This is a genomic window from Roseobacter litoralis Och 149, assembly GCF_000154785.2.
Lineage (GTDB): Bacteria > Pseudomonadota > Alphaproteobacteria > Rhodobacterales > Rhodobacteraceae > Roseobacter > Roseobacter litoralis.
In genome coordinates this window covers 1,778,397-2,007,494 of record NC_015730.1, presented here as the reverse complement: position 1 = coordinate 2,007,494, position 229,098 = coordinate 1,778,397, and the positions used below count along the sequence as shown (strand labels likewise).

General features: G+C 55.5%; 213 protein-coding genes, 3 tRNA genes and 3 pseudogenes (1 of these 219 cut by a window edge). 100 read left to right on the top strand and 119 right to left on the bottom strand.

The features are described from left to right. The 3 genes from ligA to RLO149_RS24355 all read left to right on the top strand — a co-directional run. Nucleotides 1–1,415 carry the 3' portion of an NAD-dependent DNA ligase LigA gene (gene ligA / locus RLO149_RS09510; protein WP_013961870.1) on the top strand. It extends 703 nt beyond the left edge of the window, so only the last 1,415 of its 2,118 coding nucleotides appear in the window; its start codon lies off the left edge, out of view; the stop codon is at nt 1,413–1,415. Further along, nucleotides 1,412–3,502, top strand: coding sequence for an ATP-dependent DNA helicase RecG (recG, locus tag RLO149_RS09505; RefSeq protein ID WP_013961869.1), 2,091 nt, complete (start codon nt 1,412–1,414; stop codon nt 3,500–3,502). The genes ligA and recG overlap by 4 nt, the downstream gene beginning before the upstream one ends. A gap of 90 nt (nt 3,503–3,592) precedes the next feature. Further along, nucleotides 3,593–3,715 (top strand): hypothetical protein, encoded by a 123-nt coding sequence (locus RLO149_RS24355; protein ID WP_259650452.1) that lies wholly within the window; start codon nt 3,593–3,595, stop codon nt 3,713–3,715. A 171-nt stretch (nt 3,716–3,886) separates the two neighbouring features. Here RLO149_RS24355 and RLO149_RS09500 read toward each other — a convergent pair whose 3' ends face one another. Both RLO149_RS09500 and RLO149_RS09495 read right to left on the bottom strand, forming a co-directional pair. Then, nucleotides 3,887–5,284, bottom strand: a complete 1,398-nt coding sequence (locus RLO149_RS09500) for a methyl-accepting chemotaxis protein (protein WP_013961868.1) — start codon at nt 5,282–5,284, stop codon at nt 3,887–3,889. A gap of 72 nt (nt 5,285–5,356) precedes the next feature. Continuing rightward, nucleotides 5,357–5,809 carry an iron-sulfur cluster assembly scaffold protein gene (locus tag RLO149_RS09495; RefSeq protein WP_013961867.1) on the bottom strand — a complete coding sequence of 151 codons (453 nt, stop codon included), beginning with the start codon at nt 5,807–5,809 and terminating at the stop codon, nt 5,357–5,359. Nucleotides 5,810–5,888: 79 nt separating this feature from the next. On the opposite strand from RLO149_RS09495, the gene hisI reads away from it, so the two are divergent. Continuing rightward, nucleotides 5,889–6,275: a phosphoribosyl-AMP cyclohydrolase gene (gene hisI / locus RLO149_RS09490; protein ID WP_013961866.1), complete on the top strand. Its 387-nt coding sequence runs from the start codon at nt 5,889–5,891 to the stop codon at nt 6,273–6,275. Here the strand turns inward: hisI and gluQRS are convergent. The 3 genes from gluQRS to trmFO are packed head-to-tail and all read right to left on the bottom strand — an operon-like array spanning nt 6,272 to nt 9,137. After that, the gene (gene gluQRS, locus RLO149_RS09485) at nt 6,272–7,135 is read right to left on the bottom strand and encodes a tRNA glutamyl-Q(34) synthetase GluQRS (RefSeq protein WP_013961865.1); all 864 of its coding nucleotides are present in this window, start codon (nt 7,133–7,135) and stop codon (nt 6,272–6,274) included. The two genes, hisI and gluQRS, sit on opposite strands and share 4 nt — an antisense overlap. Beyond that, on the bottom strand, nt 7,132–7,746 hold the full coding sequence (locus RLO149_RS09480; RefSeq protein ID WP_013961864.1) for a class I SAM-dependent DNA methyltransferase: 615 nt from the start codon (nt 7,744–7,746) through the stop codon (nt 7,132–7,134). The genes gluQRS and RLO149_RS09480 overlap by 4 nt, the downstream gene beginning before the upstream one ends. A gap of 38 nt (nt 7,747–7,784) precedes the next feature. After that, nucleotides 7,785–9,137 carry a methylenetetrahydrofolate--tRNA-(uracil(54)-C(5))-methyltransferase (FADH(2)-oxidizing) TrmFO gene (gene trmFO, locus RLO149_RS09475; RefSeq protein WP_013961863.1) on the bottom strand — a complete coding sequence of 451 codons (1,353 nt, stop codon included), beginning with the start codon at nt 9,135–9,137 and terminating at the stop codon, nt 7,785–7,787. 147 nt (nt 9,138–9,284) lie between these two features. On the opposite strand from trmFO, the gene RLO149_RS09470 reads away from it, so the two are divergent. From RLO149_RS09470 to RLO149_RS09445, 6 genes are all read left to right on the top strand, one after another. Next, nucleotides 9,285–9,710: a PaaI family thioesterase gene (locus tag RLO149_RS09470; protein WP_013961862.1), complete on the top strand. Its 426-nt coding sequence runs from the start codon at nt 9,285–9,287 to the stop codon at nt 9,708–9,710. 295 nt (nt 9,711–10,005) lie between these two features. Then, a complete protein-coding gene (rplM, locus tag RLO149_RS09465) occupies nt 10,006–10,467 on the top strand; it encodes a 50S ribosomal protein L13 (protein WP_013961861.1) in 462 nt (153 codons plus the stop codon). Between the two features lie 2 nt (nt 10,468–10,469). Then, nucleotides 10,470–10,961: a 30S ribosomal protein S9 gene (gene rpsI, locus RLO149_RS09460; protein ID WP_013961860.1), complete on the top strand. Its 492-nt coding sequence runs from the start codon at nt 10,470–10,472 to the stop codon at nt 10,959–10,961. Between the two features lie 410 nt (nt 10,962–11,371). Then, a complete protein-coding gene (locus RLO149_RS09455) occupies nt 11,372–12,778 on the top strand; it encodes a TadE/TadG family type IV pilus assembly protein (protein WP_245538155.1) in 1,407 nt (468 codons plus the stop codon). Next, nucleotides 12,775–13,320: a TadE/TadG family type IV pilus assembly protein gene (locus RLO149_RS09450; protein ID WP_013961858.1), complete on the top strand. Its 546-nt coding sequence runs from the start codon at nt 12,775–12,777 to the stop codon at nt 13,318–13,320. Before RLO149_RS09455 ends, RLO149_RS09450 begins: the two co-directional genes overlap by 4 nt. A 17-nt stretch (nt 13,321–13,337) precedes the next feature. Next, the gene (locus RLO149_RS09445; RefSeq protein ID WP_245538154.1) at nt 13,338–13,940 is read left to right on the top strand and encodes a TadE/TadG family type IV pilus assembly protein; all 603 of its coding nucleotides are present in this window, start codon (nt 13,338–13,340) and stop codon (nt 13,938–13,940) included. 41 nt (nt 13,941–13,981) lie between these two features. Here RLO149_RS09445 and mepK read toward each other — a convergent pair whose 3' ends face one another. Continuing rightward, a complete protein-coding gene (gene mepK / locus RLO149_RS09440) occupies nt 13,982–14,551 on the bottom strand; it encodes a peptidoglycan L,D-endopeptidase MepK (protein ID WP_013961856.1) in 570 nt (189 codons plus the stop codon). 313 nt (nt 14,552–14,864) lie between these two features. On the opposite strand from mepK, the gene RLO149_RS09435 reads away from it, so the two are divergent. From RLO149_RS09435 to RLO149_RS09420, 4 genes are read left to right on the top strand one after another with little or no spacing between them, the layout of a single operon-like run. Then, the gene (locus RLO149_RS09435) at nt 14,865–16,478 is read left to right on the top strand and encodes a L,D-transpeptidase family protein (protein ID WP_013961855.1); all 1,614 of its coding nucleotides are present in this window, start codon (nt 14,865–14,867) and stop codon (nt 16,476–16,478) included. Between the two features lie 32 nt (nt 16,479–16,510). Next, on the top strand, nt 16,511–17,611 hold the full coding sequence (locus RLO149_RS09430) for a UDP-3-O-(3-hydroxymyristoyl)glucosamine N-acyltransferase (RefSeq protein ID WP_013961854.1): 1,101 nt from the start codon (nt 16,511–16,513) through the stop codon (nt 17,609–17,611). 34 nt (nt 17,612–17,645) lie between these two features. Next, nucleotides 17,646–17,903, top strand: a complete 258-nt coding sequence (locus RLO149_RS09425; RefSeq protein WP_013961853.1) for an acyl carrier protein — start codon at nt 17,646–17,648, stop codon at nt 17,901–17,903. A gap of 6 nt (nt 17,904–17,909) precedes the next feature. Beyond that, complete coding sequence (locus RLO149_RS09420) at nt 17,910–19,118, top strand: beta-ketoacyl-[acyl-carrier-protein] synthase family protein (RefSeq protein WP_013961852.1); 1,209 nt, start codon at nt 17,910–17,912, stop codon at nt 19,116–19,118. 27 nt (nt 19,119–19,145) lie between these two features. Here RLO149_RS09420 and RLO149_RS09415 read toward each other — a convergent pair whose 3' ends face one another. After that, nucleotides 19,146–19,751 carry an invasion associated locus B family protein gene (locus RLO149_RS09415; protein ID WP_013961851.1) on the bottom strand — a complete coding sequence of 202 codons (606 nt, stop codon included), beginning with the start codon at nt 19,749–19,751 and terminating at the stop codon, nt 19,146–19,148. Nucleotides 19,752–20,161: 410 nt separating this feature from the next. Here RLO149_RS09415 and RLO149_RS09410 point away from each other — a divergent pair, with 410 nt between their 5' ends. Further along, nucleotides 20,162–21,715, top strand: a complete 1,554-nt coding sequence (locus tag RLO149_RS09410) for a helicase HerA-like domain-containing protein (RefSeq protein ID WP_044025607.1) — start codon at nt 20,162–20,164, stop codon at nt 21,713–21,715. A 10-nt stretch (nt 21,716–21,725) separates the two neighbouring features. Here RLO149_RS09410 and RLO149_RS09405 read toward each other — a convergent pair whose 3' ends face one another. The 7 genes from RLO149_RS09405 to RLO149_RS09375 all read right to left on the bottom strand — a co-directional run bounded on the left by RLO149_RS09405 (nt 21,726) and on the right by RLO149_RS09375 (nt 27,943). Further along, nucleotides 21,726–23,042 (bottom strand): branched-chain amino acid ABC transporter permease, encoded by a 1,317-nt coding sequence (locus RLO149_RS09405; RefSeq protein WP_013961849.1) that lies wholly within the window; start codon nt 23,040–23,042, stop codon nt 21,726–21,728. Beyond that, nucleotides 23,039–24,049, bottom strand: a complete 1,011-nt coding sequence (locus tag RLO149_RS09400) for a branched-chain amino acid ABC transporter permease (RefSeq protein WP_013961848.1) — start codon at nt 24,047–24,049, stop codon at nt 23,039–23,041. The genes RLO149_RS09405 and RLO149_RS09400 overlap by 4 nt, the downstream gene beginning before the upstream one ends. A 2-nt stretch (nt 24,050–24,051) precedes the next feature. After that, nucleotides 24,052–24,534 (bottom strand): hypothetical protein, encoded by a 483-nt coding sequence (locus tag RLO149_RS09395; protein ID WP_148264338.1) that lies wholly within the window; start codon nt 24,532–24,534, stop codon nt 24,052–24,054. A 14-nt stretch (nt 24,535–24,548) separates the two neighbouring features. After that, a complete protein-coding gene (locus tag RLO149_RS09390; RefSeq protein WP_013961846.1) occupies nt 24,549–25,262 on the bottom strand; it encodes an ABC transporter ATP-binding protein in 714 nt (237 codons plus the stop codon). A gap of 5 nt (nt 25,263–25,267) precedes the next feature. Next, nucleotides 25,268–25,882: a hypothetical protein gene (locus RLO149_RS09385; protein WP_013961845.1), complete on the bottom strand. Its 615-nt coding sequence runs from the start codon at nt 25,880–25,882 to the stop codon at nt 25,268–25,270. Next, nucleotides 25,879–26,661, bottom strand: a complete 783-nt coding sequence (locus RLO149_RS09380) for an ABC transporter ATP-binding protein (protein ID WP_044025606.1) — start codon at nt 26,659–26,661, stop codon at nt 25,879–25,881. The genes RLO149_RS09385 and RLO149_RS09380 overlap by 4 nt, the downstream gene beginning before the upstream one ends. Before the next feature lie 91 nt (nt 26,662–26,752). Further along, nucleotides 26,753–27,943, bottom strand: a complete 1,191-nt coding sequence (locus RLO149_RS09375; protein ID WP_013961843.1) for an ABC transporter substrate-binding protein — start codon at nt 27,941–27,943, stop codon at nt 26,753–26,755. A gap of 168 nt (nt 27,944–28,111) precedes the next feature. Between RLO149_RS09375 and RLO149_RS09370 the strand changes: the two genes are divergently transcribed. Continuing rightward, on the top strand, nt 28,112–29,200 hold the full coding sequence (locus RLO149_RS09370; protein ID WP_013961842.1) for a PQQ-dependent sugar dehydrogenase: 1,089 nt from the start codon (nt 28,112–28,114) through the stop codon (nt 29,198–29,200). A 59-nt stretch (nt 29,201–29,259) separates the two neighbouring features. On the opposite strand, the gene RLO149_RS09365 is transcribed toward RLO149_RS09370, so the two are convergent. Beyond that, entirely contained in the window at nt 29,260–30,264 is a 1,005-nt protein-coding gene (locus RLO149_RS09365; RefSeq protein WP_013961841.1) for a GlxA family transcriptional regulator, read from the bottom strand. A gap of 200 nt (nt 30,265–30,464) precedes the next feature. On the opposite strand from RLO149_RS09365, the gene RLO149_RS09360 reads away from it, so the two are divergent. Beyond that, nucleotides 30,465–31,835 (top strand): class II 3-deoxy-7-phosphoheptulonate synthase, encoded by a 1,371-nt coding sequence (locus tag RLO149_RS09360; RefSeq protein ID WP_013961840.1) that lies wholly within the window; start codon nt 30,465–30,467, stop codon nt 31,833–31,835. Between the two features lie 138 nt (nt 31,836–31,973). Here RLO149_RS09360 and RLO149_RS09355 read toward each other — a convergent pair whose 3' ends face one another. Beyond that, nucleotides 31,974–32,684 carry a PAS domain-containing protein gene (locus tag RLO149_RS09355; protein ID WP_013961839.1) on the bottom strand — a complete coding sequence of 237 codons (711 nt, stop codon included), beginning with the start codon at nt 32,682–32,684 and terminating at the stop codon, nt 31,974–31,976. Between the two features lie 267 nt (nt 32,685–32,951). Between RLO149_RS09355 and RLO149_RS09350 the strand changes: the two genes are divergently transcribed. From RLO149_RS09350 to phoB, 11 genes are all read left to right on the top strand, one after another. Further along, nucleotides 32,952–33,842, top strand: coding sequence for a YicC/YloC family endoribonuclease (locus RLO149_RS09350; protein WP_013961838.1), 891 nt, complete (start codon nt 32,952–32,954; stop codon nt 33,840–33,842). A 12-nt stretch (nt 33,843–33,854) separates the two neighbouring features. Then, entirely contained in the window at nt 33,855–34,490 is a 636-nt protein-coding gene (gene gmk / locus RLO149_RS09345; RefSeq protein ID WP_044025604.1) for a guanylate kinase, read from the top strand. Then, complete coding sequence (locus RLO149_RS09340; RefSeq protein WP_013961836.1) at nt 34,487–35,014, top strand: gamma carbonic anhydrase family protein; 528 nt, start codon at nt 34,487–34,489, stop codon at nt 35,012–35,014. Before gmk ends, RLO149_RS09340 begins: the two co-directional genes overlap by 4 nt. 1 nt (nt 35,015) lies before the next feature. Beyond that, nucleotides 35,016–36,203 (top strand): trans-sulfuration enzyme family protein, encoded by a 1,188-nt coding sequence (locus tag RLO149_RS09335; RefSeq protein ID WP_013961835.1) that lies wholly within the window; start codon nt 35,016–35,018, stop codon nt 36,201–36,203. Between the two features lie 19 nt (nt 36,204–36,222). Then, complete coding sequence (locus tag RLO149_RS09330) at nt 36,223–37,266, top strand: sensor histidine kinase (RefSeq protein WP_013961834.1); 1,044 nt, start codon at nt 36,223–36,225, stop codon at nt 37,264–37,266. A 218-nt stretch (nt 37,267–37,484) separates the two neighbouring features. Continuing rightward, entirely contained in the window at nt 37,485–38,525 is a 1,041-nt protein-coding gene (locus tag RLO149_RS09325) for a substrate-binding domain-containing protein (RefSeq protein WP_013961833.1), read from the top strand. A gap of 84 nt (nt 38,526–38,609) precedes the next feature. Further along, on the top strand, nt 38,610–40,097 hold the full coding sequence (gene pstC, locus RLO149_RS09320) for a phosphate ABC transporter permease subunit PstC (protein ID WP_013961832.1): 1,488 nt from the start codon (nt 38,610–38,612) through the stop codon (nt 40,095–40,097). Then, entirely contained in the window at nt 40,094–41,458 is a 1,365-nt protein-coding gene (gene pstA, locus RLO149_RS09315; RefSeq protein WP_013961831.1) for a phosphate ABC transporter permease PstA, read from the top strand. Before pstC ends, pstA begins: the two co-directional genes overlap by 4 nt. A gap of 12 nt (nt 41,459–41,470) precedes the next feature. Continuing rightward, nucleotides 41,471–42,268, top strand: a complete 798-nt coding sequence (gene pstB, locus RLO149_RS09310) for a phosphate ABC transporter ATP-binding protein PstB (protein WP_013961830.1) — start codon at nt 41,471–41,473, stop codon at nt 42,266–42,268. Between the two features lie 4 nt (nt 42,269–42,272). Continuing rightward, nucleotides 42,273–42,989, top strand: a complete 717-nt coding sequence (gene phoU / locus RLO149_RS09305; protein WP_374758575.1) for a phosphate signaling complex protein PhoU — start codon at nt 42,273–42,275, stop codon at nt 42,987–42,989. Next, nucleotides 42,989–43,678: a phosphate regulon transcriptional regulator PhoB gene (gene phoB / locus RLO149_RS09300; RefSeq protein WP_044025283.1), complete on the top strand. Its 690-nt coding sequence runs from the start codon at nt 42,989–42,991 to the stop codon at nt 43,676–43,678. The genes phoU and phoB overlap by 1 nt, the downstream gene beginning before the upstream one ends. 10 nt (nt 43,679–43,688) lie before the next feature. Here the strand turns inward: phoB and RLO149_RS09295 are convergent, their stop codons facing one another. Further along, nucleotides 43,689–44,525, bottom strand: coding sequence for a 3-oxoadipate:acetyl-CoA acetyltransferase (locus RLO149_RS09295; RefSeq protein ID WP_013961827.1), 837 nt, complete (start codon nt 44,523–44,525; stop codon nt 43,689–43,691). Between the two features lie 434 nt (nt 44,526–44,959). Here RLO149_RS09295 and aroQ point away from each other — a divergent pair, with 434 nt between their 5' ends. Next, nucleotides 44,960–45,397, top strand: a complete 438-nt coding sequence (aroQ, locus tag RLO149_RS09290) for a type II 3-dehydroquinate dehydratase (protein ID WP_044025601.1) — start codon at nt 44,960–44,962, stop codon at nt 45,395–45,397. An 84-nt stretch (nt 45,398–45,481) separates the two neighbouring features. Here aroQ and tsf read toward each other — a convergent pair whose 3' ends face one another. After that, on the bottom strand, nt 45,482–46,357 hold the full coding sequence (gene tsf / locus RLO149_RS09285) for a translation elongation factor Ts (protein WP_013961825.1): 876 nt from the start codon (nt 46,355–46,357) through the stop codon (nt 45,482–45,484). 79 nt (nt 46,358–46,436) lie between these two features. After that, complete coding sequence (rpsB, locus tag RLO149_RS09280; protein WP_013961824.1) at nt 46,437–47,231, bottom strand: 30S ribosomal protein S2; 795 nt, start codon at nt 47,229–47,231, stop codon at nt 46,437–46,439. 278 nt (nt 47,232–47,509) lie between these two features. On the opposite strand from rpsB, the gene RLO149_RS09275 reads away from it, so the two are divergent. Beyond that, entirely contained in the window at nt 47,510–48,091 is a 582-nt protein-coding gene (locus RLO149_RS09275; RefSeq protein ID WP_044025282.1) for a PA14 domain-containing protein, read from the top strand. 13 nt (nt 48,092–48,104) lie between these two features. Here the strand turns inward: RLO149_RS09275 and olsA are convergent, their stop codons facing one another. The 3 genes from olsA to RLO149_RS09260 form a co-directional block, all read right to left on the bottom strand. Then, nucleotides 48,105–48,926 carry a lyso-ornithine lipid O-acyltransferase gene (gene olsA / locus RLO149_RS09270; RefSeq protein WP_044025281.1) on the bottom strand — a complete coding sequence of 274 codons (822 nt, stop codon included), beginning with the start codon at nt 48,924–48,926 and terminating at the stop codon, nt 48,105–48,107. Beyond that, nucleotides 48,923–49,687, bottom strand: a complete 765-nt coding sequence (olsB, locus tag RLO149_RS09265) for an L-ornithine N(alpha)-acyltransferase (RefSeq protein ID WP_013961821.1) — start codon at nt 49,685–49,687, stop codon at nt 48,923–48,925. The genes olsA and olsB overlap by 4 nt, the downstream gene beginning before the upstream one ends. Before the next feature lie 125 nt (nt 49,688–49,812). After that, nucleotides 49,813–49,995 carry a DUF3553 domain-containing protein gene (locus RLO149_RS09260; protein ID WP_013961820.1) on the bottom strand — a complete coding sequence of 61 codons (183 nt, stop codon included), beginning with the start codon at nt 49,993–49,995 and terminating at the stop codon, nt 49,813–49,815. Between the two features lie 27 nt (nt 49,996–50,022). On the opposite strand from RLO149_RS09260, the gene RLO149_RS09255 reads away from it, so the two are divergent. Further along, nucleotides 50,023–50,619 (top strand): histidine phosphotransferase family protein, encoded by a 597-nt coding sequence (locus tag RLO149_RS09255; RefSeq protein WP_013961819.1) that lies wholly within the window; start codon nt 50,023–50,025, stop codon nt 50,617–50,619. Here RLO149_RS09255 and RLO149_RS09250 read toward each other — a convergent pair. The 10 genes from RLO149_RS09250 to RLO149_RS09205 form a co-directional block, all read right to left on the bottom strand. Beyond that, nucleotides 50,616–51,881, bottom strand: coding sequence for a glutamate-5-semialdehyde dehydrogenase (locus RLO149_RS09250; RefSeq protein WP_013961818.1), 1,266 nt, complete (start codon nt 51,879–51,881; stop codon nt 50,616–50,618). The genes RLO149_RS09255 and RLO149_RS09250 overlap by 4 nt on opposite strands. Nucleotides 51,882–51,909: 28 nt before the next feature. Beyond that, on the bottom strand, nt 51,910–53,034 hold the full coding sequence (gene proB, locus RLO149_RS09245) for a glutamate 5-kinase (RefSeq protein WP_013961817.1): 1,125 nt from the start codon (nt 53,032–53,034) through the stop codon (nt 51,910–51,912). Next, nucleotides 53,022–54,056, bottom strand: coding sequence for a GTPase ObgE (gene obgE, locus RLO149_RS09240; RefSeq protein ID WP_013961816.1), 1,035 nt, complete (start codon nt 54,054–54,056; stop codon nt 53,022–53,024). Before obgE ends, proB begins: the two co-directional genes overlap by 13 nt. 35 nt (nt 54,057–54,091) lie before the next feature. Further along, nucleotides 54,092–54,628 (bottom strand): GNAT family N-acetyltransferase, encoded by a 537-nt coding sequence (locus RLO149_RS09235; RefSeq protein WP_013961815.1) that lies wholly within the window; start codon nt 54,626–54,628, stop codon nt 54,092–54,094. Between the two features lie 2 nt (nt 54,629–54,630). After that, nucleotides 54,631–55,233 (bottom strand): LysE family translocator, encoded by a 603-nt coding sequence (locus tag RLO149_RS09230; RefSeq protein ID WP_013961814.1) that lies wholly within the window; start codon nt 55,231–55,233, stop codon nt 54,631–54,633. After that, nucleotides 55,230–55,730, bottom strand: a complete 501-nt coding sequence (locus RLO149_RS09225; RefSeq protein ID WP_013961813.1) for a GNAT family N-acetyltransferase — start codon at nt 55,728–55,730, stop codon at nt 55,230–55,232. Before RLO149_RS09225 ends, RLO149_RS09230 begins: the two co-directional genes overlap by 4 nt. A 94-nt stretch (nt 55,731–55,824) precedes the next feature. Further along, nucleotides 55,825–56,094, bottom strand: a complete 270-nt coding sequence (gene rpmA, locus RLO149_RS09220; RefSeq protein WP_013961812.1) for a 50S ribosomal protein L27 — start codon at nt 56,092–56,094, stop codon at nt 55,825–55,827. 11 nt (nt 56,095–56,105) lie between these two features. Beyond that, a complete protein-coding gene (locus RLO149_RS09215) occupies nt 56,106–56,756 on the bottom strand; it encodes a 50S ribosomal protein L21 (protein ID WP_013961811.1) in 651 nt (216 codons plus the stop codon). 186 nt (nt 56,757–56,942) lie between these two features. Continuing rightward, complete coding sequence (locus RLO149_RS09210) at nt 56,943–57,752, bottom strand: DUF2059 domain-containing protein (RefSeq protein ID WP_013961810.1); 810 nt, start codon at nt 57,750–57,752, stop codon at nt 56,943–56,945. Nucleotides 57,753–57,755: 3 nt separating this feature from the next. Then, nucleotides 57,756–58,595 (bottom strand): DUF2059 domain-containing protein, encoded by an 840-nt coding sequence (locus RLO149_RS09205; protein ID WP_013961809.1) that lies wholly within the window; start codon nt 58,593–58,595, stop codon nt 57,756–57,758. A gap of 155 nt (nt 58,596–58,750) precedes the next feature. Between RLO149_RS09205 and RLO149_RS09200 the strand changes: the two genes are divergently transcribed. Further along, nucleotides 58,751–58,840: transfer RNA gene (locus RLO149_RS09200), tRNA-Ser, on the top strand. 496 nt (nt 58,841–59,336) lie between these two features. Here the strand turns inward: RLO149_RS09200 and RLO149_RS24485 are convergent. The 3 genes and pseudogenes from RLO149_RS24485 to RLO149_RS09175 form a co-directional block, all read right to left on the bottom strand. Continuing rightward, nucleotides 59,337–60,368, bottom strand: a pseudogene (locus RLO149_RS24485) (recombinase family protein); the annotation flags it as partial. A 454-nt stretch (nt 60,369–60,822) separates the two neighbouring features. Further along, nucleotides 60,823–61,458 (bottom strand): hypothetical protein, encoded by a 636-nt coding sequence (locus tag RLO149_RS09180; RefSeq protein ID WP_013961807.1) that lies wholly within the window; start codon nt 61,456–61,458, stop codon nt 60,823–60,825. Next, nucleotides 61,455–62,135 (bottom strand): DNA methyltransferase, encoded by a 681-nt coding sequence (locus RLO149_RS09175; protein WP_013961806.1) that lies wholly within the window; start codon nt 62,133–62,135, stop codon nt 61,455–61,457. Before RLO149_RS09175 ends, RLO149_RS09180 begins: the two co-directional genes overlap by 4 nt. Nucleotides 62,136–62,540: 405 nt before the next feature. Between RLO149_RS09175 and RLO149_RS09170 the strand changes: the two genes are divergently transcribed. Beyond that, nucleotides 62,541–62,879, top strand: coding sequence for a hypothetical protein (locus tag RLO149_RS09170; protein ID WP_044025277.1), 339 nt, complete (start codon nt 62,541–62,543; stop codon nt 62,877–62,879). A gap of 348 nt (nt 62,880–63,227) precedes the next feature. Continuing rightward, nucleotides 63,228–64,625 carry a tetratricopeptide repeat protein gene (locus RLO149_RS09165; protein ID WP_158308146.1) on the top strand — a complete coding sequence of 466 codons (1,398 nt, stop codon included), beginning with the start codon at nt 63,228–63,230 and terminating at the stop codon, nt 64,623–64,625. Nucleotides 64,626–65,472: 847 nt separating this feature from the next. On the opposite strand, the gene RLO149_RS09160 is transcribed toward RLO149_RS09165, so the two are convergent. Next, a complete protein-coding gene (locus tag RLO149_RS09160; RefSeq protein ID WP_013961801.1) occupies nt 65,473–65,874 on the bottom strand; it encodes a hypothetical protein in 402 nt (133 codons plus the stop codon). Nucleotides 65,875–65,929: 55 nt separating this feature from the next. Further along, a complete protein-coding gene (locus RLO149_RS09155; protein ID WP_013961800.1) occupies nt 65,930–66,535 on the bottom strand; it encodes a recombinase family protein in 606 nt (201 codons plus the stop codon). Between the two features lie 164 nt (nt 66,536–66,699). On the opposite strand from RLO149_RS09155, the gene RLO149_RS09150 reads away from it, so the two are divergent. Continuing rightward, complete coding sequence (locus RLO149_RS09150; protein ID WP_013961799.1) at nt 66,700–67,107, top strand: hypothetical protein; 408 nt, start codon at nt 66,700–66,702, stop codon at nt 67,105–67,107. Between the two features lie 12 nt (nt 67,108–67,119). Here RLO149_RS09150 and RLO149_RS09145 read toward each other — a convergent pair whose 3' ends face one another. Next, nucleotides 67,120–67,851 (bottom strand): hypothetical protein, encoded by a 732-nt coding sequence (locus RLO149_RS09145; RefSeq protein WP_013961798.1) that lies wholly within the window; start codon nt 67,849–67,851, stop codon nt 67,120–67,122. 358 nt (nt 67,852–68,209) lie between these two features. Between RLO149_RS09145 and RLO149_RS09140 the strand changes: the two genes are divergently transcribed. Then, nucleotides 68,210–69,691: a hypothetical protein gene (locus RLO149_RS09140; protein WP_148264337.1), complete on the top strand. Its 1,482-nt coding sequence runs from the start codon at nt 68,210–68,212 to the stop codon at nt 69,689–69,691. Between the two features lie 11 nt (nt 69,692–69,702). Here the strand turns inward: RLO149_RS09140 and RLO149_RS09135 are convergent, their stop codons facing one another. After that, nucleotides 69,703–71,220: a hypothetical protein gene (locus tag RLO149_RS09135; RefSeq protein ID WP_044025275.1), complete on the bottom strand. Its 1,518-nt coding sequence runs from the start codon at nt 71,218–71,220 to the stop codon at nt 69,703–69,705. An 82-nt stretch (nt 71,221–71,302) separates the two neighbouring features. On the opposite strand from RLO149_RS09135, the gene RLO149_RS09130 reads away from it, so the two are divergent. The 6 genes from RLO149_RS09130 (at nt 71,303) to RLO149_RS23530 (ending at nt 77,710) form a co-directional block, all read left to right on the top strand. Continuing rightward, nucleotides 71,303–71,848, top strand: a complete 546-nt coding sequence (locus tag RLO149_RS09130) for a hypothetical protein (RefSeq protein WP_013961795.1) — start codon at nt 71,303–71,305, stop codon at nt 71,846–71,848. A gap of 105 nt (nt 71,849–71,953) precedes the next feature. Continuing rightward, nucleotides 71,954–72,508 carry a hypothetical protein gene (locus tag RLO149_RS09125; RefSeq protein ID WP_148264336.1) on the top strand — a complete coding sequence of 185 codons (555 nt, stop codon included), beginning with the start codon at nt 71,954–71,956 and terminating at the stop codon, nt 72,506–72,508. Nucleotides 72,509–72,654: 146 nt separating this feature from the next. Beyond that, on the top strand, nt 72,655–74,445 hold the full coding sequence (locus RLO149_RS09120) for a type IV secretory system conjugative DNA transfer family protein (protein ID WP_217517514.1): 1,791 nt from the start codon (nt 72,655–72,657) through the stop codon (nt 74,443–74,445). Between the two features lie 130 nt (nt 74,446–74,575). After that, the gene (locus RLO149_RS09115) at nt 74,576–75,619 is read left to right on the top strand and encodes a hypothetical protein (protein ID WP_013961792.1); all 1,044 of its coding nucleotides are present in this window, start codon (nt 74,576–74,578) and stop codon (nt 75,617–75,619) included. 47 nt (nt 75,620–75,666) lie between these two features. After that, nucleotides 75,667–76,980, top strand: a complete 1,314-nt coding sequence (locus RLO149_RS09110; RefSeq protein ID WP_013961791.1) for a hypothetical protein — start codon at nt 75,667–75,669, stop codon at nt 76,978–76,980. Between the two features lie 262 nt (nt 76,981–77,242). Further along, nucleotides 77,243–77,710, top strand: a complete 468-nt coding sequence (locus RLO149_RS23530) for a hypothetical protein (RefSeq protein WP_013961790.1) — start codon at nt 77,243–77,245, stop codon at nt 77,708–77,710. A gap of 100 nt (nt 77,711–77,810) precedes the next feature. Here the strand turns inward: RLO149_RS23530 and RLO149_RS09105 are convergent, their stop codons facing one another. The 8 genes from RLO149_RS09105 to RLO149_RS09070 form a co-directional block, all read right to left on the bottom strand. Next, a complete protein-coding gene (locus RLO149_RS09105) occupies nt 77,811–78,233 on the bottom strand; it encodes a hypothetical protein (RefSeq protein WP_013961789.1) in 423 nt (140 codons plus the stop codon). A 126-nt stretch (nt 78,234–78,359) separates the two neighbouring features. Then, nucleotides 78,360–80,300 (bottom strand): ATP-dependent helicase, encoded by a 1,941-nt coding sequence (locus tag RLO149_RS09100; protein WP_013961788.1) that lies wholly within the window; start codon nt 80,298–80,300, stop codon nt 78,360–78,362. Nucleotides 80,301–80,310: 10 nt separating this feature from the next. After that, nucleotides 80,311–82,488, bottom strand: coding sequence for an ATP-dependent nuclease (locus tag RLO149_RS09095; RefSeq protein ID WP_044025599.1), 2,178 nt, complete (start codon nt 82,486–82,488; stop codon nt 80,311–80,313). Between the two features lie 210 nt (nt 82,489–82,698). Continuing rightward, entirely contained in the window at nt 82,699–84,057 is a 1,359-nt protein-coding gene (locus RLO149_RS09090) for a relaxase/mobilization nuclease domain-containing protein (protein WP_013961786.1), read from the bottom strand. 3 nt (nt 84,058–84,060) lie between these two features. Next, entirely contained in the window at nt 84,061–84,423 is a 363-nt protein-coding gene (locus RLO149_RS09085; protein ID WP_013961785.1) for a hypothetical protein, read from the bottom strand. A gap of 698 nt (nt 84,424–85,121) precedes the next feature. Further along, complete coding sequence (locus RLO149_RS09080) at nt 85,122–86,159, bottom strand: ABC transporter substrate-binding protein (RefSeq protein WP_013961783.1); 1,038 nt, start codon at nt 86,157–86,159, stop codon at nt 85,122–85,124. Between the two features lie 3 nt (nt 86,160–86,162). Next, entirely contained in the window at nt 86,163–87,689 is a 1,527-nt protein-coding gene (locus RLO149_RS09075) for an SLC13 family permease (RefSeq protein WP_013961782.1), read from the bottom strand. A gap of 60 nt (nt 87,690–87,749) precedes the next feature. Next, nucleotides 87,750–88,574 (bottom strand): sulfotransferase family protein, encoded by an 825-nt coding sequence (locus RLO149_RS09070; protein WP_013961781.1) that lies wholly within the window; start codon nt 88,572–88,574, stop codon nt 87,750–87,752. Nucleotides 88,575–88,870: 296 nt separating this feature from the next. On the opposite strand from RLO149_RS09070, the gene RLO149_RS09065 reads away from it, so the two are divergent. The 3 genes from RLO149_RS09065 (at nt 88,871) to RLO149_RS09055 (ending at nt 93,688) form a co-directional block, all read left to right on the top strand. Further along, a complete protein-coding gene (locus tag RLO149_RS09065) occupies nt 88,871–89,485 on the top strand; it encodes a nucleotidyltransferase family protein (RefSeq protein WP_013961780.1) in 615 nt (204 codons plus the stop codon). Between the two features lie 272 nt (nt 89,486–89,757). Continuing rightward, entirely contained in the window at nt 89,758–92,484 is a 2,727-nt protein-coding gene (locus tag RLO149_RS09060; protein ID WP_013961779.1) for an EAL domain-containing protein, read from the top strand. A 298-nt stretch (nt 92,485–92,782) separates the two neighbouring features. Continuing rightward, nucleotides 92,783–93,688: a glutaminase gene (locus RLO149_RS09055; RefSeq protein WP_044025273.1), complete on the top strand. Its 906-nt coding sequence runs from the start codon at nt 92,783–92,785 to the stop codon at nt 93,686–93,688. 160 nt (nt 93,689–93,848) lie between these two features. On the opposite strand, the gene RLO149_RS09050 is transcribed toward RLO149_RS09055, so the two are convergent. The 11 genes from RLO149_RS09050 to iscR form a co-directional block, all read right to left on the bottom strand. Then, a tRNA-Arg gene (locus RLO149_RS09050) sits at nt 93,849–93,925 on the bottom strand. Nucleotides 93,926–94,121: 196 nt separating this feature from the next. Then, nucleotides 94,122–95,342 (bottom strand): cysteine desulfurase, encoded by a 1,221-nt coding sequence (locus RLO149_RS09045; RefSeq protein ID WP_013961777.1) that lies wholly within the window; start codon nt 95,340–95,342, stop codon nt 94,122–94,124. Next, complete coding sequence (locus tag RLO149_RS09040) at nt 95,335–95,928, bottom strand: YIP1 family protein (RefSeq protein ID WP_245538152.1); 594 nt, start codon at nt 95,926–95,928, stop codon at nt 95,335–95,337. Before RLO149_RS09040 ends, RLO149_RS09045 begins: the two co-directional genes overlap by 8 nt. Next, nucleotides 95,928–96,413: a hypothetical protein gene (locus RLO149_RS09035; RefSeq protein ID WP_013961775.1), complete on the bottom strand. Its 486-nt coding sequence runs from the start codon at nt 96,411–96,413 to the stop codon at nt 95,928–95,930. Before RLO149_RS09035 ends, RLO149_RS09040 begins: the two co-directional genes overlap by 1 nt. Continuing rightward, on the bottom strand, nt 96,413–97,693 hold the full coding sequence (gene sufD, locus RLO149_RS09030; protein ID WP_013961774.1) for a Fe-S cluster assembly protein SufD: 1,281 nt from the start codon (nt 97,691–97,693) through the stop codon (nt 96,413–96,415). Before sufD ends, RLO149_RS09035 begins: the two co-directional genes overlap by 1 nt. After that, nucleotides 97,693–98,448 (bottom strand): Fe-S cluster assembly ATPase SufC, encoded by a 756-nt coding sequence (sufC, locus tag RLO149_RS09025; protein WP_013961773.1) that lies wholly within the window; start codon nt 98,446–98,448, stop codon nt 97,693–97,695. Before sufC ends, sufD begins: the two co-directional genes overlap by 1 nt. Nucleotides 98,449–98,519: 71 nt before the next feature. Then, complete coding sequence (locus tag RLO149_RS09020) at nt 98,520–98,834, bottom strand: heavy metal-binding domain-containing protein (RefSeq protein ID WP_013961772.1); 315 nt, start codon at nt 98,832–98,834, stop codon at nt 98,520–98,522. Beyond that, nucleotides 98,831–99,184 carry a hypothetical protein gene (locus RLO149_RS09015; protein ID WP_013961771.1) on the bottom strand — a complete coding sequence of 118 codons (354 nt, stop codon included), beginning with the start codon at nt 99,182–99,184 and terminating at the stop codon, nt 98,831–98,833. The genes RLO149_RS09020 and RLO149_RS09015 overlap by 4 nt, the downstream gene beginning before the upstream one ends. 8 nt (nt 99,185–99,192) lie before the next feature. Further along, nucleotides 99,193–100,731, bottom strand: a complete 1,539-nt coding sequence (gene sufB / locus RLO149_RS09010; protein WP_013961770.1) for a Fe-S cluster assembly protein SufB — start codon at nt 100,729–100,731, stop codon at nt 99,193–99,195. A gap of 15 nt (nt 100,732–100,746) precedes the next feature. After that, nucleotides 100,747–101,790 carry a cysteine desulfurase family protein gene (locus RLO149_RS09005; RefSeq protein WP_013961769.1) on the bottom strand — a complete coding sequence of 348 codons (1,044 nt, stop codon included), beginning with the start codon at nt 101,788–101,790 and terminating at the stop codon, nt 100,747–100,749. Between the two features lie 31 nt (nt 101,791–101,821). After that, nucleotides 101,822–102,295 (bottom strand): Fe-S cluster assembly transcriptional regulator IscR, encoded by a 474-nt coding sequence (gene iscR, locus RLO149_RS09000; protein WP_013961768.1) that lies wholly within the window; start codon nt 102,293–102,295, stop codon nt 101,822–101,824. 178 nt (nt 102,296–102,473) lie between these two features. On the opposite strand from iscR, the gene RLO149_RS08995 reads away from it, so the two are divergent. The 4 genes from RLO149_RS08995 (at nt 102,474) to RLO149_RS08980 (ending at nt 105,272) form a co-directional block, all read left to right on the top strand. After that, a complete protein-coding gene (locus RLO149_RS08995; protein WP_013961767.1) occupies nt 102,474–103,127 on the top strand; it encodes an alpha/beta hydrolase in 654 nt (217 codons plus the stop codon). A 3-nt stretch (nt 103,128–103,130) separates the two neighbouring features. Beyond that, a complete protein-coding gene (locus RLO149_RS08990; RefSeq protein ID WP_013961766.1) occupies nt 103,131–103,373 on the top strand; it encodes a hypothetical protein in 243 nt (80 codons plus the stop codon). Further along, nucleotides 103,366–103,953, top strand: a complete 588-nt coding sequence (locus RLO149_RS08985) for an HD domain-containing protein (RefSeq protein ID WP_013961765.1) — start codon at nt 103,366–103,368, stop codon at nt 103,951–103,953. Before RLO149_RS08990 ends, RLO149_RS08985 begins: the two co-directional genes overlap by 8 nt. A gap of 104 nt (nt 103,954–104,057) precedes the next feature. Then, complete coding sequence (locus tag RLO149_RS08980) at nt 104,058–105,272, top strand: NADP-dependent isocitrate dehydrogenase (protein ID WP_013961764.1); 1,215 nt, start codon at nt 104,058–104,060, stop codon at nt 105,270–105,272. A gap of 25 nt (nt 105,273–105,297) precedes the next feature. On the opposite strand, the gene RLO149_RS08975 is transcribed toward RLO149_RS08980, so the two are convergent. Beyond that, on the bottom strand, nt 105,298–105,504 hold the full coding sequence (locus RLO149_RS08975; RefSeq protein WP_013961763.1) for a DUF6356 family protein: 207 nt from the start codon (nt 105,502–105,504) through the stop codon (nt 105,298–105,300). A 116-nt stretch (nt 105,505–105,620) separates the two neighbouring features. Between RLO149_RS08975 and RLO149_RS08970 the strand changes: the two genes are divergently transcribed. From RLO149_RS08970 to typA, 3 genes are all read left to right on the top strand, one after another. Further along, nucleotides 105,621–106,076, top strand: coding sequence for an Lrp/AsnC family transcriptional regulator (locus RLO149_RS08970; protein WP_013961762.1), 456 nt, complete (start codon nt 105,621–105,623; stop codon nt 106,074–106,076). Between the two features lie 19 nt (nt 106,077–106,095). After that, a complete protein-coding gene (locus RLO149_RS08965) occupies nt 106,096–106,431 on the top strand; it encodes a DMT family transporter (RefSeq protein ID WP_013961761.1) in 336 nt (111 codons plus the stop codon). 111 nt (nt 106,432–106,542) lie between these two features. After that, nucleotides 106,543–108,360 carry a translational GTPase TypA gene (typA, locus tag RLO149_RS08960; RefSeq protein WP_013961760.1) on the top strand — a complete coding sequence of 606 codons (1,818 nt, stop codon included), beginning with the start codon at nt 106,543–106,545 and terminating at the stop codon, nt 108,358–108,360. Between the two features lie 32 nt (nt 108,361–108,392). Here typA and RLO149_RS08955 read toward each other — a convergent pair whose 3' ends face one another. The 6 genes from RLO149_RS08955 to guaB form a co-directional block, all read right to left on the bottom strand. Next, nucleotides 108,393–108,680: a DUF1330 domain-containing protein gene (locus RLO149_RS08955; RefSeq protein ID WP_013961759.1), complete on the bottom strand. Its 288-nt coding sequence runs from the start codon at nt 108,678–108,680 to the stop codon at nt 108,393–108,395. A 4-nt stretch (nt 108,681–108,684) separates the two neighbouring features. Further along, nucleotides 108,685–111,342, bottom strand: coding sequence for an alanine--tRNA ligase (alaS, locus tag RLO149_RS08950; RefSeq protein WP_013961758.1), 2,658 nt, complete (start codon nt 111,340–111,342; stop codon nt 108,685–108,687). Nucleotides 111,343–111,487: 145 nt separating this feature from the next. Next, on the bottom strand, nt 111,488–112,567 hold the full coding sequence (gene recA, locus RLO149_RS08945; protein ID WP_013961757.1) for a recombinase RecA: 1,080 nt from the start codon (nt 112,565–112,567) through the stop codon (nt 111,488–111,490). Nucleotides 112,568–112,805: 238 nt separating this feature from the next. Continuing rightward, on the bottom strand, nt 112,806–115,028 hold the full coding sequence (locus RLO149_RS08940; RefSeq protein ID WP_245538168.1) for an ATP-binding protein: 2,223 nt from the start codon (nt 115,026–115,028) through the stop codon (nt 112,806–112,808). A gap of 179 nt (nt 115,029–115,207) precedes the next feature. After that, nucleotides 115,208–116,368, bottom strand: coding sequence for an RsmB/NOP family class I SAM-dependent RNA methyltransferase (locus RLO149_RS08935; protein WP_013961755.1), 1,161 nt, complete (start codon nt 116,366–116,368; stop codon nt 115,208–115,210). A gap of 41 nt (nt 116,369–116,409) precedes the next feature. Further along, nucleotides 116,410–117,858 carry an IMP dehydrogenase gene (gene guaB, locus RLO149_RS08930; RefSeq protein ID WP_013961754.1) on the bottom strand — a complete coding sequence of 483 codons (1,449 nt, stop codon included), beginning with the start codon at nt 117,856–117,858 and terminating at the stop codon, nt 116,410–116,412. Between the two features lie 158 nt (nt 117,859–118,016). On the opposite strand from guaB, the gene speB reads away from it, so the two are divergent. From speB to RLO149_RS08910, 4 genes are all read left to right on the top strand, one after another. After that, nucleotides 118,017–119,003, top strand: a complete 987-nt coding sequence (speB, locus tag RLO149_RS08925; RefSeq protein WP_013961753.1) for an agmatinase — start codon at nt 118,017–118,019, stop codon at nt 119,001–119,003. 148 nt (nt 119,004–119,151) lie between these two features. Further along, a complete protein-coding gene (locus RLO149_RS08920; RefSeq protein WP_044025597.1) occupies nt 119,152–121,200 on the top strand; it encodes an ASKHA domain-containing protein in 2,049 nt (682 codons plus the stop codon). A gap of 91 nt (nt 121,201–121,291) precedes the next feature. Next, a tRNA-Gly gene (locus RLO149_RS08915) sits at nt 121,292–121,365 on the top strand. A gap of 221 nt (nt 121,366–121,586) precedes the next feature. Further along, nucleotides 121,587–122,069: an acyl-CoA thioesterase gene (locus tag RLO149_RS08910; RefSeq protein ID WP_044025596.1), complete on the top strand. Its 483-nt coding sequence runs from the start codon at nt 121,587–121,589 to the stop codon at nt 122,067–122,069. A gap of 10 nt (nt 122,070–122,079) precedes the next feature. Here the strand turns inward: RLO149_RS08910 and pgi are convergent, their stop codons facing one another. From pgi to zwf, 3 genes are read right to left on the bottom strand one after another with little or no spacing between them, the layout of a single operon-like run. After that, entirely contained in the window at nt 122,080–123,672 is a 1,593-nt protein-coding gene (gene pgi / locus RLO149_RS08905) for a glucose-6-phosphate isomerase (RefSeq protein ID WP_013961750.1), read from the bottom strand. Further along, nucleotides 123,669–124,340: a 6-phosphogluconolactonase gene (pgl, locus tag RLO149_RS08900; RefSeq protein WP_013961749.1), complete on the bottom strand. Its 672-nt coding sequence runs from the start codon at nt 124,338–124,340 to the stop codon at nt 123,669–123,671. Before pgl ends, pgi begins: the two co-directional genes overlap by 4 nt. A gap of 3 nt (nt 124,341–124,343) precedes the next feature. Then, nucleotides 124,344–125,807, bottom strand: a complete 1,464-nt coding sequence (gene zwf, locus RLO149_RS08895) for a glucose-6-phosphate dehydrogenase (protein ID WP_013961748.1) — start codon at nt 125,805–125,807, stop codon at nt 124,344–124,346. 171 nt (nt 125,808–125,978) lie between these two features. Here zwf and RLO149_RS08890 point away from each other — a divergent pair, with 171 nt between their 5' ends. Next, the gene (locus RLO149_RS08890) at nt 125,979–126,926 is read left to right on the top strand and encodes a radical SAM protein (RefSeq protein WP_013961747.1); all 948 of its coding nucleotides are present in this window, start codon (nt 125,979–125,981) and stop codon (nt 126,924–126,926) included. A gap of 13 nt (nt 126,927–126,939) precedes the next feature. Here RLO149_RS08890 and RLO149_RS08885 read toward each other — a convergent pair whose 3' ends face one another. Then, nucleotides 126,940–127,209, bottom strand: a complete 270-nt coding sequence (locus RLO149_RS08885) for an usg protein (protein ID WP_013961746.1) — start codon at nt 127,207–127,209, stop codon at nt 126,940–126,942. Nucleotides 127,210–127,400: 191 nt separating this feature from the next. Between RLO149_RS08885 and gyrA the strand changes: the two genes are divergently transcribed. The 3 genes from gyrA (at nt 127,401) to RLO149_RS08870 (ending at nt 130,832) form a co-directional block, all read left to right on the top strand. Beyond that, nucleotides 127,401–130,139, top strand: coding sequence for a DNA gyrase subunit A (gyrA, locus tag RLO149_RS08880; RefSeq protein ID WP_148264334.1), 2,739 nt, complete (start codon nt 127,401–127,403; stop codon nt 130,137–130,139). Between the two features lie 85 nt (nt 130,140–130,224). Next, a complete protein-coding gene (locus RLO149_RS08875) occupies nt 130,225–130,470 on the top strand; it encodes a glycine zipper 2TM domain-containing protein (protein ID WP_013961744.1) in 246 nt (81 codons plus the stop codon). Nucleotides 130,471–130,484: 14 nt separating this feature from the next. Continuing rightward, nucleotides 130,485–130,832, top strand: a complete 348-nt coding sequence (locus RLO149_RS08870; protein ID WP_013961743.1) for an EF-hand domain-containing protein — start codon at nt 130,485–130,487, stop codon at nt 130,830–130,832. A gap of 55 nt (nt 130,833–130,887) precedes the next feature. Here the strand turns inward: RLO149_RS08870 and RLO149_RS08865 are convergent, their stop codons facing one another. The 3 genes from RLO149_RS08865 to RLO149_RS08855 all read right to left on the bottom strand — a co-directional run bounded on the left by RLO149_RS08865 (nt 130,888) and on the right by RLO149_RS08855 (nt 134,335). Further along, complete coding sequence (locus RLO149_RS08865) at nt 130,888–132,366, bottom strand: carboxypeptidase M32 (protein WP_013961742.1); 1,479 nt, start codon at nt 132,364–132,366, stop codon at nt 130,888–130,890. A gap of 2 nt (nt 132,367–132,368) precedes the next feature. After that, complete coding sequence (gene ctaA, locus RLO149_RS08860) at nt 132,369–133,517, bottom strand: heme A synthase (RefSeq protein ID WP_013961741.1); 1,149 nt, start codon at nt 133,515–133,517, stop codon at nt 132,369–132,371. Between the two features lie 62 nt (nt 133,518–133,579). Beyond that, entirely contained in the window at nt 133,580–134,335 is a 756-nt protein-coding gene (locus tag RLO149_RS08855; RefSeq protein ID WP_013961740.1) for an RNA methyltransferase, read from the bottom strand. A gap of 145 nt (nt 134,336–134,480) precedes the next feature. Here RLO149_RS08855 and RLO149_RS08850 point away from each other — a divergent pair, with 145 nt between their 5' ends. Continuing rightward, nucleotides 134,481–135,101 carry a thiamine phosphate synthase gene (locus tag RLO149_RS08850; protein WP_013961739.1) on the top strand — a complete coding sequence of 207 codons (621 nt, stop codon included), beginning with the start codon at nt 134,481–134,483 and terminating at the stop codon, nt 135,099–135,101. Nucleotides 135,102–135,103: 2 nt separating this feature from the next. Here the strand turns inward: RLO149_RS08850 and RLO149_RS08845 are convergent, their stop codons facing one another. After that, nucleotides 135,104–136,297: a HupE/UreJ family protein gene (locus RLO149_RS08845; RefSeq protein WP_013961738.1), complete on the bottom strand. Its 1,194-nt coding sequence runs from the start codon at nt 136,295–136,297 to the stop codon at nt 135,104–135,106. Between RLO149_RS08845 and RLO149_RS08840 the strand changes: the two genes are divergently transcribed. The 4 genes from RLO149_RS08840 (at nt 136,296) to RLO149_RS08825 (ending at nt 139,780) form a co-directional block, all read left to right on the top strand. Then, nucleotides 136,296–137,108, top strand: a complete 813-nt coding sequence (locus RLO149_RS08840; protein WP_013961737.1) for a DUF4198 domain-containing protein — start codon at nt 136,296–136,298, stop codon at nt 137,106–137,108. The genes RLO149_RS08845 and RLO149_RS08840 overlap by 2 nt on opposite strands. 51 nt (nt 137,109–137,159) lie before the next feature. Further along, nucleotides 137,160–138,053, top strand: coding sequence for a PfkB family carbohydrate kinase (locus tag RLO149_RS08835; RefSeq protein ID WP_044025272.1), 894 nt, complete (start codon nt 137,160–137,162; stop codon nt 138,051–138,053). Next, a complete protein-coding gene (locus RLO149_RS08830; protein WP_013961735.1) occupies nt 138,050–138,982 on the top strand; it encodes a pseudouridine-5'-phosphate glycosidase in 933 nt (310 codons plus the stop codon). Before RLO149_RS08835 ends, RLO149_RS08830 begins: the two co-directional genes overlap by 4 nt. An 81-nt stretch (nt 138,983–139,063) precedes the next feature. Beyond that, on the top strand, nt 139,064–139,780 hold the full coding sequence (locus RLO149_RS08825) for a DUF502 domain-containing protein (RefSeq protein ID WP_013961734.1): 717 nt from the start codon (nt 139,064–139,066) through the stop codon (nt 139,778–139,780). Here RLO149_RS08825 and RLO149_RS08820 read toward each other — a convergent pair whose 3' ends face one another. Together RLO149_RS08820 and RLO149_RS08815 are read right to left on the bottom strand one after the other, a co-directional pair. Continuing rightward, the gene (locus RLO149_RS08820; protein WP_013961733.1) at nt 139,781–140,818 is read right to left on the bottom strand and encodes a patatin-like phospholipase family protein; all 1,038 of its coding nucleotides are present in this window, start codon (nt 140,816–140,818) and stop codon (nt 139,781–139,783) included. Nucleotides 140,819–140,896: 78 nt separating this feature from the next. Beyond that, complete coding sequence (locus RLO149_RS08815) at nt 140,897–141,682, bottom strand: 3-hydroxybutyrate dehydrogenase (protein WP_013961732.1); 786 nt, start codon at nt 141,680–141,682, stop codon at nt 140,897–140,899. Between the two features lie 332 nt (nt 141,683–142,014). Here RLO149_RS08815 and RLO149_RS08810 point away from each other — a divergent pair, with 332 nt between their 5' ends. Next, nucleotides 142,015–143,832, top strand: a complete 1,818-nt coding sequence (locus RLO149_RS08810) for an extracellular solute-binding protein (RefSeq protein WP_013961731.1) — start codon at nt 142,015–142,017, stop codon at nt 143,830–143,832. On the opposite strand, the gene RLO149_RS08805 is transcribed toward RLO149_RS08810, so the two are convergent. Continuing rightward, nucleotides 143,833–144,456, bottom strand: a complete 624-nt coding sequence (locus RLO149_RS08805) for a helix-turn-helix domain-containing protein (protein ID WP_044025271.1) — start codon at nt 144,454–144,456, stop codon at nt 143,833–143,835. Nucleotides 144,457–144,521: 65 nt separating this feature from the next. Between RLO149_RS08805 and RLO149_RS08800 the strand changes: the two genes are divergently transcribed. The 3 genes from RLO149_RS08800 to RLO149_RS08790 all read left to right on the top strand — a co-directional run bounded on the left by RLO149_RS08800 (nt 144,522) and on the right by RLO149_RS08790 (nt 148,019). Next, nucleotides 144,522–146,054: a class I adenylate-forming enzyme family protein gene (locus tag RLO149_RS08800; RefSeq protein ID WP_013961729.1), complete on the top strand. Its 1,533-nt coding sequence runs from the start codon at nt 144,522–144,524 to the stop codon at nt 146,052–146,054. After that, a complete protein-coding gene (locus RLO149_RS08795; RefSeq protein WP_013961728.1) occupies nt 146,032–146,673 on the top strand; it encodes a DsbA family oxidoreductase in 642 nt (213 codons plus the stop codon). Before RLO149_RS08800 ends, RLO149_RS08795 begins: the two co-directional genes overlap by 23 nt. Nucleotides 146,674–146,798: 125 nt before the next feature. Beyond that, entirely contained in the window at nt 146,799–148,019 is a 1,221-nt protein-coding gene (locus RLO149_RS08790; protein WP_013961727.1) for a multidrug effflux MFS transporter, read from the top strand. On the opposite strand, the gene mfd is transcribed toward RLO149_RS08790, so the two are convergent. Both mfd and RLO149_RS08780 read right to left on the bottom strand, forming a co-directional pair. Further along, nucleotides 148,016–151,480 (bottom strand): transcription-repair coupling factor, encoded by a 3,465-nt coding sequence (gene mfd / locus RLO149_RS08785; protein ID WP_013961726.1) that lies wholly within the window; start codon nt 151,478–151,480, stop codon nt 148,016–148,018. The two genes, RLO149_RS08790 and mfd, sit on opposite strands and share 4 nt — an antisense overlap. 33 nt (nt 151,481–151,513) lie before the next feature. Next, on the bottom strand, nt 151,514–152,041 hold the full coding sequence (locus tag RLO149_RS08780; protein WP_013961725.1) for a hypothetical protein: 528 nt from the start codon (nt 152,039–152,041) through the stop codon (nt 151,514–151,516). Nucleotides 152,042–152,161: 120 nt separating this feature from the next. Here RLO149_RS08780 and hemB point away from each other — a divergent pair, with 120 nt between their 5' ends. Then, nucleotides 152,162–153,160 (top strand): porphobilinogen synthase, encoded by a 999-nt coding sequence (gene hemB, locus RLO149_RS08775; protein WP_044025593.1) that lies wholly within the window; start codon nt 152,162–152,164, stop codon nt 153,158–153,160. A gap of 110 nt (nt 153,161–153,270) precedes the next feature. Then, nucleotides 153,271–153,837 (top strand): lipid-binding SYLF domain-containing protein, encoded by a 567-nt coding sequence (locus tag RLO149_RS08770; protein WP_013961723.1) that lies wholly within the window; start codon nt 153,271–153,273, stop codon nt 153,835–153,837. A 46-nt stretch (nt 153,838–153,883) separates the two neighbouring features. On the opposite strand, the pseudogene RLO149_RS08765 reads toward RLO149_RS08770, so the two are convergent. Then, nucleotides 153,884–154,768, bottom strand: a pseudogene (locus tag RLO149_RS08765) (NAD(P)-dependent oxidoreductase); the annotation flags it as partial. Nucleotides 154,769–154,854: 86 nt separating this feature from the next. Here RLO149_RS08765 and RLO149_RS08760 point away from each other — a divergent pair. Further along, on the top strand, nt 154,855–157,320 hold the full coding sequence (locus tag RLO149_RS08760) for a penicillin acylase family protein (protein WP_013961721.1): 2,466 nt from the start codon (nt 154,855–154,857) through the stop codon (nt 157,318–157,320). Beyond that, nucleotides 157,321–157,884, top strand: coding sequence for a pseudouridine synthase (locus RLO149_RS08755; RefSeq protein WP_013961720.1), 564 nt, complete (start codon nt 157,321–157,323; stop codon nt 157,882–157,884). Here the strand turns inward: RLO149_RS08755 and hflX are convergent, their stop codons facing one another. The 4 genes from hflX to trkA form a co-directional block, all read right to left on the bottom strand. Then, nucleotides 157,885–159,183 carry a GTPase HflX gene (hflX, locus tag RLO149_RS08750; RefSeq protein WP_013961719.1) on the bottom strand — a complete coding sequence of 433 codons (1,299 nt, stop codon included), beginning with the start codon at nt 159,181–159,183 and terminating at the stop codon, nt 157,885–157,887. Continuing rightward, entirely contained in the window at nt 159,180–159,419 is a 240-nt protein-coding gene (gene hfq / locus RLO149_RS08745; RefSeq protein WP_007119530.1) for an RNA chaperone Hfq, read from the bottom strand. Before hfq ends, hflX begins: the two co-directional genes overlap by 4 nt. Nucleotides 159,420–159,547: 128 nt before the next feature. Beyond that, the gene (locus RLO149_RS08740; RefSeq protein ID WP_013961718.1) at nt 159,548–161,101 is read right to left on the bottom strand and encodes a TrkH family potassium uptake protein; all 1,554 of its coding nucleotides are present in this window, start codon (nt 161,099–161,101) and stop codon (nt 159,548–159,550) included. A 4-nt stretch (nt 161,102–161,105) separates the two neighbouring features. Then, nucleotides 161,106–162,482, bottom strand: coding sequence for a Trk system potassium transporter TrkA (gene trkA / locus RLO149_RS08735; protein ID WP_013961717.1), 1,377 nt, complete (start codon nt 162,480–162,482; stop codon nt 161,106–161,108). Nucleotides 162,483–162,519: 37 nt separating this feature from the next. On the opposite strand from trkA, the gene RLO149_RS08730 reads away from it, so the two are divergent. Next, complete coding sequence (locus tag RLO149_RS08730; protein ID WP_013961716.1) at nt 162,520–163,056, top strand: hypothetical protein; 537 nt, start codon at nt 162,520–162,522, stop codon at nt 163,054–163,056. A 53-nt stretch (nt 163,057–163,109) separates the two neighbouring features. After that, a complete protein-coding gene (locus tag RLO149_RS08725; RefSeq protein WP_013961715.1) occupies nt 163,110–164,147 on the top strand; it encodes an ester cyclase in 1,038 nt (345 codons plus the stop codon). 90 nt (nt 164,148–164,237) lie between these two features. Here the strand turns inward: RLO149_RS08725 and ntrX are convergent, their stop codons facing one another. The 5 genes from ntrX to dusB all read right to left on the bottom strand — a co-directional run bounded on the left by ntrX (nt 164,238) and on the right by dusB (nt 171,436). Beyond that, complete coding sequence (ntrX, locus tag RLO149_RS08720) at nt 164,238–165,650, bottom strand: nitrogen assimilation response regulator NtrX (protein ID WP_013961714.1); 1,413 nt, start codon at nt 165,648–165,650, stop codon at nt 164,238–164,240. Beyond that, on the bottom strand, nt 165,643–167,868 hold the full coding sequence (locus RLO149_RS08715) for a sensor histidine kinase NtrY-like (RefSeq protein WP_044025270.1): 2,226 nt from the start codon (nt 167,866–167,868) through the stop codon (nt 165,643–165,645). The genes ntrX and RLO149_RS08715 overlap by 8 nt, the downstream gene beginning before the upstream one ends. A 131-nt stretch (nt 167,869–167,999) precedes the next feature. Next, the gene (locus RLO149_RS08710; protein WP_013961712.1) at nt 168,000–169,364 is read right to left on the bottom strand and encodes a response regulator; all 1,365 of its coding nucleotides are present in this window, start codon (nt 169,362–169,364) and stop codon (nt 168,000–168,002) included. 12 nt (nt 169,365–169,376) lie between these two features. Next, on the bottom strand, nt 169,377–170,456 hold the full coding sequence (locus RLO149_RS08705) for a two-component system sensor histidine kinase NtrB (protein WP_013961711.1): 1,080 nt from the start codon (nt 170,454–170,456) through the stop codon (nt 169,377–169,379). Then, on the bottom strand, nt 170,453–171,436 hold the full coding sequence (dusB, locus tag RLO149_RS08700; RefSeq protein WP_013961710.1) for a tRNA dihydrouridine synthase DusB: 984 nt from the start codon (nt 171,434–171,436) through the stop codon (nt 170,453–170,455). Before dusB ends, RLO149_RS08705 begins: the two co-directional genes overlap by 4 nt. A gap of 177 nt (nt 171,437–171,613) precedes the next feature. On the opposite strand from dusB, the gene ispD reads away from it, so the two are divergent. The 4 genes from ispD to RLO149_RS08680 are packed head-to-tail and all read left to right on the top strand — an operon-like array spanning nt 171,614 to nt 173,708. Beyond that, entirely contained in the window at nt 171,614–172,279 is a 666-nt protein-coding gene (ispD, locus tag RLO149_RS08695; RefSeq protein ID WP_013961709.1) for a 2-C-methyl-D-erythritol 4-phosphate cytidylyltransferase, read from the top strand. Further along, entirely contained in the window at nt 172,269–172,748 is a 480-nt protein-coding gene (gene ispF / locus RLO149_RS08690) for a 2-C-methyl-D-erythritol 2,4-cyclodiphosphate synthase (protein WP_013961708.1), read from the top strand. The genes ispD and ispF overlap by 11 nt, the downstream gene beginning before the upstream one ends. Continuing rightward, entirely contained in the window at nt 172,745–173,239 is a 495-nt protein-coding gene (locus tag RLO149_RS08685; RefSeq protein WP_013961707.1) for a phosphatidylglycerophosphatase A family protein, read from the top strand. Before ispF ends, RLO149_RS08685 begins: the two co-directional genes overlap by 4 nt. Before the next feature lies 1 nt (nt 173,240). Beyond that, nucleotides 173,241–173,708: a CinA family protein gene (locus RLO149_RS08680; RefSeq protein ID WP_013961706.1), complete on the top strand. Its 468-nt coding sequence runs from the start codon at nt 173,241–173,243 to the stop codon at nt 173,706–173,708. A gap of 5 nt (nt 173,709–173,713) precedes the next feature. On the opposite strand, the gene RLO149_RS08675 is transcribed toward RLO149_RS08680, so the two are convergent. After that, the gene (locus tag RLO149_RS08675) at nt 173,714–174,163 is read right to left on the bottom strand and encodes a type II toxin-antitoxin system RatA family toxin (RefSeq protein WP_013961705.1); all 450 of its coding nucleotides are present in this window, start codon (nt 174,161–174,163) and stop codon (nt 173,714–173,716) included. A gap of 68 nt (nt 174,164–174,231) precedes the next feature. Between RLO149_RS08675 and hpt the strand changes: the two genes are divergently transcribed. Further along, nucleotides 174,232–174,777: a hypoxanthine phosphoribosyltransferase gene (gene hpt / locus RLO149_RS08670; protein ID WP_013961704.1), complete on the top strand. Its 546-nt coding sequence runs from the start codon at nt 174,232–174,234 to the stop codon at nt 174,775–174,777. 62 nt (nt 174,778–174,839) lie between these two features. On the opposite strand, the gene RLO149_RS08665 is transcribed toward hpt, so the two are convergent. The 5 genes from RLO149_RS08665 to RLO149_RS08650 form a co-directional block, all read right to left on the bottom strand. Then, nucleotides 174,840–175,031, bottom strand: coding sequence for a hypothetical protein (locus RLO149_RS08665; protein ID WP_013961703.1), 192 nt, complete (start codon nt 175,029–175,031; stop codon nt 174,840–174,842). Between the two features lie 125 nt (nt 175,032–175,156). Then, on the bottom strand, nt 175,157–176,110 hold the full coding sequence (lipA, locus tag RLO149_RS08660) for a lipoyl synthase (protein ID WP_013961702.1): 954 nt from the start codon (nt 176,108–176,110) through the stop codon (nt 175,157–175,159). A gap of 97 nt (nt 176,111–176,207) precedes the next feature. Next, nucleotides 176,208–176,780, bottom strand: a complete 573-nt coding sequence (locus RLO149_RS08655; RefSeq protein WP_245538150.1) for a hypothetical protein — start codon at nt 176,778–176,780, stop codon at nt 176,208–176,210. Then, a complete protein-coding gene (locus RLO149_RS24110; protein ID WP_245538149.1) occupies nt 176,722–176,901 on the bottom strand; it encodes a hypothetical protein in 180 nt (59 codons plus the stop codon). Before RLO149_RS24110 ends, RLO149_RS08655 begins: the two co-directional genes overlap by 59 nt. A 104-nt stretch (nt 176,902–177,005) precedes the next feature. Beyond that, nucleotides 177,006–178,172: a DUF6456 domain-containing protein gene (locus RLO149_RS08650; RefSeq protein ID WP_013961700.1), complete on the bottom strand. Its 1,167-nt coding sequence runs from the start codon at nt 178,170–178,172 to the stop codon at nt 177,006–177,008. A 332-nt stretch (nt 178,173–178,504) separates the two neighbouring features. Between RLO149_RS08650 and RLO149_RS08645 the strand changes: the two genes are divergently transcribed. Next, on the top strand, nt 178,505–178,795 hold the full coding sequence (locus tag RLO149_RS08645) for a DUF6477 family protein (protein ID WP_013961699.1): 291 nt from the start codon (nt 178,505–178,507) through the stop codon (nt 178,793–178,795). Nucleotide 178,796: 1 nt separating this feature from the next. On the opposite strand, the gene RLO149_RS08640 is transcribed toward RLO149_RS08645, so the two are convergent. After that, nucleotides 178,797–180,338 carry a trimethylamine methyltransferase family protein gene (locus RLO149_RS08640; RefSeq protein ID WP_013961698.1) on the bottom strand — a complete coding sequence of 514 codons (1,542 nt, stop codon included), beginning with the start codon at nt 180,336–180,338 and terminating at the stop codon, nt 178,797–178,799. A gap of 199 nt (nt 180,339–180,537) precedes the next feature. On the opposite strand from RLO149_RS08640, the gene guaA reads away from it, so the two are divergent. The 7 genes from guaA to RLO149_RS08605 all read left to right on the top strand — a co-directional run bounded on the left by guaA (nt 180,538) and on the right by RLO149_RS08605 (nt 186,483). After that, nucleotides 180,538–182,106 carry a glutamine-hydrolyzing GMP synthase gene (gene guaA, locus RLO149_RS08635; RefSeq protein ID WP_013961697.1) on the top strand — a complete coding sequence of 523 codons (1,569 nt, stop codon included), beginning with the start codon at nt 180,538–180,540 and terminating at the stop codon, nt 182,104–182,106. Between the two features lie 314 nt (nt 182,107–182,420). Beyond that, complete coding sequence (locus RLO149_RS08630) at nt 182,421–183,212, top strand: tyrosine-type recombinase/integrase (RefSeq protein ID WP_245538148.1); 792 nt, start codon at nt 182,421–182,423, stop codon at nt 183,210–183,212. A gap of 37 nt (nt 183,213–183,249) precedes the next feature. Beyond that, nucleotides 183,250–183,618 carry an IS66-like element accessory protein TnpA gene (tnpA, locus tag RLO149_RS08625; protein ID WP_013961420.1) on the top strand — a complete coding sequence of 123 codons (369 nt, stop codon included), beginning with the start codon at nt 183,250–183,252 and terminating at the stop codon, nt 183,616–183,618. Beyond that, complete coding sequence (tnpB, locus tag RLO149_RS08620) at nt 183,615–183,962, top strand: IS66 family insertion sequence element accessory protein TnpB (protein WP_013961421.1); 348 nt, start codon at nt 183,615–183,617, stop codon at nt 183,960–183,962. The genes tnpA and tnpB overlap by 4 nt, the downstream gene beginning before the upstream one ends. 61 nt (nt 183,963–184,023) lie before the next feature. Next, the gene (gene tnpC, locus RLO149_RS08615; RefSeq protein ID WP_013961422.1) at nt 184,024–185,637 is read left to right on the top strand and encodes an IS66 family transposase; all 1,614 of its coding nucleotides are present in this window, start codon (nt 184,024–184,026) and stop codon (nt 185,635–185,637) included. Continuing rightward, the gene (locus tag RLO149_RS08610; RefSeq protein WP_013961423.1) at nt 185,637–185,933 is read left to right on the top strand and encodes a hypothetical protein; all 297 of its coding nucleotides are present in this window, start codon (nt 185,637–185,639) and stop codon (nt 185,931–185,933) included. The genes tnpC and RLO149_RS08610 overlap by 1 nt, the downstream gene beginning before the upstream one ends. Further along, entirely contained in the window at nt 185,887–186,483 is a 597-nt protein-coding gene (locus RLO149_RS08605; protein WP_245538147.1) for a tyrosine-type recombinase/integrase, read from the top strand. The genes RLO149_RS08610 and RLO149_RS08605 overlap by 47 nt, the downstream gene beginning before the upstream one ends. Here the strand turns inward: RLO149_RS08605 and RLO149_RS23110 are convergent. From RLO149_RS23110 to RLO149_RS08580, 6 genes are all read right to left on the bottom strand, one after another. Beyond that, nucleotides 186,431–186,721 carry a helix-turn-helix transcriptional regulator gene (locus RLO149_RS23110; protein ID WP_148264333.1) on the bottom strand — a complete coding sequence of 97 codons (291 nt, stop codon included), beginning with the start codon at nt 186,719–186,721 and terminating at the stop codon, nt 186,431–186,433. The genes RLO149_RS08605 and RLO149_RS23110 overlap by 53 nt on opposite strands. A gap of 412 nt (nt 186,722–187,133) precedes the next feature. Further along, entirely contained in the window at nt 187,134–190,310 is a 3,177-nt protein-coding gene (locus RLO149_RS08600; RefSeq protein WP_013961695.1) for a DEAD/DEAH box helicase, read from the bottom strand. Further along, a complete protein-coding gene (locus RLO149_RS08595) occupies nt 190,307–191,620 on the bottom strand; it encodes an EH signature domain-containing protein (RefSeq protein WP_013961694.1) in 1,314 nt (437 codons plus the stop codon). The genes RLO149_RS08600 and RLO149_RS08595 overlap by 4 nt, the downstream gene beginning before the upstream one ends. Next, nucleotides 191,617–192,651: an OmpA family protein gene (locus RLO149_RS23765; protein ID WP_044025268.1), complete on the bottom strand. Its 1,035-nt coding sequence runs from the start codon at nt 192,649–192,651 to the stop codon at nt 191,617–191,619. The genes RLO149_RS08595 and RLO149_RS23765 overlap by 4 nt, the downstream gene beginning before the upstream one ends. Next, nucleotides 192,648–194,138, bottom strand: a complete 1,491-nt coding sequence (locus RLO149_RS08585) for a hypothetical protein (protein ID WP_148264332.1) — start codon at nt 194,136–194,138, stop codon at nt 192,648–192,650. The genes RLO149_RS23765 and RLO149_RS08585 overlap by 4 nt, the downstream gene beginning before the upstream one ends. Nucleotides 194,139–194,313: 175 nt before the next feature. After that, complete coding sequence (locus RLO149_RS08580; RefSeq protein WP_044025588.1) at nt 194,314–195,672, bottom strand: hypothetical protein; 1,359 nt, start codon at nt 195,670–195,672, stop codon at nt 194,314–194,316. A 343-nt stretch (nt 195,673–196,015) separates the two neighbouring features. On the opposite strand from RLO149_RS08580, the gene RLO149_RS08575 reads away from it, so the two are divergent. After that, complete coding sequence (locus RLO149_RS08575; protein ID WP_013961690.1) at nt 196,016–196,573, top strand: hypothetical protein; 558 nt, start codon at nt 196,016–196,018, stop codon at nt 196,571–196,573. A gap of 308 nt (nt 196,574–196,881) precedes the next feature. On the opposite strand, the gene RLO149_RS08570 is transcribed toward RLO149_RS08575, so the two are convergent. Further along, nucleotides 196,882–199,110 (bottom strand): hypothetical protein, encoded by a 2,229-nt coding sequence (locus RLO149_RS08570; RefSeq protein ID WP_013961689.1) that lies wholly within the window; start codon nt 199,108–199,110, stop codon nt 196,882–196,884. A 396-nt stretch (nt 199,111–199,506) separates the two neighbouring features. After that, a complete protein-coding gene (locus RLO149_RS08565; RefSeq protein WP_013961688.1) occupies nt 199,507–200,052 on the bottom strand; it encodes a recombinase family protein in 546 nt (181 codons plus the stop codon). A 499-nt stretch (nt 200,053–200,551) separates the two neighbouring features. Here RLO149_RS08565 and RLO149_RS08560 point away from each other — a divergent pair, with 499 nt between their 5' ends. Continuing rightward, nucleotides 200,552–201,016 carry a response regulator gene (locus tag RLO149_RS08560; RefSeq protein ID WP_013961687.1) on the top strand — a complete coding sequence of 155 codons (465 nt, stop codon included), beginning with the start codon at nt 200,552–200,554 and terminating at the stop codon, nt 201,014–201,016. Between the two features lie 67 nt (nt 201,017–201,083). Here RLO149_RS08560 and RLO149_RS08555 read toward each other — a convergent pair whose 3' ends face one another. Genes RLO149_RS08555 through RLO149_RS08545 form a run of 3 tightly spaced genes read right to left on the bottom strand, consistent with a single transcriptional unit; the run spans nt 201,084 to nt 203,851 of the window. Further along, nucleotides 201,084–202,166, bottom strand: coding sequence for a sensor histidine kinase (locus tag RLO149_RS08555; protein ID WP_013961686.1), 1,083 nt, complete (start codon nt 202,164–202,166; stop codon nt 201,084–201,086). Between the two features lie 4 nt (nt 202,167–202,170). Continuing rightward, the gene (locus tag RLO149_RS08550) at nt 202,171–202,605 is read right to left on the bottom strand and encodes a response regulator (protein ID WP_013961685.1); all 435 of its coding nucleotides are present in this window, start codon (nt 202,603–202,605) and stop codon (nt 202,171–202,173) included. 46 nt (nt 202,606–202,651) lie between these two features. Then, a complete protein-coding gene (locus RLO149_RS08545; RefSeq protein ID WP_013961684.1) occupies nt 202,652–203,851 on the bottom strand; it encodes a sensor histidine kinase in 1,200 nt (399 codons plus the stop codon). A gap of 218 nt (nt 203,852–204,069) precedes the next feature. Here RLO149_RS08545 and RLO149_RS08540 point away from each other — a divergent pair, with 218 nt between their 5' ends. Next, complete coding sequence (locus RLO149_RS08540) at nt 204,070–204,465, top strand: response regulator (RefSeq protein WP_013961683.1); 396 nt, start codon at nt 204,070–204,072, stop codon at nt 204,463–204,465. A 374-nt stretch (nt 204,466–204,839) separates the two neighbouring features. Next, nucleotides 204,840–205,853 (top strand): annotated as a pseudogene (locus RLO149_RS08530) (IS30 family transposase); the annotation flags it as partial. Between the two features lie 83 nt (nt 205,854–205,936). Here RLO149_RS08530 and RLO149_RS08525 read toward each other — a convergent pair. The 13 genes from RLO149_RS08525 to RLO149_RS08455 all read right to left on the bottom strand — a co-directional run bounded on the left by RLO149_RS08525 (nt 205,937) and on the right by RLO149_RS08455 (nt 220,567). Next, the gene (locus tag RLO149_RS08525; RefSeq protein ID WP_013961680.1) at nt 205,937–207,013 is read right to left on the bottom strand and encodes a nucleotidyl transferase AbiEii/AbiGii toxin family protein; all 1,077 of its coding nucleotides are present in this window, start codon (nt 207,011–207,013) and stop codon (nt 205,937–205,939) included. Next, a complete protein-coding gene (locus RLO149_RS08520; RefSeq protein WP_245538146.1) occupies nt 207,010–207,705 on the bottom strand; it encodes a DUF6088 family protein in 696 nt (231 codons plus the stop codon). The genes RLO149_RS08525 and RLO149_RS08520 overlap by 4 nt, the downstream gene beginning before the upstream one ends. A gap of 448 nt (nt 207,706–208,153) precedes the next feature. Then, the gene (locus RLO149_RS08515) at nt 208,154–208,975 is read right to left on the bottom strand and encodes an XdhC family protein (protein WP_013961678.1); all 822 of its coding nucleotides are present in this window, start codon (nt 208,973–208,975) and stop codon (nt 208,154–208,156) included. Beyond that, nucleotides 208,968–209,420 (bottom strand): SRPBCC family protein, encoded by a 453-nt coding sequence (locus tag RLO149_RS08510; protein WP_013961677.1) that lies wholly within the window; start codon nt 209,418–209,420, stop codon nt 208,968–208,970. Before RLO149_RS08510 ends, RLO149_RS08515 begins: the two co-directional genes overlap by 8 nt. 110 nt (nt 209,421–209,530) lie before the next feature. After that, entirely contained in the window at nt 209,531–210,142 is a 612-nt protein-coding gene (locus RLO149_RS08505; RefSeq protein ID WP_013961676.1) for a nucleotidyltransferase family protein, read from the bottom strand. Then, entirely contained in the window at nt 210,135–210,914 is a 780-nt protein-coding gene (locus RLO149_RS08500) for an XdhC family protein (protein ID WP_013961675.1), read from the bottom strand. Before RLO149_RS08500 ends, RLO149_RS08505 begins: the two co-directional genes overlap by 8 nt. Further along, nucleotides 210,911–212,098, bottom strand: a complete 1,188-nt coding sequence (locus RLO149_RS08495; protein WP_013961674.1) for a vWA domain-containing protein — start codon at nt 212,096–212,098, stop codon at nt 210,911–210,913. Before RLO149_RS08495 ends, RLO149_RS08500 begins: the two co-directional genes overlap by 4 nt. Further along, on the bottom strand, nt 212,095–212,970 hold the full coding sequence (locus RLO149_RS08490; protein WP_013961673.1) for an AAA family ATPase: 876 nt from the start codon (nt 212,968–212,970) through the stop codon (nt 212,095–212,097). Before RLO149_RS08490 ends, RLO149_RS08495 begins: the two co-directional genes overlap by 4 nt. 51 nt (nt 212,971–213,021) lie before the next feature. Beyond that, on the bottom strand, nt 213,022–215,448 hold the full coding sequence (locus RLO149_RS08485) for an aerobic carbon-monoxide dehydrogenase large subunit (RefSeq protein ID WP_013961672.1): 2,427 nt from the start codon (nt 215,446–215,448) through the stop codon (nt 213,022–213,024). Next, the gene (locus RLO149_RS08480) at nt 215,445–215,939 is read right to left on the bottom strand and encodes a (2Fe-2S)-binding protein (RefSeq protein ID WP_013961671.1); all 495 of its coding nucleotides are present in this window, start codon (nt 215,937–215,939) and stop codon (nt 215,445–215,447) included. The genes RLO149_RS08485 and RLO149_RS08480 overlap by 4 nt, the downstream gene beginning before the upstream one ends. Before the next feature lie 13 nt (nt 215,940–215,952). Beyond that, a complete protein-coding gene (locus RLO149_RS08475; protein WP_013961670.1) occupies nt 215,953–216,807 on the bottom strand; it encodes an FAD binding domain-containing protein in 855 nt (284 codons plus the stop codon). Between the two features lie 135 nt (nt 216,808–216,942). After that, nucleotides 216,943–218,061, bottom strand: a complete 1,119-nt coding sequence (locus tag RLO149_RS08470) for an MHYT domain-containing protein (protein WP_013961669.1) — start codon at nt 218,059–218,061, stop codon at nt 216,943–216,945. 1,603 nt (nt 218,062–219,664) lie between these two features. Beyond that, on the bottom strand, nt 219,665–220,567 hold the full coding sequence (locus RLO149_RS08455) for a LysR substrate-binding domain-containing protein (protein ID WP_013961666.1): 903 nt from the start codon (nt 220,565–220,567) through the stop codon (nt 219,665–219,667). A gap of 139 nt (nt 220,568–220,706) precedes the next feature. Here RLO149_RS08455 and RLO149_RS08450 point away from each other — a divergent pair, with 139 nt between their 5' ends. The 8 genes from RLO149_RS08450 (at nt 220,707) to RLO149_RS08415 (ending at nt 228,986) form a co-directional block, all read left to right on the top strand. Next, nucleotides 220,707–221,474 (top strand): ABC transporter ATP-binding protein, encoded by a 768-nt coding sequence (locus tag RLO149_RS08450; RefSeq protein WP_013961665.1) that lies wholly within the window; start codon nt 220,707–220,709, stop codon nt 221,472–221,474. A 2-nt stretch (nt 221,475–221,476) separates the two neighbouring features. Further along, entirely contained in the window at nt 221,477–222,178 is a 702-nt protein-coding gene (locus RLO149_RS08445) for an ABC transporter ATP-binding protein (protein WP_013961664.1), read from the top strand. Between the two features lie 42 nt (nt 222,179–222,220). Continuing rightward, the gene (locus tag RLO149_RS08440; RefSeq protein ID WP_013961663.1) at nt 222,221–223,420 is read left to right on the top strand and encodes an ABC transporter substrate-binding protein; all 1,200 of its coding nucleotides are present in this window, start codon (nt 222,221–222,223) and stop codon (nt 223,418–223,420) included. Between the two features lie 67 nt (nt 223,421–223,487). Further along, nucleotides 223,488–224,345: a branched-chain amino acid ABC transporter permease gene (locus RLO149_RS08435; protein ID WP_013961662.1), complete on the top strand. Its 858-nt coding sequence runs from the start codon at nt 223,488–223,490 to the stop codon at nt 224,343–224,345. Continuing rightward, nucleotides 224,345–225,301: a branched-chain amino acid ABC transporter permease gene (locus RLO149_RS08430; RefSeq protein WP_044025263.1), complete on the top strand. Its 957-nt coding sequence runs from the start codon at nt 224,345–224,347 to the stop codon at nt 225,299–225,301. Before RLO149_RS08435 ends, RLO149_RS08430 begins: the two co-directional genes overlap by 1 nt. Further along, complete coding sequence (locus tag RLO149_RS08425; protein ID WP_013961660.1) at nt 225,298–226,422, top strand: acyl-CoA dehydrogenase family protein; 1,125 nt, start codon at nt 225,298–225,300, stop codon at nt 226,420–226,422. The genes RLO149_RS08430 and RLO149_RS08425 overlap by 4 nt, the downstream gene beginning before the upstream one ends. Nucleotides 226,423–226,425: 3 nt before the next feature. Further along, nucleotides 226,426–227,442, top strand: coding sequence for a zinc-dependent alcohol dehydrogenase family protein (locus RLO149_RS08420; protein ID WP_013961659.1), 1,017 nt, complete (start codon nt 226,426–226,428; stop codon nt 227,440–227,442). A 68-nt stretch (nt 227,443–227,510) separates the two neighbouring features. After that, nucleotides 227,511–228,986 carry an acyl-CoA synthetase gene (locus tag RLO149_RS08415; RefSeq protein WP_245538144.1) on the top strand — a complete coding sequence of 492 codons (1,476 nt, stop codon included), beginning with the start codon at nt 227,511–227,513 and terminating at the stop codon, nt 228,984–228,986. Nucleotides 228,987–229,098: the final 112 nt, after the last annotated feature.

Here is a 229,098-nt window from a genome sequence, read left to right as displayed (position 1 = left end):
ATGCTTGGGGCACATTGACTGCACCATTGGGTAAAACCCAATCAGACTCAATTGAACGCCTAAAAAATCTGGGGTTTCAGACGAACGAGCTGACTGATAGATGCGACGGACCAGAAGCGCTCCTGGCGCAATACCGCCGGATCGAAGAACGTCGTGCCTCTCTGGATTACGACATTGATGGTGTGGTTTATAAAGTGGACGATCTGGACCTCCAACGCCGTCTCGGGTTTCGTTCAACAACGCCCAGATGGGCAATTGCGCATAAGTTTCCAGCAGAGCTTGCGTGGACAGAGCTGCAGAGCATCGATATTCAGGTAGGCCGCACGGGAGCTCTGTCGCCAGTCGCGCGACTAAAGCCGATCACTGTTGGCGGTGTCGTTGTTTCGAACGCGACGTTGCACAACGAAGACTACATCGCCGGGCGTGACAACAAGGGCGGTGTCATCCGAGACGGTAAAGACATTCGCGCAGGCGATTATGTGCAGGTCTACCGTGCGGGAGATGTCATCCCGAAAGTAGCTGATGTCGATCTGGACAAGAGGCCCGCCGAAGCAATCCCGTTTGTTTTTCCGACAACCTGTCCGGAATGTGGCAGTGATGCGCTGCGCGAGGCAGGTGATGCGGTGCGCAGATGTACCGGAGGGTTGATTTGCCCGGCGCAGGCAGTTGAGCGGCTAAAGCACTTCGTGTCGCGTGCAGCTTTCGACATCGACGGGCTGGGTGCTAAACAGATCGAGCAGTTTTACAAAGATGGGTGGGTGTCAGAACCGGCAGACATTTTCACGCTGCGCGACCGGTATGAATCCGGCATGCAGCAACTAAAGAACCGCGATGGCTGGGGGGAAAAATCCGCAACCAACTTGTTTGATGCCATTGATGAAAAGCGCGAAATTCCATTGGCGCGGCTGCTCTTCGCGCTTGGTATTCGCCATGTCGGAGAAGCGGCGTCCAACCTGATCGCGCAACATTATTCTACCTTTGACGCCTTCGAGAAATCGACGCTGGCCGCTCAAATCGAAGAGGGGGATGCGTGGGACGACCTTCTCAGCATTGATGGTGTCGGAACGGTCATGGCGCAATCACTTGTTCACACAATGGGGCAGCCCGCGGAGCGTGCATCGATCGACCGCCTGGTGGCGCAGCTGAAGGTTCAACCATCGAAACCCATTGTGTCTGATGGCAGTCCTGTTGCGGGAAAGACAGTGGTCTTTACGGGCACGCTCGAGAGAATGACCCGCGCAGAAGCCAAATCCCGTGCTGAAAGTCTGGGGGCAAAAGTCGCCGGTTCGGTATCGGCCAAAACCGACTTCCTCGTGGCAGGGCCTGGCGCAGGGTCAAAAGCCAAGAAAGCAGTGGAGCTCGGCATTCGAACACTCGATGAAGACGGCTGGTTAGCACTCATAGAGGGCTTATGAGTGGTCGTCCCGAAGCTCTGTTTGGCCTGTTTTCATCGCTGGAAACCCTCGATGGGGTGGGTCCAAAAACAGCGGCGAACTTCGCTGGCTTAGGGGTTCATGCCCCGCGGGATCTTCTCTTTACCTTGCCGATAAATGTCCTCGACCGGCAACGCCGCGAGTCGATTGAAGGCCTTGAATACCCTGCAATAACAACCGTGACTGTCACCATAGGCGCGCATCGGCCGCCGCGCACAAAAGGAGCGGCGTATCGCATCACTGTTTCAGATGCAGAAACGTCATTTCAGTTGGTTTTTTTTCATGCCAGAGGGGACTATTGGGCGCGTGCTTTGCCGGAAGGAAGTCGCCGTGTCGTATCGGGCAAGTTGGAGCGTTTTGACGGGCTGCCACAGATGGTACACCCGGATTACATCGTACCGGAAAGCGAAATAGACGCGATCCCTTCCTTTGAGCCCGTGTATCCATTGACCTCGGGGATTACGCAAAAGGTGATGTTCAAAGCATCGCAATCGGTTCTGAAGCTGGTGCCTGAGATGGCGGAATGGATTGATCCCGGTCAGATGCGCAAGGCCGAATGGCCCAATGTTGTGCAAGCTTTGGCGCTTGCGCACAGGCCGCAAAGCTCTGCTGATATTGCGATAACAGCCGCTGCGCGCGAACGTCTGGCCTATGATGAAATGTTGGCGCATCAATTGACCCTTGCGCTGGCGCGTTTGACCGAGCGGCAAAAAAAGGGGCATGCAACGCGTGGCGATGGTGTGTTGCAACAACGATTGATCACGTCGTTGCCCTATCCGCTGACGGGTGCGCAGCTGCGTGCCGTGTCAGATGTAAATACCAACATGGGGGAGGCGGTGCGCATGAACCGTTTGCTTCAGGGAGACGTCGGGTCAGGAAAAACACTCGTCGCGTTTCTGGCTCTGTTGCGCGCGGTCGAGGGCGGCGGGCAGGGGGTCCTGATGGCGCCAACCGAAATTTTAGCACGTCAGCATTTACAAAGTCTGAAGCCCCTGGCCGAGAAGGTTGGCGTCAGACTCGAGATACTGACCGGGCGCGACACCGGGAAAGAGCGTAACAAAAAACTGGACGATCTGGCAAATGGCGACATTGGGGTTTTGGTTGGCACGCACGCCGTTTTTCAGAAAGGGGTGACATTCGATGATCTGCGTCTGGCTGTCATTGATGAGCAACACCGCTTTGGAGTCCAGCAAAGGTTGGCTCTGGGACAAAAAGGGGCTGCGGTTGATGTTCTGGTCATGACGGCGACGCCAATCCCGCGATCGTTGGCGCTGGCGCAGTTTGGAGACATGGATGTGAGCATCCTGGATGAAAAACCGCCCGGCCGAATGCCGATAAAAACCGCGCTCGTCAGTGTTGAACGCATGGATGAGGTCGTGTCGCGCCTGCGCGCTGTGGTTGAAGAGGGGCGGCAATGCTATTGGGTTTGCCCTCTTGTGGAAGAGAGTGAGGTTGTCGACCTGACGGCGGCTGAGGAGCGGTATAAACACTTGCGCGCGGCTTTTGGTGAGGGCGTGGTTGGGCTTGTGCACGGACAAATGCCTGCATCGGAAAAAGATGCTGCGATGGCTCGTTTCGAAGCGGGCGAAACAAAACTGCTGGTTGCGACGACCGTTATTGAAGTGGGCGTGAACGTACCAAACGCGACTATTATGGTGATAGAACGCGCCGAGTTCTTCGGTCTCGCCCAATTGCATCAACTCAGAGGACGGGTTGGGCGGGGCGAGGCGGCATCCACATGCTTGCTCATGTACCAACCGCCCCTTTCAAAGAGTGGTCAACACCGGTTGGAGGTGCTGCGCCAAACCGAAGATGGGTTTGTGATCGCTGAAACCGATTTGAAAATGCGCGGCGCCGGGGACGTCATTGGAACGGCGCAATCGGGCCTGCCGCGTTTTTGGATTGCGGACCTGGAACGACAAGCTGGGTTGATGGCAATCGCTCAATCGGATGCACGTAAATTGCTTGCGGAAGATCCGGGGCTTTCTTCGCCAAGGGGGCAGGCGGCCCGCATGCTTTTGTGGCTATTGCGTAAGGATGAATCAATTCGTTTGATTTCAGTGGGATAGCATTTTTGTTCCCAAATGTTCTTAAAAAGTTCTTTACAGACGCTTAATAAAATGAGAACAAATAGGCAACAAAAGAGAGGCTGAGACAACATGTTTACACAACTCAAAAAAATTGCTGAGCAGTCACAGGGAACGCTTGTGCAGGATGCACTGGGGCTGAGCGCATTGGTTGTGATGTTTATTGTCGGGCTTCATTTTCCGTCTTTTATTTGATTTCTGCCTGCGTTCTCATGTCGGTTAGGTTGTTGCACCTCTTCCCCAATCAGGTGTCCTGAGACGAACACTGCCTGTTCCAAATCTCATACGGTCCGTTCCGACAGCCAGACCGATCCCCACAAGAGAATGCTTAACTATGCCGCGGCCCTTTGGGTGCGCGGCATTTTTTTAATCAAAGCTGTACGCAAGCCTGAGCCCACCCCAGTGACGCCCCTGAACGAAAATGGGGGCGGAGAGGTCCTTCATCATTTTGAACGCGCCCCCGCCCATATCGCGCCGGTAGACCTGCAACAGGAAGGGTTCCGTGTTGCGCCCCGCCTTCAGGCCGACCCTATCATCAAAGATTTGACGGTTGCGGCAATTCGCAGTGTTCCAAACGGGGTCGTTCGTCTGCGGCTGGGAAAACTTCTTGTTGTGTGAAGGCAGGTAGCCATTGACGTCAACGGCGGCACAAAACACGATTTTTGGATCGAACTCCAATGCCGGCTCCTGAATGTCGGGCATGATTTGATCCATGAGCCCGGTGGATTCTGTCAAGAACTGTTCAGGGTTCGTATATGGAATGGGCCTGTAGGATCGGTCGAACAGCCGGGACATACTGATTTCACCACGGCTCAGCGCAGTTTCCATGCGCGCGGCCACTTGGGCGGCCAGTCTGGTTACCTCATGGATAAAATGTGCGTCGGCGGTGTTTTGTCCAAGCAATGCAGTCGACTGAACAATCGCTTCAGACGTATCAATCAAGTTGAGGACGCGGACGTGTGTTTCCTCAACCCCGGATGTTGTGCCTTTGACCGCATTTTCGATCCCGGCCAATGCTGGCGTGAAATCAGAAATAGCTGCGTCGACACGCTGGGCCTGTTCGGAAATCCGCTTGGCCTGCGCATCAGCGGCCGAAACGGATGCTTCGACGCGCCCGAGGGCCGCATCTGTGGCCCCAGTGGCATTCAAAACATCCGAGGCCTGCTCAGCGATATTGCTGGCTTCGTGGCCCAATGTGGAAATCCAGTCTGTGAGTGTGTCGACATTGCTTGTGATCTGAACGGCGGCGCCACGGGTCTGACGCGACAACTCATTAATCGCCTCCGCCACGACGGCAAAACCGCGCCCTGCCTCCCCGGCACGCGCAGCTTCAATCTTTGCATTGATGGCGAGCGTGTTCACCTGCGTCGCAATGCTGGCGATCTGTTGGTTGTTGCGCTTCACCGCGTTCAGGGTATCGGCAACCTCCTCAGTGCGATGGGATATCTGTTGAACCCATCCTGCGACCGCGCGCGATTTTTCACCGGTTTCGCGCACCATCCCGGCAGAGGCCACAACGTCAGTGACCGTCGCTTCGGTTTGTTGGGCCATCGATTGCACTGCCTCGCGCACATCTGCGTTTGCAGTCGTCATATCCCGAGCGCGTGCAGTGATCACCTTCAGCCCACTGGTTTGAGCATGGGCATGCGCCTCAACCAGATCCAGAAAGCCGGCGATATCCACAATTTCATATCCCAGGGCAGCCGCGGCAGATGAAAGGCGATCAACATCGGGTTGCGAAGACAGACGTTCGTGCACGGGCATGTGACCTCACAATGGGGACCTGCTAACGTTCTCGCACTACTTCCCTTACAAAGTGCTAAGCAAACCCGATGCTTAAGCGCAATCTGACTGCAACGCCTGTGTCATCGCCTCACAGGTTGCCTCGATGCACAGCAGGATGGAGGCGTGGCGGTTTTTGTATTCACGCGCCGGCTCAAGAACCTCGAAACCATCAAAAGGCGCTGGCGGTACTGGGCCGCCATCTTTCAGCATCGAGCGCAGCGCATCGCGCGCCTGCGTCATTTCGCTCAAACTGCGACCGACAACAGCAGCGCCGGTCACGGCAGCCGCTGCCTGTCCCAGCGCGCAGGCTTTTACATCCTGACCAAACGAAGACACACGCCCGTCCGTCAAGCCAACATCCACCGTTACGGCCGACCCACACAGCGGCGAGCGTTTCTTGACCGTCGCCATCGGGTTGCTCAGGCGCTCATGGTGCGGAATGTCCGACGCAAGCGCCAATATCCGCCCTGAATAAAGCTTGATGAGATCGGTATCAGTGGCCATGGCTGCATTCTCGGTTTCGTTTGTCCCTACATCCCCATACATAAGGGGCAACGTAAAAGATGCAAAAAGGTTTTTTGCCATGACTGATACAGCAGATGAAATCACGGCCCGTTTCGACCCGGAAACGCTTACGTTCAACGAGGCCGGTTTGGTGCCAGCAATCGCACAAGACCATAAAACCTCAGAGGTTTTAATGCTCGCGTGGATGAATGCCGAAAGCATCGCCCGCACGCTTGAAACAGGGCGCGTCACCTATTGGAGCCGGTCGCGGCAGGCGTTCTGGATCAAGGGAGAAACCAGTGGCAACGTTCAGGAACTGGTTGATTTACGCATAGATTGCGATCGCGATTGCCTCCTTGTTCTGGTGCGTCAAACGGGTCCGGCCTGCCACACCGGACGACGCAGCTGTTTTTACACCGGGGTCCGGGAGGGTCGCGAGCATGAGTTGATGACACCGCTGGTCTAGTCCGAAAGCCCAACCATCTTTCTGATGTGCTGCGGCGATAGCCCGTCTTCACGGAATTTTGCCAATGCGCGCGCGTCATCCCGCTTTGCCAGGCGTTTACCGGCATCGTCACGGATGAGCCGGTGATGATGATATTGTGGCGTCGGCAGGGACAGCAAACGCTGGAGGATCACATGAATTTGTGTGGCCTCTGCGAGATCCTCACCGCGCACAACCGTCGTCACATTCTGGGCGGCGTCGTCTATCACGACGGAAAGGTGATAGGATGTGCCCATATCCCGGCGTGCGAGAACGATGTCTCCGACCCTGGTCAAGGCATCGGCCAAGTTGATTGACATCACCTGATGCTTACCCGATCCGGTCTCGTGATATGACAAGGATTTGGTGTCGATAAGATCGATTGCCTTTGCCATATGCAGGCGTATGGCCGGGGCGTTTGGCACACCTACATTAAACGCCGCGTTCCGACAGGTGCCGGGGTAAACAAGCCCGTCTGGCCCATATACCGGCGCAGACCCTTCTTGTGGTGCGCTTGCCGCCAGCTGAATATCTTTGCGCGAACAGGAGCAGGGGTAGGTCACGCCCATCTCCTCCAGACTGTTGAGCGCGTCACGGTATGCACCAAGGCGATCCGACTGCCGCATCACCGGTTCTGGCCAGCTCAGTCCCAGCCAGGACAGGTCTTTGTATATCTGCTCCTCCCATTCCGGTCGCGCGCGGGATTGGTCGATGTCTTCAATTCTAAGGAGGAACGTGCCACCTGCTGCAACAGCCAAATCATGTGCAAGCAGTGCAGAATAGGCATGACCCAAGTGCAAAGGCCCGGTCGGGGATGGCGCAAAGCGTGATGTTATTTTCACGTCTTTTCAATAATATAAACGTTGGCCTTCAAGTCGATTCCGGGTAGATGGGGCCCATGGTTCTTGAATAAGAGCCGTGCCGCGCCGCAATCCAACCATTCCGATAGCGCCGTTTCGTTCTTAGGATCAGCAAGTGCATGATCATTCAGGGACAAGACACATAGCCCCCCGGCGGCGAGTTGCGTCATCAGGGTATGAAACACCGATATCGGGGCAGCACCCGCACCAATCACACCGATTGCGCATATCGCAGAATAGGTGCCGGGACGACCGGGCAACGCAGCACCGGGTTCAATGACGCTCAGCGACCGGTAGAGGTTCTTTGCCTTGGCCTGCGCCAGCATCTCCGGCGAGATATCAACGCCGTCAATCACCCGGAACCCAGCCAGTTTAAGCGCAAGACCGGAAAGACCCGTGCCACAACCAAAGTCAAGAATGGGCGCTGTCATATCGGATGCGAACCGCGCCAGCGCCTCTGCGCATCGGCCCGGTGTCGCATAGCCATTTTGCGACACTTCCGCCTCATAACTGGCGGACCAGTCGTCATAAAGTGCGCGTGTATCACTCGTGTCGCGCGCAGCGTAGGCCTTCGTCAGAAATCCGTTCGTCATGTCACAAAACTAGAACGCTTTGCACCAATCGTCCAGCCTCACGCAGGTTCTTTCACGGCGTCGAGCCAGCTCTGCCAGTCTGTTTTTGCCCGATCCGTGTAGGCTTTATAGCGGTCCTTGCGCCCCCGACGCCCGCTTTTCAGGCCTTCGACAGGTGGGAACAGCCCAAAGTTCACATTCATCGGCTGAAAGGTCTTGGCCTCGGCTCCGCCGGAAATATGGGTGATCAATGCGCCCGTCGCAGTCGTGTCGGCCGGGGTCGATAGGGCAATGCCCAGTATCTCTGCCGCCGCCAAACGCCCCGCGAGCAATCCCATTGATGCGGATTCAACATATCCTTCGACGCCTGTGATCTGTCCTGCAAAACGGATATTGGGCCGTGAGCGCAGCCGCATCTGTGCGTCCAGCAAGGTCGGCGCATTCAAAAAAGTGTTGCGGTGAATCCCGCCAAGACGGGCAAAACTTGCATTTTTAAGTCCCGGAATCGATTTAAAAACAGAGGCCTGCGCACCGTATTTCATCTTGGTTTGGAATCCAACGATGTTATAGAGCGTACCCAGTTTATTATCGCGCCGCAGTTGAACCACAGCATATGGCTTTACGTCCGGCTGGTGTGGGTTCGTCAGACCGACCGGCTTCATTGGCCCAAAACGCAAGGTCTCGCGCCCGCGTTCGGCCATGACTTCGATTGGCAGGCAGCCATCGAAGTAATCTGCCGTCTCGCCCTCTTTGAATTCGGTTTTGTCGGCGGCCAGAAGAGCGTCGATGAACGCCTCATATTGTTCTTTGTCCATGGGGCAGTTCAGGTAAGCGGTACGCTCTGCTTCCGTCTCGCCCTTATCATAGCGCGACTGCATCCAGGCGCGGCTCATGTCGATGGTGTCAAAATAGACAATCGGCGCGATCGCATCGAAAAAAGCCAACGCCGCGCCGCCCGTTTCAGCCGCGATTGCCGCACTCAACTTTGAGGACGTCAAAGGCCCTGTTGCGAAAATCCAGTGCCCCGTTGCTGGCAGCTCAGAGATTTCGCCATAGTCAATGGTGATCCGCGGGTGGGCGTTCAGCGTGTCCGTCACCGATTGCGCAAAGTGATCACGATCAACCGCGAGCGCGCCGCCCGCAGGCAGCCGGTGTTTGTCTGCCATGTTCATGATAAGACCACCCGCCGCCCGCATTTCCCAATGCAGCAGGCCCACCGCGTTTTGCTCATCATCGTCTGAGCGGAAAGAGTTGGAGCATACCATCTCGCCCAGCAACCCGGTTTGATGCGCAAAAGTGCCCACCTTTGGCCGCATCTCGTGCAGCACCACGTCCACGCCCATTTCAGCAGCCTGCCATGCGGCTTCGGACCCGGCCATGCCGCCCCCGACGATATGTAATGTCTCTGTCATAGGGCGGATGTAAGCGACGTACCCATCCCGCGCAACCTAAAGCCTGCAATGCTCTGCGTTTCGCGCGCAAATTTGTGGTTTCCGATGATCTGTGATCTTGCGCCCTCGCCGAAATCAATCAATGAAGAGAGCGGGGAGGCCAGACGCATGACATTGAAAATGGACATCACGACGCTCAGCGATTTCGTGGAGCAGGTTTTTGAACAGGTCAAAGGTGATTTCACCGTAGAAGATCTGACCGAGGATAGCCTGCGTGTCAGATTGAATGTGACTGACAAGCACCTTCGACCGGGGGGCACGGTGTCGGGCCCGTCCATGTTTGCCTTGGCCGATATGGCCGCCTATTACATGACGCTTGCGCACATCGGCCCTGAGGCTTTGACCGTCACAACGAATTGCGCCATTGATTTCATGCGCAAACCGGTGGCAGGCGTTGATCTCATTGCGCATGCACGGCTTTTGAAACTCGGTCGCCAGCTGGCCATTACGGATGTTTTGCTGTTTTCCGAGGGGCAGGCAAAACCTGTGGCGCGTGCAAGCCTGACCTATTCCATCCCGCCACGACAAGGGTGAAGGCGGGCTGCACGCGAGACCAATGCTGTTTCTTCGTTCAAAACTGAATGGTCGGGCAGGGCGCATATCATGCCAAGCAATGATCTTGTCTGGTCATCTCAGGTGCGGGCCGATGGGAACGCGGAATAGGCGTAAAAGTGGGGTAAAATGTTACCGTATTTTTAAGTGACTGTTTTCCAACACTATTACCAGCGTTAACGCTCTTGACGTGACAGCATCCTCATTTATAACCGCCAAATCTAATTCGATCTGGCCCCAAAAGGGCGAGATGTCACACTTTAACGGGGAACCGTCCATGAAAACCTTTTCTGCAACACCCGCAGATATCGACAAGAAATGGATCCTGATTGACGCCGAAGGCGTTGTTCTGGGCCGTCTTGCATCGATTGTTGCCACGCGGCTTCGCGGCAAGCATAAGCCGTCCTTCACACCGCATATGGATTGTGGTGACAACGTTGTCATCATCAATGCGGACAAGATTCAGTTGACCGGCAAGAAGCGTGATGAAAGCCATTACTGGCACACGGGTCACCCGGGCGGCATCAAATCACGGACCAAGGCGCAGATCCTTGAGGGCAAACACCCTGAACGGATCGTGACACTCGCGGTCAAGCGTATGCTGCCAGGTAACCGCCTGTCCCGCCAGATCATGACCAACCTGCGTGTTTATGCAGGTGGCGATCACCCCCACGAGGCGCAAAGCCCTGAGGTTCTGGATGTGAAATCCATGAACAGTAAAAACACCCGGAGCGCATGATCATGGCTGAAGAAATCAATACACTCGAAGAACTGGGTGCAGTCGCCGGCATCGAAGCTGCGGCACCCGAAGTGGAAGCAGTGGTTCGCGAACCTGTGCGTGACGATCTGGGCCGGTCCTATGCGACGGGCAAACGGAAAGACGCAGTGGCCCGTGTTTGGATCAAACCCGGTTCAGGCAAGGTGACCGTCAACGGCAAAGCGCAAAACGAGTATTTCGCACGCCCCGTGTTACAAATGATCTTGGCACAGCCGTTTTCGATCTCCGGAACGGAAGGTCAGTTTGACGTGGTTGCAACCGTAAAGGGCGGTGGCCTTTCCGGGCAGGCGGGTGCCGTCAAACATGGCGTTTCCAAAGCGCTACAGCTTTATGATCCGTCCTTGCGCGGTGCGCTGAAAGCGGCAGGCTTCCTGACGCGTGACAGCCGCGTGGTCGAGCGCAAGAAATACGGTAAAGCCAAAGCGCGTAAGAGCTTCCAGTTCTCCAAGCGCTAAAGTTCAGCTCTTATCTATGAGAAAACTGAAAAGGGTTCGCAATCTGCGAGCCCTTTTTTACATGCTACCGCAGTGCCGTATCGCTCAGATTGAATTGACGAAATGGTGCTGAAATTCTGGAAACACGCATCCAGCACGCGAATTCTGCCATTGCACTGCACATTAGGACCGCGTTTCTTTCCAGAATTTTTGAAATGAAAACAAAGTAATGCGCTGAATGTGCCGCAGCAATTCAACCTGTTGACACTGCGCAGCGCTCAATTTCCCCTTTTTGCCACATTCCTCTGGCACTCATGGCTGTCGAAAAGGCGAATCATTTGCAGTCGCTAGATTTAGGCTGGTTGAGTAACATGGAAAATCCTCCAAAGTATCGCGGGGCATTCAGGTGCCGTAGCCTTTGCAGACGGCTGATGGGTTTCAAGCGCGAAGAAGATGGCGCGATGACGATTTTCGCCACGATCATGGTGCTGATGATGCTTTTGGTCTGCGGTATTGCTGTCGATCTGATGCAGAATGAGATGATGCGCACGCGGGTGCAAAACACTTTGGACCGGGCAATTCTGGCCGCGTCGGATTTGGACCAACCCTTGCCAGCGGACGAAGTGGTTGACGATTACTTTGCAAAAGCGGGTATGACTGAATTCCTCAATGATGTTCGGATTACGCCGGGGTCCGACCTTCCCACAACGAATTTCCGGATTGTGCAGGCAGAGGCCCGCACGCGCACACCATCCATTTACATGGCAATGACGGGCGTGCGCACTTTACCGGTCTACGTGTCTGGCACAGCGGAAGAAACCATTGAAAAAATTGAGATTTCGCTAGTTTTGGATATTTCCGGCTCCATGCGCAACAATGGCAAAATTGGAAACCTCCGCACGGCTGCAAAAGACTTTATTGGGGCAGTCCTTGAGGGCAATGCCGCCAAAACCACCTCCTTGAACATCGTGCCTTACGCAGGCCAGACAAATCCGGGGCGGATTGTCTTTGAACGTGCCGGAGGGCTGCCCTTTGCGACATTCATTGAAGACTCCAACGGGGATGAAATTCTTTATGGACAGACCATCGTTGACGACGAGGGCAATTCAATTGACGTGCCTTACAACACAATGTCGTCCTGTCTTGACCTGACCAACAGCGATTTTGACAACATCGATCTGCCCAGCGGGGGCTATGATCAGACACCCTATTTCATGAATTGGCCAATTGATGCCCCCACAATGGATTGGGGTTGGTGTCCACAGAACAATTCCTCCATCCGTTACGCGCAAAACGACGCGGGGCGGTTGCAGGATTTCATTGACGATATGCGCCTGCATGACGGCACCGGGACACAATATGGCATGAAATATGGGGTGGCTTTGTTAAACCCAAGTTCGCGCAATACGTTTCTGGCGCTCAACGCGGCGGGTCTGGTGCCGGATGGGTTCAAGAACCGCCCGGCCGATTTTGGGACGACAGACACGCGCAAATTTATCGTCCTGATGACGGATGGTCAGATTACCGATCAGTTCAGACCGGAAGATAAAAATGACCCCAAAAATGACGAAATCGCATTGAACCAGCGCACAGGCGACCGCGATACCTATTCAACACAAAGCACCAACGTCACAAACTTCTACTCCGTCTGCAACAAAGCAAAAGCAGAAGGGATAACAGTTTATACTATTGCCTTCGAGGCCCCTGCAGACGCGGTAACCCAGATGCGCACCTGTGCCACGTCGCCAGCTTTCTTTTACAAGGTTGAAGGGGTGCAGATCAAAACCGCCTTCAAGTCAATTGCGCGCCAGATCAATGAGTTGAGGCTGACACAATGATACAGTCTTTGCGGGAATTTCTGCGGCGCTTTCGGCGCGATGAAGGGGGTCAGATCGCTGTTGAATTTGTCATCATGGTGCCTTTGGTCTTCACGATCTTCATGACCGCAATTGAACTTGGCATCTACTCGATGCGACAAATGTGGCTGGATCGTGGATTGGATATTGCCGTGCGTGAAGTCCGGCTGAATACGTCAAGTATCCCAACACATGATGCTCTGAAACAGACGATATGCGTAAACGCGGGCTTTATCCCAGATTGCCAGAACAGTTTGAAGCTGGAGATGGTGCGGATTGACCCGCGCGTTTTTGCCCAACTGGATCCGATTGCTGACTGCATCGATTTGAGCCTGCCGATTTCCAGCCAGGATGCGCCAAACTATCAGTCTGGTAATGAACATGATCTGATGATTTTACGGGCCTGTGTCAGGTTTAACCCGATCTTTCCGACAACCGGGCTGGGCTTTCAGTTTGCCAAAGACAATGGCCGGGACGCCGTGATGACAGCGATGTCTGCCTTCGTACAGGAGCCAGGCAGTTGAGGAGTACGTGCCATAAAGTGACCGCGCGCCTGCGTCGGTTTTGTGATGACCAGCAGGGGAATGTTGCGATCGAGGCGGTCATCATTCTGCCCATCATGTTCTGGGCGTATCTGGCGATGTTCACCATCTTCGATACATACCGCCAATACACCTCGCAACAAAAAGCGGCATATACAATTTCCGATCTGATTTCACGTCAGGCCACGCCGCTGGATGCTGGGTTTCTGGATGGCACCCACAATCTATTCGAGACTCTGACGCGGGCGGTCGGCCAAACCGGTATGCGCATCACTGTCGCCCGGTTTGATCAAACTCTCGCGGAATATCAGGTCATCTGGTCGCGCACGCGGGGCGGCATGGTCCCTTTGGGTAGTACGGATATTGCAGACTGGACAAACAGGCTGCCGGTCATGCCGCAGGGTGATCAGATTATCATCGTTGAAACGACGTCCGAATTCGCACCCGTTTTCAACATCGGACTCGATCGTCAACGGATCAATAACTTCGTCTTCACGCGGCCGCGTTATGCGGGACAGGTTTGCTTTTTTACCGGTGTCGAGGAGATTTGCGATTTGCCGGGGACGCCAGCACCGGTTGTCACCAATGCGGATCAGGCGTGACCCTCGTGGTTATACCCGACACAGATGCACGCTTGGCGGTTTTAGCGGCCCCAGGTGCGTACGACACCGCAATCCATATGGACGAAATTGGACCGGCTATATTTACCGACACCGCCACCGTTGCAAGCCGCCGCGGCGCGGGCCATCTGGCTGACGCTACGGGTTGAGAGGCGCAAATCCGCCGCTTGACCTTTGACGTGAAGCGAGTTTTTGGCGACACCTCTGCTGCGCGATCTCAACATGGCGTTCGTCTGCGGGCTGCGATATCCCGACAGCAGCATGTAGGGCTCGTTCGCGTCCATTAGATTATGTGCCGCAGACATGATATCGATAGTGCGCAGATCCATGGATTTCACACCATCTGTGCGCCAATCCCGCATGAAGTGATTGACCTCTTTCACTGCTTCGCGGACATAATCACCCTCGATCCAGTAAATCATATCAATCCGTTCACCCGTGCGCCCGGAATACATGCGGATACGGCGTATGTCCCCAGACCCGCGCAAGAAACCTGCGGCGTTTGAGAAAGTTGGAGCTGCAGTCACAATTGTTGCTGCGAATGCGCCCAATAGGGCGCGTCGGGAAAAACCCGTTGGATTTTCGATGGTCATAACCTGTCCGTCGCTATTCCTGCCTGGCCCGTGATGTTACACAGGCGTTTCATCTCTTCCCCAGATGCTCCCGATTTATGTCATACGGCGAAATATTAACCAAGTCCTGAACGCCAAAAGGGGCTTTTAGGCACAATTTTAGGCAAATTCTTGCGCATGGACGGATTATTGCCAAAAAATTGAATAGCGATGTGTCTGTGCATCATCTTTGGTTTTCGGCGCATATGAGCGGTATTTTTCATGGACACTCGGCATCGCCGGTTGCATCGTTAACCATTAATCGCACGTCGTTTTGTTATTGAGAGGCCCCTTCATGATTTCTGCTCTGAGCAGCCGTTTACCGACTGTGGCATTTGCCATAATAGTTTCATTTTGTTCACTTTTATTCATTCTAGGTCCGGCAGCTGCGGAGTCTGTTGCCTTCAAACAGGCGGTCGCAGAGGCGGCCGCGCAAGATCAGGATATTTCAGCCTTTTACAAAGAAACGGGCTACGGCGCGATCTGGACCGGAAAAAGCGGTCGCGAACGCAACCGCCGAGCGGCGTTGATGAATGCGTTGAACGCAGCGGATAGCCACGGCCTTCCGAGCGAGCGCTACAACCTCACCGCGCTGGAACAGCAGATGAAAAACGCGCGCACCCCTCGAGACCGCGGTCTCGTCGAGGTCGCGATGAGCCGTGCTTTCCTGCAGTATGCCCGTGATGTCCAGACGGGTGCATTGGTGCCGTCCCGCGTGGACAAGAACATCGTACGGCAAGTGCCTTACCGGGATCGCAAATCCTACCTGACCAACTTTGCAAAGTCGTCACCCAAAGGGTTTTTCAAAGCACTTCCGCCTCAAACAGGTGAATACAACGCATTGAGGAAACAGAAACTTGTTCTCGAGGGTCTGATTGCCAAGGGGGGATGGGGTCCCACGGTCAAAGCGAAAAAACTTGAGCCCGGCGACAGTGGCGCATCTGTTGTTGCTCTGCGGGATCGCTTGGTTCGGATGGGGTATCTCAAACGCACTGCAACCGGCACATACGACAGTACCATGACAGATGCCGTGATGCGGTTTCAGGCCGATCACGGGCTTGCGCAGGACGGCGTCGTCGGACAGGGAACGCTGGCTGAAATCAACACCTCTGTTGAGAAACGTTTGCAATCTGTGATTGTCGCGATGGAACGCGAACGTTGGGTCAACAAGGACCGTGGCAAACGTCATATCGAAGTGAACCTCACCGACTTTACGGCAAAGATCATAGATAATGGCAAAGTGACATTCACCACGCGGTCCGTGATTGGCGCGCGCGACGCCAAACGGCAGTCACCAGAGTTTTCCGACGTTATGGAGTTTATGGTCATCAATCCGAGCTGGTTCGTGCCGCGCTCGATTGCGATTGGTGAATATCTGCCGGAGCTGCAACAGAATCCGAATGCGGTGAACCATCTGATCATTACCGACAGAAGCGGTCGGCAGATTGATCGCACCAACGTCGATTTCACGAAATACACCGCACGCACATTTCCCTACGCGATGCGCCAACCGCCAAGCCGTAGCAATGCATTGGGGCTGGTGAAGTTCATGTTCCCAAACAAGTACAACATCTATCTGCATGATACACCGGCAAAAAACCTCTTTGGACGTGAGACCCGAGCTTATAGCCATGGATGCATCCGACTGGCTGATCCGTTTGAATTTGCCTATGCGCTGCTGGCAAAGCAATCCAATGACCCCGAGGGCCTGTTCAAGAAAACGCTGGCATCCGGGACGGAAACGCAGCTTAACCTGAAAAAACCTGTGCCGGTGCACATCATCTATCGGACCGCATTGGCAAATTCGAAAGGGCAAATCCAATACCGACGCGACGTCTATGGCCGTGACGGGCGAATTTGGAACGCGCTGTCGCAGGCAGGGGTGGCCTTGCGCGGCGTTCAGGGCTAAGTCATGCGCGTAACACCACTGGGAGCAGCGGCATGGCGCGTCAGGAATTCAGCGTTGAAGACATTGCAAAAGCCCTTGGTGCTGAATCCTTCGGTGATACGAAGCTGAAGATCAATGGCGTGGCAGAACCGCAATCTGCCACGACCGGCCAGTTGGCGATGGCCACAAATGCCGATTACGCCGCCAAACTCGATCAGGGGCAGGCCATTGCTGCGGTTTTATGGCCGGGTGCCGATTGGGAGGCGCTGGGATTAAAGGCTGCGATTATTCCCAGCCGTCCACGCTATGCCATGTCGGGTCTAACCCAACTGCTCGATCCGGGGCAGGGGTTTGCGCCGGGCATCCACGCAAGCGCGATCATTGATCCGACAGCTGACATTGGCGCGAATGTCAATATTGGCCCTTTGACGGTCATCGGCCCCGGCGCGGTAATCGGTGAGGATAGCACGATCGGACCGCAATGTTTCATTGGCTGGAACGCGCGTCTGGGTCCGAATGCGATGTTGCGCGAACAGGTCAGCATTGGCGCGCGCGTAAGCATTGGCGCACACTTTTACGCCCAGCCCGGTGTGCGCATCGGGGGGGATGGTTTTTCCTTTGTCACCGAAGATAAATCAGGCATCGAAGCCGTACGAGAAACGCTTGGCGATCAACAGGATACGCAAGCGCAGGGGTGGACGCGCATCCATTCTCTGGGCGCTGTTACCATTGGCGATCACGTCGATCTGGGGGCCTGCGTCAACATTGACAATGGCACCATCCGTGACACGCGCATTGGCGATGGCTGTAAAATGGATAATTTCGTGCACATCGGACATAACGTGGTTATCGGCAAGGATTGCCTGATCTGTGGCCATTCCGGCGTTGCAGGCTCAACCGTCGTTGGGGACAATGTGGTGCTGGGCGGGATGACCGGGGTCAGCGATAACATCTTTATCGGTGATCGTGTCATTACCGGCGGCGGGACCAAGGTTCTGTCCTCCATTCCGGCCGGGCGCGTGGTGCTGGGCTATCCTGCCACCAGAATGGACAAGCAAATCGACATCTTCAAGGCGATCCGACGCTTGCCAAGGCTGGTCTTGGACGTCGCGGAGTTAAAGAAAGCGGTTTTCAAATCAGGTGGTAGTGACTAAATCCTCCGCAGGCGCACGATATAAGGGCAAACCGATGAGCACACAGGATCAGGTTATCTCCATCATCGCAGAGCATGCCGTCCTTGACCCTGCGGATGTGTCTGCGAGCAGTACGCTTGAAGAGTTGGGCATAGACAGTCTGGGGCTCGTGGAGTGCATCTTTGCAATCGAGGAGACCTTTGACATCACCGTGCCGTTTAACGCCAACAATCCGACGGAAAGCGACTTTGACATCTCCTCAGTCGCGTCCATCGTCGAAGGGATCACCCGCCTGCAGAAAGAGCAGGGCTAACATAGCATGAAACGTGTGGTGATCACCGGGGCAGGCACCATCAACGCCTTGGGCCATGACGTTCCCACAACACTTGCGGCGATGCGGGAGGGCGTGTGCGGCATCGGCCCACTGGCGCTGCGGGATGTTGAACGCTTGTCGATACAGATCGGGGGGCAGGTGCGCGGTTTTGAGGCCGAAGGACGCTACAATCGTCAGCAAATTTCCCTCTATGACCGTTTTACGCAATTTACACTGGCGGCTGCCAGTGAAGCAATCGCACAATCGGGGTTGAGCTTTTCCGGCGACCTTGCGGCCAAATCCGGCGTCGTGTTGGGCACGGCGGGCGGCGGTGTGAGCACTTGGGATGACAACTATCGTTCCGTGTACGAGGACGGCAAAAACCGCGTGCATCCGTTTGTCGTTCCCAAGTTGATGAACAACGCGGCTGCCTCTCATGTCAGCATGCAGCATAACCTCAAAGGCCCCTCGTTTACGGTTTCGACCGCCTGCGCATCGTCAAATCACGCCATGGCGCAGGCCTTCATGATGGTAAGGTCCGGGCTGGCGCCTGTCATGATCACCGGCGGATCGGAATCCATGCTGTGTTTTGGCGGCGTCAAAGCCTGGGAAGGGCTGCGTGTCATGTCGCGCGACGCCTGCCGTCCGTTCTCGGCCAACCGCAATGGGATGGTGCAGGGCGAAGGAGCAGGGGTCTTTGTTTTTGAGGACTATGAAGCGGCCAAAAAGCGCGGCGCCGACATTCTATGCGAAGTCGTGGGTTTTGCCATGTCGTCTGATGCGGCCGATATTGTTATGCCCTCCAAGAACGGGGCGGCGCGCGCGATGGCCGGCGCGTTGAGCGATGCGGGCCTGAACCGGGATGAGGTGGGATATATAAACGCGCATGGCACAGGCACTGCGGCCAACGATAAAACCGAGTGCGCCGCGGTGGCAGATGTGTTTGGACCGCATGCGGACAAATTGATGATGTCATCCACCAAATCCATGCATGGTCATTTGATTGGCGGCACCGGTGCTGTCGAATTACTCGCCTGCATTATGGCGCTGCGGGACGGGGTGATTGCCCCGACCATTGGCTATCAGGAACCTGATCCGGAATGTGCGCTCGATGTGGTTCCCAATGAGGCGCGCGATGCGAAAGTCACCGTCGCCTTGTCCAACGCTTTCGCCTTTGGGGGCATGAACGCGGTGCTGGCCCTGCGCAAGGTTTGAACCCGCACCGCGATGCTGGACGCAACCCTATTGGGTAAGAAATGAAGACGCCTCGAAAGCGGCTGTAAACCCTTTCAGCGACAAGGTCACATTGACACGTTGATCCGGTGCCGCGATGGGCACAATGGACAGCACAGCCTGCGCGCCGCGCTTGTACAAATCGACATCAGCAGACGTCAGGCCGATCCGGGCATAACACCCGATGGTGTTGCAATAGGCGTAAGGATACTTGCGTCCGGTCTGGTCATCGACCTTTATCGCCAACTGTTCGGCCAATGCCGTTTCGAGGGGAACGACTATGGTTGCACCTGCGGCAGCCTGGCTGCCCTCAGGCAGACGGAACATGGTGAACTCAGCCACCGGAGAGCCATTGCCATCTGACAAAAGCTGATACATCTGGCACAGATCATCCGCGTCCTCGACGACAACGCAACGCAGCGACCAGTCCTGAAAAGTCTCTCGTATGTAGGTATCGCCCGGACGCGGTGTGTCGTCGACTTCAGTACCCAATGCGAGCCCTTCGCCGGTTAACTCGCCTTGCGTCGCGTCTTGCGCATGCACGCTCATGGGTGCGGTCAAAAAACCCGCCGCCATCAAGGCGAATGCGGAAAAAACTCGAGATGTTCTGGACATGTTGGCTCCGTCTTGGATGTTTGGTGATGATCTAGCACGCTCGCAAAAGACTGTCAGGCCGAATGCCTTCAATTTTGCGCCAAAACACTTCTTTTCAGGGGCAGATCACAAAAAAAGGGAACGCGAAACCGCATTCCCTCTCTCGTATTTCTTCTCCCCGTCGGACTGGCCGACTTATTTTTGTAAAGGTACGAAACACCGCTCGACCCGTCAACAGCTAAAACTCTGATTATTCATATAAGAACCCAGTTTTGAAAAAAGGCCGTACCAATAATTGGCACGGCCAGTCTAACAGGGAGGAGACCAACGCCAAAAGGACATGAATCGACGTCGGTCAAATTTACTATGGCCCTGAAAGGTTAAAAACGTATGGTCATCCTACAAGAATAGAAGTGATTGGAAAAAGCAGCGTGACATCAGATATTTTCATCGGTGGTGGCGGTCCGGAATATGCGACCCAACAATTTCTGAAACTCGATTACGCCAATCGGCATGGCCTCATTGCCGGGGCGACGGGAACGGGGAAAACCGTAACTTTGCAAATTCTGGCTGAGGGGTTTGCAAATGCCGGAGTCCCTGTATTTCTATCGGATGTTAAGGGTGATTTGTCCGGGTTGGCCAAAGCAGGCAGCCCCACGCATAAGCTACACGCGCCCTTCAGTGAACGGGCTGCAAAGATAGGGTTTGCAAACTTTTCCTATGACGCGTTTCCGGTCACGTTCTGGGATGTTTTCGGAGATCAAGGGCACCCCGTGCGCACAACCGTGTCAGAGATGGGGCCGCTGCTATTGTCACGCCTGCTCAATCTGACTGAGGCGCAGGAGGGTATCATCAATATCGCCTTCCGGCTCGCAGATGAGGAAGGGTTGCCGCTGCTTGATCTGAAGGATTTGCAGTCTTTGCTGGTCTGGATCGGTGAAAATGCCAAAACCTTGGCCTTGCGATATGGCAATGTCTCTTCAAGTTCTATCGGGGCGATTCAGCGTCGTTTGTTGGTGCTGGAAAACCAAGGTGGCACCGGCCTCTTTGGGGAACCTGCGCTGCAGCTTTCCGACCTGATGCGCAGGGATTCGCAGGGGCGCGGGCAGATCAACATTCTTGCCGCAGACAAGCTGATGGGGGCCCCAGCGCTTTACGCAACCTTCCTGCTGTGGTTGCTTTCAGAACTCTTTGAAGAACTGCCTGAAGTGGGGGATCCCGACAAACCCAAACTGGTGTTTTTCTTTGACGAGGCGCATCTGCTTTTCGATGATGCCCCCAAAGCGTTGGTGGATAAGGTTGAGCAGGTCGCGCGGCTGATCCGGTCCAAAGGGGTCGGTGTCTATTTCATCACCCAGAACCCCGCAGATGTGCCCGAAGACATCCTCGGGCAACTTGGCAACCGTATCCAGCATGCGCTGCGTGCCTTCACGGCCAAGGACAAGAAAGAGCTGCGGATGGCGGCGGATACCTATCGTGAGAATCCTGAATTCGACACGGAAATCGCAATCCGTGAAGTCGGGGTCGGCGAAGCCGTGACGTCAATGCTTGAGAAGAAAGGTGTGCCCGGCGTCGTTGAGCGGACGTTGATCCGCCCCCCGTCATCCCATCTTGGACCAATCTCCGCTACTGAGCGGGCTGACATCATGGCGCAATCAGATATGGCGGCGCGTTATAATAAGACGGTTGATCGCAAGTCAGCCTATGAAATCCTGAAACAGCGCGCGGATGCGGCATCGCAGGAAGCGGAACACTCTGAAGACCTGGCGGAACAGGCCTCGGCGCTAGAGCGCGAATTCAACGCCGCGCGGCGCTACAGTGGTCAGCGGGTTGCCCGATCAACATCGCGGCGCAGCACCCGCGCGCGCAAGCAACCTGAAACAATTGGTTCAGCCCTCACCAATGCCGTGCTCAAGGAGTTAAGCGGGACAACGGGTCGTCGGATGGTGCGCGGTATTCTCGGCAGTCTGTTCAAAGGGCGCTAGTTTCACGCTGTTACTTTTCAGGGATGAGACCGCGTGGGCTGAACCGCAGGACCAACAGCAAGACCATCCCCATGGTAAAGAGCCGCATATGCGCTGCAGATTCGATCAGATGCGCCTTGAGTGCTGATCCATCGGCCATGCCAGATGTTATCAATTGCATCAGCCACAAGCCCATCGGCTCGACCTGCACCCAGAGGAACCAGATCAGAAAGCCGCCCAAGATCGCGCCGAAATTGTTGCCGGACCCGCCCACGATGACCATGACCCAGACCAGAAAGGTAAAGCGCAAGGGTTGATAGGTGCCGGGCGTCAGCTGGCCGTCCAATGTCGTCATCATTGCCCCGGCAATGCCGCAAATGGCAGACCCCAGAACAAAGATTTGCAAATGCCGCGCGGTGACGTCCTTGCCCATCGCCTCGGCGGCGACTTCATTGTCGCGAATGGCGCGCATCATCCGGCCCCACGGACTGTGCAGCGCGCGCTGCGCCAGAACCAGCAGGACCACCAGCACAACCGTAAAGAGCCCTGCATACATCAGCTTGACATAGAGCGTCGAGGCGGTGACCGCATCAACTCCAAAGCCTGCGGCGCGTTCCACGAAAGCCGGGTCGTTTTGCAGATCGATTTCATAGGGCGTCGGACGCGGCAGGCCCACGACGTTTTTCACACCGCGTGCGAGCCAGTCCTCGTTCTTGAGAACGGCGATAATGATCTCCGCAATGCCGAGCGTGGCAATCGCCAGATAGTCCGAGCGCAAACCCAGCGCGGTTTTGCCAATGATCCACGCCGCAGCGGCCGCAAACAGACCCCCAACCGGCCAAGCCAGCGTCACCCAAAGCCCGCGATCTATCCCAAGCCCGCCGATATTGCCTGTCGCCGCCGGGTTTATCGACTCGATCGCATCGACACCGGGATCGAACAAGGCACGATAGACGAAAAAACCAAAGACCAGCAGCGCCAGCACGACGATTTTACGTGGCCAGCCAGCGTCCATACGCCGGCGCACAATGACAACCACAACCACCATCACGAGGGCAAAGACGAAAGCGCTCAGGATATTCCAGCCCCCCGCGCTCCATGCGCCGGGTGTCGCGGGCGTTCCGATCAAAACCGCAGCCAAGCCGCCAAGGGCCACAAAGCCCATGATGCCGACGTTGAACAGCCCCGCAAACCCCCATTGCAGGTTCACACCCAGCGCCATGATCGCCGAAATCAGCCCCATGTTGACAATCACAAGCGCTGTATTCCAGCTTTGCGTGAACCCGGTGTAGAGGATCATTGCGCCCACGATCGCAAATAGCATGGTATTTTTCAGCGCCGAGTTCATACTGATTTCCCTTTGAACAATCCGGTCGGCTTGAACAACAGCACGATCAGCAGGATCAGAAAGCTCACTGCGAGTTTGTAATCCGTCGACAAAAGCTGCACGAGGCCGCTGGGTTCAAGGTTTTCGGGCATGAGGTACGTCAGAACTTTTTTCCACGCGTAGGTCACGGTTACTTCGGAAAAGGCGATCACGAATCCGCCTGCAATCGCCCCAAGCGGATTGCCGAGGCCCCCGACGATGGCGGAGGCGAAGATCGGCAGAAGCAGTTGGAAATAGGTAAAGGGTTTGAACGACTTATCCAGCCCGTAAAGCACGCCCGCGATGGTGGCGAGGCCCGCGACGATCAGCCAGGTAATCATCACGACACGTTCGGGGTTGATGCCGGAGAGCAAGGCGAGGTCTTCGTTGTCGGAATAGGCGCGCATGGATTTGCCTGTGCGCGTGCGGTTGAGAAACCAGAACAGCAGGATCACGCAGATGACGGCGACGAGCACGGTAATCCCTTGCGTCGTCTTGATCGCAAGCCCCTCGCGCAGGCCTGTCATCTCGCGAAATGTGCGCGCGGAGATGATAAAGCGCTCTCCATCCGTGAAGCGCTGATCGTCCGGCCCGATGATGAAACGCACGATGCCATTAAGGATGAAGGTGACGCCGAGGCTGACGATCACCAGGATCACCGGCTTGGCCTTTTGTTCACGGTAAAAGCGATAGACCATGCGGTCGGTGACCAGCAGCAAGCCCATACAAGCCAAGATGCCGAAGGGTAGGGCGAGCAGGGCGGTCGGCAGCGGCCCCAGTGAAAACCCCCAGCTTTGAAACAGCCATGTGAATAAAACCGTCACCATGGCCCCAAACGCCATCGTGTCCCCATGCGCAAAATTCGAAAACCGCAGGATGCCGTAGATCAGCGTGACCCCGAGAGCGCCAAGAGCAAGCTGCGCGCCATAGGCCATGCCGGGAACAATGACGAAGTTCAAAAGGGCGATGAGGGCGTTTAGGAAGTCCATCACTAATTAACCCAATCGCAGATACCGATGTGAACGGTACTTAGCACACCTTGGGAGCTATTTCTCTGGACCGTAAGAGTCGCCGGCGAGGGTTCAAATGGACCAGTTTCCTCAATCAGGAGCACCTGCGAAAGTATTGGCGGATGAAAGCTCGAAAGAGATATTTGAAATTTCTCTTCTTCATCGGGCAGAAGTGAAAGTTGGCCGACGCCACCATCAATTACTATCCCAATCAGGTTAGGTTGTTGTTCGGAGTCAATCGTTGGCCCATCTATCAAAACGGGGTCGGCGATGACAAAAAATGAAACGCCGTCGTCGGTCAATCGCATAGCATTAAATCGCAATACCGCGGGTTCGATACCGGAGCACGTTTTGTCGACGCAAGTTTCTGCAAAGATACACTCCGCTATTTGACTTTGTGCGACAGAAGCGGGCAGCAACATCGCAATGACCGTCGCGATACGTAGTATTATCGATATACTCATGCCCATCTCTGGTCTCATCCCCCCAAAAACGATTTGCGGACTTCAGGGTCCGCCAGCATTTCCTTGCCCGTCCCCGTATATGCGTTCCGCCCCTGCACCAGCACATAACCCTTGTCGGCGATCTCAAGGGCTTGTCGGGCGTTTTGTTCCACCATCAGGATGGGGATGCCGGTGCGGGCAACCTCGATGATGCGGTCAAAAAGCTCGTCCATCACGATGGGGCTGACCCCGGCGGTTGGCTCGTCCAGCATCAACACCTTGGGTTGGGTCATCAATGCGCGGCCCACGGCGACCTGCTGGCGTTGCCCGCCCGAAAGCTCCCCCGCCGCCTGGTGGCGCTTGTCGCGCAGGATCGGGAAGAGGTCATAGATTTGTTCCATCGTCGGGCGGATGTCATCGGTGCGAATGAACGCACCCATCTCCAGGTTTTCCTCGACCGTCATGGAGGTAAAGATATTGGAGGTCTGCGGCACAAATCCCATGCCCTTTGTCACCCGTGCCTGCGGGGTGAGGGCCGTGATATCCTCCCCATCAAGGCGCACATGCCCCTGCCGCAGGTTCAGCATGCCGAACACGGCCTTCATACCCGTTGATTTGCCCGCACCATTTGGGCCAACGATCACGGCGATCTCTCCGCGATCCACGGCAATCGTGCAATCGTGCAGAATGTCCGGCCCTGCGCCGTACCCGCCGGTCATGTTCTCGCCGATCAGGAAGGGCGTGGCCATCGGTGTCAGTCCATTTCCACAAGGTTCAGAAAAGTCGCGTGCAAGGCGCGGTGGTCGTCGGAATAGGCGGTCGCACCGATGACATAGCTTTGCATTTGCAGCAGTCTGCTCTCTTCCAGAAGGATGGTATTGGCAAAAACAACAGGCACCCCCCTGAAAGTCACGGAAAAGGCTATGGTGACGGCGTCCTTCCCGTCAACTTCCGCAGGCTCATCGCTTAAAACCGGAATATCACGCACGCGCACGCCCGTGATGCCGGCGACCCCATCTAGGATCACGGCTTTGGCACTATCCATTTCTATGCCCTGCGCCGTGCCGACGCGATCTGAGATGAATTGTACGAATTCCGTGTCGGCGCGCATGAATTGCGCGTCGATCGCCGCGCTTGGGGGCGGGGTCTGTGTCCAGATGGGGGAGATACCACAAAACGACAAGTCAGAGAGCACCGGCTTGCAATCAGAGCGCTGGCGATCGGTGAAGGCCCATGTCCCGTCTGAAAAGAGTGTTATGCTGCGACCCTCTACCGAACTTGACCCGACAATGGATTGTGCATGCGCGGCAGATGCGGCGACACAGAAAAGGGCAAGCGCCACGGATTTAAAGAAACCGTTTTGTATCAATGTTTTAAAACCTCTTTGTTTTTCAGCCCGGTGCCGAGATAGGCCTCGATCACCTGTTCGTTGGCCTTGATCTGGTCCAATGTACCCTCTGCCAACACGCGCCCCTCGGCCATGCAGATGACCGGGTCACACAAGCGCCCGATGAAATCCATGTCATGTTCGATCACGACAAAGGTATAGCCGCGTTCCTGATTGAGACGGATGATCGCATCGCCGATGGTGTTCAACAGCGTCCGGTTCACGCCCGCGCCGACTTCATCAAGGAACACGATCCGCGCATCGACCATCATCGTGCGGCCCAGTTCCAACAGCTTTTTCTGCCCACCCGAAATTTGCCCCGCTTTGTGATCCGCCAGATGTTCCACGGTCAGAAACTCCAGTACTTCGTCTGCCTTGGCGCGCAGCGCGCGTTCCTGATCGGCGATGCGTTTGCGGCCAAACCATGTGTTCCAAAGCGTCTCACCCGCCTGATCGCCGGGGACCATCATGAGGTTTTCGCGACAGGACATGGATGAAAACTCATGCGCAATCTGAAAAGTGCGCAGCAACCCTTTGTGAAACAGATCATGCGGTGGCAGGCCCGTGATGTCTTCGCCTGCCATGAAAACACGGCCTGATGTGGGTTTAAGAACGCCCGCGATAACATTGAAAAGAGTTGTTTTTCCGGCACCGTTCGGCCCGATCAGCCCCGTGATCGATCCCTGCGCAATTTCCAGCGACGCCCCATCCACAGCCCGGAATCCACCAAAGTGTTTATGAAGGTCTTCGACGACGATCATGCCTGTGCCTTGCATTTTCCCAGCTTTCTTGCGGCCCCCAAAAACAGCCCGGCGTCAAAGACACCGGGCTGTTTTCGTATCAAGCGGGCTTTTACTTAAAGCCGATGGTGACGTTTGCGCCATCCTGCACTTCAATCATGCGGTAGGTGCCCGCGGATTCGCCGGGCCCGATCAATTCAACCGCAGAGGCACCGACATAGTCGACCTCGCCGCCTTCGCGCAGAATATCAAAGGCTTTGGCCAGATCACCGGGGTAGATCTTTTCGCCCGGCGCGTTGGCCACATCCAGAATGTGTTTGCCGTATTCCGCAGGATCAACGCTATTTGCCGCCTGCATCGCGAGCATGAAAAGCGCGGCTGCATCATAGCTTTCGGGCGTATAGGGCGAAGTGGCATCAAATGCGTCCCCCGCAAGCTCCTTGAGCTTTTCGATCCCTTCACCGCCGGACCCGGCAATCTGACCATAAGACCCGTCCAGCGCTGAGCCGACATTGGCGGGAAGGCTGTCACCGATCATACCACCGGGCAGGCCAAAAGTGTCAAATGCGCCTGTGTCCAGTGCCGCGTTGATAATGCCGAGGCCGCCTTGGTCAAGGTATCCCGCAACCACGAGGATATCGCCACCCGCCGAGGCCAGTGCACCCATTTCAGCGGAGTAGTCCGCCTTGCCGTCTTCATGCGCTGCAACGATTGTGACTTCGCCACCCGCGCTTTCAAAGTTGCTCTGGATCGCGTCGGCGAGACCTTTGCCGTAGTCATTATTGGTGTAGGTCAGCGCGATGGATTTTACGCCACGTTCCTGCAGGATTTCGGCCATCACCTGACCTTCGCGCGCGTCCGATGGGGCGGTGCGGAAAAACAGGCCGTTGTCTTCAACCGTGGTCAGGCCGGGCGATGTGGCAGAGGGTGAAATCATTACCATGCCGTTCGGGATCGCCACGTTTTGCAAAATCGCGCCGGTGACACCGGAGCAATCCCCGCCGATCAATCCATTGATGCCTTCAGCAATCATACGCTCGCCGTTGGATGTGCTCAGACCGTTGTCGATGCAGCCTGTGTCGGCGCGGATCGACGTCACGGTCGCCGCGTCGAGCAATTTGCCACTGTTTGTCGCTTCCGTCATCGCAAGCTCAGCGCCCGCCGCCATTGGGCCGGTCAAGGATTCAATCGGACCGGTAAATCCGAACAACACACCGAGAGTTACTTCACTATTCGTATCATCTGCCAATGAAGTCGTGGCAATCAGTGCTGCAGCCGTTGTGGCCATAAGCATCTTTTTCATTGTTAATCTCCCATATTGGAACTTGGCGTTCGCCTTGCAGATTATGCGCCCTATTTTCGAAAAGAAAGCGGTTTTGGCTGTATCGCTCGACTGCTCTGAAAAAGGTTGGAAATTCTGCCCTTTCAGGTGGAAATCTGCCTCCCTAAGACCCGGCACAGGAAGGATTTCATGCGCAAAATACTGACTCTATCGTGGCTGTTCATGCTCGCTATCTCAGCGTCCGCTCTGATGGCGCGGGCGGATATCGTGTTTACCCCGGTCGTGACCGGTTTGGATGAGCCTTGGGCGATAGATCATCTGCCGGATGGGCAGTTGCTGATTACCGAAAAGGACGGGCGTGTGCTTTTGTGGAACGCGGGCGTGCTGCGCGAGGTGCAAGGCGCGCCGCGGGTCGTTGATCGCGGGCAGGGTGGATTGATGGACGTGACTGTGGCGCGCGACTTCGCAACCAGCCGGTCCGTGTTTCTGAGCTACAGCAAACGCCAGCAGGGCGGCGCGGGCACGGCGCTGGCGGTGGCAACCTTGTCGCAGGATGGTGGCTCACTGCTGGATTTACGCGATATCTTTGTGATGGCGCCGGGGTCTTCCGGGGGCCGGCATTTTGGATCGCGCATTGTCGAAGGTACGGACGGAACCGTGTACCTGACCATTGGGGATCGTGGCGACAGGCCATCTGCGCAGGATCGAAACAGCCACGCAGGCAGTGTGATCCGGATCAACCGGGACGGCAGCGTTCCATCCGACAACCCATTCGTGGATACCCCCGATGTGCAGCCTGAAATCTGGTCGTTCGGGCACCGCAATCCGCAGGGAGCCGGGCTGGATGCGCAGGGCAGACTTTGGACGGCAGAGCATGGCGCGCGAGGTGGCGACGAAATCAACCTGGTGCGCAAGGGCGCGAATTACGGCTGGCCCGTCATTTCATATGGCCGCCACTATACCGGGGGGAAAATCGGCGAGGGCACGGCGCGCGCTGGCATGGAGCAGCCGGCGTCTTACTGGGACCCGTCTATCGCGCCATCGGGTCTGTTGGTCTATCAGGGCGATATGTTTCCTAAATGGCGCGGTGACATGTTTGTCGGCTCGCTGAAAGACGACTACATCGCGCGGCTCGCCATATCCGGTGAGAAAACGCGTGAAGTTCAGCAGATCCGGAATGATGCAACCGCCCGCGTGCGTGATATTGCCGAAGCTGTGGATGGCAGCATCTGGTTTATCTCTGTCGGGAATCGAGCCATTTATAGGATCAGTAATTAAAATCAATATGTTGCGCAGGTATATTGATGTGATGCATCCGCACCGGTTTCACGCGGCTGTTAAAACGACAACCGTGACGCATGACTCCCGCGCTCGCGGTAAGGAGTGGTGTCATAATGCGCCCGGTAGCATTTCGAAAAATGCGAAGGCGAAGCAAACCCGCAGGCCAGCGCCACATTGATCACGCTCATATCGGTTTGCATCAAGAGGTTACGCGCTTTTTGCAACCGCAATTCCATATAATACCGCTTGGGGCTGCGGTTCAGGTATCGCCGAAAAAGTCGCTCAAGCTGGCGCGTGCTCATGCCGACGTCGCGCGCAAGGGTTGAGGGGCTGATTGGCTCTTCGATGTTGCTTTCCATCATCTGGATCACAAGGCTCAGCTTGGGATGCCTGACACCTATACGGGTTGGAACCGACAGGCGCTGTGTGTCCTGATCCGTGCGGATCGACGTATAGATCAATTGATCCGCCACCAGATTGGCAAGATCCTCACCCTGTTGTTCGGCAATGAGTTTGAGCATCAAATCAATCGAGGATGTTCCCCCCGCTGTCGTTATCCTGTTGCCATCGACCACAAAGACGGATTTCGTCAGCGTCACATCCTCGAAATCCTCGGCAAAACTGTCTTGGTTCTCCCAGTGGATTGTCGCCTTTTTACCATCCAGCAAACCTGCCTTTGCCAATGTGTAGGCAGCGGTACACAGCCCCCCCAGCATGACCCCTTTGCGGGATTCGCGTCGCAGCCAGCCCAGCACCCGTTTTGTTGTCGCTGCCTGCACATCAATGCCGCCACAGACCAAGAGAATATCGTCGCGCTGCAGATCTTCGAGGTCGCCATCCAGCTTGAAACCGCTGCCCGCGGAGCAATGCACAATGTCGCCGCCTTCTCCGATAATGCGCCACTCATACAGCGTCTCATTTGCCATACGGTTGGCAATACGCAGGCTCTCTACAGCGGCAGAAAAACACAGCAAGGTAAAGTGATCGAGCAGAAGAAACACAAACCGTTTCGGCTTTGACGTGTTTGTATCACTGCGGGATGATCGTGAGATATCGGACATTCCTGCCTCATGCTGGTCGTCATGCCACCCGGTAGGCGACCGCATGCGGACACCGAGCTTTATTCGCAACTCTGCTCACGGCCTGAAAGCGACGTCAAGAGGATGAATTTGTGATATGGTCACTCGCGCTGCGCTTTTGTATAGAGAATGTCGATATGTGAGCGCTCGCAGTGCGCGGGCCAGGAGCGGAGACGAAAAACATGAGCGAATGGACAAAATCGAGCTGGCGCGCAAAGCCGCGCATCCAGATGCCGGACTATCCTGATCAGGCTGCCCTGAACGAGGTTGAAGCACAACTGTCGCGTTATCCGCTGCTGGTATTTGCCGGTGAAGCACGCCGCCTGAAAAAGCACCTTGGTGCGGCTGGCCGGGGAGAAGCGTTCCTGTTGCAGGGCGGTGACTGTGCGGAGAGCTTTGATCAATTCAGCTCGGATGCGATCCGCGATACGTTCAAAGTGATGCTGCAGATGGCGATTGTGTTGACCCATGGTGCAAAAGTCCCGGTGATCAAAGTAGGTCGGATGGCCGGTCAATTTGCCAAACCGCGTTCGGCTGCGACTGAAACGATCGATGGGGTGGAACTGCCCAGCTATCGTGGTGATATCATCAACAAGCTGGATTTCACCTCGGACGCACGTATTCCGGACCCGCAGAACATGCTGCGCGCCTATACGCAGGCGGCAGCGACATTAAACCTGCTGCGGGCTTTTTCCACGGGTGGTTATGCCGATGTCCATCAGGTGCATGCCTGGACGCAGGGCTTTACCGAAGGTGAAAAGGCCGAAGCTTACCGCGAGGTTGCGAACCGCATTTCCGACACGCTGGATTTCATGACAGCTGCGGGGATCAATGCGGATACGGCGCACACACTGCAATCGGTTGAGTTCTACACCAGTCATGAATCCCTGCTGCTTGAATACGAAGAAGCGCTGACCCGCGTTGACAGCACCACGGGCAAATGGCTTGCGGGCTCGGGTCATATGATCTGGATCGGTGATCGCACACGCCAGCCAGACGGGGCGCATGTGGAATTTGCCAGCGGTGTCCAAAACCCAATTGGCCTCAAGGCGGGGCCAAGCATGACCTCGAATGACCTCAAGCAGCTGATGGCCAAGCTGAACCCCGAAAACGAAGAGGGTCGCCTGACCCTGATCGCGCGTTTTGGCGCCGGATCGGTGGCGGAGCATCTGCCGCGCCTGATCAAAACGGTGCGCGAAGAAGGGGCGAATGTGACTTGGGTATGTGACGCGATGCATGGCAATACCATCAAATCCTCGACCGGGTACAAGACCCGGCCGTTTGAATCGGTTTTGCGCGAGGTGCGCGAATTCTTTGCCGTTCACGCGTCCGAGGGCACGGTGCCCGGTGGTGTTCACTTTGAGATGACGGGTCAGGATGTCACGGAATGCACCGGTGGTGTCCGCGCGGTCAGCGACGAAGATCTGTCTTCGCGCTATCATACGGCGTGTGATCCGCGCTTGAATGCCAGCCAGTCTCTGGAGCTCGCCTTTCTGGTCGCCGAAGAGCTTTCTGCCCGGCGCACGCAACACCAGAACGCAGCCGTGAGCTAACGCATCGCAGGAAAAAGAATGCCCGCTGATTTCAGATCAGCGGGCATGTACGTTGGACTTGTTTTTGGTCGACATCAGGCTGAAGACCGCCGCCATATGTTCGTACCGGCGATCTCCTCCCGATGAACGCAAACCTTACTAGTCGTCTGTTTTCACAAGTCTGAGGTAGGGCGCTTCGCGGCGCGGGGTCTCGGTGCGAAATTCGGCTTTGGCTTCGGCAAATCCAGGCACTTCAACGGTAGGTTTTGGCGCTGGCAACGGTTTCTTTGGCTCCCGCTTGGCACGCAACGGCATCGACTGTTCCGACACGATGGGGCGAAGCGACGAAGCCGTCACATCAAAACGCCGTGGGCTGCGGCCCATGTCACCGACAGCGACCAGCGCGCCGAGAATACGGCTGACGTCGCCGAGGTCACTCTTGAGCGGCATCAGGATCAACCGCGCGTCCAGCGGCTGCATGCCCGGCCCCTTTTCGGAGTGTAGCATCATTGTACATGTGGCGGGTGTCTCGAATACTTCTTCGAGAGTGTCGCTCAGTTGGCGCCGTGACGCAGGCGTAATGAATGCCGTCAAGGGCATGCCGCGGACCTCCATGCCCATCAGATCGCTCAGGTGACTTCCAGCGATCCGAAGCCGGGCAATTCCGGGTGCGATCCGTTCCACGATGAACGCATACTCCAGCGCCTGCTCTATACCGCGTGGGTCGATTTCCGACCGGTTCGGCATCAACCGTGTGCCACGCAGCGCTTCCCAATAGGCCTCGACCTGGGACAATGGGGTAAAACCTGTTTCTGAAACGTGCTGTGTCATATTAACCACATTGTGCGTGTTTTTACCGCCATTGTCCATTACTTGTGCCTTCTGTTTCTGACCAGTTCCAATGGTACCGGCAGCCGTTCGGGTGTTACTTGTTAAAAACAGGAAAACTGCTTCCTGACGAGAATTGATTACTGAAACCTTAATATCAACAATTTTCACAAAATGGGCCGCTATTTTATGGAATGGTTAATCCCAGCCTGCGTGGTATTGGGGTGCGCCTGTGCGCGTCCGGGGTTGCTCTGATCGGTTAAACTGCCATAAAGCAAGGCGATAACGGCTTTGCGAAAGGATTTGCGGATGCTCCGATCCATGACCGGTTTTGCTTCGGCAACCGGCAACCTTGCCCCACATGCATGGAGTTGGGAGTTGCGGTCCGTAAATGGCAAAGGGCAGGATCTGCGTCTGCGCGTGCCGGATTGGATTGACGGGCTTGAGGTTGGGTTGCGTAAAATGCTCGGCGCGCAAACGGCCCGTGGTAATATTACGCTCTCTCTGAGGCTGGTGCGGGATGAAAACACAACGTCCCTTCGGATTAACCAAGAACAGTTGCATAGCGTCCTCAAGGCCATTGATGCGGTCGAGGCGGAAGCCGCCGCAATGGGTGTTGCCCTGACGCCGTCAAAAGCCTCTGATATCGTGACGATTCGCGGTGTTCTGGAGGCGGGTGCGGTGGACGATGATCCTGCACCGCTGATGACCCATCTGCTGGAGGAGGCAAAGACGCTGATCGGCGCATTCAATGAAATGCGGCGCGCCGAAGGGGCCGCGCTGGAAAAGGTGTTGCTGTCTCAGTTGGATGAAGTGGCGGCGTTGACCCAACAGGCCAAAGAGCACTCAAGAACGCGCAGTGCCGAGGCTGGCGATATCCTGCGCCGTAACCTGCGCCGTGTGCTCGACAACACCGATAGTGTCGATGAAGATCGCCTGGCGCAGGAATTGGCGCTGATTGCCGTCAAATCCGACGTGACCGAAGAGATTGACCGCCTTGCCGCGCATATTTCCGCCGCGCAAGACCTGATCGGGCAGGGTGGTCCCGTCGGGCGCAAACTGGATTTCCTGATGCAGGAATTCAACCGCGAGGCAAATACGCTTTGTGCCAAGGCGCAAAACACCGAACTGACACGCTGTGGGCTTGCGCTGAAGGCGGTGATTGATCAGATGCGGGAACAAGTACAAAATGTGGAGTAACAGATGACGCCCATGCGCCGTGGACTTTTGATCATCCTCAGTTCGCCCTCTGGCGCCGGAAAATCGACGCTGGCACAACGATTGCGGGACTGGGACGCGGATATTGAATTTTCGGTGTCCGCGACGACACGGGCTGCGCGTCCGGGCGAAGTAGATGGGCGTGAGTATCACTTTGTGGACGAAACCGCGTTCAAATCGCAGGTTACCAAGGGCGGCATGCTCGAACATGCGCATGTTTTCGGCAACTTTTACGGATCGCCAAGCGGCCCTGTACAGGATGCCATCAACGCGGGCCGTGATGTGTTGTTCGACATTGACTGGCAGGGTGCCCAGCAAATCACCAATTCGGCCCTGAGCGCGCATACGCTGTCTATTTTCCTATTGCCGCCCTCGATCCGCGAGTTGCGCAACCGTCTGGAAAAGCGCGCACAGGATGATGCCGCAACGATCGCGCGCCGCATGGACAAGAGTTGGGATGAGATCAGCCATTGGGGCAGCTATGATTATGTGCTGGTGAATGACGATCTGGATACCACCGAGGCGCATCTGAAAACCATCGTTACGGCCACACGCCTGCGGCGCAGCCAACAGCCGGGACTGACCGAACATGTACGCCATCTGCAATCCGAATTCGAAAGGTTATCATGACGTTATACGCTTTAGGTGAGAGTGTACCTCAACTTCATGAGGACACATGGGTTGCCCCGGATGCAAACCTGATTGGTCAGGTCGTACTTGAGGCGGGGGCCTCCGTATGGTTCGGGGCCACCATCCGCGCGGACCATGAGGAAATCCGCGTTGGCGCCGGGTCAAATGTGCAGGAAAACTGCGTCTTTCATATTGATGCCGGGTATCCGCTGCGCATCGGGGCGGGTTGCACGATCGGGCATAAAGTCATGCTGCATGGGTGTACTATTGGCGACAACTCCTTGATCGGCATGGGCGCGACGGTGCTGAACGGCGCCCGGATCGGCAAGAATTGTCTGATCGGGGCAGGGGCTTTGATCACTGAAAACAAGGTGATACCGGATAATTCTCTGGTGATGGGTGTGCCGGGCCAAGTTGTGCGTGAACTGGACGAGGCGGCCATCGCAGGGCTGAGGAACTCAGCGCTGCACTATCAGGAAAACATGCGCCACTTCAAACATAAGCTTCGTGCTGTAGAGATTTGATATGAAAAATGAAAAAGGGTCTGTGGTACGACCCGATGCTCTGCCGCATTCGGCCTCCAGACCGGTTGTTACGCCGCTCAGCCCCTCTGTTGTCTATGCCTCTGATACACCGGACATGCTGGATCAGCAGTACGAAGGCGGGTTGCAGGGCTATACCTATTCGCGCGAAGGGCACCCGAATGCGGACGTAGTGGCCAAACGGCTCGACCGGATGGAAAACGCGCCGTTTCCGGGCGTGATGACCGGGTCCGGCATGGGCGCGGTGTCGGCGGTTCTGATGGGGCTGACACAGACCGGGGACCATGTGATCGGTGGCAATCAGCTTTATGGTCGCTCGCTGCGCATGATGAGCGAAGACCTGCCCCGGCTTGGCATCGCAACAACGTTGGTCGATGTGGGTAATATTGAGGCAGTGCGTGCGGCCCTGCGGCCCACGACCCGGATGATCCTGGTCGAGGTCGTCTCAAACCCAACACTGCGGCTGGCGGATATCGCGGGCCTTGTTGATCTGGCGCGCGAAACCGGTGTGCTGCTGGTGGTGGATAACACATTTACCACCCCGATGGCCTTCAAGGCGCTGGATGCAGGCGCTGATGTGGTCATCCATTCGGTCACCAAGCTGCTGGCAGGTCATTCCGATGTGATGCTGGGCTATGTTGCGGCCAAAGATCAGGCACTGAATGATCGTTTGCGCGTCTTTGCCGTGACCATGGGTCTATCGGCCAGTCCGTTTGATTGCTGGCTGGCAGAGCGCGGTTTGTTGACTTTTGAATTGCGGTTTGAACGTGCGCAGTGCACGGCGGCCATACTCGCGGATCATCTTGCCGGACTGCCGGGTGTCAAACGGGTGCTCTATCCCGGACGCGCCGATCACCCTGATCATCAGCGCGCTATAGCGCTGCTGGAGGGCAGAAACTGCAATATGGTGAGTTTCGAACTCAATGGCACCCGACAGGCGGCCAATGCCTTTACCCGCGCGGCGGAAGGACTTTCGTTTGCGCCGACACTGGGGGATGTGGGCACGACGCTGTCGCATCCTGCATCCTCGTCGCACCGGGCACTGAGCCCCGAGCAACGTGCGGCACTTGGCATATCGGAAGGGTTTTTCCGGGTTTCCGTAGGACTTGAAGAACCGGATACCTTATGCGCCATCTTTACCGAAGCTGTGCACGCGGCGGTTAGCCCGTAGAGAGGACCGAGGCAAAGACATGGCAGAGGCAATTGATGAAGTGCTCGCAGCGCTGCCGATGCCGGTCTTGGCCATTGATGGCAGCGAACGGATTGTGGCCGCGAACAAGGAAGCAACAGCACTTGTCGGACAAGGTCTGGCCGGGCGCCACTATGTTACGATTTTACGCCAGCCGCAGTTGATCGAAACGATTGCTGCAGTGCTGCAAGACAGCCAGCCGCGCGTTTCTCAATATCTGTCCAACGACGGCATCGAAGACACCACCTATCGCGTCACGGCGCGGGTGCTGCCGAACCTGCGCGTTGTGGTGCTGGCCTTTCAGGATGTGAGCCATCTGGAACAGGCAGGCCAGATGCGCCGGGATTTTGTCGCCAATGTCAGCCATGAATTACGCACGCCGCTTACTGCTCTTATGGGGTTCATCGAAACGCTGCGGGGGCCCGCACGTGAGGATGCAGCCGCACGGGACAGGTTTCTGGACATCATGCAGGGGGAAGCAGGGCGCATGAACCGGCTGGTCGGTGACCTGCTGTCTCTGAGCCGGGTTGAGGGGGATCAAAGGGTGCGCCCGCGAAAAAGCGTGAACCTCAGCGATGTCGTCAGTTCCGTCGCGCGCACACTTGCGCCGCTGGCCAAGGATACCTCTGTTGTGCTCGACTGTGATCTTCCTGATCACCCTGTGGGCCTGATCGGTGATGCGGATCAACTCATGCAAGTGGTTACAAACCTAGTGGAAAACGCTATTAAATATGGCGCTTCCGGAGGGCGGGTTATCATCAAACTGACCGAAGTCGCGCGTGATTTGTCGTTGCGCGCACCGGGTGTCTATATTAGCGTCACGGATTTTGGACCCGGAATTGATCCGGTGCATTTGCCACGGCTGACCGAGAGGTTCTATCGTGCAGACAGCCACCGCAGCCGGGCTTTGGGCGGTACAGGGTTGGGTCTGGCAATCGTGAAACACATTATCAACCGCCATCGTGGGCGTCTGCGCATAGAAAGTGAATTGGGGCAGGGGGCGACGTTTACCGTTGTCCTGCCGCTTGACCTTAACACCGTCTGAAAACGAATCTGGCAAAGGTCCTCGGGCTGCAGGCAGGCAGTGAAAACGATGGGCTGTGCAGCGTTTTCACACTTAAATTCAACGCAGTAGATTAATCTTTTCCCTTGTCATGAAACCGTTACACAACTGTCACAAAAGGATAGCGTCCAAACCGTAGCTATCCGACAGATGGTCGCTGAAATGGACGGCCACAGATTCGTTTCATGACAGGAGCTATCATGTCGTTTGTAAAACTCTCTACCTCCGCAGTGGCGATCGCCGTTGTTACCGCAACAACCGCCGCGGCGCGTGATCAGGTTCAGGTCGCCGGGTCATCCACCGTATTACCCTATGCCGCCATCGTGGCCGAAGCCTTCGGTGAGAATTTTGAATTCCCGACGCCGGTTGTTGAATCCGGTGGATCCTCTGCAGGTCTCAAGCGCTTTTGCGAAGGCGTGGGCGAGAATACCGTCGATATCGCCAATGCATCGCGTCAAATCCGGGAGCGTGAAATCGCAGCCTGCGCCGAAAATGGCGTAACTGACATTATAGAAGTGCGCATTGGCTATGACGGCATCGTCTTTGCCAGCCAGCAGACAGGCCCCGCATTCACCGAATTCCAGCCGTCTGACTGGTATACCGCACTTGCCGCAGAATTGCCTGTTGATGGCAAAATGATTGCCAACCCGAACGCCACCTGGGATTCGGTAAACGCGGCCCTTCCTGCGGTCGATATTGCGGCGTTCATTCCCGGCACCAAGCACGGCACCCGCGAAGTCTTTGAGGAAAAAGTGCTGTTGCAAGGCTGTGAAGACACAGGTGCCATGCAAGCCATGATGGACATGGGTATGGACGAAGATGCAGCAGAAAGCGCCTGCATGGCCGTGCGCACAGATGGAAAATCCGTGGATATCGACGGGGATTACACAGAGACGCTGGCGCGGATTGACAGCAACACCAATGGCATCGGTGTGTTCGGTCTGGCATTCTACGAGAACAATACAGACAAGCTGAAGGTGGCCACAATGGGCGGCGTTCAGCCAACAACTGAGACCATTTCAACAGGCGATTACCCCGTGTCGCGCCCGCTTTTCTTTTACATAAAGAAAGCCCATATCGGCGTGATCCCGGGTCTCAAAGATTTTGCCGAGTTCTTTGTCTCGGATGAAATCGCGGGTCCGGATGGGCCTTTGGCTGAATATGGTCTGGTTTCCGACCCCGCCCTGTCCGAGACACAAGCGGCTGTAGCGGACGAAAAAGTGCTTGGCGGCAATTCCTGACCTGCCTTTTTTCAAGGTGGCTGAAGGCGGCGATCACCGCGGCCTTCAGCAAGAACCGGTTAAGCCTGCAAAGAGGTTGGGTGCATGAATTTGGGGATCACAGGATACGTTGTTCTTGCCATTATGGCACTTACAATCGGGTCCTTCATGATGGCGAAGGCGCGCGCGAAATCTGCCGCTGGTGGTGATATCCGGCTTTTGCATTCCTTACCGAACTACTACGGATACAACGCTGCGATGTTTGCAGCCGTTCCGGCCTTGGGCATGCTGGTCATATGGCTGTTGGCGCAGCCCATGATGATTGAAAATACGGTCTATAATTTACTGCCTGATAGTATCGTCAACGAAGGATCAAACCGCAGCCTTGTGATGAGCGACGTGCGCCGTGTCGCGGAAGGTCTTGATATTGCGGTCGCTTCAGGCGCTCTGTCAAAAGAGGACGCAAATCAGATCAGCACTGATACCTCCGACATCCGCAGTATTCTGGGTGGTGTCGGCGTCGCTCTGGGCTCCGATGTTGATCCGGAGGTCTTGGTCGCAGCACAGCAGTACCGCACCAAGTCGGCTTTAGGTACTGCATGGATGGCAGTCATTGTTCTGACGGCAGCACTGGTGGGCGCAGCCGCCAGCATATTTGTCAGCAAAGCAGATTTCAGGGCGCGTAACGTTGTCGAACGTTTTGCCCTCGGCATGCTCATGGTCGCGGCTTCGCTGGCCATTTTGACGACTGTGGGTATTGTCTTGTCGATGCTTTTTGAGAGCATGAACTTCTTTCGCATGCATTCCTGGACGGACTTCTTTTTCGGGGACACATGGGCGCCGAATTTTCGGGGCAACAGCGATTTATCCATTTTGCCGCTGCTGTGGGGGACGTTGTATATCTCGATTGTCGCCTTGCTGGTTGCTGTGCCGATCGGCCTGTTTGCAGCGATTTACCTCTCGGAATATGCAAGTTCAGGGGTGCGTTCTTTTGCGAAGCCACTGCTTGAAATTCTCGCTGGTATTCCAACCATCGTATACGGTCTTTTCGCGCTGCTGACGGTCGGGCCGTTTCTGGTGAGCATCTTTGGACGTGGCGAAGCGGGTCTGCTCGGGGTCGAGTGGATGAGCGGTGCGACCGCTGTCTTAACCGCTGGTTTGGTCATGGGGATCATGTTGATCCCGTTTGTATCTTCCTTGTCCGATGACATCATCAACGCGGTGCCGCAGGCGATGCGGGATGGTTCCTTGGGGTTGGGGTCGACCAAGTCGGAGACAATCCGTCAGGTCGTTCTGCCCGCCGCATTGCCCGGAATTGTCGGTGCGGTTCTATTGGCGGCGTCCCGCGCGATTGGTGAGACGATGATCGTTGTGCTGGGGGCAGGGGCCATTGCCAAGTTTTCGCTCAACCCGCTGGATGCCATGACGACCATCACCACACGGATTGTCAGCCAACTGACTGGCGACACGGATTTCGCCAGTGCAGAGACGCTTGTCGCCTTCGCCCTTGGCCTCACACTTTTCGTTTTGACCCTCGGGCTGAACGTGATCGCGCTCTATATCGTGCGCAGATATCGGGAGCAGTACGAATGAGCGACGCGACAACCACTGCAATACCATCCAGCCCCTCTGCGCCACCACGCAAAGGATCGCTGCTGACGCAGGATGCGCGGACCAAAAAGCGCAATGCGGCTGAGACGCGGTTCAAAGCCTACGGGATGATTGCGATTTCGATTGGCCTGCTGATGCTGATAACGCTGGTTTTCAATATCGTGTCTCGTGGCACCGGCGCGTTTCAGCAAACCTTTGTCACACTGGAGGTGAGCCTGCCGGCAGACAAGCTGGATAAGACCGGCAACCGCAACCCGGACGAGATGCGCAAAGTCTCAACCTTTGGATATGCCCCTTTATTGCGGACAGCATTTGAAGAGCATATCGCGGAAAAAGGCTATGAAACCGACCTCAGCCCCAAAGAAATGGCAGGAATTCTTTCTGGTGGCGCGCAGGCGCAGCTGCGGAATTTCGTTTTGGCGGACCCTTCGGTTGTCGGGGAGCGGGTAGACTTCGAATTTCTCGCCTCCGGCCGCGTGGATGGATACATCAAGGGGCGGGTCAGCCGGGACAGTATCGAAAACGACAAGAACATCAGCCCCGCACAACTGGATCTTGTGGACCTGCTGATTGAGGAAGGCACGGTTGAGAAACGGTTCAACCTGTCCTTTATCACCGGTGCCGACAGTTCTGGTGCGCGCCCCGAAGCAGCCGGGATGGGCGTGTCAATGGTCGGATCGCTGGTCATGATGCTGGTGGTGCTGGTGCTTGCGCTGCCGATTGGCGTTGCCGCCTCGATCTACCTTGAGGAATTCGCACCGAAAAACTGGATCACGGATGTGATCGAAGTGAATATCTCAAACCTTGCGGCTGTGCCCTCGATTGTCTTTGGTATCTTGGGCTTGGCTGTCTTTATCAACTACATGCATTTGCCAAACTCCGCGCCCTTGGTTGGCGGGTTGGTGCTGACGCTGATGACGCTGCCCACCATCATCATCTCAACCCGCGCCTCTCTGAAAGCTGTACCGCCGTCCATCCGTGATGCGGCCCTCGGGGTAGGGGCCTCCAAGATGCAATCCGTATTCCACCACGTCCTGCCGCTTGCCGCGCCCGGTATCCTGACAGGGACCATCATCGGGCTGGCGCAAGCTTTGGGAGAGACAGCGCCCCTGTTGTTGATCGGTATGGTCGGCTTTATTGCGTCAAATCCGCCAGACAGCATCGCCGCAGGATTGATGGACCCGAACTCCGCCATGCCCGCGCAGATCTACGAGTGGGCCAAACGCTCTGATCCGGCATTTTATGAGCGCGCATGGGGTGGCATTATTATCCTGCTTGGGTTCCTCGTGACGATGAACACCCTCGCTGTCATCCTGCGTCGCCGTTTTGAACGGCGCTGGTAAAGGAATACTGTTATGAACGATATGAGAATACTGGAGAGAGACGTGGATGCGAAAGCCATCAAGATTTCGGCAAAAGACGTGCAGGTCTTTTATGGCGACAACCATGCGATCAAAGACGTCAATGTGGAAATTCAGGACAAGACCGTCACCGCGTTTATCGGCCCGTCGGGATGTGGCAAATCGACGTTTCTACGTTGTCTGAACCGCATGAACGATACGATTGACATATGCCGCGTCGAAGGTGACATCTCGATCGACGGCGAAGACATCTATGATAAACGTGTTGACCCGGTCCAGTTGCGGGCAAAGGTCGGTATGGTGTTCCAAAAACCAAACCCCTTTCCCAAATCCATCTATGACAATGTGGCCTATGGGCCGCGTATCCATGGGCTGGCGCAGAACAAAGCGGAATTGGACGATCTGGTTGAACACTCCCTGCGCCGCGCTGCGATCTGGGGTGAGGTCAAGGACCGGCTCGACGCGCCGGGCACCGGCTTGTCGGGCGGGCAGCAGCAGCGTTTGTGCATCGCCCGCGCCATCGCGACACAGCCCGAAGTCCTGTTGATGGATGAGCCCTGTTCAGCGCTGGATCCCATTGCAACGGCACAGGTCGAAGAACTGATCGACGATCTGCGACAGAATTATTCGGTTGTGATTGTGACACACTCTATGCAGCAAGCAGCCCGGGTCAGCCAAAAGACGGCCTTTTTCCACCTTGGTAATCTGGTGGAATATGGCGAGACCGGGACGATATTCACGAACCCAGAAGACCCACGCACTGAAAGCTATATCACCGGGCGTATTGGATAGAATGATGATTGACGAACAACATATCGCGTCCGCCTTTGACCGTGACCTTGAGGCGATTCAAGCGCAGATCATGAAGATGGGCGGGCTGGTCGAAGCAGCCATTCGCAACGGCGCGCAATCACTGGACACGCGCGATGAGGAACTGGCCGAAGAGGTCCGAAAAGCCGATAAATCCATCGATAATCTTGAAGAGATGATCAATGAAGAAGCTGCCCGTGTGATTGCCTTGCGCGCGCCCACTGCGCGGGACCTGCGGCTGATCCTGAGCGTGATAAAGATCAGTGCGAACCTTGAACGGATCGGGGATTACGCCAAGAACATGGCAAAACGGACCGGCGTTCTGGCCCAGATGGCGCCGGTGGATGACAGCAGTGCCGCATTGCGCCGGATGGCGCGCGAGGTCGAACATATGCTCAAGGATGCGCTGGACGCCTATGTGCAGCGGGACGCAGAACTTGCGATGGATGTGATCGCGCGCGACAAAGAAGTCGATCAGATGTACAACGCGCTGTTTCGTGAATTCCTGACCTTCATGATGGAAGATCCGCGGAATATTACCGCCTGCATGCATCTTCATTTCATAGCCAAAAATATTGAGCGCATGGGCGATCATGTGACGTCGATCGCAGAACAGGTTGTCTATCTGGTGACCGGCGAACACCCCGAAGACCCGCGTCCGAAGGCCGATGAAACGTCAGTGGTTGCCAAAGGACAGCGATGATGTCGGCCGATCAACCCCTTGTTCTGGTCGTCGAAGACGAATCTGCACAACGCGAAGTTCTGACCTATAACCTTGAGGCCGAGGGTTTTGCAGTGAGCCGTGCGGAAAACGGTGAAGAGGCAATGATGCTGGTGGATGAAACAGCGCCCGATTTAATTGTACTGGACTGGATGATGCCAAACCTGTCAGGCATCGAGGTTTGCAGGCGGTTGAAATCAAAGCCTGAAACCCGCGCGATCCCGATCATCATGCTGTCGGCGCGCTCAGAAGAGGTGGACCGGGTGCGCGGCCTTGAAACCGGCGCGGACGACTATGTAATCAAGCCCTATTCTGTCGTTGAACTGATGGCCCGCGTGCGCAGCCAGTTGCGGCGCGTGCGTCCGGCGGCCACAGGCGAACGGCTTGAGTTTGAGGATATCGTTCTGGATGCCTCAAGCCACCGCGTGAGCCGGGGCAAAAGCGAATTGAAACTTGGTCCCACCGAATTTCGCCTGTTGTCCACGTTCATGGAAAAACCGGGGCGCGTGTTTTCACGAGAACAGCTGCTGGACCGTGTGTGGGGCCGTGACATCTATGTCGACACGCGTACCGTTGATGTACACATCGGACGCTTGCGCAAAGCACTGACGCAATTTGGCGGATCAGATCCGTTGCGCACCGTGCGCGGTGCCGGCTACGCGCTGGGGTAGGGGGCGCGACTTAGTCAGTTGTTGGCCGCAACCCAAGGATTGACCGCGCGTCTGCGCAGCTTGCGACGGGCCTTTCATACTTTTCGCACAGTTGCGCGGCACGCTGGATCAATGCCGCATTTGACGGCGCCAGCGTAGTACGATCAAGGCGCACGTTATCTTCCAGACCTGCACGTGTGTGCCCGCCAGCCGCGATGGCCCATTCGTTGACCTCGATCTGAGCCGCACCGATACCAGCTGCACACCACGCCGCATCGGGTGCTCTCGACTTCATCGTTTGCACATAGAAATCAAAGACCTCTTTATCGGCGGGCATTGCATTTTTCACACCCATGACGAACTGCACATACAAGCGTCCGTATAGCGCACCTGCTTTGTGCATTTGTATCGCTTGAAGGATGTGGCTCAGATCAAAAGCCTCGATCTCAGGTACCACCTCATTGGCGCGCATTTCGCCCGCAAGCCAGGACACCAGGTCCGGCGGGTTTTCATAAACGCGCGTTGGAAAGTTGTTAGACCCAACCGACAGGGACGCCATATCCGGACGCAGCTTCAACATGCCACCGCGCTCTTGGCCCGCACCAGAGCGGCCACCGGTGGAAAATTGAATGATCATATCCGGGCAGTGTTTCTGCACGCCTTCTTTCAGCGCTGCAAATTTCTCCGGATTAGACGAAGGGGTTTCATCCGCGTTTCGTACATGAGCGTGACAGATGCTGGCACCAGCCTCATAGGCCGCATGGGTGCTTTCTATCTGCTCACTGATGGTGACCGGTACAGCAGGATTCGCGGCCTTGGTGGGCACACTGCCAGTGATCGCAACACAAAGAATACATGGGTTTGTCATGTTAGGCCCTTTACCGGGTAATCGCTCAATCGGACAAAAGCACATCTGAACCCTCGGTGACACACCATATTTCAGGTCTAGAAACCGGAAAGCTGTGGTTTAGCTTTGATGATTTCATAAATGGAGGTATTTTTGTGGCATACGCCAGTATCATAGGATCTGAACAATCCTATAATTAACATAATCATGATTATAAACTTACTTGCTGTTATTGACAAACCCCGGATCAACTCAGAAATAGACACGTTAGCCCTCTGACAATCCGTCCTTTGTGGGACCTGTCATCCCCATCCCGAGGCTGTGTAAACAAACTGATTTGGATGTGACGGTCAAGCCGCAGTGTCAAATTGATGACGCCGCAGTCCCTGTCATTGCTGGACAGGCTGTTCGGGACCTGTCACGTCACATGGCACACACTACGCGAGCAAGACATCATGGCATCAGTTCTCATTCTCAACGGTCCAAACCTCAATCTGCTGGGGTCCCGCCAGCCCGAAGTTTATGGCAAAACCACTTTGTCTGATATTGAGGATATGTGCAGAGCGCACGGTCAAGACACTGATCTTGATGTGGTTTTCTCCCAATCCAATTACGAAGGTGCGCTGGTCGACGCGATCCATGCCGCTCGTGAAACGCATGTTGGGATTATCCTGAATGCAGGCGCTTATACGCATACGTCTATTGCCTTGATGGACGCGATAGCCTCTGTTGAGCTACCGTGTATTGAGTTGCATCTTAGCAATGTCCATGCCCGCGAAGAGTTCCGCCACACTTCCTATATCTCCAAAGTGTGTATCGGCGTGATCTGTGGGTTTGGCGCACAGGGGTATGTCTTAGCAATGGACGCGCTGAAGGCTCATCTGAAACTTTAAGGTACCCAGATAGAAAACTGATTTTAAATACAAAAAGGCGCTCCGAAACGGAACGCCTTTAACGTTAGTGTGTTTAAAAGAATCTTACCCTTTGACGGCCTTGGCCACCTCGGCTGCAAAGTCTTCTTTGACGACTTCAATGCCTTCGCCGACTTCAAGGCGTACGAAACCAGTGATGGTCACACCCGCCTCTTTCGCTGCGTCGCCCACGGTCAGATCAGGGTTCACGACAAAGGACTGGTTCAGCAATGTCACCTCGGACATGTATTTCTTCATGCGGCCGATGATCATCTTTTCGATCACTTGCTCAGGCTTACCGCTTTCACGCGCGATATCCATCTGAACCTGCTTTTCTTTCTCGACAACTGCGGGGTCCAGATCGGCTTCGGACAAAGACGCAGGGTTCACGGCGGCAATGTGCATCGCGACCTGTTTGCCAAAGGCTTCGTCGCCACCATTTGTTGCAACAAGAACGCCAATTTTACCCATGCCCGGTGCCGCCGCGTTGTGCACATAGGACACCACGTTTTCGCCATCGATGCTGGACATCCGGCGCACGGACATGTTTTCGCCGATAACCGCAACCGCATCAGTCACCGTTTGCTCGACGGTCTTGCCGCCCATATCCGCTGCGCGCAGGGCGTCAACATCTGCAGCACCCAAAGCAACATCAGCGATGCCCGCGACCATTTTCTGGAAATCCGCATTCTTACCAACAAAATCGGTTTCGGAGTTCACTTCGACAGCCACGCCGTGGCCTCCCTCCACTTTGACAGCGACAAGACCCTCTGCCGCGGTACGGCCAGATTTCTTAGCTGCCTTGGCCAGGCCCTTCGTGCGCAGCCAATCGACTGCCGCTTCCATATCACCATCGTTTTCGGTCAACGCTTTTTTGGCGTCCATCATGCCTGCGCCCGTGCTGTCGCGCAGTTCTTTCACCATTGCGGCCGTAATCGCCATCTCAGGTTCTCCTTTAGGAATTATTCGGATTTTTGGGGCAGGTGTGCCCTGCCCCATATGTCGTGCGTGAGTTTAAAACTCAGGCCTGCGCTTCTTCGGCAGCACCTTCGGCAGGCGCTTCAGCAGCTACGGCCTCTTCGACCGGGGCTTCTTCCATGGCACCAAGATCAACGCCTGCCGCACCCAGTTGAGCGGACATGCCATCAAGGGCTGCGCGTGCAGCCAGATCGCAGTACAAGGAGATCGCGCGGGACGCGTCGTCATTGCCCGGAATGATGTAATCAATGCCATCGGGCGGGCAGTTTGTATCGACGACGGCCACAACCGGAATGCCCAGCTTGTTGGCTTCGGCAACCGCCAAGGCCTCTTTCTTGACGTCGATCACAAAGATCAGATCGGGGCGACCGCCCATTTCGCGGATACCACCAAGCGAGGATTGCAATTTGCCTTGATCCCGCTCCATGCCGAGGCGCTCTTTCTTGGTGAGACCTTCAAAGCCACGCTCTGATTGCTCATCGATTGCCTTCAGACGGTTGATCGACTGTGAAACAGTCTGCCAGTTTGTGAGCGTGCCGCCCAACCAACGGTGGTTCATGTAGTATTGTGCGCATTTTTCTGCAGCATCGGCGATGGGCTGTTGCGCCTGACGCTTGGTGCCAACGAAAAGAATGCTGCCGCCCTTGGCGACGGTGTCACGGATCGCCTGCAATGCCTGATCCAGCATTGGAACGGTTTGCGTCAGATCCATGATGTGAATGCCGTTGCGCGCGCCATAGATGAACGGACCCATACGGGGGTTCCAACGCTGCGTCTGGTGGCCGAAGTGAACGCCTGCTTCAAGCAATTGGCGCATGGAGAACTCTGGAAGAGCCATGTTAGTCTACCTTTCCGGTTTATTCCTCGGCGGGGGCATGACACCATTTGGTGCCAACCGGCGGACCGACGGGGATGTCTCCCCCATCAAGCCCAAACCCCGCCTGCGGGTTTCAGTGGCCGCCGTATAGGCCAGCACGTGCCGCTGCGCAAGGACTGAATCCGACTGCTGTGCGTAAACTCTGCGTTTGGGTGCTGCGAGCTCTTGCATGCCATAACTGCCGCGCCCTAAAGTGTCGCCAAAGGACCGCAAAGGTCTCACAAAAATTGGGAGATTTCATGAAACAAGATCTGATTGCCGCCGCATTATCGCTCGCAGTGCTGAGCCCGGTTGCGGCTGTTGCACAGGAGGTCACGCTTGCACCTGCTGATCCGCAACCAAAGGCCAGCGCACTGGCGCCGGGCCTTGCGGTGAATTATGCGACGATTCCAAGCAATGTACGGTCCATAGATCTTGCACGTAAATCGCTTGAACGACGCTCGGAACCAGGTGCACCCATTGCCGGATTGTCCCTTGAGGATACTAAAGGAGGCGACAAGGTTCTGACATCTGAGCGCGCAGAACAGGTCGCCGCAGATATTTCTGGATTCATAAAGTTCGATGCGGCAGGCACATATACCCTCGATTTCCTCAGCAATGATGGGCTGCAAATCGCAATCGGCGGGCAAGAAGTCGGGTTTTACGACGGTGTTCACCCCTGTGGCTATGTGGGTGAGATTGAAGTCGCGGTGCCGCAGGCGGGATTTTATGCGCTCGAAGCGACCTATTTTCAGCGCAAGGGCACGGCCTGCCTGATGATGGAAATTGGCCCGGACAGCGACGGGCTTGAACTGGCGTCAGACGACATTTTCTTTCACTAGCCTTGAGGCCAAATCAGGCGGTATGCCCGGACCGGATCGCCTCCTCAGCAGTCAGTGCAAGGGTTTTGCGATCCTCAAAAGACGCCACTGACAGTGGCGCATGGTAGTGCACATCCACCCGCCCGTGTTGCGGCGCGGCCAGCAGCATCAGCAGGTGAGGGCCAAAATCCATATCTCCCCACCACCCGTAAAATCGCGGATCGGCATGTTCAGGCGCGGTGTAACGCAGCGATACGGGCTGCACCTGTATTGAGCCACGTAAATCCGGCGCAAAGAATGCGGCGAACAGGCTGGATTTAAACGGCAGCACACGCAATCCATCGCTGCTGGTGCCTTCCGGGAAGAACAGTAAACGATGCCCTGCCCCGAGGCGCTGCGCAAAAAGTTCTGATTGCTGCGCCACTTTCGAGCGGTTTCGTTCGATGAAAACGGTGCCAGTGGCGCGGGCCAGCCATCCGATGCCGGGCCAGGCGGCCACTTCGGACTTGGAGACGAAATAAAGCCGTGTCGTGGCGTTCAGCACAAAGATGTCCAGCCAACTGGAATGGTTGGCTACCAATGCGCCTGCGGTTTTTGCAGGGCTGCCACCAGAATGCAGTTTCAACCCGATGATGCGCAACGCATTGCGACAGACAAACACGGTAATATACGGGGTGCAGGGGCGGTGCGCCCCGAACAGCGGCTTTTCGATCAGGCGCAACAGCAACAGCGTCAATAATCCGCCAAAAACCAGCCCCCCCAGCAGCGGCCCCTTGATGCAAACCCGAACCCACCCGGACAGAGTAATCGCGGGCATTTCCGGCAGGGGTGTTGTGCTATGCCAGGTCGGACTCAAGCGCCGGCACCTTGATACAAGCGCGCCTGCCGGTGGTTCATCTGGGCGGTATCCAGCACCAGACAGACATCTGTGGTATTGAATGCATGGTCGATAAAGGCCCCCTCCCCGACGAAACCGCCCAGACGCAGATAGGCTTTGATCAGCGACGGGACCTGCACCATTGCAGCGCGTCGGTCGAGCTCTGTTTCTGCAATTAAGTTCATAGGTTGATAGGCTTCATCGCGTGCTCGCACCCGCAAGTCAGGTGGCGCAAGATGCCGATGGTGCAGAAGCGACAAAGGTTGTGCAAGTGCTTTGGCGTCGGTGCCATGAAAGCTCGCCACGCCGAAAAGCACCTCAATCCGGTGGTTCGCGATATATGTGGCCAGCCCGCTCCACAGGTGATACATCGCCATGCCCCCTCTGTAATCGCGGTGCAGACAAGAGCGACCCAACTCCAGCACACGGCGTCCCGAATTCAGCAATGCGGTCAGATCATATTCAGACGCAGAATAGAATTCACCCGCCTTGACGGCCTGCTCCTGTCGCATCAAACGATACACGCCAACGACTTTACCCTTGGTCGTATCCGTCAAAATCAGATGTTCAAAATAGGGGTCGAACCTGTCTTGCTCAAGCCGGTTGACGTGATCAACCATTGTGCCGCTGCCGCCCAGCTCTTCGACAAAGACCTCATATCTTAACGCTTGCGCTGCCCTCAAATCCTCGGGTGTGCTGGCCAGTTTCGTCACAAAGGAAGGCGCAGAAGTGTCACTCATTTTGCGATCTCAGTCCTTTGGTTGGCAGGGTACCGCTGCCCTATACCACGGCCCCGCAAAGAACCACGCGACCCTTTGACGACTTTACAATATTACGGCACGCGTTAACCTTTTGGAAAGGATGTTCATCCATCAAAGACGGCACGCAATGAAACGCGAGCGCTATCAATGACAATCTTGCCCTCATCCCTAAAATTTACGGTTAATTTGCCACCAATGTTACTTTGTACTTGCCCTGTGCCCCATTCCGGGTGCTCTGGGTGCATAACCAACATGCCCGGCGAGAATATAGCGTTCAAATCTTCCATTGTACCCTTTGTGCGCAGGAGAAAATAATGGGCCAAAGCAACATCAATCTTGGTGCCTTGATCGGCAGTCGCATCTGCCATGACTTGATATCGCCAATCGGCGCAATCAACAATGGTCTGGAACTGCTGGACATGTCCGGTGGCGCGCCCGGACCCGAGATGGACCTTATTCAGGAAAGCGTTGGCAATGCCAGTGCACGCATCCGGTATTTCCGGGTCGCATTCGGCGCTGCGGGCGAGCAGATGATGGGACGCGCTGAGATCGTTTCAATCATAAAAGATGTGATGCAAGGTTCACGCCTCAATGTGGCTTGGGGTCCGATGGACGCGCAACCCAGATCTCACGTGCGCTTGGCCTTTTTGGCCCTGCTTTGTGTGGAAACCGCAATGCCCTATGGCGGACGCATCGAAATCAGTCAGGATGACGGGCAATGGTTGCTGCATGGGCATGCAGACAAGCTGAACATTGACCAAACACTTTGGGATATTCTTGCCACCAAGGATGCGCCGGACGATCTGCGCCCGGCACAGGTTCAGTTTGCCTTGCTGCCGCTCATCGCGGGCGATTTGAATCGACGGACCGTGACGGAGATCGGCAAAAGCGAGATAAAGCTCCGGTTTTAAGCGCGGATTGTTCCGTCACCGGTCACCAGATATTTGAAACTGGTCAACTGCGCAGCCCCAACTGGTCCGCGCGCATGCATCTTGCCGGTCGCGATTCCAATTTCGGCACCCATGCCAAACTCGCCACCATCTGCGAATTGCGTGGACGCATTGTGCATCACGATAGCTGAGTCCAATTCGGTCATGAACCGACGCGCAGCGCCCGCGTCCTCTGTCAGGATGCAATCGGTGTGGTTTGACCCATGGGTCCGGATATGCGCAAGCGCCGTATCGATGTCGTCAACCACACGGGCGGCGACGATCATATCGAGATATTCATGCCCCCAATCTTGTGGCGTGGCCTTGCGTACACCGGCAATCGCAGAGATCGCTGCGTCGCCGCGCACTTCGACACCGGCCCGCATCAGTTCCTTGATCACATCCATGCCGATCGTGGACATCACATCTTTATGGATCAGCAGGCATTCGGCTGCGCCACAAATGCCCGTACGCCGCGTTTTGGCGTTCAATACCACCTTGAGCGCTTTTTCCGCATCCGCCGCCGCATCAATATAAATGTGCACGATCCCCTCCAGATGCGCGAAAACAGGGACACGCGCTTCACGCTGCACAAGGCCAACCAACCCCTTGCCTCCACGCGGGACAATCACATCAATCGTGTCGACCATGGTGAGCATCTCACTGACGGCGGCACGGTCGCGCGTGGGAACAAGCTGGATCGCCGCCTCTGGCAGGTTCGCATCCCTGAGGCCCTGCACCAGACAGGCATGCAAGGCATTGGAGGAATGAAAGCTCTCTGACCCGCCCCGCAGAATAACGGCATTGCCCGCCTTTAGGCACAGCGCACCGGCATCGACAGTTACATTGGGACGACTTTCGTAGATGACACCAATGACCCCCAGTGGCGTGCGCACACGTTCAATATGCAGCCCCGTCGGTTGATCCCAGGCCGCGATCACTTCGCCAACGGGATCTGCCTGCTCGGCAACGGAACGCAGGCTGTTTATGATCCCCCTCAGGCGCTCTTCATTCAGCAAAAGGCGATCCATCATAGCATCACTCAGGCCCTTTTCGCGGCCATAGATGATATCCTTTTCGTTGGCCTCAAGAATAGCGGCGCGCTGTGTCCAGATATGCTCTGCCGCTGAAATCAGGGCGGCGTGCTTACGCTCTGCCGAAGCAAAACCGAGCGTGGCAGCAGCAGCTTTGGCGCGCTGGCCAATTTCCACCATCATGGCTGGCACGTTATCCATATCTTTCATTTGCTTACCCTCCATTGGTTGCAGCACATCAATCGCCATTCTGGATCGTTAATGCCATATCATCGCGGTGGATCAAAGCTGCCCGCGCGGGATATCCCAGCACCGCTTCAATCTCATTGGACTTTCGCCCCTTTATCTTCAAAGCCTCATCGGCCGTATATCTTACCAAACCATGCCCGACAGTATGCCCTGCCCCATCTGTGATCGCCACCGGGTCGCCGCGTTGAAAACTACCGCTGATATCAGACACGCCGGCAGGCAAAAGGCTTTTGCCGGACCGCAAGGCGACCAGCGCACCACGATCGAGGCTGACGCTCCCCTTTGGTTTCATGGCAGCGATCCACCCTTTGCGGGCCGCCTGTGGGTCTGTATCGGCCCGAAACCACGTGGCCGCCGCGCCCTCGTTCAGCGCCCGCAGCGGGTTGAGCACCTCGCCTTGCGTAATGGCCATCCGGCACCCGGCTGCGGTTGCGATTTTGGCCGCCATGAGTTTGGTTTTCATGCCGCCTTTGGAAAGGCCTGATCCGGCATCGCCAGCCATATCTTCAATTTCGGCGGTGATTTCTCCAATTTCATCGAAGCGTTTCGCAGACGGATCAATATGTGGGTTGGCCGAGTAAAACCCGTCCACATCCGACAGCAAGACAAGCTGATCCGCCCCAACGGTCACCGCAATCTGCGCCGCCAGTCGGTCATTATCCCCAAAGCGGATTTCGTCGGTCGCAATCGTGTCATTTTCATTCACGATCGGCACGACGCCCATGCTCAGCAGTTGTTTCAGCGTGGCCCGGCTGTTGAGATATCGCCGCCGGTTCGAGCTGTCATCCAGCGTCATCAGAACCTGTCCTGTGGTGATCCCGTGAGGCGCCAAGACTTCTTCATATGCGCGGGCAAGCCGGATTTGACCCACTGCAGCCGCGGCCTGCGCCTGCTCCAGAGGCAGATCCGCGCCGGACAATTTCAGAATGCCGCGCCCGAGGGCGATGGAGCCCGACGACACAAGAACGACTTTGACGCCTTGGGTCGTCAACCAGGCAACGTCCTGCGCGAGCGAAGACAGCCACGTCTGCCGCAACCCGCCCGCACCCCGGTCCACCAATAAGGCTGAACCGATTTTGACGACCAGACATTGTGCGTCAGTCAGGGCCGCCATGGCTCTTTTTCCTCGACGGGTTTGTGACGCAGGCGTTCGTCACTGATTTCGCCCCGCAGTTTACGCAGAACTTCCGTGACACCGTCCCCGGCCACACCGGACATCGCCATCACATCGCCACCGCTGGCTTTTTCTAATTCTTTCATTGTACTTGCGCGCTGATCTTCATCCAACGCATCAATTTTATTCAGAACAGTGATGCGCGGTTTGTCGGCAAGGCCAACGCCATATGCTTCGAGTTCGCCAATGATCGTGTGATAATCTTCAACAAGCGTTTCCGACGTGCCGTCCACAAGATGCAACAGAACCGCACAACGCTCGATATGACCAAGGAAAAGATCCCCAAGGCCGCGCCCCTGTGATGCACCCTCAATCAGACCGGGAATATCGGCCACGACGAATTCGGCGTTATCGACACCGACGACCCCAAGATTTGGATGCAGCGTTGTAAACGGATAATCCGCGATCTTAGGCCGCGCATTGGACGTGGCAGCCAGAAAGGTAGACTTGCCTGCATTGGGTAGGCCCAACAGACCCACGTCTGCAATCAGCTTCAGCCGCAACCACAAGGTCCGTTCCACGCCGTCCTGCCCCGGATTGCTGCGCCTCGGTGCCTGGTTCGTCGACGACTTGAAATGCAGGTTGCCAAAGCCACCGTTGCCACCGCGCGCCAGTTGCACCCGTTGACCGACCTCGGTGAGATCGCACAGCACGGTTTCCTGATCTTCGTCCAGAATTTCGGTGCCTACGGGGACGCGCAAAACGATGTCATCACCGTCTTTGCCCGTGCGCTGCCGACCCATCCCCGGCTGCCCGTTCTTGGCAAAGAAATGCTGCTGATAACGGAAATCAATCAGGGTGTTGAGCCCGTCGACCGCCTCGGCCCAGACCGATCCGCCGCCGCCGCCATCACCGCCATCAGGACCACCGTATTCGATGTATTTTTCACGCCGGAAGCTGACGCAACCGCCGCCCCCCGCGCCGGATCGAATATAAACTTTGCACAGATCAAGAAATTTCATGCAAGCTTCCTAGCCTGAAGGGCCGCGCCCCTCAATTACAGTTTTTTCAAATACGTCCAGGTTGGCACGGTTGTCTCGCGCGCAACACTGAAACTTTCCGCATCCCCAAGGTATTCAAAACCACAATGTGTCAGAACCCGCGCCGAGGCCGGATTGTCCTGAAACACGCTGGCAAAGAATGTTTTATCCTCATGCGGGTTCGCGTCAATCAGGGCCTGCACCGCTTCGGAGGCAAGGCCTGTGTTCCAATAGGGCGGCGCGACCCAGTATTCTATCTCGGATTGTTCCCGCTCGATGCGTTCAAGCGAAATCACCCCCATCAACTCTGATGCGTCCGCCTTAGAGCCGTCAATGGCCCAGATGTCCTGATCGCGCTTATCCGCCATGGCGCGCGACACATAGGCGTCGATCATGCCTGGCGGCACGGGGTGCGGGATCGATGTCGTCATCCGCGCGACCCGCTCGTCCCCGCCATATAGCTCGATCAGCCCCATGTCAGACCGGCGCAAGGGGCGCAAATCAAAGCGCTCCGTTTCTACAAGGGCCTGTATCGCAATCTTTTCCATTTCCATCGCTATGCTCCTCCTCCGAACAACACGAAAAGTACCGAGGCGACGGTCAAAGCCGCCAAACTCCACATCAAATAAGGTTCGCCCGCCGTGCCTGCCACGGTGCGCGCAATCCCGTCACCTGCCAGCGCCCAGATCGGGTGCAGGACGATCTGACAGGCCAGTAATACCGCAGCGATCGTTGCTGTGGCCTCAAGCGTCGGCGTGCCGGGGGCAACAAATGCAGTGAAACCACCGACGATCATCGCCCAGGCCTTGGGGTTAAGCGGGTGCACAATCAAACCGGCCGCAAAACCTGGAGCCTGTGCAGCCTGCCCTGTGGTATTGAGGCGCATATTCGCCACCTTCCACGCCAGCCAGATGATATAAGCGGCGGAGGCATATTTCAGCGTTTCAAACACCCAAGGGGCGCGATCCGCCAGCTCCATCAAGCCGAAACCGACGGGCCAGATCACCAGCTGCTTGCCCAAGGCAACACCCACCACAAAAGGAAGTGCTGCGCGAAACCCATACCGCGCGCCCGTCGCCAGGAGCGCCATATTGGCAGGCCCCGGCGTGCCAACCTGAGAGGCGGCAAAAATAGCAAAACTGGTGACGGCGACGCTCATGCCTGCGCCCCCCATTTACCGGCAGATAACGTCATATGCTGAACTTCGACGTCCGCCTTCTCGGTTTGACTGAAGTGCCACTGACGAGTTGTGTCCTTGAACCCAAGCCTGATCAGCAGCTTGCGAGACGCGGTGTTCCCGACGCGGTGGCCCGACGCCAAGCTATTGCTGGTCTTGGAAAAGTAACGGTCCACCAGCGCGGTCGCAACTTCGGTTGCATACCCCTTGCCCCAATAAGGCACGCCCAGCCAGTAGCCAAGCTCCTCGTCAATGCCACAGCCACCGATCAAATCGTCACCTAACGTGATGGCAAGCGCCTCATCTTCGTTACGCGCACGGCTGACGAACGTATTTGCATCAACATCGGTGTAGGGATGCGGTACGCGTGGCAGCCAGCGCGACACCTTGTGGTTGCCGATCAATGCGACCAATGCCGCGCAGTCCTCCGCCCGATGTGGGCGCAGGACCAAGCGGTCGGTATGGATGCATTTCGACATCGGTGGGGCCTAACAGCTTTGTGTGACGAAAATGAGAAAGGGGACCGGCGGTAACGCCGATCCCCCTGATTGTGTCATGTCCTTGAGGAAGGGCTTATTCAGCGGCCTCCGCCACCGGCAGAACCGAAATAAACGTGCGGTTTTTGAGACCCTTGTGGAAAGTCACAGAACCATCAACGGTTGCAAAGATCGTGTGATCCTTGCCCATGCCAACACCGGCCGCTGGCCAGAATTTTGTCCCGCGCTGACGCACGATGATGTTGCCGGGGATGACCGCTTCACCACCGTATTTTTTCACGCCCAGACGACGACCCGCTGAGTCGCGACCGTTACGGGATGAACCACCTGCTTTTTTATGTGCCATTTGGTCTCTCCTTAGCCTTTAGCCAGTTCTTTGGCCTGTTCGATCCAGCCTTCACGCTCGATCCGGCCTTTGAATGACAGTTTCTCGTCCATAGCAGCTACGTCCGCTTCGGTCCATGCTGCGATTTGAGCAAAGGAGGTCACGCCGCCTTCGATCAGCTTTTTCTCAAGCGCCGGGCCAACACCGGACAGCTTTTTCAGGTCATCCGCACCTGCCGCGGGCGCTGCTTCAGCCTTTTCGGCTTTTGCTGGCGTGGCTTTCTTGACGGCCTTTGGTGCAGCGGCAGCAACCGCTGTGGGCGATACGGAGCTCGCGCCCATTGCGGCTTTGACACCGGATTTATCTGCGCCGGATGCCAGAATGTCGGTGACCTTGATCAAGGTCAGTTTCTGACGGTGGCCCTTGGTGCGCTTGGAAGAGTGCTTCCGGCGGCGCTTGACGAAATTGATGACCTTTTCGCCTTTGATCTGGTCGACAACCTCGGCCTGAACGCCCGCGTCCTTGACGAAGGGTGCGCCTACGACAGTGTCATCACCGCCAAGCATCAAAACTTCGTTGAACTGAACCGTTTCACCTGCATCAGCAGCCAGTTTCTCGACGCGCAGCATATCGCCCGCCTGAACCTTATACTGCTTGCCGCCAGTCTTGAGGACTGCAAACATCGTGTTTCCTTTTCTTTATCGCGCTCTGTGGCCCCCGGTCTATACGGTGTTGTGACCTTATGGTCGCCTCGAACTGCGCATCCTCGCAAGGATGTACGTTAAATAGCAAAAAGACCCGCGAACCGGACCCCTAAAGATGAAGCCGTCGTTTGCACCGGCGCGTGGCTCTTGTCAAGCGAAAGCCGCCTAGATTTCATCCCCTTCGGCATTTAACGCCACAGCCCGCCCCAATGCATAGGAAATGTCGCGGTAAACCGTTTCGAACCCCTCAAACAGTGCTGCATTCAACGCTTGTCCCTCCGGGGTTTCTGCATAGGCGACATATCTTTGCATGGTCTGTGGTGGCAAGGGTTGATAGGCCAACAGTAAAAAGCCGTTCAGCCATTCATTTGTGTCTGCCCTGATGTCTTCCTGCTGCGCCCAGACTTCCGCGAGGATATCCTCTTCGATCTCATCTGTGTAGTGTCCATCAGCCAGACCCTTGTAGAACTGGTAATTGGAACTCATGGCACCTGAGACGTTGCGCTCCAACAGATCGTTCACCTCGATATAGCGGCTCACCTGTTGAAACAACGGATCATCACTGCCCTGAAGGCTCAGAAACATGTCTCGTGCAGCCTCTTCCACATCCGGGTCCGTCATCGCGCGTCGGGCCGCATTTTCCAAATCAATGATACGCGTGGCGGCATCCGTGCTGAAAAACGCAAGGGCCGCATCGACATCGACCTCAGTCAATCCCTGCTCAAGGGCCTGACGGATTTGTTCCGTGATGATTTCAACATCGTAAATCTGATCAACCTGCGCCTGCCAGAACGTGCCCCCCTGCCCGTCCAGCATGTCATTGTCCAGCGTTTCGGCATAAGTGAAACCTTCGTCGCGCAAAATGCCAACCACTTCGGTGATCCGCAGCACATCCATCAAGACGGTCATGCGCGCATTTGCCCAAAGCGGGGATGCACAGATCGTCAGGCAAACGGCGAGCAGCACAGCACGCATGGCTTACAACTCCTGAGTTGGGCGCAATTCACTCATCGCCAGCGCCATCTGTTCGTAACGATCCGCCATGATTTCAAACTGAACAGCATTCATCAAAGCATAGACCTTCTGCATCTTGGGGTGCTCAAGCGCAGCCGCATAAGCACTGATTTCATCATCCGAAAACGACTGATACGTATAGGCCGACGCGGCAAGACCGTTCACTTTCATGTTCCGGCGCATCTCGCCTTCCTGCCGCTTGAGGTTTTCACGCAGGTCCGTCTCATCCATGCGTAACTCGATGACCCCCGCTGCGGCCGCTGCCATCAAAAAGCGTACCTGCACCTCCTGAATGGCATGAATGGATGCATCCTCGGAGCCGACCGCGTCATTGAGACGCTTCAACTCTTCCAGGCGGGGCGAACCGATTTGAACGAGCCCTGCGACAATCGCCTGACCGCTTTCTGCCTTCAGTTCGTCATCGTCTTTCATATGCGAGGCGTTTTCCACCACGAGAAGACGCGCGCCCAAATCCGACGTGTAGAAATCGACGGCATGAATCATCAGATCGTCCTCAAGCGTCTGGGACAAAATATCGATCGCCATGTCGTGCATTTTCTGCGCGTCAAATATATCCGCCACCAGCGCTGTCCATTGCAGGCCGAAGTTCTCGGCTTCAACGCCGATCATGGCCGGCGCACTGCTCGCGGTCAGCTTCATGCTTTCCAAGGCGACATCGAACCCGGTGGCGCTCAGAAAGGCTTCGAGCCGGTCGGTATTTTGGGCGTCCGATGGTTTCGCAATGGTGACAATGGCTGCGCAAAGCGTCAAAACCAGCAACCCTGCCCGGATCATCGATGTCATCTGTACCTCCTTTTTCGGAACCTGCATGTTCTGACCTCTTAGCTTAGGACAATTGCGCAAAGGAGCAATGAAATTTCCCGTGTGCGCAACAAGTGGCGTGATCCCTCTTGTAAGGAGATGAAATTCCAATTACACGCGCCGCACCAGACCCCCGCGGAGAGGTGCCGGAGTGGTCGAACGGGGCGGTCTCGAAAACCGTTGTGGGTGCAAGCCCACCCAGGGTTCGAATCCCTGTCTCTCCGCCATTTCTTTTTCAGGGTCGGAAAGATCGCCTAAGACCTTGAAGGGTATGGTGGTTTTGGCGGTTCGGAATCCTTTTTTTCGTGCGTATGGCAGTGGGCTGGCAAAGACCAGTTTTAGAAGGGTCTTACGGTCCTTTGGGTGTTTGGAAACCCAAAGATTCCAAGGGTTTGCGAGGAAATTCATCGCGGTTCGGAATTCAGTGTCAAAGTCCGATACGGATGTCGGGGCTTTTGTAAGATTCTCAGAGATTAGGGCTTTTTGCGCCTCCAGCTTTTCCAACTTGCCTTCGTAAGCGCGGATAGTCGCCGGGCTGTCGGTTTCAATGAGCCTGTCCGTGAGTTTCCCAATCTTGGCGTCCAGGGCTTTCAGGGCCTTCTTTTGCTCAACTTTAGACTTCCCCAGCTTTGCTGTACGATCATTCCAGATATCCCGGAACATTTCGGCCACGGTGGCCATGATATCGGCGGACGGACGCAGGTTCTTGACCAAGGCTTCAAACGCGCCCTCCAGCGTGTCACGCGGCGTGGTCTTGCGGAACTCGGTGCAGGATTTGTTGAAGCATTCATAATACGCGTAGCGCTTGTTGCGCCCCTTCGCCCAATACCCTGTCAGAGGTTTGTCGCATGCGGCGCAGGTGACAAAGCCGCGCAATGGGAATTCATCCGTTGTCTCCGTCTGGTTGGGGCGCGGGGCGACTGCGCCCAAGCGTGTCTGAATACGTTCGTATGTTGCCAGTGAGATGATCGCTGGATGGCGGCCTTTGGTCAGCGGCACGCCCCACGGTTTGTACGCGTAGTATCCTGCATAAATGCGATTGGTGAGCATGTTCTTGATGCGCTGCGGGTGAATGTGCCCGTTTGCGTCACGTGAGAAAATCGGATGTGGCTCGAGGAACCTTTTAACCTCCGCTTGCGTGGCAAAGCGCCCGGTTGCAAATCCTTCCAAGGCCTCCTGGATCAGGCTGGCCAGCGGCTCGTCCCGTTCAAGGACCTTTCCCTGTCCTTTTGCGGCCACGTAGGTGTAGCCCGTGGGTGCCCAGAACGCGTAATACCCGGATTTAAGGCGTGCGGTCATGCGGTGCACGACTTGTTCCGCGTTCTTCTGGCGGTGGTGCTGTGAGACGCTGGCCAGCATGTTTTCGATCAGCTGGCTATCGCTGTCATCGCCAAATTCAATGGAGGGGCTTTCCAGTGTTGCACCCACCGAGCCGATGGCACCGCGCAGCTTCCAGTGTGCTTCGACACCGCGCGCGATACGCGAGATGTCGTCAATAATGGCGACCGGATTTTGGTGGCGGTGTTTGCGCAGCCACGCCAGCATCTCTTTCATGGCCGGGCGATCTGCAATGCCGCCCGACACGCCCTCTTCGCGGAAAACGGCGGCAACCTCGTGGCCTTTATAGGTGGCATATTCGCGGCAGCGCGCTTCCTGCGAGCCGAGGCCGTCGCCCTTTTTGACTTGGCGCGTGCCAGAGACCCGGCAATAGATGGCGGCGATGGTCGCGCCCTGTATGTTTTGATCCGAGGTCATGGCGTCTCCTTTGTCTGCGGGCTGTGGTCACAGTCTACCTGATTTGGGTGTGCAAGGGGATCACTCAGTAAGACACTTTGCGCCGATAGATGTGGATAACGTCTGGCAATGGCGCGATCTACGAGGGTTTGTGAGATGCTCCATAGATCATCGAGGGTTGCGTCTTCCTGATCCTTCGGAAGATTTCTATGTGCGAGGCTCGCACGGTATTTTTCTGGGTCGTAGGTCATGGCAATATCTTTCCCGCGCGGCTGGGGCGAGAGCCAGAGCCGCGCGATTTTTTGTGAAATGGGAATGGATACAAAAACGCGCCCGCAGCTTTGCCGTGGGCGGATCACAGCGTGATCAGCGGCAAAATGCGGGCGCAAATGTAGGATTAATATCCTATATATGCCACAAAATGAGATATTTATCAAATAAAATGAATGATTTACCATATCAGGAAGTTCTCTCGCTATGTCTTAAAGTAAAGCGGATCAACACTCACAAGCCGCCCCCTTAAGACCTGCTGAACATGCGCGGCAATGATCTTGCGGACAAACCCGTCAACGGTGAGGTCTTTCTGAGGTGGCACAGAGCACCCCAGAAAACTGCGATAGCCTGTTTCGCTGATAAAAGGCCGCAGCGGATCAACCGCGCGGGCAGAAAACCCGACATAGGGCATCGACGCTCCGCCAATGCCAAACATGCCCTTGACGTCGATCTGCGCGATCAATGGCGTATCCGCCGTTTCCAGCGTGATTTCAAAGCGCCCGTTCTGACCCCACAGCGGCACCGCGCCGGGCGATGCGGCGCACTGCGCGGCAAGCACGCATCCCGGTGCTGTTTCACCCGCAAGAATGCCCGGCTCGCCATTGTTGAGCTTGAACGCCAACAAATGCGCCTCTTTGCGGATCTCGATTGCCGCCTCAAAATCGTTGTCCAGCATGGCCGCGTGATGCTCTTTGATCTGCTGGCGATGATACGCGAAGGCCTCCGATGCCAGCGCGGGCAAATGCTGCGTTTCCTGTTCAAACTTGAGGCGCTTGTTGTCCTGCGCTGCTGTGTCCAGCAACGCATCAAATCCAAGTTGTTCGTTTTGATAGGTCATGCCGCCACCTTTTGGTTTTGGGTGGCTTGTTCTGAACGATACCGCTGCGCCCCCGCCAAACGCGCGCGCGCGGTGTCGCAGTGCGCTTTTTCCAGTTCAATCCCCAGATAGTCCCGGCCATTCAAGACCGCCGCAACCGATGTAGAGCCTGAGCCTGAGAACGGATCACACACCAAATCGCCCGGTCTTGAGAAACACCGAACGAGCGGCGCAAGTATTTCTACGGCTTTTTCCGTGGGGTGGCGTTTATTGCCGGAATAGACCCAGCCTTGCACGCTACTCATCGGACGCACAGGCTTTGCCGGATTGCCTTTCGCCAAGACATAGGCGCTTTCATGGCGGTACTGCGTAAAGCCGCGCCGCGATGTGTATTTCTTGCTCCAGACAATCTCACTGACGATCTTAAGCCCTGCCGCCTCCCATGCTTGCGTGAATTGGGGCAATGCTGACCAGCCAGAGAAGCAAATCGCATAACTATTTTGCTTCATTGCTCGCGCCATCGGCTCAAACACCGGCAACACACCGCCCGGATTATTGTCGTTCTGCAAGCTGCGGCCTTGGCGGTCTTTGTAGTTCACCAGATACGGCGGATCGGTGATCACCAGATCAATACTGCCCTCTTCGATGGTTTTTAAAACTGCGGCGGCATCGCCGTGTATGATTTGGTTGTTTTGCATTGTCCTGTTTCCTTCCTTGGGTTTAGGGGTTGCGCATGCAACCCTTGCCCTTCGGCGAGAAGCGGGGGTGCAAACGGAAGGAAAAACCGGCGAAAGAAGCTCTGTCTTTGTCGGAGGGTCACGCGCCTTTTGGGGGCGCGGGAAACCGTCAAAGCAAGCTTCTCTTCGATCTGTTTTTTATGAAGTGCGCCAGGGGCGGCAGTCCCAAGACTTTATTTGCGCGAGGGACCAAAGCCGAATGGCCAAGACGCTGAGCGCAGCGATGGGCGGCTTGGTTCACGCGGGCCCGGCCTGAGCACCGCGAAGGCGCGCATAAATTGCACAGTTGGGATCCGAACTACAAGTCTTGCCAATAAAGTTGGGTAACTAAGAGCCTCAAATCAAAACAGTCCCGCTGACACGTTCATGATGTTTCCCAGCATGCGTTTGTGTGTATTGAGTATTCGGGACACGCGAAATTTTGAAATAGGTCAGCAATTATGCCACAATACTTTCCTGATGAATGGAACGTACACGCTGTCTTATGCTCATATCGACGTAACAGAAACTTTCACAACCGCAGTTGATGCGGGGGCTGCGTTTAAGAGAGCAGTTCCCGAGCACAGGCCGCGCGTGATTTTCAGCGATGGTAAATCTGCCAAGCTCATCGCGACAACCCATTGGGTTTTAGACAAGCCGGAGAAATTCGTTCCCAAAGGACAAGATGACGGCTTTGTATCTGGCTATATGAAAAACCTTGAATGACTGTAGGTACTGTTTGCTGCGATCATTGAAAATTTGAATTGGTTGGGCCACAACCGACACCGCAGCAAACAGCACCTACCCTGAGCTCAAGGTATAAAATTTCACGCCACGGCAAAAAACTATGATGCAGATCATCTTGACCGTTGAAAAGTGAAACTTGCTAAAGCAAGCTGCAAACATTCGAATTTAGTTGAGGTCATTTTATGCAACGGGACGAAACAGTTCCTTACCTTGCGCGATTTAAACACGTAATCGCTTTCTTTGCAGTTGTAGCGACGGCTGCTATCGCTTCTGCCTTCTGGTTCGATAGCTTAACCGTTAACGCTGATGATGGTAAAAGAGGCGTTGTTGAACAAGAATCAGAGGGCAAATGTAGTCCTAACATTACTGCAGGAGGCGATGTTGCGTTTTCTTGCTAGCGTCATTTTGTACGGCTCATTGGTGTCGTTTGCCGCAGCAGATCAGAGCAGTTCAGGTGACTGTAGTCCTAACGTAGACACAACTGGTGACGTTGCCATTGAATGTAATTTTGGAGACTCAGATAGTTCACCTGTTCAGCTCCACGAGATATCACCTGAGATCGCGACTATTTTGGAAAACTATGAGAGTACAAATGATGCAGCAGGTGCTGTCGGGGAGCTAACTTTAGTTGCTAAGAGAACGCCGTCGCCTGATAGTTATGCACTAGCTTATTATTATGCAGCTCATATTGAAGGATGGCTTGGAAATTTGAACATGGCCAGGTACTTCCTCGATAGAGGCGATAAAAGACTTCCAATGAACGCTTTATTTTTAGCACTCTACAGTAACCTCGCTTTTGAAATTGGTTACCACACGGCGGCATATCGTTACGCAACTGCGCTGTTTGGTGAAATGGCTGCCGATCCAATTCCTAAGCAAGGGCTGTTGAGCGCCGCTGAGGTTTCGATACTTTCTGGTCTGAAGATAGGAAAGGTAAAAAACGCCAGGACAGTATTTTCCGAACTGAGCCAAGCAACCTCGAACAAGACTACATTTTTGGATGAGAACCGTGCACGTTTTGATTTGCTTGAAGCGCGGGTTCTTTTTGCTGAGGGGAACAGTGAAGCGGCTTTACGTTTAGCCGAGAATGCGCTGACCGCAATCAGAGAGCAGTACGGGAGTGACCACTTCGAAGCAGCTAAAGCCATGTTCGCGACTGCAGAGATCAACTTTGACGCTGGCCGTTACGTCCAAGCAGCGCAATTGTCACGTAGCGCGTCGAACACTGCGCTCTTCGCAGGTCAGAACCCAAATGGATTCCATGGAAAAACGTCTAAATTAGCTACTAAAGCCTATATGGCGGCAGGAGAACGCAATTTGTCGGTTGAGTTGGCGAAGCATCACTATAGTTCCACCGCCCAGTTTCAAAGCTTAAGCGATGAAGCAATCTTTGAGGCAGCCAGCTTTGCTGTAGAAAGCCTCGAGCGGTTGGGACGGTATCAAGACGCCGCTGAAGTGTTGGCGCACGCGTTCAGTTTAAAGTCTGATCCGACTAGAATTTTGGGAACGGACGTCTTCCTTAATGTGCCATATCTCAGAATTGTTGCCAAAGTTTCAGACATTAGGTGCGCGCCTCCACACGAGCACATGACGCTTGGTTTGCGTTCCAACGTGCTGGAAAGCTTGATTGCTCTCAGGAGCCAACTAGGCACATACATTTTTTTGGAGGAAAGCATTGAAGCGCTGCGTGCTGATCCAGTGCCGAGCGAGATGGTTACCTGTTGACGATGGTTACCTGTTGACAGAGAAACGGTTGCCGTACGCGTAATTTAAGCCGCAGTCTAACGTAGGTCTGCTATGCCAATGAGGGATCTCGGGCTTTAGTCGCGGCCAAAATTAGCTGGAAAATGCTAAGGAAGGGCAGCCTAAATGCGCCCTTCCTTAGTCTCCATGATATGGTCGATGGTTTGCAAAGGAGAGCGAAGTCTCCTTTGTGCGGGATGAAACGCTAAGACGTTTTTATGGTGCTGATATGCGCTCGATGCGATATCTGCACCAACAGCAGGGGGTTGCACAGGGGGCGGCACGCACCCTTGCCGAGAGAGCCGCAGGCGAGTGAGACAAGATGTATTTGGGCACCCAAATACACATCTTGCGGACATCTTTTTTCGATGTTTCCGTTTTACATGGCTTGCTTTGGTTTTATCGTTGATACTGCCGCTAGCTCGCTCACCATCCGCGATTGAGTTAGTGACAATGGTACGGCTTCGATCCCGCATGACAGCATTGACCGGGAGGCGAACTTTTTCTGCAACCGCCACCGTGAAAGACTTCTTCTGCAATTCGGGCGTCAGCAACAATAGCATCCTTTGCCACCGTTGGATTTCCAATGAACAAAAAACAGCACATGCTAGCTAGAATATATGTAATACGCATCAAACACCTTAAAATTATGTTGTTGGTGCAGCGATGCTATCCTCGAAATTGACGCTCTAACATGATCTGTATCAACGCGTTGTGGGTCGCGATCATTTTGCTACCCGGCGTTCCACGACGCTGCATACCCGTGCGCCAGGAATGAGTGCGAATTTTCGCGGCAGTTTACTCGGCACGTGGGCACGCTCACGATAGCTTAATCATCGAGAATATGACGATGGCCTTTGGGGCATGTTCCGATGGTTTTATCGTACCATCCGCCGCTCTCAACATGCTCGGCAATTCTCCAGTGTTCTTCACAATAACAGAGCTGACATGTGGGGCAGAAACTTCGGGTATACTTTGCACCGGCCATCGCATCTGTGCCTGATACGGCGCGCATGAGTGTTGCGGCCGTCGTGTTATAGCTCGCGCGCGGTACAGATATGCTGACTTTTCCGCAGACATCGGCACTGATCAAGGTCGCGAATGAGCGTTTCAACGCTTGACCCGCGTATGCCTGGGGCAGCTCGGTTGAGACAAACAGCACGATCTTGGCGGCCTCCGATTGGCACGCGGCGCAGGAGTAGACCACTTCAAGAGCGTCGCGTTGTGCCATGGCTCACGCCTTTCTGTGCATGGTGTAAATCGTCATGTCGTGCGGGATATCATAGTCAGGCCCTCAGACCGGCAAGGCCGAACCTGGCGAAGGCACGGCGCAGAGTTGATACCGATACGCCAAGCTCAGAGGCCAGCCCGCCCATGCTCATACCTTTTGCAGCCGCTTTTGTATGGGCTGTGTATATAGCCTCTGCATCAAGCAAAAACGGTCTTCCCAGATGTTGTCCGCGCCGTTTGGCGGCCCTCAGGCCAGCGCAGGTGTTCTCGATAATCAGGTCGCGTTGAAACTCGGCGACAGCGCTGATGATGTGAAAAATCAGTTTCCCGCTGGGTGAGGCCGTATTGATCGCCTCAGACAGAGAGTGGAAATGAATGCCCTGCCCCTGAAACAGCACCAGAAGATCCGCAAGATGGACGACGGAGCGTCCAAGGCGATCCAGTTTAAACACAACGACCGTATCACCGGCGCGCAACTGCTCCAGCATGGCATCCAATCCCGGACGTGTGGATTTCGCGCCAGAAACCCCATGATCTTCGAAGATCAAATCGCAGCTGGCTTTTTCCAGCGCGTCTTTTTGTAGATCAAGTTTCTGATCTTCTGTGGAAACCCGCGCATACCCGATACGTCGCGATGTCAGGATTGGGGGAGTAACTGGCATCAGCGTTGCCTTTGCGCGCGGTCAAAAAGGATCCCTTTTGATTGGCGCTTAGAGCAACCGCCTTGAGGCGCGCCAGTCCGCTCAAAGTGTTGATTTGCCTTGCCTTGAAAATAGTGGACCTGCGCAAACTTGTAAAATAACATCTTGGTCACAACCGATCCCTTATGAAACTCCTGAAATACAGTGGCTTAAGCACACCCCATCAACAACGGGCAGTGCGTTTCAGAGCTAAAATTCCTGTGGGCAGATTGAGTGCCATTTTAGCGCTCGCAATGCTGCCGATGACAGCACACGCCGAGGACTTCAACGGCACCACGTTCTTGCAGTGGACACAAGCGCAGCAGGATTCGTATATTCAAACGTCCGTGACGATGGCAGGATTCATAGCCAGCCAAAACGCAGGCAATGGTGCAGAGTGTCTGAACAACTGGTACTTCAAAGACAACGCCCTCAGAAACAAACGGAACGCCTCTTTACGCTCTAATATTGAGAAGTTCCCTAGCTATCATCCAGCAATCACGATTTTGGCGACGATTGAGAAAAACTGTGGCAGCTTCACATTTTCAGATTGATTGGTGCGCGGATCAAACACTTGGTTTGGCAACGGTACTCGTTGGAATAGGAGAGCTGTCTGCGAGCTCCGCGACGGGTGGCTCTGCACTCACGTTAAGTCCGTCTGGCGCGCGCTCAAAGATATCGCGTTTGATATCTTCTAACTCTTGTTCGGTTGGTGGATTATCCTGATCTTCCAGCTTATCCCGTGCGGGCTGTAGCACCTCGGCTTGATAGGTTTGGAGATCGCGCACGCGTTGCTGTGCGGCGTCCGTGCGGTCGACAGCGGCGCTGTAGTCTTCCCAGCTTGGGGAATCTTTTTTCCATGTAACATCTTCTTCATCACCGGCCGCGAGTGCTTTGCCGTCTTCGGTGAACACCTCACCTGTCTCGGCGCTGCGGAACACAACTGTGCCGTCGGGCAGCGTGCCCGCGCGATTGCGCATGTCAAAGACGGTTGCCGCCTCGGCCATCGCCTTACCTTGCGCCGCCATTAATTCGTTGGTCACAACCATCTCGATCCGGGCGACGTCATCACGGACTTCATGATAAAGCTGCGCGTATTCTGCGTCTTGACTTAGCAGGCGCTCAAGCGCGGTCAGGGCACGCGTCACAGCCCGGTCAGACTTTTCGCGTTTCGATCCATCCGGATCTGATCCGCCATCAACGAAAAACCGCGTTTGCCGCCCAACATCAAGCCCAGCGATCTCACGTTGGAGATCGTCGAATAAGCGTCCGGTTTCGTTTTTGCCACTATTACTCATGTATCACTTCCTCATTAACTATAGGTAATCAAAGGGAAATTGTCAAAAAAGCATGCGTCATACACACATGTATTCACTTGGGTACGCTTGCTTTCAGTCGGAGACAGTCAAACTAAACGCTAAATGCGCAGTCCGAGTGCAGCGCACGGACTGCTGTTGATCATGGGCTAGAGTAAGGCAAGGCAATGAGTACGCTGAACGCTTGTTGCCGTCACGTTGGTTCACCTGAAAATAATCAACATAACGAAGAACGATGAACTTTGCCGACGAAAATCTCTATCTAAGTTCGATAATCTTGTTAGATTTTAGAGCAATGACCTGGTGTGACGCAGCGTCGCACTGATTGTCGGGGGTGGAAATGACACTTTTGTTTGAGACAATTTCTGGGATCCAAGAGCGTGCAATTAAGGCGATGGGTTTGAACCCACTGGAATATGCCGCTTTGGAGAGATCGCAAAGAGATTTACCTAGTGATCCCAAAGAACTTGGCATGAACGACGACAACATTGACGATTTTATACCAGAGTTTGCCTGGACAGATGCTGCCTCTATTTCGCGTCGCTTAGTTGAGTACGGCATAACGCCCTATAACCGAACTAACTTTCTTCACCGTTTTGTAAATTTAGAGTTCTTATGCCACCAATATTTCGCTGAGAGAAATGGATGTAAGCCGCTCGAAATTACAGTCGCTTCACTCCCGTTTTGTCATGTCAACGGGGTCGCGTTTTTAAGCCAGTCAAACGATCCAGTAGTATTTCTAGACGAGGGGGTGCTTGGGCTGGCCCCGTCGCTCATCCAGGTTGCGATGCCCTACTTTGACATCTCTGGATTTGGTGAAGCAATGTACGATTTGCCCGATGATCTACCGATGAAATTTGTAAAGGTTGCCGAAGCAGTCGGAGCAGGGGAATTTTTTGAACGAATAGGTGGAGTATTCACAGGGAAAATAAACCCCATTTCGATGGAGAACGAATTTCGACACGCGTTCAAGCCTGGCGCATTTGAGAAGTGGCGCTTCAAACAAAAGCTACTTGATAGCATTGGAAGTGATTTTGAAGGAGTGGCAAAACGAGCGAAGACGATGTTTGACCCAGCCAACATTGGGCAACGCGACTACAATCAAAGACTGCATTTTTACGCCATGCGTGGTCTATTCTGCTTTCTGACAGGCCATGAGTTTTCTCATATTTATAATGAACATATTTTGGCCAGAGATATTGGCGTCGTGAATAGGACATTGGCGGAAATGTATCACGCACATGATGAATTGCTCAAAATCTTCGAGGTAGATCAATTGCCGTTTACCGCAGTTGCCGGACCGGAATTTTTAACAACGCAGCCTCTTGAGACTGAAGCTGATGTTGATGGGTTAATGTGTGTGCTTCGATACATTGATGCGAACAGGCTTGATGGTTTTGAGCGGCGCGCTGTTATATTTGGGGCATGTTTCACTTTCTTACTCGCCGAGTTGGTTGTCCAATTCCAGCGATGTAGCGTAGGTCGCTTTGATCTGTTCGAACTTCTGCTAGGCATGGATCCTTATGCTAGAAACTGTGTTCTCAGCGGAGAGCATCCCTATCCGTTCTCGAGAATCCCATCTGCATTGGATTCTCCACTTTTGCGAGAGCATCCGTTGACACCAGAAATCCATGAAGTTTGCAACAGCATGGAACAGTGTTTTAATATCGTTTGGTCAGGCATGGGCAGCCATATTCAAGATCAAATACTGTCAAACAACGTAAGCCTAGATGGACTGGTTGATAGATCTCGGCTATTTGAGAATACGATGGCGATGGGTTTTTTTGATAAGAGCGACAGGGTTTATTCAATATTCCCTTAGATCATGCTTTCTCATGGCGCGTTTTCATCGGGGACCAAAATACCGCGTATGTCAGTTTTTTGGCTAAACGCCTGCTTAGCCTCTTTTTTTGTAAGAAGAATACCCATCGATGTAGCGCCACATTCAAATGCACGAGCTGAAGGTAGCTTGCCCTCATCATCGACGACCAAGTAATTCAAACTCGGGTTCGAAATAATTGCGGTTAAAGACTCTCTTAGGCCATTGGCAGCAATCACGTGAAGTGTACTTTGTCCGTCATCCTGACAAAAGTGGTTCACTTCACACCCTGCTTCAATCATTCTAGCCGGTGCCTGAAAGTCGACTCCGTTATGCAAGTCTTCTAAGGGCGCTTGGGCAATACGCTTCACTTCGTCATATAATTTTTGACCTCCATCTGCTTCGGAGGCTTCGTTAAATTTCATTTCGTTACCGTAAAACTGATTAATTTTTAATCTATTGCCCATATTTTCATCTATTAGGTCAAAAAAGTCAAATATATATTTCATATTTATAGTCACAAACTTTTTGTACTGATCGAGTTGCGCACCAATTTGCAAGGATTTTAGTGAGGATACGCGGTCGTTGCTTGTCGTGCATTCTGCAAGGTAAGTGATCGATCCCTCGTCACTTTTTTTCTTATTCCCCTGCCAAAAAACCAAAACCGCCGGAAGGGAATTCGAAGTGCATACACCATAACAAACGTCAGCACGTTTGTGATTTCGCAAAGATAAAAGCCTTTTAAGTCCTGCGTCAAATGACTCGGACACTGCTAATTCAACAACCGTGGTTTCGTGAACAACTGATACCAAATCAACAGAAGGTAGATCGTCAAATATCATTCTGCTTTCGACGAGGAAGTTTGCCTGCCGTTCATAGCTTAAATATTCGTTGTCAAATAATCGAACTTGGTTCGCAGTATCGCTTTTGGTTTTGTCTCCCAATAGAAACTCTTGAACTGCTAACGCAAAGGCTGGTGAGACATTGGCGGTTTCTAGCTCATGTTTCGCGATGTATCCCTCAACGGTTAGAAAATCCCGGATCGCGGCGACTATCTCTGGCCCAGGCACGAACCCGCCACTTGTGATTTGAATGTTCTGAATCTTGTCAGAGGGTTTTTTCGCCCGCGATGGCTGTCCTGCATACCAACGGATCAATGAATCCTTACCTACTTGGAACTCGAGGCTCTCCTTCTCGTTCGCTAATTGACCTCGTTTCTTTTGATGGGATGAATAAAATTGAAACCTCCTTTCCAACTCTGTTCTATCGTCGGTGGAAATATTGGGGGCAGCGGGTAGCGAAGAGATTTTTGTAGCAATATTCGTCCACGAAATTTTTCGCGAACCAACCCATGTGTTTTCTCGAAAGGCCAATAGTCTTGTCTTGATTAGTAGTCTCTGGCTGTGACTGATTTCGATCATGGCCAAAGGTTCTAAAGACTTCAAAAGCTTAGACGCCAAGTCGTTCGCTCCCATGTTGGATTGATGTTGAAGAGGGAAATAGTTCGTTTGCGCGCCGATTGCGAGACGCATTCACAGTGCACAACGCCGACACTGTGAAAAGTTAACGCAATTCAACTGAGGTGCGCACCTCTCCAACTCAATGGAGAGAATCTTGGGAAAGTCAAAAAAGGCGGCGTTTGAGGCCGTCCCACTTTACACAAACGATGGCGCGGTCCGTGTGCCGTATGACCACGAGCTAAAATTCAAGCGAGTGACCGTGTTTTTGGCCCGCACCTTGCGTGACAAGGGCTGGTCAAGGCGCAAAGTCACGGGACACCTAATCGATGAGGCGGACTCTTTTCAGTTTGAAGGCGGAGGGGTTTATGCGTGGCCGGATGGCCGCGTGTATGACCTCGATCCATGGGAAATTGAGCTTCATTTTGGCCCTCGCTTGACACCTGACGAGCTGGAGCGTGTACAAAGCTTGGACCGACACGGCAGGTTGATTTATGACAATGAGGCGGGAATTGATTGCAGGTGGATCAGCCGCCTGATTGAAAATGCAACCCGGCCTCCGAAACAACGTCCACATCAAGCGGTTTTGGCACGGTACAGGTTGCTGTGGATTACGCTTGTGTCATCTCAGCCACAGCGGATAATCGACGCAAACTTGGGCCACGACAACTTCTTCGAGTTTGTCGAAACCACAACCGTTTAACCTGCGTGGCACGGGCGCTTCATAGCGCCCGCGTCCATCTTCCGCCCACGGCACAACGGTTCGTGTCATCTTATCGCTGCACCAACACTCAACATGAGGTGCAATGTGATGAAACTCTTTCCTCCCAACGGCGCGCTTGGCGTGCTTTGCTTTGCGGCGTTTTTGAGCCTGAGCGGCTCTGCCTTGTCTTTTGGTTTGGCGTATTGGGCGCTGAAGCCCCAAACACCGCAGAATTCATGCAGCGAACCAACTGACGTAGTTGGTGCGGACGCTATCCGCGTGTCAGATCCACAAAAACGCGATCCACTAAATCCTTTAAAGCCGGATCAGGAGCGGCTTTTAGATCGATTGCGCGACATGGATCATGCGGCGTCCTCGTTCACGATATTCCACATTGAGCCGATCAGGGACATGACCGTGCATACCGGTCACCGGTATGAGTCACTCCTTAAACCTGACGATCTGCTCGGGGCGTATTGTTATCTGCATGTTGATGGCGACGGCGGGCAGGCGATGATCATCAATATCGCTGAGATGGATGCACACCTTCGGTTGACGGATCTCAAGCCGGACAAGACAGTCCTGGAACGGTTGGGACTAAGCCGAAAGGAACGCCGCTCCCTGCTCGGGCTGTGTGTCTGGCCGAGTGTCGCGTCATGAAAAAGGACGAAAAAACCTATAGCCTCTTTGTAGCGGCGGTGCTTTTTTGCGCCGCCGTTTACGCATCTGTGCATGCTTACAGGCTGCCAATTGATTTCCCGCAACAACAGGCAGCGTCTTGGTTGGCCTTGTTACTCGCGGGCATGGTGGCTTTGCGCATGTCAGCTGAGCTTGGACGGCGCGGGATAAAGTTTGCGCTTTGGCTGCGCGCTGTTCGCGGCGATGCCTCCAAGGGTGATGCGGCATGGTTGTCGCCTAAAGAAGCGCGCGAGGCCGGTTTAGACAAAAGACGCCCTGATGCCCGGTTTTCTGGCATCTTGGGTAAAACCGCGCTTTGGCTATGGACAGAGACGACACATCTGATCATCGGCCCAGCTGGTTCTGCAAAATCTGTCGCGTGTGTCGTTCTGATCCTGTTCAGCACGCGGTCATCATGTTTGGTCAATGATACCAAGCGTGAACTTTATGAAATGACGGCGTGGTTTCGTAAGCATTTCTTGCGCCAGAAAATCGTTCTGCTCGACCCGCTCAGTCCCAATACCGATTGCGTAAATCCTCTGGATTTTGCTTTTGAGCTGTTCAAAGAACACAACAAGCGGCTGCTCATTTTTGCGCGCGATATGGCAGAGCAGCTCTACCCAGAGCCTCCAAGTGAGGGTCCAAACAAGTATTTTCGCGTTGGCTCGCGAGGGCAAATCATCACGATTATTGTTTCAGTTGTCGTCGCACTGCCGCAGGCGCAGCGCAATCTGTCGTCGGTCTACCGTGCCTTGATGGATGAGATGTTTCTCAATGATTTGCTGATGCAGGCCGCGCAATGCACGCTGTACAACGGCGAAATCATGGCCATGGCAGAAAAACTGCATCGAGCCGCGTTTGGTGACGACAAAGAAGCAAACAACTATGAGAATTTTCGTGTTGGGGCGATGCAGGCTCTCGATCCTTACGGCCCTGGTAATGTGTTGGCCTATATCACGTCAAAATCCACGTTTTGTTTTTCAGAGCTTAAAAGCCCTCAGTTCCGTACAACATGTTTTCTGGCCGTAGATTTCAGCGCGCAAGTTGCGCTTGGGCCTTGGGCGGGATTGATGCAGTGGTATGCCGCTGATCGCTTGGTTCGATTTAGAAACAATGTCCCGGTGACGTTTGTTTTGGATGAGTTTTGCAATTCACCCTTCCGAAAACTACCGGAAACGTTGACCCTTTTGCGCTCGTATGGCGTGAAGTGCATTATGGTGACGCAGGACCTCGAAGACATTCTTCGGGTCTATGGCAAAGAAGCTTTGGCGACGATTATGTCTGAATCGTTCATCAAGCAGTTCCTCGGCGGTGTGCGTTCACAAACCACACTGGAATGGATCTCCAAAGCGCTTGGTGGTTTCACCGCCAATTCTTCAAGCTTTAGTCTAGGCGATGAAGGGCCGCGAGAGAGCATATCGCGTGCGCGCGAGCCGCTGATGCATCCAGATCAAATCCGGCGGATGGATACGGATCTGCAGATCATCTTCTATGGCAATTTGAAGCCCATTCTGGCGAAAAAAGTGCCTGTGTTCGCGATATGGCCATGGCGCTGGCTGGTGGGTATCAACACCATGTACGGCAACAAACGGTTTTTGCTGCCCGTGCAGATCCGCATTTTTTGGAACTGGAGCCGCGTGACATGGCGCGGGCGCATGCGGCGACCGTCAAATGGTCTTGGGTGGAAGGTTGCTTGGTACCTCATACAAGGCCTTGTGCCGCCCAAGGGCGTGATCATGCTTGCGCCCTTGGCGGTTGTCATTCTGTTGGCCGGGTTTCCCTATCTGCGCGTGAGCTACGCGTTCAGCGGCAGCTTCTCCGGGACGCAGTATTTCAGCTCGTGCACGTACTTCGGCCCACTTCCTTTCACCATCTATGAGAGCCAATGTCCCATGGTCGTATTCCTGAAAAACTGGTGATGCGGGCATCTCGTGAAATCAAAATGAGATAAGTCCCTACTTCAGCCCAGACGTTGGTTCGGAAATGCGTAGGACCGGATTTGTCACGCTCTATGCGTGATGAAAACCGCAAAACCTACGGAGGTTCCCAATGTCCCGAAAAAACAACCGACGCCCTAAAAAGGCGGCACGAACATCGCTGTTCCCCAACCCAACCCAAAACCCAGAGTTCAAAACTGGCAATGACGTGTTGCAACTCGCGTACGAAAGCTTCCCCAGAGCCGTGGTCAATTCAATTGCCAATGCGGTTGAAGAAGGCGAGGCAGACGAGAAGATCGAGGATATCATCCATTCGAGTTTCATGGCGATACACGGCGCGGAATATACTGAATTGCGCGCAGAGGCGGAAATCACTGCAGCCAGAAAGACTGAACTTCAAACGGATGTGGCAAATACCTTGGCAGAGCGCCGCGCCACGCAGGATTGGAAGCCTTCATCTGCAGACAACAACGAGCTTGGCGAAAGTGAACGCACCGAAGTCGCGCCGCGCCGTTGGGTGCTGGCGGATAAATTTGAAGTGGCTGTGCTTTTGCCCGCACTGGTGGCAGTAACGGCAACATCCATTTTGGTAACCCAAGGGAATTTGGTCGCATCTGGCGTGGCGATTTTTGTGGAGAATCCGCTGTTGTCATGGGCTGTTTCGGGAATTGCGCCGGGCTTTTCGATTGGTATCAAATCTATGGCCTCTCAGTTTGAGACGGATCACGGCAAGAAATTGTTTGGCCGCGCTTTGATGGCGGCCATGGTGATCAGCGGTCTGACATGGCTCTGTTTGTTCTCGAAAATGTACCACGGGCTGGGCGGCGGCGTGGAAATTTTCGCCGACGAAAAAGCCGCGTGGATGGATCAGGCCTTTGTGATTGCGCAATTGCTTACTGAGATTTTGGTCGCAGCGGTGATTTTCCTGCGCCTCGATACAATCGCACGCCGTTATGCACCCGAGTGTTGGATGCGCAACGAGAAGTACGATGCATTGGATACGCGTTTAAAATCCGAGCGCGCCGAACTGGCGGAAGCGGCTTCCGCCCATGCCGCTAAGTCCGGCCTGCTAAGCCAATTGGATGCGGCGCTTGAAGTGCAAATTGCTGTGGGTCTCAGCGCGGCTGCTGAGTTCCGTGCGCGGTTTGCACGCTGATCCCAGTGCCTGAAATCAATGGAAGAAATGGAAGGAATGTATGTACAATGAAATATTTTAATGTAACGGCGTGTGCGGTATCAGCGCTCTTGGCCTTCACCGCCCCGCTCCAAGCGCGAGATACGGTCTTTGTCGTGTCGCCGGATCAACCCGCAGCCGCGCTGAAGTCGCAGCTTGAGATGAGCATCCAGCATGTGTTGGAGACGCTTAAAGCTGGCGAGACGGCCATCTTTATTGATGGGCAGAATGCTCGAATGCTGGGCATTTTCCTTGTGCCTGAAGGCAAGGCGTATGAAAATCCCAATGCCCGCATCACAGCCAATCGAGACGTTTTGTCGGCACTGAAAAAGGTGATTGATGCGGCTGAGAACGGAAATGATGACGGCGCTACTGGCGTTGCGAACATTCCCGGCGCTTTGCGGCTGATTGCGTCCAATTTCACAGCGGGTGAAGGTGGCGCTGATCTTGTGGTATTGGCAGATCCGCGCTTCTCGGATGCGCTTGCACCGTCCGTGTCAATGATGGGCGGCGCTGTGCCCGGTGACGGGCACGTACTGGCCAAGCCGTCACAATCACCGTTCGGAACCAAGGGCTTTGAGAATGGCTTGCGCGGCTATGATGTGTACTTCGGCATGCTCGGTGCGAATTGGGCTGTGAGCAATGCTCACAGGGCCTATGTCGAACGCTTGCTAGCGGCTTCCGCGTCCGCCATGGGCGGCAAGCCACAAGTGATTTCCGATGATCTGAACACGCTATTCGCGCGTCTCAAGTCGGATGTAGATGCACAGGTCAGCTTTGATCCGTTGGTGGCTACGGACAAGTTGGAGATGATCACGTTCGCGCCAGATACAGGCGATGTGCCGGACATATTTACGCGCGATGCAACGCGATCACCAGCGCCGCGCAGCTACCTGCGCGAGGTTAAGGGTCTGGAGTTGGCATTGTCGTGGGATTGCGACGGGTGCGATCTGGATCTCTACGCGTGGCCTAGCCCGGCCTCGGATGTGATCTACTTTCAGCAAAGCCAGACGGACGAAGGGCAGCTATTCAAGGATTTCACCAACAGCCCCAACCTTACGAATGGCTATGAGACGATCCAGTTTTCGAGTGCCGTTGATCCGTCGGCGCTGCAAATTGCGGTGAATCTGTATCGCGGGACACCGCCCGGTGGCACAGTCACTGGCGAACTGCGGCTTGGGGTCGGCGATGATGTCTGGATCACTTCGTTCCAGATTAATGCCCCCGATGGCAACAAAGGCTATGGCGGCGATATCGTAGTCAGCCAAGGCCGCGCGCCCTCAGAGCATTGGGTCATGATTGATCCCATTATTGCTTTGATGGCATCCGGAGCGCAAAACTAAACAATTGCCACATGTCGATGTGTCCAAAGCCCGGCTCAAGTCGGGCTTTTTTATCAAGAGCATGTAATTAAATATCCCGCCGTCTTCAGCCCGGAGTTGCCTTTATTTGAGAAGGTAGCACTGCACAGCCATTCCCGCAAAGCGAACCTTTTTGCGCACCCATGACGACACCTGTCGTCGCATTCGGACATTCGCAGTGATGCTACTTGCGAACCTTGCATCGAATAACCACCTTAATTTCCATGGCGGAGGGATTGCACAGATGATAGCTGAGATTGGAAGTTGGTTCGCAACACACTGGCCAGACGTTATTCCCATTGGTTTAGCTACTTTGGCGCTCCTTTACTCAGCCTTAGCACACGATACTGCTCGAAGAGCATTTAAAGCGTCACAATCATCAGATACCTCTCACCTAAGGATAGCTGCACGATCGGCAAGATCCGATGTTCAGCAAAGCTTGATTGCGCTCAAAGAAAAATGTCGCGTCAATAGGCACAATTGGGAAAACCACCCAACACGGCGTTTCCCGGTTCTATCGCTTGAGAAGCCAGAAGAATTTAGGGTGATTGCAGATGTGGAACGAACAGGCGAACTTACGATCCGTAAGTTCAACGAAGCCTATGTCTTAGATCAACAATCAAGCGGTTTAGAACTAGAAGCTTACATCACGGCAGCTCAACAAGTAGTCCTGAAAATCGACAGCCAGTCTCGCAGGTTAATGCTTACATAACATATATGAGTTTGACGGTCTCTTGCTGCCATCCGTTTCAGATGCCATCGCTGTGTCGCAGCTTCCACAAAGCAGGCATTCAACTCAGCCGCACCTAAGCTTAACTCTTAAGCACTGCCAAAATGTCTTCTATTTGTGGGTTCATCTCGAAATTGGCATTGCGCACAGCATCGCTTGTAGAAATACGCTCGATGTCGGGGAAACGGTCTTCCAACAGGTTTGGTTTGGCGCAAACAAGCGGCCTCTGATATTGCTCGAATTGGTGAGCAGTCAAATCAAGTACCAAATTTTCCATTTCTACCCAATAGTGCCAATCGCCGAACTGGCGATTGTAAGCCCGTACAACCTGCACCTCTTTGTCAGGATTTGCGGCTTGTAGCACTGAACCCAAATGGACTGCAATAAGCTCACAACAGCCCTCAGAGTAACCATGGATGAACGGGCTTTCTAAGTCCTTTCGATGCGCAACAAGTTTTCTGTTTGCAGTAATTGCTTTCTCAGTAAGTAAAGATATGTCTTCCATGATTTGTTCCTGTCCTAAGTTCTACCGGCCCACTGCGGACCTTGAACAGCAGACGAGCATTCTGCGGTGCAGCCCGCCAAGGGAGACGTTCGCTACAGCTGCGTGAGCCACGAACAAGGATCGCTTTCAATCCAATAAGAATGGGAACAACAAGATCTCTCCTTCTGTTGCCAGCTTACGCGCCAGTAAGTTCTGCTGCACCTGTTCGACGTCGGCTGTGTAGATTACATGAGCAAGGCTTCTTTTCGCTCGTGTCGAGGTCACATAGAATAGCCGCCTGGTGCGACCCAACCCCGTTTCTTCACCAGCTTTGTCCTTCGCCAATATTTCTGCAGATGGCACTTTCGCGCCGAAGTACTGTTCATAGGAGAAATTGAAGCCACCGGCTTCATCATCATCCATGATAGCCATTACACGCTCGAACTCGTTCCCTTTCACACCTTGGTGTGTTCGGTAAATTGAATTCCCAGTACTGTAGTCACGGTAGCCCTGAACTTGTTGAAACGGTGTTTCAAGTGCGGCCGCCCATGCGTCGAACTCGTCATCATCTGACGGCGTTTCGGAAGTTTCTTGGACAGCGGTATCATTGTCAAACTCGAGGTCAATTACTGGCAAGACTTCGTTTTGGATGGTCACGAATGACCTGAGCTTGGATGGGATCGTCAAAAGATTGTGTTCAGCAATGACGGCCAAAACGTCCCTTAATGAAACGTCGCTGTTCGATATCGTGGACCGTAGCGCTCCTTCGGCCGTGCGTGCGGCAAGCAAAGGGTCGAGTTCATTCTCAGAGAATACGGTTTCATGCAGTAATGGCGATTTGTTGTCTCGCAGGATTTTCATCGTTTCGAAGATGTCTTCAGCTTGGCCTGCTTCCACCAATGGCAAGACAGTGTTGGAAAAAAAATTCAATTCTAAGCTGTCTCCCTCGTAAAGTCGCTCCTTAATCGTCCTTGATTTAGAAAGTGCGTCTGACAACGTTGTAAAGCCCAGTCTACGGCTGACCATTCTGTGCTCAAGTAGCAAGACTGCGGTTTGGTCGGTTTTGGGCACATTCCAAGCTAGATCACCAGTAGTCTTCGCCATGATATTCCGAATACGTCGCTCGACCTGATCTTTGTCGCTGGTTCCATGAGGAAGCAAGAAAAACCGAACGAGACCCTCGGCAGCACCATCTCTGGCATACTGAAGCCGCCCATCATCCTCTTTTCTGATAGTATTCCCTAGCCCAACAATGCGCCTAGCGGATCTATGATTCATCTGCTTGTCGAATTCTTTCCATTCGCTTGGAAGAGATTTGCCGAGCTCAGGCTCTCCACCACCAAAAATGCGCTGCATCCTGTCGCCAAACAAACCAACAACGGTCTTTTCAAATTGTGTTTTTTGTAGCGTAAATAATGCGTTGATCACATCTTTGTTGGTGTCTTGGCTCTCATCAACAAAGATGAACGGGTACTTATTGGCAAGAACTTCTGCCATCATCGGTTTAACCGTTAGAAAATGAGCAAAAATTTTCAGGACATCGGCATGCGCAAGAGCATTTTGAGCTGAATTTACCCCATTAGGATCATATTTGAATTCCTGCGGATTGGCTAACCACTCCATCTTTTCGGTTAAACGAGCGATACTCCTTTTTCTTGCATCGGAAGCTTTACCAGCACGGCCTCGGCGTTCCTGTTCTTTCAATTTCTCAAGTTCATTTGGTATTTCTGACAAAAACCACTGCCGAATATCCGCGTTGAAACCATCAATTGCGTGCCAACAAAAACTGTGGATCGTTGATATAGAAAAAATTGGGTTTCGCTCGACTCGATCTCGAATTTCGTCTGCGGCGTTGTTTGTAAAAGTTACGACAGCTACTTGTTGACTAAGACGCGAAAACACTTCTTGATACGCTAACTTTAGATGTTCTAGCGCGTTCTCAAGTGAAAACGTCTTCCCCGATCCGGCTCCAGCGAAGATGATAAAGCTCTTACCTGATCCTAACTTCAAGCAGTCCCGAATGCCTGCATCGACTGGGTTGTCGTGCTGTATTGATTTGGTAGAGGCTACAGTGTGATCGTTGGGCATGGCTTTTCAATCACGAACTAGGGGACAGCTGGGCTTGCAACCACTCAAGACCCTCGCGAATGTATGCAGGCGGTTCGAAGGAATGGTCAGCCTCTGAAGCGATGTAAAAAAGGCAATCGAAAGCGAAGTCACCTTTTGTAAGCGTTTTAACATACTCAAAAAGGGCCTCTTCGAGTAGCGTTGAACCGTCTTTGAAGCTCTTTTTGACTGCCTGCAACTTAGCCATGTCGTCGAAGTGTGGGTGGACGAAATTCGCAAGAATCAGTGCATCTTCAAATGTTCTGCTGAGAACTTCTTTTTCATCGAGTACTATAGGCTTTTGGTAAGCCACAAATAGTGGCATGGCTGAATTTTTGCTGTAAGAGGGCTCCGCAGGAAGCGCAACCAGAGCATCAATCAAGCTCTTTTGAGGATACCAGCTCGTGAGTGTATAGTTACTTGTGGTTTGGCTTTCGCCTTTTTTAGGCGCACATTTTTGCTTTGCGGCATCCCGTGAATCTAAGTCCGTGATAACGAGTGTTACCACACCCAGCTTTTCGACAAGAGCTTTGTACTTGTGCGTATGAGCGCCACTTACTTCCAAAATAGACAAATACCTCTTAGACAGCCCTTTGAATTTATTGGTAATAAATTCGGGAACCAAAAGCCGTTCGGCCTGACCTTCGACAAAGATGACTCCATCAGCAAAGAAAATGTCACAATGCGTTAGCTTGAGGTGTTTACTGACAAATTTCATCTCATCTTCAGCTGTTGAGAATAGCTCTGACATATTTTCAATGGAGGTGTGATCCATTGTTATCGCATCATCTGCCGAACTGCGGCGAAAGTATCGAAGGTCTTTGAAATCGACGTCGTTTACGACGTGGCTCGAATGCGTACTCACAACTAACTGAGTCTGAAAAGTCGAATTCTGACCCAGCGCAGGGTGTTTTCTTAGTGTTTCGTAAGCTTGTGCGATAAACACTCTCTGCACCTGAGCGTGCAAGTTGACCTCTGGTTCCTCAACTAGAACCAGATGAATGGGCTCGATTTCCTCCGTTAAATCGGCGTCAGACGAAACAGACTTCCCTTCTCGCATCCACCTGTCACGAAACCCGAGCAACCGAAACGTGAGGTAGATCAAGTTCTGGTATCCAAGCCCAAGATAGCTTTCCGGAAGGTTTTCGTCTTGGTTTTTGTCAAAGCGATATCGGACCGATGAAGACTTTTGGAGTGCGTCTGTGCCACTGACTTTGGCAGCAATTTCCACGGTAGGATTACCTCCAATACCGGGGTATCCCATGTCTACTAGTTCTTCTAATGGCGCTTTGAACTGTTTCGCAAGGCGCTTCGTAAAGCCTTCTTCCATCTCTTGTTGTTTTTGGAGCACCTCAATATCTCCCGCTTCTGGAAATTCATCAGGATTTAAAAAACGGTCGTAGTATTCGCGAAGCAGTTTATGCAGCCGTTGCTTTTCTGAATATGGCCCTTGGTCATTAGCACTATCCTCGGTGCCAAGCCCTCTCTGTTCGGAGATCACATCCACTCGGATCAGTTTTCGTAACGCACCGGAAGTTAGTGTTTGAAGGGGGGGTTCTGATTTTCCCGCTTGATCGCCATCTTCATCTACGTCTATTGCATTCGCCGTATCGAGACCAAGAATATAGTGCTTCTGCTTTATATATTTGTTGAAATTGCCACCCTTCTCTAGAAAGTCGAAAAGGCTCTTTGGCCAAAGCAAAACGCCGTCATGCTTTGCCACCACTTCTCTAGCCTTACTGTAGTCTGTCGCCAACTTTGCGATGTCCGCTGGTTCATAAGCGATCCTGACGCCAAGTGATCCTCCCCGCCAGTCAAGATGGGGGAGAATATCTCTGGCCCGATAGGCTTCGCTCGCTTCTGCAAAAATTGTCACATCCAGCCGAGGTAAAAAACTTGCCAGTTGGGTTCTTAGCATTTCCAGTTGCTCAGTACTAATCTCGTCCGCTCCAAGCTGCACTCCGATTGATGAGATAGATTGCCAATGCTGCTTCGATACATCCCGCACCCGCAAATTTTCAGGCCGCATCAAAAACGTATATAGTGCGCCAATACCAGAGGTTTTGCCGCTATTATTTGCCCCAACCAGTATCGCTTTTTGGTCGTCCAGCACCAACTCTACATCAATCAGTCTGCGGTAGTTTTTGAGGTAAAACGACGAAATTTTCATAAGCGAATATCCAAAATAACAATAGAATCTTAAGCTTACACCAATTGCGGTGATACTCAACATTGCAAGGCGGTTTTCTCAGATAGTCGAATTCTGTGCAGCTTGGCTATGCACAGGTGACGGCGGACGATCAGAGATTTATGTCCGCTCTAGCTCTAGTTGATCGGCATTATCACAGATGCAGCGAATGCACACTTTCCGCCCAGCTCACTACCTACTAGGCCTCGGTTGGCGACGGCTGCTGGCACGACGTTTGCGTAGTTTGGGACGTGTGGGTTTTGTCGTATCATGCTGTTCGTTGATAGAGTTAAACGCGTGCTCAATTTCCGCATACTTTTTCCCGTCCCTAGCGGCCTCAGGTTCTGGTGACCTAAATCTGCGCCGGTCTTCGCGCAGTAGCAAAAGCTGAGCAACCGCTGCCTGCCGATGCTTTCGCAGTTCACGCTGCAGAACACGGCGCTCTCGCAGCTGCGCATGTATCAGATCGTCGCGCTGTGCGCGGTCGCGGTTCCAGCATTCCACGGCTTCTTTGGCATTCTGTTCCTGCAGTCTGCTGCGATCTCCTTTGATAAATTGCCAAATTCCCGACAATCCCTTCTTCAAGCGTGCGCCCCGCTCCTTCGTTTCCTGTGCCTGACGCTTGTTCACGGCGAGGTCGAATTTAACGCGCTCCGCAATATGAACTTCAGCAACTCGTTTTATCTTCGCCGCCAAAAAAGCTTTGCGTTTTTGGGCATCTTTGCTGAGTTCGAGCATGTTGCGCAAAAGGCCTGCACGAATTTCTTCTGCTAATTGCTGCGCGGCCTCACTTACATCGGGAAGCGGTTCTGGATCACCAAGTCGATCTTTCACTTCGCGCGTTTTAAGGCCGAGGTATCGGGGGAGAGAAATGACCTCGCCGTGGTGGGAGACAACAACATGAGAACGGCGATTGCCACGCGCGAGTAAAAACCCGCGTTCGTGCAGGGCGGCTGAGAATGCCTTGGGTGAATCAGATGTTGCCCAACATTCCTGGACCATATCTTTAATGTCTTTCGCACTCAGGTCGTGGCGTTTCCATTGCTGCCATTCCGCAAGTGTGAAATTCCTTGGATCTCGCGACTTACTGTTGACCAGACCTTTGGGGAGTTGCCAGCCACGCTCGAAATATATCTGACGTGAGACGTTGCGCAGCTTCAATTTAAAATATGGGAGATTGCGGGCAGTCATCGTTTCAGCATCAATCCGCGACCAGACTGCATGCGCATGGCGTCTTCCGTTTTTTTCATGGAAAACGATGACGCGGGGCTGGCCTGTTAGACCATTTTCAGCTTCGATCTTGTTGATGGCACGTTCGAAAAACGCCAAATCGACGCGCTCGTTTTCCGGCGGGTTGAGCGATACGGAAAACAAAAACTGTTTGCAGCGTGTGCCTTTCGCAATGGCTTGTGCCTCTTTCAACGCACCGACGAGATCGTCAGAGACAAATCCGCGTATTTGATAGAGTTCAACATGTTCATTCTCGTCAGCGCGCAACAGATGCATCGCGAGCTGCTTTGCACCACCGCGTTGCGAGCCCTTCAAAATCATGGTTCAGGACTCCTTTGTGAACAGTGCCGCCATCAAGGCGCGTTTGAGTTCGATCAATTCATGCAAGGCAAGACGCAGTTGAGTATGCGTCTCAGGATCTAGAACAAAGCTGCCGACTTCGGCGGCTCTGGCAAAGCTACGAAGGATATCAACAGCTTGACTGCGGCCGAGCAAGGCGAGCGTTTTTGCGACGTTCTTCGCCTGAGGCTTGGGGATACTTCTGCGCGCTGCTGTTCTTTTTAAAAGTCGGTTGCGCACGAAGGTGCTGAGGCGTTCGTCTCCGGCTTGATCTTTGAGTGTGTCGTATTCGTCAGGTGTCAGCCGAACGGACAAGCGCCGCTCGGGGTTTTTGTTTTTATCTGTCATGTATGTGGGTTCTCGATTGTGGTGTGCGCATCAAAGTCTGGCGCACAAACGAAAACCGCTTGGGCGGAACCCAAGCGGCTTAACGTGTTGAAAGGGGGTGGATTAATTAAACTGAGAGTGATATCTTTTGTTAAATATCAGGAGGTTGCTGCGCCTCAAGAATACGGTTCCAGTCGTCTAAGACTTCGAAAAACTGGTTCGTAACTTCTCCGTGTAGCTCCGCCAACTTGATCTAAACCAGTGACTTAAGACTTCGGGCAACAAGCGCGCCGCAAAGTGAGGCACAAGCCCATGAAGCTGTCGGCCTACCTTTCTTCGTCGAGACACGGCGTCTATTTTGTCCGCTGGCCTCTGCCCGTTGTTGAAGATCAAGGCCGCTCAACTGACAGTTCATTAAAAACCAAATGCCCTGCTTTGCAAGGCCAAGGCGGCAAAGCCAGCGATGTGGAGCGTTCATTCCCGAGCGACATATTGCGCGGACTGGATCGAATTCTCCGTACCACGAGAATGGGCAACGCGGTATCACACGCCTGTTCCGTTGATTTGCCCTTCGTGGGACACGCGTGATTTCGATCTGAATGCGCGGTCATAGTACTTTCCCGGACGCGCACGTATCCCCTGTTCTATTTCAGTGGCCTAGCCGACGGGCATGTTTCGCTGCGCGACGAAAGAAAGACGGCACGGCAGTGTTTTGGCACTTATCGTTCGAATGTGTTCGTCGCGCGGGCGAAGGCTTCATAGACCTGCGGCAACATCAACCCATGGCGCGCGAGCCGCTCTTGTGACATCGAGACAAGAAACTGCAAATTGTCACGCGCCGGAATTTCTGTTGCGGCCTGCCCACTGATCAGCAGGCCCGCCAACTCGGCGGCGACTTGCCCCTGTTCGATGGGCGATGCACCGACAGAAAAGGTCGCGCCATCTTCTGTGTTGAATACATTCATGCCGATCACCGGGATGCCCGCGTTGGCCTCGGTCCACGCCATGACCTCTTGTGCCGGTACAAAACCTGCTTCCGTGTCAGACCGTTTCAATTGGCGATAATTTGTGACGATGATGATATCCGCCATGCCTTCGGAGCGGCGCACTTCTTCCTGCCACGCGGGATAGTTGTCCACGGCAACTGAGGCGGTGTAAACCAGCGGCGACCAGTCGAAACCATCGACGTTGGGCCGATCGCGGATCACTGAGACCGACCTGTCCATCACATATCTGATGCGGATGGGCCGGCTACCGTCCCATGGTGCGCTTGCGACACCCGTCTGCCGCAGCGCTGCAATCGCATCACGGACCGGCCCCATGGCGCGGTTTTCGCGAATACCGGTGACATTCGTGGCGCTGTCATAGCCAAACGCGGATACAGGCCCGTTGATCCCGGCATAGACGATCTTGATCGTCGGGTGGTTGGCGTAGTCCTGCATGACCAATGCATGGGCGAGGTTATCGATTGCAATGACGACATCGGGCTTCCAACGCTCCACGGCATTGCCAGCCTGCACACCAGCCCGGCGCAGGGAATCTGCGTCTGAGAACTTCTTGGTGTACATGTAATGCGCATTCAGATGCACATCGCTCCAGGAGCGCGTGACTCTATCCAGACCTTCGATGACGCCAGCAGTCCAGGCGTAGTCAGGCTCGTAACTTTGCAACACCAGCACGCGCGGTTTGCCAGCGTGATAGGTGAGCGCCCCCCCAAGCAGGGTCAGGATCACGATAATACTAAGGACACGTATCATGGTTCAGAGTATCCCGAGGCTTTTCCAGAACGGAATGGATGCTAAAATAGCACCAACCCGCAATGCCACAATGGCGATGCGCTGGATCGTCAGGCGCGTCAAAGAGATGGTGCGACCGGGATCTTTGCCAATGCCGGTCGCATGTCGGAAGGCCACATGCATCGGTGACTGAAAATCAAAGATCAATGCATCATTCAGCATCAGAATGGAAAATCCGACAACCCACGCGGACACGCCAGAGGCTTCGGCCAGTGGCAACAGTGCGGTCACCAGTACAAGCGTGACCGCCGTTTGCGGAATGATAATCCGCGCCGTCACGATCACCCCCGCCAGAATGAGAATGAAGGTGGCAAAATCCTGCCGCAGAATATCCCCCAGCCACGAAATTTCGGTGACAAGCAGGTCGGTCAGACCGAGATGTGCCGCGGTATTCGTAAAGCCCACAAGCGCGCCCAGCAAAAAGATGAACGACCAATCAATTTCGGACACAAAGTCGGATTTATTCATGATCTGAACACAAAACAGCAATGACAGGATCAGAAAAGCCAAAACCGGCGCCGGTATCAGGTGCATCGGCGTGGTCAGAACGCCGACACCCAGCAAGACAATACCGCCAATCGCACCCCATTCGCGCTGCGACAGTTTTTCGGATGGGGTAACAACCTCAGCGCCCTGCCCGGCCGGGGTTTTGCCCTCCGCGAGGGCTTCGAACTCCTTGCGTGACAAGGCTTTGGTCGCACTGCCAAGGTCCTTGGTATCTGTTTTTTTAATTCTGGTGGCGTCAAATGACGTGAGGAGTGCAATCACGATATAGCCGGCAATCATCACGGCAATCGCAACTGAGGCCGCCGTAACCCAATCAACGAATTGAAAGGCGACGCGTTCCTGTTGGGGCAACATCGAATAGACGATCAGGTTGACCGGGGCGGCCGTCAGAAAGGCCGCAGTCAAAAGCGTCACGCCATCCAGCCCCCCCATAAAGATCAATGTACGGCCCTTGGTCCCGATCTGCGGGCCGATCCGCTCTTCCAATTGCGCGACCAAAGGCGCGACGACGGCGAGGCGGCCAGCAGGTGACGGCAGAAATGGGGTGAGCAGCAGACCCCCAAAAAACAACGTGCCGCTATATGCCAGCACATTCCCCGGAAGGCGGTTGATCATCAACGCAGCACAGCGATTGACCAGCCCGGATGTGCGGATCAACGCCCCCAACCCCAGAATTGCAATGATGAGCAAATACCCAAAAGAGGAAAATCCGCTCAAGACGATTTCCGGCGGCGCGGCACCGACCAGAAGGATCATGACCACCGCCAAAAGTCCGGGCACGAAATCCGGCAGAAGGCTGAAAGGCCACATGACCAGCGGCAGCGAAATAATAGCCAGAAATACCGCTGAGTTTGAGGCCATTCCCGCATTGCGCAGCGCAAAAAAGACGCCAAAGGGGACCACGAGGCAAAGACACCACCCCAAAACCTCCACAATCGGTGGCGGGCCCGTGTGGCGCACGGATGGTTGGGTCTTATCACTCATGATGTCGCCCCTTTTGCGAACAGGTCAACGCAAGCCGGAGAAAAACGCAAATTCATCCGCCTAGTCATGGCTCAAATCCTCAACAGGCTGTTTCATGCATTTCGCAGTGCCCGGCAGGGACGTGGACAAAGCACGGTAGCGGTCAAAAACGCCCAAGTTCATGAGTGTTTCATTTTCCTGCACAGAGATGACACCCGCAGGTTTCATTGGGGAAATACCTGTGGCCCTGATCACAGGTTCATGCGCTTGCGGCGTGAGAAAGGCCTCGGGCTCATTCGGCAGAACGACCCCGGATCCCTCCGCCCCGAAGCCGGGTTTTCTATCCCAACCTTCCAAGGCGTCCAGCGGGAATTCTCGCCCCATCACTGCAAAGAGCGCCGCAAGTTCCGCTTGGGGGCTCTGGCATAGGTCTTCATAAAACATGGCATATGACGGAACTCCGGCTGTTGATGCCGTCCCGACGCAGCGCTGACACGCGGCCCAGGATTGTGCGAAGACCTCGGGCGATGTGCGCCCCTCCCAATAATAGCGCCAGGATGCCCATACTGCCGCCGGATCGCGCAACAGCACAACCAACGCGATACGATCCGCAGGCAAATTCGAGGCCAGCAATTCGGCCAAAGGGTCATAGGTTGTCTCTTCAAAGTGGAACGGTCCGAAAGTCTCCTTCATGAAGATCGCACGATCCTCAATATTGGCTGGCGGATACCACGGATGCTCCTGCCCCTCGTAGCGCCAGCGGCGCGCATTCTTGATCGGTTGAAAATATGCAGGCACCCCAGCATGGCCGAAGGCGCGCAACAGTATCGTTGATCCACTGCGGCACGGGCACACCAAGAGTAACACGCGGTCGGGCGTCGTCTCCCACTGTGAGACGAGCGGCATGTGGGGTTTACGTGCGGCGCTGGATGTCAAAATAAAAGCCTGAAATCAATAAACTCAATGACGCGGTTCACCTTACTATACATGGAAATATCAACATGTCATTCCCCACTGGGTTGTAAATTCTCAGGTATCAGGCGGGATGCTCAAATGACCTGAAACCGCGTGCACGCTTCTGTCCTGCCCGTTTAACACGAATTCAACCTTACTGTTCTTGCGTTTTCGCTGGCCACACCAGCCATTTATGCGTCCAATCCTGCAATCTGTAACAGTGTGGTTAAGTGGTTTATACTGAACGGATGAATTCCAAAGCCTCATCCTCTGTGCCCATCATCCTTCTCGCCGCCGGCGCATCCAGCCGGATGCGGGGACGCGATAAATTACTGGAGGATATTGACGGCGTCCCACTGTTGCGGCGACAAGCCGCGCGGGCAGTAGACGCAACGCTTGGACCTGTTATCGTGACGCTTCCCCCGAAGCCAAACCCGCGTTGGGAGGTTTTGGCGGAGCTCAATGTGACACGCATCGCGGTTCCCGATGCCGCGCTCGGGATGAGCGTGAGCCTGCGGCGCGGGCTTGCACAGGTCTCTGAAAACGCTGATGCGGTGATGGTGTTGCTGGCGGATTTACCGGAACTGACGACAGACGACCTGATCACTGTGCTGGGTCGTGTAACAAGCGCCAGCGATGCTCTCATCTGGCGTGGAACGACATCCGATGGCGCCCCCGGCCACCCGATTGTCTTTTCCAGATCGTTGTTTGCGGAACTGGCATCTATTACCGGTGATACCGGTGGCGCGACGGTTGTTGCGCGTCATCTGGACCAGACAGCATTCATCCGCCTTCCCGGCATTCGCGCACGGTTGGATCTCGACACTCCCGAAGACTGGGCGGCGTGGCGCGCACCCGGATAAGGCCACCGGGCATGTCGACGTTTTTGAGACGGTGGGACCCCCCCCTATTGAGCGGCCAAAATGCATATTTTCGCAAACTCGGCGTCATTGAATCATCGGTATATCCGACATCTGGCCGGGGTCTCGCTCTTGCGACGCCGTGTATCTTCGAGGCCGGAAAAGAGCACGCCCGGGCGCGTCCCTGTCGCCGCTCCTTCAAAAAATATTAAGAGGAATCAATGTAAATAACCGACTTGGGCCAGGAGGCAGCAATCATATGCAGCAAACGTGCAATGTCTGATATCAGTGAGCTGTGGATAATCCTGTGCGCCCTCATCGTTCTCGATCTTCAATGTGGATTTCTTTGCCTTGAGGCTGGTACAGTTCGCGCCAAAAACGCAGGGAACGTTGCACTAAAGAACATCAGTGACATTTGCTGTGTTGCGACGGTTTATTGGCTGGTTGGCTTTGGCATCATGTTTGGCGCCAGTGCCGGAGGTCTGTTTGGTACCACGGGTTTTTTTCTTCCACTTGACAATTCATCGGGTGAAACCGCGGCACTGTTCTTTTTCCAACTTGCCTTTGCGGCAACGGCGGCAACCATTGTTTCCGGCGCTGTTGCGGAACGGGAACGCTATGTCGGCTATGTTATTTACTCTCTCTTTCTAGGCGCTTTGGTCTATCCGGTTGTTGGCCACTGGGTCTGGAGTGGCGCAATCCTTTCTGAAACGCAGGGCTGGTTGCAACAGACCGGTTTTCACGACTTTGCCGGCGGAACGGTCGTCCACAGCGTCGGCGGTTGGGCGGCACTCGTCGCAATCTGCATCGTCGGCCCCCGGCTGGGCCGTTTTACGCATGTGCGCCGACGCTTTGAGGGCAGCTCAACTGCAATGAAAGCCCTTGGTGCCGTCTTTTTGTGGATTGGATGGGGCGCATTCAATGGCGGCAGCGCCCTGTTCTTTGGTGAGGCTGTCGGGCCGATTATCGCCAGAACCACGATTGGCGCAGCTGGCGGCGGTGTTGCCGCAATCGTCATCTCGCTCCTGATATACAGATATCCGCGCGTGGACATCATCATTAACGGTATTCTGGCGGGGCTGGTCGCCGGGACAGCAGGCATTGATGTCTATGACGCCACAGATGCATTTCTGGTCGGCGCAATCGGCAGCGTCGTGATGGTCATGGCGTTTGAGGTTCTTGAGGCATTTAAGATCGACGATGTGGTTGCTGCGGTCCCGGTGCATCTGGCTGCGGGTATTTGGGGAACGATGGCGGTCGCCTTGTTCGGGGACATGACTGTCCTGCCTGCCACCTCTCGCTTTGAGCAACTCGGCATTCAGGTCTGGGGCATTGCTTCCGTTGGCTTATGGGTCACCGGCACGCTCATTCCGGTTGCGCTTGTGCTTAAAAACATCGGTTTGTTTCGCGCCGCCAAACGGGACGAAGTTCGCGGCCTGAACCTTGCCGAAAACCACGAGCACAACGCCCTCTCAGAGGTCATTCAACAAATCAGAAGCCATCACAGGAAAGGCGAAATCGGCACACGGTTGATGATCGAACGGTCCAATGAAAACAGTGCTTTAGCCATCAGTTTTAACGGGGTTCTCGATAAAATCGAAGGCGAAATCAGCACCCAGCTCCAACGGCTGAACGAAGAACGCGAGATGCGAGTTCTTGCCGAAAACTCATTTTCCGCACTTCGTAAGGTTCAGGAAGAAAGCGCTTGGGCCGCACGTCATGACGCACTGACAGGTTTGGGGAACAGAGTGTTGTTGGAGGAAGTTTCAAATTCAAGCAATGCACTGCAAATCGGCGGCATTCTTTATGTTGCGATTGACCTTGACCGTTTCAAGGATGTGAACGACAGCTTCGGTCATGAAGCCGGTGACCGGGTGCTGGTCACCATCGCAGATCGATTGCGCGCCAGATTGCGGCGTGGTCAGGATTTTGCCTTCCGGATCGGCGGTGATGAATTCATTGCGCTCGTCGATTTTGACGGGGATGAGGGACAGGCCCAGCACTATTGCGATGATCTCGTCGATGCGCTCTGCGTGCCGACAAACTTCGGCCCTACCCAGCTGAAGACCGGCGCTTCGATTGGTTTCGCGATCGCGAACCGGGACGAACAGGGAGTGGAAACACGAAGACGCGCTGATCTTGCGCTATATGAAGCCAAGGCGCACGGGCGCAATCGCGCCGTCGCCTATGCATCGACAATGGGCGCATTGCAAGATGAACGTCTGGAAATGCTCAATGATTTCAAACTGGCCTTTGAGCGTGCTGAAATATCAATACAACTTCAACCGCAAGTCTGCGCTCAATCGCGCGACGTGCTCGGATGTGAAGTGCTGGCCCGTTGGGAGCATCCGAAGCGTGGTCGTTTGTCGCCGGACGTATTCCTGCCCTTGGCCGAAGAGCTCGGCCTTACCGCACGGCTCGATGCAAGGATATTCACGCTGGCAATGGATGCATGGGCGGATATGACAGCGGCTGGTATTGATATGCCGGGTATTTCGATAAATGTATCGGTCCAGCGATTGGCGGACCCTGCGCTCCTCGCCGATATCAAGGAACATCTTCCATTCCCCGGAACGCTCACCATCGAGATATTGGAGACCGCCTTCATCGAAGACGGCAGCGAAGACGTGCAGGATCGCATCTGGGAGTTAAAAAGCCACGGTGTGAATGTTGAGGTTGACGATTTTGGCACAGGGAACGCCAGCATCGCCGGTGTTCTGGAGCTTCGACCGGACAGGTTGAAAATCGACCGTGTATTTGTCCCCGGCATAGACCAGAACCGCGAGCGCGGAAATCTGGTTAAAGGCATGATCGATATGGCTCACAGTGTCGGCACTGAAGTCACCGTCGAAGGCGTCGAAACTGAGGCCGAAGCTGCTGCATTGGTAGCCGCTGGCGCGGACGCACTGCAAGGATATCTGTTCGGCCGCCCGATGCACTTGCCTGACTTTATTACGTGGATGGAAAAGCGGGAAACCTCACCGCAAAAATTGTCTGGATAATCTGGTTTCACCAATCACAACAAAAACGGCTTTTTAAAAGAGCTGGATTTCGCGGCATCCAAGCCGCTTTTTGCGTTTCACCAGAGTAAAACACTCCGGACCTACTCTCATTAAAAAGCGCGGTTGAGAGCGGCGCGGGTTAGACTGTCAGAGCGCACCAGAGCGGAAAACGGTCGAAGCGATAGCTGCAATGGTAAACGCTGGGATTGTGCCTCCATACCGCTATAAAGGAAGTGAATTCCGGCTGGGTAGTCCACTTTTCTACAGATCTGCAGCAGTGTTTTCACGATGGGAGGCAATGTTGGAAGAAATCATCAAGTCCATTGCGGCAGACGTATTTCAACAAAACGACTGGGGAGAACCGGCTCAGTATATCCCGGAGCTTGCCGCAGTTGATCCTCAGCAATTTGCAATCAGCGTCTGTTTGGCCGACGGCAAAGTGATCAGCGCCGGATCTCCGACCAAACCTTTCTCTATTCAGAGCATTTCAAAAGTCTTTGCCCTTGTCGCAGCACTTGGACGGGTTGGTAATCAACTATGGAGCCGCGTTGGACGGGAACCGTCAGGCACTTCTTTCGATTCCGTGGTCCTGCTGGAAAGGGAAAATGGCCGTCCCCGAAACCCTTTCATCAATGCAGGTGCTATCGTCACGACAGATGCGCTGCTTTGCGGAAGGCAACCCAAACTGGCGCTGGCCGAAATACTTGGGCTTGTCAGACAAATGTCGGGCTCTGACAGCATTTACATAAATGACGCCGTAGCTGCGTCCGAGCAGAAAACAGGTTCACGTAACAAAGCGCTTGCCTATTATCTGAAGTCCCATGAGAACCTATCGAATGAGCCTGACCTGACCCTCGGAACCTATTTTCATCAATGCGCGATTGAGATGACAACGGAGCAATTGGCGATGGCCGGTCGCTCGTTAGCAGGCCTTGACGGCGCTCCGAAAGTAATATCGCAAAAACATGTCAGGCGGGTGAATGCATTGATGATGACCTGTGGGCATTACAACGGCTCCGGTGATTTTGCCTTCCGGGTCGGACTGCCGGGGAAAAGTGGGGTCGGCGGAGGTCTCTTGATCATAGCGCCCAATGTGGCGTCCGTCGCCATCTGGTCGCCGGGCCTGAACCATTACGGCAATTCCTACGCTGGCACGCGCGCCGCGGAAATGCTCTCAAGAGCGACCAACTGGTCGGTGTTCTAATCGTACGACAAAGCTGCCCTTGAGACGTGATCAGGGCAGAATGGATCCGGCCGCTTATCAATGACGTGATGTGTTTTCGGGATGCATCGGCGCAAAATTTTTACAGATGGGGTAACAAAAATCACCGTCTTGTGCCTGCTTTAAACAGAGACGAGAAATATGGCGGTCCCAGCAGGATTCGAACCTGCGACCTCACGCTTCGGAGGCGTGCACTCTATCCAGCTGAGCTATGGGACCGCATTTTGCACATTACTGTGCGGGTATCTTTGCGGGTTTATCTGCGCAAGTCCTTTTTGTGTCTCTTTGCAGCCTGTCTAGCTTCCTTCGCACCGCCTTCGTCGGGCAGCGCCGCACATGATCAAGTCAAGCTGCATGCAACGCTCGTATAAACCGCGCTCATCAGTCCTGCAATTGCAAAATCACCGCGTGCAGATCAAGCGAACAGATCATGCGCCAATTCCAACGCATCAACGAAAACGTCCACCTCCTGCTTGGTATTGTACAGCCCGAAGGATGCCCGACAAGTCGCAGAAAGGCCCATGTGCTGCATCAGCGGACCAACGCAGTGTTGCCCTGCCCGCACGGCGACGCCTTTTTTGTCCAGAATGGTTGAGACGTCATGCGCATGCGCGGCCCCTTCCAGGGTGAAGCTGAAGATCGCCGCTTTGTCCGGGGTCGTTCCCTGCACCTGCAACCAGTTTAACCCGGCGAGCCGTTCGACGGTGTAATCTCGCAAGGTATCCTCGTAGGCTGCGATATTATCCATGCCGAGGTTCATCATGTATTCCAGCGCGACGCCAAAACCGATTGTCTGAACGATACCGGGCGTGCCAGCCTCAAACATCAGGGGCGGGTCGTTGTAAATCACCGCCTCCTTGCTGACCTCTTTGATCATATCACCACCACCGATGAAGGGGCGCATTTCCTTCATCCGCTCCGATTTCACAAAAATGGCGCCGGACCCCGATGGCCCGTAGAGTTTATGGCCCGTGATCGCATAAAAATCACAATCAAGATCCTGCAGATCCACCGGTTGGTGCACCGCCGCCTGCGATCCATCCACCAACACAGGAACGCCGCGGGCATGCGCCTCAGCCGTGATGGTTTTTACATCAACTTTAGTTCCTAATACATTGGAAAGATGTGATATTGCGATCAATTTTGTCTTTGATCCTATGGCATCAATCACGGCTTGGGGGTCCAATGCGCCGGTGCTGTCCACATCGACCCATTTCAAAACTACGCCCTGCCGTTCGCGCAAAAAATGCCAGGGAACGATATTGGCGTGATGTTCCATCACCGACAGGACGATCTCATCACCTGCCTGCAGACGCGGCATGGCCCAGCCATAGGCAACCATATTGATGCCTTCGGTCGTGCCCGAGTTCAGGATGATTTCATCTTCTGATTTCGCATTGAGGAATCTGGCAATTACACCGCGCACGCTTTCATAATTGTCCGTGGCCAGATTGGACAAATAATGCAGCCCGCGATGCACATTCGCATATTCATTCGCATATGTGTTGCTGATGGCATCAATCACCACCTGTGGTTTCTGGGCCGATGCCCCATTGTCCAGATAGACCAGCGGCTTGCCATTGACTTCACGACCAAGGATCGGGAAATCTTTGCGAATTTCAGTCACATCATACATTCATAGGTACTCCAACGGCGGATACACCGATCATGGATAGCAAAAAGGTCAGGACAGCCATCAAGGCAACTGCCCCAAGAAACAACACAGCAACCGCGCGCATCAGTGAATTGAGCCGCAAGGCTGCATTTATGAAATGAACAAACACCCACAGCGTCGCAACACCGATGAACAGAACCAGAAAACTCGCCAATACAGGCGCCAGGATCAACCCGATCAGAACGGCCACCTGCGCGACCGCACGCAAGGCCTGCAGCCACAGCAAAAGGATCATCAAATCCTCGACGCGGCCCTCGCCGCCCAGCATGCGACCCGTCCAATAAATGGCATAGACGGTGGCGATAAACCCGCCCGCAGCAATCGCGCAATACATGAACGGATTGCCGACAATGCCGTTCAGGGGCGGCGGCACGGGGATGATCATATTCGACAGCGTCGACAGGATGGTCACAATGACACTGATCAGCGCGATCGCCGTCCATAAGGCTTCGCGCGGCACATTCCACGCCAGCACGATTTGCGCGGCAGCTTTAGGGTCCCGCACTGTCAGCAAAGCCAGATCAGGGAAACTCATAGGTTTGGTCATCATTCTTGTCCACGCTCCGCTGCAATCAACCCGCCTAACCAGAACCAGCAAAAGAACGCAAACCACAAAAAGCCGACAGCCTGTAATTCAATTCCCGGGCCTACAAACCCTGCGACCAGCCCATTCAGAAGCATCAGAGGCGATGAAGCAAGCAATGCCCAAAAGAGCGCCAGCCGTGCCCCGTAATGGGTGCCCTGCCCTCTGAACAGTTTTGCCACAAGATGCGTCACCGCCGCCAGACAATAAAGAACCAATGGCGCGATCAGCACCCAGGCCATCAGGGTCGCGCCCATCAGCATGTTGAGGTCTTCACCGCTCAGGTGCGCTTCACGAGCAAGGCGCGGCATTTGGGCAATGAAAACGATAATGCACCCGGACATGAGATAGGCCAACGCCCGGTCTTCGCGTTGGCCAAGCGCCAAAAGCCCAGTCACAACACGACCGGGCCCCCGATAGGTAGCGGAGATATTGCGGGTAACCGCCATTACTTACGATGACGCTCCAGCCAGCCTGCGAGACGATCAACGATCTCAGCACGCAGTGTTTCATCTTCGATCTCATCCACCGCTTCGGCAAGAAACGCGAGTGTCAGAAGGTCGGTCGCTGGCCCATGAGGGATCCCGCGCGAGCGCAGATAAAACAACGCCGTTTCATCAATCGCACCGGATGTAGACCCGTGCGAACAGGCGACATCATCGGCGTATATCTCAAGCTCCGGCTTGGCGAGGAACTGGCTGTCCTCATCCAGCAGCAGCGACTGACTGATCTGATAGCCATCCGTTTTCTGCGCACCCTGTTTGACCAGAATCTTGCCCTGAAACACACCCGTCGCGCCGTTGCGCAGCACCTTCTTGAAGACCTGACGGCTCTCGCAGTTCACAGCGTCATGGGTGATGAATACGGTGTCATCGTGGTGAAAATCACCATCCCCAACGCAAGCGCCCGCCACATGGGCCACCGCATCATCGCCCTTAAGTTCAATGATACATTCGTTCCGTGTCATGACCCCGTTGGCAGTGAGCGTGAAAGATTTGAACACGCTTTCCTGTCCAAGGCGCGTGAAGATATGGGTCGCCGCCCGGCGCTCATGATCCCGCCCTTGCGCCCGCACATGGTGAAAGACGCCCTGATCGGCAACGTCGACTTCCATCACTTTATTAAAACGCGCCGCCGCCGGACCACTTTCAAGGATCGTGACTTCCGCACCGGTGTCCACCCGGATCACATGGTGCAGAATGGCATCAGAGGTTTCTGACCGGTGGTGGTATTGCAGGTTGATCGGCTTTGAAACCTTGCCTGTGACGTGGATCAGCACGCCGTCCGTTGCAAACGCCGTGTTCAGCGCCGCCAACGGTCTGTGCACAGGTGTCTGACCATTCGTTTCGAGCACGCCGTAAAGGTCACGCGCCCAGTGAATATCGGTGTTTGCTTCCGCAAGCCGCTCGATCGTGAGGCCCTCAAGTGTCAGATCATCAGATGCATCCGCATCAAATACTCCATCCACGAAGACGATCTTTATGCGCTCGACCTCGCCAAATAACGGGCTCTCGTCATTGTGAAACAAGGCTGCAGGGATCGCGCCGGGCTGCGTCAACGAATCCGGTCGCGTGTAACGCCAGTATTCGTCCTTGCGTTCCGGAAGCCCCATCGCAATGACCCGCGACAGCGCATCTTTGCGCGCCGTCTGCGACCATCCACCCGTCGGCATGTCGAGAGACGCAAGCCGTGCCTCTGTTGTGCTGGTTTTCAGTGCTGCGTCGGCCATTACGCCACCTCTGCCAGAATGTCGGCATAGCCGTTATGTTCGACTTCAAGCGCCAGTTCAGGGCCACCGCTTTTTACGATACGTCCGTCGGACATGATGTGCACATAGTCCGGTTTGATATGGTCCAGCAGCCGCTGGTAGTGCGTGATCACGAGGAAGCCGCGCCCCTCGTTGCGCAGCGCGTTCACGCCTTCAGCCACAAGTTTCATCGCATCCACGTCCAGACCGGAATCGGTTTCGTCCAAGATGCACATCTTGGGCTCCAACATCGCCATCTGCAGGATTTCGTTGCGCTTTTTCTCACCGCCCGAAAAGCCGACATTGACAGGCCGCTTGAGCATATCCGCGTCGATCTTCAATTCCTTGGCACGCGCGCGCACCACCTTGAGGAATTCAGCGGCTGACATTTCCTCCTCGCCGCGCGCCTTGCGTTGTGCGTTTACCGCTGTGCGCAGGAACGTCATGTTGCCGACACCGGGGATTTCCACGGGGTATTGGAATGCCAGAAACAGGCCAGCTGCCGCGCGCTCTTCGGGGTCCATGTCGAGGACGTCTTCGCCCTCCAGCTCTGCGGATCCGGCGGTGACCTCATAGCCGTCCTTGCCCGAGAGCACATAGGACAAGGTGGATTTGCCCGACCCGTTGGGACCCATGATGGCATGCACTTTGCCTGCTTCAATCTCAAGATCGACGCCTTTGAGGATTTCCTTGTCTTCTTCTTCCAGTTTGACCTGCAGGTTTTTGATGCTCAGCATTTTTCTTCCCTTATATCTAATCGCACAGAGGCGTTTTATTTCAGTGCCTTGCGGCGCGTTCTTTAAGTCGGTTACGTTATGGTCACGGCCGTGCCCGATACAGAGACCATCAGCATGCTGTCCCCGATTACCTCATAGTCGAGATCAATGCCCACGACGGCATTGGCCCCAAGTGCCGCGGCGCGTTCTTCGATTTCGGCCATAGCCTCGGTCCGAGCATCTTGCAGCTTGCTCTCATAAGCACCGGAGCGTCCACCAATCACATCCGTGACCGAGGCAAAAAAATCCCGCACGATATTCGCGCCCATGATCGCCTCGCCGACAACGATGCCCTTATAGGCGGTGATCGTGTGACCTTCGACAGTGTTGGTAGTTGTGAGGATCATTCGTCTTTGTTCCACCTGTCGAAGTCGCCTCGCGCCTTCGCTTCAGCAATCTGCTTTTCCTTTCGAGCGGTGTCATTTTGCCTCGCTGCTTCAGCACGCTTCGCTCGCCGGGCGCTCTGAACCGAGGCGACAAACGTCATCGTTGTGAAGGCGAGCACCAATGGCAGAAACAAGCAAACGACAGTTTTCGCAAAAAGCGGCATCGACGAAACGTCGTTTGCGCCGAAAAAAACCATGAGTCCGACAGCAGACAAAAAGCCTACGAGTAGCGCCTCCCGACCTCCATCGTTTGCGCGCGGCGTTCGCAGATCATTCAACGTTGCATGCGTATCAATTTCGTTCCCAGCCATTTTTTGAACTAGCCCACCGAGCCTTCGAGCGAAATCGCCACCAGTTGCTGCGCTTCCATGGCGAATTCCATGGGCAGGGCCTGCAACACGTCCTTGCAGAACCCGTTCACCACCAGCGCCACGGCCTCTTCTTCGTCCATACCGCGCGAGCGGCAGTAGAACAGCTGGTCGTCATCCACTTTGGAGGTCGTCGCCTCGTGCTCCACCCGTGACGAGTTATTCTTGACCTCGATGTAGGGCACCGTATGTGCGCCACAGTTCCCGCCAATCAGCAGGCTGTCACATTGGGTATAGTTGCGCGATTCCTTGGCTTTGGGGTGCATCGATACCAGTCCACGATATGTGTTCTGCGCCTTGCCCGCCGAAATACCTTTGGACACGATCCGCGACTTGGTGCGTTTGCCCAGATGGATCATCTTGGTGCCGGTGTCGGCCTGCTGCATGTTGTTGGCGATGGCGATGGAGTAGAATTCACCCTGTGAATCATCCCCGCGCAGAATGCAGGACGGGTATTTCCACGTCACGGCGGATCCGGTCTCAACCTGCGTCCACATCACCTTGGCCCGGTCGCCCCGGCAATCGGCACGTTTGGTCACGAAGTTATAGATGCCGCCCACGCCATTTTCATCACCGGGATACCAGTTTTGCACGGTGGAGTATTTCACCTCGGCGTCTTCTTCGATGATGATCTCAACCACGGCGGCGTGCAGTTGTGCGATGTCACGTTGCGGCGCAGTGCAACCTTCAAGGTAGGACACGTAAGAGCCCTTATCCGCGATGATCAACGTGCGCTCAAACTGACCGGTGTTTTCGGCATTGATGCGGAAATAGGTCGAAAGTTCCATCGGGCAGCGCACGCCCGGCGGCACATAGACAAACGATCCGTCCGAGAACACAGCCGAGTTCAATGTCGCATAGTAGTTGTCAGACACCGGCACGACCGAGCCAAGATACTTCTTCACCAGTTCTGGGTGATCCTTGATCGCTTCGGAGATTGAGCAGAAGATCACGCCCGCCTTCATCAACTCGTCGCGGAACGTCGTTCCGAGGGACACAGAATCAAACACAGCATCCACAGCAACCTTGCGCGGCTCATCGCCCAGTTCTTCGGCGCCTTCGACACCGGCGAGGATCATCTGTTCCTTCAGCGGAATGCCGAGTTTCTTGTAAGTTTCCAATAGCTTGGGGTCGACCTCATCCAACGACTTCGGCTTGACCTCCATCGACTTGGGACGCGCATAGTAATATTGATCCTGAAAATCGATTTCAGGGTAATCGACCATGGCCCATTTGGGTTCTGTCTTTTGCAGCCAGCGGTCATAGGCGGCCAGACGCCATTCCAGCATCCATTCAGGTTCTTCGTTCTTTTCAGAGATCAGACGCACGATGTCCGGGCTCAGGCCCTTGGGCGCATATTCCATTTCGATGTCTGTGGACCAGCCGTGTTTATACTTGCCGCCCACTTCACGCACGGCGTCAACCGTGTCCTGATCAACGCCTTCTTTGACCTGAGTATCGTCGGTGATCGGCTGGTCTAATGCTGTCATCGTATCCTCCAGTGCTCACGCCGCGCGGGCGCGAAATTTCTTTTCTTTTTCAAGCCAGGTCTGCGCAAACTGCAGGACCTCATTTTTCGTCGTTTCCAAACCCAAAGACACGCGAATGGCGCAGCTTGCGGTTGCTTCATCCAGTCCCATCGCGCGCAGAACACTGCTGGCTTTGACCTTGCCGCTGGAGCAGGCGGAACCTGCGCTGATGGCGAACCCGGCGAGATCCATCTGGATCACCTGAGCCTCGCCTTTCCAGCCCTGCGTGGCAAAACACAACGTGTTGGGCAGACGGTTAACGTCTTTCCCGATAAAAATAGTTGTCTTTGTCTCGGCTGCAAGGGCGTTTTCTAGAATCTTTCTAAGTTCTTTGATTTCTTCCCAACGCCCGGCGTCCAGATCGCGCTTTGCCGCGCGCGCCGCGGCCGCAAAACCAGCGATTCCAATCAGGTTTTCAGTGCCCGACCGGCGGCCCATTTCCTGCCCGCCGCCCTTGATCTGCACGGGTATGTCCTGACCACGGCGCAGCACTAAAGCACCGACGCCCTTGGGACCCCCGAGCTTATGGGCGGAGATCAGCGCCATGCGTGCCCCGCTTGCATTGAAATCTAGCGGCACCTTTCCAAAGGCCTGTGTCATGTCGCTCACGGCGAGGCCTTCGGGTAAGTTCTGCAAAATGCCGGTTTCCGAATTGGCCCGTTGTAAGGCCGAATGCGCCGGATCATGAATCGAGACGCCGCCCTGCGGGTCCACTTGTAACTGCGGCGCACACCACGCGCGCACCGCGTCATGCTCGATATCGCTGGCTTTCAAATCGCGCCCGGCACATGCAAGTGCCGCGGCTTCGGTGGCGCCAGAGGTGAATATGATTTCTGCATCCTGGGCGCACAATGCCTCGGCGATATCGCGACGCGCGCGCTCCATCATGCCTTTTGCCGCGCGCCCTTCGGCATGCACAGAGGATGGATTGCCCACCACATCCATTGCAGCAAGCATCGCCTCCCGCGCCTCGGGGCGCAGCGGTGATGTCGCATTGTGATCGAGGTAGATACGTCTCACATGTCGGCTTTCTAAAATCGTTGCGCGTGCGTCACGCGTGCTCTGATGGCTCGTCTACGATGTCAAACAGGTTGGGCACAGCCGGACAGGGCGCGAGTTCGTTGGCAATCACATCCGACAACCGCGTTTGATGCAGGAACACGTAAACATGTGCACTCAGGCTCTCCCACAAGCGGTTGGTCAAGGACTGCGCCTGACTGCCCGACGCGCCGCCAGAAGCGCCTGCCCCCTTGTGCATCGCGTCAACGGTCTCATCGACAGCGCTGAGAATTTCCACAACCCGAATGTCAGACGGGGATCTTTTTAAACGGTATCCCCCCCCCGGCCCACGCACGGAAGTAACGAGGTCTGCGCGGCGCAGTTTGACAAATAACTGTTCCAGATAAGCCAGTGAAATTGCCTGACGCGTTGCGATATCGCCAAGCGACACCAGTTTATCACCCGGCTGCATTGCAATATCTGCAAGTGCCACCATCGCATACCGCCCTTTTGTCGATAGCTTCATCGCAATTCCCCGATATGCGCGTCGCGGTCAATTGATTGACGTGGGACGCGTTAAACCTTAAGGCCATAGTCCGCAGCAGGTCTTGTCATCTGCGATCTAATTAGAACCGTTCTAAGGTCCCCATGCGAACTCGTCAAGAATTCAGGTGGGGCTGGCGACACAATACACAGGGACACTCATGCCTGAGGTCATTTTCCCCGGCCCCGAGGGTCGGCTAGAAGGTCGTTACCACCCCCAAAAAGAGCGCGATGCGCCGATTGCGATTGTCCTGCACCCGCACCCTCAATTTGGCGGCACGATGAACCATATCATTGTGCACCGCATGCATTACGCATTTTATAACATGGGATTCACCGTCCTGCGGTTCAATTTCCGCGGTGTCGGCCGCAGTCAGGGCGAATATGATCAGGGGATCGGTGAATTATCCGACGCCGCCTCCGCGCTGGATTATCTGCAGTCGATGAACAACAATTCCAAACACTGCTGGGTTGCCGGGTTTTCCTTTGGCGCTTGGATCGGGATGCAATTGCTCATGCGTCGCCCCGAGATCACCGGATTTATTTCCGTGGCACCCCCTGCAAACATGTATGACTTTTCGTTTCTTGCCCCCTGCCCGTCCTCTGGCCTTGTGATCAACGGCACGGCAGACCGCGTGGCCCCACCCAGCGATACCGAAGCCCTCGTCAGCAAGCTGCACGAGCAAAAAGGCATCACAATCACCCATGAGCAGGTCGAGGGTGCCGGGCATTTCTTTGAAGAGCCGCATCTTGAAACGCTGATCGACACAACAACGGATTACGTCAAACGTCGGCTGACCGAAACGTCACGGTAGGCCATGGGTATCGTGGAAGATGTCGCCGATGAACTGGCGCTTGAAAGCCTAAAAATCATAAACGCCACGGGCGATGATGCTTTCGTGCAGCGGGTTGCAGACACCATTGGCGGCTCTTCGCAAACCATGGAAGAGGCCTATCTGACTGCTGTGCGGGTCAGACGGGCCGAACAGCGTGCCCGCGAGGTTCTGGGCAAGATCAAAGAAGACCTCGCGCGCAGCTTGCCGGCCCCGAAGGATGAGTGATCGGCTGGCAGCACAGATCGCCTTTCTGAGCGAGGCGGACCAGTTGAAATCGGTCATGCGCGCCTCACGGCTGCATGACAATTCCCGCTATGAAAACTCCGCCGAACACTCGTGGCACGTGATGCTCTATGCCTTCGTGCTGGCGGATCAGGCGGGTCCGGACGTGCGCATCGACCGGGTGCTCAAGATGCTGCTGCTGCATGACATCGTAGAAATCGACGCGGGCGACAACCCGATCCACGGGACTGTGGATGCTGCCGCACAAGAGGCGCAGGAACAAATCGCGGCGGATCGCCTGTTCGGCCTGTTGCCAGAAGATCAGGCAAAGGCGTTCCGCGAAATCTGGGATGAATTCGAAGCGGCCGAAACCCCGGATGCAGTTTTTGCCAAATCCATCGACCGGGTACAGCCGCCTATTTCCAACATGGCAAACGGCGGCGGTTCATGGCTTGAATATGGCGTCACCATCGATCAGCTTTCACAGCGTGTGGGCACACCTGTTCAAAAAGGCGCACCGCGTCTTTGGCAGTGGTTGTTTCCGAAACTGGAAGCATTTTTCCAAAAGATGTCCAAGAAATAAACTTTGACGCTTTTTCGGTATACATTTGTATACTTAAATCTATGCAGCCCCCATGAATTGCGCTATGGCCACCGTGACACCCAGCTAAGAAGCAGGAGATTCCGGTGACAAAGATCAAAGTGCAAAACCCCGTTGTGGAACTCGATGGGGATGAAATGACCCGCATTATATGGGATTTCATCAAGCAAAAGCTGATCCTGCCTTATCTGGACGTTGATCTGAAATACTATGATCTGGGCATGGAATCCCGCGATGCCACGGATGATCAGATCACCGTGGATGCAGCCCATGCGATCAAGGAACACGGTGTCGGGGTCAAATGCGCGACGATCACGCCAGATGAAGCTCGCGTCGAAGAGTTCGGCCTGAAACAGATGTGGCGCTCGCCCAATGGCACGATCCGCAACATTCTGGGCGGGGTGATCTTTCGCCAGCCGATCATTTGCCGGAACGTGCCGCGCCTCGTGCCGGGCTGGACGAAACCCATCGTTGTGGGGCGACACGCCTATGGCGATCAATACCGCGCGACAGATTTCAAGTTTCCCGGCAAGGGTAAGCTGACCCTCAAATTTGTCGGAGAAGACGGCACGGAGATTGAGCGTGAGGTCTTTGACGCGCCCGACAGCGGTGTCGTGATGGCGATGTACAACCTCGACAAATCCATCATCGACTTTGCGCGCGCGTCCCTCAACTATGGTCTCAATCTGGGCTGGCCCGTGTATCTGTCCACGAAAAACACCATTCTGAAACAATATGACGGACGGTTCCTCGAACTCTTTGCGCAGGTTTTCGAAGAAGAGTTCAAGGAAAAATTCGAAGCTGCTGGCATCTGGTACGAACACCGTCTGATTGATGACATGGTCGCCTCTGCCATGAAGTGGTCGGGTGGGTATGTCTGGGCTTGCAAGAATTATGATGGCGATGTGCAGTCAGACACGGTCGCGCAGGGCTTTGGATCACTGGGGCTGATGGCGTCAGTGCTGATGACACCGGACGGACAGGTCGTCGAATCCGAAGCCGCGCATGGCACCGTCACCCGCCATTATCGCCAGCACCAGAAAGGCGAAGCGACCTCGACCAATTCAATTGCCTCGATCTACGCATGGACAGGCGGGTTAAAGCACCGCGCCAAGCTTGACGACAATGACGCTTTGCTCAATTTCGCCGAAACGCTGGAAAAAGTGGTCGTGGATACAGTCGAAAGCGGGTTTATGACCAAAGACCTCGCGCTGCTGGTGGGGCCAGATCAACGCTGGCTGACAACACAAGGGTTTCTGGAGAAAGTAGAAACGAACCTGAACAAGGCGCTGGCGTGTTGAGCAGCTTCAGCGTCACAGGTCGCTGCTACTGACCCCGGTTATGCGTACGTTCGTAAAGGTTCCTGATGATCGTCGATGCCGTTTTTTCAAACAGGCAGGGAATAAAGGCATGCACCAACGCTGCGCCCCCTGCCGCAAGTAAAAGCCCGGCAAAGCGAAGCGCAAAGGCCATATGCTGCAAAAACGTCTCATCGACTGCGGCGGGATGAGCAAGAAAAATACGTTGGAACATGATGACCTCCGTTGACTGTCAGGCATTTATACCGTGATGCCGTGCAACCAACTTCCCATTTATCTGCGTTATTGGTACGTAGTGCGGGAAATATTCACAAGATATTGGGAATAGTTGTGACATTTGATGACATAGATCGCCGCTTGCTTCACCTTCTTCAACGCGATGCAAGCCTGTCGCTGGAAGCGATCAGCGATTCTGTGAACCTCAGCCGCAACGCGTGCTGGCGGCGGATCAAGGCGCTGGAAAGCGCGGGGGTCATCACGGATCGTGTCGCATTGCTTGATCCGGATAAACTGGGCCTTGGCCTCACGGTTTTCATGTTGATCCGCACCAGCACCCATTCCGAAGCCTGGGTGCATGAATTTCGCGCCGCAACGCGCGATATGCCCGAGGTTTTGGGTGTGTATCGCATGACCGGAGAGCTTGATTACTTGATCCGTGCGCGCGTGGCGGATATGGCGGATTACGACCGATTGTACCAATCACTTATCCGGCGTGTGGCCTTGTCTGACGTGTCTGCCAGCTTCGTGATGGAGCAGATCAAAGACACGCACTGTCTGCCGGTCTAACGCCAGAAGGGCCGCTCTCATGCCGATGCATTACCTCTATCTGATTCTCGCCGTTCTGTTTGAAACGATCGGCACCACGGCCCTTCAGGCCAGTCAGCAGTTCACCCGCACAGGTCCCACCATCGTCGTTGTGATCGCCTATGGGCTGGCCTTCTTCCTGCTGGGCCTGACCCTCAAATTCATGCCCGTTGGCGTCGTCTATGCGATCTGGTCGGGCTTGGGCATCGTCTTTATCGCCTGCATTGGCTTTGTGGTTTTCGGTCAACGACTCGACCTGCCAGCGATCATCGGATTGGGGCTTATTCTGTCGGGAATTCTCGTCATTCACCTGTTGTCAAATACCACGCAGCATTAACTCTGCGCGGTTCCGGGGCGATTATCGCTGGCTTTCTGGCAGGCTGCGCGGTATGCGGCCCCAAAAGCTGCGCCGAGCGGCGCGCATATTCAGTTAAATCGAGGCACTCTCATGGACCTGCGAAACATCGCAATTATTGCTCACGTCGACCACGGCAAAACCACATTGGTGGATGAATTGCTCAAGCAATCGGGCACGTACCGAGAAAACCAGGCGACCACAGAACGGGCGATGGACAGCAATGATCTGGAGCGCGAACGCGGTATCACCATTCTGGCCAAAGCGACATCGGTGGAATGGAAAGGCACGCGCGTCAATATCGTCGACACCCCCGGCCACGCGGATTTCGGCGGTGAGGTTGAGCGTATCCTGTCGATGGTCGACGGTGTGGTGCTGCTGGTCGACGCCGCCGAAGGGCCGATGCCGCAGACGAAATTCGTCACCTCCAAAGCGCTGGCCCTTGGCCTGCGCCCGATTGTTGTGCTGAACAAGGTCGACAAACCAGACGCCGAACCTGACCGCGCGCTGGATGAGTGTTTTGACCTCTTTGCCAACCTTGGTGCGGATGATGACCAGCTGGATTTCCCGGCCATGTATGCCTCAGGGCGTTCTGGCTGGGCAGATGTCGAGTTGGATGGTCCGCGCAAGGACCTTTCAGCGCTGTTTGATTTGATCGTCGAACACGTCCCTGCCCCGGCGCAGCTGGCACAGCGCGACGAACCGTTCCAGATGCTGGCAACAACACTGGGCGCTGACCCGTTCATCGGCCGCATTCTGACAGGCCGGGTTGAGGCCGGGACCGTGAAAGCGGGCGAAACCGTCAAGGCGCTGAGCCGGGATGGCTCGCAGATCGAATCCTTTCGTGTGACCAAAGTGCTCGCCTTTCGCGGGCTGAACCAGCAACCGATTGATCTGGCTGAAGCGGGCGATATCGTCAGCCTCGCAGGCATGTCCAAGGCAACCGTCGCCGACAGTATCGTCGCCCCGCAGGTCACTGAGGCCCTGCCGTCGCAGCCCATCGACCCGCCGACCATCACCGTCACCTTCGGCATCAATGACAGCCCGCTTGCTGGCCGCGATGGCAAAAAGGTCCAGTCGCGCGTCATCCGTGAACGGCTGATGAAAGAAGCTGAAAGCAACGTGGCGATCAAGATTTCGGACACGCCCGGCGGAGAGGCGTTCGAAGTTGCAGGGCGCGGCGAATTGCAAATGGGTGTTCTGATCGAAAACATGCGCCGTGAGGGGTTCGAATTGTCGATTTCACGCCCGCAGGTGCTGTTCCGCGACATAGATGGCGTGCGCCATGAGCCCATCGAGGAAGCGACCATCGACGTCGATGATGAATATTCCGGTGCTGTGATCGAAAAAATTACTGGTGCGCGCCGTGGTGAGCTTGTCGAAATGAAACCGGCTGGCGCGGGCAAGACGCGCATCGTGGCGCATGTGCCGTCGCGTGGGCTGATCGGCTATCATGGTGAATTCCTGACCGACACGCGCGGCACCGGTGTTCTGAACCGCGTCTTTCACGGCTGGTCGCCCCATAAGGGACCGATTCCGGGTCGCCGCGCGGGTGTCCTGATTTCTATGGAAAACGGAACGTCGGTGGCGTATGCCCTGTGGAACCTTGAGGAGCGCGGCAGGATGATGATCGGCGCGCAGGCCAACGTCTATACCGGGATGATCATCGGGGAACACAGCCGTGAAAACGACCTCGAAGTGAACCCGCTGAAGGGAAAGAAACTGACCAACGTGCGCGCTTCCGGCACGGATGAGGCCGTTCGATTGACGACGCCGATCACACTCAGTCTGGAAGAGGCAATTGCCTATATCGACGACGATGAGCTGGTCGAGGTGACCCCGACGGCCATTCGGTTACGTAAGCGTTATCTGGACCCGCACGAACGCAAGCGCATGGCGCGTGCTGGTTAAATCACCTTTTGCGCCCGGCGGTCTGTCGGGCGCTATTCGGTGGTTTCGATGATCATCAGATCCCGTTCAGATGCATCGCGCGCGTGGCTTAACGCCCGCTGATAGACCTCTGAATTATAACATTTTTCGGCCGATTCCACATCGGGAAACCGCGCAACCACATTGCGGGGGCGCGCCTGACCTTCCAGTTGCACAAACCGACCACCGCGGGCGATAAAATACCCGCCATGCGCAGCGATGGCCTCTGTGGCAAGGGCTGCGTATTTTCCATAGGCGTCCTCATCCGTCACCTTCACATGTGCAATCCAAAGCGCGCCCATCGATTTATCCTTTCAAAACTGTTTCCACGGCAGCGATCGCGGCATCCGCGTTGGAGGCATCTTTTGCCCCCCCCTGCGCCATGTCGGGCCGTCCACCGCCGCCTTTGCCGCCAAGGGCTGACACGGCGGCCTTGACGAGATCAACGGCGGATACTTTCTCCGTAAGGTCTTTGGTAACCCCTGCGGCAACGGCTGCTTTACCATCCGCATCGGCGATCAGTAAAACGACGCCCGATCCCATTTGTTCTTTCATCTGATCCACGAGCCCGGGCAGATCCTTGCCCGTCACGCCTGAAAGCACCTGCGCCAAGAGGGGCGTCCCTGCCACGTCTTTGACGTCCGGCGCGGCACTTCCGCTACCGCCACTCATCGCCAGTTCTCGGCGCAGCTGTGCAACTTCGTTGGACAGGGCGCGCCGTTCGTCCAAAAGGCTGCGCACACGCTCTGGCACATCAGCAGCCTGCGCCTTTAGATCCGACGCGACCTCGGCCAAACGCTGATCCTGCGCACGCAGATGCGCCAGCGCCGCAGCGCCCGTCAGGGCTTCGATCCGGCGCACACCGGCGCTGCTGGCACTATCCCCGAGCGCCACAAAAGCGCCGATGTCGCCGGTCTGGCGCACATGCGTTCCGCCACAGAGTTCCAGCGAATAGGTGTCCCCGTTCAAACCCTTCGCAGACCCTTCCTTGCGGCCCATGGACACCACGCGAACCTCATCGCCATATTTCTCACCGAACAGGGCCTGCGCACCCAGTTCCCGCGCGGCATCCGGCGTCATGATGCGGGTCTCAACCGGTGCGTTTTGGCGTATGTAGGTGTTCACGTCTGCTTCAACCCGTGCCAGTTCCTCACTGCTCAAGGCCTGCGTGTGGCTGAAATCAAAGCGCAACCGATCTTCTGCGTTCAAGGACCCGCGCTGCGCCACATGATCACCCAATGCCTCGCGCAGGGCCTCATGCAACAAATGCGTCGCCGAGTGATTAGCGCGGATCGCCGTGCGGCGGGCTGGATCAACCGCCAATTGCGCCGCCTCACCCACGGAAATGACCCCTTCGGTGACCTTGGCCGTATGCACGAAAACATCCGCAGTTTTGCGGCAATCCGTAACAGTTGCGGTTCCTTTAGCCGTTTTGATCACGCCTGAATCGCCGACCTGCCCGCCGCTTTCTGCATAGAAAGGCGTCTGGTTCAGCGCTATTTGAACGGTCTCTCCGGTTGTGGCCGTATCCGTCGCCGCGCCGTCCTGAACAAGCGCCACAATCTGCCCTTCGGCCACTTCGGTGTCATAACCAAGAAAGTCGGTTGTTCCTTCAGCGTCCGCCACGTCAAACCAGACCGTCGCATCCGCGGCCTCGCCGGTGCCCGACCAGGCGGCGCGCGCCTTGGCTTTCTGCGCGGCCATCGCAGCATCAAACCCGTCAGTATCAACGCCGCGCCCCTTTTCGCGCAGCGCATCCTGCGTCAGATCAAGCGGGAAACCATAGGTGTCATATAGCTTGAAGGCCGCAGCGCCGGGCAGATCATCGCCATCGGGCAGCGCGTTCAATTCGTCATCCAACAGCTTCAAACCGCGCTCAAGCGTTTGTTTAAAGCGGGTTTCTTCCTGTAAGAGCGTCTGCGTGATCATGCTTTGCGCCTGACCCAATTCAGGATAGGCAGCTCCCATTTGCTGCACCAATGCAGGCACCAGCTGGTGCATCAGTGGATCTTTTGCGCCCAATAGATGTGCGTGGCGCATGGCGCGCCGCATGATCCGGCGCAGAACATAACCGCGCCCGTCATTGGATGGCATCACCCCATCCGCCATCAGAAACGACGTAGACCGCAAATGATCTGCGATCACGCGGTGGTGCGTTTTGCATGGCCCATCGGGGTCAGTGTTGCTGGCATCGGCCGACGCCTCGATCAGGCTGCGCATCAGGTCGGTGGCATAGTTGTCGTTGGTGCCCTGCAACAAGGCCGCAACCCGCTCGATGCCCATACCGGTGTCGATGGACTGCGCGGTCAGATCACGGCGTGTTCCGTCTTCAAATTGCTCATATTGCATGAAGACGAGGTTCCAGATTTCAACGAACCGGTCGCCGTCCTCTTCTGGCGATCCGGGGGGCCCACCCCAGATGTGATCCCCGTGGTCGTAGAAAATCTCGGTGCATGGACCGCAAGGGCCCGTCGGTCCCATCATCCAGAAATTGTCATTCGTGGCGATCGGGATGATCCGGTCTTCGGGCACGCCGACCTTCTTCCAGATCGCGGCGGCCTCCTCGTCCGTGTGATAGACCGTGACGTAGAGACGCGATTTGTCGATGCCCAGATCACGGGTTACGAGGTTCCAGGCGAAAGGAATTGCGTCTTCCTTGAAATAATCGCCAAAGCTGAAATTACCCAGCATTTCGAAAAACGTGTGGTGCCTTGCCGTGTATCCGACGTTATCCAGGTCGTTGTGCTTGCCACCCGCGCGCACGCATTTCTGCGCCGTGGTGGCGCGCTTGTAGGCACGGGTTTCAACCCCGGTGAACAGGTTTTTGAACTGCACCATCCCAGAGTTTGCAAACATCAGCGTCGGATCGTTGCGCGGCACAAGCGGGCTGGAGGCCACGACCGAATGTCCCTGTTTCTCAAAGTAAGACAAAAAGGTTGAGCGAATATCGTTCAGCGTTTGCATGATGCGGGCCTTCGGGCGAGATATTTCAGTTCAGGATCAAATACCCCTGTCGGTCGTGGCTGTCCACAAGCAGCTTGCGCTTAAATGGAAAAGAGCGCGACCGTTTGGCGCGCTCTTTAACAATCAACTGAACCCTGACGCCGTTTCAGGCCTCAAGTATGTCGTCGTCTGCTTTTTTCTCATGTGCCGGCATGTCGAAATCAAGCCCATGTGCCGCGCGGATCTTATCCTCGATCTCAAGCGCCATCTGGACGTTCTCACGCAGGAAACCTTTGGCGTTTTCGCGCCCCTGCCCGATACGCTCATCGCCATAGCTGAACCACGACCCGGATTTATCCACCACACCTGCGGCAACCCCAAGATCCAGCAATTCGCCCATCTTTGAGATGCCTTCGCCGTACATGATATCAAATTCGACTTGCTTGAAGGGTGCGGCAACCTTGTTTTTGACAACCTTGACCCGCGTGTGGTTGCCAACGACTTCGTCGCGGTCTTTCAGTGCGCCAATACGCCGGATATCCAACCGAACGGAGGAGTAGAACTTAAGCGCGTTACCACCCGTTGTCGTCTCGGGCGAGCCGAACATGACGCCGATCTTCATCCGGATCTGGTTGATGAAGATCACCATGCAGTTGCTGCGGCTGATCGATCCTGTCAGCTTGCGCATCGCCTGGCTCATCAGGCGGGCCTGCACACCAACGGAACTGTCGCCCATGTCGCCTTCAAGCTCGGACTTCGGCGTCAGAGCGGCAACCGAATCCACAATCACCATGTTCACGGCACCGGAACGCACAAGCGTATCAGTGATCTCCAGCGCTTGTTCCCCGGTATCAGGTTGGCTGATCAACAACTCGTCCAGATCGATACCAAGCTTTTTCGCATATGCCGGGTCCAGCGCATGTTCGGCGTCCACGAAGGCGCATACGCCACCCGCTTTTTGCTGTTCTGCCACACAGTGCAGGGTCAGCGTGGTTTTACCAGAACTTTCGGGTCCATAGATCTCGATGATTCTACCCATCGGAAGACCGCCGATTCCCAAGGCGATATCAAGACCCAACGAGCCCGTGGAGCTGGCCGTGATGTCCTGCACGGCCCCCGCGGTGCCCAATTTCATGATCGAGCCCTTGCCGAACTGGCGCTCAATCTGAGCCAGCGCGGAATCAAGCGCCTTTTGTTTGTCTGCGGATTTTTTGCTATTCATGCTGAGTAGATCTGCCGTTGCCATTTCATTTCCTCTTACTGTCACAGTTTGCCCGCTGCAGCAATCGCTGCTGACGTGCACCGTGCGTTTGTTCTCATTACGTTCCTTATGGGACCAAAGTGAGAACATTTCAATTTAAATTTTCTGAAACTACTCTTCCCCGAAACTGGTTAAAGAGTGATTGAGGAACTTTCCAAGGCACGAATTGATTTCTTCAAATATGTGTGACCCTTACACGTACGGGGCGTAATTTTGAAATAAATCAGTGCAACTGCTCGTGAACAGTGTCCGTTAAGTCATTGAGAGAAAATGGTTTTGGCAGAAAGACGGAGTTGGGTATCTTCATCTGCGCCTCGCCAAAGCTGTCCTCGGCATAGCCCGAGACAAATACCACACGCACATCCGGTCTGTCCTTCAGTGCCTCGCGCACCCAGCTAGGGCCATCCATACCGGGCATGACCACATCTGTCACGAAAACGTCTACGTTCAGCGTTTCATCCTCGAGCGTCTTAAGGGCGGCTTCGGCAGAATCTGCCTCCAGGACCGTGTAGCCCCGCAAGCGCAGCGCGCGACTGGCAAACGCCCGGACCGGTGCTTCGTCCTCGACCAGCAGGATCACACCATCACCGTGCTTACCGGTCGGTTTTTTTGTTTCTATTCGTTTGGCAACGGGCTCTGATTTTCTATGTTCCAGCACCGGGAAGTAGAGGGTAAAGCGCGTCCCAACGCCGACGGTACTGTCCACAAAAATATAAGCGCCCGTTTGTTTGACGATCCCGTAAGCCGTTGAAAGGCCGAGGCCGGTGCCCTCCCCCGTGCGTTTCGTCGTGAAAAATGGCTCGAACACCTTTTGCAGCTTGTCTGACGGGATACCAATACCGTCATCGGACACGTGCACGGTGACATATTCACCCACCGGTACAGTGACGCGGTCGCGGTTGAGCGGTGCTTTAAGTCTGATGCACTGGGTTTCAATGCGGATTTCGCCGCCATTGGGCATCGCGTCGCGTGCATTCACAACGAGGTTCATCAAAACCTGCTCCAGTTGGCGCTTATCGGCGCGGATGGGCAGCAGAACCGGATCATGCGTGAGGGTCAGCGTCACCTTTTCGCCCACCAACCGGTTGAGCAAATGGGTCAGATCAGCGAGCGTATCGCGCATATCAAGCGTTTCCGGACGCAGGGTCTGTTTGCGCGAGAAGGCCAGAAGTTGGCCAACCAAAGCCGCAGCCCGGTTCGCATTCTGATTGATCTGAACCAAATCGCTAAAATCAGGGTCGCCTTGATCATGGCGCAGCAGCAACAGATCACAATGACCTGAAATGGCGGTGAGAAGGTTGTTGAAATCATGCGCAACACCGCCTGCCAATTGGCCTATTGCCTGCATTTTCTGGCTTTGTACGAATTGCGCCTCGAGAGATTTCAGCTCGGTTGCGTCGCTGAGCACCGCAATAAGTGTTGGATCGCCGCTTTCAGAAATCCTGTTCAGGGTCACCTGAACAAATACCTCTTTGTCGATGCGCTTGAGGCGGAGAAACTCCGTGTGCTGTGTTGCGCGCCCGGCAAGGGTTTCGGTCAACCAGTCCGTGATCGAACGGCCAAGCCCCTCCATGAGGTCTGACAAATGGACGTCGCGTTCCAACGCAACACCAATCAGATTGGACGCCATGAGGTTAAATGCCTGAACCTGCCCATCTGCCCCCACCTTGAGCAGGGGAACGGGTAGGTTTTCAAATACGTTCCATTCATCATCTCGCACCGACGGTGGACCCGGTGGCAGCAAGTACAACGCCTTGCGCCCTACCCCGGCAGCCAACTCGGACACAAGTACCTGTGTCACACCTTCGACGCCCTGAATATCGCATACGGCGCCGGACTGCACAGGCATCGTTCTGAACAACCGATCCAGCGATGTTACACGCCCCCCAACGAGGTCACGCGCAGGATCATTCATATATAAAATCGCATTATTGCGACCGACGAGGATCATTGGCAGGACCGGTCCGTCGTGCTGGGTTGCGGCCACCACAACGTCCTCAACACGCCAGACATAGGTATCTGAACCGGGTTTATTGACGCCGACACGAATATGACCCTTGCGGGTCACAAGCTCCTCTTGCGCAAATCCCTCGGTGTCTGCGCGTGCCTGAAGGCGAAACAGGATGCCCGCCGGATCCGCAACCGTTCTATCAAGTGCACCGGCAAGCGTGTCACTTGCCTGTGCCTGAAACCGGGTGCGTGCGGCCTGATTGCTTGACAGGATCGCCCCATCGGCCTGCGCCAGAAAACTGGGGACGGCATCCTTGTCAATGAAATCGGATAGCGTGGCCAGGGTGGCTTTTTGACGTTTCACATGAACGCCCACCAACCCAAACAGCATCATGCACAAAACAGCCAATGCGGCAGCGGCAGCATAAAACGATTTCTGCAAAATCTCATGTGGCGCTGCGAGGCCCACAACAGCAAGCACGCCCGCGACGACCATTATGCCGCCAAATCTGTTTTGTGCACCAAGCGCAAATTGGGTCAGTTTTGATGGAAGTATGGCACCTGTGGACAATCGCTCGCTCCTAGATCGAATCGCACCGTCATCAAAGCGCCCTAGGAGTTAATCCCGACTTAACCACGATCAGGTGTGCTCGTTAAGGTTGAGTATTGCAGCAATTATCCGCGCGTCAAGTGTGCCGTGTAGAACCCATCACAGTTTTCCGATAGCGGCCAGCGTCTTTGGTAGCGGCACTGCCAGTCTGGGTTCCTAGATAGAAACGTCTCTACCTGATCTTCGTTTTCAGCTTTGAGCACTGAACATGTGGCATAAATGAGCCAGCCATTCTCGCTCAAAAGCACCGCCGCCTGTTGCAGAATGTCCTGCTGGATCGCCTGAAGTTCTTCAAGGCGCGCTGCGGTAAAACTCCACTTTGCCTCAGGACTGCGCCGCCATGCGCCACTGCCCGAGCATGGCGCATCACACAGCACCAGATCGAACGGCATATGGGTGCGCAATTGGTCTGTCGAAAGTTCCTGTATCCCGACACCCGCGCGCTCGGCGCGGGGGGAAAGATCCCGCATGCGGGCAGGATCACTGTCATGTGCGTAAACCCGACGGTTGGGTTGCGCCGCCATGGCCAGCGCCTTGCCGCCCCCGCCCGCGCAGTAATCCAGACACGTCAGCGCTTGTGGCAATGCGTCGATCACGGCTTGCGAGGCGGCGTCCTGCAATTCAACCTGACCCGTCAGATAGGCCGTCGTGTTCCTCACCCGTCTCGCGCCCTCAATCACCGTCAAAGCGGTTTGCGCAACAGGGTTCGCAGTTGTCACCACGCCGTCACTTTGAAGGTTTTGCATCGCGGTTGCTACATCCGCCTCTTTCAAGTTGACCCGCAAGCTCACAGGTCCGCGGTGCGTCAATGCCGCGGCCACGGCGCCAGCCTCTGCCCCTAAACTGCGCTCAAACTCAGGCACAAGCCACTCTGGCAGGTTCCACAGCGCGCATGCTGTATCCCGATCTGTCCCCCGGCTTTGTTCCTCATCGGACAACGGGTCCGGGGCATAGCCCTGCGCGTTGAAAAACTCAGAAGGGTCAAGGCCGTTGTACCGCAGCAGTCCAAGCATCAACGCCCGGCCCGACACACCGCCCCCAAGGGCCGCAACCGTATCCTTGAGGCGCAGCACGTCAAAGACATGGTCCCGCACCGCCGCGCGATCCTTGGACCCGGCAAAACGGCTTTGTCGCGCCCATCGCGTTAACGCCTGCTCAGCTGCGCGCCCTTGCGATACAGCATCCAATATCTCGATGGCGGCAGCGATGCGCGCGGCGGGTGTCATGGCGGTCTCTCTTTCAGGTCAGGCGGACGGGCAGTATTTGGTCATCCGACCCGATAATTCGGACTTTCACGTGTGATCTGAACGTCATGCACATGGCTTTCCTTCAGCCCCGCACCTGTAATCTTGACGAATTTGCAGTTGGTGCGCATTTCATCCACGGTTGCACAGCCAGTGTAGCCCATCGCAGCGCGCAACCCACCCACGAGTTGGTGGATGACGGCACCCGCTGACCCTTTGTAAGCCACCTGCCCCTCGATCCCTTCGGGTACGAGTTTGTCGCTTGCGGCGTCTTTCTGGAAATACCGGTCCGCTGACCCGCTGGCCATGGCGCCAAGGCTGCCCATCCCGCGATAGCTTTTGAAGCTGCGCCCCTGATAGAGGATCACCTCACCGGGGCTTTCGTCGGTGCCCGCGATCATGCTGCCGACCATGGCGCAGGAAGCCCCTGCCGCAATCGCCTTGGCGAAATCGCCCGAAAACTTGATCCCCCCGTCCGCGATGACCGGGACGTCACCCGCCGCAGCCGCGCAGTCAACGATGGCCGTAAGCTGTGGCACACCGACACCCGCGACCATGCGCGTGGTGCAGATAGACCCCGGACCGATGCCAACTTTGACCGCATCGGCACCCGCATCGATCAGCGCGCGGGTTGCCTCGCCTGTGGCGACATTGCCCGCTACGATCTGTACTTCGTTGCTGAGGCTTTTGGCGCGCCGGACCGCGGCAGCGACACCCTCAGAATGACCATGCGCGGTGTCGATCACGATCATATCCGCACCCGCATCAACCAGCGCCGCAGAGCGTTCAAACCCTGCATCCCCCACCGTGGTGGCCGCCGCGACACGCAAGCGGCCAAGTTCATCCTTGCAGGCCGTGGGATTGAGCACCGCCTGTTCGGTATCTTTCAGGGTAAGCAACCCCGTCAGCTTGCCATTCCCATCGGTCACCAGCAGTTTTTCAATGCGCCGCGCTTTCATCAGGCTGATCGCCTCATCCCGGTCGGCGGGTTCCTGCAGGATGGCGAGGTTTTCGCCCGACATCATCACGGACACGGGCGTGCGGTCATCACTGGCAAACCGCATGTCGCGATTTGTGACAATGCCCAAAACGCGCCCCTTCTCATCGACCACGGGAAAACCGGTGACCCGGTATCTATCCTGCAGGGCCTTGGCATCGGCAAGCGTTTGCTCGGGGCGCAGAGTGATCGGGTTATAGACAATCCCGCTCTCGAACCTTTTGACGCGCCGCACTTCCTGCGCCTGCTCCTCGATGGTCAGGTTGCGGTGGACAACACCAATTCCGCCCGCCTGCGCCATCGCTATCGCCATGCGCGCCTCGGTCACCGTATCCATGGCGGAGCTGAGCAGCGGGATGTTCATCGCAATCGTGCGCGTGACGCGCGTCCGGGTGTCTGCAGTCGATGGCAGCACAGAAGACGCACCGGGCACCAGCAACACATCATCAAAGGTCAGAGCCTCACGAATCTCCATGGCATACCTCGCAATCGGAGCAGTTCATTTGGCAGTTTCCTATTTCATGGGTCCCGCGAAATTAAAAGGGGCAAAATTGTCCATGCGGCACTGTGTGATGATTGCCAAGCGGTCCAGCGCAGGGCAATGCTAGCCCTGAAGACAATAGGACGGACACCATGACAGATCATAGTTACGCGAGCGGCAGGCTGGATTTACCTTTTGTGGGCATCTCAACATTTGGCAAGCGCCCCTACGTGGCCGACTGGGATACACTGGACGCTGATGTTGCCGTCTTTGGTGCGCCCTTTGATGGCGGCACCCAATGGCGGGCCGGGGCACGGTTTGGCCCGCGCGGTGTGCGTGAGGCGTCCACTCTGTTCAGCTTTGGTCACGCAGGCGCTTATGATCACGAGGATGATGCGACCTATCTGCCTGCCGATATCAGGATCGTCGATATGGGCGATGCGGATATCGTGCATACCGCAACCGAAAAAAGCCATGAAAACATCGAAACCGGCGTGCGGGCCGCCCTGCGCGCAGGCGCGCTGCCTGTGGTGATCGGCGGGGATCATTCCATCAACATCCCCTGCATTCGGGCCTATAACGGGCCGGAATACAGCTGCGGGGCATTTCATATCCTGCAGATTGATGCGCATCTGGATTTTGTCGATGAGCGCCACGGGGTGCGCCACGGGCATGGCAATCCGATGCGCCGTGCCGCCGAACAGAGCTATGTCAGCGGGTTAACGCAAGTTGGCATTCGCAATGTCAGCTCGACCGCACGCGAAGGATACGCAGATGCCCGCGCCATGGGCTCGCAGATCATATCGGTGCGTCAGGCGCGCAAGATGGGGCTTGAAAAGCTGCTTGATAGCGTGCCCGCCGGGGTGCCTGTCTACATCACGATTGATATTGATGCATTCTGCCCCTCCATCGCGCCGGGGACGGGCACGCCCAGCCATGGCGGATTTCTATATTATGAAGTGCTTGAGCTGTTGCAGGGCGTGGCGGGGCGCAACCCGATCATCGGCCTTGATCTGGTGGAGGTAGCACCGGATTATGACCCCACCGGCTGCACCTCCATTCTGGCGGCTCAGCTTCTGCTGAATACGATTGGTTTCATCTTTCACGCGCGGGGACAGTCGCCAACGCTTGTGCCCTAGACGGCTGATCCCCGAAAACCTCATGACGTTTATGATAAAATCGAAAGAGGAATGCCGCGGCTGACGCATCAAATGACGCGGATCGGCTGTCTTGGACAGCGCTGTGGCCTATGGTGGGGCAAATCAATTCAACAGGCGATACATGTCCATGCGCAATGATCCTCTCGTCGTATTCACGCCCTCAGGTAAACGCGGCCATTTTGAGGTCGGCACACCGATCCTGACCGCTGCCCGCCAATTGGGCGTTGATCTGGATTCGGTCTGTGGCGGGCGCGGCATCTGTTCCAAATGTCAGATCACCCCAAGCTACGGCGAATTTTCCAAACATGGCGTCACCGTACGTGAGGGCGCGCTGTCCGAATGGAACAAGGTCGAACAACGCTACAAAGACAAACGCGGCCTGATCGACGGGCGCAGACTGGGGTGCCAAGCGACGGTGCAGGGCGATGTGGTGATCGACGTGCCGCCCGAAAGCCAGGTGCATAAACAGGTCGTGCGCAAACGCGCTGAAGCGCGGGACATTATCCTCGATCCATCGACCAAGCTTTATTACGTCGAAGTGGCCGAACCGGACATGCACGACCCCTCCGGTGATCTGGAACGTCTGCGTGACGCGTTAAGGGATCAATGGGAGCTGGAGAACGTCGCAGCGGACCTGCATATCCTGCAAAGCATGCAGCCGATCCTGCGCAAGGGCGACTGGAAAGTTACGGTGGCTGTGCATCTCGGCGATGCCGAAAACCCGCCGCGCATCATGAACATCTGGCCCGGCTACTACGACGGCACCGTCTATGGTCTGGCGGTCGATCTCGGCTCAACCACAATTGCGGCGCATCTGTGTGATTTGCAAACGGGCGAGGTGCTCGCCTCTTCCGGGGTGATGAACCCCCAGATCCGCTTTGGCGAAGACCTGATGAGCCGGGTCAGCTATTCGATGATGAATGCCGGTGGCGCGGATGAGATGACCGAAGCGGTGCGCGAAGGCATGCGCGCGCTCTTTACCCAGATCGCCGCTGAGGCACAGATCGACAAGGCGCTGATCGTGGATGCGGTCTTTGTCTGCAACCCGGTGATGCACCACCTTTTTCTCGGGATTGATCCCTTTGAGCTTGGGCAGGCCCCCTTTGCGCTGACCACCAATAACGCGTTGCGCCTGCGCGCCGATGATCTTGATCTGAACATCCACCCCTCCGCGCGGGTCTATCTGTTGCCATGTATCGCAGGACATGTCGGGGCCGATGCCGCCGCCGTGGCCCTGTCCGAGGCCCCGGATAAATCCGACGATCTGGTTTTGGTGGTCGACGTGGGCACCAACGCGGAAATCCTGCTGGGCAACAAGGAAAAGGTGCTCGCCTGTTCCTCGCCCACCGGGCCCGCGTTTGAGGGCGCGCAAATCAGTTCCGGACAGCGCGCCGCCCCCGGCGCCATTGAGCGTGTGGAAATAAACCCAATAACAAAAGACCCGAGGTTCAAGGTCATCGGCTCTGACCTGTGGTCAGATGATCCCGATTTCAGCAAAGAGGTCGGGCCCTCCGGCATCACCGGGATATGCGGTTCCGGCATTATTGAGATGGTCGCAGAAATGCGCATGAATGGCATCGTCGATGCACCCGGCCTGATCGGTTCCCCAGAACAGACCGGCACGGAACGTTGCTTTCTGGATGGGCGCACCTATTCATACCTCGTCTTTGATGGCAAAGCAGAAGGCGGCCCCCGTATTACCGTGACGAACCGCGACATTCGCGAAATTCAGATGGCAAAAGCGGCGCTCTATTCCGGCGCGCGTTTGCTGATGGATAAATTTGGCGTCGACAAGGTTGACCGCGTGGTTCTGGCGGGCGCTTTCGGGGCACATATATCGTCCAAACACGCGATGGTGTTGGGGATGATCCCGGATGCACCGCTCGACAAGGTGACATCCGCCGGAAATGCGGCAGGCACAGGGGCGCGCATCGCGCTGCTCAACACAGCCGCGCGCGCGGAAATCGAAGCGACGGTCGGGGCCATCCACAAGATCGAAACCGCGATTGAACCTCGTTTTCAGGAACATTTCGTGAATGCCTCCGCCATTCCAAATTCGGTTGAGCCCTTCCCCATTTTGAATTCCATAGTTTCCTTGCCGGACGCCACGTTTAACACGGGCGGCGGTGCCGAGGACGGTAGCGGTGGGGGGCGGCGCAGACGTCGGCGCGCCTGACGCGACCTGACGCGCAGGAAAACAGACCAATGAGGCAAACAGGTGCGGATTGCTTGACGGTATTGCACAGGTTCGCTAACAGCAGCGCAAGGCGGGTATGGTGAAAAGGTATCACGGCAGCTTCCCAAGCTTTAGTTACGAGTTCGATTCTCGTTACCCGCTCCATCTTTTCTCAACGCGTATTTATGTGCTGAAGATAACAGTTCACTGAAAACGGGCGTTTACTCGTGTGGTGTCATTTCGGAAAGAAATGAGCGCACAGCAGTCGCTTGATATCCAAGGCAACTGGCATGATGCGTAACCGTATTTATGTCAGCCTTTTGCCCGATACCCTTGGTGCTGACGCAACCCTTGGCAATCCCTGCGCGTCACGCTAAATGCGCGGCATGACACTCGCTTACCACACACCCTTGCCTGCGGACATGCAGGCTCAGTTGGGCATCACGCCGCCTGCCCCTTTGGCCATGGCCGATCAGGTGCGGTTTTCTGAACTGGATGTTCTGCAACATGTGAATAACGCCGTCTATATGCAGTGGTTTGAACGTGTTCGCGTCAAGTACACACAGATTTGGGGCCTCAGCCGCAGCTTTGGAGGCGTTGAGGGGCCGCGTATTGTGATCCGATCAGGCACTATTCACTACCGTCAGGAAATGTTGCTGGATGAAGATTATGTTGTGACCTGTGGCTGCACCGCTTTTCGCAACACGTCCTTTTCGATGTATCAGGAACTTTGGTCGGGCGGCACGATCCGCGCGACATTCCAATGTGTTCTCGTCTTATTGCACCCGGACGGAAGTGGGCGTTATGCAATTCCTGACGACCTGAAACAGCGATTTATCGAGGTTGATGGCGCACAAAAAGAGACGTAACGCGCGCGATTTACCCTCTGTTTGCTATTACATACCCCACCAACTGAGCGGTTGAGCTGTCTTTGCCATCTGCAGGTGCTTCCCCATCCACAATCGGTTGTAGCGACGTGGCAAGCTCTTTGCCCAATTCGACGCCCCATTGGTCGTAGGAGTTGATGCCAAGGATAACGCCCTCCACGAACACCCGGTGTTCATAGAGCGCAATAATCTGCCCCAACAAAAACGGATCAAGTTTGGGATACACCAAGGTAACCGAGGGCCTGTTGCCCGCAAAGACACGGTGACGCGCCTGACGCTCAAGTTCCGAGCCCGTAAAGCCCGCTTTGACCATCTTGTCGCGCGCTTCATTCAGCGACCGCCCCCGCATCAGAGCCTCTGACTGCGCGAGGCAATTTGCGACCAGCAGATTGTGGTGATGGGCCAGCTCGGCTTCATGTCCTTCGGCCGCCACCAGGAATTCGCACGGGATCACACGCGTCCCCTGATGGATCAGTTGGTAAAAGGCATGTTGCCCATTGGTCCCTGCGGCCCCCCAGACAATCGGCCCACTGTCCCCGATAACATCATCACCATCGATCTGGACACTTTTGCCATTCGATTCCATTTCGAGTTGCTGCAGGTAATCAGGCAGCTTTGACAGGCGCTGATCATAGGGAAGCACAGCACGGCTGCTGTAACCGCACACCTGCGCGTGCCACACACCCACAAGAGCAAGCAGCACCGGTAGATTCTCACGCCAGTCGGCGGCCTGAAAATGCCGGTCCATTGCCTGTCCACCCCGCAGAAAGGCATCAAACCCCTTGGGTCCAATCGCGATCATGAGCGACAGGCCAATCGGCCCCCAGACTGAGTACCGCCCACCGACCCAATCCTCGAAACCAAAAACCCGCTCGGGCGGGATGCCAAAAGCGGCTGTCAGTTCATCCGCTGTGGACAGTGCCGCAAACTGGACCTGTGGGTCGCCCCCATGTTCGGTCATCCAGGCACGCGCAGTGCGCGCATTCGTCATTGTTTCAATGGTCGTGAACGTCTTGGAAGCCACGATGACGAGCGTAGTCTTCGCATTCAACCCACGCAGCGTGTCTGCGATATGCGCCCCATCTACATTCGAGACGAAGTGGCACCGCGGCCCATCATGATAGGGCGACAATGCCGCAACGGCCATCGCAGGCCCCAGATCAGATCCGCCAATTCCGATATTGACCACATCAGTTACATCGCTGTCACGCACCAGCCGTGCGAAGGCCCGCATCCGGTCAAGCGCGGTCAGAACGCCCGGCATGACATCGGCACCGTCCACCTGCACCGGGCCACCGTCCAGATTGCGCAGTGCCGTGTGCAACACCGCGCGCCCTTCGGTGTCATTGATGGGCTGGCCCGCGAACATCGCCGCGCGCTTTTCCGCCATGCCAGACGTTTCGAGCAACTGCGACAGCAGTTTCAGCGTTTCATCGTCGATGTTCGTCTTGGCAAAATCAAAAAGCATATCGCCGGTTCTGGCGCTGAATTTCCGCGCGCGGGCCGGATCATCAAACAAAGACAGGATTGACCTGCCCGCTACCTGCGCCTGTTTTTCGCGCAACGCATCCCACGTCGAAGTCATGCGGCCCAATGGATTGTTCCCCCTTGAATGACACCAGCGATCGGCGCTTCCTCTGGCGGTCGACCCATTGCGTCCTCCAGTGCCGCGCGCTTGTCTTGTCCGAATATGATCAGGTGCTTGTCCATCGCCCCCTTCAAAGCCGCCGCGCTAAGCGTGATGCGTACATCAGGCTGGCTGCTGGCCTCAATCGGACACAGCGCGGGCGCGTCGGGGTGCAAGGCTTGCGACAGTCCTTTGGCACCCGGAAAAAGAGAGGCGGTGTGCATGTCATTGCCCATGCCCAGCACGACCATCGACAAAGGCATCTGTGCTCTCACGGTTTCAGACAATACCGGTGCGGCCTCATGCGCTGTTTCCCCTGCCCTGTAAAATGGCAAGAACTGCGCCTTGGCGGCGGGCCCCTGCATCAAGCGCGATTTAACCAATGCTGTGTTTGAGCGTTCGTGGTCTTCCGGCACCCACCGCTCATCCGTCAGCATGATCGTGACCCGGTCCCAGTCCAGATCTGCCGCACAGAGCACGTCAAAAATCGGCCCCGGTGTCGTGCCACCCGGCACCGCGAGACTGACCTTATCCTGTATCAAAAGTGCGTTTTTCAAACCACTTGCCAGCGCGTCCGCCACGCCGATGGCCGCAATGTCCCTGTCGATATACTCAATGATTTGCATGGTTCAGATCTTTCGCCATTCTCTGTTGTCCCGGCCCATCAATTGCGCGGATGCATCCGGCCCGTCGCTGAAACTGTCATAGGGTTTCGGCACATCGCCCCGGTCTGTCCAGCCTTGAATGATGGGATCGGTCCAACCCCATGCCGCCTCTACTTCATCACCGCGCATGAACAACGTTTGATTGCCCCTGATCACATCCATGATCAACCGCTCATAAGCATCCACTGATTCACCGCCATCCGGGCCAAGCGCTTCCGCAAAGGTCATATCCAACGGCACATCAATCAGACGCATACCGCCAGGGCCCGGTTCTTTGATTGTCACGCCAAGTGTGATGCCTTCATTGGGCTGAAGCTTGATCGACAGGACATTGCGGTGCCGCCCTGCGTCTTCGGCAAAGATGGAATGCGGGGTTTCCTTGAACACGATCGATATCTCACTGGAACGCTCGCGCATGCGCTTGCCAGTGCGCAGATAAAACGGCGTACCGGCCCAACGCCAGTTGGCGATATGCGTTTTCAGTGCCACAAAGCTCTCTGTCTTTGAGCGTGGGTTGCCCGCCGCCGTCCGGTAATCGGGATGATTTTCAATATCGTTTGCATCCGCTTCATATTGCCCCCGGACGATGTGGTGCGGCTCCACCGGTTCAAGGGCGCGGATCACCTTCAGCTTTTCGTCCCGTACCGCATCAGGATCAAACCGCGCGGGGGGCTCCATCGCGATCAGACACAAAAGCTGCATCAGGTGGTTTTGAACCATATCGCGCATGGCCCCTGCCCGGTCGTAGTATTCGCCGCGCCCGCCTACTCCTACGGTTTCAGCAACAGTCACCTGAATATGGTCGACAAACTGGCTGTTCCAGAGGGGCTCGAACAACATGTTGCCAAAACGCACAGCCATCAGGTTCTGCACGGTTTCCTTGCCCAGATAATGATCGATGCGGTAAATCTGCGTTTCGTCAAAATACCGCGCGAGCGTCGCATTCAGCGCTTTGGCCGTTTCGAGATCTCGCCCAAAGGGCTTTTCCACAACAATCCGTGCTTTTCGGTCGGCCAGCCCATGGCCTTGCAAACGCTCCGCCAGCGGGCCGAACAAGGAGGGCGCCACAGAAAAGTAATAGGCCTCGACCCGGTCCACTGACGTCACCTTTTGGGTCAGCTCTGCCCATCCGTCCTCGCCCATGGCGTCAATCTGAACGTAAGAGACGCCTTTCAAAAAGTCATCCAGCATCTCCGCATGGCTTTCTGCACCCGGACTGAATTCACGGACCGCATCAGCGACGAGCTGCGCATAGGAAGCATCAGACATATCCGATCTGGCGGCACCGATGATCCGCGCCGTTTTCGGCATTTGCCCGGCACAGAAGCGTCGAAACAAAGCGGGCAAGATCTTGCGTCGGGCAAGGTCGCCCGTGCCCCCGAATACGACCAGATCAAATGGATCAACCGGAATAACGCGTGAAACCATGATGGGCACCTCATGTAGCAGGCCGGATTCGGCTCGGGTGAGTGTTAGCGCAAACATGGGCCAATGGTAAAGCGTTCACAACACTGTGCGCATAAATCAGGTAGCACTTTCTTGCCTTCTATGCTGCTCTCGCGCAAATAGATTTGCAAAGACGCAGGGAGCGACTGGCAGATGAAAGACCGGCTTGAGGCAAACATTGGAAAGTTCCAAAACCCTGAAATCACTGCCAAAGGTGAGCCGCGCGCGCGTGTCAGGCTGACGCATCCCAAGACGCTTTGGTTCAACACAGGCACATTGTGCAACATTGAATGCGTGAACTGCTATATTGAAAGCAGCCCAACCAATGATGCGCTGGTCAATATCTCAGCGGATGAGGTGCGCAGTTATCTGGACCAGCTTGAAAAACGCGCATGGCCCGTGACTGAAATCGCCTTCACTGGCGGCGAACCCTTCATGAACCCTCAGATGATCGATCTGGCGCGGGCGGCTCTTGAGCGCGGATATGACGTGCTGGTTTTGACCAATGCCATGCGCCCGATGATGCGCAAGAACATGCAGGCCGGGTTGCTGGCCCTGAATGCGGCCTACCCCGGCAAAATGACGTTGCGCATTTCAGTCGATCACTACGATGCATCCCTGCATGATGACGAACGTGGCGTCGGCGCTTTTGGCAAAACGCTGGCCGGCATGAAATGGCTGCGCGACAATGGCTTTACCATGGCAGTCGCGGGCCGCTCTATCATGGCACAGAGCGAGGCGGAAAGCCGCGCAGGCTATGCTGCGTTCTTTGCGCAGCATGGGTTTGATATTGATGCGCATAACCCGGCCGTCACAGTACTGTTTCCGGAGATGGACGTATCCGTTGAGGTGCCGGAAATTACCACCGCATGCTGGGGTATTCTGGACAAGTCACCCGATGGCATGATGTGCGCATCGTCACGTATGGTGGTCAAACGGCGCGGTGCGGCGTCACCGGCCGTGCTCGCCTGCACACTCTTACCTTACGCGCCCGAGTTCGAGCTTGGCGAGACGCTGGAGCAAGCCGAGCAGGATGTCGCGTTGAATCACCCGCACTGTGCAAAATTCTGCGTGCTGGGGGGCGCGAGTTGCTCTGCCTGAAACGCGCGGAATGTCAGTGGATCGTCAATTCGCCCGTCACGTTACGCCACTCCCCCGGCGACACCATCTTGCGATGGGTAAAACGCACCGAGTGCAGGGGGCCTTCAATTTCCGACTGCCAAAACTCAACGAACTTAAATAGTTTCGGATGATCCGGGGCCAGGTCGTAATCCTGCCAGATGTAACTGTTCAACACATGCGTATAGTCCGGCATGTGGTAAAAAAACTCAGCCGTGGTCAACCCATACCCTTTAAGCATCAACTCTGTTTCTGATTGAACCATTTTTCCCTCTTTTTTGCGTACTGTCTCTTCAGCATGCCATGAAAAAATTACTTTTCAATAAAAACAACGTATTGGCACTTGAGCAAGGTGGCTGCCAAGCATCGCAAGACAATTGGATTGCACCTTATGTACGGGCTCTGTTATGGTGAACATACAAGATATAGACCCGGCGCAAAAAATGGGCAGACAACGTGAGCGATACACCACAACCCCCTGATAGTGATGATGAAATGCGCCCGGAGCGCCCTGTTTACGATGGACCCTCTGTCAGTATTGAACAAGAAATGCGCACGTCCTATCTGGATTACGCGATGTCGGTCATTGTCAGCCGCGCGATCCCGGATCTGCGCGATGGATTGAAACCGGTGCACCGGCGCATCCTGTTCGCGATGCACGAAACGGGCAACACGCACGACAAATCCTACCGAAAATCCGCGCGTCCGGTTGGCGATGTGATGGGTCAGTATCACCCGCATGGTGACAGCGCGATTTATGACGCGCTTGTGCGTATGGCGCAGGATTTTTCAATGTCCCTGCCGCTATTGGATGGTCAGGGTAACTTTGGCTCGATGGACGGCGATAACCCGGCGGCGATGCGTTACACCGAAGTGCGCATGGACAAGCCCGCTGCCTATCTGTTGGCCGATATAGATAAGGATACGGTCAATTATCAGGACAATTACGACGGCAAACAAAAAGAGCCGACTGTCCTGCCCGCCCGCTTTCCCAATATGCTGGTCAATGGTGCTGGCGGTATTGCGGTTGGCATGGCGACCAACATTCCGCCCCACAATCTGGGTGAAGTGATTGACGCCACGCTGGCGCTGATCGAGGAACCGGACCTGACGTCTGAACAATTGATCGACTATGTTCCCGGCCCGGATTTTCCGACGGGTGGCATCATGCTGGGCCGCACCGGTGCACGCAAAGCCTATCTTGAGGGCCGCGGGTCCGTCATAATACGCGCCAAGACGCGGGTCGAGGAAATCCGCAAGGACCGCTGGGCCATCGTCGTTGATGAAATCCCCTATCAGGTGAACAAGGCGACGATGATCGAAAAGATCGCCGAACAGGTGCGCGAGAAAAAGATCGAAGGCATTTCACACGTACAGGACGAATCCGATCGCAATGGCGTGCGTGTCGTCGTCGAGTTGAAGCGTGATGCGACGGCTGAGGTGGTGATGAACCAGCTATACCGGTTCACGCCGCTGCAAACCTATTTCGGCTGTAACATGCTGGCGCTGAATGGCGGCCGCCCTGAACAGCTGACGCTGCGCAAGTTCCTGACCTATTTCATCGATTTCCGCGAAGAAGTTGTGGCACGCCGCACGGCGTATCTGTTGCGCAAAGCGCGCGAACGCAGCCATGTGCTCTGTGGTCTTGCCGTTGCGGTTACAAACATTGACGAAGTTGTCGCGACGATCCGATCCTCTGCGGATGCAAGCGAGGCGCGTAGCAAGCTGATGACCCGCCGCTGGCCGGCGCAGGACATCCTGCCCTATATCGCGCTGATTGATGATCCGACCCATACGGCGAATGATGACGGCACGTATAATCTTTCAGAAGCACAAGCCCGCGCGATCCTTGATCTGCGCCTGCAGCGTCTGACCCAGATCGGCGTCAAGGAAGTCACCGACGAACTTGAAGAACTGGCGGGCAAGATCAAGGAATACCTTGATATTCTGGGATCGCGTGATCGCATTATGAGCATTATCTCGGATGAACTGCGCGAGGTGCGCGAGTTGTTTGCCGTGCCACGCCGCACCGAAATCGTCGACTGGTCCGGTGACATGGAAGACGAAGACCTGATCGCGCGCGAGGACATGGTCGTGACTGTCACCCAAGGTGGCTATATCAAACGCACGCCTTTGGCCGATTTCCGCAGCCAGCGGCGCGGCGGCAAGGGCCTGTCGGGCGGCAGCCTCAAGGAAGACGATGTCGTCACCACGCTGTTTGTGGCCAATACCCACACGCAATTGCTGTTTTTTACCACGGATGGCATGGCCTACAAGCTCAAGACATGGCGGCTGCCGCAGGGCGGGCGCACTTCCAAGGGCAAGGCGATTATCAACATTCTGCCGATCCCGCAGGGGGTCTCCATCGCGGCCATCCTGCCCATCGACCGTGACGAAAAAGACTGGTCCGAATTGCAGATCGTCTTTGCTACGTCTGCAGGCACCGTGCGGCGCAATGCGCTGTCCGATTTCACAAACGTGAAATCCAACGGCAAGATCGCGATGAAGTTCGAGGATGAACACGCCGAAACCACGCTGATCAACGCACGCATCGCATCTCCGGATGATGATGTGATGCTGGTCACCGCATCGGGTCGCGCGATCCGTTTTCCCTCCACAGATGTGCGGGTGTTCAATTCACGCTCTTCCGTCGGGGTGCGGGGAGTGCGGCTGACCGGCGACGACAAGGTCGTGTCCATGTCGGTCATTCGTCATTTCAACGCCACTTCGGACGAACGTGTCGCCTATCTCAAGATGCGCCGCGCCATGGCAGGTTTGGCGGATGATGCCGAGATCGAAGAAGAGGAAACCACCGGCGAAAGCGTCGAGATCGATTATGCCAAGATGTCGGCGGCGGAAAACCTGATCCTGACGATCACCGCGCAAGGGTCGGGCAAGTTGAGCTCCAGCCACGACTACCCGGTGCGCGGCCGCGGCGGCATGGGCGTTCAGGCAATGGACAAGGCGATGCGCGGTGGACCAATCGTGGCGTCCTTCCCGGTTGAGATGGATGACCAGATCATGCTCGCCACGTCCAAGGGCCAATCGATCCGCGTCCCCGTGGAGGGAATATCGTTCCGCTCACGCTCGGCGGGTGGGGTCAAAGTCTTCAACACCGGCAAGGGCGAAGAGGTCGTCAGCGTCGCGTGGATTGCAGATCAGGGCGAGGAAGAAACCGGCGACGACGAGTCTTAGAGTCAGTGGCATCAGGTTTCATTGTCGGGACATTAGACCTGCCACGGCAATCACAACTGGTACGAACAACAGGAGGCGACATTAGATGATAAAACCCGTAACACTATTGCTCTTTTCGGCCGCTCTCGCGGTTCAGGCCTGTGGGCCTGCCGCGACCCCTGAACAACAGCAACAACGCCAACACAACATTGCCTGCGCGACTGGCACGATTGCCGGGGCCATAATAGGTGGTGCCATCGGCAATGAATTCGGCGGAGGCTCAGGTCAGGACATTCTGCGCGCTGGTGGCGCCGGGGCTGGCGCAGTGGCCGGTCAATCCTTTGCGTGTTAATGGGAGATATCGAAATGAAACTGACTTATCTGATACTGCCTGTGTTTGTCGCCGCTGGATTTCCGGCGATTGCGGAACAAATACCCTTGAACCAAGGACACCTCGAAGCGCTTGACAAAAACGGGGATGGTGCTGTTTCGAAAGCGGAATATAACAGCTTTGCAGATTTCGCTTTCGAAAAAATGGACCGCAACAAGGACTCCGTTTTGTCACCGGATGAGGTCGACGATCACCTGATCGGTGATGCTTTCGACATGCTGGACAACGATGCAAACGGATCCGTTTCAGAAGATGAATTTCTGCTGCAAATGAACGAGGACTTTGCCACGTCAGACCAAGATGGCGACGGTGTTCTGAACTAGCATTGCAAGAACGGGCAGCAGCGAACGCGCGGCCCGACGCTCGCATTCAACGCAGTTACAACGCGTAAATCCGGCTGAATTTGTCCTTGAGATAGGCAAGCAAGGGGCCTTCTGTTGGGGCAGCGCCGGTTGCGCGCTCAATGAGGTCGCGCGGCTCGTAAAGCCCGCCATGACACTGCACATTGTCCTTTAGCCAACGGGTTGCTGTGCGCGTATCACCCTGCCCCAGTTGCGTATCCAGATCCGGAACTGCACGCCGCAGCGCCTCATGAAGGCACCCGGCATAGACATTACCGAGGCTGTAGGTCGGGAAATACCCAAACAGGCCCACCGACCAATGCACATCCTGCAACACACCGTTTGAGGGTTTATCGACCGCGAATCCGAAATCGGCCAGGAAGCGGTCGTTCCATGCAGCTTCCAGATCGCGCACGGTCAGATCACCCGCAATCAGCGCCCGCTCCAGATCGAAGCGCAACAAGACATGCAGGTTGTACTGAAGCTCATCAGATTCGGTACGGATGAACCCATTGTTCACCCGGTTGACGGTTGCGTAAAACGCATCCTCATCAGGGATACCAAAGTCGCCAAACGCGTCGCGCATTTCACCGAACAACCAAGCGGTAAAGGCCCGACTGCGGCCCAATTGGTTTTCATAGATGCGGCTTTGACTTTCGTGCACACCCATCGACACACCACTGCCCAAGGGCGTGAGCAGATAGGCATCGTCAATGTTTTGCTCGTAACAGGCGTGCCCGACCTCGTGGATTGTCGAATAGATGCAGTTAAAGGGATCATTTGCGCTGGTGCGTGTCGTGATCCGTACATCAAGGCCGGACCCGGAGCTGAACGGATGCACCGCCTTGTCGACACGCCCGCGCTGCATGTCATAGCCGAAGGCTTCTGCCAGTTTCAGCGTCAGCTTCATCTGTGCGTCCGGGTCAAACCGGCCTTGCACCTGTGCGGGCGAAGCGGCCTCAAGAGCGGCGGCGCGCAACGCCCTGAGTTCCGGGCGCAAAGCCCCAAACATCGCTTCGAGTTCTGCGCCTGTTGTCCCGGGTTCATAATCAGACAGGAGCGCGTCATAAACGTCGCCCCCTGCTGCGAGGGCCGCGCCCTCTTCCCGCCGCAAGGCAATCACCCTTTCCAGCGTGGGTGCAAAGGCTGCAAAATCGTCATTTGCACGCGCCTCAGCCCAAACGCCCTGTGCGGCGGATGTGACCCGCGCCAGTTCGCTCGCAAGCGCCGCTGGTACTTTGGAGGCGCGCTCGAAACCGCGGCGAATATGGCGCAACTGCGCCTTGGCAACATTGTCCGTGCTGTTTGTTTCAGCCGCTGCGATCCAGTCGGCCATGCGCGGATCGGTCCGCCGTGCATGCAGGACCGCCTCAAGCGCTGCAGACTCTTCCGCACGTTGCGCTGCGGCACCTCGCGGCATCATGGTCTCCTGATCCCATTCAAGCCGTCCGGCAATGGCGGCCAGCGCCTGCGTTTCGCGGCTAAAGGCCATCAGGTCGGTATAAGCATCGGCCATTTTCAGGTTCCCCTCACAGAGGTTGCAATGGGATATCCGCTCAGGAACCGGGCGCGCAGGATCAGCACCCAGACGATCACCGCCAGAGTCTGGTGGAAAATCGCGATATGGGCGGGTGCGCCGTACAATACCGTCACGATCCCAAGGGCAATCTGCAACGTCATTGCCGCCAAAACGGCATTAAAGGCAAAGCGGGTATGGGGATGTGTTGATTTACGCCCCCGCAGCCAGACCACGAAGGTGAACAGGATCAATACGTATCCCGTCACCCGGTGCATGAATTGCACCAACCCCGGGCTTTCAAAGAAGTTGCGCCACATCGGTTCGAGCACAAGCGCGGTCGACGGAAACCATTGGCCGCCCATCATGGGCCAGTCGGTATAGCTGCGACCGGCATCAATGCCTGCAACCAGTGCCCCGAGGAGAATTTGCAGAAACGTAAAATGCAAAAGCCCGGTCGACATGCCCCATTGTTTTGCCTCTTTCACCCGCCGCGCCTGCATCAGATCGGGCGCGCTGCGGCCCAGTTCCATGATGTACCACGCTATGAATCCGAGGATAATGAACGCCAGACCCAGATGGGTGGCGAGGCGATAACTGGCCACATCTGTGACGCCTTCCCCTTGCGTCACACCAGAGGCAACCATCCACCAGCCGATCGCCCCCTGCGCGCCGCCAAGCAGGCCGAGGAACAATAGCTTTCCGTACCAGCCGACAGGCACCTGCCGTCTGAGCGCAAAATACCCAAAGCCAAGGGCCCAGACGACGCCGATCACACGTCCAAGCTGGCGATGACCCCATTCCCACCAATAGATGATCTTGAAATCCGCCATCTGCATCCATTGGTTCTGGATGCGGAATTCATCAATGGCCTGATATTTCTCGAATTCCGATTGCCATTCCGCCTCAGACAGGGGGGGCAATGCACCGGTCAGCGGGCGCCATTCGGTAATACTCAGACCGCTGTCCGTCAGCCGGGTCAGCCCGCCAACCGCGATCATGACAAAGACCAGCGCAAAAAGAATCTGCAACCACACGCGAATGGCTTTTCTGGCTCCGGTGTGTCGCTTGTCGATAAGACCGGGTTGCACGGCGGGTTTTGCCGCCTCTGCCGTCCCGACCTCTTCAAACAACTTGCGTTTGCTGCTCATTGATTATCCTCAATCTGTCGCGCCGCGACCCTAGGGGGATGCGCATACAAGGTCCAGCGCGACTAGTCGCCGCGTGTCTTCCAGCGGACCATCTGCCGCATCATACCGTGCAGCATCTGAACATCCGCCCGTGTCATCGGCATCCGGCTCCAGAAGTTACGCAAGTTCATGCGCATGGACTGCGATTTATGCGCAGGAAAGAAAAAACCCATCTCTTCCAACCGGTCTTCGTAATGCGTTGCCAGATGCTCGACCTCGATATTTTCCGCCCACTCCGTCCCGGACATTTCTACGGCTTGCGGCGTCACATCGCCCGTCGCGCGCATCCACTCATAACCCACAAGTAAAACGCATTGCGCGAGGTTCAATGACGGAAAGTCGGGGTTCACGGGCACTGAGATGATCGCATTCGCACGGGCGATATCCTCGTTTTCCAACCCTGCCCGTTCTGGCCCGAACAACACGGCCACCCGTTCGCCTGCAGAAATCCGCTCTGCGGCCGCGCGCATGGCTTCTTCGGGGCTGAACACCGGTTTGGTCAGATCGCGCGGGCGTGCGGTGGTTGCAAAGACGAACGAACAATCCTCGATACTGGCGGGCAGATCAGGGCTGAGTGATGCGTTGTCCAAAAGCCGACCCGCACCGCTCGCCAAAGCGACGGCTGCCTGATTTGGCCAACCGTCCCGCGGGGCGACCACACGCATGCGGTCCAGTCCGAAATTCCACATTGCGCGCGCCGACGCACCGATGTTTTCACCCATCTGCGGACGCACGAGAACAAAGGCTGGTGTCGCTGGATTATTGCGTGTCTCACTCATCCTTGCGTCTTACTTTGCGCTGCGGCGCACTGCAACGGGCTGCAACAACTGCGGCGCAATTTTGACATGCCGGGGTCAAATGCGTTTTCATTCCCAATCGTCTGCGGTAGGGCTTTGCTCACGTCAGACCACAAGGACAGTGCTCATGGATTTGCCCGAAAAACCGCAGTTGTATCTCATTACGCCACCGGAGTTTGAGTTGAGCAGCTTTCCCGACGTGCTGGCACAGGTTCTTGATACCCATAAGGTGGCCTGCGTGCGGCTGGATCTGGCCACGCGGGACGAAGACACCCTGTCGCGCGCGGCAGATGCCTTGCGTGAAATCACCCATGCGCGCGATATCGCACTGGTCCTCAGCGATCATTCGGTTCTGGCGGATCGCCTTGGGCTGGACGGGGTGCACCTGAGTGATGCGGCCCGGTCCGTACGTGAAACACGAAAGCTTCTCGGTGACGAGGCGATCATCGGCAGCTTTTGCGGCACATCGAGACATGATGGAATGTCTGCCGGTGAAGCAGGTGCAGATTACGTCTGTTTCGGACCGGTCGCGGCCTCCGCCCTCGGCGATGGCAGCTATGTCGAACAAGAGGTGTTTGAATGGTGGTCCGAGGTCATCGAGGTCCCAGTGGTCGCAGAAGGCGGTCTGGACGCCGCAAGGATCGCGCAGCTGACACCCTTCACGGACTTTTTCGCCTTTGGCGAAGAAGTCTGGACGGCGGAGAACCCCGCGCAGCGCCTCGGTGAATTGCTCGAAGCGATGGGCTAGGTTTAGAGAAACACCCGCTCCACACACCAATAGGCCCCGATCACGGCGATGATCAGCGAGGCCGGAATGGACACAGCGCGGAACATCACCGCATAGGTCCCGACGGGCTGTTCCGCTTCGGAGAGATCGGATCGTCTGGCCAGACGCGTACAGCCAAACAGGATCAGAGCCGCCAGCGCGATCACGATCAACTGACCCAATTCCACGCCAACATTGAACCCGATCAGCGCTGGAATGAACTGGCTTTCGGGCAATCCGAACTCGCCCAGCACAGAGGCAAAGCCCAACCCGTGCAGCAGGCCAAACCCAAAGATAATAAAGGGGCGCCATTTGGTCAGGCCCCGCTGAAACAGGTTTTCGACAGCCACATAGACGATAGATGCCGCGATCAAAGGCTCCACAATGCTGCCGGGCACATTGACCCACCCCATCGCGCCAAGTGCCAGCGTCACCGTATGCGCCAACGTGAAGGCGCTGACCTGCCACAGTAACGGCCCCCACCTTGTGGACAGAAAGAACAGGCCCAATACAAACAGGATGTGATCCAGTCCTTTGGGCAGGATATGATCAAAGCCGACAGGGATATAGCTCATGAACGCGGTGGTGGGGCTTTGCGCATCCCCACCGGCCAGCGCGATCGGTTCGCTGGACTGGCCACCATCCAGATAGCCGGTGTAGGGGGCCTCAACCCCTTGCTGACGCAGCACCAGAGCGCCTGAACCTGCGGGCCAATTGACTGTCACCGACGCGGTTTCCGGCGGCAGTTGCGCGCTCACTTGCATCTGGGAAATCCGCGGCAATTCAAAATCGACGTCTTCGGGCATCGTGATGGTCCCGAGGGTCAAGGGCGACGCGCCATCGGCTGTCAAAAACGGCAACGCGTTCCAGCTGTCGATGATTTCCTGTGCGCGCGCGCTGATATCGTCGTTGGGCAAGGCCCTCAGCGCATCATAATCGGATGCAGCGCTGTCCTCATCCGTATCCTCAACCGCATCCAGATCGATCCCGGCCAGAAACGCCTCGATGTTGATGCGGAAATCAAACACAAGCTGGCCGTTTTCCGCCAGAGTCATATCGGCAATCGTCGGCACCACCTCATGCGCAGCGCTCTGCTTTACCTGCCCGCCCCAAAAGAGCGTTGACACCAGCAGAAAAAGGCACAGCTTTGATACTGCATTAACAAAGGATGTCACCATGGGCTTTCTGCGCCTTTCGATCATTCTGACGGCCTTTTGTGCCGGACCCGCCTTCTGTCACGAGTTTTGGATTGAACCGGAAAAATATCAAGTCGAAAGCGGTGCGCCGGTTCAGGCAAACCTGAAAAACGGGGAAAACTTCAAAGGCACCACGCAGGCGTGGTTCGACAAACGCTTCACTCGTTTCGATACGGTTGCTGGTGAATTGGTCCGCCCAGTCACGGGTCGTATGGGGGACATCCCCGCGTTGCAAACGTCGGATCAACCTGACGGGCTGCTGATCGTGCTGCACGAAACCACCGCATCCAGCCTGACGTATCGCGCGTGGGAGAAATTTTTGAAATTCGCAGCACATAAGGATTTTCGCGACGCTGTAGAAACGCACGAAAACATGGGCTGGCCGAAAGAGGGTTTTCGCGAAAGCTACACCCGGCACGTCAAATCCTTGATCGCCGTCGGGCACGGGCGTGGCGCGGATCGCACCTTTGGACTGGAAACGGAGTTCACTGCGCTGACCAATCCCTATGGCGCAGATTTCAACGGGCAGATGCAGGTGCTCCTGACCTATGACGGATCGCCAAGGCCCGATGCGCAGGTTGAGGTATTTGAACGTGACGCAAATGGAACTGTGGTGGTGTCCCTGTTTCGGACGGGCGCCACCGGTAATGCCACTATTGCTGTCAAACCCGGTCATGATTATCTTTTTGACGCCGTCGTTTTGCGCCCCAACCCGCTGGCGGGCAGTTCTGAAAACACGCCGGTCTGGGAAACCCTATGGGCTGCGTTGACCTTTTCTGTCCCCTCTGAATGAACCCGCGCGACAGGGGCTTGATCCTCTGTGGGTTCCCCGTCACAAGACCGCATGAATTCCAAACCTGATATCCTGTGCATCGGCTCCGTCTTGTGGGATGTGATTGGCCGCTCGGCAAGTGCCATGCGGCAGGGATCAGACGTCCCGGGCCGCATCACACGCCTGCCCGGTGGCGTGGCAATGAATATCGCGATGACATTGGCCCGCTTTGGACTGACACCCGCCTTATTGACGGCGGTCGGGCATGACCCCGAAGGAGATGAATTGCTGGCAGCATGTGCCGCACGCGGCATGGTTACCGGTTTGGTATATCGATCTGACGACCTGCCCACGGACCGTTATATGGCGGTCGAAGGGGCAAACGGTCTGATCGCGGCCATTGCCGATGCGCATTCCCTTGAAGCGGCCGGCGCGAAGATCCTTGCACCGCTCTCGGATGGGCGTTTGGCCAGCGAACACGCGCCCTATCAGGGTCGCGTGGCACTGGATGGCAATCTGACGCTCGCATTGCTCAGTGACATTGCGCAGAGCCCCTTGTTCGCATCCGCTGATCTGCGCGTCGCGCCCGCCTCGCCCGGCAAAGCCGAGCGATTATTCCCGTTCGTGAAACAGGGGCGTGGCACGCTTTACGTCAACCTTGAAGAGGCCGGTTTGCTCTGTAACCAGTCGTTCAAGACATCCCGCGCGGCTGCGGAAACCCTTTTGAACAGGGGGGCGGCACGGGTGTTGGTAACCGACGGCGGTGCAGATGCAACCGAAGGGCGACCGGATGGCCTGCTGACACAAACGCCGCCTCAAGTGCTTGTCGCCCGCGTTACCGGCGCGGGCGATACCTTCATGGCCGCCCATATCGCGTCCGAGGCCCAAGGGTTGGCGCCCGCCGCCGCCCTCGACCGCGCCCTCAAAGCCGCCGCAACCTATGTATCCGGAGAGACACCCTCATGACCAACATACCCCTGCTTCATTCGGCCGAAGTGGCCGCGGCAAAAACCGCCGGACGCCCGATCGTGGCGCTGGAAAGCACCATCATCACGCATGGTATGCCGTACCCGCAAAACCTTGAGGTGGCCCGACAGGTCGAAGATGATTTGCGCGGCGAAGGCGTGACGCCAGCGACCATCGCGGTGATGAATGGGACGCTTCACATCGGGCTGGAGCCGCATCAACTCGAAGCGCTCGCGCAAGCGAAATCGGTTGCCAAGCTCTCGCGCGCTGACATTGCCGCCTGCATGGCCACAGGCGGTACAGGTGCTACGACCGTTTCGGCGACAATGATCGCAGCCCACCTTGCGGGCATTTCGGTTTTTGCGACCGGCGGCATTGGCGGGGTCCATCGCGGCGCGGAATCAAGCTTTGACGTTTCCGCTGACCTGCTGGAGCTTGCGCAAACCCCCGTGACAGTCGTCGCCGCCGGGGCCAAGGCCATTCTGGATGTGGCCAAAACACTTGAGGTGCTTGAGACGCAGGGCGTGCCCGTCATTACCCTTGGTCAGGATAGCTTTCCCGCTTTCTGGAGTGCGGCATCCACGTTCAAATCACCCCTGCGCATGGATAACGCCGATGATATCGCGGCGGCCCACCAGATGCGCGTTGATCTCGGATTGCCCGGCGGTCAGCTGGTTGCAAACCCAATTCCCAGCCAAGACGAAATTCCCGCGGCAGAACTTGCGCCCATCATCGCGACGGCACAGGCCGATGCGGAACAGCATGGCATCAAGGGCAAGGCGGTCACCCCCTATCTGCTACAGCGCATCTATGAGTTGACAGAGGGTCGTTCCCTGACCGCAAACATCGCCTTGGTGCGCAACAACGCACGGCTTGCCGGTGCAATCGCTCAAGCCTTGAGCGCCAATGCCCGTATTGCGGGAAAGTAAGTCATTCCGCGAAAAGCCCCCATTGTTAACCGTCCCCAAACCACCTAACTATCGCGAGTGCCTTGCAAAGACGGACACTGAATGAACACGCCTTTCGACCCTGATATGCCACCGCCTCGCCGCGGGATTCTTGCCCGGATGCGCTCAAACTTCTTGACCGGGCTCGTTGTCATTGCACCGGTTGGGTTGACCATCTGGCTGATATGGTCGGTTGTCGGTTGGATTGACGGTTTCGTACTTCCGCTGGTGCCAAATAGCTATCAGCCCGACCGCGTGCTGCAAGACCTGTTGGGTCTTGACCCCTCCGTACAGATCGATGTGCGCGGGATCGGCGTTGTTATCTTTTTGCTGTTCACGATCATCGTGGGCTGGATGGCCAAAGGGCTGATCGGACGCTCGCTGATCTCATTTGCCGAAGGTCTGGTGGAGCGCACCCCCGTCGTCCGCTCCATTTACTCAGGCATCAAGCAGATTTCCGAAACCGTTTTTGCGCAATCCGAACGGTCCTTTGAGAAAGCATGCCTGATCGAATACCCGCGCCAAGGGATTTGGGCGATCGGGTTCATTTCGACCAATACCAAAGGTGAAATTGCCGCGCGTGGGAACGACGGGCAACCGATGTTGAGCATCTTTCTACCCACAACGCCCAACCCCACATCCGGCTTTTTGCTGTTCGTCCCGGAAACCGATGTCATAAAGCTTGATATGACGGTGGAAGAAGCTGCGAAACTGGTGATTTCAGCCGGTCTTGTGTATCCAAACGGCAAGGATGATCAAAACCCGTCCGGGCAGGCCTGACTACTGAAACATCTCGACCATGTCGACCGAACTGCGCTTGTTCAGATCGTCGCGGTGTGCTGTCAGAAAATCATCCGCAGCACGTTGTCCGGCTTCTTTGAGTTTGGCCAGTGTATAGGCGGTTGGGATTACCTTCGTGGCCACGGACAACTCGTTCATCAACGCGTCATCCGCAATCATATGCATCAGCACACGCTGCTTTTCATCGGACTCCAACCTGCCGCTATCCAGCAGCCGCTGCACGAAGTGGATCGCGCGCATCTCGCGCAAAAGTGATGAATTAAAGCTGATTTCATTGATCCGGTTCTGAATGGCCTGTGCCGTGCGGGGCGTGTCGACCCGGTCGAGCGGGTTGATGTTCACCACCACGATGTCGGCGGGCAAAGACGAATTGAACAGCGGGAACAACGCGGGGTTGCCTGTATAACCGCCGTCCCAGTAATCCTCCGTCGTGCCTGTGACAGGGTCGGTGACCGGTACGGCCTGAAACATCGTCGGCAGACAGGCGGATGCGAGGATGACGTCCGTGCTGATTTCACTGTCTTTGAAAACACGGATCTTGCCGCTGCGCACACGTGTTGCACAGACAAAGAGGCAGGGCCCATCGCTGTTTTCCGCGCGCACTTCGTCATAGTTGAATTTGGACACGATAGGCCGCAGCGGGTTGCTGTAAAAAGGGCCGTAGGCGTAGGGCGACACGACCCGCGACCACGCATCAGCAGCGAGGTAGGGCAATGAGTTTTCAAGGGCCTTGGAAACGGAGGACAGGGAAAATGGCGCCATCCATTCCGACATCTGCATTTCCGGTCGCGCGCCGACTTCTGACCAGAGCCAGTTCAACATATCGCGCGCGCCCTCGCGCCCGCCTTCGATCATGCCAGCCTTGAAGGCGGCGCCATTCAATGCCCCGGCACTTGTGCCGGAAATCGCGGCCACGTCCAGGTCTTCATCTGTCAGCAGCCGATCAAGCACACCCCAGGTAAAAGCACCATGCGCCCCCCCGCCCTGAAGCGCCAGATTGATCCGTTTTTTCGCCATTTTCCTATCGCCTTTTCTGGTCGACTTTATGGGTTCCTGCCATGGTCTGAATGTAAGCCCGCAGGAAACAACAATCCGTTACAGCGCCGTCCAGCCTCCATCGACGCTGATGGTAGTGCCGGTAATTTGCGCCGCAGCATCCGAGCACAGAAACGTCGCCGTGCCGCCCATCTGCTCAACCGTTGCAAACTCTTTGGACGGTTGCCGCGTGAGCATCACGTTCTCGATGACCTCTTCGCGTGTCATATCATATTCCTTCATCGTGTCGGGAATTTGCTTTTCGACAATGGGTGTCAGCACGTAACCGGGGCAGATCGCATTGGCGGTGATCGGTTCCTTCGCGGTTTCCAGTGCCGTCGTCTTGGTCAAGCCGACGATGCCATGTTTGGCGGCGATATAGGCCGATTTATAGGGTGATGCGGTCAACCCATGCGCCGAGGCGATGTTGATTACCCTGCCCCAGCCCGCAGCACGCATCATCGGCAATGCAATGGCCGTGGTGTGAAAAGCCGAGGACAGGTTGATCGCGATGATCGCATCCCATTTCTCGACCGGGAAATCGGGAATGCCCGCAACATGTTGGATGCCTGCATTGTTGATCAGAATATCGCAGGTGCCAGCCTTTGTAATCAGGGCGCGACACTCATCGGCTTTGGACATATCAGCCTGAATATACCGCGCAGTGACACCTGTTTCCTGCGCAATCTCCTTTGCAAGGTCGTGATCCTCGGCATTATCCGTGAAAGAATTGAGCACGATGTCTGCGCCAGCGCGCGCCAACTCACGCGCAATACCCAGCCCGATGCCCGAGTTTGACCCCGTTACGATGGCGGTTTTACCGGAAAGAGAAATCTCAAAACTCATAGCGATGTCCTTGCTTGTTCGAAATGCTGCGTTGCACACATCATGACGTGCTGCGGGTGCAAAGAAAATGGCAAAAGCGGAAATCAGCCCACCTGCTGCGCGCAGGTCCAAGATAGCCTTGAATGACGCGATATGGCCAAATAAAAAAAACGCCTGCACAAGGCAGGCGTTAAGTTATTGAGGCAGGTTTCATACAGGCAAGAAACCTATCGAGCAGTGATCTCTTTATAAGCAATCTACCGCAACAGTCCAAGCTAAAAGTTTGATAAGATGGAAATACCCCGGTAGGTTTCGGCGCAATAAAACAAGGGCAGCAGGGAATTGTCTCCAAAATGAATACGGTTTTTTTCTTCCGGTTGATGCGGAATTTCGCATTCTTTGCGGTGATTCTCGGTGCGCTTCAGGCCCGCGCAGAGCCTGCGCACGGGATATCTATGTACGGTGACCCTGCCCTTCCACCGGATTTTGTGTCCCTGCCCTACGCAAGGCCCGACGCACCCAAAGGGGGCAGCATCACGCTGGGCAATACAGGCGGTTTCAACAGCCTCAACCCTTACGTGCATAAAGGCACGTCCCCCTGGCAGCTCAGGTTTTTCACCCATGAGGCGCTGATGGGACGTTCGTGGGATGAACCTTTCGCGCTTTACGGCGTTCTGGCCGAATCGGTAGAGGTGCCAGACGATCGGACATGGGTTGAGTTTACCCTGCGTGAGGGTGCTCGATTCTCTGACGGGTCGCCGGTCACGGTTGAGGATGTGTTGTTTTCCTACGAGGTGTTGGGAACAGAAGGTCACCCCAGATATCACAGCCTGCATGCCCAAATCGACACCATCACACAGACAGGCCCCCGCAGCCTGCGCATCACGTTCACCGGGGACAGTCGCGAATTGGCGCTGCTGGCGGGCATGCGGCCCATCCTGAGCAAAGCGCAGTGGGAGGGGCGCGATTTTGCCAACGCACCCCTTGCGGATATCCCGATAGGGTCCGGGCCCTATGTGGTGTCCGATTACGAGGCGGGCCGCTTTGTGCAACTCACGCGCAACCCTGACTATTGGGGGGCTGACATCCCGTTTCGTCGGGGCACGCATAACATCGACCAGATCAAGCTGGATTTTTACGGGGATGCCTCGGTGATGTTCGAGGCCTTCAAGGCAGGCGAGATTTCCGCGCTGCGGGAGTTCAACGCGGACAAATGGGCAAGGCTGTATGATTTCCCAGCCGTTGCGCGCGGCGATATTGTCAAATCGGAAATCCCCCATGGCAAGCCATCAGGCATGACGGGTTTCGTGATGAATACGCGCACGCCTCCTTTTGATGACTGGCGTGTGCGCGAGGCGATGATCCTTGCGTTCAATTTCGAATTCATCAACGACACGCTGACCGGGTCGTCGCAGCCCCGGATCACGTCTTACTTTTCAAACTCGGAACTGGCGTTTGTGCCCGGTCCTGCCACGGGCAAAGTCGCCGACCTGCTGTCTCCTTTTGCGGATGACCTGCTGCCCGGCACGCTGGAAGGATACACCCTGCCCCAGAGCGATGGCTCCGAGCGCAACCGACGCGGCATCCGTCAAGCGATGGCTTTGCTGCAAGAGGCCGGCTGGAGCGCGCAGGACGGGGTCATGCAAAACGGCGCAGGTGATCCCCTCGCCTTCACGATCCTGCTGTCTCAGGGCAGTAGCGAAAACAAGGCGATCACTGACCTTTATGTCAGCGCTCTTCGACGGCTGGGAATTGATGTCGCTGTTGAGACGACGGACAGTGCGCAATATGTCCAACGCACAACTGCATTTGATTTTGACATGACCCCCTACCGCCGCGCCCTGTCCCTGTCGCCCGGAAATGAGCAGCGGTTTTACTGGGGCTCTGCGGCAGCGGATCAGGAAGGGTCGCGCAATCTGATGGGGGCAACTTCCCCCGTGATTGACGCCATGATCGACGCGATGCTGGTTGCGCGTTCGCAAGAAGACTTTGTTGCGGCAGTAAGGGCATTGGATCGGACCCTCACTGCTGGTCGGTACGTGATCCCCTTCTGGCAATATACTGTCGGGCGGATTGCCCATGACGCACGGCTGCGTTTTCCCGAACAGCTGCCAATATATGGGGATGGACCGAATTTCATGCCGCAGGTCTGGTGGTTTGAGGACAGCTGATCAGACCAGCGACGTGACCCAGAGTATATTGGCGTCTTCCGGACTTACTGAAACCACATTGTGACCCATCGTAGCGTCGTAATAGGCACTGTCCCCACGCCGCATTTCGATGGGTTCATAGAATTCGGTGTAAAGACGGATGACCCCGGTCAGCACATAAAGATACTCTTCGCCGTCATGGCGCACCCAGCCGTCAAATTCCGACATTTTGCGCGCTCTGACACGCGTGCGGTAGGGCAACATCTTCTTTTTGCTCAACGTATCCGCCAGCAACTCATGTTCATAGGTGACGGTGGCTTGTGCTGCACCCTCACCTGATTTGGTCACGGCCAGTCGCCCATTGGCCTGTTCTGCATGCGGCGGCGTAAAAAGCTGCGGGATCGAAATGTTCAACCCAGTTGCCAGTTTCTTGAGTGCGTCATAGGTCGGCGACATCTGCCCGTTTTCGATCTTGCTGAGGGTAGAGCGTGCCAGCCCCGCCTTGGTCGCGGCCTGCTCAAGCGTCCACGCGCGCGCTTTGCGCAACTCGCGCACGCGGACCCCCAAATCCAACGGGGCCACAGGTTCATCAGTGCCGTTTTCACGGGATAGGCTGATCAGTGTTTTTGGGTCACTCCGGGTCATATGTGATCTTGTAAGCGCAAGCCCACGGGCTTGCAACGCCGCTACCTGCCCGCTAGCACCGCAGTATGAAATCGATCTATGATGCGGGTCCTTTCGCCCCGTGCCCCAGCCCCTTCAACCTGACGCGCCATGTACTGGCCGCTGGCCGTGCATGTCCGCAAAAAGATGCCTTGCTGATTGTGTCCCCCGATCACACCGAAACCTGGTCTTTTGGCGCATTGGAGACTGCAGTGCTCGGCACCGCCACGGGTTTCTTGCGCTATGGTCTTGTGCCGGGTGATGTGATCGTCATGCGCCTTGGCAATACAATCGACTTTCCCATCACCTATCTGGCCGCAATGGCCGCCGGGCTGGTCCCGGTGCCCACCTCGGCCGCTCTGACGCAGGGCGAGGCGGAATTTGTCATCAAAACCGTCGCGCCAAAGGCCGTGGTGGCGGCACCGGACATCCCCTGCCCGGAATACGCTGCGATAATTGACCTTGATAGGCTGCAGTCCTTTCGCAGCCTGCCAGCCGCGCCCTATCATCTGGGCGACCCGGACCGCCTTGGGTATATTATTTTCACCTCCGGCACATCGGGCAAGCCGCGCGCGGTTGCGCATGCGCATCGGGCCATCTGGGCGCGGCAGATGATGTTTGACGGATGGTATGGCTTGCAACCCGATGACCGTTTGCTGCATGCGGGGGCCTTTAACTGGACCTATACGCTGGGCACCGGGCTGATGGATCCCTGGACGCTTGGTGCCACCGCTGTGATACCGGTGCCCGGCACCAAACCGCGAAACTTACCCGCGCTTTTGGCAAAGCATGACGCCAGCATCTTTGCAGCAGCGCCCGGAGTATATCGACAACTCCTTGAGGATGCGGAACCTGTGCCCCTGCCTGCCTTGCGCCATGGGTTGAGTGCGGGCGAAAAGCTCCCCCCCGCTCTCGCCGCGCGCTGGGTGACAGCAACGGGGTGTCCTGTCTTTGAAGCATACGGCATGTCCGAATGCTCAACCTTCATTTCGCAAAGCTCGGCCGATCAAAACGCCGCAGGCACCTTGGGCAAACCCCAAAAGGGTCGACGTATTGCACTGCTGAAAAACGGTGAACCGGTTCCTTTGGGCGAAGAAGGCACCATCGCCGTCGCGCGCAGTGATCCGGGGCTGATGCTGGGGTATCTGAATGCGCCGAAAGAAACCGCCGAACGCATGTCCGGTGCGTGGTTTCTGACCGGCGATCAGGGCGTGATGGACGCGCAGGGGCACATCACCTACATGGGCCGCGATGATGATATGATGAATGCGGGCGGCTACCGGGTGTCCCCCATTGAGGTCGAACGCGTGCTGGCCGATTGCCCCGGCATCACGGCAGTGGCTGTCACAGAGGTCAAAGTCAAAACGGACACTACGGTGATCGCCGCCTTTTACACCGCCGCAAACGCACTGGACGAGGCGCAGCTGCGCGCTTATGTGTCGAGCACACTCGCGCGCTATAAACAGCCCCGGGTGTTTGAACACCTGCCGGACCTGCCCATGGGCGCAAATGGCAAAATCCTGCGCCGTGTTCTGCGCCAACGCTTTGAGAGGCACCATGACCGAAAAGACAAAGATTGATATCATATCAGATCCCATTTGCCCGTGGTGCTATATCGGCAAGGCGCACCTGGACCGCGCCCTCGCGGAAAACCCTGATCACCCCTTCGTGATTGAATGGCACCCCTTTCAACTGAACCCGGAAATGCCGCGCGATGGTATGGACCGCCGCGCCTATCTGGAAGGCAAGTTTGGCGGCAAGGAAGGTGCAGTGCGCGCCTACGCACCGGTCGTTGAAAATGCCAAAGCCGCAGGGTTGGAGATTGATTTCGAGGCTATGAAGCGCACACCCAACACGATAGATGCGCACCGTCTGATCCACTGGGCCGGGATTGAAGGGCGTCAGACCGCAGCCGTTTCGGCTCTGTTCAAGGCATATTTCAAAGAAGGCCGGGACATTGGCAACGCCGAGGTCCTAGGAGATATCGCCGATAGCATCGGGATGGATGCTGCCGTGATTGCCAAGCTTTTGAAATCCGATGCCGATATCGACGACATCAAAACGCGTGATGCGCACAGCCGCAGTATGGGTGTCACGTCTGTGCCGACCTTTGTTGTGGCGGGCAAACACGCCGTGCCCGGCGCGCAACCTGCGGAACTCTGGCACAAGGTCATCGCAGAGGTCTCTACGAACAGCTGAGGTTACTGTGCAAAAATGTTAAAATGTCACGTCAAGTCGAGATTGAAGAGGGTTCAACTCTAGGTTATGTCTGACGCTAAGTAGCGCCAATTTGTGAACGCGCGAAGTGAGACAGGGCCAGTAATTTGACGCAGACGACGCGCCACCTCCCGATTGCCCGGGCTGAGTTCATTGCCCTCATGGCGATGATGTTTGCGACAATCGCTTTTTCGATTGACGCCATGCTGCCTGCGATGCCCGATATTGCAACGCAACTGACACCGTTGGAGCCAACGCGCGCCACATTGATCATCACCTCCTTTGTTTTGGGCATGGGGATCGGGACGTTTTTTACCGGACCACTTTCGGATGCTTTTGGGCGGCGACGCATCATGTTTCTGGGCGCGGGTCTATACATTGCCTCTGCGGCTGTGGCTTGGGCCAGTCAGTCCCTGGAACTGATGTTGATTGCCCGGGTATTTCAGGGAATCGGAGCGTCCGGCCCGCGTGTGGTCTGTATTGCGATCGTGCGCGATCTGTTCTCAGGGCGCGAGATGGCGCGCATCCTGTCCATCGTCATGATCATCTTCACGATCGTTCCGGCCTTTGCGCCCGCCATGGGCGTCGTTATCATTCACTTTACCGGCTGGCGCAGTATTTTCCTCGCCTTTATGATCTTCTCTTTGATTTCAGCGGTTTGGCTTGGCCTTCGGCTGCCCGAAACCCTGCCAGAAACAAACAGGCGCCCGTTGAAAATCGCACTGATTGTGGATGCCGTGCGGCAGATGCTGCAACACCCGGTCGTGCGCATTTCGATCTTTGTGCAAACACTCTCCATGGCCATGCTGTTTTCGCTGCTCATGCTGATACAGCCGATTTACCAGTTTGTTTTTGACAAACTTGAAACCTTCCCCTTTTGGTTCGGTGCCATTGCATTGTCCTCGGCGCTTTCCAGCTTTCTGAACGCCATGCTGGTTGTGCGTTTTGGCATGCGCCGCCTGATCACCATCGGTCTGGCCATGCAGATTGGTCTGTCAACGCTCGTCCTGATGACCAGCGGGAGCGCCGCCGGCCAGGGCTTTGCCGTTTTTGCGATCTGGCAGGCTTTCGTGTTCTTTCAGGCCGGTTTGTCCATTGGCAACCTCAATGCCATCGCGATGGAACCGATGGGCCATATTGCGGGCATGGCCGCGAGTGTGATCGGCGCGATTTCGACCGTGCTGGCGGCAGTGATCGCCTCCCCAGTGGGTTTGTTGTTTGACGGCACGATTCGACCGTTGGTTGGCACCATTTTGGTGCTGGCGCTGCTGGCATTCCTGCTGATGATGTACATGGCGCGGGTTGAGGCACGCGCGCAAAGGGCCTAGCTGGCCTTCGCCTTTTTGCGCTTTTTCTCGGCGATGACCTTTTCGGCCAGATCCCGCGCGATGGCAAATGCCCCTTTGATCTTGTCGGCATCCGCTTTCCAGTCGCGCCGCACAACGATCTTGTTGTCTTTGACCTTGGCCATCCCGCGCTGATCCTCGATAAAGGACACTAGCCCTTGTGGTGAGGCAAATTTATCGTTGTGGAACTGGATCGTCGCCCCTTTCGGCCCGCCATCCAATTTGGCGATCCCGGCCCTTTTGCACATTGCCTTGATCCGCACCACCAGCATCAGCGTGTTGACCTCGCGCGGAAGCTTGCCGAACCGGTCGATCAATTCAGCGGCAAACCCTTCCAGTTCAACCTTGGTGGTGAGGCTGCTCAAACGACGATACAGCCCAAGCCGCACATCCAGATCTGGCACATAGTCCTCTGGGATCAGGACAGGCACGCCGAGGTTGATCTGCGGAGCCCATTGATCGTCCGCCTCTGACAGGCCTTCGAGTTCACCGGTCCGGATCTTGGCAATCGCTTCTTCAAGCATGGATTGGTAAAGTTCAAAGCCCACATCGCGCATCTGGCCCGATTGCTCTTCGCCAAGCAGATTGCCCGCGCCGCGAATATCCAGATCCTGACTGGCCAAAGTGAACCCCGCCCCCAGCGTATCAAGGCTGGAGAGCACACGCAGACGTTTTTCCGCCGTCGCAGTCAGTCGCGCGCGCGGTTTCGTTGTCAGATAGGCATAGGCGCGGGTTTTCGACCGCCCCACGCGCCCCCTGATCTGATAAAGCTGCGCAAGACCAAACATATCCGCTCTATGCACAACCATCGTATTGGCGGTTGGAATATCCAGACCGGATTCAACAATCGTGGTGGCCAACAGAATGTCGAATTTACCGTCGTAAAAGGCGTTCATCCGGTCATCAAGCTCACCCGCCGCCATCTGCCCATGCGCCACCACATAGGTCAGTTCGGGCAGTTGTTCGGTCAGGAAAGCCTCAATCTCCGGCAGGTCAGAGATGCGCGGAACGACGTAAAACGACTGCCCGCCGCGATAGTGCTCGCGCAGCAAGGCTTCGCGCAGGGTGACCGTGTCAAATTCACTGACATAGGTCCGGATCGCCAGCCGGTCCACGGGCGGTGTGCCAATGATGCTGAGGTCGCGCACCCCGGTCAGGCTAAGCTGCAGCGTGCGCGGGATCGGTGTTGCGGTCAGCGTCAGCACATGGATGTCGGTGCGCAGTTGTTTCAGGCGCTCTTTGTGGGTCACGCCGAAATGCTGTTCCTCGTCGATGACCAGCAGCCCGAGGTTTTGAAACCGAATGCCTTGAGCCAATAGCGCATGGGTGCCGATCACGATATCAACCGTGCCGCGGCTCATACCGTCGCGCGTCGCGTTCGCGTCCTTGGTCGAGACAAAGCGACTGAGCTGCCGGACGTTGATCGGAAAGCCGCGGAACCTCTCGGCAAAGCTCTTGTAGTGCTGGCGCGCCAGCAGGGTCGTCGGCGCGATCAGGGCAACCTGAACCCCGGACATGGCCGCCACAAAGGCGGCACGCATGGCGACTTCGGTCTTGCCAAAACCCACATCGCCGCAGATCAGCCGGTCCATCGGATTGCCCGACGTCATGTCATCAATCACATCCTCAATGGCGCGCAACTGATCATCGGTTTCCGTATAGGGAAAACGCGCGCTGAAGGCATCCCACATGCCCGGCGGTGGCTCTAACACGGGCGCTTTGCGCAATGCACGTTCCGCCGCAACGCGGATGAGCTTTTCGGCAATCTCGCGAATGCGCTCTTTGAGGCGGGCCTTTTTGGCCTGCCACGCCCCGCCGCCCAGACGGTCGAGCAATCCCTCTTCGTGGCCGTATTTCGACAACAGCTCAATGTTTTCGACAGGCAGATACAGCTTGGACGATTCCGCATATTCCAGCAGAATACACTCATGCGCGGCCCCTGCTGCCGTGATCACTTCCAGCCCCCTGTAGCGGCCAATGCCGTGATCCACGTGCACGATCAAATCGCCGGGGCTGAGCGATTGTGTCTCGGTCAGGAAATTCTCGGCGCGGCGTTTTTTGCGCGTGCTACGGATCAGCCGATCACCCAGAACATCCTGCTCTGAGATGACGGTGAGGCCGGGAGCTTCAAACCCGTGCTCCAGCGCCCAGACCGCCAGATACAGACCACGTTTGCCGATCCGTGCCGCGTTGGGTACCGGTATGGCTTCGGCCAGACCTTCATCTTCGATCAACCCGGTCAACCGTTCGCGCGCGCCTTCAGAATAGCTGGCAATCAGGACAGGGCCAGCCGCCATTTTTGCTTTAATATGATCGGCTAAAGCCCCGAACAGGCTCAGGCTTTCCTGTTGTCGTTCGGGTGCGAAGTTCCGCCCGATCCGCGCACCTGCGTCCGTGACATTCAAGCCTGTTGGCTGTGGCAAGGGCGCAAGTTGCAGCACGCGGCGCCCGGCAACTTCCGCGTCCCACGCAGCATTGTTCAGATAAAGCGCCTCTGGTGGACAAGGCTTGTACACACTGTCCATCTTGGAACGATTGGACATGGCAATGCGGCGCGTTTCATATTGATCCGCGATGCTGTCCCAGCGGGCCTCGCGCACGGCGGTGATCTGATCATCCAGCGACACAGAAGCCTCTGGCAAGTAATCAAACAGCGTTTCCAACCCGTCATGGAAAAACGGCAACCAGTGTTCGGCCCCTTGGTGCTTGCGCCCGGCGCTGATGGCTTCATACAGGGGGTCATCGGTGCCTGCCGCGCCAAATTCGATCCGGTAGTTCTGGCGAAACCGGGTGATGGCAGCCTCATCCAGAATGATCTCGGAGACCGGCGCAAGCTCAACAAGGTCCAGCTTTTCGGTGGTCCGCTGCGTGGCACTGTCAAAACGCCGCGCGCCATCAAGCGTGTCACCAAAAAGATCAAGCCGCACAGGCCCCATATCCCCGGGTGGAAAGATATCAATGATACCGCCCCGCACCGCATAATCACCGGGTTCCGTCACGGTCGGGCTTTGCACAAAGCCCATGCGCACCAGAAAATTGCGCAAGGCCTTTTCGTCAATCCGACTGCCGACTTTGGCGCTGAAAGCCGCATCCTTGAGCACGGCGCGCGCGGGGATTTTCTGACTGGCGGCGTTCAGCGTGGTCAGCAGAATAAACCGCTCCGGCATGCCGTGTATCAATGCCGCGAGCGTCGCCATCCGCTGTGCGGAGATATCAGCATTGGGTGAGATGCGATCATAAGGCAGACAGTCCCATCCGGGAAAAACCACCACAGGCATATCAGGGGCCATGAAACGTAGCGCAGCCTGCAACGCAGCAAGCCGTTTGTCATCGCGTGCGATATGCATCAGCGGCGCGCTGTGCTTTTCAACCTCGTCGAGAAGGACGCGGGCGTCATAGCCTTCCGGCACGCCTGATATGGTAATATGCGTTTGCGCAGTCATGGGCTGCTTCAATTGTGTCTTAGCGCCTGAGTGTCAACCGCCCAAAGGGCCAATCGACAGGTTTTGATACATTCCCCAAAGCGCTGTGACAAAGATCGACACGACACCGATCATCTGAACATAGAGCCGATGACGCGACAGCCGCTTGCGCAACAGCGCTCCGCTGGCCTCTTCGTCATGTATCAGCCGGGCCGTGGATAAAGAGAGCAAGCCCACGATCGACAAGGGAAAACCCAGCAGAAACAGCGCCTGCGCGATCTCAAGCCCATAGAGAAAGCCGCTCAATAACAGCGCAGTCAGAATAAAACATCCCAGTCCCAGCATCCACAACCCCGAAACCGTCGAGATAAACAGCAATCGGTTCGTGTTGATGCGCACAAGATCTTCCAGATCCTGTTCCGCCTGCCCCCCGTAGCGCCCGGCCCGCAAGACCATATCGTAGGGCACGCCAAGCACCCAATGGCTCGCGGTGGACCAAAGCACGGCCAAGGCGATCCAGAACCAGAGGTTCGAGAAGGAGCGCATGTCAATCAATTCAAAGATGCTGCTGTATAGGTCCACGAGACGTGCTTTTCTTTTTGTCTTTCGGCACTCTTAGCGGGGCAATGTGGCAATTCCTAGCCTTGGCTTGGGGAAAAATACGTGGCAATCAGGATGTGTAATATAAAATGGACATTCACGATGCGCCCGACACAAGCCCCCTTTCCCGCCACCCGTCTGCGCCGCCTGCGCCAAAGCCCGGCCGTCCGCGCCCTGACGCGGCAAAATACGCTCACGGTGGATGATTTTATCTGGCCTGTATTCGTGCGCTCCGGTGAAGGGGTGAAGGAACCAATCCCGTCGATGCCCGGCGTGTATCGTCGCTCCGTCGATCAGCTGGTGGAGGCCGCGCGCGAGGCGGCTGATCTGGGCATCCCCGCAATTTGCATCTTTCCCTACACGGGCCTCGAAGAGCGCACAGAGGATTGCGCGAGGGCGTGGGACCCGGATAATAACACCAACCGCGCCATCCGCGCCATCAAACAGGCGGTGCCGGATATTGCGGTAATGACGGACGTGGCGCTGGATACCTATAACATCAATGGGCATGATGGTTTTGTCGAAAACGGTGAAATCGTCAACGACCGCACCGTTGAAGCGCTGGTCAAGATGACGCTGGCGCAGGCTGACGCTGGCGCGGATATCATTGGCCCGTCGGATATGATGGATGGGCGGATCGGGGCCATGCGCGAAGGTCTTGAGGCCGCAGGGCATCAGCGGGTCATGATCCTGAGCTATGCGGCGAAATATGCCTCCGCCTTTTACGGACCCTTCCGCGATGCGGTGGGTGCTTCGGGTGCTTTGACGGGTGATAAAAAGACCTACCAGATGGACCCCGGCAATTCCGATGAAGCCCTGCGTCTGATTGAACGCGATCTGCGTGAGGGCGCGGATATGGTCATGGTTAAACCCGGGATGCCCTATCTGGATATCTGCCGCCGGGTCAAAGATGCCTTTGGCGCACCGACTTATGCCTATCAGGTGTCGGGCGAATACGCGATGATCCAAGGCGCGGCTGCGAACGGCTGGATTGACGGGGACAAGGTCATGATGGAAAGCCTGATGGCGTTCAAACGCGCGGGCTGTGATGGCATTCTGACCTATTTTGCCCCCGCAGCGGCCCGCATCCTGAACCCATAGCGAATTGCCGCTGAAAGCACGGCTTGCGCGTGACTTTGGTCTGCAATGCGCGTAATGTCGCGCATAAGCCGGGCAAACCGGCAGCAGAGCAAACAAATACAGGCAATATTATGGAAAACTCACAGATTTCACGTCGGGTGTTTACCCTCGGCGCAATGGCCGGTCTTGGCGTGACCGCTGCTTGCGGAAACGGCGTTGGCAGCAATAACGCAGCACTCCTTGACGCTCGCACCGAGGCGACTTTGGAGGAAATGTACCGTCTCTATCCGCACACGCGCGATCTGGCGGATAAGGCTAATGGCATGCTCGTGATGCCGCTGGTCACGGAAGCGGGTTTTGGCTTTGGTGGCGCGTATGGACAAGGGGCCCTCAGGATCGACGGCGTTTCTGTTGACTATTATTCGCTGTCAGAAATATCTGGCGGGTTTCAGATCGGTGCCCAGCAATATGCGCATGTTCTGTTTTTCATGACAGACGAAGCGCTGAACAGGTTTCGAAAATCATCCGGATGGGCGGTTGGCGGCGATATTGAATACGTCATCTCCGATATCGGTGAAGGGGCAAGTGCAAATTCCACGACCGCTTTAACGCCCGTACTTGCCGCTGTCTTTGGACGTGCGGGGCTGTTTGCAGGGGCGTCACTGGCGGGTAACAAATACAGCCGCATTATTCCCTGATACCCGAAAAAATTCAGGGCGCGCCACGACGCGCCCTGAATGTCGATTAACCCAAAGCCTGCAAGCGTTTGAACAGGCTCGATGTGTCCCAACGTCCGCCGCCCATTTTCTGAACGTCCTTATAGAACTGATCGACCAGCGCCGTGACCGGCAGACTGGCGCCTGTTTCATCTGCCGTATCCAGACATATGCCCAGATCCTTGCGCATCCAATCCGTGGCAAAGCCATGGTCAAAATGATCGTCCAGCATGGTTTCATAGCGGTTTGACATCTGCCAGCTGCCAGCCGCACCCTGACTGATGACCTCAACGACGGCCCGTCCATCCAGTCCCGCCTTATCCGCAAAATGCAGCGCTTCCGACAGGCCCTGAACCAATCCTGCAATCGCAATCTGATTGCACATCTTGGTCATCTGACCCGCACCGCTGTCGCCGATCCGACGACAGATTTTCGAATAAATCTCCATAATGGGAAGCACTCGATCATAGGCCCCCTGATCACCGCCGCACATGATGGACAGAACCGCGTTTTCCGCACCGGCCTGCCCGCCTGAAATGGGCGCATCCACAAAGCTGATCTGGGCCGCGTTGGCGACGTCGTAAAGCGCGCGCGTGACGGCAGCCGAGACTGTCGTGTGATCCACAAAGACCGCGCCGGCGGCCATGCTCGCAAATGCGCCATCCTCACCAAGACAGACCGCGCGCAAATCATCATCATTGCCCACACAGGCCATTACGAAATCCGCTCCCGCCGCTGCTTTGGCCGGTGTGGGTGCCATCACCCCCCCATGTGCCGCGACCCAGGCGTCGGCCTTTGCAGCAGTCCTGTTATAGACCGTCACATCGTGCCCTGCCTTTTGCAGATGCCCTGCCATCGGCGCGCCCATGACGCCCAGTCCAAGAAATGCCAGTTTGGCCATTTGAAGCCCCCTTTTGGGTGTTGCGTTACCTTGCCCTCCTACCTAACAGTCAGAGGTCTAGGGTCAATTCATTCGAACCATTTCGACACGAGGGCGTCATGGCACAGGTCTTTACATGGCTATTGCGGATCGCGGGCACGCTGGTTGCGCTTATCGTGCTGGCCATTGTGATGATGTATTACCTCGGCACGCGTTCCCTGCCCGATTATGATGATGTGCTGCAGGTGCCCTATCTTTCCGCCCCGGTCGAGATCGTGCGCGACAATGCCAACGTGCCACATATCTTTGGCAGCAATGACGAAGACGTGTTCTATGCCCTTGGGTACGCGCACGCGCAGGACCGCCTGTGGCAAATGACGCTGATGCGGCGCACCGCACAGGGGCGTCTGTCAGAAGTCTTTGGCAGAGAAACCGTTGATATCGATAATATCATGCGCCGTCTGGATATATATCCGCTGGCTGTGGCCTCCCTTGAGGTACAGGACGAAAAGACGATGCGCATTTTGCGCGCCTATGCGACGGGTGTGAATGCCCGGCTGGATCAGGTCAACAATGAGGCCTTGGGCCGGGGCGCGCCGGAAATGTTCCTGTTCAATGCCCCGATCGCGCCGTGGCGTCCGGCAGATTCCATGGCCATCATCAAGCTGATGGGCGTGCGCCTTGCGCGACAGTTGGATACCGAAGTTTTGCGGGCGCGGATGATCAAGGCCCTGCCCGACCCCGAACGCATCATCGACATTCTGCCGGACGCGCCCGGCACAGGGACCGCTGCCTTGCCGGAATATGCACATCTGCTTGGCGCGCCTGTGCAATACGCTGACAGTTCCGACATTCACACACATCCCTTGTCGCCTTTCGCCCCGGCTGAAATGGCGGGCGCGTCAAATGTCTGGGCGGCGGCCCCCTCGCGGTCTGCCTCCGGTGGTACGCTGTTGGCCAATGATCCGCATCTTGGCTTTTCGGCCCCCGGTATCTGGTATCTTGCGCGGCTTGAACTGCAATCAGGCGGCGTGATTGGCGGGACCATTCCGGGCATGCCGATTGTTCTGACCGGGCGCAGCGACAAATTGGGCTGGGGGCTGACTTCCGCGGGTATGGACGATCAGGATCTCTACCTCGAAGAGCTTCACCCGGTGAATAAAGACGAATACCGCACGCCCTCGGGCTTTGAAAAGCTGAAAACCCGCAAGTCGATCATCAACATCAAAGACGAAACTCCGATCACCATCACCATGCACTGGACCGACAATGGCCCGGTCTTGCCCGGCACGCTGTATAATCTGGCCAATGTGATGCAGCCCGGTCATGCGGTTTCGCTGGGCTGGACGCTACTGAGCCCGAATGACACTTCCATGATGGCCGCCCTGCGCCTGATGGAGGCACAATCGGTGCAAGAGGGCTTTTCCGTGATGGAAGACTACGTCGCCCCTGCGCAGAACCTGATGTTGGTGGACAGTGAGACCATCGGAATGAAGATGATCGGAGCCATGCCGCGCAGGGACGCTCGACACGAGACGCAAGGCCGCCTGCCCAGCTATGGCTGGAAAGAGGAAAACCGCTGGCAGGGGGTCTTTCCCTATGCCTCCAACCCCGAATTCATTGCCCCTGCGGGCGGCATTCTGGGCAACACCAACAACAAGGTGGTTGAGCGCCCTTTTCCCAACCACGTCTCTTTTGACTGGGGCGACACGCAACGTGTGAAGCGCTGGGAAAAGCTGATGCAGGCGCGTGAAGTGCATACCAGAGACAGCTTCATCGAGGCGCAACTTGACGCGGTCAGCACCTCAGCGCGCACATTGCTCGCCCTGATCGGCACGGAGCTTTGGTTTACCGGCGAAGCAGCAGAAGACGGCACGCCGCTCAGGCGCCGTCAACGCGCGCTGTCCCTGCTCGCGGAATGGTCCGGCGAAATGAACGAACATATGCCGGAACCGCTGATTTATTCCGCATGGGTCCGCAGTCTGCAGTTGCGCATGGTTCAGGACGAATTGGGGCCCCTTGCGGCCGAATTGACCCATGTTGAACCTTTGTTCATTGAACGGGCGTTCCGTGATGTGGACGGCGCATCTGTCTGGTGCGACGTCATCCAATCCCAACCCATTGAGACCTGTGCAGATATGGCGCGGCTGGCGCTTGATGACGCGCTGATCTGGATCGAAGAGAACTGGGGCTCAGCCCTTGAATCCCTGCGTTGGGGTGATGCGCATCAGGCCACGCATGACCACCCTGTTCTGGGCGACGTGCCCTTGTTGCGCTACTTTGTGAACATCCGCCAGTCGACCAACGGAGGCGACAGTACGCTGCAGCGGGGTTTGACCCGCGGGCGGGGCGAAAACCCCTTCGCCAACGTACATGGTGCGGGCTATCGCGGTGTCTATGACTTCGCCGACCCGGACAGTTCGGTGTTTGTCACATCAACCGGGCAATCGGGGCATTTTTTATCCCGTCACTACGATGATCTGGCACAGCTTTGGCGGCGTGGCGAATATATCCCGATGTCGCTGGACGAAGATCTGGCACGGGCGGGCGCTGTTGGGGTCACGACGCTGCGGCCAGCCCCGTAAATGGCCCGCGTCATTCTGTTTAACAAACCCTACGGGGTTCTGTCACAATTTACCGACAAGGGCAGCGAAGGATCACCGCGCCCGACGTTGTCCGCCTATATAGATCAACCCGGGTTTTATCCCGCCGGGCGGTTGGATCGCGACAGTGAAGGGTTAATGGTGCTGACCGATGACGGCAAGCTTCAGGCGCGCATCAGCAACCCAAAACACAAGATGGCAAAGACCTATCTGGTTCAGGTTGAAGGCACGCCGGAACCACAGCAGCTTGAGGTGTTGCGCGCGGGCGTCCGTCTCAAGGATGGCATGACAAAACCAGCGAAAGCCACCCTTGCTTGTCCACCAGAAAACCTTTGGGAGCGCACGCCCCCCGTGCGCTATCGCAAAACCGTCCCCGACAGCTGGCTGCAGATTTCAATATCCGAAGGACGTAACCGGCAGGTCCGGCGGATGACCGCACATGTGGGGTTGCCTTGCCTGCGTCTGATCCGGATGCGGGTCGGCGATTGGGCGCTCAATGATCTGGTGCCGGGCGCGTGGCGTTTTGCAGCGGACAGCGGACAATAATCACAACCGTTCGTATTTCGCTTCCTGATCCACAGTCCAGCGGACCGAGATTTCAAACCCGTCATCTGTCTGGCGCTCACCACTCACCAGTTCCTGTTCAAACAGCCATGCACGTTTTTTGCCATCCGCAAAGGCCAGCGACAGTGTTGCCTCGCGCTTCTGGCCCTGCAAGGTCTGGGTAATGGCTTCCAGCAGACCGTCGAGACCTTCGCCGCTGAGCGCAGAGATGGCAAATACGGCGGGGTCTCTGTCAGCGCGGGCACGCATCGCATCCGCGTCTTCTTCTGAGAGCAAATCCAGTTTGTTCCATATTTCAAAGGCGGGGCGGTCGTCTTCGACCCCCAATGTGGTCATGATGTCCTGCACATCCTTGGCCTGCGCATCCGTCTCAGGGTGTGAGATATCTCTGACGTGACAGATAACATCAGCGGCCAGAACCTCTTCGAGAGTAGCCCGGAACGCGGCGACCAGTTCCGTTGGCAGTTCTGAAATAAAGCCCACCGTGTCGGAGAGAATAACCTCAGGTCCATCCGGCAAGCGCAGCCGGCGCATGGTCGGATCCAGCGTCGCAAAGAGCATGTCCTTGGCCATGACATCAGCACCGGTCAAATGGTTGAACAGGGTCGATTTACCGGCATTGGTATAGCCCACCAGCGCAATAATCGGATAGGGAATTTTGGCGCGCGCCGCCCGGTGCAGCGCACGGGTTTTGACGACTTTTTCCAACTGGCGGCGCAGGCGCGTCAACTGATCGTCGATCGCGCGGCGGTCCGCCTCGATCTGGGTTTCACCGGGACCACCCACAAACCCCAAACCGCCACGTTGCCGTTCAAGGTGGGTCCATGCGCGCACCAAACGGGTCCGCTGATAGCTCAGCGCCGCCATCTCGACCTGCAGAACACCTTCGCGGGTCGCAGCGCGGTCACTGAAAATTTCGAGGATCAGACCGGTGCGGTCGAGCAGTTTGACGCCCCATGCCTTTTCCAGATTGCGCTGCTGCACAGGGCTCACTGCGCCATCGACTAGCACAAGTTCAACCTCTTCATCGTGAAGGGTCGTCTTTATCTGATCAATCTTGCCAGAACCGAACAACATGCCCGCACGAACAGTTTTCAGCGGCACGATTTCCGAACCCACCACCTCCAGCTCAGGCAAGGCGCGCGCAAGCGACACCGCCTCAGCCAGGGCGTGATCAGCCAGCTGACGGTCAGGATCAGACTTTATTTCAGGATGCAAAACCCATGCGCGGGTCACACGCGTCTGAGTGGTTTCATCAATTTGAAAGGGTGGCTTGCTCAAGAAGCGTCTTCGCCCTCATACAGACTGATGGGTTGGCTTGGCATGATGGTCGAAATCGCATGCTTATACACCAGCTGTGATTGACCATCCCGGCGCAGCAACACGCAAAAATTGTCAAACCACGTGATCACGCCCTGCAGTTTTACACCGTTGATTAGAAAGATGGTCACAGGAACTTTTGTCTTGCGCACATGGTTCAGGAACGCATCCTGAAGGTTCTGTCTGTCCGACGCCATTGTCTTCCTCGCCTTTATTCTTGCCAGAGCCCGCAGATCGAACTCGTCCCTCAACGTGATTATGAAGCCCCGTTCGCAGAGTTTCCAGCCCTAAAAACAGTCCGTTACGGACCTAACGGTTCAATGAGTCAACTGCGCCACAAATCCGGCGTCAAAAGCGCGATAATCGCAAGGGTTTCCAAACGCCCCAAAACCATCGCCGCACAAAAGACGGATTTTGCATATGGCCCCAGTTCGGCCAGTGAAATCGGTGTTTCCGTGGCAAGGCTCAACAAAGGGCCGGTGGTGGACAGGCCCGCGATGCTGAGCACAAGCGCGTCCTCAAAAGCGACGCCGAAAAGGGCAAACAACAGTGTTAATGCGGCCATTGTCATGGCAAAAAGCATGAAGAAAATCCACGCAATGAAGGCCCCATTGCTTTGCAGACGGCGGCTCTCCTTGCCTGCGCGGCTCACCGAGGATGGATGCACCAGCCGCTCAAGTTCGCGTTTGCCGTTGAGATAAAGCGCAAAGACGCGCAACAGCTTCACACCACCTGCAGTCGTTGCGACACCGCCCCCCACGAGGGACAGCCCCATCAGGATCAAACCGGGTGTCCCAAGGCCGGACCATGCCTGCGCCTGAGCCCAGTCCGCACTGGCAAACCCGGTGGTGGTCAAAAAAGACATCACCGTGAAAATGGACCCCCAAAGGGCGCGTATTGCCAGACCAAGATCATCTTCGGCGGCCACATCAAAGGCCCCAATCCAGTGGCGCAGAAACAGCACCAATGGCACGCCGAGCACGATCATGATCCCGAGGCGAAACTCCGGATCGGTCTGAATGCCCCCCTGCGTGGCCGTCACCGTATCCGAGGAAAACGTCAGCCGCGACAGCGCAAACAGCATGAATAGAAGCATCAGAATTTCGCCCGTCAGCCCCGAGCCACTGGCCTCAAGCCCGCCGATCGCAGAAATCCCCGACGTCGACATGATCGACATCGCATGCGTCAGGGCGACCAGCGACGGGTCACCACTGATCAGCAACAGCACCCAAAGCAGCAGCGTAAGGCTGATGTAAATCGGTACCAGAGCAACCACGATCCGCATGAGCTTTTCGCGCGGGTTTGTTCTGTCAAGCTCGCCAAAGCGGCTTTCGCGCTGTCCCGGTTCAGCTTGGGCCGTGACCTCAAACCCGCCCAGATTGAGCGGTGCAAGAATGGCCGAGGCCGCAACCCACATCAAGACACCGCCCATCCAGGCGACCTGCGCGCGCCACAAATGAAGCGTGTTGTTCAACCGGGATGGATCATCAAAAACCGTTGCGCCGGTGGTCGTGATCGCACTGACCATTTCGACATATGCGTTGAGAAAACTCGTGGTCTGCAGGCTTTCATAGAGCGGCAGCGCCAGAAAGGCGGGCAGAAACACAAAGGTCGCGAAAATCGACATCAGGTTGCCGAGAACTCCATGTCTGGGGGTGCGACCTGTCTGTGCAATCACGATCATCGCAAAAATCACAACGCCAAACAGGCCCGTGTAGAAAAACGCGCGCGAGGTTTCCAAAGAACGCGTGGCCCCACTGTGCAGCGCCGGGATGATCATCGAGAACGCGGCCAGACCGAAAATCAGGACGAACAGCTGTTGGTCCAGCAAGTAAGCCGACAGGGGTTTGCGAGGCGTTTTGTGGGCGGCGCGGGGCATCTGGTCAGAAAAAATCGATCGAGACTTGCATCAACCGCTCAACTTCGGGCACGTCTTCGGCGAGGGCAAAGATGGCAATGATGTCGCCTTCGTCAATGCGCGTGCTGCCCATGGGGCGGATGATCTTGTCACCCTTGCGCACCGCGCCGACCAGCACACCTTCGGGAAATTCAATGTCTGCAATCCGGCTGCCCGCCAGCGGGGAGGTCGACAGGACTTCGGCCTCGATCACTTCGGCCTCTGCATCCCCGACGGAATAGACCGCGCGCACCCTGCCGTGCCGGATATGGCGCAGAATGGAACTAACCGTCGTGGCGCGGGGGTTGATGTAGGCGTCAATGCCCAACGGCCCCATGAGCGGCACGAGGGTCGGATCATTGATCAGCGCGATCACATAGGGGCAGCCCTCGGATTTGGCACGCACGCAGGCCAGCATGTTGGTCTTGTCGTCATCGGTGATCGCCAGCATCGCATCCGCGCGCGCGATGCCAGCCTCGGCCAACAGCCCCGAATCCAGACCATCGCCATTTAGCACGATGGTACGCTCCAACGCCTCGGCTGCGCGTTCGGCGCAGTGGCGGCTTTTTTCGATGACCTTGGTGCGCACGCGTTTGACGCGCTGCTCAAGGGCCTGGGCCACCGCAAGACCGACATTTCCGCCGCCCACAAGTACCACCCGTTCCTGCTTTGACTGTTTCTTGCCAAAGATTTCCATTGTTCGGGCAATATCCGCGACGTGGCAAAAGACGTAGCAGTCATCCCCGACAAACAGCTGGTCCTTGGCCTCGGGCGCAAACAGGCTGCCTTCGCGCCGCACGCCCACCACGGTTGCACGCAGCGTCGAAAACAGGTCGGTGAGTTGCCGCAGCGGCGTGTTCACCACCGGGCATTCCTCTTCAATGGTGATGCCCAGCAGATGCGCCTTACCATCCATGAACACTTCGGTGTCAAAGGCCGCAGGCGCAGACAGACGTTGCAGCGCGGCGGAGGCGACTTCTCTTTCGGGACTGATCACCACGTCGATGGGCATGTGATCACGTCGGTAAAGGTCGGAGTAGATCGCCTCCAGATAGGACTGGCTGCGCAGACGCGCGATCTTTCGATTCACGCCGAAAACCGAATGGGCAATCTGGCAGGTCACCATGTTGACTTCATCCGAATGGGTCGCGGCGATGATCATTTCCGCGTCTTCCGCCCCGGCACGGGCCAAAACGTCGGGATAGCTCGCAAAGCCTGCGATCCCCTGCACATCCAGCGAATCCGTTGCGCGCCGCACGAGGTCAGGATTGCTGTCCACAACGGTGACGTCATTGCGTTCGCCTGAAAGATGCCGCGCGATCTGCCAGCCTACCTGACCGGCACCGCAGATGATGACCTTCATGTTTCGTGTCCTTCAGGGCATGCTTAAGGCTTTCTGAATGGCAGATGGCCCGCACACGGTCAATTCAATTGTCTTGGGCAGCCAAAGCGGGCATTTTATCCCCATGGTTTGGTTCAGAATACTGCTGCTCGGTGTCAGCCTGCTTGCGGCCTGCGCACCGATGGAGCTCTATTATCAAAACGGTGGCAGTGTTGCGCGTATGCAGGACAATCTGCTGTCCTGTGAGGTCGCCGCCCTGAGGGATGCGCCGGTGGCCTCAGAGATCAGACGCCGCCCGCCGGTGTTTGTGCCCTCACGCCGATATTGCACGGGCGGAAATTGCTATCATCGCGGCGGGTATTTCGTGGACGGGCAAATCTATACGGTCGATGTGAATGCACGTCTGCGCGGCGATCTGGAAGCGCGATGCATGCGCAACAAGGGCTATTCCCCCGTTGAGATCCCCGATTGCCCTGCCCGGCTGGCGCGGGAGATCAGCCCCGCACAGACCGACGTGATGCCGCCCCTGACGCAATCAAGCTGTGTCATCCGGGACGGCAGTGGCATGTGGCAGATTATTGAACCTGCACCCTGATTTGTGTCGCTTTTGATCTAGCCGCTGTCCGGCGCGCTTTCTAAACCAAAGATATGAACGCAATGATTCCCGAAACGGGCCCCGACCTTACCCCCATCAAAGCCGTCTCGCAGGCCTATGCCGCTGCATTGGAGCGGGCGACGCCTGACACAGTGGCCGATATTTTGGCCACCTATCAATCGGACAGCTGCCAGTGGTTCGGCATGCACCCGTTTCACGAACAAACGGGTCCGCGTGATATCGCCAAGACATTCTGGGCACCGTTCCTGACGTCCTTTTCGCGCATGCAGCGTCGCGAAGACATCTTTTTTGCCGGGCTGAACGAAATAGACGGATTTTCAAGCACCTGGACCACATCCATGGGCCATTTTCTGGGGCTATTTGATGCGCCGTTTCTAGGCATTCCGGCCACGGGCAAAATTGCCATGCTGCGCTATGCTGAGTTCAACCGGGTTGAAAACGGCAAGATCACACAGTCCGCGCTTTTTGTGGACCTTCTGCATCTGATGGCGCAGGCGGGGATCCATCCGCTGAATGCACCGCAAACAGGCGCGCAGTTGGTGCAGCCCGGACCCCGCACGCATGACGGCCTTTTGATGACACCACAGCCCCATGCTGCGTCACAAGAAACCCTGTCACGTATCAACAATATGATCGGTTCAATTGATCACGCCAATGCCGCGGCAAAGCCCCCCACGCCTCAGGAAGAGCTGCGCGTGGATTGGCAGGATGACATGATCTGGTGGGGGCCAACCGGGATCGGGGCGACCTACACGATTGACCGCTACATTGATCAGCATCAGGGCCCTTTTCGCCGCGCGATGGAAGGGCGTGTGCTCAATGGCCATCTGTGCCGCATGGCCGAGGGGACATATGGCGGCTTTTTTGGCTGGCCAAACCTCACGCTGACCAACCGAAACGGCTTCATGGGCGTGCCCGGCAACGACATCCGCGCCGATATGCGCGTGGTCGATATCTACCGGCGCGACGGCAACAAGCTGGTTGAGAACTGGGTGTTCATCGACATGCTTCATTTTCTCAAGATGCAGGGCGTGGATGTTCTGGCGCAGATCACCGCCCAGAGCGTCTGACGAAATACCTGAAAAATCAACTATTACGTAACGCGTTGAAATCTTTGATGTCAGGCAGTGTTACGTTTGTCAGGTTTTCCGCATGACTCTTTAGCCCACCGCCTCTGCTTCTTCATCGATATGGGCAACACGCGTACCGGACTTGGCCGATGTCACAACCCCAAGCGATTTGAGTTTACGGTGCAATGCGCTGCGTTCCATCCCGACGAAGTTCGCTGTCTTCGAGATATTGCCGCCAAAGCGGTTGATCTGCGTCAGAAGGTATTCACGCTCGAATGCTTCGCGGGCTTCGCGCAGGGCAAGTGTGGCGAGGGCACCGGACAAGACGATGCCGCTGTCACTGTCGCTGCTTTCCTCGATGCCCGGCAACTCCCGCGCTTCGATTGGCCCGTTGCTATCGCCAAGGATCAGCACCCGTTCGATCAGGTTTTTCAACTGACGCACGTTGCCCGGCCAATGCATCGTTTGCATCAGCGCGATGGCATCCTCGCTCAGTTGACGCAGGGCCAGACCTTGCGATGCGTTCATTTCCGCGATGAAGGTTTCTGCCAGCTCTGGTATATCTTCGCGACGTTCCTCTAGCGATGGGACCGCGATTGGGACGACATTCAGACGGTGGTAGAGTTCCTGACGGAACGTGCCTGCTGCAATCGCCTCTTCGAGGTTGCGGCTGGTGGATGAAATCACACGCAGATCAACGCGCACCGTGTCATTGCCGCCCACCCGCTGAAATTGCTGATCTACCAGAACACGCAGTATTTTCGACTGTGTCCCTTCGGGCATATCCGCCACTTCATCAAAATAGATGATGCCGCCATGCGCTTCTTCCAGCAAACCGGGTTCGACGCCCCGTTCTGCGGTCTCACGCCCAAACAGCACTTCTTCCATACGATCCGGCGCAACCCCGGCACAGTTCACCGTCACAAACGGTGCTGACGCGCGATTGGAATTGGTGTGGATATAACGTGCGGCCAGTTCTTTTCCGCATCCCGCCGGGCCGGTCAGCATCACACGCCCGTTTGATTTCGTCACCTTATCAAGCTGGCTGATCATGGTACGGAAGGCCGCAGAAGAGCCGATCATATCCGCCGAAGACACATCCCGGCGCTTGAGGCTTTGGTTCTCCTGACGCAGGCGCGATGTTTCCATGGCCCGCCGGATTACGACCAACAACTGATCAATATTAAAGGGCTTTTCGATAAAGTCATATGCCCCCTGTTTGATTGCCGCGACCGCTATTTCGATATTCCCATGTCCCGAAATGATCACGACCGGCACATCCGGATTGTCGCGTTTGACAACCTTTAGAATATCAATCCCATCCATGCGGCTGTCTTTCAGCCAGATATCCAGAATGATGAGCGCAGGCGCGTCAGCGTTGATCGCGGCCATCGCGTCATCCGAGTTTCCGGCAAGCCGGGTGGCATAGCCTTCGTCGATCAGAATATCCGAGATCAGTTCGCGAATATCGCGCTCATCATCGACAATCAGAATATCACTCATGGGTCAGAAGTCCTTCTTGCGGGGGGGTATCGGTTTTGGGGGCTGCAATGGGCAGAACGATCACTGCCATGGCGCCAAAATGTGCATCCTTGCTAAAGGCTGGCGCGTCTTCGAGGGTCAGGGTGCCCCCGTGTTCTTCGATGATCTTCTTGACGATGGGCAGGCCGAGCCCCGTGCCTTCGCTGCGCGTCGTGACATAAGGTTCAAACAGACGCGCCCGGTCCTCGGGCAAGCCAATGCCATTGTCGGCGATTGTGATGGTTGCGCGGCTCTTGCCCGTCTTCATGACGATCCGGATCATTGGCGCGTAGCCTTCCGGTGCGCCTTTTGCTATAAGACTTTCAGTGGCTTCCCCGGCGTTCTTAATCAAGTTGGTGAGCGCTTGAGTGATCATGGTCGCATCCAGATCGCTGGGCAGCGGTTTTTTTGGCAGATCACTTTCGATCAGCACATTGGGTTGGCCGGTTGTCTGCAACAAGACCGCGTCCCGCACCAAAACCGTCAAGTCAATTTCCTTGCGCTCCGGTTCCGGCATGCGGGCAAATTTCGAAAACTCGTCCACAATGCGGCGCAGATCACCGGTTTGACGCACGATCACATCCGTCATCTGCTCCAGCGCCTCGCTGTCTTCACCCACACGCGATGAGAACTTGCGTTTGATGCGCTCGGCCGACAATTGGATCGGGGTCAGCGGGTTCTTGATCTCATGCGCGATACGGCGCGCAACATCGCCCCAGGCGGCCATCCGCTGCGCGCTCACCAGATCAGTCACGTCATCAAAAGCCACCACGTACCCTTCAAGCGTCCCGTCTTCGGACCGGCGTGTCGCCATGCGGACAAGCAAGTTCTCAAGACGCCCCTGACGGGTCACCTTTACCTCACTCTGCACGGTTTCCGTCGGTGAGCGTTTGATCGCTTCAAAGAGCTTTGCAAACTCCGGCACCACAGCGATCAGGGCCAGTGATTGACGGTCTTCGTGCCAATCCAGCAGACGTTCCGCCGAGCGGTTCACGAATTTGACCCGCCCCGCCGCATCAAGTCCCACCACACCAGAGGTCACAGAGCTTAGCACGGAATCAAACAGACGTCGGCGCCGTTCAATCTGTTCTGTATTCTCGATCAGTGTTTCACGCTGCAATTTCAACTGCTTTGTCATCTGGTTGAAATAACGGCTGAGCATCGCAATCTCATCATTGCCGTCTTCTTCGCGCACCTGAACATTCAGATCGCCCGCCCCAACCTGCTGGGCAGCCCCCGTCAAACGCCCCACCGGGCCCGACAGCCGCTCTGCAAACCACAGGCCAAGCCAGATCGCCGCAAGGATGAGGATCAGGGCGAAGGCCAGATACAACAGGCCAAATTCAAACAACAGCCGCCCGCGTTCGCTTTCGAGTTGCTGATACAAGCGCACCGTTTCCTGCGTTTCATCGAGCAATGACAGTATCTCACCATCGACATCACGGCTCACGTACAGGAACCGGTCCACAAATGACGACAGCCGGACCAGCGCGCGAAACTCATTGTTACCCCAATCCTCGATCACGATAACATCGCCGCCGCTTGCCTCCTGCAGCTGTGCCTCCGTTGGCGCCTCATAATCGAACAAGTAGGAACGATCCCCACGGGCACGAATATCTGCAGTGCCGTCAATCAGATAGGCCTCGCGCAGGCCACGCTGAATCTGCCGCTGCCCATCCGCCAGAAGCTCACTGTCCGAAATGACAACGCCACGCTGACGCGCGTTATTGATCAGCGCGGCCAGCACGCGCGCATCCTCTGCCAGATCGACACGTTGCTCGGTCTCATAGGCCTGTGCGGCGGCCAGCGAGTTTCCGACGACTTCTCTGACGCGGTCAGAAAACCAGCCCTCCAGACCAACATTAACTGTCAGCCCTGCAAAAATTGCGACCGTCACGGTGGGAATAAGAGCCAGCAAAGCAAAGACGCCCGTAAGACGCAAGTGCAGCCGGGAGCCGGCAGATTTTGCGCGCCGCGCCGCGATCAACCTGCCCACCTGCGCCAGAACGAGCGCTGCGACCACAAGAATATAGACGAGATCGGCCAGCAGGATCAGCCGCAAGCCAAGCGTATTGCCCGCCTGCCCCAATGGCCCGAGAATAAGGTACGTTGCCAAAGCCAGGACAGGCCCAAGCACAACAAGACCCAGCGTCGCAGCGCTGCGCACACGTTTAATGCGACGCAGCCGTCCCAGCTTCATCCACAGTGATTTTTCCACAATGGAAACCACTCAAGACCCTCACATATGATGTAGCGCCATTGGCGCGAACCGCTCTATTTTGTGATTCTCAACAGGAGGTGTCCCCTGATGGCCACGTTTGTGTGGCAGTTTTACATCAATTTGCGACGCCGTGTCACCTCTATATCCAAGTCGGTGATCTTTTTTCTGAGCGTATTGCGATTTATTCCAAGTAAATCAGCGCATTTGGCCTGATTTCCACCTGTTGCTTCCAGTGCAATTTCGATCAAAGGCGCTTCGACTTCGCGCAGGATTCGCGCATATAGGCCCGTCGGCGGCAACATGTTGCCATGCAAATCAAAATACCGCCGCAGGTGGCGTTCAACGGATGCGCCCAGTTTTTCGGTATTGCCCGCCGCGCGCATAGGCTCCAGATCGGGCTGCGCACCCAGCACCTGCTCAACCTCGGAACCGGTGATTTCTGCGGCCCGGCTGGTCAGGCCAAGCCGCCGTATCGCGTTTTCCAACTGCCGCACGTTGCCGGGCCAACTGTAGTTGCGAAATATCTCGGCGGCGGCATCCGAAAGAGTGCGCGGTGCTGCGCCTGATGCCTCGGCACGCGTCAGAAAATGCTCCGCCAGCAGCGGAATGTCATCAACCCGCTCGCGCAGGGATGGCACGGTAAGGGTTGCACCGCTGAGGCGGTAATAAAGATCCTTGCGCACATTGCCTGCCTCCATGGCACCGGCGAGGTCTGTCTGGCTTGTCGCAAGAAAGCGCGGGCTGTATTCGCCCGGCGAATCCATCATGCGAACCAGCCGCGCTTGCAATTCTTCGGGCAGGTCGGCGATTTCCTCAACCAGCAGCGTGCCCCCTTTGACACGCGCCAAAAGACGCGCTGGACCCTCAAGCTCCTGAAAGTCCGCCGCAGTTGCTGCAACGAAGGGCAAACTGCGCCTGTCTGAAAAATCATGGATGGCGCGGGATATCAACGACTTGCCGGTGCCTGATTCCCCCCAGATCAAAACCGGAAGGTCCGCATTCATCACCCGTGCCACGACCCGGTAAAGCGATTGCATCACAGCGGTACGACCCACAAGGGGCAGATCATCCGGGCGATCATCACTGGCCACAGGTGCACGCCGGTTCTGCTGCTGAAGCTCAAGCGCGCGCGCCGTGCGCTTCATCAGGTCCGGTAAATCAAATGGCTTGGGCAAATAATCGTAGGCCTCGGCCTCTGCGGCCTGAATGGCGGTCATGATCGTGTTCTGTGCCGAGATCACGATCACCGGCAAGCCGGGCCGATCCTGCGCAATCTTCGGCAGCATCTCAAGACCGTTTCCGTCTGGCATCATCACATCCGATATCACGACATCGCCTTTGCCCTCGCCCACCCATCGCAGCAACGTGGTCAGGCTGGAGGTCGCATGCACCTTGCAACCCGCCCGCGTCAGCGCCTGTGTGAGGACGGTGCGAATTGTCCGATCGTCATCTGCTACCAGTATTGTACCGTCCATGGCCTGAGCCTCCTATGAGTCGTGGGTAACGGCATCTTTTGGGGCGCGCGCCAAAGAGATGCGAAATACAGTGCGACCGGGTACCGATGTGACGGAAATCCAGCCATGGTGGTCAGAGATGATTTTGCTGACCAGCGCGAGACCAAGGCCCGTGCCGTTCTCCCTGCCCGACACAAAGGGGTCAAAGATATCGCCCTTGATCATTTCAGGCAGCCCCGGACCGTCGTCAATCACCTCAATCTGCAGTGGCAGCGATTGACCAGACCCGTCAGAACGCCTGAGCCGGAAAGAGTGCTCGAAATAACTGTGCAGCCTGATTTTGCCCGGTGTACTGCCCGCTGCTTCTGACGCATTCTTGAGCAGATTCAGAACCACTTGCAGGAGTTGATCCGGATCACCGTATGCCAGTGGCAGGGAGGGGTCATAATCTTCGATGATATTCATATGCGCGCCAAATCCCAGCAATGCGGACCGGCGTGCACGATCCAGTACATCGTGGATATTCACGGGTTTGAAATCCGGCGCAGACAAGTTTCCAAATTGCTCGACCTGACTAAGCAGCTTGACGATACGGCGGCTTTCTTCGACGATTAAATCCGTAAGCTCAAGATCTTCCGCGCTTAAATTCATGCTTAGCAACTGCGCCGCGCCGGTGATACCCGCCAGCGGGTTTTTGATTTCATGCGCCAGCATTTCCGCCATGCCGATGGCGGATTTCGCAGCTGATTTAACGGAATAGTTCTGCGTCATCCGCCCGGCCAGTTCGCGCGGGGAAATCATCAGGATCATGTGGCCGGGGTGCCCCAATAGGGGCGCTACCTGCAAGTCAGACTGCATTGGTGCGCGCGATCCGCCCCCCACATCCACGTCGTTCACGAATAAGGGCGTGTTGGTTTCGCGGGCCCGCTCAAACGCGGATTCGAGCGGGTCGTTCACCGCGATCTGGTCCCAAACCGGCATATCACGCAAGGATTTTGCCGAGACATTCAGGAACCCTTCGGCGGCAGAGTTCATGTCCACAATGCCGTTGTCAGGCCCCACGATCAGGGTCGGAACGGGCAGGCTTGCCCATAATGCATTGTCGCGCATCATGCGGCCACCGGTGCCTGCCAAGCGCAGGCCTCGCGTAAAAGTCCGTCCGTCGTTGCCGCATCCTGAGCGGTTAAAACCGCCTTGCGCAGGTCCTTGGGCGCAGAACAGGTGTCCATGTACCACCCCAGATGTTTGCGCGCGACCTTTACGCCCAGATCATGCCCGTAAAAGCGGATGATGGCCGCATAATGGGTCCGCACCATGTCTGAAAAAGCCTCTCCGACGGGGATTGCAGGCGCTGGTGCACCGTAAAGGTCATGTGCGATCTGCGAAAGCAGCCAAGGCTTGCCGCGCGCCCCGCGCCCGATCATGACACCGTCAGCGCCCGAAAGCCGCAACGCCTGTTTCGCGGATACGCTGCATAAAATATCGCCATTCGCGATAACGGGAATCGATACCACTGACTTCACACCCGCGATGGCGGCCCAATCCGCGTGCCCCTTGTAAAACTGGCACCGGGTACGGCCATGAATAGTCAGCATCCGGATGCCCGCCTCTTCCGCCCGGCGCGCGATCTGAGGCGCATTGAGCATCGCATCATCCCATCCCAATCGGGTCTTGAGTGTAACCGGGATTTTGACCGCCTTCACCACCGCCTCAATCAGCGTCATTGCATGATCCGGAGTGCGCATCAGCGCCGATCCGGAATAGCCCTGTGTGACCTTTTTGGCCGGGCAGCCCATGTTTATGTCGATGATACGCGCGCCCTGCCCTTCGACCATACGGGCGGCTTCGGCCATCAACCCCGGCTCGCGGCCTGCGAGCTGAACGGCAGTACCCTCTGCAGACAATCCGAGTTCGGCCTTTTCCTGGCTGCCCGGACGCGCATTCAGTATATCCGCGCTCGCCACCATCTCGGAAACGACAAGGCCCGCCCCGAAGGACGCAACAAGATCACGAAAAGGCCGATCCGTGATTCCAGCCATCGGCGCCAAAAGCACCGGGGGCATCAAATCGATGGTGAAAGAGCCGGAATTCATCTGCTTAATCCTTGAGCAATGCCTGATTATTAACAGTTTAGCGCTTTTCTCTCAATAATCCAAAGGCCTTCGAGGGGTGTGGTTCGGCTACTTGCCTAAATTTAAGGCAGCTTTCTGAACGATTGCGTCGCACGGCGCAAAGCCATAAACACATGTAATGAGTGAGGCGGTCATGCCATGAAGGTTGGTGCAGTCATTGTCGCGGCAGGGCGCGGAATACGAGCGGGGGGTGACATTCCCAAGCAATGGCGTCCTTTGAAAGACGGGACCGTCGCCCAACAGGCCATTCGCGCTTTCACACAACATCCGAACATTCACGATGTCGTGCTGGTGCTGCATCCCGATGACATCAAAACCGACCTGTGGCCACGCGAGCCCGGCCTCGTCATCGCCAATGGCGGCCCCTCGCGCAGTGCCTCCGTGCTTGCAGGTTTGCAGATGCTGACTGGCAAAGCGGATGCAGCACTGATCCACGATGCCGCCCGTCCTTGCGTGACGGGCCGCGTGATCGATGACGTGATCGGCGCGCTTGAGACCGCAGAGGCGGCCGCCCCCGCGGTCGCTGTGGTGGATGCGCTTTGGACCGGCGAAAACGGACGGGTTTCAGGCACGGCGGATCGCACGGGTCTCTACCGCGCACAGACACCGCAGGGCTTTCATCTGGAACCGATTTTACGCGCTCACCAACAGTTTCCCGAGGGGGCTGCCGATGACGTGGAAGTTGCGCGTCGTGCCGGGTTTGACGTTGTCATTGTGCCGGGAGATGAGGATAATCTGAAAATAACGCTGCCCGACGACTTTGCCCGGGCTGAGGCAATCCTGAGGGCTCGCGATGGACATTAGACTTGGCAATGGTTTTGACGTGCATGCTTTCGGGCCCGGCGATCATGTGACGCTTTGTGGTGTGGACATTCCCCATGCGCAGGGGCTGGTGGGGCATTCCGACGCTGATGTAGCGATGCACACAGTGACGGACGCGATTTATGGTGCGTTGGCCGCTGGCGATATCGGTCGGCATTTCCCACCGAGTGATCCACAGTGGAAAGGGGCCGCGTCCGATGTCTTTTTAAAGCATGCGGTGGCTCTGGCCAGTGAGCAAGGTTTTGAAATCAACAACATAGATTGTACTTTGATCTGCGAATTCCCAAAGATTGGTCCACATGCACAGGCCATGCGCGAGAAAATGGCCGAGATTATTGGCATGGCGCTGTCACGTATATCCGTCAAGGCGACCACGTCAGAAAGGCTTGGCTTTACAGGCCGCGGCGAAGGGATCGCCTGCATTGCTACCGCCGCCTTGGTGCGCTCATGAGCCAGTTTGCAAAGATGATCGCGACCGTGCTCGGGGTTGGTTATGTCCGCCCTGCCCCCGGAACATGGGGCTCATTAGTTGCGCTTCCTTGGGCGTGGCTGTTGCATGTCATTGGTGGGTTTCCCTTGTTGTGCCTCGGCGTGGTTGCGGCTTTTGCCAAGGGATGGTGGGCCACGGCTGTCATGACCAGAGACAGCGACGACCATGATCCGTCGGAAATCGTGGTGGATGAATTGGTCGGGCAATGGATTGCGCTGCTCCCCCTTTCTTATGCCGCGTGGTCGATGGGGATGAATATTCTCGTGATGTGGCCCGGCTGGATCGCAGCCTTCGCGTTGTTCCGGCTGTTTGATATCTGGAAACCCGGTCCGGTCGGATGGGCAGATCGGCGCGGTGACGCACTCGGTGTCATGCTGGATGATGTCATCGCGGGCATCTTTGCCGCGCTTGGCGTGCTGCTGCTTGCCGGGCTTTATCACGGGCTTATGTGAGATGACGCTCGCCATTGATGTTCTGGAAGCTGCGAAATCCAAAAACGTGATGATCGTCACTGCCGAAAGCTGCACGGGCGGCATGGTGGCTGCTGCATTGACTGACATCGCCGGATCCTCGCAGGTGGTGGATCGCGGATTTGTCACCTATTCCAATGCCGCCAAAACCGACATGCTGGACGTTCAGTCTGAAACATTGGAACGATATGGCGCAGTCTCTGAACCGGTGGCGAAAGAGATGGCGCTGGGCGCGTTGCGCCATTCAGCGGCGCGTCTTGCGATCTCTGTCACAGGCATTGCAGGACCGGGAGGATCGGAACACAAGCCCGAGGGCCGCGTCTGTTTCGCCTGTGCCATCGACAAGGAATTGCGTGTGGAAACGATAGAGTTTGGCGCGTTGGGTCGCGATCAGGTGCGCGCCGCCGCCCGCGATCATGCACTCAGAATGATCTTGACCGCTCTGCGTTGACAGGTTCAGGCGTTGCCGTACAAGGTCTGCGCCCGCATCTCGAAGGCGCGTACGATACGCTGCATCGCTTCATTAAAAACGACGCCAATCAGCTGCTGCAAGATCATGTTGCGAAACGCAAAATCTACGAAAAACGACACCTCGCATCCGCCCTCGACGTCCTTGAATGCCCAGTTCGATTTCATGTACCGAAAAGGCCCATCAAGGTATTCCGTGTCAATTTGCTTGTCGTCAGGCATCAACACAACACGGCTTGTAAAGCGTTCGCGAAAGACTTTGAAGCTGATCACTAAATCAGCCTCCATTACAATGGAATCGCCCTGCGGCACTGTGGATTTGACACGCGCAGCCGAGCACCACGGCAAAAACTTCGGGTACTCGGTCACATCTGCAACCAGATCATACATTTGTTGCGCACTATACGGCAGAGTGCGGTTTTCAGAGTGCGTTGGCATTGATTTGTCAGGCTCGTCCAGTTAGCCCTCATGTCCTATGTTCACCCGATTAATTCAAGGTAAAACACATGGTAACGCGTCCTTATGTCATAGACGAGATGATCTCGGCCAAATCAATCGCGGCGCGCATAGAGGAACTCTGCAAGGAAATTCACAGCGAGTTTTCCCAAACGAATAAACTTGTGGTGGTCGGCTTATTGCGTGGCAGCTTCGTCTTTATCGCAGATTTGGTACGTGAGCTTGATCTGCCCATCGAGGTCGATTTTCTTGAAGCGTCCAGTTACGGCGACGGCATGGAAAGCAGTCGGGAAGTGCGCATTCTCAAAGACTTACGCGGCGCAATCGAAGGCCGCGACGTGCTGGTTGTCGAAGACATCGTAGACACAGGCCATACGCTGAACCATGTGACCGGGTTGTTGAAAAGCCGCCTGCCCGCCCGATTGAAATCCATTGCATTGCTCGACAAACCGAGCCGGCGCGAAGTCGATTTCAAAGCAGACTGGACAGGTTTTGAAATTCCGGACGAATTTGTGGTCGGGTACGGCATTGATTTCGCGCAGCGCAACCGAAACCTACCCTACATCGGAAAAGTCCGGTTTACCGAGCCTGACTAGCGAATTTGTCCCGATGCGCGGTAGCTGGCTTTACACCAAGACACCGACTTTACCGGGTGTACTTACGAACCAAAGCTCGCGCCCATTCCCACATCAGTGTCGTCACCATGATGACCCGTCGCATCCTGCTCGTCCTGTGCAAGAATGGCCGCAATGGCATCATCAATATGACAGGATGCGACGTCGTATTTGTCGCAGTCCAAAGCGGTTTGGATATCGCGCAAGGCGAATACGGCCCAATGATTATTCGACATATGGCAGTGTCCAACGATGTAGTTAGTACAACGGGTGAAATTTTGTATCACCCTCGACTATCGTTTAGGTTGTGTAAAGTACTCAAACCCGTTTTTATCTACCAATGGCCATTTTGGCACGGTTTTCATGCAGTACTCAGACGCGCCTCGCGCGCAGCACGCAGTCGTGCAAAATCATCTCCTGCATGATAGGATGATCGCGTCAACGGCGTTGCGGACACCATCAGGAATCCTTTGCCAAACGCGGCCTTTTCATAGGCTGCAAATTCATCAGGCGTCACGAAACGATCAACACCGTGGTGTTTCGGCGTGGGCTGAAGATATTGACCGATGGTCAAAAAATCGATGTCTGCAGCGCGCATATCGTCCATGACCTGCATCACGGATTGGCGGTCTTCTCCCAGACCCACCATGATCCCGGATTTCGTGAACATGCGCGGATCAAGCTCTTTTACCCGTTGCAGCAAGCGCAGCGAATGAAAATACCGCGCGCCCGGTCGCACTTCTGGATAGAGACCCGGCACGGTTTCAAGGTTGTGGTTAAAAACATCGGGCCGCGCTTCGACAACCGTTTCGAGCGCGTCGGGCGCGCATTTGATGAAATCAGGCGTCAGAATTTCTATGGTGGTGGCGGGGCTGCGGTGACGTATGGCCCGAATCGTCTGGGCAAAATGGTCCGCACCGCCATCTTCTACGTCATCTCGATCAACCGATGTGATGACCACATGATTGAGGCCCAGTTTTTCAACCGCATGTGCCACACGGCCCGGTTCGAACGCGTCAAGATCCTCGGGCGGTTTTCCGGTTGCAATGTTACAAAACGTACAGGCTCGGGTACAGACTTCGCCCATGATCATCATGGTCGCGTGGCCCTGGCTCCAGCATTCGCCCACATTCGGACAGCCTGCCTCTTCGCACACCGTGACCAGCCGGTTTTCCCGCATGATTTTCGCAGTTTCCGCATAGCCTTTGCCACCGGGTGCTTTCACACGAATCCAATGTGGCTTTTTGGGCTGTGGGCTATCGGCGCGGCGCTGTTTTTCCGGATGGCGCTGCTCGGGAATTTTAATGTCACGCATCTGCTTTTCCAGACTAATTATCCATTCCCTATGTATCACAACAACCGCTTAGCGAAAGGTCCCGCGACGCATGGCCGCTATTACTCAGGCGATATTGTCAGAACGCGCGTCTGAAACCTACCACAAAGGCGTTTGAACCGCCGTTCGGTTCCAACGTGTCAAAGGCGTTTGAGCGATGGTGAATACGCGCAAAGATCGTTTCATCTGCGTTTCTGGTGGCAAATTCCGCTTCGAGAAACCAGTACACAAGATCACGGCGCGACTCGCCGTATTTTTCACGTTCGACGTTTGAAATTTCGGAATAATGTGATCCGCCGAGACCAAAGGAAAAACTGTCAAAGGCATCCCACCAGCTTTCTTCGGGATAGTACCGCAACACGACAGGCACGACTATTTCGTAAAAACCCTGATCGCCAAAGTGCATATTTGCCTGAAATTCGATCCCGAATGAAAAGCGGCTGTCGCCAATCGGCACGTCATATCCGGCGAGCAACCCGAGCAGGTAGTTGTCAACAAATTCGACTTTCGATGGGTTGATCGCATCATGCGCACGCTGATTGGTCATGATGCCGGTCTGATAGCCTAATGACCACGTACCCTCGAGCGGCACGTCAGCCCGTGCTGTGCCAGATGCGAGCAGCCCCCAAATCACCACGTACGATAGACGCATGGCAGCGCTTATCGCCCGCCGTGTTTTTCCAATCTGCATGGCCCACCCAGAAATCGCCCGTTCCTCGACCGAGATGCACGGTTTTATCCTCGATCTCAACCGCAATGTGCACAAAAACCATGATCGTTTCCTTAACTAGGCTCAGGTTGCGCAGCGCCGCAGGTCTGAAAGCTGCCAGTGTAAAAGTGACGTAATCGCGCGCTCGACCACCGTGGAAACACGGGGTTATCCGATCAGCGGACCACCCGGGCCCACAGTCTCATCATAATGGCGTTTCAAGCGCATCAGAGCGATCCGCAACACGATCTTGCCCGACCGCGCGGACCAGCCGAGCTTTTTCTCTGCGGTTTCGAGACCTTCAAGATAACAACAACACCGCAGCACAACATCAGACAGCCCCGGACCCAGTTCTGACAATGCATCCGCCACGCGCTTGCGGGCATTGGACGGCCCGTCATTCACGCCACTGTCGGGTACATAGCTGCCATGATCGCCAGCTGTCAGAAAGCTGTCCCAATTTTGCGTAACGCGCGGGCCCATCTGAGCCAGTTCAAAGTCTTCGCGCAGTTGCTCACCTGCGGAAACAAGATTATCTGTCAGGAATTGCTCGCCGTTTTTGTCCTTGCGCCGCGCCAGCGCCGTCAAAGGGCTTTCCGCAAGATTATAGCGCATGCGCCGCGGGCGTTCAGTTTCAATGTCCTCCGACGCTCCCCATGTGGATGTCGATCCCACAAAAGCTGTCTGGCTCTCTGCAAACCCGGGCGCGTCGTCTGCCCTCACATGATCCATCATGCCCTCAAGTGCCGAGCGGCCTGCAGGCGTAATTGTATAACGCGTGATTTTTCCGTTTTGCTTGGGCGAAATCCAATCCTTGAGCGCAAGCGCTTCGGCAAAGCTTCGGTTGACCACTCCTGTGCGTGTCGCAGCACCGGCAACGCCGTCGCGCACAATGACAGCCTTTTCCATCTCTGTCGCAACAGCCAGAACAGCGCCTGTTTCACACAAGCGACGCAGAACGCGCACAGCTTCAGCCTCAAAGTTTTCATCCTCGGCCGCTCCGGCGGGCTGGTCAGGTCGGCGGATTTTTGATTGAAAGGTCATGGCGGTTGAGTCCTCTTGTTCTGGTGTGGCGGGTGTCAGGCAGGGTTTGAAATGCACATGCCCAAGGTTGCGCAGCGCGGCATCTACCAGCGGGTCGTCGCGCCGCGTCTCGATGCGTCTGATCTGGCGCAGGATGGTCGACGCATGGCAACCTGCGGCCCGTGCCAATGCACGGATTGGCAATCCGGCCTCTGTATGCGCAAGATACATCTGCGCGGCAGAGGGCACCCAGTCGGGCAGCTGCAGGCTATCAATTGGGTGGGTATATGTGAGCGTCTCAAGGTCTTTCATTGGGCAGTCACCAGTCGTTTTTTATGGTTGCATTTCTATTCATTAATGCAACCTAAGGGAGAAACTGGTTACCTGTTCGTTAATACGGGTAGATATGCAAAGTATTGTATCTTTTACATAAACAGTATTTAAACGACCGCCCGGTATAATGCCGATTTGCGCAACAGTCCTGCCTTATTCTGAAAACCCGGCCTACCCATAAAAAGGGTAAACAAGGTATAAACCACCCCGCGCGACCGTCCGGCGGCCTGCGCAACACCCGTATAAAGTGTGTCATAAACTTAGCTCGAACATCAGCTCATCTGGTGTCGATCAAGAAAAGGACACGACCCATGCAAGACATTCTCTCCATGTTGCACGCCCTGCGCCGCCCTGCACTTTTGATGCGTGCTGCCCGAATTGGTGCCGAAGATTATCGCCGCAGCACGCACTTACCGCGCCTGCTTGGCTACGGTGTCCTGCCGCGACATGGATCTGCCTTGCTGAAACTGATGGAAATAGAAAACGAGCTGAACACGCAGCGCGTAAGCGGCAACAGCAGCTATAGCCTCGTCAAACATGTGGATGTGCTGATCGCAATGGTCAGTGAGGCACGCGTCTTGCGCGCCGCACAAACGGCGTGATCTACATAAAGCTGTCGGGTTCTTCCGACTTCTTGCGCGCGACGAAATCAGACAAGGCTTCGGCAATCGCCGGGTCCAATGCAGGTTGCTGATAATCCGCCAGCATTTTCTCAACACGCAGGCTGGCGAGCGTTTGCGTATCCCGCGCGCCCTCGTCTTCCCACGTCTCAAAGGGTTTGTAATCCAGCAGATCGGACTTCCAGAACGCTGACTTGAAATTGTTTTGGGTGTGATCGCAACCAAGGTAATGCCCGCCCGGCCCAACCTCGCGAATGGCGTCCATCGCCTGCGCATTCTCGTCAATTTCCACGCCGCGCGCCAGATGGTGCAAGGTGCCGAGTTGATCCGCGTCCATCACAAACTTTTCGAAGGATGACACCAACCCGCCTTCGAGCCAACCACAGGCGTGCAGCATAAAGTTGACCCCTGACAGCAGCCCCATGTTGAGGCTGTTTGACGTCTCATATGCGGCCTGCGCATCCGGTAATTTGGACCCGCAGAATGAACCCGCGGACCGGAACGGCAGACCCAGCCTGCGCGCCAGTTGACCCGCGCCATAGGTGATATGCGCAGCCTCTGGTGTCCCAAAGGTCGGTGCCCCTGAATTCATATCAATCGAGGTCACAAACGCGCCCATGATGACCGGCGCTCCGGGCCGGATCAGTTGGCTATAGGCGATGCCGGCCAGAACCTCGGCCAGAACCTGTGTCAGCGTGCCTGCCACAGAGACAGGTGCCATCGCGCCACCCACGATAAAGGGCGAGATGATGCAGGCTTGATTGTTACGTGCGTAAACCTCCAACGCGCCCATCATCACATCATCAAAAGTCATCGGTGAATTGATGTTGATGAGCGACGTCATCACCGTGTTTTCCTGCACGAAGTCTTGGCCAAACAGCACACCGCACATATCCACACTGTCCTGCGCGCGGCTCGGTTCCGTGACAGAGCCCATGAACGGCTTGTCGCTGAGCGTCATATGCGCGTGCAGCATGTCAAGATGGCGCTTGTTCACCGGGACATCCGTGGGCTCGCACACAGTACCACCCGAATGATGCAGCCACTTGGACATATAGCCAAGCTTCACGAATTTGCGAAAGTCCTCCATTGTGGCATAGCGACGTCCGCCAGCCATATCGCGCACGAAGGGCGGGCCATAGACCGGCGCCAGCACGAGGTTCTTACCACCGACCACGACCGAACGCTCCGGATTGCGGGCATGCTGGGTGTAACTTGACGGGGCAGTTTCACAAAGCTTGCGCGCCAGCCCACGCGGGATTCGCACGCGTTCGCCGTCCACATCGGCACCGGCATCGCGCCAGCGCTGCAAAGCCGCAGGGTTTTCAACGAAATTGACGCCGATTTCCTCAAGCAACGTTTCCGCGTTGGTCTCGATAATCTCCAGCGCTTCTTCGCTCAGCACTTCGAAGTTCGGGATGTTACGTTCGATATAACGCGCAGTCTCGAATGACACTGCGGTTCGCGCAGCCCGGCGCGCAGCACCACCACCGCCGCGACCTCTTCTACGTTCTGCTACCGACATGTTCACACCCTCACGCTCGCTGTTGCACTGCACCTACCCCATCTGCCATTCGACGCGCCCGCTCAGAACGGCTTTGCAGGGAAAAAAGCGACATGCGCAAATATAACGGCACCGTATTTCAGCGAAAAACATGCGCGCCTGTCCAAGCACTCTAATTCTCAGGCTTGCCACGCCTTCTCAGGCGGCATAATCAGCCCACATGAGCACATCTGACCATGACCGCCTCCTCATTATTGATTTTGGCAGCCAAGTGACGCAGCTGATTGCACGTCGCCTGCGCGAACTGAATGTTTACTGCGAAATTCATCCCTTTAATCTGGTCGACGATTCTTTTCTCGACACCTTCAAACCCAAGGCCGTGATTTTATCCGGAGGACCCTCTTCCGTTTTTGCGCAAGGGGCACCGATGCCCCCGGCCACTGTATTTGAACTTGGCGTGCCGATCCTGGGTATTTGCTATGGTCAGCAGGTGATGATGCATTGCCTCGGCGGCAAGGTCGAACGCGGACACGGCACCGCAGAGTTTGGACGCGCATATGTCACCCCGACTGCGCGCAGACTGGACATTCTGCAAGGCTGGTTCGAAACCGATCAGGACCGTGAACAGGTCTGGATGAGCCATGGCGATCACGTCAGCCAGATCGCGCCCGGGTTTGATGTTTTTGGCACCTCGCCCAACGCGCCTTTTGCAATCACTGCTGATACAACACGCCATTTTTACGCGGTGCAGTTTCACCCCGAAGTCCATCACACGCCCAATGGCGCCAAATTATATGAAAATTTCGTCCGACTGGCCGGGTTCAAAGGCGATTGGACCATGGGGGCCTACCGCGAAGAAGCCATCGCAAAGATTCGCGAACAGGTGGGCAGCGGGCGCGTGATCTGTGCGCTTTCAGGGGGCGTGGACAGTTCCGTTGCTGCCGTTTTGATCCACGAAGCCATCGGCGACCAGCTGACCTGCGTCTATGTGGATCACGGGCTGATGCGCAAAGACGAATCGGCGCAAGTCGTTGGCATGTTTCGAGAGCACTATAACCTGCCCCTGATCCACGCGGATGAATCGGATTTGTTTCTGGGCAAGCTTAACGGCGTCAGCGACCCCGAAACCAAGCGCAAGATCATCGGCGGGCTGTTTATCGAGGTCTTTGAGAAATACGCCAAGGAGATTGGCGGCGCTGATTTTCTGGCCCAAGGCACGCTATATCCCGACGTGATCGAATCGGTCAGCTTTTCGGGTGGCCCCTCAGTCACGATCAAATCGCACCACAACGTCGGCGGGTTGCCCGAGCGGATGAACATGCAACTGGTGGAACCGCTGCGCGAACTCTTCAAAGACGAGGTCCGCGCTTTGGGTCACGAGTTGGGCTTGCCCGCCAGTTTTATTGGCCGCCATCCCTTCCCCGGACCGGGCCTTGCCATTCGCTGCCCCGGTGAGATCACCCGCGAAAAGCTCGATATCCTGCGCGAAGCCGATGCAGTCTACATCGATCAAATCCGCAAACATGGTCTGTACGATGAAATCTGGCAGGCGTTTGTGGCGATCCTGCCCGTGCGCACCGTGGGTGTCATGGGCGACGGGCGCACTTATGATTTTGCCTGTGCGCTTCGGGCTGTTACGTCGGTTGATGGCATGACCGCGGATTACTACCCCTTTTCCCATGACTTTCTGGGAGAAACCGCAACCCGGATCATCAATGAGGTACCCGGCATCAACCGCGTGACCTACGACATCACCTCAAAACCACCCGGCACGATCGAATGGGAATAATTTTGCCTGCGCTAGCGTATCCGATTTCTCTCCACAACGCGATATAAGTATCTGATAATAAACAATACAGCATGCGAGATGCTTCACTATCTATCGGTGGGCTATCGAATATTATGACGGTATATCTGACGGTATGCGAGACTTTAAAATCTGTCGAAATCTGATATACCGTCAGCACTTCGAATGCGATGACGGTATAAATATCTTCATAACATGCTGATTTACTGGGTAAAATCTCAAAATCGGATATGGAATTCTAGCTGACGGTATATTTCCGTATTTTCGCTCGATAAACCCAGATTTGGGAGAGTGTTATGCTGACAGATGCCGCCCTTAGATCCCTGAAACCAAAGAACAAATTGTATAAAATTTCGGACCGTGACGGTATGTACGTCACGGTTCAACCTTCGGGCACAGTCGTGTTCCGTTTCGACTATCGTTTGAATGATCGTCGTGAGACGCTCACCCTTGGTCGATATGGCTCAGCGGGCCTATCTCTGGCTCGCGCTCGAGAGGCATTGATCGATGCGAAGCGTCTCATTGCCGAAGGTCGTTCGCCCGCGCAGGAGAAGCAACGCGACAAGCGTCGCCTGAAAGAAGCGAAGAGCTTCGGTGAGTTTGGCGAACGGTGGTTGAAAGAAGCCAAGATGGCGGACAGTACGCGCGCCATGCGGCGTTCCGTGTTTGAGCGGGATATTCTTCCAACGTTCCGAAATCGGTTGCTGTCGGAGATCAGTGCTGACGACCTGCGAATGAGATGCGCAACGGTAAAGGATCGCGGCGCACCAGCGACCGCCGTCCATGTTCGGGACATCGTGAAACTCATCTACGCATTCGCGATCCTTCACGGAGAGAAAGTCGCCAATCCTGCGGATGAGGTTGGACCGTCGTCCATAGCCACGTTCGTTCCAAGAGACCGGTCGCTGTTGCCCTCAGAGATAAGGATCATGCTGAACCAGCTTGAACATGTCGCGACCCTTCCGACCATTCGTCTCGGTGTCAAAATGTTCCTGTTGACCATGGTGCGCAAGAGCGAGCTTCAGGGTAACCGCGCGATTGGTACCGCCTGCCTGATTTTGGCTTGTTGCGTTAAGACACGTGCATAACGACGTCGTTAGTGACGTGTCTTATGTGGAGGGTGTCATGCGCGGTGAGGTTTTAGGTGTTGAGCGTCGGCGTCGCTGGAATGACGATGACAAGTTGGCGATTGTTTCATCCGTCGGAATTGACGGGGCGACTGTCACGCATGTTGCGCATAGGCACGATGTGACGCGCCAGCAGATTTACAGATGGCGACATGAGCTTAAGAAGAAGGGGCTGTGGCCCACCGGCGAGGGTGCAGTTTTTCTGCCAATTGACTTCCATATTGCAGAGGCTGTGACACCACCGCCTGAGCCCACGCCGCCATCTGCTGTGGAGCTTCGCTTGAGCAATGGACGTTGTTTGCGATTTGACACTGCCGTGGACGCCGCCGCGCTGACACGACTGATCCGCGCGGTAGACGCGGCGTGATTGGTCCGGGAACTGGGGTTCGGGTCTATCTGGCTTGTGGCGTCACGGATATGAGGAAAGGCATCGCGGGCCTTTCGGCTTTGACCCAGGATGTGCTGCGTCAGAAACCGGCGGGTGGTGCGGTGTTCGCTTTCCGGGGGCGGCGAGGTGATCGGCTGAAGTTGCTGTATTGGGATGGCCAAGGGTTTTGCCTGTACTACAAGGTTCTAGAGCGCGGCCGATTTCCATGGCCAAGCGCCAAAGATGGTTCTGCGCGGTTGACCTCTGCGCAGCTTGCGATGCTCTGGGAAGGGATCGACTGGCGACGTCCGGATTGGGGCGCTCCGCCCGCGCGTGTAGGGTGATTTACGTCTGTATGGGCGTTATTTATATGGTGCCTCAGCCTGCTTTTTGGTAATCAGACGCATGTCGAAACCCGCTGAAAACCTCTCCGATGATCCTGCTGTATTGAGGGCGATGATCGCAGAACTACAGGCTGAAAACGCCAAAATCTCGGCGACGCTGCGGGTCCATGATCAGCTGGTCCAGGCGCTTCGTTTACGGATCGCTAAACTCCAGAAGCTGGCTTTCGGCAAGTCCTCGGAAAAGATTGAACGCGAGATCGAGCAACTTGAACTGGCGCTCGAAGACTTGCTGGTTGCCGTGGCCGAAACCGATGATGCGCCCATCGATGAAGGGTTGGACGAACCCTCGCAAGAGGCTGCCGATGCGCCCGTTTTGCGCCGCCGCCCGCGCGTCTCGGATACGACCCTGCGGGAGCGCCATGAGCTTGATCCTGGCACGTGCTGTCCTGACTGTGGTGGTGATCTGCGCGTGGTGGGAGAGGATGTCAGCGAGTTGCTGGATATGATCGCGGCGCAGATGAAAGTCATCCAGATCGCCCGCATCAAGAAATCCTGCCGTCGTTGCGAAAAGATGGTGCAGGAGCCCGCACCGAGCCGCCCGATCTCGGGCAGCATGGCGGGACCAAACCTGCTGGCCCACATTTTGGTCTCCAAATTTGATGATCACCTTCCCCTCTATCGTCAGCACGAGATATTTGCCCGCATGGGTGCCGACATCCCAGAAAGCACGCTTGTTGGCTGGTGTGGGCGGGCAATGAAAACCCTGTCGCGGCTTATAGTGCGGATCGAGGCCGACATCATGGGCAGCGATCTGCTGCATGCGGACGATACGCCGATCCGGGTGCTGGATCGGTCAAAGCGCGACAAGGGTCTTGGAAAAGGGGTCAGACAAGGCCGGATCTGGGCCTATGTGCGGGACCAACGCCCCTGGGCGGGGACTTCACCACCCGGTGCCGTCTATCGGTTTGCGCCAGACTGGAAGGAAGAGCATGTCCTTAGCCATCTGGCTGACGCGCGCGGCATTCTGCAAGCCGACGGCTATAAGGGATATGCCAAACTCTACGTGCCTGAACCGGGTGGCGTGCCGCGTTTACGCGAAGCGGCCTGTTGGGCGCATCTGCGGCGTGACTTCCATGATTTTTGGGCATCGACCAAATCCGAGATCGCCCGCGAGGCGCTCGACCGGATCGGCAAGCTCTACGACATTGAGCGTGACATCAACGGTCAACCCGCTGACGTCCGTCATGCCGCGCGGCAAAAGTTGAGCAAGCCAAAGGTCACGGCCTTCTTTGCCTGGTCTGAACAACAACTCCTGCGCATTCCCGGCAAAAGTGATCTGGCCAAAGCCTTCAGGTATGGGTTGAGCCGCAAGGATGCGTTCAGCCTGTTCTTGACTGACGGTCGTGTGGCCATCGACAACAATCCCGCCGAGCGTGCCCTGCGCCCGATTGGAATCGGCAGAAAAAATTGGCTATTTGCAGGGGCGGATACCGGTGCAGAAACTCTCGCACGCGCCATGACGGTCATTGAAACGGCCAAGCTCAACGGTCTCGACCCGCAGGCCTATCTTGCTGACATTCTCGACCGCATTCACGATCATAAGGTCAACCGGCTGGATGAGTTGCTGCCGTGGAACTGGGCACCGCTGAACGCGACCCATTCAGAGGCTGCCTGATGGCTGCGGTGACACATGTCTGCACCATCGACTATGTCGCCAAAATGCTGAGCGAGGACGTCGAGCTTCTCGAAGCGATCATCTCCAACGACGACAACCTCACATATGGCAACATCGTCAGCGTATATGCCGGCGCTGACGAAACCGTCTCCGCACTGACCGACGACGGCATCACGGAGCTGAAGGACATGATCGGCGACGCCCGCGCAATCACCAAAACCTGGCATGAATTCCTTGATGACTTCGTAGATGACGCCGAACTTGTCGCCCGCATCAAGGCTAAATCACCGCGGTAACAATGGAGCGGTTACGCTTCAGGACGCCACTTGGGATGAAGTCGATTTTGAGAACGCGGTTTGGTCGATTCCGAAGGAAAGAATGAAGCGATCCAAGCCCCATAACATTTACCTGGCACAACAGACGATCGACATACTGATCGCGCTGAAGACCTGCGCAGGCAATTCCAGATATCTGCTTCCGTCGCGTTATGACGCGGATGCCCCAATGTCGCGGGCGACATTCAACCGCGTAACAAAAGCTGTAATCATACGAGCGCAAAAGGAGGGCCTACCTCTGGAACACTTCACCGTTCACGACCTGCGCCGCACCGGTTCGACGCTGTTAAACGAGCTGGGGTTCAATGGTGATTGGATTGAAAAATGCCTTGCACATGAGGATGGTCGGTCGTCGCGCGGCATATACAATAAGGCCGAATACGAGCATCAACGCCGCCATATGATGCAGGAATGGGCCAATCTTGTTGATGCTTGGGTGTCTGGCCAGAGGTATCAACCTACGCTCTATCCGCCGGCGATGGACCTCCTCGTCCCCGAGCCGACAATTTGACCGGGCGGGCTTTGCGCAAGCGTACGTCAGGTACAGGGGCACGTTTGTTGGTCTTGAGATCCGACAACCTTCGGCGCTCATCGAGCCATGCTTCTACCTCTGCTTGATCCCAAACCACACACCTGGCTGACAGATGAAACCGTCTAGGGAATTCTCCCCGCTTTTCGAGTTCGTAGATCGTGGTGTCAGATAACGGTACCATCTCCCTAAGCTGATGACGCCTAACCGTTCTTTTCATGGTCCCATACTCGCACATGACATGACGCATCCTTTCGATTCATGCAGATGAGTTTCGATAGAATGCGAAAGCTCTGGTTGATGGAAGAGCTTCTCTGGGAGCTAACGGCAATCGGATACTGTGGCGTATAAATTGTTCGACTAGATCAATGGGCCAATATCGGCCCATACATGCGACAACTGGCACCAGCTTCGGCAAGTTATGCCATCAGCAGTAAAATTCTTTCATATTGAACCTTATGCGAATTTGATCTGTGTAGTGGCGCGCGCTACCTCCAACTCCGACTCTTTCTAGAAATCAATGAGTTATCTAGTGAGAGTCGCATTCCCCACTTTTCAGCGACTTGGACTCCCCGTCAAACGGCGTTGACTACAAAGATATCAGCGGTACGGGATGCGCTGCCGCCTAATTATCAATAAGGTACAAGAAAATCAGGCCACAAACGGCTATCCTTGATTATGGAAATGGGAACGTATCCTCCAAATTTGGCGCTATCATCAGGAGGCAAAACTGAAACCACATGATCTGTGGACTCATCAACAAATTCGCAAATTATTCCGGCATCTTTGTGAGCAGCAACAACAAGTCTATTCGGCCAATTTTTTGAAGACACCCGGATAATGTCATCTGCCAAGCTTGTGATCTGAATATCGGTTCTACCCGGCAATCCGTCAGCAAGCGAGAAAGCCTGTGGTCCCTCGTCAACAACACGGCCTGAAACTGATGAATCATGCAGTTGCTTTAGATCATGTTCATCAACATCCAAAGGCTGCAACACGTTGGAAGCGAGGCCCATCTTGCGCGAAATCAATCGATGCAGCAGACAATCGAAAGAGGCAGGGCCAAGTTCGGGATGCACCGCCATTGGAAGGTGAACCGTCACAGGGCGCGTCTGGCCAATGCGGTGGGTCCGATCGTTGCATTGCTCTTCTACCGCGGGGTTCCACCACCGCGTCAGATGAATAACATGGTTCGCGGCAGTTAACGTTAAGCCCGTACCAGCGGCACGCGGCCCCAGAACCAGCACATCAAATTCGTTGTCATCACCGCGTTCTCGTTGGAATTGTTTTGTAATCCACTGGCGATCGTCAATTGACGTATCACCATTGATCAACATGACGTTCAGGCCAAATTCAAGGTTGAGGATTTCAATAAACCAAGCTTGGATATCTCGGTTTTCGACAAACACCAGCGCACGCTCGCCTTTTGATTTCACGAAGCGCAAAATATCCATCACAGCACTTGTCCGAGCCGAAGCTCCTACAAAATCGTTGATCAATTCACCTTCTATCATTCCCGGATGGGCAGATACTCGACGAATGTGTTGTAAGACCTGAAGAATGCCACCATGTTTTGCACGCGCTTCATCATAACGGATCGCTTGTGCCGGAGGCATTTGGCGTGGATACATGATCCGAACTTTTGGCGGTATCGTCGGGTCCGCGTCAATCTTGGTACGTCGAAGACATAAGGCTGGGCGCGCACCGCTTTTTTGAAACAATGCTCGTTGAAGTTGGGCCAATCGGTTTGCAGACGGCTTCGCAAACACCCGGTTGAACGCAGCCAACGATCCCAGTGCCCCGGGGCATATAATATCCAAAATTGACCACAGATCCTGTGTCTTGTTTTCAATTGGTGTACCCGTCAATCCGATCCAGAAATCAGCCTGCACAGCTTTGGCTGCCTGCGCGCGTTGGGTGCGCGGGTTCTTGATAAACTGCATCTCATCAAACACCGCCGTTGCGCATTTCAGACCTGCAAAGCTGACCGCATAATTCGCCAGCGTTTGATAGGTCGTGATAATGACACCGCGTTTGCCATGAAGCGGCGACAGGTCAAGATGCACTGTGCCGTCGCCAATATCTCTTCCACGCGCTTTATCGTTACGCCATGCAGAGAGGGCCGTTCCATAAAGCTGGTGGATAGGGCCAAGTGCATTCCGCGTCAGATGCAAATTAATCTCTGCTTGCCAGTTGTGCAAAAGAGAGGTTGGCGCAACGATCAGAACTGGGGCCGGTTCAACTTCACCCATCTCAATTTGGTGATCTAACCACGCTAGAAATGACAACGTTTGCAGGGTTTTACCCAAGCCTTGCTCATCCGCGTTCAAAACGCCGGGAAGCCCAACTTTCCATGCTTCGACCTGCCAGAAAAACGAGTTTGTCTGATAGCCACGCAAATCTGCCGACACAGTCTTAGGCAATTTGGTTTCTGAACCACTGCGAGGCTGAACATCGGCAAAATAATCCAGATCATGAAGGTTCGCGTGAACGATAGGAAGATAAGCGTCAGCAGCGTCTGCGTCTATCAGTGCAGGTTCTGAAAGCAATGCCCCACGACGTTTTAACGCTTCGATCACCTCAGCGGTGACTGGCACTGTTCCGGTATGCAAATCCAGAAATTTTGCCCCAGAAAGCAATGCGCGTTGTAACATCAAGATTGTGTCAGCGACCTCTTCGTCCGCAAGCGCACCAAGACATTCACCCACGGTTGGGGACATGGTCGGCGGCAGCCACGGTAGGCCACTCCCTTCGTCAATCTCTGAAGGAGTTGGCACCGCGACGCCGACCCCGATGACGCGGTCAGACCAGCCTGTCGTTTCGGTCCAACCTTCGTCGACAGTGCGTTCGATCAGTTCAACTGACATTTCCGGAGGTGTTTCATCGTTTATCGCGCCAGTCTCGCGGAAATGTTGTTCAATTGCCTCTGCAATAAGGCGAGAAGCATCAGCAATGAAGGCCTTACGGCCTACTATGTCTTCGTTCATGGCCTGTGCAATTACCTTGAGAACCGGCGCTGCGGAGCGATCAATCACCGCGAATGTTCCATCGGTTAGGCGATACGTTGGCTGCTCACCTCGGTTGGTAACGGCAGCCTGAAAACTCAGTTTGTTTGAATGCGACAGCAGAAAGTCGTCTTCCGCAGTCGAAACAGGTGTGGGGGCGAACCTGTAATCATCTGGATCAGTAACTTCGAGACTCAAGCGCCCCACGCTGACGATTTTCAGACCTTCTAGAAACGGATCAAGCACAGTCCCAGCAGCATTGCCTAAGAATGTCTTATACGTCGCAAGGGCCCGCCAGTGAGTCTCAATAGGGGCATCAGGTTCGAACTCTTCGGAAAGCCGAATCGCTTGATAGATTGCATCGGGTATCCGCATGCGTCGCTCTGCCATGTCTGGAAATAAGATCGCCCCAGTACGCGGTACACTCTCTTTCCGTCCATTGCGTTCCCACCACCACGCTAGACGGGCATCAGAACTGCCTATGGTACCCTGCATCTTGGCCGCAAATGATAGCCCATTTATCAAGTGTGGCAGGCCCAAAGGGGCGGCAAAGGCGTCTTCAATCTGAGCAACAAGCCGGTGGGAAATGGTCAAACTATCCGACTTCACAACACTCTGTGTTCTTTCCGGGTCCAGTGAACGCACGCGCGCCAATGCGTAAGTGAGCGCCCGATCTTCCTGATGAATGACAGTTAGATCGGGGCTTGAGCTGCGCTGGAACTTGCGGAAGATACCTTTTGCTGCCTGCACTGGAACAAGAACGATGGCGTCTTGTCTGACCTCGCTGAGAATGAGTGATATCATTTCAACCGCCCCCTGACCCACTCGCGCCAGCGGCCATGAATGTCGTGAATTCGGGTGTTAGGATTACCTTGCTCCAGGGTGATATTTTCATCATCATATTCATCAAGGTAAAGCACCGGGCGCTGCAATGCTCCTTCCTTGAAAATGTGAACTCGATAGTTCTGAGATCCCTCGACAATGACCGTGTTCCCAGCGCGCATAATCAAAAGAGACGTATCACGTCTTTTCCCTGATTGTTTTGCATAGGCCTTTAGAGAAAGGTTTTGCGTTCGATCAAATCGGCGCTGCGCCTCATCCACCGCAACTGGATGAAGCGCCACCCATGCCTCCGAAACAGTGCCCTCATCATAAAGGCGGGTCCAGAACTCGCGCCGCATCCGCCAAGTTTCTGGGTTTTTATGCTCAACAGCAGATATGATATCCATGAAGGCAATGATGCTGTCCCCTGCCAACCATCTCAGCAGAACGCCACGGCAGTCAGGGTCCACATCCATCCAAACATGTTCGCCAGCAATCCGTGGATCGTCAAAGTGGTTTACCAAAAAGTCAGTCAAATACTGTTTGTCAGCCTTGTTGGGACTGGTTTGCACCCACGGGCGCAAAAATAGATTGATTGCTTCAATCATTTGCGGCCCCTGCAAACCGAGAGCGCGATCAGGTCGGCACCAATCCATTAAGCGATCCATGTCGGCACGGCTTCGAATTGGCGGCAATGATGCGAGGAAGTAACGTGATACCTTTGCGCAAAAGCCAAGTGCGTGAGGGTCGGAAAAACCACAAGAGGTCAACATCTCATGTGGTCGATCATACCCAGCCATACGTGTTGCAAGCTGCAAGGCACCCGAACTGGAGTTAAGCACGTCGGGCAATGACACGACCAGATGCGAAAAATTCTCAGGTAACTTCTTCGCGCTGTCTTGCATTATTCGAGAGACTTCAACGGTTAGTGTATCATCCTCTTTCCAGCCTTCGAAGTACCCCTCGCACATCGCTGACAGCAGATTTAGACGGCTTGTTCGTGCAGCTTGTTGTAGTAGGAAATCCTGCAAATCAGAAAATTGGGTTAAATGACCGGCGCATGCAGCACGCAAGAGCATGGCAACATCAGCCTCGGTCGCGCCATCCCAACGGCCATCAACACGCCGCTTGTCGTAGGTTGCTGCGAGGCCCAGAATGTCCTGTTCAGCCAAAGTAGATTTGCTTTGATACGCCACTGCAATTTCGTTGCACATTTCAACCAAGGCTATCGGCTCTTCAAAGTCTCGAGCCTGAGGCCTGCTAAAAGCTGGGATGAGCGCGCGGACGGTCACGGGGCATCCAGCCGCAAGAAACCGTCTTTAATCGAATCTATGTCTTCGATACTTGCCGGGCGCAGCATAATAAACCTTAGATCGATCCGCCGGTTGGCGCTTTTGCCTTCTGGGCTACTGTTCAGCGTCACAGGTCGGTCCTCCCCGTAACCCGCTACAGACAGGACCGGTTGATCTGTAAAGTTCTGGTGGATGTTCAAGCCGGGTTGATGGGAAATCATCGCGCCATAGGTCGTAGCTGCTCGCTGGGAACTCAAAGACACGTTGGCGTTCGCGGAACCGTCACTGTCTGTGTGTCCTTCAATTTGCAGAGCTTCTACGATTGCAAAGGACGGATTGCATTGCGCGTCATACGCTGACTGTGGGCCCATTGTATAACAAGGTAAAACGGCATGAATGAGGTCTGCAATCCGTTCGATCTTTATTTGACTGCCGGCTGACAAACGTGGGCTCCCAGACGCAAACAATCCTTCACCTTGAAACTGCAATGCATCTTTACCATCGCTTACCCGCACGCCAAGCTCCGGAAACTCCTCCGCGATTTGATCTCGCAGAGACGTTAGCAAGTTTTCTCTCTCCTGGGCTACCGAACTGTTGTACATCTCCAGGGGATTAACTTCGATTAGACTTAGTTGAGTACGCGCACGATTCAACTCTTCCCTCAACACAACAATATCTTGCTCCAGATCCTCTGACCGCCCCGCCCTCGCCTGAAGGTTGGTTACTTCGGTAGTTAGGCGCAGGACGTCTTCTCGAAGCCGTAACAGTGTTGCGACATCTAAAGTCCCATCCGTCCAATCTTCAATCGCGCTTTGGGCAACTCGAAGTTGGGCCTCCCGCTCATCTAATTGCGCAACTACCCGTTCATACTCACTTACCGTTACTGTTTGCTCAGGCCGAAGTTGACTTGCGAAGAACGCCAATAGGATCAGAACGATAAAGAGGATGCTGACCGTCATATCCGTCATCGAGATGAAAGCGGATTCGTCCTCTTCATCACCGTAACGGGCATGATGGCGGGCATTGCTCATTCGGAATTCAGCAGTTTTGTTGTTGTCGGTGGAGAAGCATTAGCTGACGCATCTTCAACTGTATTCTCGACGTCCAATTCTGGCGCAGGCTCTGAAATCGGTTCCGGCTCGGGCGTGAATGACCGCGCGCCTTCAATTACGGTTCGTAACCGCTGCAAGGCGTCTGCGTACTGTCCGTGAACGTCATTTGAAAACACCTGCACTTCGCTCATCGCTGCATCAAGGTTGGTTTTATAAACCTTCAACGCACTTTCCATATCTCCATCGTAAGCTTTAGCACGGCTTTCAAATGCTTCAATTTGCACCTTGATCGCCTCAGCAGCGGCGGTCAAAGCGGTTGTTTGATGTCCCAGAGATATTTCTGCTCGTTCAACAAGATCGACTCCGGCTGTTCCAATAATTTTGGCTGTTTCGGCTGTGCCCGAGATCGCTTCAGCCAAGGGGGTCGCCCCTTTTTCGAGAGCCTCTGCAGCTTTCGTCAGATCTTGCACAACTGCCTCAATTCGGCGGGATACGGCATCAAGACCTATAGTTGTATCCCGCATCCCCTCGGCGGCTTTTTCCATCTGATTTCCCGCATCAGAGACTGTCTTATTCAGACTTTCCGAAACGCCTGTTGCAACTGATTTCATCATATCTGCAGCTGCTTCGCCTCCGCGGTTGCTTGCTTCTTTCAAAGGCTCTGAAAGAGCTGAAATAAGCTCAGCGTTCAGCTTGGAAAGATGTGAACGCAGCTCTTGCGTTTCCCCCAATTGCTTTTGTGCAATATCAGCAAGGCTCAGGAATTGAACCCGCCGCTCAATCGCGTGTGAAAGCGCTGCTAACGGGCCATCAATGCGGCCGGACAACACCCGAATGGATAGCCCAACCAGAATTGATGCAAACAGCCCCGACAACGACATGATGAATTTTGCAGAGGCCACTGCGAGTAGCTGGCTGAGCGCTGCTGTCATCACTGCAGAGTCGGCGCCATCGCTGGCGCCTTTCAAAATATCACCGGTTTGGACTAGTGCAGCAACCAGCCCAAGAAATGTCAAAAACAGGCCAACCGAGACCAAAACACCGGGCCAAAAGCGCCAACGGCTTAGTCCAAATCCAAGGCTGTAGGTGTTGAAAAACTCATCCGGTCTCGCTGAGTTTTGTATGACACCACTATGGCTCTCACTCGGCTCAACGACGGTTTCACGAAACTCGGCCCAAATGTCCGCAAGGCGTCTTTGAGGTCCGGTTCCTCCCCATGCTTCAATACGCGCGCACATTGAAGCATAGTTTTTCGAGAAATCTTGTTCTCCACTTGTCTGAGTAACGATGCGAGTAAGTTTGAGCACAGCGCGTCTCTGACGCTCTGTGGAAAGATACATTATAAGGACAATGACACAGGCCACCGCAAAGATAGTTGCAGCAACGATTCCTGGAACAGAGTCGAGTGTTAGGTACTTGGCCAACCCCAAAATAAAGTCTTTTGACGCCAAGCCCAGGCTATCCATAAAATTCTGCATGCTATCTACGTTCAATTTTCTAAAGAATTACATTTCAACACGACTATCCGCTTTCATGGGCCTGTGGTCAAAGGGACAGCGTCCCCGTTCCAAACGACACATCCATCGCTAAGGAGCAAGCGCCGACGGCCCTTTGTTAACGCAAAAGTTGAAGGCAGGCAGTCTAGGGATCGTACTCTTGTGCATCTTCCGATATGCCCCGTGTTGAAACATCTTCAGCAGAAGCGCGGTCCTCTTTGATCTTTGGAGCCCTCCTCTGCCATGCAGTTAATTCAGCACCGACGTTGCCATAAAAGCTTGGAATAATCGCTTCTAGGTCCACGATGAAATTAGCCTGTTGTGTAAATCGGGCGCCCAATCGTTTCGAACAGAATATATGAAAACTGTGGGGCGACAGATGGCTTCTTTCAGCTTCAGCAAGCTCCGGACGTTCTCTCAACTCTGAAATCAAATATTGCGTCGGTTCAGCTTTTCCGGGCCACATCATTCTAAGATACAAGTCATCCGAGTTGGCCGTTTTGACTTGCCTCAAAATCCAGTTGACCCGTGCTTTGGTTGATACTTTGTCTTCGGGTGCTCGTAGAGTCACACCTACATCAACGCTTCGCCGCTTAATATCGACGATGATCTCCAAAGGGGCCGCAGCATCTGGCACATCAAGCTCGGAACACAAGATTTGGCTTTCTCGCAAAAAACTGATCTCGTCCTTTACCCGCGCAGCTCCATCTAATTTGTGCTTTCGACTTAACCGCTCCGTCACTGTGGTTTCGGTCATCCGGCTAAGTATCAAGGCTAGATCGCGGGTTTCTTGATGCCAAGCTGACACAACTTTTGCAGCGTCTGACGACTTTGACGAGATAACTCCACCACTGGATACAAGCTTGTTCAACTCAGCCCACTCTTTGGGCATGCGGTCGAAACCTTTGACACCCGCACTTTCGTGGGTCAAAAAACGGCGCAACTCATTCAACAATAACCTTTGATCAGTATCAGCAATCAGATCCTGGCTTAGCAGCAAATCTGCCTCTGTCAGGACGTACATCCATGACCAATGGAAAACTGGTATCTTCGATCGACTTTTCTGGACATCTTGCAGCGGATGTAACGCGGGCGAAGTGGCAAACTGATTTGATATGGAAATCACGCAATCAATGGCGTTGTCTTTTGCAAGCTGGCGGTATTTTTCAATCTGGTCGGAATCGAGCTCGTTTGAGCCTACTTTTGCTTCGACGAGAGCTCTCCACTCACGGCTGCCATTTCGCACAACAATCAGGCCGTCAGGGCGATCTTTAATATTTGGAGCATGGTTTTTACAAACGACCTCAGTGTAGGTCTCTATTTTAGTCCGTACGCCCACTTTTTGACCCAAACTGTTTAGAAGCGATGCCCCAAACTCGTCTATTTTCGCTAAGCAAGCCAACACAATGGAAGTTGTCCTGCCTTCTTTGGATGTGGTTGCAAGGACTGGAAAAAGGCGTGCCTGTTCTCCCTGTGTTAAGTACTCAGGTAACTCTTCAGACATCCACTTTCCCCACACTATGTATGCGAGCATAAGATCGTTCCCCTTGACGTTCGTCAATTGCGAATTCCACAATATCAAGTACGTGTCCTCCCCTCCAAAGCGTCGAACGCAAGCTCCAACTACTGTCGACCAGTGAATTCACTTTTCGTCCTGCGTGCGCTTGCTGCAAAGCAAATGCTGCATGAACGCAAATTCTGGTGTCGCTACGCAGCGGGAAAAGCGGTCGTTCTTGTAGACTGCAGCGGGTAGCCAAACCACTGCGAGAGAAATGAACTGGCTTTCAAGCTCCAATTGCCAAAGATAGAGAAGTGATCTTTATGAGAAGCGAGGTGCGGGAGAAAATATGAGTTTTGATACGAAGAAATTGCAAGAACAGATTAAATCAACGCTGAGCCGAATTTCGGAGCTTGATGATGCAACGGTGCTCAAGCGTCTTCACGCCAATATTCATCGCCATCCAGACCTTGAAGATATAGACCGTGAAACGCTTGACGAGGCCGTTATGCAGCGGCTCCGCATAGTTTCTCCCGCCATTGCGACACGCTTGGGCGGGCCAAAAGACGAGCAAGGCCGAGATTTCCTTGAAGCACTTTATGAAAGGGTTGCCACTGAATTTGATTTGTCAGGAAATCATCTCAAAAACGGAGTTAAAACTGGCGGATATATGATCAATGGAACGCGATACGTTGACGTTTATATATCTTACAAGACTGCGACCAAGAAAAATCTCAGCCTGGCGTGGATTCAGGACGAAGTTGGGAGCGAACCATACCTTCACCTGCAATTGCGTCACGTTGGAGCGGGAGGCACAGGAGAGCTCAAGAACAAAAAATTTAACGATCAGGAGACGGCGACCGAGGCCTACAGCCGGGAACTGGCGCACCTATTGAGCGAGGCGTAATGCGCTCAATGTAAAAGCACTCCGATTCATATCGGCAGCGCGTTAGTATAAACACAAAGTTGTTCGGCAATCGTCCTAAACTTGCCGTTCGCCCACTGAACGGCGTGCCGCGGTGCGGCCCGTCATACCGACCATTCGCTGCAACCGCGAAATCAAGAGGGTGGTGAATTCACATCTGTGGATGCCCCCGTTAATGCAAGCTATTTTTGAGTGTTTTGCGAATGTGAACGGATGCGGTCATCTGTCAGGCCTGTTCGGCCGCAGCGTGCCGATCCGCATCCGGCTCGCGCTTTGGCGCGACTGATCTCTTAGTAGTCGTATTTTTTCAAGAAGTCAGACTGAAGCTTCGTAGTTTCAGTTGAAAGAACGACGCGAGCGCGAGAATCGTCCATTTTATCAAATACATCCTTCGCATTCTGGATCACCGTGCGGAAGGCCTTTTCGTCCATTCGATTACCTAAACGAACGCCCAAAATCGATGGAAATACTTCCGTGTAGCTGGCTGCCATATCCGAACTAGATGGCATCATAGAGAGAAAATGAAGGATAAACTCAGGCCGAAGCATGTATCGCGACCGGTTCTTTGCAACCAGCTCGCCGGTAGCGTTACGAATTCGGGTCTGTTGCGTCATCCACCACGTCTTATGACCAAAAGGGTTTGATCCCGCCCTTTCGTCATTCACCTTTCGCTGTTGGTAAATTCTGAGGGCTGTAGTAGCCGCATTTTTACTAAGTGTTTTTTCCGACTCCTGATCCCGTCCGGTCTTGCCGCGCACTTTGAGCATCTTCTTGGCGAGGCTATCTCGCTCGTCCAAATCAAGTCCGACTTCCATTTCCTCAGAGGTCTCAAACACCATTTTGAACTCGTTTATCAAATACTCTCGAAGCTCGTCACGTGACGATTGATTGCCAAGCTCTTTCACGGTGCAAAACTGAGAGATGTATCGGTCCCACGAGAAAGGCGGTTTCTTTGCAACCTGGTTTTCTAACCGGGCATAGAAGTAGGAACGTATAAGGATTTTGTTGATCTGCTTCGCAAGGTCAAAGTTCATGAACTGGGCGATTTCTTGGAAGTTGTTTACATACTCATAGTGCGACACTTTCAGGTGATGCCAAACCTCGTCTAGCGCCTTGTCGGTCAGTATGAGCTTTGATCCAGCACTGCGTACTGTGTTGAGTGCATTTTTTGTCATTTGATCCTCCTTCGGAAGCAGGTGCTCCGACAAGCTGCGAACCAAGATGTCTGATCCGACATAAAGGACAAAATGCGAAGACATCGATCTCAAGTACTCAACGATTCTTGGCTCGTTCTTCAGAAGAAACATCAAAACATAAGTGCGGCTCAGTTTTCCCAGATAGACCCTTTCCTTCCGGCTACTGCTATAAAAAGCTTGCCGAAGTACGTTCAGCGCGGCCAGCGAGACAATTCCGGCATCGTTGCCCTTAAGGCCGTTCTCTTCAATCGCTTCATCGATATAGGACTCGATCGAGGGCAATTCGTTTTCGTCAGGTTCATCGGAGAGGAACAGTGATAGTTCTAGCCCTTGCCCGAGAAATGTTTTGTGAATCGCGGAGTGACAAACGCGAACCGCGAACTCTATGAGTTCACGATTGTTAGTTCGATCCACGATTTCTTGTTCTGCTCGCTTTCGAAAAACCTCGCTAACACCAATTCGAAGCGCTTCGTCTTCAACGTTCTCGGACTTTATCAGCTCCCTGGTTTCGTACGGCAAGCAGAACCCATTTTCCTTTGGATGGAAATTGACACGCCGCCCGCCTTCTAACTTTGTTCGAAGATCTTCTAGCCTAGTGTCAAGAACGCCCTTAAAGAAGGTCTTGGCGGACGGCATCGCATTGATGACCTGTTTCTCAATCTCGTCCTTGGTTCTGAAAATTTTCTTGTCCGGGTCCGTTCCCTCAAGAGCCCAGATGATCAAACTGTCGGTCACAGCCTCAAGCAACTGAGTCTGGCCTCGACGTCGCTCGAGCTCTTGCCCCACAAAGACACAGAGGGTTCGCGCCGGGAGTGCATCCGCGCTCTGTATCAAAGACGCACTTCCAGTTTCCGACAGAAAGCTCACCGAAGGGGCAAGATAGGATGAAAACGCCTGAATTGTCTGAGGAGAGTTGTTGATTTGGTGAGTGAAGTACTGTGCGTCTCTTATTGTAATTCGGCAGTCCAGCTCATCAGAGAGGTCAGATTCTAGAACATCGATTGGTCCGGCTGACTTGCTGGTACAATAGATGAGAGATTTAGGGGTTCGTCCATACTTACGTAGGCGCTTTAGAGTGTGGCGAACCTTGGTTTTTGTGTCCGGAGTAACCGACGCTTGCAGAAATCGTGCTTGGGTTTTGTCTTCAAAAATTGAATCGGCAATTAATCCATCAGCGCCGCCATCATGTATGCCGCCAAGCGGAATATAGGAAACTCCCATCACCGCAGAGAAGAAAGACTGAACGAAATTTTCGAAGTCGACCCCACCGACCCGCTCTAAAGCGATGTCGACGAGGCGGTGATCAATAGTTTGTAACGCCATATAAGCCCAGCTTTCTCGGATTCGAATGATGTATCAGTAGACTACAGGCGAATATGTGCCAAATCTAGCGAACCCAAACGATGAAGCCACTATTTATGGTGCTCAACTGATCGCGCTTGACCTCACTAAGGCACCTTCACAACATATTGTTGCATTCCTCGCTAAACTGCCACGAAGTACTCTTCCTGGCCGTTTCGGTTTTCGAATCCGAGATGCAGAGTAAATCACAAAGTAATGGTGAGCACAGTGGCTCAACGGGACAATGCAATTCCGTATGCGGTGGCGTGGACGATGTGTCTTGGATGTCTACTTTGGCTATGTTGGTAACTTGCTGCGGCACTTGCAGAGAAAGTCCGCTTCCCGCCCATGGTGTTGATCGCTCCGCACTAATTCTCGTCATCGTAGTCTTGAAATCGTCGTGTGAGCGACGCCCAAGTCCCGCGCTATGGCGCGGCAAGTATCACCATCTGCCATGCGCTGGCGTGCAAGTTGACGCTGATGGTCTGTGAGCTTTGGCTTACGTCCAAACTTGGTTCCGTTTGCGATTGCGATCTGGCGGCCTTCATTGGCGCGTCGGGTAATACGTTCTCGCTCGTCCTCAGCCAAAGCTGAAAGAAAGGCCAGAATGCCCTTGCCCATCGGGGTCGTAAGGTCGAGCCAAGGTTTGTCCAAGACCTTGACGGTAGCTGATCTGTCCGCGACGCGCTGGATGATATTGATCCCATCCATCATCGATCTGGTCGCCCTGTCCCATTCAGCGATGACCAGAACATCCCCTGCCCCCAAAGCATCGATGGCACGTTCCAATTGAGGACGGCCCTTAACGGTCCGCCCAGATGCCACCTCACGGAAAATCCTGTCGGCTTTGATTGTGTTCAGTGCGCCGACCTGGCGATCAAGGGATTGTCCCTGACTAGACACTCTGGCGTAACCGATATGCATGGGAGCATCCTACTCTAGCCAGATACATTATGCACCTGATATGTGCACCGCCTCATTTGCCTTGTTTTTATAGCTGAATGACGCTGTTGCAAATATCATGCATTTCGATCCAACGAGGAAGACCGGCCGTTCGGGCATTGCGCAGCGAAGGTCTCGAAAGAGCCCAAACTGTGAATTTGATTTTTTCGTTACGCGTGCTCGGAGCAAGTGGATTGCTGCATGTGCGGAAGACTATTCGCAGTCATGCGGTATAGAAACCGGCCGTTCGCCAAAAGCGCGGTGATGATTTGAGAGGCAAGGCGCAGATCGCGAACATACTCGGCTGCTTAAATGATGCCCAGCACGTCATAATGCATAGCTATGACCGGAAGTTGGGGAACGATCACCGTAGAACGAAAAGAGTCAGCACAGGGTAGAGCGGAGAGTTAACGTTTGATTAACCCTTGGCGTGCAAGCGTTTGCTGCAAATTGATTGGTGCTCGGGCGTTGGGAGTGTAATTTGAATATTCTGATCGTTGATGACAGTGAATATGACGCCTTGGAGTTGTCGACCAAGCTGGCGACGATTTTGCCTGCGGCGGTCGTAACGTGGCGGTCTTCGCCGGATCGAGCGCTTGAGAAAGTTGCGTGCAGCGATGCGAAGCCTTACGACATCGTCTTTGTAGACCAACATATGCCAGGACGTCTTGGCACGGATTTGGTGAAAAAACTTGGTAAGATGCTGAACCGAAAAGTCACCCGCGTGGTTATGCTCACCAGCGATGGCGGTGACACTACCCGGGCTACGGCGCTCGTCAGCGATTGCGATGGGTTTTTGACAAAACCAGTCGACATGAACCGGCTTCGTGCATTCTTAGACGGCTCAAGGTGCCAATGGGAGATGTCGGATTTGCCGACAAACATGGAACACTATTGGAAATTGTTGGAAAACCGTGAAAGCAAATTGAATGGCTCTGTGCGTTAGGGCAACCGTCCTGCGAGGTGGCATCCCGGTGGTCAGACCAGGTGGAAACCTGTAACATGGTTTCAGACTAGCTCGGCTCTGGTTTCGGCAGAGATAATGTAAATGTAGAGCCATGGCCAAGTTCGGACTCGCAAATTATGGTCGCATCATGATGTTCAGCAATCCGCATGCAGGTCGCCAAACCAAGTCCTGTTCCTTTGAATTCACGACCTGAGTTCAACCTTTTGAACGGCTCAAATATATCGGTCAGGTGTTCCGGTGCAATGCCCATACCATCGTCGGTAACGATAAGCCGCCATGCGTCTACCGCATCCACGATGACGACATGAATTTTGCCTTTCGGCATAACTCTGTATTTTAGTGCGTTGTCGACCAGGTTCTGGAGCAGCTGTCCCAACAGATGGACTGACCCCCAGATTTTTGGCGGATTTTGTTGGAAGGTCAGAGTTGTTCTTGCAGCTGCAACGTCATGTGCAAGTGCGCTTAGAGTGTAATCAAACAAGCGCGTTGGGCAGAACATCTCGAATTCCGCTTCGGATCGCTGCGGTTCCGAAAACCTCTGGAGCGACAGGATCATTCTGTCCATTTGTTCGACGCTCTCAGTTATGAAACTGAATAGCTTGAGCTGCATTTCATCGGTTATAGGTGCTTCACTAACCGTCAACATCTCGATCGGGCCTTTTATCGCACGCAAAGGAGCCCGCAAGTCATGCACTAAGATATCAGCAAAGTCTCTCAGGCTTTCCTGCTGACGTGCTAAGCGGCGTTCCAGTTCCTTGTGGTCAATCGCCATGTCCACCCGACGTCTTATCTGAACTTCCGAGAAAGCACCTTTTACGACATAGTCTTGTGCGCCCAATTTTATCGCATCTACGGCAATCTTTTCGTTGCCTTGCCCTGTGACCATAACGATTGGAATCTGAGGGTATCGATCCAACAGATCTCGCAACAAATGCAGCCCGTCCAGGCCAGGCATAGAATAATCCAGTAAAAGACAATCGATGTTCTTACAGCCTTCTAGCATCTCAAAGCAGGACACCGCGTTGGTTGCTTCAATAACCTCATAATTCGCCGGTGAAACTGTCGAAAAAATGCGTGCGAGCACCTCTCGATCTTCGGGCGTATCATCCACAACCAGAAGCGTTTTCACGGCGCTATCTCCAACTCGGCAGTTCGGCTTGTTGAAACCAGAACGCCTTTAGGCTGCTCATTTTTTTGACGAAATCTTCCCAATTTACGGGCTTGCGAATAAACGCGTTCGCGCCTTTGCGGTAGCACGCATCAACATCGCTCTTATCGTCGGAGGTACTTAGAACGGCAACCGGTATCAACTTTATCCGGTCATGGGCTTTCATCTTCGACAATAATCCTCGGCCGTCGAGGCCGGGCATGTTCAAGTCAAGAATGACAAACTGGCAGTTTTGATCCGAAGCCTGCTCATCATTTGAGCTCTGAGCCAGCAGTAACTCCCAGGCATTTTGCCCACCTAGGGATCTCGATATTTTCACGCCACCAACCTTGTCGAGATCAAGCGCGCGCAATGTGGCTTCGAAGTCATCGTCACTGTCTTCAACTATCAGTACGTGCATGTCAATTCCAAAGCTGTTTGGTCGTTTTCTTGTATCATAACTGAAATCATGTAGCGTGTCCCAGCCCTGCCCCAGTTAACGAACGACTTACAGCCGCGTTCTGTTCAAATTGCCTTTGATCCGCAAAGGACACGTAAAACGTGCTTCCTTCGCCGATGATAGAAGAAAAACCAACAGCACCGTTAGTGACCCCGACAACTTTCTTCACAAAGGCCAGCCCAGAACCCGTTCCTGGCCCAAATTCTGCATCTGAGTGCAGCCTCTTGAACATTTTGAAAACCGCATCTTGGAACTCTTCTGCAATGCCGATACCGTTGTCCTTGACGTAATAGGCGTCCCAAATCTCTTGCCCGTCCAAGTTGGCATGTCGCACATGGCCGATCGCGATCTGTTTCTTGTTAGACGTGTTGTAGATGATGGCATTCAAGATCAGGTTGCGAAACACGACTTCGATTTGTGACGGATCCGACCGCAGTTTTGGCAGGTCGGTTTCGATGGAGATGCTTGCGTTGTTTTCTGACAAGAACTCCGACATCGGGTCTACCACAGCCTCAATAGCTTGCCGAGGGTCGATCGAAGATGGAACAGAAACCGTTCTGATACTAGAATACTGCAAAAGAGTGGTAATTGACGTTTCGACCTGTTCACAGAGTTCGCTGATCCGGGCCAATCGCTTACGCGCCTGCGGTGCCAAAGCGTCTTCATGATCCATTTCGATGAATTTGGCTTGGTTGGATATTCCGCGCAGCGGTGCCTTGAGGTCATGCGAGGCGATATGGGCAAATTCGCTTAGCTTTTCCTGCGCTTCCTGTGCCTCTTGAATCTTGCGCTCGCCCAGAATTATCTGCGCATCTTTCCGTATCAATTCCTCACGACTGGGCAGGCTGAGGAAGAGGGGCATGATCCGGGCGAGTTGAATGGCCGTGTAAATGGACACCCCTGCGGTCATGAGTTTTACGATACCTTGCAGCGCGTATGCTGGAAACCAAAGGGTAAAAAGTGCCCCTGTGTGACTAAGCGCGCAAGCTGTAATGAATGCGGCAAACATCCGTGCAACTGCTGGGTCAATCAGATCCGGTCGTTTTTTTTTGGCTTGAATGATGATCAACGGAATCGCGAAATACGCCAGCGCAATCAGCAGGTCCGACCCGCCGTGCAAGATCAACAAGTCCGGGCGCCACAATAAGCACATTCCGTGTGGCACAAACTGCGCTGTGTCAAAAACACTTATGAATACGTCCCACATGTCGTTTCCCTGCCGTAATATGGAGTGTCATTGCGTCAATTACTCGCTAACAATGACTAAGCGGCCCAAAGGTTAACCTTTCGTTAACATTTTCGGTGTCGTGCTCAACGCACCTGGACAGGATGGATTGGGACAAAAGGACTGCGCTGTCAGTTTTTTGAGTGCTGTTTGCTGCTCCGGTCATCAGGGTCCTTGCCGAAGGGAAGACGACGAGACACATGAAAAGAGCCAAAAAGATACTGCTCATTGAAGATGATGATTTCACACGTTTCATGATGCGCCAGATCATCAAGACGTTAAATGTAGATGTTGATGTGGCGCATGATGGCCAAGACGGCGTTTTGAAGCTGTCCCAAAACCCTTGCGCTTACGGCGTCATTTTGATGGATATTCACATGCCAAGACTAGATGGGACGGAATCCACACGTCGCATCCGAACAATGAGCGATGATCCACCGCGTAACGTCCCAATAATCGCCGTTACCACGGACGAACGATATCACAACAGTGAACTCATTGCAGATCTTGGTATGAATGGTTTTATCTCCAAGCCTGTTACGGCAGGCGAATTGATCGGCCTAGTTGATCGATACTGCGTGGGCTCGCTCGAATAACAGGTCTCGGGCGAATGTGAGTCGCCTTCATCGCGGCGACAGAAGGCCAATACCAAACCCAAAAAGCAGCTGCCCGAAAGCTAAAATAAGAACAGCCGCAGCAAATGCACGGTTTTTCCTGCAGTTTGCTTGTTTGAACCGGATACAGCGAAAGCACGTTCTCAGTTCCAGCAAATCTGCGCGCCCGAATGAGCGAATTGGCGACACGCGCTGAGCCACAACATCAGATGTACTGTATATGCGAGAAGATGCTGCGCCAGCAAAGCGCGAAAACCCAATGTCGGTTTTGTCTAAGGTTTGTGGCTGCTGTCAGCGCGAGCTGCAGCGGCGACAAATCCGACAAGGAGGAAAGCGCGGGCGGGTTTCGTTACTAAGGCATAAGACCACCAGCCCGCAGACGGTCTCGCCTTGCGTTGACCCTTGATGAACGCGAGGAGATTTCACGCGGCCTTGTGGCGCAGCATTCTCTTCGGTCCATTGCTCGCAAGCTGCGTCGTGCACCGTCAACCATCAGCCGTGAAGTGCGCCGCAATGGCGGCACCAAGCATTACCGTGCAGCCGCATCTGACGGACAGGCATGGGATCGTGCCCAACGCCCAAAACTGTGCAAGTTGGTCGGCAATGACTATCTGTGCCGGACAATATCAGCCAAGCTGCATCGCAAATGGTCCCCGCAACAAATCGCAGGCTGGCTGATGCGCGAACATCCTGATGAAGAAGCCAAGCGGGTCTCACACGAGACGATTTATCGAAGCCTGTTCGTTCAGACGCGGGGCGTACTCAAGAAGGAATTGCAGGCGCATCTACGTGCAACGCGGTCCATTCGGCGATCACGTCATGCCACGCTCAAGCGGAGTGGCTTGGGCAAGTTCAACGACGCTGTTTCGATCCGAGAAAGGCCGGCAGACGTCGAAGATCGCGCCGTGCCAGGGCACTGGGAGGGTGACTTGATTGCAGGCTCCGGCAACAGCTTCATCGCAACGCTGGTCGAGCGCCACACTCGATTTGTGATGCTGGCAAAGGTCAGCAACAAGGACAGTCACAGCGTCATTCAGGCGCTCATTAAGCAGGCGCGAAAGCTGCCAAAAGACCTATATCAATCTCTCACATGGGATCGCGGAACCGAGATGGCAGGTCACAAGGCCTTCACTCTCGCGACCGATATCGACGTCTTTCTGTGCGAGCCCCACTCGCCATGGCAGAGGGGCACAAACGAAAATACAAACCGGTTACTGAGGCAGTACTTTCCAAAGGGAACAGATTTGTCGATACATAGTCAGGCAAAGCTGAGTGCCGTAGCGAGGCAGCTCAACGAACGACCAAGGAAAACGCTGGGATACGAAACTCCAGCAGAACGTTTTAACGCATGTGTTGCGTCCATCCGTTGAAACCACCCCGCACATGGGACTTTGAGATTTCATGGGGGCTACGGCGGCTTTGCGGGTCTCTTACTACTTTGAAGCAAATAGCATCAGTTTCCTTCCAAAGCGCCCTTCGACCCCGTCGGCGCTGTGTTTAGCTTTCTCTCCAAATCAACAACCCGCTCGATCACGGCATCGAATTGCGGCGCTTGTCCGAAGATCATACCCGACATCGCGCGGTAGACGCGGCGCAGGTCATCGAGCATTTTTCCAACCGGACTGATGGAAAATGTCGGCGCAACTGCGGTCGCGAGATCAAAGGCCGGGCGGTTAAAAAACATGCGCGCGTGGGCGACGCAGTCGGCACCAAGCGCGCCATCTGCCAAAGCCCTCTCACCCAAGTCTGAGCCCAGAAGTTGATAGGTATCGTAATAGTGTCGCGACACGCGCTGCCCGCTACCTTTGAGTTCTCCACGGATGTCGAACCAGCGGCGCAGGCCATGCAGGATCACAATCTTGTCCCAAAAAGTCCGCTCAGCGTCGACGATGGTGACATTCCCGACAGTCAGCTCGATATCCGGAACATCTTCCGCCAGATAAGGAGTAATTCTGCGCACGGAATTGGGATCAAGTGCGGATTCTGCACCAGACTCGATTTTCACTGCCTTGGCGATGTAGGCATCGACCGGTGTTGCGCTTGGATACCGCAGGTACAACGCTTGGCTGTCTTCTGGATCAGGCTCGATAAAGAACCGAGCCACATTCAGGCCGTTTAGCCCGGCAACGTCCGAAACAATCTCGTTCAGCCCACCAGAGAACTGGCCATGGATATAAGTTTCGCACGCCGCCTTGATCGCATCCAGCGCCTTGCCGCGTTTCTTACCGCTCAAGTCATCAAGCTCTTCTATGGTTGCGGCTTCTCCCAGATCGTCCCGGAACACTGTGACGTCGATATCCTCCGAGAACCGGCGGATCAGGCCAAAGCCCTTCGACAAGTACGTGCCACCCTTGAACAGAAGCCTTGGCCCGTCCGACATTCCATTGAACAGCGCGTCGAGGGTCCAGCAGACCCAGAAGTCCTTTTCGACATTCTGCGGTGTGGTGCCCAAGCGCTGTGCTGTCGTTGTGAAGACGCCGAGGCGTGTCTCGTCATCCGCCGAGATGATGCGGTCGAACGCGAGGTTCACGCGGCACCTGCCTGCTCTGCCAGGATCGGGCGCAACAGGCTTTGCATCCAACTCGGCAATGTCGTCAGCCCGTCCTCGAGATCGTCGCGAAGGCGCTTGCCTTTCATCGGATCATTGAGGAGCGCTGTCAGGCGGCGGACCAGCACCTGATCCTCGTCAACCTGGCCCATGGTATCCCGTAGCCAATGCAGAGCCTGCACGATGCGCATAGCTGGCCGTCCGGCCCAATAGAGCTTGCTGGCAGCTGTCGGTTTGAACACGATGTCGAGCTGGCCAAGCGAGATCGATTTCAATCGGGCATCAGTATGCACCAAAATCTTTGCCGGGACAGCATTGGTGAGACCCAGATCGTTGGCGGCCGTCATTCCATCGACAAGGACGCGTATCTGATCTCGGCGTGCGATGGCATCAATCACTTCGCGGGGATCTGCCGGACTGTCTTTCTGGGTCAGGCGATTGGTCGACGGTTGATCATACAGGCCACGATCCACCCGGCGCAGAGCCCCTGCCCGCGTCAGTCGCTGCAGCACCTTGTCCACGGCATCACGTTCGCCGAGATCCAGAAAATCCCTCGGCGTCCAGACGCCACGCGGCGTGCCATTCGCAATCCGTGTCAGGATATTGCTCTTTAGATCTGTTGATGCATGGTCCATGTCCGAAATATGTATACAAGCATCGGACGACAGCCTCAAGAAGCAGAGCCCCATAAAGAAGCATTTGATCCGGGCAGCCATCGGAGTGAGAGAGAGGAAGCTGTTCCCGTGACGGGTTTGGAGGTCGAGAGAGAGGCTCCTGACCGCCCGTCGCGGGAGATAGAGATAGGTAAACGGCGGTGTTTGGGTGGGGCGGCATCGAACAAGGGCATGGTGAGTGTTTGAGCACTTCTCTGCGATGGGCTTGTCGATGAGCTTGCGATAAGGGCGAAAGTAGCTCTGCGGACCGGCTATTGTCTGTTACCTTGCGGTTGGATGAATGCGAGCTGCGCAGCTAGATCTTTACTGGGACACCCTGGGGCCGTTGGCTCGCCAATTGCGCATCAACGATTGTTTGTTGCTGATATGCAAACGTTTGTGCAACTTCAGACAGCGCTGACACAGCGATGAGATTTGCATTGCGTAGCGATGGAACAAGGCCGATTGGTCAATATATACGCTTTAGATCGGTGTTTGAAACGCCAAGTTTGGCCAAATGCGCAAGTCGGGCTTCTTGAGTGCGTTGACTGCCGAGTGCGCCGACAAACCCAACAGATGTGGCGAGCGCCGCGACGAGAAAAGCCGGTTCCCAGTCGTGATCGTGGAACAATGTCAAAAAGCCGCTCGTCGGGTCCAAATTCAACGCGTTAATACTGCTATTGGACCGCACATGCGTCGGGGTGTTTTTGCAGTACCCCGCGACTGCATTAAGATCATCAGTGTCCGGAGAAAAACAGGACACATCGAAACCAATCGCATGGGCGATCTTGGCTGTTGCCCGGAAAATGGCACCCCGTCCTGCAAGGGTCAGGGCCACTTTGGGTTGGTAGGCAATTGTGATCGACTGACAGGTTTTTTGTTGTGGACTGAATGTCAGCAACGCTGGCTGACGTGCCAACAGGCTTCTGTACGCTGCCACAAGCGCGTCTTTGTCAGGTTTGGGATCAATCCAAACCGACAACGCACCACCACAGGGCAGCGTGAGATCGTGAAACGGTGAGCCCTCACCATATTGCAAAATTCGGGCTGTCCCGGATTGCAGGCAGTCCATCGCATGGACAAGAATGTCCTGATCTATGCAACCATTGGACATATAGCCTGTCATCTCTCCGGCGTCTGAGACGACCGCCAAAGATCCGACGTCGCGCGCGCTGCCGCCTTTGATATCTACCGAAGCAATCAGCGCAAAGAGCCGCCCCGTTCCAACGTAGGTTGCAACCTGCGCCAGAACGTCGACGGCATGGTCCTGGTACGCAATGGGGTTAGACAACTTCTTCCGCGTCCAACACATCAGCGAAGTTTTTGAAGAACTTGGCGGCAAGTTTTTTGGCTGTGCTCTGGATGAGACGACTGCCCAGTTGCGCCAGCTTGCCCCCGATCTGGGCTTTGGCGTCATAGGTCAGGATCGTCGTGTCACCGTCCGCGACCAGAGTGACATCTGCCCCACCTTTCGCATGCCCGGCAGTGCCACCGTTGCCTTGGCCAGTCAGCGAGAACGCATCAGGTGCGCCGCTCTTATCCAGTTGGACATCACCGCTGAACCTTGCCTTGACCGGCCCGACCTTTAGAAGGATTTTGGCCTCAAGCTCTGTGTCGGAGTGTTGGACCAGCTCTTCGCAGCCTGGAATGCATTGCCGCAAGACTTCGGGATCGTTCAGGGCCGCGTAGACACGCTCCTTCGGGGCGTTGATAACGATTTCGTCTTTGAGTTCCATGATTTTACCTTTTCAACAACAGGGAAATTTGATGGTAGCAAGCGTTTCGGCTTGCGCGGGGGTAAGAGCCCCTTTTCGACGCTAGGCTCTGAAGTATTAAAGTAATCTTCTCATGGTCTGACTCCTTCGGAAGCTATTTTTTGATACGCGGCAAAGGCGGCAGGCGTGTCGATGTCATTGAAAAAACCGGGCTGCGACAAGGGGACATGCTGCACCAAATCGGGGTTGGCGCGGGTGAATTTTCCACAGCCCGGATTTGCTTTGTCTGACAGCAGCCGGGCCCGCATGCCCCACGGCACGATGATCGGATTGCCCCGCAACCCTCCCTGATAAGGGATCGATATCTTTGCTGGGTCTCCGTTCAGATGTGCCTTGATCAATGCGCGCAAGTCGCCTGCCTTGATCTGTGGTTGGTCGCCAAGCCCGATCAGAAAATGCGTTGCATTTGGGGCTTCAAGAAGCCCCGCTCGAACCGAAAAGGGCTGGCCCTTTTCGAAGTCTTCATTGTGTACAAGTCGGACAGGCAGCCCCGCAAGAGCCGCATCAACCCGCACCGCTTCAAATCCAGTAACGACGCAGACTTCGCCATCAATCGCAGCGAGGTAGGTTTCTACGACATGCCGGATCATTGGCACGCCTCCAATGGGCAGCAATAGCTTGTTGCGCTCTTTCATCCGGCGCGACAGCCCCGCCGCCAGTATGATCGCCCCAATCCTATCCATTTTGGGCAGCCTGCGCCAGGACTTCGCGCTTCACCTGTGTCAGTTTGGCCAAGATCGACAAGGCGATTTCAGCCGGGGTCACTGCGCCGATGTTGAGACCGGCAGGTGCGTGAACATCCGCAATCTGCGCCGCATTGACGCCTGTCGCCACAAGCTTGTCCGACAATGCGGCAAACTTCTTTGCGCTGCCAACAAACGCAACATAATCCGCACTTTCGGCCAGTCCTGTCTGGAGTGCGGCCAAGTCACCCTGGCCTTGTGTCGCGATCACCAGATACCGTCCGCTACCGGGCAAGCGAGTTGGCAAAGGCGCGTTAGTTGCGGCCTCTGCGGCGGTCCAGCCAAATTGGGGGGCCAGCTCCATCAGTTTTACGGCGACTGGGGACTGGCCAAAGATCAACAGATCAGGCTCTGGCAGATGCGGCTCAATGAAGATGTCGATGGTGCCTTTGGACGGGCAACCGTTGCGCGCAAATCGGACACCGTCCACGTCGTCGCCCGCCTTCACACCCTTTTCGGCCAGATGTTCCTCTGGCGCGACCGAGATGAATTGCGGCTGACCGGTGGTATAGGCGCGCAACGTTGCCTCCCTGATCGCACCCTTCACGCATCCGCCGCCAAGCCACCCTTCAAGAATTGTCCCGTCTGCCCGCAAAAGCGCCTTGGCCCCCGGCTTGGCCGCTGTCGTCCCGGCGGTCCGTACAATCGTCGCGATGGCGAAATAATCTTCGCCCTCTTGCAGGCTGTGTTCCATGATCTGTTTGGGCGTCATAACCGGGCCAACTCCGGCTCTAGTGCGGCGAGGTCTGCCAACGTGTTCGCCGCACAGAACAGATCAAGATGCGGCAGGGCCCCAGCCATGGCGCGCGCGGTTGGCTCATAGCCGTTCCATCCTTTAAGCGGATTGAGCCAGATGATTTTGCAGCCACGTTTCTTCAAACGGACCAAAGCCTCTGAAATCCCATCCGGAGATGCGGTGTCATAGCCGTCAGACAAGATCATGACGACGGTGCGGTTGTCGACAAACCGGCGACCATAGGTGTTCGCAAAGCTGCCAAGGCTTTCACCAATCTTGGATCCCCCAGCGAAACCATCAGCAAGCAAAGATAACCGGGCCAACGCGCGCAACGCATCCTTGTCGCGCAAAGCTTCGGTGATCCGCACCAACCGTGTGTGAAAAAGATAAGCATCCGCGCGGGAATCTGCCCGCATCAGCCCTGCCAGAAAGGCCAGAAAGATGCGCGAATAGACCGTCATTGAGCCGGAGACGTCGCAAATGGCCGTTATCCGCAGTGAACGATCCGGTCGATAGCGTTTGGGTAGCGCAAATGGCTCGCCCCCGGTCGCAAGGCTTTGCCGCATGACTTTGCGGAAATGAATCTGGTCGCCTTTGCGGGCAGCTTTGCGGCGGCGTGATCTGCGGTCGCGCAGGGCAGCACCCAAGCGCAACGCAATTTTTTCCGCAGCCTCGATATCCTCAGGCCGCACAACATCGCGCAAGTCCTTCTTGAACAGGTTGGTCACATCGGTGGCAACCAATTTGCCATCACCTTCGCTTGTCGCTTCGCCTTCACCGCCGTCTGGCGCGCTGATATCGCCGGCACCCCCGCTGGTGTCTTCCTCTGCGTCGGCCTCGCGCGAGGAGTGGACATTTTCGCTCTGGCTTGGTGTCGCCGTTGGTGTCACGCGGGTTTTGACCCGTCCGCCGTTCATCCAGAAACTGTTGAATAGGCCGTCGAACTGCGCAGCCTCTTCGGCGCATCCTGTAAAGACGGATTTCAGCGCGCGGCGCGCATCATGCGGGTTTGCGGCGTTAATATGGGTCAGCGCGTCCAAGGCAATGCCGGTTTCACCGACGCCAAGGCGCAGTCCATTGTCGCGCAGATGCGCCACAAACCCAGCCATGCGTGCTGCAGGCCCCGGATCGCGGGCGGCGAATTTGGTCACGCGGCTCATGCAGCTTTTCCCGCCAGCCGTTGGGCGATCTCGGTCGGGATCGCATCACGATCCATTTGTGTTTTAAGCAGCGTTGTCAGGGTCGCCTGCAATATCGCTGGATCAGCGGTCAGATCAGCCACACCAAGACCCATCAAGGCGGCGGAAAAATCGAGCATTTCAGCGATGCCGGGTTTCTTTTCGAGCTCTTGTTTGCGCAATGCCTGCACAAAGCCGACGATCTGCGCGCATAGCCTGTCGGTGATGTCCGGGTAGCGCGTTACCAGAATAGCCAGCTCTGTCTCGTGATCAGGATAGGGCACATGCGCGTACAGACAGCGGCGGCGCAAGGCGTCGCTCAGGTCACGGGTTCCATTGGCGGTCAAGATGACAATGGGGCGTGTTGTGGCAATGATTGTACCCATTTCGGGAATTGTGATCTGGAATTCCGACAAGATTTCCAGCAGGTAAGCCTCAAACTCTTCATCCGCCCGATCAATCTCGTCGATCAGCAGAACAGGGGCTTTGTCTTGGCGGATCGCCCTGAGCAACGGCCTTTCCAACAGGAATTCATCCGAGAATATGCGCGCCTCGACGCTTTTTCCGGTCTCACCATCCTTTGATGCGGCACGGATCGCCAAAAGCTGGCGCTGGTAGTTCCATTCGTAAATTGCCTGGGCGGCATCCAGACCTTCGTAGCACTGCAAACGGATTAACTGCGTATCTTCGACGGCGGCCAGAACGCGCGCCACTTCGGTCTTTCCGACGCCAGCAGCACCTTCAAGCAGCAGTGGTCGCCCCAGCGACAGCGACAAATGCAGCGCCATCGCCAAATCACCAGACGCAATATAGCCCTGATCAGCCATCGCCGATTGCAGCGTTTTCCAAGTCATTTGATCCCTCCCGGTGGCGCGGGCCGCGCAATTCGGCCCGCGCCCGGTCTATTAATCGTGCATGCCCAGTTGGTTGGCCGTCTGCCAAATGCGCCAATGATCGTGGGGCATATTGGTGTGACGGTTGCCGAACGGCCGGAATGCATCTTGTACCGCGTTTGAGAAACAAGGCACGCCACCCACATGCGGGCTTTCGCCTACGCCCTTGGCCCCAATAGGGTGATGCGGGCTGGGTGTGACCGTAAAGTCCGTCTCATAGTTGGGAACCTCCCACGCCGTTGGCAGGAAAAAGTCCATCAACGTACCTGTCTTGACATTGCCCATGTCGTCATAGGCAATCTCTTGGCCCAGTGCGACAGCAAGGGCCTCGGTCAAGCCACCGTGGATCTGGCCTTCGATCACCATTGGGTTGATCCGCGTACCGCAGTCGTCCAACGCGTAAAAGCGGCGGATTTCAGGCACACCGGTATCAACATCAATGTCCATCACACATACATAGGCGCCAAACGGATAGGTCATGTTGGGGGGATCGTAATAGCTGACCGCTTCCAGACCCGGCTCTAGCCCGGGAATGGCCTGATTGTAGGCAGCATAGGCGATCTCTTTCATGGTCTTGAACCGCTCAGGTGCACCTTTGACGACAAACCGGTCCACGTCGAATTCCACGTCATTGTCGTGGACCTCAAGCAGATAGGCCGCAATCATCTGTGCCTTGGCACGGATCTTGCGTCCCGCCATCGCCGCGGCAGCACCCGCAACCGGCGTTGACCGAGAGCCGTAAGTGCCCAGACCGTAAGGTGCCGTATCGGTATCGCCCTCTTCGATCGTGATGCTTTCCGCAGATAGGCCAATCTCGGTCGCAAGGATTTGCGCGAACGTCGTTGCATGCCCCTGCCCTTGCGAAATCGTGCCAAGCCGTGCAACCGCCGACCCGGTTGGGTGAATACGGATTTCGCAGCTATCGAACATACCCATGCCGAGGATGTCGCAGTTTTTGACAGGGCCAGCGCCGACGATCTCGGTAAAGAACGACAGACCGATCCCCATGACTTTCCGGGTTTCGCCGCGTTTGAAGGCTTCGACACGCTCGGCCTGCTCGGCACGCAGACCTATGTAGTCGACAGCTTCCAGCGCCTTGTCCCACGCCGTCTGGTAATCACCAGAGTCGTATTCCCAGCCAAGCGCGGCCGTATAGGGGAACTGTTCTTTCTTGATAAAGTTGATCGACCGCAATTCGGCCGGGTCCATGTTCAACTCAATCGCGAGGACTTCGATCATCCGCTCGATGAAATAGACAGCTTCCGTGACGCGGAAGGAACAACGATAGGAAACACCGCCGGGTGCCTTGTTGGTGTAGACCCCGTCAACGCCCAGATAAGCAACCGGGATGTCATAGGACCCCGTGCAGATGTTCATAAAGCCAGCCGGGAACTTCGTGGGGTCCGCGCAAGCGTCGAACGCACCATGGTCGGCGGTCACATGGCAGTGCAAGCCTGTGATTTTGCCTTCTTTCGTGGCACTGATCTTGCCTTTCATCCAATAGTCGCGGGCAAAAGCGGTGGACATCAGGTTTTCCATCCGGTCCTCAACCCATTTCACAGGAACGCCTGTCACGATGGAGGCCACAATCGAGCAAACATAACCCGGATACACTCCGACTTTGTTGCCGAAACCACCACCAATATCGGGTGAGACGACGCGAATGTTATGCTCTTCGATCCCAGACAACAAAGACGCAACCGTGCGCACCACATGCGGTGCTTGGAATGTGCCCCAAAGGGTCAGTTTGCCGTTCACCTTATCCATCGACGCGACAGAGCCGCATGTCTCTAGGGGGCATGGATGAGTGCGGTGGTAATACATTTCGGATTCGGCGACGACGTCGGCATTGTCGATGACCTGATTGGTCGCTTCTTCCTCACCCGCTTCCCACGTAAATATATGGTTGTGATGTTTGCGTGGGCCATGCGCGCCGTTGGGGATCGAGCCATCTTTTGCCACCAGATCCTCGCGCAGAACCACATCGGACTGCAGGGATTTGAAAGGATCAACGAGAACCTCAAGCTCTTCGTACTCCACTTCAACGAGTTCCACCGCGTCAGCCGCGACATAGCGGTCGGAGGCAACAACGAAGGCAACCTCTTGGCCTTGGAAGAGCACCTTACCGTCAGCAAGAACCATCTGCTTATCACCCGCGAGCGTTGGCATCCAATGCAGGTTGAGTGGCTCAAGATCTTTGGCGGTCAGAACCGCCGTTACGCCGGGCAACGCCATCGCTGCGTCGCTGTTGATCGACTTGATCCGCGCGTGGGCATAGGGCGAGCGCACGAAATCACCGTGCAACATGCCCGGCAGCTTGATGTCATCGACATAGTTGCCCTTGCCCTGTGTAAAGCGCGCATCTTCAACCCGCTTGCGCGAACAGCCCATGCCTTTCAGGCCAGCGACCCGTTCTTCGCGTGTGACTTCGTCTTTCATTGTGCCGCCTCCTTGGCCGCATTCAGTTCAGACGCTGCTGACAGAATGGATTTTACGATGTTCTGGTATCCCGTGCAGCGGCAAATGTTGCCAGCGATGCCAAAACGGACCTCTTCTTCGGTCGGGTTTGGGTTTTCCTCAAGCAGCTTCGCCGCGCGCGTGATCATACCTGGCGTACAGAAACCACATTGCAGGCCGTGGTGCTCTTTGAAGTTCTCTTGCAGGACATGCAGCGCATCCGGGCTGCCAAGTCCTTCAATTGTGGTGACTTCGGCGCCATTGGCTTGGGCGACAAAGACAGTGCAGGATTTCACGGACTTGCCGTTCATTGTAACCGTGCAGGCACCGCAGTGTGATGTCTCACAGCCAACGTGCGGTCCCGTGATGTTCAGCTTCTCGCGCAGCGCATAGATGAGCAGCTCACGCGGTTCGGCAAGGAATTCATGATCCTCACCATTCACATTCAGTTTGACATGCATCTTATTCGACATTGTAAATTCCTTCCTAAGCCCGTGACCAAGCGCGCGCGATTGCGCGGCCAAGAACGATGCCCGCGGCGTGGCGTTTGAATGCGACCGGACCGCGGTTGTCTTCTGTTGGGTCGATATCATCCAGCATGGCAGTCACAGCAGCCTTGATCGCGGCCTCGCGGCAATCTGTACCAATCAGCGCATCAGCGGCGGCTTCGGACCAAACCGGTGTGTCGCTGAGGTTCGTCATCGCGATCGACGCAGTCGCCACCTTGCCGTCCGCTTTGCTGATCTGCACGGCAGCAGCAGCGGTGGCGTAGTCACCGATCTTGCGTTTTTGCTTTTCATAGGCGTAGCCACCGACAGGTGCGGCAAATGTAACCGCAGTCAGCACCTCTTCATCCTCGCGGTCGGTCATGTAGGCCGCCTCGTAGAAATCACGTGCATCAACACTACGGTCCCCATCGGGGCCAGTCAGGTGGAATTGCGCATTTAGGCATTGCATCAGACCGGGCATGTCATTGCCGGGATCACCGTTTGCCACATTGCCGCCTACGGTGCCCATATAGCGGACCTGAGGATCCGCGATTTGCAGTGCGGCCTCTTTCATGATTGGCGCAGCGTCAACGAGCAGCGCAGAGTTAATGATGTCGTGCTGCGTGGTCATTGCGCCGATGCGGATCGTTCCGTCTGCGACGGTAATCTCACTCAATCCCGCAATTCCCTGAAGGTCGACCAGGTGCGGCACCTCTGCCATCCGCAGCTTCATCATGGGTATCAGACTGTGCCCGCCTGCGATGACGCGCGCTTCGTCACCATGCTCTTGAAGCAGGGCGATCACGCCCGCCATGTCTGTGGGCCTATAGTACTCAAACGCCGCTGGTATCATTGCTTCTCCTCCCGATCCGCAGATATGTGTTGGAAGGGAAGAATGTACGCAGCCGCATGCCAACGCTTGCGTTATTTAGCGAGATGCCATCTGATTTTCACGAAATGCGCCTATGCCTGCACGAACTGCGAAAGCCTATAGGCCCAGAGCGTCGCGGACGACCTTCAGGTTGGACCGACTGACCGGCACAGGGGGCATGCAGCTCTCGGCAAAATGGCAAACGCCGTTGTCCTTGTTGCGCTCGAAGTGATCAACCTTCACTGGATTCACCAGATAGCTGCGGTGGGTCCTGATAAACCCAGCCTCTGCCAGCCGTTTGACTGCCTCGGTGATCGGCCAAACGCAGAAGTGTTGGCCGCTCTTTGTATAGACGTTTGTGTAGTGCCCTTCGGCGCGGACAAAAGCGACTTGCGCGGGGTCAATCAGATGCGTGACGCCGTTCTGCTCACACGGGATGCGGAGTGCCACGGGCGCAGGTCTTGAAACCGGATCTGCGGCGGGTTTTGCGGCATCAACCACTAAGTCATGCGTCAAAGGAATAGACGGAATAAAGAAAGTCACACCCATCCACAAGAACCCACCAAAGATAACAAAGCTTGAAATGATGACTCCGATGGCCAGCGTTTCATTGCTCATGACCGGACCAAATTCATTTAACGTGGGAACAGCAACAAACCTTGTGTTGGCAATTGCCACAAAATGCACTGCACAGACAGCAAAACCGAAACAAAGCGTGCCAAGCAGGATGCTGCGATTGGTTCGCTGACCGTAGGCGATCCAGAACGCAGCAATGCACAAACCAATGGCTGAAATGGCCGACAGACCAAGCCCAAGCGGTGTATAGACAGCACGGCACAACTGCAGTCCAGCCATACCAATGTAGTGCATCGCAAGTATACCGCACCCAACCAAAGCCCCCGCGGCGGACACCGTGGCAGGTGTCCGTTCACGAAAATGCAAAAGCAGCAAAGCGGTTCCAACAATAAGGATCGCAAGCAACGCTGACGCCAGCGTGATAGCAGCATCATAGTAAAACAAGATGGGCATCTGAATCCCAAGCATCGCCACAAAATGCATTGACCAAATGCCACCACCCAAGGCAATCGCTGACGCCGCAACAGATATTTTTCGGCGGGAAATACTTTGCTTTGAAAGGTCTTTTGACAAAGTCAAACCGGTGAATCCCGCCGCAAGCGCGATCAACACAGAAGCTGCAACAAGAGCGGTGTTATGACTAACGTTCAGGAAAACCATGTAGTTTGATGACATCAATTCTTGGACAAATCAAACTGGTAAAATCAATCCAGAGAGAACACTTCCGTAACCAAGTCAAGGCTGCGATTCTTTACAGAGGCAAAGCCAAACTGTCAAAACAGCTTTGCCCCTTTGAGAAGGAAAGAACCAAGTTTGCTCCAACGTGTGGAACACACGACTTGCTCTGACATCTCTGCTGCTATGGCGCGCAAACAAGGTCCGCTTTCAATGGTGACCGGATCAATCAACAATCGAGACGTAATCCGAGACCGACGCGCAAGGGCTAGAGTCGTCCCAACCCTAGTGCGACCTTCAACTCACTCAATTCTTAAACGGCGTGGCACAGTATAAATGGCTATGTTAAATCGTGTCGCTGATGAGTTAAGGTCCCAAGGAACTTCCGGTTCCAACGCGCTTAAATCTTGCCAAATCCGCTTAACTGCCAAACGTACGGTAGGGCACGCCAGAAGGCGACTTCACGTTGCACACATAGTGCACACGACGCCGTTTAAGTTATTGAATTTAAAAATGAACCAGTCCAATCCATCATGGGCGCGCAGAATAATCTCGCCGCCGCAGTGGCTGCGTTGTCGAGCATTCTTGGTTCTCCTATGGTCCACGGGCTGGTTCTTGGGACCATACTGCACACGAATTGGGGCAGTCTAGTCCCCCAGGAGTTAAGACATGCGGATGGCGATAATTGGGTTGGTTTTTAGTCTGAGCCACCTTTTCTATCGCTCGACTCAGTCGGAGAAACGCTATGGGAAAGATAAAATGCTCGTGTGCACATAGCCCGCACAAAGATTGCTAACCTATGCGATGGGCTATCACAGAGACCAAAGAGGTGATCCGTTACAATGCGCAAGACGGCAGCCCCGCCAAGATTTCAACCATCCTTGCTTTGAAATCCAAGATAAAGGGACTGATGTCGTTTAGGCTTACAAGGTATTTTGAAACCCGGCTACCTGACTGGTAGACCGCGAAAGCTGAAAAACCTAAAGCCATAAGTAGCGGTCAGCGTTGCAAGCAAAGCAGAATTCTTCCTCTTGACCCCACCAATTCCACCGAAAGGATAGGCCCGAAAAACGTGGTCGATACATCGCTTGTCGGCGTCGCCTAACCCCAGTCTTCATTCGCCTGACTCCGCGGAAAACCAAGTGTTCAATCTACCCCGGCAGAGCGCGACATTGGGGCGGTCTAGCCCCCAAGGGCGAGGGCCATTAAAAGGCGGCGATTGGGTGGGTCAGCGATAGTGAGCTCCTCCTCAAACGACAACCGCACACAGTTATGGACTTCGCAAACCGCCGACAAGGATACGGCCTCTCAAGGGCACTTTACTTGCACACTGCTCACTTATTTTTTCATGCAACATGCATCGCGGTGCGCTTCTTCGTCGGCCGGCCTTTTTAAAATTCGCAGCGATTGCTGACGCTGACTCCTTGAGGGCACAGCGGCGCATGGCGAAGCGAAACCCGGTGCCCGATGCCCGATGCCCGATGCCCGATGCCCGATGCCCGATGCCCGATGCCCGATGCCCGATGCCCGATGCCCGATGCTGCACCCTGCTTCAAAAGCCTCAAACCGAAAAATGCGGACATGCAATTTAAGATGTCCCTTCTGCTTGCGATCCGCGCATTTGAAGCAACCAATCACAAAACTGTTCGACGGGCTTGGACGGCTTTTCGCCCTTGGGCACGATCAGGTGGTACGCAAAGGATGTTTCAAAGTTGCGCCCAAAAGGGTTCACCAGAACACCACTTCTAAGTTCTTCCTCCACCAACCATGAGGCAAATAGCGACACCCCCAGCCCGTTGATTGTCGAACTCAGTTGAAAGTGCCGATCTTCCAACATCATTTGAGCCTGTCCAGCGTTTGTGGTTAATGCGTTCAGCGCCAGCCATTCGTCCCACATTCGGCTGTCGTCAACATGGAGCAAGTTACACTTGTACAAATCCATTGGTTGACTGATTGGATGTGCCGCCAAATACGCCGGGCTGCACACCACGGCCAGTTTTTCGGGCCACAGGCGATGGACGTCAAAGCCACTCCAATTACCCTTGCCCCATTGGATACCAAGATCAGCAAAGCTGGACGGATTTTGCATTCTTGCAAAACTGTTGTTGTGGTTGTGCATCGACAATTGTAAATCCGGATGCAGCTCCATCAGACTGCCCAGACGAGACGAAAGCCACCGGCTGGAGAACATAGGCAGCAGCGCGACTTTGACTGATCCCGCCAAGTTCGCGACCCGTTCCAGCCCCGTCTGGATCATGCTCAAGCCTTTCTCAACGTGGATCGCCAACGAGGTGCCTTCCTCAGTCAGTTCCAACCCCTTCTTGGTTCGTCGAAACAAGGAACACCCCAGGTCAGTTTCCAATTTTTTGATGTGGTAGCTCACAGAGCTTTGGCTTATGTTAAGTAACTGAGCGGCCCGCGTTACGTTTCCAGTCTGACATGCGACATTAAACACTTGAATTGATGTTATATTTCTAATTTTAACTACCATGTGCCGCCTTTGTTTCAACTAATCCGTGAAATCATATGCATCTAAATTTTAGATACAAAGACTAAATCTTTGAATTTTGAGCGACTCATTAACCTCGCTACCGTCAAAGAACCGCAATCGACGTGCGGAAGGGGGTTTCATGACAGCGCCTGTTCTCAAGGTGGATACACTGTGCAAATCGTTTGGTGGTGTTCACGCCATCCGCGACTTGTCTTTCGAGGTGCGAGAGGCTGAAATCCTTGGACTTATCGGACCCAATGGCTCTGGAAAATCTACAACCGTTAACAGCCTCGCAGGCATCTTTGCCATCACTTCTGGCAAAATTGTGCTCGGCGATGTGCAAATCGATGCTTTGCCTGAGTATGCGCGCGTTGCGCAGGGTCTGGCGCGCACGTTCCAGACTGCCAGCACATTCGGCGAATTCACGGTGCGCGAACAGATCATGCTGGGCAGCAACGTCACCCGAACGTCGCATCCGTTGTCTTCGGTCTTTGGCATCGGTCGCAACCCGGTCGAAGATAGTGCGCTGGAAAAGCGCGTCGCCCATATTCTTGACATCACCGGGCTGAAGGAGGTCGAGCAAAAGCGCGTCGGCACGATCAGCTCTGCGCAGCAGCGGTTCTTGATGATAGCAACGGCTTTGGCCTCCGGTCCCAAAGTACTCTTGCTCGATGAACCCGCTGCCGGTCTTGTATCGCACGAACGTAAAACGCTGAGTGATTTGATTAAATCCATCCGCGCCCTTGGTGTCTCGGTGCTGGTAATCGAGCACCACATGGCGCTGATCATGGATGTCAGTGACCGCATCGTCGTGTTGAACTTTGGCCAGAAGATTGCTGAAGGCACACCTGAAGAGATCCGCAACAATCCGGTGGTCATTGACGCCTACCTTGGAGAGGCAGCATGAGCATGCTGGCCGTTTCAAACCTGCGCGTCAGCTATGGCCCGATTGAAGTCATCCACGGCATTGATATTGAAGTTGGTGAGGGTGAGTGTGTTGCCCTGATCGGGGCCAATGGCGCGGGCAAGTCCTCGACGCTCAAGGCTATCTGCGGGCTTGTGCCGGCTAGCGCTGGTACTATCACGTTTGAAGGCCGCGATATTACCAATCAAAGTGGCCATGCGATTGTCAAGGCAGGCATTACCATGTGTCCTGAGGGCCGGCAGGTCTTTCCCCAAATGACGACTCTGCAGAACCTGCGCATGGGGGCCTACACCCGCACCGACGCCGAGCAAACCAGCGATATCGACGAGATGATGGATATGTTTCCGATTCTGCGGGATCGCTCGACCCAAGCGGCAGGGACACTTTCAGGCGGAGAACAGGAGATGCTGGCCATTGGGCGTGCTTTGATGGCCCGCCCCAAGCTGTGCATCTTTGACGAGCCATCGCTGGGGCTGGCCCCAAAAATCGTGGCCGAGGTTGGCGCAACCATCAAACGGATCAAAGAGATGGGCAAGACTATCCTGCTGGTCGAACAGAACTCTGCCATGGCGCTACGCCTCGCGGATCGCGCCTATTTGTTTGAGGCCGGAGAGATCGTGCTGAGCGGCACGGGCGCGGAACTGCAATCACACCCGGATGTCGCAAAGGCATATCTGGGCCACTGAGATCAACGTTTGGGACTTTAACGTTTCTGGGAGGAGACACACATGAGACTGACAGCCATAACCGCTGCATTCGCATTGACGGCCACCGCCGCCTTTGCCGCAGACAAGACACTTGATATCGGGGTAAGCGACGCCCTGACTGGCGGGGGTGCAGTATACGGCCTGCCGCAAGCCAACGCCGTTAACCTCGCTGCGAAAGAGATCAACGCAGCCGGCGGCATAAAAGTGGGCGACGACACCTACATGCTCAACGTCATCGCCTATGATGACAAAGCCAACCCGACAGAAGCTTCCAACGCGGTGCGCAAGCTGATCGACCGCGACGGCGTGAAATACATCCTCGGGTTTTGCTGCTCCGGTGCGACCGGCGCTGTTGCATCCTTTATCGAGAACGAAGACGCGGTAATGTTAGTGGGCAATGCGGCGGAACGTTCTATCACCACGCGCGAAATTCCAAACCTCACGCGCACGCGCCCGCCAGCGGACTACACCGGGGCAGCCGCAGGTACGTTTGTCGCTGAGAAAGGTCATAAACGGGTCGCTGTTCTGGGTGCCCTCGATGTGGGGTTTTATGCCAGCTATGTGGACGCTTTTGAGAAAGAGTTGAACAAGGCCGGTGGCGAGATTGTAAGCCGCGAGGCGTTTGGTCTCAAAGACCGCGATATGTCTCCGCAATTAACCAAGATCCGTGGACAAGAGCCTGATGCGATCCTCGTGGTTGGCTATGTTGAGCCGGCGGCCTTCATCTACCGTCAGGCGGTTGAACTGGGCATTGATGTGCCGCGGTATGGCTTCACCTCGGGCAGTGAAGAGCAGTTTTTGCGCGTTGCAACGTCCGAGCAGATGGAAGGTGTCTGGGATCTGCGCCCGACAGAGCTGACGCTGCTGTCGGCATCCGAGAATGGCAAGGCGTATCATGCGAATTACTCCGCTGAATTCGGGATCGCGCCGTCCCCCAGCTCTCCCTACGCCTATGACCAGACCTATGCTTTGAAAAACGCAATCGAAGCTGCGGGCACAGTGGATGATACTGCCGCCGTGGCCGCAGCGCTGCGCGGACTGGCTGTGCCAGACGAAGTGGTGATGCAATACCTGCCGGTTGACGGCAAGATGTTCGACGTGAACGGTCAGGCCTATACATCAAACGGTGCCTTCCAATGGCAAAGCGGAAATTGGGTGTTTGTGCAGGATCTGCCATCTGACGCGACCGCCTATTCGGCCTTCCTCAGCACAATCGACTGATTTCTTCCTGAAGGGGCATGGGCGATGTGCCTGTGCCCCCTTTTTCCTCTTATGTGTAGGACCGGACATGGTTGAAGTCATTCAGCAAATTATCAATGGCGTGGCCATCGGTGGCGTCTATGTGCTGATCGCACTGGGCCTAACCACGGTCTTCGGTATCCTTGGGATCGCCCATTTCGCCCATGGCTCGGTGTCGATGTTTGGCGGCTATCTTACCTTCTTCTTTGTGACCAGTTGGGGTTTTCCTCTTCTTTTTGCGATCCTTGTCGCACTCATTGTCGGTCTCGTCCTTGGCGTCTTGATCGAGTTGCTGGCCTACAGGCCGGTCCGGAACGCCAATCACATCAACGCCTTTATCGTGGCACTGGGCCTGACGATGATGGTTGAAGGGTTGAACCTTGAATTCTTCGGCCACGAACAAGTCGTGATTCCAACCGATCTGTCGCGTGTCTTCAACGTTGGCGGCGTTACGATTCCAGAGCTGCGGCTTTACGTTATCCTCGCCGCCGCCCTGCTGATCATCGCCATGACGCTGTTCGTGGAGAAAACTAAAACCGGCCAGGCGATCCGCGCGGTCGCAGAAAACCGCGACGCGGCGATCCTGATGGGCGTGAACGTGAACACAATACCGCTCGTCGTCTTTGCGATTTCGACCGCGCTTGGTGTTTGCGCAGGTGTCATGGTCGGCTCACTGTTCGCCATAGCACCTGGCATCGGTGAAGGATTGGTGGTGAAGGGCTTTGCAGTGCTGATCCTTGGCGGCTTGGGCTCAATCCCCGGCGCGGTGGTCGGTGGCCTTGTACTCGGCATCACCGAGGCACTGGCCGCGGGCTTCATCTCCTCCGCTTACAAGGACGTGATCGCTTTTGTGGTGATGATTGGCGTGCTCTTGTTCCGCCCCCAAGGCCTGATGGGAAAAGCATGATGACCCTGAACCGAACAGCGATTTTCTACGCAGTAGCACTGGCGGGTTTTATTCTGCTTCCGCAGTTCATTGCTGTGAAATACTACCTGCATCTCAGCGTGCTTGCCCTGATTTGGGTGATCGCGGCGCAAGGACAGAACCTGATCCAAGGCTACACCGGCTATGTTTCTATTGTGCAGGCGGGCTTCATGGGGATCGGGGCCTATTCCACGGCGCTTATGGGCATCCACTTTGATCTGCCCGTCTGGCTGACCATCACACTGGCACCCTTCGTCACCGCGTTCTTTGCACTGCTGACAGGCTACCCCAGTTTGCGTGTCAAAGGGCATTACTTTGCGATTGTTACCCTTGCGTTCAACATGGTGATCTTCATCGTTCTGATGAACTTTCACCAACTGACCCAAGGCGAGGCGGGCATTACAGGAATTCCCAAACCGGGCGATAACAACGGAATGTTCAACTGGCGCGACCGTGAGGTTTATTATTATTTTGTCCTGATCATTGCCGTGTTGATGACGACGCTTGCGGCCCTCATCATCCGCTCGCGCATCGGACAAACGCTGATCGCGATCCGTCAGAACGAGGATCTCGTCGGAGCCATCGGTATTGCGGCTTGGAAATACAAACTATTCGCCTTTGTGATCTCGGCCATGTTCGGGGGTTTGGCGGGTGCGCTTTATGCCCACTATCAGAGCTTCATCAACCCCGAGATTTTTGGCGTGGCCCAGTCGCTTGATGCGATCCTTGCCGTCATCGTGGGCGGATCGGGCACGATTGCAGGGCCAATCATCGGCGCATTCTTCGTCGTATTCCTGCCGGAGTACCTGCGCTTTGCCGATAGCTTCCGGCTGATCCTGTATGGCCTGGTGCTTGTGCTTGCGACCATCTTCATGCCGCGCGGCATCGTTGGAGTGACAAGTGATTTACTGGCCAAATGGGGACGCCCCAAGAGATGACACAAGCCTTTCTATATCGGGTGTCAGAATTCGCCGCAGATCGTATTTCGCCTGCTGCGCCAAGTTGGTCGATGGGTGGCAGTCCTGATCCGGCGATGTATGAAATGGCGGGATCTCTGGGTATTTTGGGGATGCAAGTGCCGCTGGAATCTGGTGGGCTCGGTCTCGATTTTGCCACCCGCGCCGCCGCCTGCCGCATTCTTGCCAGCGCGGATTTCGGCTTTGCGATGTCTCTGGTCAACACGCATAATATCGCGCTGCGGCTGACCGAAATTGCACCCTACCCGCTCTTCCAGCGCTATGGGCCCGACCTGCTTGGCGGCCAGATGAGCGCTTGTACCGCACTGACTGAACCCGGCACGGGAAGTGATTTTGCAGCCGTGACCACAACGGCGAGCCGAACGGAAAGCGGCTGGACGCTGAATGGCGAAAAGACGTGGATCATCAATGGACGCCATGCAGGTCTGAGCATCATCTATGCCCAGTGCACCACCATCGGTGACGCGGACGGCATCGGTGCCTTTCTGGTTGATTTGAATTCACAAGGCGTAGATCGTTACGCCATCGACGCAGGCTTTGCCCAGACCAGCATGGGGACCGGCGGTTTTACTCTGAACAATGTCTGCGTTGACGCTGATGCCCTGCTGATTGCCCCCGGAACCGCGTTCAAAGCCATTCTGACCGAGATCAACGGTGCCCGCACCTATGTTGCCGCCATGTGCAACGGGATGCTCGCACGCGCCATCGACGACGTCACAGCTTATGGCGCGCAGCGTCACAGCTTTCGCAAACCGCTGAACGCCATACCGAGTTGGCAGACGCAATTATCCGCAGCCGAAACAGCATTGCGCGCCGCAGAAGACCTGACCGCGAAGGCCATAGCATTGATCGACGCAGGCCAAGATTCACAACTTGCGGCCGCACAGGCCAAAATAGCGGCCGTCACCACCGCACAAACACATCTACCGGAGTTGTTGCAATTGATGGGTGCCGAAGGATTGCGGCCAGAGCACCCCTTTACCCGTCATATCGCCGCTGCACAGATTGCGGGCCTTACCGATGGGGCCACCAATATTCTCAAAGACAGAGTGGCGCGCCTGACCGCTCAGAAAGGGCCATAGACCATGCGTGTATTCCAGATCGAAGGTGACTGGGGATTTGACAATCTCAAACTTTCACAGCGACCTGACCCGGTATGTGGCCCCGGTCAGGTGATCGTGGCGATGCGCATGGCCTCGCTGAACGCCCGTGATATTATCGTACCCGAACGCGGTTATGGACGAGCGACGGGCGAGCTGCCATTGATCCCGGTGTCAGACGGTGTTGGCGAAGTCATTGAGGTCGGTGCCGATGTAACTCGCGTCGCGACAGGTGACCTTGTGTGCCCCACATACTTCCAGAACTGGACCAGTGGGGAGCCTACGCCAGAACGGTTTTCGTCAGCCTTGGGTGGCCCGCTTGATGGGGTCATGGCTGACCGTGTCTGCCTCTCTGCTGACGGTGTGGTCAAAGTACCCGACTACCTTTCGGACGCCGAAGCCGCGACTTTGCCTTGCGCTGCCCTGACCGCCTGGAGCGCGATTGTCACCCATGGACAAACGCAAGCGGGCGACAAGATTTTGGTGCAGGGCACCGGCAGCGTCGCACTGTTTGCCTTGGCCTTTGCAAAGATGCAGGGCGCACATGTAACCGTGATTTCCTCGAGCGATGACAAACTGGAACGCGTGAGCAAGATGGGTGCAGATGCCACGATCAACTACCGCACAACAGAGGATTGGGCGCGCGCCAGTCGTCAGATCACGGCAGACAGAGGCGGCTATGACAACATTATCGAACTGGGCGGTGCAAAGACTTTGCCCTTGTCCCTGCGCGCGGTCCGTCCGGGCGGGACGCTGTCGATGATCGGCGTGCTGTCAGGATTGAATATCGAAGCGTCATTGGGCCCCATCGTGGCCCGTCAGGTGCGCTTGCAAGGCGTGACAGTAGGCCATCGCGACGGGTTCACGGCGATGCTGCGCGCGATGGCGCAACACAGCCTGCGTCCCGCCTTGGGTGAAACATTTGCCTTCGAAAACCTGAAACCCGCCATGGAACATCTCCGCACGGGTGGTCATTTCGGCAAGACCCTTGTGCAATTCTGACCAACATGCCCGAACACACTTATCCATACCAGCCGCGGGCGCACCCCAGGGACAAGCCTGCGTTTATTATGGCCGCCACCGGTGAAACCGTCACCTTTGGCACCTTGGAAACACGCGCCAACCAAGGTGCGCATGTATTGCGGGCACAGGGCATCGATGCCGGCGACCATATTGCCATTCTAATGGAAAATCGGCGTGAAATGCTCGAAGTCTGCTTCGCGGCGGATCGCGCTGGCATCTACTATACGACGATCAGCACGCATCTAAACCCGGATGAAATCGGCTATATTCTGGCCGATTGTGATGCACGGCTGCTCGTCGCGGGTGATCAGTTTGTCAATATTCTTACACAATTGGCCCCCGTGCAGGCAGACCAATGCAAGATCATGATCGTTGGAGCACCCAGCGGTACATACCCTTTCTGGTCCAAAGAAGTCTCAGATCAAAAAACAACCCCGATCCCTGATGAAGCCCAAGGACTCGATATGCTTTACTCGTCCGGCACGACCGGACGCCCAAAAGGCATCAAATGGCCTTTGGAAAAGAGCCCTCCGGGGGCGCGGACCATGCTCATTGATTTGTTGAACGGTTTGTTCGGCTACGGCCCTGACACACGATACCTTTGCCCAGCACCGCTTTATCATGCAGCGCCCCTGAGGCATGCGATGGTCACGATCAAGATGGGCGGGACAGCGGTGATCATGGACCGGTTCGACGCCGAAACGTCCCTTCGCCTGATTGAACGTTACAAGATCACACACAGTCAATGGGTGCCGACCATGTTTGTGCGCCTGCTGAAACTCCCCGAGGCCGTGCGCGCACGGTACGATCTCTCCTCAATGGGAATGGCGGTTCATGCGGCAGCTCCCTGCCCCATAGACATCAAACATGACATGTTGGCGTGGTGGGGGGACATTATTCACGAGTATTATGCAGGTACTGAGAATAACGGGTTCTCCGCGATCACCAGCGCAGAATGGCGGGCCCATCCCGGGTCAGTTGGTCGTGCAAAACTGGGCGTGGTGCATATTTGCAATGCTGATGGCCATGAAGTGTCGGTGGGAACCGAAGGCGAAATCTACTTTGAGAACGGTCAGAAATTTGCCTATCATGGTGATCCCGAAAAGACCCGCGCTTGCACCAACGCGCGAGGCTGGACAACGCTGGGCGATATCGGCCGTTTGGATGATGACGGGTATCTCTATTTGACAGATCGAAAGTCGTTCCTGATCATATCCGGCGGCGTGAACATCTACCCGCAAGAAACCGAAGATACGCTGCTTGGCCATCCCGCTGTCCTTGACGCCGCTGTCATCGGCATTCCTCACGAAGATTTTGGTGAAGCCGTTCATGCGGTTGTGCAATTGCTGCCGGAACATGAAAATTCGCAAGATATGGCTGAAACTTTAATGCTATTTTGCCGCTCAAAACTGTCCGCCCTGAAGTGCCCCCGGAGCATCGAATTTCGAGATACCTTGCCACGATCGGCAACCGGGAAAATGAATAAACGCGTGTTGAAATCTGACTATTGGGACAAGAGTTAGATGGAACGCTGAACAGACGCAAAGCTGTGGTTTGCGCCGTTTGTCACGATGGTTGCGATCGAAAAGGCGTCGCAAGCGGCCATTGCAGCTTTAACGATGGATTATCACTGCG

What these genes read in the sequence shown, in the direction of transcription:
- RLO149_RS09500 (WP_013961868.1), bottom strand. Translation starts at nt 5,284, where the DNA reads ATGCCCGTGCACGAACGTCTGTCTTCGCAACCCGATGTTGATCGCCTT.
- RLO149_RS09250 (WP_013961818.1), bottom strand. Translation starts at nt 51,881, where the DNA reads ATGAAAGATATGGATAACGTGCCAGCCATGATGGTGGAAATTGGCCAG.
- RLO149_RS08600 (WP_013961695.1), bottom strand. Translation starts at nt 190,310, where the DNA reads ATGATATCACTCATTCTCAGCGAGGTCAGACAAGACGCCATCGTTCTT.
- RLO149_RS08435 (WP_013961662.1), top strand. Translation starts at nt 223,488, where the DNA reads ATGGTTGAAGTCATTCAGCAAATTATCAATGGCGTGGCCATCGGTGGC.
- RLO149_RS08755 (WP_013961720.1), top strand. Translation starts at nt 157,321, where the DNA reads ATGGCCCGCGTCATTCTGTTTAACAAACCCTACGGGGTTCTGTCACAA.
- RLO149_RS09160 (WP_013961801.1), bottom strand. Translation starts at nt 65,874, where the DNA reads ATGGCACAACGCGACGCTCTTGAAGTGGTCTACTCCTGCGCCGCGTGC.
- ispF (WP_013961708.1), top strand. Translation starts at nt 172,269, where the DNA reads ATGGACATTAGACTTGGCAATGGTTTTGACGTGCATGCTTTCGGGCCC.
- RLO149_RS09095 (WP_044025599.1), bottom strand. Translation starts at nt 82,488, where the DNA reads ATGAAAATTTCGTCGTTTTACCTCAAAAACTACCGCAGACTGATTGAT.
- rpsB (WP_013961824.1), bottom strand. Translation starts at nt 47,231, where the DNA reads ATGGCTCTTCCAGAGTTCTCCATGCGCCAATTGCTTGAAGCAGGCGTT.
- pgl (WP_013961749.1), bottom strand. Translation starts at nt 124,340, where the DNA reads ATGCAAATCATTGAGTATATCGACAGGGACATTGCGGCCATCGGCGTG.
- RLO149_RS09480 (WP_013961864.1), bottom strand. Translation starts at nt 7,746, where the DNA reads ATGACGAACGGATTTCTGACGAAGGCCTACGCTGCGCGCGACACGAGT.
- RLO149_RS08490 (WP_013961673.1), bottom strand. Translation starts at nt 212,970, where the DNA reads ATGACTTGGAAAACGCTGCAATCGGCGATGGCTGATCAGGGCTATATT.
- RLO149_RS09065 (WP_013961780.1), top strand. Translation starts at nt 88,871, where the DNA reads ATGAATTCCAAAGCCTCATCCTCTGTGCCCATCATCCTTCTCGCCGCC.
- hfq (WP_007119530.1), bottom strand. Translation starts at nt 159,419, where the DNA reads ATGGCGTCGGACAGACAGAACCTTCAGGATGCGTTCCTGAACCATGTG.
- RLO149_RS08610 (WP_013961423.1), top strand. Translation starts at nt 185,637, where the DNA reads ATGGCTGCGGTGACACATGTCTGCACCATCGACTATGTCGCCAAAATG.
- RLO149_RS08730 (WP_013961716.1), top strand. Translation starts at nt 162,520, where the DNA reads ATGGCAGATGGCCCGCACACGGTCAATTCAATTGTCTTGGGCAGCCAA.
- RLO149_RS08830 (WP_013961735.1), top strand. Translation starts at nt 138,050, where the DNA reads ATGACCAACATACCCCTGCTTCATTCGGCCGAAGTGGCCGCGGCAAAA.
- RLO149_RS08870 (WP_013961743.1), top strand. Translation starts at nt 130,485, where the DNA reads ATGAAACTGACTTATCTGATACTGCCTGTGTTTGTCGCCGCTGGATTT.
- RLO149_RS08485 (WP_013961672.1), bottom strand. Translation starts at nt 215,448, where the DNA reads ATGAAAGACGAAGTCACACGCGAAGAACGGGTCGCTGGCCTGAAAGGC.
- RLO149_RS08850 (WP_013961739.1), top strand. Translation starts at nt 134,481, where the DNA reads ATGGATTTGCCCGAAAAACCGCAGTTGTATCTCATTACGCCACCGGAG.
- RLO149_RS08570 (WP_013961689.1), bottom strand. Translation starts at nt 199,110, where the DNA reads ATGGCGTTACAAACTATTGATCACCGCCTCGTCGACATCGCTTTAGAG.
- pstA (WP_013961831.1), top strand. Translation starts at nt 40,094, where the DNA reads ATGAGCGACGCGACAACCACTGCAATACCATCCAGCCCCTCTGCGCCA.
- RLO149_RS09060 (WP_013961779.1), top strand. Translation starts at nt 89,758, where the DNA reads ATGTCTGATATCAGTGAGCTGTGGATAATCCTGTGCGCCCTCATCGTT.
- RLO149_RS08820 (WP_013961733.1), bottom strand. Translation starts at nt 140,818, where the DNA reads ATGGCGAAAAAACGGATCAATCTGGCGCTTCAGGGCGGGGGGGCGCAT.
- RLO149_RS08665 (WP_013961703.1), bottom strand. Translation starts at nt 175,031, where the DNA reads ATGTCGAATAATCATTGGGCCGTATTCGCCTTGCGCGATATCCAAACC.
- RLO149_RS09105 (WP_013961789.1), bottom strand. Translation starts at nt 78,233, where the DNA reads ATGGAAGACATATCTTTACTTACTGAGAAAGCAATTACTGCAAACAGA.
- RLO149_RS08455 (WP_013961666.1), bottom strand. Translation starts at nt 220,567, where the DNA reads ATGGTAGTTAAAATTAGAAATATAACATCAATTCAAGTGTTTAATGTC.
- RLO149_RS08845 (WP_013961738.1), bottom strand. Translation starts at nt 136,297, where the DNA reads ATGGTGACATCCTTTGTTAATGCAGTATCAAAGCTGTGCCTTTTTCTG.
- RLO149_RS08420 (WP_013961659.1), top strand. Translation starts at nt 226,426, where the DNA reads ATGCGTGTATTCCAGATCGAAGGTGACTGGGGATTTGACAATCTCAAA.
- RLO149_RS09180 (WP_013961807.1), bottom strand. Translation starts at nt 61,458, where the DNA reads ATGACCTATCAAAACGAACAACTTGGATTTGATGCGTTGCTGGACACA.
- proB (WP_013961817.1), bottom strand. Translation starts at nt 53,034, where the DNA reads ATGGCGGCCCTGACTGACGCACAATGTCTGGTCGTCAAAATCGGTTCA.
- RLO149_RS23765 (WP_044025268.1), bottom strand. Translation starts at nt 192,651, where the DNA reads ATGAGCAATGCCCGCCATCATGCCCGTTACGGTGATGAAGAGGACGAA.
- RLO149_RS09435 (WP_013961855.1), top strand. Translation starts at nt 14,865, where the DNA reads ATGATTTCTGCTCTGAGCAGCCGTTTACCGACTGTGGCATTTGCCATA.
- RLO149_RS08835 (WP_044025272.1), top strand. Translation starts at nt 137,160, where the DNA reads ATGAATTCCAAACCTGATATCCTGTGCATCGGCTCCGTCTTGTGGGAT.
- speB (WP_013961753.1), top strand. Translation starts at nt 118,017, where the DNA reads ATGACAGATCATAGTTACGCGAGCGGCAGGCTGGATTTACCTTTTGTG.
- RLO149_RS08715 (WP_044025270.1), bottom strand. Translation starts at nt 167,868, where the DNA reads ATGAAGCTGGGACGGCTGCGTCGCATTAAACGTGTGCGCAGCGCTGCG.
- RLO149_RS08565 (WP_013961688.1), bottom strand. Translation starts at nt 200,052, where the DNA reads ATGCATATCGGTTACGCCAGAGTGTCTAGTCAGGGACAATCCCTTGAT.
- RLO149_RS09040 (WP_245538152.1), bottom strand. Translation starts at nt 95,928, where the DNA reads ATGACCAAACCTATGAGTTTCCCTGATCTGGCTTTGCTGACAGTGCGG.
- RLO149_RS09020 (WP_013961772.1), bottom strand. Translation starts at nt 98,834, where the DNA reads ATGATCCTCACAACTACCAACACTGTCGAAGGTCACACGATCACCGCC.
- RLO149_RS08505 (WP_013961676.1), bottom strand. Translation starts at nt 210,142, where the DNA reads ATGGATAGGATTGGGGCGATCATACTGGCGGCGGGGCTGTCGCGCCGG.
- RLO149_RS08885 (WP_013961746.1), bottom strand. Translation starts at nt 127,209, where the DNA reads ATGGTTCAATCAGAAACAGAGTTGATGCTTAAAGGGTATGGGTTGACC.
- RLO149_RS08740 (WP_013961718.1), bottom strand. Translation starts at nt 161,101, where the DNA reads ATGCCCCGCGCCGCCCACAAAACGCCTCGCAAACCCCTGTCGGCTTAC.
- RLO149_RS09260 (WP_013961820.1), bottom strand. Translation starts at nt 49,995, where the DNA reads ATGGAAGATTTGAACGCTATATTCTCGCCGGGCATGTTGGTTATGCAC.
- RLO149_RS08430 (WP_044025263.1), top strand. Translation starts at nt 224,345, where the DNA reads ATGACCCTGAACCGAACAGCGATTTTCTACGCAGTAGCACTGGCGGGT.
- mepK (WP_013961856.1), bottom strand. Translation starts at nt 14,551, where the DNA reads ATGACCATCGAAAATCCAACGGGTTTTTCCCGACGCGCCCTATTGGGC.
- RLO149_RS09140 (WP_148264337.1), top strand. Translation starts at nt 68,210, where the DNA reads ATGACACTTTTGTTTGAGACAATTTCTGGGATCCAAGAGCGTGCAATT.
- RLO149_RS09135 (WP_044025275.1), bottom strand. Translation starts at nt 71,220, where the DNA reads ATGCGTCTCGCAATCGGCGCGCAAACGAACTATTTCCCTCTTCAACAT.
- trmFO (WP_013961863.1), bottom strand. Translation starts at nt 9,137, where the DNA reads ATGACAGAGACATTACATATCGTCGGGGGCGGCATGGCCGGGTCCGAA.
- tnpA (WP_013961420.1), top strand. Translation starts at nt 183,250, where the DNA reads ATGCGCGGTGAGGTTTTAGGTGTTGAGCGTCGGCGTCGCTGGAATGAC.
- RLO149_RS09325 (WP_013961833.1), top strand. Translation starts at nt 37,485, where the DNA reads ATGTCGTTTGTAAAACTCTCTACCTCCGCAGTGGCGATCGCCGTTGTT.
- RLO149_RS09395 (WP_148264338.1), bottom strand. Translation starts at nt 24,534, where the DNA reads ATGAGTATATCGATAATACTACGTATCGCGACGGTCATTGCGATGTTG.
- RLO149_RS09080 (WP_013961783.1), bottom strand. Translation starts at nt 86,159, where the DNA reads ATGATACGTGTCCTTAGTATTATCGTGATCCTGACCCTGCTTGGGGGG.
- RLO149_RS08825 (WP_013961734.1), top strand. Translation starts at nt 139,064, where the DNA reads ATGAACACGCCTTTCGACCCTGATATGCCACCGCCTCGCCGCGGGATT.
- RLO149_RS08640 (WP_013961698.1), bottom strand. Translation starts at nt 180,338, where the DNA reads ATGTCGGTAGCAGAACGTAGAAGAGGTCGCGGCGGTGGTGGTGCTGCG.
- phoB (WP_044025283.1), top strand. Translation starts at nt 42,989, where the DNA reads ATGTCGGCCGATCAACCCCTTGTTCTGGTCGTCGAAGACGAATCTGCA.
- RLO149_RS08470 (WP_013961669.1), bottom strand. Translation starts at nt 218,061, where the DNA reads ATGGTTTTCCTGAACGTTAGTCATAACACCGCTCTTGTTGCAGCTTCT.
- RLO149_RS09215 (WP_013961811.1), bottom strand. Translation starts at nt 56,756, where the DNA reads ATGTTTGCAGTCCTCAAGACTGGCGGCAAGCAGTATAAGGTTCAGGCG.
- RLO149_RS09055 (WP_044025273.1), top strand. Translation starts at nt 92,783, where the DNA reads ATGTTGGAAGAAATCATCAAGTCCATTGCGGCAGACGTATTTCAACAA.
- rpsI (WP_013961860.1), top strand. Translation starts at nt 10,470, where the DNA reads ATGGCTGAAGAAATCAATACACTCGAAGAACTGGGTGCAGTCGCCGGC.
- RLO149_RS09175 (WP_013961806.1), bottom strand. Translation starts at nt 62,135, where the DNA reads ATGCAAAACAACCAAATCATACACGGCGATGCCGCCGCAGTTTTAAAA.
- sufC (WP_013961773.1), bottom strand. Translation starts at nt 98,448, where the DNA reads ATGCTGAGCATCAAAAACCTGCAGGTCAAACTGGAAGAAGAAGACAAG.
- RLO149_RS08840 (WP_013961737.1), top strand. Translation starts at nt 136,296, where the DNA reads ATGGGCTTTCTGCGCCTTTCGATCATTCTGACGGCCTTTTGTGCCGGA.
- RLO149_RS09110 (WP_013961791.1), top strand. Translation starts at nt 75,667, where the DNA reads ATGAAATATTTTAATGTAACGGCGTGTGCGGTATCAGCGCTCTTGGCC.
- RLO149_RS09295 (WP_013961827.1), bottom strand. Translation starts at nt 44,525, where the DNA reads ATGACAAACCCATGTATTCTTTGTGTTGCGATCACTGGCAGTGTGCCC.
- RLO149_RS08800 (WP_013961729.1), top strand. Translation starts at nt 144,522, where the DNA reads ATGAAATCGATCTATGATGCGGGTCCTTTCGCCCCGTGCCCCAGCCCC.
- RLO149_RS23110 (WP_148264333.1), bottom strand. Translation starts at nt 186,721, where the DNA reads ATGAAAAGAACGGTTAGGCGTCATCAGCTTAGGGAGATGGTACCGTTA.
- RLO149_RS08920 (WP_044025597.1), top strand. Translation starts at nt 119,152, where the DNA reads ATGCGCAATGATCCTCTCGTCGTATTCACGCCCTCAGGTAAACGCGGC.
- RLO149_RS08540 (WP_013961683.1), top strand. Translation starts at nt 204,070, where the DNA reads ATGAAAAGAGCCAAAAAGATACTGCTCATTGAAGATGATGATTTCACA.
- RLO149_RS08815 (WP_013961732.1), bottom strand. Translation starts at nt 141,682, where the DNA reads ATGAGTTTTGAGATTTCTCTTTCCGGTAAAACCGCCATCGTAACGGGG.
- RLO149_RS09470 (WP_013961862.1), top strand. Translation starts at nt 9,285, where the DNA reads ATGACATTGAAAATGGACATCACGACGCTCAGCGATTTCGTGGAGCAG.
- RLO149_RS09085 (WP_013961785.1), bottom strand. Translation starts at nt 84,423, where the DNA reads ATGACAGATAAAAACAAAAACCCCGAGCGGCGCTTGTCCGTTCGGCTG.
- RLO149_RS09415 (WP_013961851.1), bottom strand. Translation starts at nt 19,751, where the DNA reads ATGTCCAGAACATCTCGAGTTTTTTCCGCATTCGCCTTGATGGCGGCG.
- RLO149_RS09450 (WP_013961858.1), top strand. Translation starts at nt 12,775, where the DNA reads ATGATACAGTCTTTGCGGGAATTTCTGCGGCGCTTTCGGCGCGATGAA.
- RLO149_RS08685 (WP_013961707.1), top strand. Translation starts at nt 172,745, where the DNA reads ATGAGCCAGTTTGCAAAGATGATCGCGACCGTGCTCGGGGTTGGTTAT.
- RLO149_RS08705 (WP_013961711.1), bottom strand. Translation starts at nt 170,456, where the DNA reads ATGATGCGCGACAATGCATTATGGGCAAGCCTGCCCGTTCCGACCCTG.
- RLO149_RS09045 (WP_013961777.1), bottom strand. Translation starts at nt 95,342, where the DNA reads ATGTATGATGTGACTGAAATTCGCAAAGATTTCCCGATCCTTGGTCGT.
- RLO149_RS08995 (WP_013961767.1), top strand. Translation starts at nt 102,474, where the DNA reads ATGCCTGAGGTCATTTTCCCCGGCCCCGAGGGTCGGCTAGAAGGTCGT.
- RLO149_RS09365 (WP_013961841.1), bottom strand. Translation starts at nt 30,264, where the DNA reads ATGTCCGATATCTCACGATCATCCCGCAGTGATACAAACACGTCAAAG.
- RLO149_RS08500 (WP_013961675.1), bottom strand. Translation starts at nt 210,914, where the DNA reads ATGACGCCCAAACAGATCATGGAACACAGCCTGCAAGAGGGCGAAGAT.
- RLO149_RS08445 (WP_013961664.1), top strand. Translation starts at nt 221,477, where the DNA reads ATGCTGGCCGTTTCAAACCTGCGCGTCAGCTATGGCCCGATTGAAGTC.
- RLO149_RS08805 (WP_044025271.1), bottom strand. Translation starts at nt 144,456, where the DNA reads ATGACCCGGAGTGACCCAAAAACACTGATCAGCCTATCCCGTGAAAAC.
- RLO149_RS08450 (WP_013961665.1), top strand. Translation starts at nt 220,707, where the DNA reads ATGACAGCGCCTGTTCTCAAGGTGGATACACTGTGCAAATCGTTTGGT.
- RLO149_RS08550 (WP_013961685.1), bottom strand. Translation starts at nt 202,605, where the DNA reads ATGCACGTACTGATAGTTGAAGACAGTGACGATGACTTCGAAGCCACA.
- hpt (WP_013961704.1), top strand. Translation starts at nt 174,232, where the DNA reads ATGGTAACGCGTCCTTATGTCATAGACGAGATGATCTCGGCCAAATCA.
- sufB (WP_013961770.1), bottom strand. Translation starts at nt 100,731, where the DNA reads ATGACAGCATTAGACCAGCCGATCACCGACGATACTCAGGTCAAAGAA.
- ntrX (WP_013961714.1), bottom strand. Translation starts at nt 165,650, where the DNA reads ATGAGTGATATTCTGATTGTCGATGATGAGCGCGATATTCGCGAACTG.
- RLO149_RS09255 (WP_013961819.1), top strand. Translation starts at nt 50,023, where the DNA reads ATGGGCCAAAGCAACATCAATCTTGGTGCCTTGATCGGCAGTCGCATC.
- phoU (WP_374758575.1), top strand. Translation starts at nt 42,273, where the DNA reads ATGATTGACGAACAACATATCGCGTCCGCCTTTGACCGTGACCTTGAG.
- RLO149_RS08865 (WP_013961742.1), bottom strand. Translation starts at nt 132,366, where the DNA reads ATGGCCGATGCTTATACCGACCTGATGGCCTTTAGCCGCGAAACGCAG.
- RLO149_RS09330 (WP_013961834.1), top strand. Translation starts at nt 36,223, where the DNA reads ATGGCAGAGGCAATTGATGAAGTGCTCGCAGCGCTGCCGATGCCGGTC.
- hemB (WP_044025593.1), top strand. Translation starts at nt 152,162, where the DNA reads ATGCGCCCGACACAAGCCCCCTTTCCCGCCACCCGTCTGCGCCGCCTG.
- mfd (WP_013961726.1), bottom strand. Translation starts at nt 151,480, where the DNA reads ATGACTGCGCAAACGCATATTACCATATCAGGCGTGCCGGAAGGCTAT.
- RLO149_RS09430 (WP_013961854.1), top strand. Translation starts at nt 16,511, where the DNA reads ATGGCGCGTCAGGAATTCAGCGTTGAAGACATTGCAAAAGCCCTTGGT.
- pstC (WP_013961832.1), top strand. Translation starts at nt 38,610, where the DNA reads ATGAATTTGGGGATCACAGGATACGTTGTTCTTGCCATTATGGCACTT.
- RLO149_RS08545 (WP_013961684.1), bottom strand. Translation starts at nt 203,851, where the DNA reads ATGTGGGACGTATTCATAAGTGTTTTTGACACAGCGCAGTTTGTGCCA.
- RLO149_RS09370 (WP_013961842.1), top strand. Translation starts at nt 28,112, where the DNA reads ATGCGCAAAATACTGACTCTATCGTGGCTGTTCATGCTCGCTATCTCA.
- RLO149_RS08990 (WP_013961766.1), top strand. Translation starts at nt 103,131, where the DNA reads ATGGGTATCGTGGAAGATGTCGCCGATGAACTGGCGCTTGAAAGCCTA.
- RLO149_RS08955 (WP_013961759.1), bottom strand. Translation starts at nt 108,680, where the DNA reads ATGGGCGCGCTTTGGATTGCACATGTGAAGGTGACGGATGAGGACGCC.
- RLO149_RS09375 (WP_013961843.1), bottom strand. Translation starts at nt 27,943, where the DNA reads ATGAAAAAGATGCTTATGGCCACAACGGCTGCAGCACTGATTGCCACG.
- RLO149_RS09420 (WP_013961852.1), top strand. Translation starts at nt 17,910, where the DNA reads ATGAAACGTGTGGTGATCACCGGGGCAGGCACCATCAACGCCTTGGGC.
- RLO149_RS08645 (WP_013961699.1), top strand. Translation starts at nt 178,505, where the DNA reads ATGCAAGACATTCTCTCCATGTTGCACGCCCTGCGCCGCCCTGCACTT.
- RLO149_RS09075 (WP_013961782.1), bottom strand. Translation starts at nt 87,689, where the DNA reads ATGAGTGATAAGACCCAACCATCCGTGCGCCACACGGGCCCGCCACCG.
- trkA (WP_013961717.1), bottom strand. Translation starts at nt 162,482, where the DNA reads ATGAAGGTCATCATCTGCGGTGCCGGTCAGGTAGGCTGGCAGATCGCG.
- RLO149_RS08675 (WP_013961705.1), bottom strand. Translation starts at nt 174,163, where the DNA reads ATGCCAACGCACTCTGAAAACCGCACTCTGCCGTATAGTGCGCAACAA.
- RLO149_RS09015 (WP_013961771.1), bottom strand. Translation starts at nt 99,184, where the DNA reads ATGGCTGGGAACGAAATTGATACGCATGCAACGTTGAATGATCTGCGA.
- RLO149_RS09145 (WP_013961798.1), bottom strand. Translation starts at nt 67,851, where the DNA reads ATGAGTAATAGTGGCAAAAACGAAACCGGACGCTTATTCGACGATCTC.
- RLO149_RS08425 (WP_013961660.1), top strand. Translation starts at nt 225,298, where the DNA reads ATGACACAAGCCTTTCTATATCGGGTGTCAGAATTCGCCGCAGATCGT.
- RLO149_RS08415 (WP_245538144.1), top strand. Translation starts at nt 227,511, where the DNA reads ATGGCCGCCACCGGTGAAACCGTCACCTTTGGCACCTTGGAAACACGC.
- typA (WP_013961760.1), top strand. Translation starts at nt 106,543, where the DNA reads ATGGACCTGCGAAACATCGCAATTATTGCTCACGTCGACCACGGCAAA.
- ctaA (WP_013961741.1), bottom strand. Translation starts at nt 133,517, where the DNA reads ATGAGCAGCAAACGCAAGTTGTTTGAAGAGGTCGGGACGGCAGAGGCG.
- RLO149_RS09495 (WP_013961867.1), bottom strand. Translation starts at nt 5,809, where the DNA reads ATGGCCACTGATACCGATCTCATCAAGCTTTATTCAGGGCGGATATTG.
- RLO149_RS09230 (WP_013961814.1), bottom strand. Translation starts at nt 55,233, where the DNA reads ATGAGCGTCGCCGTCACCAGTTTTGCTATTTTTGCCGCCTCTCAGGTT.
- RLO149_RS09070 (WP_013961781.1), bottom strand. Translation starts at nt 88,574, where the DNA reads ATGCCGCTCGTCTCACAGTGGGAGACGACGCCCGACCGCGTGTTACTC.
- RLO149_RS08855 (WP_013961740.1), bottom strand. Translation starts at nt 134,335, where the DNA reads ATGAGTGAGACACGCAATAATCCAGCGACACCAGCCTTTGTTCTCGTG.
- RLO149_RS09405 (WP_013961849.1), bottom strand. Translation starts at nt 23,042, where the DNA reads ATGAACTCGGCGCTGAAAAATACCATGCTATTTGCGATCGTGGGCGCA.
- RLO149_RS08605 (WP_245538147.1), top strand. Translation starts at nt 185,887, where the DNA reads ATGACGCCGAACTTGTCGCCCGCATCAAGGCTAAATCACCGCGGTAAC.
- RLO149_RS08985 (WP_013961765.1), top strand. Translation starts at nt 103,366, where the DNA reads ATGAGTGATCGGCTGGCAGCACAGATCGCCTTTCTGAGCGAGGCGGAC.
- RLO149_RS24355 (WP_259650452.1), top strand. Translation starts at nt 3,593, where the DNA reads ATGTTTACACAACTCAAAAAAATTGCTGAGCAGTCACAGGGAACGCTT.
- RLO149_RS08480 (WP_013961671.1), bottom strand. Translation starts at nt 215,939, where the DNA reads ATGTCGAATAAGATGCATGTCAAACTGAATGTGAATGGTGAGGATCAT.
- RLO149_RS09155 (WP_013961800.1), bottom strand. Translation starts at nt 66,535, where the DNA reads ATGCCAGTTACTCCCCCAATCCTGACATCGCGACGTATCGGGTATGCG.
- guaB (WP_013961754.1), bottom strand. Translation starts at nt 117,858, where the DNA reads ATGGAGATTCGTGAGGCTCTGACCTTTGATGATGTGTTGCTGGTGCCC.
- RLO149_RS09355 (WP_013961839.1), bottom strand. Translation starts at nt 32,684, where the DNA reads ATGGACAATGGCGGTAAAAACACGCACAATGTGGTTAATATGACACAG.
- RLO149_RS08940 (WP_245538168.1), bottom strand. Translation starts at nt 115,028, where the DNA reads ATGGTCGTCGCGGGCGTGCTTGCTGTTGTGGGCCTCGCAGCGCCACAT.
- RLO149_RS08440 (WP_013961663.1), top strand. Translation starts at nt 222,221, where the DNA reads ATGAGACTGACAGCCATAACCGCTGCATTCGCATTGACGGCCACCGCC.
- RLO149_RS08935 (WP_013961755.1), bottom strand. Translation starts at nt 116,368, where the DNA reads ATGACACCCGCCGCGCGCATCGCTGCCGCCATCGAGATATTGGATGCT.
- guaA (WP_013961697.1), top strand. Translation starts at nt 180,538, where the DNA reads ATGAGCACATCTGACCATGACCGCCTCCTCATTATTGATTTTGGCAGC.
- RLO149_RS09390 (WP_013961846.1), bottom strand. Translation starts at nt 25,262, where the DNA reads ATGGCCACGCCCTTCCTGATCGGCGAGAACATGACCGGCGGGTACGGC.
- RLO149_RS09275 (WP_044025282.1), top strand. Translation starts at nt 47,510, where the DNA reads ATGAAACAAGATCTGATTGCCGCCGCATTATCGCTCGCAGTGCTGAGC.
- tnpC (WP_013961422.1), top strand. Translation starts at nt 184,024, where the DNA reads ATGTCGAAACCCGCTGAAAACCTCTCCGATGATCCTGCTGTATTGAGG.
- pstB (WP_013961830.1), top strand. Translation starts at nt 41,471, where the DNA reads ATGAACGATATGAGAATACTGGAGAGAGACGTGGATGCGAAAGCCATC.
- RLO149_RS09335 (WP_013961835.1), top strand. Translation starts at nt 35,016, where the DNA reads ATGAAAAATGAAAAAGGGTCTGTGGTACGACCCGATGCTCTGCCGCAT.
- RLO149_RS09100 (WP_013961788.1), bottom strand. Translation starts at nt 80,300, where the DNA reads ATGCCCAACGATCACACTGTAGCCTCTACCAAATCAATACAGCACGAC.
- RLO149_RS09170 (WP_044025277.1), top strand. Translation starts at nt 62,541, where the DNA reads ATGATGTTTCCCAGCATGCGTTTGTGTGTATTGAGTATTCGGGACACG.
- RLO149_RS09035 (WP_013961775.1), bottom strand. Translation starts at nt 96,413, where the DNA reads ATGGCGGTTACCCGCAATATCTCCGCTACCTATCGGGGGCCCGGTCGT.
- RLO149_RS08965 (WP_013961761.1), top strand. Translation starts at nt 106,096, where the DNA reads ATGCCGATGCATTACCTCTATCTGATTCTCGCCGTTCTGTTTGAAACG.
- RLO149_RS09090 (WP_013961786.1), bottom strand. Translation starts at nt 84,057, where the DNA reads ATGATTTTGAAGGGCTCGCAACGCGGTGGTGCAAAGCAGCTCGCGATG.
- dusB (WP_013961710.1), bottom strand. Translation starts at nt 171,436, where the DNA reads ATGAATTCCGGCTCTTTCACCATCGATTTGATGCCCCCGGTGCTTTTG.
- RLO149_RS09205 (WP_013961809.1), bottom strand. Translation starts at nt 58,595, where the DNA reads ATGACATCGATGATCCGGGCAGGGTTGCTGGTTTTGACGCTTTGCGCA.
- zwf (WP_013961748.1), bottom strand. Translation starts at nt 125,807, where the DNA reads ATGGTTTCACGCGTTATTCCGGTTGATCCATTTGATCTGGTCGTATTC.
- RLO149_RS08710 (WP_013961712.1), bottom strand. Translation starts at nt 169,364, where the DNA reads ATGGACGGTACAATACTGGTAGCAGATGACGATCGGACAATTCGCACC.
- hisI (WP_013961866.1), top strand. Translation starts at nt 5,889, where the DNA reads ATGACTGATACAGCAGATGAAATCACGGCCCGTTTCGACCCGGAAACG.
- RLO149_RS08475 (WP_013961670.1), bottom strand. Translation starts at nt 216,807, where the DNA reads ATGATACCAGCGGCGTTTGAGTACTATAGGCCCACAGACATGGCGGGC.
- RLO149_RS08875 (WP_013961744.1), top strand. Translation starts at nt 130,225, where the DNA reads ATGATAAAACCCGTAACACTATTGCTCTTTTCGGCCGCTCTCGCGGTT.
- ispD (WP_013961709.1), top strand. Translation starts at nt 171,614, where the DNA reads ATGAAGGTTGGTGCAGTCATTGTCGCGGCAGGGCGCGGAATACGAGCG.
- rplM (WP_013961861.1), top strand. Translation starts at nt 10,006, where the DNA reads ATGAAAACCTTTTCTGCAACACCCGCAGATATCGACAAGAAATGGATC.
- iscR (WP_013961768.1), bottom strand. Translation starts at nt 102,295, where the DNA reads ATGAAGCTATCGACAAAAGGGCGGTATGCGATGGTGGCACTTGCAGAT.
- tsf (WP_013961825.1), bottom strand. Translation starts at nt 46,357, where the DNA reads ATGGCGATTACGGCCGCAATGGTGAAAGAACTGCGCGACAGCACGGGC.
- RLO149_RS08630 (WP_245538148.1), top strand. Translation starts at nt 182,421, where the DNA reads ATGCTGACAGATGCCGCCCTTAGATCCCTGAAACCAAAGAACAAATTG.
- recA (WP_013961757.1), bottom strand. Translation starts at nt 112,567, where the DNA reads ATGGCAACGGCAGATCTACTCAGCATGAATAGCAAAAAATCCGCAGAC.
- RLO149_RS09115 (WP_013961792.1), top strand. Translation starts at nt 74,576, where the DNA reads ATGTCCCGAAAAAACAACCGACGCCCTAAAAAGGCGGCACGAACATCG.
- RLO149_RS24110 (WP_245538149.1), bottom strand. Translation starts at nt 176,901, where the DNA reads ATGGTTTTTGTGCACATTGCGGTTGAGATCGAGGATAAAACCGTGCAT.
- RLO149_RS09455 (WP_245538155.1), top strand. Translation starts at nt 11,372, where the DNA reads ATGGGTTTCAAGCGCGAAGAAGATGGCGCGATGACGATTTTCGCCACG.
- RLO149_RS08975 (WP_013961763.1), bottom strand. Translation starts at nt 105,504, where the DNA reads ATGTTCCAACGTATTTTTCTTGCTCATCCCGCCGCAGTCGATGAGACG.
- RLO149_RS09380 (WP_044025606.1), bottom strand. Translation starts at nt 26,661, where the DNA reads ATGATCGTCGTCGAAGACCTTCATAAACACTTTGGTGGATTCCGGGCT.
- RLO149_RS08585 (WP_148264332.1), bottom strand. Translation starts at nt 194,138, where the DNA reads ATGGATAGCCTGGGCTTGGCGTCAAAAGACTTTATTTTGGGGTTGGCC.
- lipA (WP_013961702.1), bottom strand. Translation starts at nt 176,110, where the DNA reads ATGCGTGACATTAAAATTCCCGAGCAGCGCCATCCGGAAAAACAGCGC.
- RLO149_RS08680 (WP_013961706.1), top strand. Translation starts at nt 173,241, where the DNA reads ATGACGCTCGCCATTGATGTTCTGGAAGCTGCGAAATCCAAAAACGTG.
- recG (WP_013961869.1), top strand. Translation starts at nt 1,412, where the DNA reads ATGAGTGGTCGTCCCGAAGCTCTGTTTGGCCTGTTTTCATCGCTGGAA.
- RLO149_RS08580 (WP_044025588.1), bottom strand. Translation starts at nt 195,672, where the DNA reads ATGTCTGAAGAGTTACCTGAGTACTTAACACAGGGAGAACAGGCACGC.
- rpmA (WP_013961812.1), bottom strand. Translation starts at nt 56,094, where the DNA reads ATGGCACATAAAAAAGCAGGTGGTTCATCCCGTAACGGTCGCGACTCA.
- RLO149_RS09425 (WP_013961853.1), top strand. Translation starts at nt 17,646, where the DNA reads ATGAGCACACAGGATCAGGTTATCTCCATCATCGCAGAGCATGCCGTC.
- RLO149_RS09225 (WP_013961813.1), bottom strand. Translation starts at nt 55,730, where the DNA reads ATGTCGAAATGCATCCATACCGACCGCTTGGTCCTGCGCCCACATCGG.
- RLO149_RS09360 (WP_013961840.1), top strand. Translation starts at nt 30,465, where the DNA reads ATGAGCGAATGGACAAAATCGAGCTGGCGCGCAAAGCCGCGCATCCAG.
- RLO149_RS09235 (WP_013961815.1), bottom strand. Translation starts at nt 54,628, where the DNA reads ATGGAAATGGAAAAGATTGCGATACAGGCCCTTGTAGAAACGGAGCGC.
- RLO149_RS09210 (WP_013961810.1), bottom strand. Translation starts at nt 57,752, where the DNA reads ATGCGTGCTGTGCTGCTCGCCGTTTGCCTGACGATCTGTGCATCCCCG.
- RLO149_RS08575 (WP_013961690.1), top strand. Translation starts at nt 196,016, where the DNA reads ATGAGTTTTGATACGAAGAAATTGCAAGAACAGATTAAATCAACGCTG.
- RLO149_RS09400 (WP_013961848.1), bottom strand. Translation starts at nt 24,049, where the DNA reads ATGGACTTCCTAAACGCCCTCATCGCCCTTTTGAACTTCGTCATTGTT.
- RLO149_RS09350 (WP_013961838.1), top strand. Translation starts at nt 32,952, where the DNA reads ATGCTCCGATCCATGACCGGTTTTGCTTCGGCAACCGGCAACCTTGCC.
- RLO149_RS08510 (WP_013961677.1), bottom strand. Translation starts at nt 209,420, where the DNA reads ATGGAACTCAAAGACGAAATCGTTATCAACGCCCCGAAGGAGCGTGTC.
- aroQ (WP_044025601.1), top strand. Translation starts at nt 44,960, where the DNA reads ATGGCATCAGTTCTCATTCTCAACGGTCCAAACCTCAATCTGCTGGGG.
- RLO149_RS08760 (WP_013961721.1), top strand. Translation starts at nt 154,855, where the DNA reads ATGGCACAGGTCTTTACATGGCTATTGCGGATCGCGGGCACGCTGGTT.
- RLO149_RS08890 (WP_013961747.1), top strand. Translation starts at nt 125,979, where the DNA reads ATGAAAGACCGGCTTGAGGCAAACATTGGAAAGTTCCAAAACCCTGAA.
- obgE (WP_013961816.1), bottom strand. Translation starts at nt 54,056, where the DNA reads ATGAAATTTCTTGATCTGTGCAAAGTTTATATTCGATCCGGCGCGGGG.
- sufD (WP_013961774.1), bottom strand. Translation starts at nt 97,693, where the DNA reads ATGGCCGACGCAGCACTGAAAACCAGCACAACAGAGGCACGGCTTGCG.
- RLO149_RS08655 (WP_245538150.1), bottom strand. Translation starts at nt 176,780, where the DNA reads ATGCGTCTATCGTACGTGGTGATTTGGGGGCTGCTCGCATCTGGCACA.
- RLO149_RS08495 (WP_013961674.1), bottom strand. Translation starts at nt 212,098, where the DNA reads ATGAGCCGCGTGACCAAATTCGCCGCCCGCGATCCGGGGCCTGCAGCA.
- olsB (WP_013961821.1), bottom strand. Translation starts at nt 49,687, where the DNA reads ATGAGTGACACTTCTGCGCCTTCCTTTGTGACGAAACTGGCCAGCACA.
- pgi (WP_013961750.1), bottom strand. Translation starts at nt 123,672, where the DNA reads ATGACTTCGACGTGGGATGCGTTGCGCGAAAAACAGGCGCAGGTAGCG.
- RLO149_RS09340 (WP_013961836.1), top strand. Translation starts at nt 34,487, where the DNA reads ATGACGTTATACGCTTTAGGTGAGAGTGTACCTCAACTTCATGAGGAC.
- RLO149_RS08795 (WP_013961728.1), top strand. Translation starts at nt 146,032, where the DNA reads ATGACCGAAAAGACAAAGATTGATATCATATCAGATCCCATTTGCCCG.
- RLO149_RS23530 (WP_013961790.1), top strand. Translation starts at nt 77,243, where the DNA reads ATGATAGCTGAGATTGGAAGTTGGTTCGCAACACACTGGCCAGACGTT.
- RLO149_RS08810 (WP_013961731.1), top strand. Translation starts at nt 142,015, where the DNA reads ATGAATACGGTTTTTTTCTTCCGGTTGATGCGGAATTTCGCATTCTTT.
- RLO149_RS08770 (WP_013961723.1), top strand. Translation starts at nt 153,271, where the DNA reads ATGGAAAACTCACAGATTTCACGTCGGGTGTTTACCCTCGGCGCAATG.
- RLO149_RS08650 (WP_013961700.1), bottom strand. Translation starts at nt 178,172, where the DNA reads ATGAAAGACCTTGAGACGCTCACATATACCCACCCAATTGATAGCCTG.
- RLO149_RS08725 (WP_013961715.1), top strand. Translation starts at nt 163,110, where the DNA reads ATGAACGCAATGATTCCCGAAACGGGCCCCGACCTTACCCCCATCAAA.
- RLO149_RS09150 (WP_013961799.1), top strand. Translation starts at nt 66,700, where the DNA reads ATGAAACTCCTGAAATACAGTGGCTTAAGCACACCCCATCAACAACGG.
- gmk (WP_044025604.1), top strand. Translation starts at nt 33,855, where the DNA reads ATGCGCCGTGGACTTTTGATCATCCTCAGTTCGCCCTCTGGCGCCGGA.
- alaS (WP_013961758.1), bottom strand. Translation starts at nt 111,342, where the DNA reads ATGCAAACGCTGAACGATATTCGCTCAACCTTTTTGTCTTACTTTGAG.
- RLO149_RS08910 (WP_044025596.1), top strand. Translation starts at nt 121,587, where the DNA reads ATGACACTCGCTTACCACACACCCTTGCCTGCGGACATGCAGGCTCAG.